The 230,686-nt window shown below is 40.6% G+C and carries 215 protein-coding genes and 3 tRNA genes (2 of these 218 only partly in view); 98 read left to right on the top strand and 120 right to left on the bottom strand.

Features of this window, described 5'->3' with window-relative positions; all coding sequences use genetic code 11:
• Together KXV15_RS11235 and KXV15_RS11230 are read left to right on the top strand one after the other, a co-directional pair.
• A protein-coding gene (locus KXV15_RS11235) for a hypothetical protein (protein WP_240008278.1) crosses the window boundary here: on the top strand, positions 1-128 show its 3' end. 592 nt of this gene lie to the left of the window's left edge; 128 of the gene's 720 nt are visible here — the last part of the coding sequence; its start codon lies beyond the left edge, outside the window; it ends in the stop codon at positions 126-128.
• 72 nt (positions 129-200) lie between these two features.
• Positions 201-590, top strand: coding sequence for an endonuclease domain-containing protein (locus KXV15_RS11230; protein WP_240008277.1), 390 nt, complete (start codon positions 201-203; stop codon positions 588-590).
• A gap of 61 nt (positions 591-651) precedes the next feature.
• On the opposite strand, the gene KXV15_RS11225 is transcribed toward KXV15_RS11230, so the two are convergent.
• From KXV15_RS11225 to KXV15_RS11185, 9 genes are all read right to left on the bottom strand, one after another.
• Entirely contained in the window at positions 652-1,422 is a 771-nt protein-coding gene (locus tag KXV15_RS11225; RefSeq protein ID WP_240008276.1) for an META domain-containing protein, read from the bottom strand.
• Positions 1,423-1,535: 113 nt separating this feature from the next.
• Positions 1,536-3,428, bottom strand: coding sequence for a CASTOR/POLLUX-related putative ion channel (locus KXV15_RS11220; RefSeq protein WP_240008275.1), 1,893 nt, complete (start codon positions 3,426-3,428; stop codon positions 1,536-1,538).
• Between the two features lie 127 nt (positions 3,429-3,555).
• Positions 3,556-4,038 (bottom strand): 30S ribosomal protein S9, encoded by a 483-nt coding sequence (rpsI, locus tag KXV15_RS11215; protein ID WP_240008274.1) that lies wholly within the window; start codon positions 4,036-4,038, stop codon positions 3,556-3,558.
• The gene (gene rplM, locus KXV15_RS11210) at positions 4,038-4,505 is read right to left on the bottom strand and encodes a 50S ribosomal protein L13 (RefSeq protein WP_240008273.1); all 468 of its coding nucleotides are present in this window, start codon (positions 4,503-4,505) and stop codon (positions 4,038-4,040) included. The genes rpsI and rplM overlap by 1 nt, the downstream gene beginning before the upstream one ends.
• Before the next feature lie 163 nt (positions 4,506-4,668).
• Positions 4,669-5,307, bottom strand: coding sequence for a hypothetical protein (locus tag KXV15_RS11205; RefSeq protein WP_240008272.1), 639 nt, complete (start codon positions 5,305-5,307; stop codon positions 4,669-4,671).
• Positions 5,308-5,342: 35 nt separating this feature from the next.
• Positions 5,343-6,731, bottom strand: a complete 1,389-nt coding sequence (locus tag KXV15_RS11200; protein ID WP_240008271.1) for a hypothetical protein — start codon at positions 6,729-6,731, stop codon at positions 5,343-5,345.
• A gap of 137 nt (positions 6,732-6,868) precedes the next feature.
• Positions 6,869-8,212, bottom strand: a complete 1,344-nt coding sequence (locus KXV15_RS11195; protein WP_240008270.1) for a hypothetical protein — start codon at positions 8,210-8,212, stop codon at positions 6,869-6,871.
• 40 nt (positions 8,213-8,252) lie between these two features.
• On the bottom strand, positions 8,253-9,311 hold the full coding sequence (locus KXV15_RS11190) for a hypothetical protein (RefSeq protein WP_240008269.1): 1,059 nt from the start codon (positions 9,309-9,311) through the stop codon (positions 8,253-8,255).
• 32 nt (positions 9,312-9,343) lie between these two features.
• Entirely contained in the window at positions 9,344-10,030 is a 687-nt protein-coding gene (locus tag KXV15_RS11185) for a VIT1/CCC1 transporter family protein (RefSeq protein WP_240008268.1), read from the bottom strand.
• A 197-nt stretch (positions 10,031-10,227) separates the two neighbouring features.
• On the opposite strand from KXV15_RS11185, the gene KXV15_RS11180 reads away from it, so the two are divergent.
• Entirely contained in the window at positions 10,228-10,434 is a 207-nt protein-coding gene (locus tag KXV15_RS11180; RefSeq protein ID WP_240008267.1) for a cold-shock protein, read from the top strand.
• Between the two features lie 8 nt (positions 10,435-10,442).
• Here the strand turns inward: KXV15_RS11180 and bla are convergent, their stop codons facing one another.
• A complete protein-coding gene (gene bla / locus KXV15_RS11175; RefSeq protein ID WP_240008266.1) occupies positions 10,443-11,366 on the bottom strand; it encodes a class A beta-lactamase in 924 nt (307 codons plus the stop codon).
• A 99-nt stretch (positions 11,367-11,465) separates the two neighbouring features.
• Here bla and KXV15_RS11170 point away from each other — a divergent pair, with 99 nt between their 5' ends.
• A complete protein-coding gene (locus tag KXV15_RS11170; protein WP_240008265.1) occupies positions 11,466-13,547 on the top strand; it encodes a dienelactone hydrolase family protein in 2,082 nt (693 codons plus the stop codon).
• 40 nt (positions 13,548-13,587) lie between these two features.
• Here KXV15_RS11170 and KXV15_RS11165 read toward each other — a convergent pair whose 3' ends face one another.
• Complete coding sequence (locus KXV15_RS11165; protein WP_240008264.1) at positions 13,588-14,028, bottom strand: hypothetical protein; 441 nt, start codon at positions 14,026-14,028, stop codon at positions 13,588-13,590.
• A gap of 157 nt (positions 14,029-14,185) precedes the next feature.
• A complete protein-coding gene (locus tag KXV15_RS11160) occupies positions 14,186-14,584 on the bottom strand; it encodes a hypothetical protein (protein ID WP_240008263.1) in 399 nt (132 codons plus the stop codon).
• Positions 14,585-15,181: 597 nt separating this feature from the next.
• On the opposite strand from KXV15_RS11160, the gene argC reads away from it, so the two are divergent.
• Both argC and KXV15_RS11150 read left to right on the top strand, forming a co-directional pair.
• Positions 15,182-16,231: an N-acetyl-gamma-glutamyl-phosphate reductase gene (argC, locus tag KXV15_RS11155; RefSeq protein WP_240008262.1), complete on the top strand. Its 1,050-nt coding sequence runs from the start codon at positions 15,182-15,184 to the stop codon at positions 16,229-16,231.
• A gap of 29 nt (positions 16,232-16,260) precedes the next feature.
• Positions 16,261-18,204, top strand: a complete 1,944-nt coding sequence (locus KXV15_RS11150; RefSeq protein WP_240008261.1) for a ring-infected erythrocyte surface antigen domain-containing protein — start codon at positions 16,261-16,263, stop codon at positions 18,202-18,204.
• On the opposite strand, the gene KXV15_RS11145 is transcribed toward KXV15_RS11150, so the two are convergent.
• Genes KXV15_RS11145 through yajC form a run of 4 tightly spaced genes read right to left on the bottom strand, consistent with a single transcriptional unit; the run spans position 18,201 to position 21,889 of the window.
• Positions 18,201-18,833: a hypothetical protein gene (locus KXV15_RS11145; RefSeq protein WP_240008260.1), complete on the bottom strand. Its 633-nt coding sequence runs from the start codon at positions 18,831-18,833 to the stop codon at positions 18,201-18,203. The genes KXV15_RS11150 and KXV15_RS11145 overlap by 4 nt on opposite strands.
• A gap of 14 nt (positions 18,834-18,847) precedes the next feature.
• Complete coding sequence (gene secF / locus KXV15_RS11140; RefSeq protein ID WP_240008259.1) at positions 18,848-19,876, bottom strand: protein translocase subunit SecF; 1,029 nt, start codon at positions 19,874-19,876, stop codon at positions 18,848-18,850.
• 8 nt (positions 19,877-19,884) lie between these two features.
• Positions 19,885-21,525: a protein translocase subunit SecD gene (gene secD / locus KXV15_RS11135; protein WP_240008258.1), complete on the bottom strand. Its 1,641-nt coding sequence runs from the start codon at positions 21,523-21,525 to the stop codon at positions 19,885-19,887.
• 16 nt (positions 21,526-21,541) lie between these two features.
• Positions 21,542-21,889: a preprotein translocase subunit YajC gene (gene yajC, locus KXV15_RS11130; RefSeq protein WP_240008257.1), complete on the bottom strand. Its 348-nt coding sequence runs from the start codon at positions 21,887-21,889 to the stop codon at positions 21,542-21,544.
• Positions 21,890-22,337: 448 nt separating this feature from the next.
• On the opposite strand from yajC, the gene KXV15_RS11125 reads away from it, so the two are divergent.
• The 5 genes from KXV15_RS11125 to KXV15_RS11105 all read left to right on the top strand — a co-directional run bounded on the left by KXV15_RS11125 (position 22,338) and on the right by KXV15_RS11105 (position 26,740).
• Entirely contained in the window at positions 22,338-23,012 is a 675-nt protein-coding gene (locus tag KXV15_RS11125; RefSeq protein ID WP_240008256.1) for a glutathione S-transferase family protein, read from the top strand.
• Between the two features lie 7 nt (positions 23,013-23,019).
• Positions 23,020-24,057 carry a tRNA epoxyqueuosine(34) reductase QueG gene (gene queG / locus KXV15_RS11120; RefSeq protein WP_240008255.1) on the top strand — a complete coding sequence of 346 codons (1,038 nt, stop codon included), beginning with the start codon at positions 23,020-23,022 and terminating at the stop codon, positions 24,055-24,057.
• On the top strand, positions 24,054-24,791 hold the full coding sequence (gene mtgA / locus KXV15_RS11115) for a monofunctional biosynthetic peptidoglycan transglycosylase (protein ID WP_240008254.1): 738 nt from the start codon (positions 24,054-24,056) through the stop codon (positions 24,789-24,791). The genes queG and mtgA overlap by 4 nt, the downstream gene beginning before the upstream one ends.
• 72 nt (positions 24,792-24,863) lie before the next feature.
• Entirely contained in the window at positions 24,864-25,838 is a 975-nt protein-coding gene (locus tag KXV15_RS11110; protein WP_240008253.1) for an ABC transporter permease, read from the top strand.
• The gene (locus KXV15_RS11105; RefSeq protein WP_240008252.1) at positions 25,835-26,740 is read left to right on the top strand and encodes an ABC transporter permease subunit; all 906 of its coding nucleotides are present in this window, start codon (positions 25,835-25,837) and stop codon (positions 26,738-26,740) included. The genes KXV15_RS11110 and KXV15_RS11105 overlap by 4 nt, the downstream gene beginning before the upstream one ends.
• Here the strand turns inward: KXV15_RS11105 and KXV15_RS11100 are convergent, their stop codons facing one another.
• Positions 26,741-27,283, bottom strand: coding sequence for a hypothetical protein (locus KXV15_RS11100; protein WP_240008251.1), 543 nt, complete (start codon positions 27,281-27,283; stop codon positions 26,741-26,743).
• A 91-nt stretch (positions 27,284-27,374) separates the two neighbouring features.
• Here KXV15_RS11100 and KXV15_RS11095 point away from each other — a divergent pair, with 91 nt between their 5' ends.
• Positions 27,375-29,000, top strand: a complete 1,626-nt coding sequence (locus tag KXV15_RS11095) for a peptide ABC transporter substrate-binding protein (protein WP_240008250.1) — start codon at positions 27,375-27,377, stop codon at positions 28,998-29,000.
• Positions 29,001-29,032: 32 nt separating this feature from the next.
• Here KXV15_RS11095 and KXV15_RS11090 read toward each other — a convergent pair whose 3' ends face one another.
• On the bottom strand, positions 29,033-31,102 hold the full coding sequence (locus KXV15_RS11090; protein WP_240008249.1) for an alpha/beta hydrolase family protein: 2,070 nt from the start codon (positions 31,100-31,102) through the stop codon (positions 29,033-29,035).
• Positions 31,103-31,781: 679 nt separating this feature from the next.
• Between KXV15_RS11090 and KXV15_RS11085 the strand changes: the two genes are divergently transcribed.
• From KXV15_RS11085 to KXV15_RS11075, 3 genes are all read left to right on the top strand, one after another.
• On the top strand, positions 31,782-34,724 hold the full coding sequence (locus KXV15_RS11085; protein WP_240008248.1) for a TonB-dependent receptor plug domain-containing protein: 2,943 nt from the start codon (positions 31,782-31,784) through the stop codon (positions 34,722-34,724).
• A gap of 392 nt (positions 34,725-35,116) precedes the next feature.
• Entirely contained in the window at positions 35,117-38,155 is a 3,039-nt protein-coding gene (locus KXV15_RS11080) for a TonB-dependent receptor plug domain-containing protein (protein WP_240008247.1), read from the top strand.
• Between the two features lie 401 nt (positions 38,156-38,556).
• Positions 38,557-41,421, top strand: a complete 2,865-nt coding sequence (locus KXV15_RS11075) for a TonB-dependent receptor domain-containing protein (protein ID WP_240008246.1) — start codon at positions 38,557-38,559, stop codon at positions 41,419-41,421.
• Between the two features lie 420 nt (positions 41,422-41,841).
• Here the strand turns inward: KXV15_RS11075 and sppA are convergent, their stop codons facing one another.
• Both sppA and KXV15_RS11065 read right to left on the bottom strand, forming a co-directional pair.
• A complete protein-coding gene (sppA, locus tag KXV15_RS11070; RefSeq protein ID WP_240008245.1) occupies positions 41,842-43,596 on the bottom strand; it encodes a signal peptide peptidase SppA in 1,755 nt (584 codons plus the stop codon).
• 158 nt (positions 43,597-43,754) lie between these two features.
• Positions 43,755-45,170 carry a methyl-accepting chemotaxis protein gene (locus tag KXV15_RS11065; RefSeq protein WP_240008244.1) on the bottom strand — a complete coding sequence of 472 codons (1,416 nt, stop codon included), beginning with the start codon at positions 45,168-45,170 and terminating at the stop codon, positions 43,755-43,757.
• A gap of 145 nt (positions 45,171-45,315) precedes the next feature.
• On the opposite strand from KXV15_RS11065, the gene KXV15_RS11060 reads away from it, so the two are divergent.
• Positions 45,316-46,188 (top strand): S-methyl-5'-thioadenosine phosphorylase, encoded by an 873-nt coding sequence (locus KXV15_RS11060; protein ID WP_240008243.1) that lies wholly within the window; start codon positions 45,316-45,318, stop codon positions 46,186-46,188.
• Between the two features lie 571 nt (positions 46,189-46,759).
• Positions 46,760-47,818, top strand: a complete 1,059-nt coding sequence (locus tag KXV15_RS11055) for an acyltransferase family protein (RefSeq protein WP_240008242.1) — start codon at positions 46,760-46,762, stop codon at positions 47,816-47,818.
• A gap of 43 nt (positions 47,819-47,861) precedes the next feature.
• Here KXV15_RS11055 and KXV15_RS11050 read toward each other — a convergent pair whose 3' ends face one another.
• The 4 genes from KXV15_RS11050 to KXV15_RS11035 form a co-directional block, all read right to left on the bottom strand.
• Entirely contained in the window at positions 47,862-49,937 is a 2,076-nt protein-coding gene (locus KXV15_RS11050; protein WP_240008241.1) for a S46 family peptidase, read from the bottom strand.
• Between the two features lie 120 nt (positions 49,938-50,057).
• Positions 50,058-51,134: a DUF2817 domain-containing protein gene (locus KXV15_RS11045; protein ID WP_240008240.1), complete on the bottom strand. Its 1,077-nt coding sequence runs from the start codon at positions 51,132-51,134 to the stop codon at positions 50,058-50,060.
• Between the two features lie 2 nt (positions 51,135-51,136).
• A complete protein-coding gene (gene dgcA, locus KXV15_RS11040) occupies positions 51,137-52,114 on the bottom strand; it encodes an N-acetyl-D-Glu racemase DgcA (protein ID WP_240008239.1) in 978 nt (325 codons plus the stop codon).
• Positions 52,115-52,182: 68 nt separating this feature from the next.
• Positions 52,183-53,163 (bottom strand): CE1 family esterase, encoded by a 981-nt coding sequence (locus KXV15_RS11035; RefSeq protein ID WP_240008238.1) that lies wholly within the window; start codon positions 53,161-53,163, stop codon positions 52,183-52,185.
• Positions 53,164-53,289: 126 nt separating this feature from the next.
• Here KXV15_RS11035 and KXV15_RS11030 point away from each other — a divergent pair, with 126 nt between their 5' ends.
• The 4 genes from KXV15_RS11030 to KXV15_RS11015 are packed head-to-tail and all read left to right on the top strand — an operon-like array spanning position 53,290 to position 57,051.
• On the top strand, positions 53,290-54,489 hold the full coding sequence (locus KXV15_RS11030) for an MlaE family ABC transporter permease (protein ID WP_240008237.1): 1,200 nt from the start codon (positions 53,290-53,292) through the stop codon (positions 54,487-54,489).
• Positions 54,486-55,283, top strand: a complete 798-nt coding sequence (locus tag KXV15_RS11025) for an ABC transporter ATP-binding protein (RefSeq protein ID WP_240008236.1) — start codon at positions 54,486-54,488, stop codon at positions 55,281-55,283. Before KXV15_RS11030 ends, KXV15_RS11025 begins: the two co-directional genes overlap by 4 nt.
• 35 nt (positions 55,284-55,318) lie before the next feature.
• Complete coding sequence (locus tag KXV15_RS11020; RefSeq protein ID WP_240008235.1) at positions 55,319-56,398, top strand: MlaD family protein; 1,080 nt, start codon at positions 55,319-55,321, stop codon at positions 56,396-56,398.
• Entirely contained in the window at positions 56,398-57,051 is a 654-nt protein-coding gene (locus KXV15_RS11015) for an ABC-type transport auxiliary lipoprotein family protein (protein ID WP_240008234.1), read from the top strand. Before KXV15_RS11020 ends, KXV15_RS11015 begins: the two co-directional genes overlap by 1 nt.
• Here the strand turns inward: KXV15_RS11015 and KXV15_RS11010 are convergent.
• A complete protein-coding gene (locus tag KXV15_RS11010) occupies positions 57,048-59,486 on the bottom strand; it encodes a hypothetical protein (protein ID WP_240008233.1) in 2,439 nt (812 codons plus the stop codon). The two genes, KXV15_RS11015 and KXV15_RS11010, sit on opposite strands and share 4 nt — an antisense overlap.
• A gap of 203 nt (positions 59,487-59,689) precedes the next feature.
• Between KXV15_RS11010 and KXV15_RS11005 the strand changes: the two genes are divergently transcribed.
• Entirely contained in the window at positions 59,690-60,121 is a 432-nt protein-coding gene (locus KXV15_RS11005; RefSeq protein WP_240008328.1) for an HIT family protein, read from the top strand.
• 32 nt (positions 60,122-60,153) lie between these two features.
• Here the strand turns inward: KXV15_RS11005 and clpA are convergent, their stop codons facing one another.
• Positions 60,154-62,487 carry an ATP-dependent Clp protease ATP-binding subunit ClpA gene (clpA, locus tag KXV15_RS11000; RefSeq protein WP_240008232.1) on the bottom strand — a complete coding sequence of 778 codons (2,334 nt, stop codon included), beginning with the start codon at positions 62,485-62,487 and terminating at the stop codon, positions 60,154-60,156.
• A 132-nt stretch (positions 62,488-62,619) separates the two neighbouring features.
• Positions 62,620-62,979 (bottom strand): ATP-dependent Clp protease adapter ClpS, encoded by a 360-nt coding sequence (gene clpS / locus KXV15_RS10995; RefSeq protein WP_420830585.1) that lies wholly within the window; start codon positions 62,977-62,979, stop codon positions 62,620-62,622.
• An 86-nt stretch (positions 62,980-63,065) separates the two neighbouring features.
• On the opposite strand from clpS, the gene KXV15_RS10990 reads away from it, so the two are divergent.
• Positions 63,066-63,929, top strand: a complete 864-nt coding sequence (locus KXV15_RS10990) for an MBL fold metallo-hydrolase (RefSeq protein ID WP_240008230.1) — start codon at positions 63,066-63,068, stop codon at positions 63,927-63,929.
• On the opposite strand, the gene KXV15_RS10985 is transcribed toward KXV15_RS10990, so the two are convergent.
• Complete coding sequence (locus KXV15_RS10985; RefSeq protein ID WP_240008229.1) at positions 63,926-65,566, bottom strand: long-chain-fatty-acid--CoA ligase; 1,641 nt, start codon at positions 65,564-65,566, stop codon at positions 63,926-63,928. The two genes, KXV15_RS10990 and KXV15_RS10985, sit on opposite strands and share 4 nt — an antisense overlap.
• 131 nt (positions 65,567-65,697) lie before the next feature.
• Positions 65,698-66,363 carry a pyridoxamine 5'-phosphate oxidase gene (pdxH, locus tag KXV15_RS10980; RefSeq protein WP_240008228.1) on the bottom strand — a complete coding sequence of 222 codons (666 nt, stop codon included), beginning with the start codon at positions 66,361-66,363 and terminating at the stop codon, positions 65,698-65,700.
• A 140-nt stretch (positions 66,364-66,503) separates the two neighbouring features.
• Between pdxH and KXV15_RS10975 the strand changes: the two genes are divergently transcribed.
• From KXV15_RS10975 to metC, 4 genes are all read left to right on the top strand, one after another.
• The gene (locus KXV15_RS10975; protein ID WP_240008227.1) at positions 66,504-67,241 is read left to right on the top strand and encodes a DnaJ C-terminal domain-containing protein; all 738 of its coding nucleotides are present in this window, start codon (positions 66,504-66,506) and stop codon (positions 67,239-67,241) included.
• A 77-nt stretch (positions 67,242-67,318) separates the two neighbouring features.
• Positions 67,319-68,104: an NUDIX hydrolase gene (locus KXV15_RS10970; RefSeq protein ID WP_240008226.1), complete on the top strand. Its 786-nt coding sequence runs from the start codon at positions 67,319-67,321 to the stop codon at positions 68,102-68,104.
• An 11-nt stretch (positions 68,105-68,115) separates the two neighbouring features.
• Positions 68,116-68,982 carry a 3-mercaptopyruvate sulfurtransferase gene (sseA, locus tag KXV15_RS10965; RefSeq protein WP_240008225.1) on the top strand — a complete coding sequence of 289 codons (867 nt, stop codon included), beginning with the start codon at positions 68,116-68,118 and terminating at the stop codon, positions 68,980-68,982.
• A 10-nt stretch (positions 68,983-68,992) separates the two neighbouring features.
• Complete coding sequence (gene metC, locus KXV15_RS10960) at positions 68,993-70,150, top strand: cystathionine beta-lyase (RefSeq protein WP_240008224.1); 1,158 nt, start codon at positions 68,993-68,995, stop codon at positions 70,148-70,150.
• Here metC and KXV15_RS10955 read toward each other — a convergent pair.
• Positions 70,140-71,147, bottom strand: a complete 1,008-nt coding sequence (locus KXV15_RS10955) for a KamA family radical SAM protein (protein ID WP_240008223.1) — start codon at positions 71,145-71,147, stop codon at positions 70,140-70,142. The genes metC and KXV15_RS10955 overlap by 11 nt on opposite strands.
• A gap of 378 nt (positions 71,148-71,525) precedes the next feature.
• Between KXV15_RS10955 and KXV15_RS10950 the strand changes: the two genes are divergently transcribed.
• Positions 71,526-71,888, top strand: a complete 363-nt coding sequence (locus tag KXV15_RS10950; protein WP_240008222.1) for a hypothetical protein — start codon at positions 71,526-71,528, stop codon at positions 71,886-71,888.
• Positions 71,889-71,945: 57 nt separating this feature from the next.
• On the opposite strand, the gene KXV15_RS10945 is transcribed toward KXV15_RS10950, so the two are convergent.
• From KXV15_RS10945 to KXV15_RS10930, 4 genes are all read right to left on the bottom strand, one after another.
• Entirely contained in the window at positions 71,946-72,191 is a 246-nt protein-coding gene (locus KXV15_RS10945) for an HP1242/YdcH family protein (protein WP_240008221.1), read from the bottom strand.
• A 94-nt stretch (positions 72,192-72,285) separates the two neighbouring features.
• On the bottom strand, positions 72,286-73,797 hold the full coding sequence (locus tag KXV15_RS10940) for a Ppx/GppA family phosphatase (RefSeq protein ID WP_240008220.1): 1,512 nt from the start codon (positions 73,795-73,797) through the stop codon (positions 72,286-72,288).
• Entirely contained in the window at positions 73,797-75,941 is a 2,145-nt protein-coding gene (locus KXV15_RS10935; RefSeq protein ID WP_240008219.1) for an RNA degradosome polyphosphate kinase, read from the bottom strand. Before KXV15_RS10935 ends, KXV15_RS10940 begins: the two co-directional genes overlap by 1 nt.
• Positions 75,931-76,545 (bottom strand): hypothetical protein, encoded by a 615-nt coding sequence (locus KXV15_RS10930; protein ID WP_240008218.1) that lies wholly within the window; start codon positions 76,543-76,545, stop codon positions 75,931-75,933. Before KXV15_RS10930 ends, KXV15_RS10935 begins: the two co-directional genes overlap by 11 nt.
• Positions 76,546-76,616: 71 nt before the next feature.
• On the opposite strand from KXV15_RS10930, the gene purM reads away from it, so the two are divergent.
• From purM to KXV15_RS10900, 6 genes are read left to right on the top strand one after another with little or no spacing between them, the layout of a single operon-like run.
• Entirely contained in the window at positions 76,617-77,672 is a 1,056-nt protein-coding gene (purM, locus tag KXV15_RS10925) for a phosphoribosylformylglycinamidine cyclo-ligase (RefSeq protein WP_240008217.1), read from the top strand.
• Positions 77,665-78,294, top strand: a complete 630-nt coding sequence (gene purN / locus KXV15_RS10920) for a phosphoribosylglycinamide formyltransferase (protein ID WP_240008216.1) — start codon at positions 77,665-77,667, stop codon at positions 78,292-78,294. The genes purM and purN overlap by 8 nt, the downstream gene beginning before the upstream one ends.
• 17 nt (positions 78,295-78,311) lie before the next feature.
• The gene (locus tag KXV15_RS10915) at positions 78,312-78,998 is read left to right on the top strand and encodes an SGNH/GDSL hydrolase family protein (RefSeq protein ID WP_240008215.1); all 687 of its coding nucleotides are present in this window, start codon (positions 78,312-78,314) and stop codon (positions 78,996-78,998) included.
• A 43-nt stretch (positions 78,999-79,041) separates the two neighbouring features.
• Positions 79,042-79,431, top strand: a complete 390-nt coding sequence (locus tag KXV15_RS10910) for a hypothetical protein (protein ID WP_240008214.1) — start codon at positions 79,042-79,044, stop codon at positions 79,429-79,431.
• Between the two features lie 55 nt (positions 79,432-79,486).
• On the top strand, positions 79,487-81,115 hold the full coding sequence (locus KXV15_RS10905) for a multicopper oxidase domain-containing protein (protein ID WP_240008213.1): 1,629 nt from the start codon (positions 79,487-79,489) through the stop codon (positions 81,113-81,115).
• Positions 81,105-81,824: a copper resistance protein B gene (locus KXV15_RS10900; protein ID WP_240008212.1), complete on the top strand. Its 720-nt coding sequence runs from the start codon at positions 81,105-81,107 to the stop codon at positions 81,822-81,824. Before KXV15_RS10905 ends, KXV15_RS10900 begins: the two co-directional genes overlap by 11 nt.
• A 53-nt stretch (positions 81,825-81,877) precedes the next feature.
• Here the strand turns inward: KXV15_RS10900 and rplQ are convergent, their stop codons facing one another.
• The 7 genes from rplQ to metG form a co-directional block, all read right to left on the bottom strand.
• On the bottom strand, positions 81,878-82,285 hold the full coding sequence (gene rplQ, locus KXV15_RS10895; RefSeq protein WP_240008211.1) for a 50S ribosomal protein L17: 408 nt from the start codon (positions 82,283-82,285) through the stop codon (positions 81,878-81,880).
• A gap of 50 nt (positions 82,286-82,335) precedes the next feature.
• Complete coding sequence (locus KXV15_RS10890; protein ID WP_240008210.1) at positions 82,336-83,379, bottom strand: DNA-directed RNA polymerase subunit alpha; 1,044 nt, start codon at positions 83,377-83,379, stop codon at positions 82,336-82,338.
• 69 nt (positions 83,380-83,448) lie between these two features.
• Positions 83,449-83,838, bottom strand: coding sequence for a 30S ribosomal protein S11 (gene rpsK, locus KXV15_RS10885; protein WP_240008209.1), 390 nt, complete (start codon positions 83,836-83,838; stop codon positions 83,449-83,451).
• 19 nt (positions 83,839-83,857) lie between these two features.
• Entirely contained in the window at positions 83,858-84,238 is a 381-nt protein-coding gene (rpsM, locus tag KXV15_RS10880) for a 30S ribosomal protein S13 (RefSeq protein WP_240008208.1), read from the bottom strand.
• A 311-nt stretch (positions 84,239-84,549) separates the two neighbouring features.
• Positions 84,550-84,678, bottom strand: coding sequence for a hypothetical protein (locus tag KXV15_RS13495; RefSeq protein WP_275671610.1), 129 nt, complete (start codon positions 84,676-84,678; stop codon positions 84,550-84,552).
• A 26-nt stretch (positions 84,679-84,704) separates the two neighbouring features.
• On the bottom strand, positions 84,705-84,908 hold the full coding sequence (locus tag KXV15_RS10875) for a DUF4926 domain-containing protein (RefSeq protein WP_240008207.1): 204 nt from the start codon (positions 84,906-84,908) through the stop codon (positions 84,705-84,707).
• Positions 84,909-85,456: 548 nt separating this feature from the next.
• Positions 85,457-87,166 (bottom strand): methionine--tRNA ligase, encoded by a 1,710-nt coding sequence (metG, locus tag KXV15_RS10870; protein ID WP_240008206.1) that lies wholly within the window; start codon positions 87,164-87,166, stop codon positions 85,457-85,459.
• A gap of 163 nt (positions 87,167-87,329) precedes the next feature.
• Here metG and KXV15_RS10865 point away from each other — a divergent pair.
• The 5 genes from KXV15_RS10865 to KXV15_RS10845 all read left to right on the top strand — a co-directional run bounded on the left by KXV15_RS10865 (position 87,330) and on the right by KXV15_RS10845 (position 92,367).
• Positions 87,330-87,405 (top strand) — tRNA-Thr (locus KXV15_RS10865).
• A 240-nt stretch (positions 87,406-87,645) separates the two neighbouring features.
• Positions 87,646-89,556: a hypothetical protein gene (locus KXV15_RS10860; RefSeq protein ID WP_240008205.1), complete on the top strand. Its 1,911-nt coding sequence runs from the start codon at positions 87,646-87,648 to the stop codon at positions 89,554-89,556.
• A gap of 155 nt (positions 89,557-89,711) precedes the next feature.
• Positions 89,712-90,293: an LOG family protein gene (locus tag KXV15_RS10855; protein ID WP_240008204.1), complete on the top strand. Its 582-nt coding sequence runs from the start codon at positions 89,712-89,714 to the stop codon at positions 90,291-90,293.
• 121 nt (positions 90,294-90,414) lie between these two features.
• Positions 90,415-90,499, top strand: a tRNA-Leu gene (locus KXV15_RS10850).
• A gap of 227 nt (positions 90,500-90,726) precedes the next feature.
• Positions 90,727-92,367, top strand: a complete 1,641-nt coding sequence (locus KXV15_RS10845; RefSeq protein WP_240008203.1) for a DUF2793 domain-containing protein — start codon at positions 90,727-90,729, stop codon at positions 92,365-92,367.
• Here KXV15_RS10845 and KXV15_RS10840 read toward each other — a convergent pair.
• The 5 genes from KXV15_RS10840 to rfbB all read right to left on the bottom strand — a co-directional run bounded on the left by KXV15_RS10840 (position 92,364) and on the right by rfbB (position 96,983).
• Complete coding sequence (locus KXV15_RS10840; protein WP_240008202.1) at positions 92,364-93,545, bottom strand: glycosyltransferase family 4 protein; 1,182 nt, start codon at positions 93,543-93,545, stop codon at positions 92,364-92,366. The genes KXV15_RS10845 and KXV15_RS10840 overlap by 4 nt on opposite strands.
• A 78-nt stretch (positions 93,546-93,623) precedes the next feature.
• Positions 93,624-94,499: a glucose-1-phosphate thymidylyltransferase RfbA gene (rfbA, locus tag KXV15_RS10835; RefSeq protein WP_240008201.1), complete on the bottom strand. Its 876-nt coding sequence runs from the start codon at positions 94,497-94,499 to the stop codon at positions 93,624-93,626.
• 9 nt (positions 94,500-94,508) lie between these two features.
• Positions 94,509-95,381: a dTDP-4-dehydrorhamnose reductase gene (rfbD, locus tag KXV15_RS10830; protein ID WP_240008200.1), complete on the bottom strand. Its 873-nt coding sequence runs from the start codon at positions 95,379-95,381 to the stop codon at positions 94,509-94,511.
• A complete protein-coding gene (gene rfbC / locus KXV15_RS10825) occupies positions 95,381-95,923 on the bottom strand; it encodes a dTDP-4-dehydrorhamnose 3,5-epimerase (protein WP_240008199.1) in 543 nt (180 codons plus the stop codon). The genes rfbD and rfbC overlap by 1 nt, the downstream gene beginning before the upstream one ends.
• A 13-nt stretch (positions 95,924-95,936) precedes the next feature.
• On the bottom strand, positions 95,937-96,983 hold the full coding sequence (gene rfbB / locus KXV15_RS10820) for a dTDP-glucose 4,6-dehydratase (RefSeq protein ID WP_240008198.1): 1,047 nt from the start codon (positions 96,981-96,983) through the stop codon (positions 95,937-95,939).
• Between the two features lie 130 nt (positions 96,984-97,113).
• Here rfbB and KXV15_RS10815 point away from each other — a divergent pair, with 130 nt between their 5' ends.
• Entirely contained in the window at positions 97,114-97,797 is a 684-nt protein-coding gene (locus tag KXV15_RS10815) for a class I SAM-dependent methyltransferase (protein ID WP_240008197.1), read from the top strand.
• Positions 97,798-97,965: 168 nt separating this feature from the next.
• On the opposite strand, the gene KXV15_RS10810 is transcribed toward KXV15_RS10815, so the two are convergent.
• The 4 genes from KXV15_RS10810 to KXV15_RS10795 form a co-directional block, all read right to left on the bottom strand.
• Positions 97,966-98,973 carry an FkbM family methyltransferase gene (locus KXV15_RS10810; protein WP_240008196.1) on the bottom strand — a complete coding sequence of 336 codons (1,008 nt, stop codon included), beginning with the start codon at positions 98,971-98,973 and terminating at the stop codon, positions 97,966-97,968.
• Between the two features lie 67 nt (positions 98,974-99,040).
• Entirely contained in the window at positions 99,041-100,714 is a 1,674-nt protein-coding gene (locus KXV15_RS10805) for a polysaccharide pyruvyl transferase family protein (RefSeq protein WP_240008195.1), read from the bottom strand.
• Positions 100,715-100,962: 248 nt separating this feature from the next.
• Entirely contained in the window at positions 100,963-102,312 is a 1,350-nt protein-coding gene (locus KXV15_RS10800) for a nucleotide sugar dehydrogenase (RefSeq protein WP_240008194.1), read from the bottom strand.
• Positions 102,313-102,346: 34 nt separating this feature from the next.
• On the bottom strand, positions 102,347-103,309 hold the full coding sequence (locus tag KXV15_RS10795; RefSeq protein ID WP_240008193.1) for an NAD-dependent epimerase/dehydratase family protein: 963 nt from the start codon (positions 103,307-103,309) through the stop codon (positions 102,347-102,349).
• Between the two features lie 510 nt (positions 103,310-103,819).
• Between KXV15_RS10795 and KXV15_RS10790 the strand changes: the two genes are divergently transcribed.
• Together KXV15_RS10790 and KXV15_RS10785 are read left to right on the top strand one after the other, a co-directional pair.
• Positions 103,820-105,394 (top strand): hypothetical protein, encoded by a 1,575-nt coding sequence (locus KXV15_RS10790; RefSeq protein ID WP_240008192.1) that lies wholly within the window; start codon positions 103,820-103,822, stop codon positions 105,392-105,394.
• Between the two features lie 47 nt (positions 105,395-105,441).
• Entirely contained in the window at positions 105,442-107,538 is a 2,097-nt protein-coding gene (locus KXV15_RS10785) for a glycosyltransferase (RefSeq protein ID WP_240008191.1), read from the top strand.
• Between the two features lie 71 nt (positions 107,539-107,609).
• Here the strand turns inward: KXV15_RS10785 and KXV15_RS10780 are convergent, their stop codons facing one another.
• The gene (locus KXV15_RS10780) at positions 107,610-108,287 is read right to left on the bottom strand and encodes a glycosyltransferase (protein WP_240008190.1); all 678 of its coding nucleotides are present in this window, start codon (positions 108,285-108,287) and stop codon (positions 107,610-107,612) included.
• Positions 108,284-109,420: a hypothetical protein gene (locus tag KXV15_RS10775; RefSeq protein WP_240008189.1), complete on the bottom strand. Its 1,137-nt coding sequence runs from the start codon at positions 109,418-109,420 to the stop codon at positions 108,284-108,286. Before KXV15_RS10775 ends, KXV15_RS10780 begins: the two co-directional genes overlap by 4 nt.
• A 71-nt stretch (positions 109,421-109,491) precedes the next feature.
• On the opposite strand from KXV15_RS10775, the gene KXV15_RS10770 reads away from it, so the two are divergent.
• Positions 109,492-111,606: a glycosyltransferase family 2 protein gene (locus KXV15_RS10770; protein WP_240008188.1), complete on the top strand. Its 2,115-nt coding sequence runs from the start codon at positions 109,492-109,494 to the stop codon at positions 111,604-111,606.
• On the opposite strand, the gene KXV15_RS10765 is transcribed toward KXV15_RS10770, so the two are convergent.
• From KXV15_RS10765 to KXV15_RS10755, 3 genes are read right to left on the bottom strand one after another with little or no spacing between them, the layout of a single operon-like run.
• Positions 111,607-112,764 carry a glycosyltransferase family 61 protein gene (locus tag KXV15_RS10765; protein ID WP_240008187.1) on the bottom strand — a complete coding sequence of 386 codons (1,158 nt, stop codon included), beginning with the start codon at positions 112,762-112,764 and terminating at the stop codon, positions 111,607-111,609.
• A gap of 18 nt (positions 112,765-112,782) precedes the next feature.
• On the bottom strand, positions 112,783-113,532 hold the full coding sequence (locus tag KXV15_RS10760) for an ABC transporter ATP-binding protein (RefSeq protein WP_240008186.1): 750 nt from the start codon (positions 113,530-113,532) through the stop codon (positions 112,783-112,785).
• A gap of 9 nt (positions 113,533-113,541) precedes the next feature.
• Positions 113,542-114,327 carry an ABC transporter permease gene (locus tag KXV15_RS10755; protein WP_240008185.1) on the bottom strand — a complete coding sequence of 262 codons (786 nt, stop codon included), beginning with the start codon at positions 114,325-114,327 and terminating at the stop codon, positions 113,542-113,544.
• Between the two features lie 291 nt (positions 114,328-114,618).
• Between KXV15_RS10755 and KXV15_RS10750 the strand changes: the two genes are divergently transcribed.
• Both KXV15_RS10750 and galE read left to right on the top strand, forming a co-directional pair.
• Entirely contained in the window at positions 114,619-116,316 is a 1,698-nt protein-coding gene (locus KXV15_RS10750) for a glycosyltransferase family 2 protein (protein WP_240008184.1), read from the top strand.
• A 59-nt stretch (positions 116,317-116,375) separates the two neighbouring features.
• Positions 116,376-117,365 carry a UDP-glucose 4-epimerase GalE gene (gene galE, locus KXV15_RS10745; RefSeq protein WP_240008183.1) on the top strand — a complete coding sequence of 330 codons (990 nt, stop codon included), beginning with the start codon at positions 116,376-116,378 and terminating at the stop codon, positions 117,363-117,365.
• Between the two features lie 12 nt (positions 117,366-117,377).
• Here the strand turns inward: galE and KXV15_RS10740 are convergent, their stop codons facing one another.
• The 5 genes from KXV15_RS10740 to KXV15_RS13525 form a co-directional block, all read right to left on the bottom strand.
• A complete protein-coding gene (locus KXV15_RS10740; protein WP_275671609.1) occupies positions 117,378-118,796 on the bottom strand; it encodes a mannose-1-phosphate guanylyltransferase/mannose-6-phosphate isomerase in 1,419 nt (472 codons plus the stop codon).
• A 108-nt stretch (positions 118,797-118,904) separates the two neighbouring features.
• Positions 118,905-120,020, bottom strand: coding sequence for an AGE family epimerase/isomerase (locus tag KXV15_RS10735; protein ID WP_240008182.1), 1,116 nt, complete (start codon positions 120,018-120,020; stop codon positions 118,905-118,907).
• Positions 120,007-121,212, bottom strand: coding sequence for an HAD-IIIA family hydrolase (locus tag KXV15_RS10730; protein ID WP_240008181.1), 1,206 nt, complete (start codon positions 121,210-121,212; stop codon positions 120,007-120,009). The genes KXV15_RS10735 and KXV15_RS10730 overlap by 14 nt, the downstream gene beginning before the upstream one ends.
• A gap of 71 nt (positions 121,213-121,283) precedes the next feature.
• Complete coding sequence (locus tag KXV15_RS10725; protein ID WP_240008180.1) at positions 121,284-122,450, bottom strand: nucleotide sugar dehydrogenase; 1,167 nt, start codon at positions 122,448-122,450, stop codon at positions 121,284-121,286.
• Between the two features lie 179 nt (positions 122,451-122,629).
• The gene (locus tag KXV15_RS13525; RefSeq protein ID WP_240008179.1) at positions 122,630-123,664 is read right to left on the bottom strand and encodes a GHMP family kinase ATP-binding protein; all 1,035 of its coding nucleotides are present in this window, start codon (positions 123,662-123,664) and stop codon (positions 122,630-122,632) included.
• A gap of 281 nt (positions 123,665-123,945) precedes the next feature.
• Here KXV15_RS13525 and KXV15_RS10715 point away from each other — a divergent pair, with 281 nt between their 5' ends.
• From KXV15_RS10715 to cydX, 4 genes are read left to right on the top strand one after another with little or no spacing between them, the layout of a single operon-like run.
• Entirely contained in the window at positions 123,946-124,191 is a 246-nt protein-coding gene (locus KXV15_RS10715) for a hypothetical protein (RefSeq protein ID WP_240008178.1), read from the top strand.
• 20 nt (positions 124,192-124,211) lie between these two features.
• A complete protein-coding gene (locus KXV15_RS10710) occupies positions 124,212-125,753 on the top strand; it encodes a cytochrome ubiquinol oxidase subunit I (RefSeq protein ID WP_240008177.1) in 1,542 nt (513 codons plus the stop codon).
• A 12-nt stretch (positions 125,754-125,765) separates the two neighbouring features.
• The gene (gene cydB / locus KXV15_RS10705; RefSeq protein ID WP_240008176.1) at positions 125,766-126,920 is read left to right on the top strand and encodes a cytochrome d ubiquinol oxidase subunit II; all 1,155 of its coding nucleotides are present in this window, start codon (positions 125,766-125,768) and stop codon (positions 126,918-126,920) included.
• 17 nt (positions 126,921-126,937) lie between these two features.
• On the top strand, positions 126,938-127,024 hold the full coding sequence (gene cydX, locus KXV15_RS10700; protein WP_240008326.1) for a cytochrome bd-I oxidase subunit CydX: 87 nt from the start codon (positions 126,938-126,940) through the stop codon (positions 127,022-127,024).
• Between the two features lie 126 nt (positions 127,025-127,150).
• Here cydX and KXV15_RS10695 read toward each other — a convergent pair whose 3' ends face one another.
• Positions 127,151-129,124 (bottom strand): response regulator, encoded by a 1,974-nt coding sequence (locus tag KXV15_RS10695; RefSeq protein ID WP_240008175.1) that lies wholly within the window; start codon positions 129,122-129,124, stop codon positions 127,151-127,153.
• A 399-nt stretch (positions 129,125-129,523) separates the two neighbouring features.
• Positions 129,524-129,982, bottom strand: a complete 459-nt coding sequence (locus KXV15_RS10690; protein ID WP_240008174.1) for a MaoC family dehydratase — start codon at positions 129,980-129,982, stop codon at positions 129,524-129,526.
• 144 nt (positions 129,983-130,126) lie between these two features.
• Here KXV15_RS10690 and KXV15_RS10685 point away from each other — a divergent pair, with 144 nt between their 5' ends.
• Positions 130,127-132,163, top strand: coding sequence for a protein-disulfide reductase DsbD family protein (locus tag KXV15_RS10685; protein WP_240008173.1), 2,037 nt, complete (start codon positions 130,127-130,129; stop codon positions 132,161-132,163).
• A gap of 66 nt (positions 132,164-132,229) precedes the next feature.
• Positions 132,230-132,355 carry a hypothetical protein gene (locus KXV15_RS13480; RefSeq protein WP_275671608.1) on the top strand — a complete coding sequence of 42 codons (126 nt, stop codon included), beginning with the start codon at positions 132,230-132,232 and terminating at the stop codon, positions 132,353-132,355.
• Here the strand turns inward: KXV15_RS13480 and KXV15_RS10680 are convergent, their stop codons facing one another.
• Positions 132,356-133,174, bottom strand: coding sequence for a thymidylate synthase (locus KXV15_RS10680; RefSeq protein WP_240008172.1), 819 nt, complete (start codon positions 133,172-133,174; stop codon positions 132,356-132,358). It abuts the gene before it with no gap.
• A 92-nt stretch (positions 133,175-133,266) separates the two neighbouring features.
• Here KXV15_RS10680 and KXV15_RS10675 point away from each other — a divergent pair, with 92 nt between their 5' ends.
• Positions 133,267-133,788: a nucleotidyltransferase family protein gene (locus tag KXV15_RS10675; protein ID WP_240008171.1), complete on the top strand. Its 522-nt coding sequence runs from the start codon at positions 133,267-133,269 to the stop codon at positions 133,786-133,788.
• Here the strand turns inward: KXV15_RS10675 and KXV15_RS13520 are convergent.
• Both KXV15_RS13520 and KXV15_RS10665 read right to left on the bottom strand, forming a co-directional pair.
• Entirely contained in the window at positions 133,785-134,045 is a 261-nt protein-coding gene (locus KXV15_RS13520; RefSeq protein WP_240008170.1) for an excalibur calcium-binding domain-containing protein, read from the bottom strand. The genes KXV15_RS10675 and KXV15_RS13520 overlap by 4 nt on opposite strands.
• 460 nt (positions 134,046-134,505) lie before the next feature.
• Complete coding sequence (locus KXV15_RS10665; protein ID WP_240008169.1) at positions 134,506-135,279, bottom strand: ferredoxin--NADP reductase; 774 nt, start codon at positions 135,277-135,279, stop codon at positions 134,506-134,508.
• Between the two features lie 175 nt (positions 135,280-135,454).
• Here KXV15_RS10665 and KXV15_RS10660 point away from each other — a divergent pair, with 175 nt between their 5' ends.
• From KXV15_RS10660 to KXV15_RS10590, 15 genes are all read left to right on the top strand, one after another.
• The gene (locus KXV15_RS10660; protein ID WP_240008168.1) at positions 135,455-136,654 is read left to right on the top strand and encodes a serine hydrolase domain-containing protein; all 1,200 of its coding nucleotides are present in this window, start codon (positions 135,455-135,457) and stop codon (positions 136,652-136,654) included.
• Positions 136,655-136,750: 96 nt separating this feature from the next.
• Complete coding sequence (gene infA / locus KXV15_RS10655) at positions 136,751-136,969, top strand: translation initiation factor IF-1 (protein WP_240008167.1); 219 nt, start codon at positions 136,751-136,753, stop codon at positions 136,967-136,969.
• Positions 136,956-137,540, top strand: a complete 585-nt coding sequence (locus KXV15_RS10650; RefSeq protein ID WP_420830584.1) for a Maf family protein — start codon at positions 136,956-136,958, stop codon at positions 137,538-137,540. Before infA ends, KXV15_RS10650 begins: the two co-directional genes overlap by 14 nt.
• Positions 137,533-138,561 carry a ribonuclease E/G gene (locus KXV15_RS10645; RefSeq protein WP_240008166.1) on the top strand — a complete coding sequence of 343 codons (1,029 nt, stop codon included), beginning with the start codon at positions 137,533-137,535 and terminating at the stop codon, positions 138,559-138,561. Before KXV15_RS10650 ends, KXV15_RS10645 begins: the two co-directional genes overlap by 8 nt.
• Complete coding sequence (yacG, locus tag KXV15_RS10640) at positions 138,561-138,740, top strand: DNA gyrase inhibitor YacG (RefSeq protein ID WP_240008165.1); 180 nt, start codon at positions 138,561-138,563, stop codon at positions 138,738-138,740. Before KXV15_RS10645 ends, yacG begins: the two co-directional genes overlap by 1 nt.
• A gap of 392 nt (positions 138,741-139,132) precedes the next feature.
• Entirely contained in the window at positions 139,133-139,579 is a 447-nt protein-coding gene (locus KXV15_RS10635; RefSeq protein ID WP_240008164.1) for a curli assembly protein CsgF, read from the top strand.
• 1 nt (position 139,580) lies between these two features.
• Positions 139,581-140,504, top strand: a complete 924-nt coding sequence (locus KXV15_RS10630) for a CsgG/HfaB family protein (RefSeq protein ID WP_240008163.1) — start codon at positions 139,581-139,583, stop codon at positions 140,502-140,504.
• Between the two features lie 37 nt (positions 140,505-140,541).
• On the top strand, positions 140,542-141,129 hold the full coding sequence (locus KXV15_RS10625) for a response regulator transcription factor (RefSeq protein ID WP_240008162.1): 588 nt from the start codon (positions 140,542-140,544) through the stop codon (positions 141,127-141,129).
• Between the two features lie 269 nt (positions 141,130-141,398).
• Positions 141,399-142,676 carry a hypothetical protein gene (locus KXV15_RS10620; protein WP_240008161.1) on the top strand — a complete coding sequence of 426 codons (1,278 nt, stop codon included), beginning with the start codon at positions 141,399-141,401 and terminating at the stop codon, positions 142,674-142,676.
• Between the two features lie 79 nt (positions 142,677-142,755).
• Positions 142,756-143,391, top strand: a complete 636-nt coding sequence (locus KXV15_RS10615; protein WP_240008160.1) for a hypothetical protein — start codon at positions 142,756-142,758, stop codon at positions 143,389-143,391.
• A gap of 64 nt (positions 143,392-143,455) precedes the next feature.
• Positions 143,456-144,067 carry a hypothetical protein gene (locus KXV15_RS10610; RefSeq protein WP_240008159.1) on the top strand — a complete coding sequence of 204 codons (612 nt, stop codon included), beginning with the start codon at positions 143,456-143,458 and terminating at the stop codon, positions 144,065-144,067.
• A gap of 118 nt (positions 144,068-144,185) precedes the next feature.
• Positions 144,186-144,261 (top strand) — tRNA-Phe (locus tag KXV15_RS10605).
• A gap of 213 nt (positions 144,262-144,474) precedes the next feature.
• The gene (locus tag KXV15_RS10600; RefSeq protein ID WP_240008158.1) at positions 144,475-145,002 is read left to right on the top strand and encodes a disulfide bond formation protein B; all 528 of its coding nucleotides are present in this window, start codon (positions 144,475-144,477) and stop codon (positions 145,000-145,002) included.
• Positions 145,003-145,012: 10 nt separating this feature from the next.
• On the top strand, positions 145,013-145,582 hold the full coding sequence (locus tag KXV15_RS10595) for a demethoxyubiquinone hydroxylase family protein (protein WP_240008157.1): 570 nt from the start codon (positions 145,013-145,015) through the stop codon (positions 145,580-145,582).
• A 132-nt stretch (positions 145,583-145,714) separates the two neighbouring features.
• Positions 145,715-146,386 carry a YiaD family glycine zipper/OmpA-like lipoprotein gene (locus KXV15_RS10590; protein WP_240008156.1) on the top strand — a complete coding sequence of 224 codons (672 nt, stop codon included), beginning with the start codon at positions 145,715-145,717 and terminating at the stop codon, positions 146,384-146,386.
• A gap of 194 nt (positions 146,387-146,580) precedes the next feature.
• Here KXV15_RS10590 and ndk read toward each other — a convergent pair whose 3' ends face one another.
• From ndk to KXV15_RS10575, 3 genes are all read right to left on the bottom strand, one after another.
• Positions 146,581-147,003 carry a nucleoside-diphosphate kinase gene (gene ndk, locus KXV15_RS10585; RefSeq protein ID WP_240008155.1) on the bottom strand — a complete coding sequence of 141 codons (423 nt, stop codon included), beginning with the start codon at positions 147,001-147,003 and terminating at the stop codon, positions 146,581-146,583.
• 76 nt (positions 147,004-147,079) lie between these two features.
• Positions 147,080-147,532 carry a DNA polymerase III subunit chi gene (locus KXV15_RS10580; protein ID WP_240008154.1) on the bottom strand — a complete coding sequence of 151 codons (453 nt, stop codon included), beginning with the start codon at positions 147,530-147,532 and terminating at the stop codon, positions 147,080-147,082.
• 3 nt (positions 147,533-147,535) lie between these two features.
• Positions 147,536-148,948, bottom strand: a complete 1,413-nt coding sequence (locus KXV15_RS10575; protein WP_240008153.1) for a leucyl aminopeptidase — start codon at positions 148,946-148,948, stop codon at positions 147,536-147,538.
• Between the two features lie 208 nt (positions 148,949-149,156).
• Here KXV15_RS10575 and KXV15_RS10570 point away from each other — a divergent pair, with 208 nt between their 5' ends.
• The 6 genes from KXV15_RS10570 to rsmA all read left to right on the top strand — a co-directional run bounded on the left by KXV15_RS10570 (position 149,157) and on the right by rsmA (position 157,089).
• Positions 149,157-150,311 (top strand): LptF/LptG family permease, encoded by a 1,155-nt coding sequence (locus KXV15_RS10570; RefSeq protein WP_240008152.1) that lies wholly within the window; start codon positions 149,157-149,159, stop codon positions 150,309-150,311.
• A gap of 4 nt (positions 150,312-150,315) precedes the next feature.
• A complete protein-coding gene (locus tag KXV15_RS10565; RefSeq protein WP_275671607.1) occupies positions 150,316-151,422 on the top strand; it encodes an LptF/LptG family permease in 1,107 nt (368 codons plus the stop codon).
• Between the two features lie 88 nt (positions 151,423-151,510).
• On the top strand, positions 151,511-153,880 hold the full coding sequence (locus KXV15_RS10560) for an LPS-assembly protein LptD (RefSeq protein ID WP_240008150.1): 2,370 nt from the start codon (positions 151,511-151,513) through the stop codon (positions 153,878-153,880).
• 86 nt (positions 153,881-153,966) lie between these two features.
• Positions 153,967-155,232, top strand: a complete 1,266-nt coding sequence (locus KXV15_RS10555) for a peptidylprolyl isomerase (RefSeq protein ID WP_240008149.1) — start codon at positions 153,967-153,969, stop codon at positions 155,230-155,232.
• A gap of 4 nt (positions 155,233-155,236) precedes the next feature.
• Positions 155,237-156,259 carry a 4-hydroxythreonine-4-phosphate dehydrogenase PdxA gene (pdxA, locus tag KXV15_RS10550; RefSeq protein ID WP_240008148.1) on the top strand — a complete coding sequence of 341 codons (1,023 nt, stop codon included), beginning with the start codon at positions 155,237-155,239 and terminating at the stop codon, positions 156,257-156,259.
• Positions 156,256-157,089 (top strand): 16S rRNA (adenine(1518)-N(6)/adenine(1519)-N(6))-dimethyltransferase RsmA, encoded by an 834-nt coding sequence (rsmA, locus tag KXV15_RS10545; protein ID WP_240008147.1) that lies wholly within the window; start codon positions 156,256-156,258, stop codon positions 157,087-157,089. Before pdxA ends, rsmA begins: the two co-directional genes overlap by 4 nt.
• 70 nt (positions 157,090-157,159) lie before the next feature.
• Here the strand turns inward: rsmA and KXV15_RS10540 are convergent, their stop codons facing one another.
• The 12 genes from KXV15_RS10540 to KXV15_RS10485 form a co-directional block, all read right to left on the bottom strand.
• Positions 157,160-157,507, bottom strand: coding sequence for a YHYH domain-containing protein (locus KXV15_RS10540; RefSeq protein ID WP_240008146.1), 348 nt, complete (start codon positions 157,505-157,507; stop codon positions 157,160-157,162).
• Positions 157,508-157,705: 198 nt separating this feature from the next.
• Positions 157,706-158,350 carry a guanylate kinase gene (gmk, locus tag KXV15_RS10535; RefSeq protein ID WP_240008145.1) on the bottom strand — a complete coding sequence of 215 codons (645 nt, stop codon included), beginning with the start codon at positions 158,348-158,350 and terminating at the stop codon, positions 157,706-157,708.
• Entirely contained in the window at positions 158,351-159,427 is a 1,077-nt protein-coding gene (gene mltG / locus KXV15_RS10530; protein ID WP_240008144.1) for an endolytic transglycosylase MltG, read from the bottom strand. It lies immediately after the preceding gene.
• A 1-nt stretch (position 159,428) separates the two neighbouring features.
• A complete protein-coding gene (gene fabF, locus KXV15_RS10525; protein ID WP_240008143.1) occupies positions 159,429-160,709 on the bottom strand; it encodes a beta-ketoacyl-ACP synthase II in 1,281 nt (426 codons plus the stop codon).
• 9 nt (positions 160,710-160,718) lie between these two features.
• Positions 160,719-160,952, bottom strand: a complete 234-nt coding sequence (locus KXV15_RS10520; RefSeq protein WP_240008142.1) for an acyl carrier protein — start codon at positions 160,950-160,952, stop codon at positions 160,719-160,721.
• 168 nt (positions 160,953-161,120) lie between these two features.
• Positions 161,121-161,855 (bottom strand): 3-oxoacyl-[acyl-carrier-protein] reductase, encoded by a 735-nt coding sequence (fabG, locus tag KXV15_RS10515; protein WP_240008141.1) that lies wholly within the window; start codon positions 161,853-161,855, stop codon positions 161,121-161,123.
• An 11-nt stretch (positions 161,856-161,866) separates the two neighbouring features.
• Positions 161,867-162,811 carry an ACP S-malonyltransferase gene (gene fabD / locus KXV15_RS10510; protein ID WP_240008140.1) on the bottom strand — a complete coding sequence of 315 codons (945 nt, stop codon included), beginning with the start codon at positions 162,809-162,811 and terminating at the stop codon, positions 161,867-161,869.
• Between the two features lie 47 nt (positions 162,812-162,858).
• A complete protein-coding gene (locus KXV15_RS10505) occupies positions 162,859-163,680 on the bottom strand; it encodes a PPK2 family polyphosphate kinase (RefSeq protein WP_240008139.1) in 822 nt (273 codons plus the stop codon).
• An 89-nt stretch (positions 163,681-163,769) separates the two neighbouring features.
• Positions 163,770-164,126 (bottom strand): DUF1304 domain-containing protein, encoded by a 357-nt coding sequence (locus KXV15_RS10500; RefSeq protein WP_240008138.1) that lies wholly within the window; start codon positions 164,124-164,126, stop codon positions 163,770-163,772.
• 32 nt (positions 164,127-164,158) lie between these two features.
• Positions 164,159-165,520 (bottom strand): prephenate-dependent tRNA uridine(34) hydroxylase TrhP, encoded by a 1,362-nt coding sequence (trhP, locus tag KXV15_RS10495; protein WP_240008137.1) that lies wholly within the window; start codon positions 165,518-165,520, stop codon positions 164,159-164,161.
• Between the two features lie 76 nt (positions 165,521-165,596).
• Positions 165,597-166,625: a GGDEF domain-containing protein gene (locus KXV15_RS13515; RefSeq protein WP_240008136.1), complete on the bottom strand. Its 1,029-nt coding sequence runs from the start codon at positions 166,623-166,625 to the stop codon at positions 165,597-165,599.
• Positions 166,626-166,722: 97 nt separating this feature from the next.
• Entirely contained in the window at positions 166,723-168,219 is a 1,497-nt protein-coding gene (locus KXV15_RS10485; RefSeq protein ID WP_240008324.1) for a DEAD/DEAH box helicase, read from the bottom strand.
• Positions 168,220-168,613: 394 nt separating this feature from the next.
• On the opposite strand from KXV15_RS10485, the gene KXV15_RS10480 reads away from it, so the two are divergent.
• From KXV15_RS10480 to KXV15_RS10470, 3 genes are all read left to right on the top strand, one after another.
• Entirely contained in the window at positions 168,614-169,180 is a 567-nt protein-coding gene (locus KXV15_RS10480) for a glycine zipper 2TM domain-containing protein (RefSeq protein ID WP_240008135.1), read from the top strand.
• A 213-nt stretch (positions 169,181-169,393) separates the two neighbouring features.
• Entirely contained in the window at positions 169,394-170,134 is a 741-nt protein-coding gene (locus tag KXV15_RS10475; RefSeq protein WP_240008134.1) for a hypothetical protein, read from the top strand.
• Between the two features lie 42 nt (positions 170,135-170,176).
• Positions 170,177-170,992 (top strand): hypothetical protein, encoded by an 816-nt coding sequence (locus tag KXV15_RS10470; protein WP_240008133.1) that lies wholly within the window; start codon positions 170,177-170,179, stop codon positions 170,990-170,992.
• 50 nt (positions 170,993-171,042) lie between these two features.
• Here the strand turns inward: KXV15_RS10470 and KXV15_RS10465 are convergent, their stop codons facing one another.
• Both KXV15_RS10465 and KXV15_RS10460 read right to left on the bottom strand, forming a co-directional pair.
• A complete protein-coding gene (locus KXV15_RS10465) occupies positions 171,043-171,834 on the bottom strand; it encodes a hypothetical protein (protein ID WP_240008132.1) in 792 nt (263 codons plus the stop codon).
• An 80-nt stretch (positions 171,835-171,914) separates the two neighbouring features.
• Positions 171,915-173,456 (bottom strand): amino acid permease, encoded by a 1,542-nt coding sequence (locus tag KXV15_RS10460; protein ID WP_240008131.1) that lies wholly within the window; start codon positions 173,454-173,456, stop codon positions 171,915-171,917.
• A gap of 250 nt (positions 173,457-173,706) precedes the next feature.
• On the opposite strand from KXV15_RS10460, the gene KXV15_RS10455 reads away from it, so the two are divergent.
• From KXV15_RS10455 to KXV15_RS10440, 4 genes are read left to right on the top strand one after another with little or no spacing between them, the layout of a single operon-like run.
• On the top strand, positions 173,707-174,219 hold the full coding sequence (locus tag KXV15_RS10455; protein ID WP_240008130.1) for a GNAT family N-acetyltransferase: 513 nt from the start codon (positions 173,707-173,709) through the stop codon (positions 174,217-174,219).
• A gap of 21 nt (positions 174,220-174,240) precedes the next feature.
• Positions 174,241-174,711: a preQ(1) synthase gene (queF, locus tag KXV15_RS10450; protein WP_240008129.1), complete on the top strand. Its 471-nt coding sequence runs from the start codon at positions 174,241-174,243 to the stop codon at positions 174,709-174,711.
• A 45-nt stretch (positions 174,712-174,756) separates the two neighbouring features.
• Entirely contained in the window at positions 174,757-176,499 is a 1,743-nt protein-coding gene (locus tag KXV15_RS10445) for a hypothetical protein (protein WP_240008128.1), read from the top strand.
• Between the two features lie 40 nt (positions 176,500-176,539).
• Positions 176,540-178,303, top strand: coding sequence for a hypothetical protein (locus KXV15_RS10440; protein WP_240008127.1), 1,764 nt, complete (start codon positions 176,540-176,542; stop codon positions 178,301-178,303).
• Positions 178,304-178,305: 2 nt separating this feature from the next.
• Here the strand turns inward: KXV15_RS10440 and hemF are convergent, their stop codons facing one another.
• Entirely contained in the window at positions 178,306-179,160 is an 855-nt protein-coding gene (gene hemF, locus KXV15_RS10435) for an oxygen-dependent coproporphyrinogen oxidase (protein ID WP_420830582.1), read from the bottom strand.
• A gap of 213 nt (positions 179,161-179,373) precedes the next feature.
• Between hemF and KXV15_RS10430 the strand changes: the two genes are divergently transcribed.
• The 5 genes from KXV15_RS10430 to KXV15_RS10410 all read left to right on the top strand — a co-directional run bounded on the left by KXV15_RS10430 (position 179,374) and on the right by KXV15_RS10410 (position 183,483).
• The gene (locus tag KXV15_RS10430; protein ID WP_240008125.1) at positions 179,374-180,099 is read left to right on the top strand and encodes a hypothetical protein; all 726 of its coding nucleotides are present in this window, start codon (positions 179,374-179,376) and stop codon (positions 180,097-180,099) included.
• On the top strand, positions 180,099-180,395 hold the full coding sequence (locus KXV15_RS10425; RefSeq protein ID WP_240008124.1) for a winged helix-turn-helix domain-containing protein: 297 nt from the start codon (positions 180,099-180,101) through the stop codon (positions 180,393-180,395). Before KXV15_RS10430 ends, KXV15_RS10425 begins: the two co-directional genes overlap by 1 nt.
• A 390-nt stretch (positions 180,396-180,785) precedes the next feature.
• A complete protein-coding gene (petA, locus tag KXV15_RS10420; protein ID WP_240008123.1) occupies positions 180,786-181,355 on the top strand; it encodes a ubiquinol-cytochrome c reductase iron-sulfur subunit in 570 nt (189 codons plus the stop codon).
• Between the two features lie 5 nt (positions 181,356-181,360).
• Positions 181,361-182,659 carry a cytochrome b gene (locus KXV15_RS10415; RefSeq protein ID WP_240008122.1) on the top strand — a complete coding sequence of 433 codons (1,299 nt, stop codon included), beginning with the start codon at positions 181,361-181,363 and terminating at the stop codon, positions 182,657-182,659.
• A gap of 11 nt (positions 182,660-182,670) precedes the next feature.
• Complete coding sequence (locus tag KXV15_RS10410; protein WP_240008121.1) at positions 182,671-183,483, top strand: cytochrome c1; 813 nt, start codon at positions 182,671-182,673, stop codon at positions 183,481-183,483.
• A 155-nt stretch (positions 183,484-183,638) separates the two neighbouring features.
• Here KXV15_RS10410 and KXV15_RS10405 read toward each other — a convergent pair whose 3' ends face one another.
• The 11 genes from KXV15_RS10405 to glyA form a co-directional block, all read right to left on the bottom strand.
• The gene (locus KXV15_RS10405; RefSeq protein ID WP_240008120.1) at positions 183,639-184,508 is read right to left on the bottom strand and encodes a LysR substrate-binding domain-containing protein; all 870 of its coding nucleotides are present in this window, start codon (positions 184,506-184,508) and stop codon (positions 183,639-183,641) included.
• The gene (locus tag KXV15_RS10400) at positions 184,505-185,647 is read right to left on the bottom strand and encodes an MFS transporter (RefSeq protein WP_275671606.1); all 1,143 of its coding nucleotides are present in this window, start codon (positions 185,645-185,647) and stop codon (positions 184,505-184,507) included. The genes KXV15_RS10405 and KXV15_RS10400 overlap by 4 nt, the downstream gene beginning before the upstream one ends.
• A 303-nt stretch (positions 185,648-185,950) precedes the next feature.
• Positions 185,951-188,098: a sodium-translocating pyrophosphatase gene (locus KXV15_RS10395; protein ID WP_240008119.1), complete on the bottom strand. Its 2,148-nt coding sequence runs from the start codon at positions 188,096-188,098 to the stop codon at positions 185,951-185,953.
• Positions 188,099-188,256: 158 nt separating this feature from the next.
• The gene (locus KXV15_RS10390; protein ID WP_240008118.1) at positions 188,257-188,688 is read right to left on the bottom strand and encodes a hypothetical protein; all 432 of its coding nucleotides are present in this window, start codon (positions 188,686-188,688) and stop codon (positions 188,257-188,259) included.
• Between the two features lie 34 nt (positions 188,689-188,722).
• A complete protein-coding gene (gene thiL / locus KXV15_RS10385) occupies positions 188,723-189,682 on the bottom strand; it encodes a thiamine-phosphate kinase (RefSeq protein WP_240008117.1) in 960 nt (319 codons plus the stop codon).
• Positions 189,683-189,690: 8 nt separating this feature from the next.
• Positions 189,691-190,200, bottom strand: a complete 510-nt coding sequence (gene nusB / locus KXV15_RS10380; RefSeq protein WP_240008116.1) for a transcription antitermination factor NusB — start codon at positions 190,198-190,200, stop codon at positions 189,691-189,693.
• Positions 190,200-190,661: a 6,7-dimethyl-8-ribityllumazine synthase gene (ribH, locus tag KXV15_RS10375; RefSeq protein WP_240008115.1), complete on the bottom strand. Its 462-nt coding sequence runs from the start codon at positions 190,659-190,661 to the stop codon at positions 190,200-190,202. The genes nusB and ribH overlap by 1 nt, the downstream gene beginning before the upstream one ends.
• A gap of 12 nt (positions 190,662-190,673) precedes the next feature.
• Complete coding sequence (locus KXV15_RS10370; protein WP_240008114.1) at positions 190,674-191,300, bottom strand: riboflavin synthase; 627 nt, start codon at positions 191,298-191,300, stop codon at positions 190,674-190,676.
• The gene (locus tag KXV15_RS10365; protein WP_240008113.1) at positions 191,300-191,962 is read right to left on the bottom strand and encodes a RibD family protein; all 663 of its coding nucleotides are present in this window, start codon (positions 191,960-191,962) and stop codon (positions 191,300-191,302) included. Before KXV15_RS10365 ends, KXV15_RS10370 begins: the two co-directional genes overlap by 1 nt.
• 16 nt (positions 191,963-191,978) lie before the next feature.
• Positions 191,979-192,461 (bottom strand): transcriptional regulator NrdR, encoded by a 483-nt coding sequence (gene nrdR, locus KXV15_RS10360; protein WP_240008112.1) that lies wholly within the window; start codon positions 192,459-192,461, stop codon positions 191,979-191,981.
• 11 nt (positions 192,462-192,472) lie between these two features.
• Positions 192,473-193,762: a serine hydroxymethyltransferase gene (glyA, locus tag KXV15_RS10355; protein ID WP_275671605.1), complete on the bottom strand. Its 1,290-nt coding sequence runs from the start codon at positions 193,760-193,762 to the stop codon at positions 192,473-192,475.
• 456 nt (positions 193,763-194,218) lie between these two features.
• Between glyA and KXV15_RS10350 the strand changes: the two genes are divergently transcribed.
• Positions 194,219-194,638, top strand: a complete 420-nt coding sequence (locus KXV15_RS10350) for a Ros/MucR family transcriptional regulator (RefSeq protein WP_240008111.1) — start codon at positions 194,219-194,221, stop codon at positions 194,636-194,638.
• 39 nt (positions 194,639-194,677) lie between these two features.
• On the opposite strand, the gene KXV15_RS10345 is transcribed toward KXV15_RS10350, so the two are convergent.
• The 5 genes from KXV15_RS10345 to KXV15_RS10325 all read right to left on the bottom strand — a co-directional run bounded on the left by KXV15_RS10345 (position 194,678) and on the right by KXV15_RS10325 (position 198,978).
• Positions 194,678-195,034, bottom strand: a complete 357-nt coding sequence (locus KXV15_RS10345; protein ID WP_240008110.1) for a DUF2147 domain-containing protein — start codon at positions 195,032-195,034, stop codon at positions 194,678-194,680.
• 191 nt (positions 195,035-195,225) lie between these two features.
• Positions 195,226-195,411, bottom strand: coding sequence for a DUF6898 family protein (locus tag KXV15_RS10340; RefSeq protein ID WP_240008109.1), 186 nt, complete (start codon positions 195,409-195,411; stop codon positions 195,226-195,228).
• A gap of 43 nt (positions 195,412-195,454) precedes the next feature.
• Positions 195,455-196,675: a 5-aminolevulinate synthase gene (gene hemA / locus KXV15_RS10335; RefSeq protein WP_240008108.1), complete on the bottom strand. Its 1,221-nt coding sequence runs from the start codon at positions 196,673-196,675 to the stop codon at positions 195,455-195,457.
• Positions 196,676-196,962: 287 nt separating this feature from the next.
• Positions 196,963-197,520 (bottom strand): MarR family winged helix-turn-helix transcriptional regulator, encoded by a 558-nt coding sequence (locus tag KXV15_RS10330; protein WP_240008107.1) that lies wholly within the window; start codon positions 197,518-197,520, stop codon positions 196,963-196,965.
• A 336-nt stretch (positions 197,521-197,856) separates the two neighbouring features.
• A complete protein-coding gene (locus KXV15_RS10325) occupies positions 197,857-198,978 on the bottom strand; it encodes a glycerophosphodiester phosphodiesterase (RefSeq protein WP_240008106.1) in 1,122 nt (373 codons plus the stop codon).
• Positions 198,979-199,037: 59 nt separating this feature from the next.
• Between KXV15_RS10325 and KXV15_RS10320 the strand changes: the two genes are divergently transcribed.
• The 6 genes from KXV15_RS10320 to KXV15_RS10295 all read left to right on the top strand — a co-directional run bounded on the left by KXV15_RS10320 (position 199,038) and on the right by KXV15_RS10295 (position 204,973).
• Entirely contained in the window at positions 199,038-200,306 is a 1,269-nt protein-coding gene (locus KXV15_RS10320) for a M20/M25/M40 family metallo-hydrolase (protein WP_240008105.1), read from the top strand.
• 555 nt (positions 200,307-200,861) lie between these two features.
• Positions 200,862-201,854: a porphobilinogen synthase gene (hemB, locus tag KXV15_RS10315; RefSeq protein ID WP_240008104.1), complete on the top strand. Its 993-nt coding sequence runs from the start codon at positions 200,862-200,864 to the stop codon at positions 201,852-201,854.
• Between the two features lie 8 nt (positions 201,855-201,862).
• Positions 201,863-202,327, top strand: coding sequence for a hypothetical protein (locus tag KXV15_RS10310; RefSeq protein WP_240008103.1), 465 nt, complete (start codon positions 201,863-201,865; stop codon positions 202,325-202,327).
• 78 nt (positions 202,328-202,405) lie between these two features.
• Positions 202,406-203,269 (top strand): flagellar motor protein MotB, encoded by an 864-nt coding sequence (locus tag KXV15_RS10305; RefSeq protein WP_240008102.1) that lies wholly within the window; start codon positions 202,406-202,408, stop codon positions 203,267-203,269.
• Positions 203,270-203,329: 60 nt separating this feature from the next.
• A complete protein-coding gene (locus tag KXV15_RS10300) occupies positions 203,330-204,088 on the top strand; it encodes an arginyltransferase (protein WP_240008101.1) in 759 nt (252 codons plus the stop codon).
• Positions 204,089-204,175: 87 nt separating this feature from the next.
• On the top strand, positions 204,176-204,973 hold the full coding sequence (locus KXV15_RS10295) for a hypothetical protein (protein WP_240008100.1): 798 nt from the start codon (positions 204,176-204,178) through the stop codon (positions 204,971-204,973).
• Between the two features lie 56 nt (positions 204,974-205,029).
• On the opposite strand, the gene KXV15_RS10290 is transcribed toward KXV15_RS10295, so the two are convergent.
• Complete coding sequence (locus tag KXV15_RS10290; protein WP_240008099.1) at positions 205,030-205,386, bottom strand: MmcQ/YjbR family DNA-binding protein; 357 nt, start codon at positions 205,384-205,386, stop codon at positions 205,030-205,032.
• A 99-nt stretch (positions 205,387-205,485) separates the two neighbouring features.
• Here KXV15_RS10290 and KXV15_RS10285 point away from each other — a divergent pair, with 99 nt between their 5' ends.
• Positions 205,486-206,280: an SDR family NAD(P)-dependent oxidoreductase gene (locus KXV15_RS10285; RefSeq protein WP_240008098.1), complete on the top strand. Its 795-nt coding sequence runs from the start codon at positions 205,486-205,488 to the stop codon at positions 206,278-206,280.
• Positions 206,281-206,376: 96 nt separating this feature from the next.
• Here KXV15_RS10285 and KXV15_RS10280 read toward each other — a convergent pair whose 3' ends face one another.
• Both KXV15_RS10280 and KXV15_RS10275 read right to left on the bottom strand, forming a co-directional pair.
• Positions 206,377-206,943 carry a DUF2087 domain-containing protein gene (locus KXV15_RS10280; RefSeq protein ID WP_240008097.1) on the bottom strand — a complete coding sequence of 189 codons (567 nt, stop codon included), beginning with the start codon at positions 206,941-206,943 and terminating at the stop codon, positions 206,377-206,379.
• A gap of 164 nt (positions 206,944-207,107) precedes the next feature.
• Positions 207,108-207,494 carry a hypothetical protein gene (locus KXV15_RS10275; protein WP_240008096.1) on the bottom strand — a complete coding sequence of 129 codons (387 nt, stop codon included), beginning with the start codon at positions 207,492-207,494 and terminating at the stop codon, positions 207,108-207,110.
• A 161-nt stretch (positions 207,495-207,655) separates the two neighbouring features.
• Here KXV15_RS10275 and KXV15_RS10270 point away from each other — a divergent pair, with 161 nt between their 5' ends.
• Positions 207,656-209,017 (top strand): peptide MFS transporter, encoded by a 1,362-nt coding sequence (locus KXV15_RS10270; protein ID WP_240008095.1) that lies wholly within the window; start codon positions 207,656-207,658, stop codon positions 209,015-209,017.
• A 49-nt stretch (positions 209,018-209,066) separates the two neighbouring features.
• Here the strand turns inward: KXV15_RS10270 and KXV15_RS10265 are convergent, their stop codons facing one another.
• Positions 209,067-209,747 carry a methyltransferase family protein gene (locus KXV15_RS10265; protein WP_240008094.1) on the bottom strand — a complete coding sequence of 227 codons (681 nt, stop codon included), beginning with the start codon at positions 209,745-209,747 and terminating at the stop codon, positions 209,067-209,069.
• 207 nt (positions 209,748-209,954) lie between these two features.
• On the opposite strand from KXV15_RS10265, the gene clpB reads away from it, so the two are divergent.
• From clpB to KXV15_RS10250, 3 genes are all read left to right on the top strand, one after another.
• Positions 209,955-212,540: an ATP-dependent chaperone ClpB gene (clpB, locus tag KXV15_RS10260; protein ID WP_240008093.1), complete on the top strand. Its 2,586-nt coding sequence runs from the start codon at positions 209,955-209,957 to the stop codon at positions 212,538-212,540.
• A gap of 135 nt (positions 212,541-212,675) precedes the next feature.
• Positions 212,676-213,380 (top strand): hypothetical protein, encoded by a 705-nt coding sequence (locus KXV15_RS10255; RefSeq protein ID WP_240008092.1) that lies wholly within the window; start codon positions 212,676-212,678, stop codon positions 213,378-213,380.
• A gap of 129 nt (positions 213,381-213,509) precedes the next feature.
• Positions 213,510-214,178 (top strand): carboxypeptidase-like regulatory domain-containing protein, encoded by a 669-nt coding sequence (locus tag KXV15_RS10250; RefSeq protein ID WP_240008091.1) that lies wholly within the window; start codon positions 213,510-213,512, stop codon positions 214,176-214,178.
• Positions 214,179-214,194: 16 nt separating this feature from the next.
• Here the strand turns inward: KXV15_RS10250 and hypE are convergent, their stop codons facing one another.
• The 14 genes from hypE to KXV15_RS10180 form a co-directional block, all read right to left on the bottom strand.
• Complete coding sequence (gene hypE, locus KXV15_RS10245) at positions 214,195-215,238, bottom strand: hydrogenase expression/formation protein HypE (RefSeq protein ID WP_240008090.1); 1,044 nt, start codon at positions 215,236-215,238, stop codon at positions 214,195-214,197.
• A 2-nt stretch (positions 215,239-215,240) separates the two neighbouring features.
• On the bottom strand, positions 215,241-216,380 hold the full coding sequence (gene hypD / locus KXV15_RS10240; RefSeq protein WP_240008089.1) for a hydrogenase formation protein HypD: 1,140 nt from the start codon (positions 216,378-216,380) through the stop codon (positions 215,241-215,243).
• A 1-nt stretch (position 216,381) separates the two neighbouring features.
• Positions 216,382-216,657 carry a HypC/HybG/HupF family hydrogenase formation chaperone gene (locus KXV15_RS10235; protein ID WP_240008088.1) on the bottom strand — a complete coding sequence of 92 codons (276 nt, stop codon included), beginning with the start codon at positions 216,655-216,657 and terminating at the stop codon, positions 216,382-216,384.
• 7 nt (positions 216,658-216,664) lie between these two features.
• Positions 216,665-217,558 (bottom strand): hydrogenase nickel incorporation protein HypB, encoded by an 894-nt coding sequence (hypB, locus tag KXV15_RS10230; RefSeq protein WP_240008087.1) that lies wholly within the window; start codon positions 217,556-217,558, stop codon positions 216,665-216,667.
• Positions 217,558-217,890, bottom strand: coding sequence for a hydrogenase maturation nickel metallochaperone HypA/HybF (locus KXV15_RS10225; RefSeq protein ID WP_240008321.1), 333 nt, complete (start codon positions 217,888-217,890; stop codon positions 217,558-217,560). The genes hypB and KXV15_RS10225 overlap by 1 nt, the downstream gene beginning before the upstream one ends.
• Before the next feature lie 14 nt (positions 217,891-217,904).
• On the bottom strand, positions 217,905-218,780 hold the full coding sequence (locus KXV15_RS10220; protein WP_240008086.1) for a hypothetical protein: 876 nt from the start codon (positions 218,778-218,780) through the stop codon (positions 217,905-217,907).
• Positions 218,773-221,049, bottom strand: a complete 2,277-nt coding sequence (gene hypF / locus KXV15_RS10215; protein WP_240008085.1) for a carbamoyltransferase HypF — start codon at positions 221,047-221,049, stop codon at positions 218,773-218,775. Before hypF ends, KXV15_RS10220 begins: the two co-directional genes overlap by 8 nt.
• 88 nt (positions 221,050-221,137) lie before the next feature.
• Complete coding sequence (locus KXV15_RS10210) at positions 221,138-222,406, bottom strand: (Fe-S)-binding protein (protein ID WP_240008084.1); 1,269 nt, start codon at positions 222,404-222,406, stop codon at positions 221,138-221,140.
• Positions 222,396-222,794: a HupE/UreJ family protein gene (locus tag KXV15_RS10205; protein WP_240008083.1), complete on the bottom strand. Its 399-nt coding sequence runs from the start codon at positions 222,792-222,794 to the stop codon at positions 222,396-222,398. The genes KXV15_RS10210 and KXV15_RS10205 overlap by 11 nt, the downstream gene beginning before the upstream one ends.
• Positions 222,795-222,810: 16 nt before the next feature.
• The gene (locus KXV15_RS10200; RefSeq protein ID WP_240008082.1) at positions 222,811-224,544 is read right to left on the bottom strand and encodes a nickel-dependent hydrogenase large subunit; all 1,734 of its coding nucleotides are present in this window, start codon (positions 224,542-224,544) and stop codon (positions 222,811-222,813) included.
• 31 nt (positions 224,545-224,575) lie between these two features.
• On the bottom strand, positions 224,576-225,238 hold the full coding sequence (locus KXV15_RS10195) for a hypothetical protein (RefSeq protein ID WP_240008081.1): 663 nt from the start codon (positions 225,236-225,238) through the stop codon (positions 224,576-224,578).
• Complete coding sequence (locus tag KXV15_RS10190; RefSeq protein ID WP_240008080.1) at positions 225,231-226,370, bottom strand: hydrogenase small subunit; 1,140 nt, start codon at positions 226,368-226,370, stop codon at positions 225,231-225,233. The genes KXV15_RS10195 and KXV15_RS10190 overlap by 8 nt, the downstream gene beginning before the upstream one ends.
• Positions 226,371-226,383: 13 nt before the next feature.
• The gene (locus KXV15_RS10185) at positions 226,384-226,845 is read right to left on the bottom strand and encodes a hydrogenase expression/formation protein (protein ID WP_240008079.1); all 462 of its coding nucleotides are present in this window, start codon (positions 226,843-226,845) and stop codon (positions 226,384-226,386) included.
• Positions 226,817-227,323: a HyaD/HybD family hydrogenase maturation endopeptidase gene (locus tag KXV15_RS10180; protein ID WP_240008078.1), complete on the bottom strand. Its 507-nt coding sequence runs from the start codon at positions 227,321-227,323 to the stop codon at positions 226,817-226,819. Before KXV15_RS10180 ends, KXV15_RS10185 begins: the two co-directional genes overlap by 29 nt.
• Before the next feature lie 253 nt (positions 227,324-227,576).
• Here KXV15_RS10180 and KXV15_RS10175 point away from each other — a divergent pair, with 253 nt between their 5' ends.
• Positions 227,577-227,831, top strand: a complete 255-nt coding sequence (locus KXV15_RS10175; RefSeq protein WP_240008077.1) for a HypC/HybG/HupF family hydrogenase formation chaperone — start codon at positions 227,577-227,579, stop codon at positions 227,829-227,831.
• On the opposite strand, the gene KXV15_RS10170 is transcribed toward KXV15_RS10175, so the two are convergent.
• The 3 genes in view from KXV15_RS10170 to KXV15_RS10160 are tightly spaced (each overlapping or abutting the next) and all read right to left on the bottom strand, a layout consistent with a single transcriptional unit that may run on beyond the window.
• Positions 227,823-228,887: a lipoate--protein ligase family protein gene (locus tag KXV15_RS10170; protein ID WP_240008076.1), complete on the bottom strand. Its 1,065-nt coding sequence runs from the start codon at positions 228,885-228,887 to the stop codon at positions 227,823-227,825. The genes KXV15_RS10175 and KXV15_RS10170 overlap by 9 nt on opposite strands.
• Positions 228,880-230,178, bottom strand: coding sequence for a radical SAM protein (locus KXV15_RS10165; RefSeq protein WP_240008075.1), 1,299 nt, complete (start codon positions 230,176-230,178; stop codon positions 228,880-228,882). The genes KXV15_RS10170 and KXV15_RS10165 overlap by 8 nt, the downstream gene beginning before the upstream one ends.
• Positions 230,159-230,686: the 3' portion of a geranylgeranyl reductase family protein gene (locus tag KXV15_RS10160; RefSeq protein ID WP_240008074.1), read on the bottom strand. Its footprint extends 585 nt past the window's final position; 528 of the gene's 1,113 nt are visible here — the last part of the coding sequence; the start codon falls outside the window, past its right edge; its stop codon occupies positions 230,159-230,161. The genes KXV15_RS10165 and KXV15_RS10160 overlap by 20 nt, the downstream gene beginning before the upstream one ends.

Genomic DNA, 230,686 nt, shown 5'->3' with positions numbered 1-230,686 from the left:
ATGCCTTTCTAAGCGAATACCTTAAAAAGCCTATTATTACAGTAGCCCCAACAGTTGAAACAATTGGTTTCAACATAGGCAAAACAAAAAAAGGTGAAACTTCGTGCTTTAGCTATCATAAAGAATAAATGAAAATAGTTATTTAGGTTACAAATAATCCCCCCTTCCCCTTCCCATAGAAATCCGCTATTCACGCCCACATGAGAAAAGCACCGAAAAAATCTGACGATGAATTTAACGTTTCCGGTCGGCGTAATATGCGCAACCAGCCAACCAAGGCCGAATTTAAAATGTGGTCGATGATAAAAGACAAGGCATTGGGCGTTAAATTCCTTCGAGAAGAAAAAATTCAAAAAAGCCGCAATGATATTGGTTATTTTGCCGATTTCGTTTGCTATGAACGCGGCCTTATTGTCGAGGTTGATAGCCCAGAGCTTGAGACACGCGCAAACGACACCGAACGCAACGAATATTTTGAATATTGCCGATTTGACGTTCTGCGCTTTAAGGACAAAGACGTCCTTTCAAACCCCGGCGCAATTCTTGAGGTTTTGAAAGAAGCCACCAAATCACCGCATCAATTAGATTAAACTTGCCGTCCCTCACTAAGTTCGGGCAAGTTTGCGACAGCATTGCTATGTAAGAGACAATTTACCTCAAATAAACCGCCTCAAATTTGGCAAGTGGTGCCATGCGTGCCTTGTTAAGCTGTAACGTATCGCCAACGATTGTGTAATTATCGGCCTGTGACAAGACATTATAGAATTGTTGTTCGGTTTCCATGTCTTTCATACAAAACATTTTTGTTACCGCCATTTGCCCGAAACTAATCCGCCCCATGTCTTTGGCAGTATACGAACCCATCATACGATTACAGCCGGACGATCCATTCACGCTGCCATCGGCTTTTAAAATCATATATGGCTCAGACGCTGTTGGCTTTACAGGTTGCCCATTAATCTCAACCAATTTCCAATATGTTTCGGCAAGTGGTGTGTCAGCAATTTTTTGAAGTACAAACATTTTCGCCAAATCGCCGGTTATCACCTTCCCGTCCCCATCAAGCCAAGTGATATGATTCTCACCGACCTTTAGGCGCATTCCATCGGCCATAATCGTGCTTCCATCTTCGGACCATGAAAATTTGCCATTTTCGGTAAAGACCTTGTCGTCGCCCTTGCCCAAATATTTGGTCTGGGATGTATAGGTTCCATCTTGCTTAAGCGTGATTACGGTATCAATGCCTTCGCAATCTGCACACGGCATTGTACCTTTGTACGCGCCCGCCCAATCAAGCGAATTCTTGCTATTATGCGCCATATCAGCCACCGGTTCAGTTTTTGCAATTGTGGTGCACGCAGCCACACCAAGCATTGCCAATGAAAGAAGCGCGCCGTTAAGAATAATTTTTTTGAATGTCATATCACCACCCATTTTTAATAAATCATTTTACCAAAACACAATGAACACGTGATGAATTATTATTATGGCGAATTAAAGTCGTTTAAATCGCCATAAAATAAAAATGGCATAAATTACCCTTCGGATAGAACGATTAACTTGTCATTCTCATTGAATTGAACTTTGGCAGATTTATCAGGGTTAATAACCACGCCGCCCAAATTGCGCGCATCGTCAACCACACCAGCTTTACGATAACCAATTGCGACCTCACCGCGCGCCAAAGCCGCTTGAGAAAGGGCATAGAAATCAAGCGAAGTATCGGTTTTTACATATTCACCGATTGGCTTAACATAAATCTCTGAGCCTTCTTCATCCAGAAGATCCTTGAAGATTTCTTCCATATTCGGGTTCTCTGATGCCTGGGCCAACATCAAGCTAACGATTTTATTGCTTACAACAAAATCATCGGCACGCGTAATTTCGGCAAGTTCACGGTTTCTTATATCAATCATCTCACTGACAACGGAAATATGCTTTCCCGCAGCTTCGGCAATTTTTCGGATATTAAGCAATGTGATTAATGTATTGGTATCTGCAGCCTGTGCAGGCAAATCATCGCATAGCCCCAAAACTAATACGTGGTCAAATGCTTCTACCCCAAGCTCACTAAGGGCTTTTTGGCTAGTTGTATCAACCCCAACCACATTGATTTTTAGGTTTTTACCACCCGCAGGCACATTTACATTGCCAACCATATCTTCTGGAATTGCGATAACCAATTCTGATCCCTTTGCTACGAATAGCGCCAGCTCATTAACAATGGTCTCACCACGATGGTTCCAACCAATAAGCAAAGTTTTTTCTGCCTTTGCGGTAATCTTTTTAACCGGTAATATCGCATCGCTTTTCACAATTTCTTTGGTCGTGAATTTAATTGCGGCATCGTCATCGGCGATTATTACCAATTCATCATCGGCGGTAATTTTATATTCTTTATCGGCATTAAGGGTAATTTGTTTACCACCAACCTTAACCCCAATGGGCGTGCTTTTTTCATAGCCAACAATTGCTTCGGCAAAGGTTTTTCCAATTGCATCAGGCTGTTTAATACAATAAATCTCACAGCCTTCAAAATCTAATAATTCGGAATAGACTGCGGACAATCCGGTTTGGCGGCACGATTGCACAATAATCCGTGAAATAAAGTCATCGGCAAGGATAACCTGCACCTCTTCACCGCCAACGGTTTTGGCAACATCAACATTTTCCTTATTTCTAATTTCGGCGGCAATTTGAAACTTTGCTTCGCGGCGCTTTGGATTGTGGACAAGTGCAAGTATAGATTTGATTACGTTTGAATCTGGGTTTTCAACCTCTGGCGAAAGCACGATAACGGAACGGCATGTTTCGGGATTGGCAATGCCCAAATCAAACAAATCAGTCGGATCACCAGAGCGGCAGATAATTTGTGTATTACCCAAATCTTCGATTTTATCTTTTATCTCATCTTCCATCTCAACCTTGTCTTTATCGGCAAGGATGACGATGGCCGGCTTGGTGCGACTTTGGTTCGCAATCACAAGTTCGGAGATAATATCAAAAACCGAAGGCGACCAATTAAGAATAATGGTATGTTCATTTTCAAGAACACGAGACCGCCCTTTGCGCATTTCCTCTAGCTTTGCATCAAGGCCAGAGCCTAAAATTCCAATCAACGCAGAAAAAATGAAAACGCCGACAATGGTTATTACAAATGAAACTAGACGGAACATCCAGCCAGTATCACCACCGATAACGCCAGGGTCCATAGCGCGCATCAAAGCGCCCCATAATGCCTCTGGCAAAGTGAATTTTTCGCCGCCATCAGGGAATATGCCAAATATCGTTATGATTGCAGCGGAAACAACAACAATAAATAATATTACAAGACTTAACCAGCCAATAAGCCCCATTGGCCCCGCAGCCATACTTTTATCAAATGCGTATGATAGTTTTTCACGCAAGCTATATTGTTGTTTATTCATCACGACCCCCAATATTCATTTTATCTTTATAATGAATTACTTAAATGGTGAAGTGATTAAACTGCAACACAAAATAAAACGCCCCCGAATATTCGAGGGCGTTTTGAATTTGATTTGAATAACCAGATTAACGTTTTGAGAACTGGAAAGAACGACGTGCTTTTGCGCGACCGTATTTTTTACGTTCAACAACACGGCTATCACGAGTAAGGTAACCATAAGGTTTCAATACAGCGCGAAGAGCAGGCTCAAAGCGGGTAAGAGCAGTTGAAATACCGTGACGAACCGCACCAGCTTGACCAGAAAGACCGCCACCTTTAACAGTTGCGATTACGTCAAATTCAGTTGCGCGGTTGGTAACTTGCATAGGTTGGTTGATAACCATGCGAAGAACCGGACGTGCAAAATATTGCTCTTGGTCTTTGCCATTGATGGTGATTTTACCGGTACCGCGTTTTACCCAAACACGAGCAATCGCGTTTTTACGTTTACCAGTTGAATATGCGCGACCCAAAGAATCGATTTCTGGTTCACGAACAATAACTTCAACCACTTGCTCATCTTTGCCAAGGGTTGCCAAATCTTCTAGTGAATTAACTGTATCAGACATTATGCGCCCCTTACGTTTTTGCTATTCATTGATTTGAAATCAACGTTGGTTGGGTTTTGCGCTTCGTGCGGGTGTTCAGCACCAGCATATACGCGAAGTTTTTTGAATTGATCGCGTGCAAGTGGAGATTCTTTAGGAAGCATACGAAGAACTGCTTGTTCAAGAACGCGTTCTGGGAAACGACCGCCAAGGATTTTAGCAGGTGAAGTTTCTTTGATACCGCCTGGGTGACCAGTGTGGCGGTAATAACGTTTGTTTTCCATTTTTTTGCCGGTAAATTTAACTTTGTCGGCATTGATAACAACAACAAAATCACCAACATCAGCATGTGGGGTGAAATCAGCGCGATGTTTACCGCGAAGACGCTTTGCAATAAAAGTAGCAAGGCGACCAACAACCGCACCATCAGCGTCAACCACAATCCATTTGCGGTCTGCTTCAGCGGTTTTTGCACTTTTTGTGTACATAAAAACTATCCTATGTTTAAAACAATAAGCCCGCCAAAATGACTTTTGACGGCTTGTGTGAGGCGCATAAACAAGATTATGATTCTTTTGTCAACACCCCTACTGTTTTTGCAATAAAAACAATAGGTTAGCTTTACGGTATTATAATACCTTATTATAACTTCTATTTTTCGTATTCAAGACCAATTGGATTCTTATTCAATTCAACCGCCACCGCACCGCGATATTTAGAAAGGGTTGGGTTAAATATAATTCCATTTTTATTTTCACTGATTGTTACACGTCTGCCATCGCGTAAAATGGCAACGCCCGATGACGTTCCAACAAATTTAACCGAGTTAAGTTTAGGAAGCGCCAAGGACAAAGCCCCCGCCAATGACATTGTGGAATTTAAGTCTGATAATGCGTCATTAATTTGGGCAATTTCATAATGACTATTTAGCGGAAGGTTCGGCTTTGCATCGATCGTGATGCCACCCTTACCTACTGCGGCAATTTCAATTAATCCGTTTTGCATTTGATCAAGGTTCGGCGCAAATAAAATCTTCCCAGACTTGTCGTACGGAATTTTCAATCGCTGATTTTTATAGATTAGATTGAAGGCCTTTATATTGCCGCCATTATTTATCAGATAATAATCCACCTTGATTGCATTCTTTTTATCAGGTGGAAGCTTTAGGAACTTGTCATAATACGCAAAAACCTTATCTGGTTTTAGGGTTTTTACACCATCGGCAAATGCGGGACTAATATTTGCGCAAGCAAATATAAACGAAATAGCTACTTTATAAAAAATCTTCATAAAACTATTTCATATAAATATTTGCAATCTGCAAATTAATTTTGTTTGAGGAAATTATAAGCCTTTTTCCCGCGCCATTCCTGCCAAACAATCCCAATCACCAACATCACAGCAAATACCATAAGCCATGATACACGCGCTTGGTAACGGTCAAACAGACCCGATGCAGCGGCACAGATGAAATTATTGCCCATAACAAAGACAATTGTGAATAATGGGAATAAATATTTATTATCCCTTACACGTGGCAAGAATATTATTGCCGCAAGAATGGTTGCCAAAAGCGATAATGGATAAACAATATTATCAATCTTTTTAATGGCATCATAAGGAAGCCCGTCACTTGCCTGTGCCGAATATAAAAAGTCACGGCGCACTTTTTCGCCATAAACCTTTTTAATATAATGCGGCAAATTATCGGAAATCACAGATGAATTTATTTCTACCGCCGGCGTATGCTTTTCAAATGATTTCACAAATGACATTAACGCCTGTTGCGCAACTTCTTTTGGGTAGGTTGCGATGGTGTTTTTAACAATCTCTTTTGCCTCATTACGATAAGCGCTAAAACCGCGCATTTTCATAACGATTCCCGTTCTGCTCCAGATGAATTCATTAACGTCGGTTGGCAGAGCCTTGGCAAATTGGCAAATTTTAAAATCAGCATCAGGGCAAGAATTCAAAATATATTCTTTTGCTGACCCCTGTGACACAAGATTGGCAAGCGTGAACACAGGCGAAGCAGGCGAAAGGCTAAATGTCTTAAAATAATATTGGTTTATTGCCATAATTGATCCGGCAGAAACCGAAAGCAATATTAAAGGCAATGCCACAGGCTTTAGGGCCGAAAGAGCAAAGCCAGAGCGCGCCCATTTAAAGAATGCCGCGAATATTATAAGCCCTGCCCCCAAATAAATATTGGTAATGTGTGCCATTGCCGCGAAAATCGCCAATACCCAAAAATAATAATAGGTAAAGCGCGGTAAAGTATCGGAATGAAACAACAATAAATAAAGGGTAAGGAACAAAATTGGCGTAAAAACATCCGCCATCATAAAGGCACTAAAATATGGAAGGCTGGTAATAAGGGTTAAAACCAAAACCATAAGTGCCAATAAACCATAATTAACTTTGCCAAAAATGCTTTTGGTTACATAATAAAGCAAATGGGAAATTATAAGCCCTTGGGCAAAAGCGATAAGCCAGATATTGTCAAATAGTGCGCCGATTTTGGCAAACCAGCCATAGACAGGCAGACGGTAAAACCTTGGCAATGCCGCAAGATAATCCGCAGAATCCTGAAAGATAAAAGGGAAACCATTAATAATGGCTGGCATGGTCATAATTGTTGCGCACAAAAGCATTAATAGCGCGCGCTTAAAATTATTCATTAACCAAGCATTATCCACCAAAGCGGACTTCATTCATTACTCCCCCAACATCGCAAAATGCGGCGCTGCACAATTTTGCGCCTATTCTATCATTTTCACGACAAAATCAAGAGAAATATGCGATTTTCATGCCAAATTTTTTGCCAAACTGTAATAATTTGAACAATAGATTACCTTTTAGCCACTTTTAATGGCGTTTTACTTATAATCAACATTGCCAAAACTTGTAATAAAGCCAGCACCATAAGCCATGAAACCCGCGATTGGTAACGATCAAAAAGCCCTGACCCAACCGAACATAAGAAGTTATTACCACATATAAAGGCAAACGTAAAAAGTGGTAGCAAGTATTTATTGTCCCTATATCTTGGAACCAACCAAATTGTGGCAATTATAAGCAAACCCAATGAAGCAGGATATACCACGTCGTCAATTGTACGGATTAAATGATGCGGAAACGTGCCATTTGCCTGTGCCGATTTGAGAAATTGTTGTTTTGCGCCATTCCCAAAATAATGCTCCAACACAATTGGGAAATTTTCCTTTGTGATACTATTATCAATCTCCGCGGCGGGTTCGTGAACAAAAAATGATTTTACAAATGAATCAATGGCGATGCTGGCAACCTCTTTTGGGTATTTAACAAGCGCTTTCTTAACAATGGTCGCCGCTTCTTCATTTAGGGATTGAAAGCCACCCATTCGCATAACAATTCCATCTTTACGCCAAATAAAATCATTAACTTCGGACGGTAATTGATTGGAATATTTACAAATTTTATAATTTGCATTCGGACATACTTCTTGCAAATATTTTTTTGCCGGCCCCTGTGCCACCAAATTGGCAAGCATATAGGTTGGTGCAGATGGTGAAAGCGAAAGGCTTTTGAAATAGGTCACATTAACAGCAAGCAAAACCACAACCGCCGACATAAGACCGCCAATTACGAATGCCAGTCCAGATAAATGCCTACGAAATTCGCCACGCGCCAATTCAACCATAATCATAAGTATCAATAGCCCGGCGCCAAGATAAATATTTGAAACATGCGCCATTGCAGAAAATGCAAATATTACCAATAAAATGATTTTTGTGACCAAATCTATTTTATCTTGATAATAGGCCAGAATAAAAAAGCTAATAAATAAAATCGGCGTAAAAATATCGGCGATTATTAGTGATGAAACAAATGGTAGGCTTGAAAACAAGGTCAACATTACAATTTGGCCAATATACCAAACTACCCGCACCCTATCCCACATCACTTTATTTAAATAGTATAATACATATGCCACTGCGAACCCCTGTATCGCAGGGATTAGCCATATATTACCCATTTTACGTAATGTGCTTGCAAATGCGCCATATGCCGGCGGACAAAAAATCCGCACATGGCCACCAAGATAATCAATCGTGTCCATAAACACAAATGGAAAACCGTTTATGATGGCCGGAATTGTAATTATCAAAGCCGCCAAAGCAATCATGGAATATTGTTTGAATATCTTATTCAAAATATGCCCCCGCATAATGACCTATGTTTTTTGGATTAAGTTATTCCTCAACCAGCCATTTATTGCATTTCCATGTATTATGAATGCCTTTGGGCAAGCCATCTTTTTCCTTACCAACCCAACCAGTATTTAACGCGATTTTTGTGCGCCTTGCAAAGGCATTCGCCTGCCAGCGACCTGATTGCCCTTGGGCAATTCTTGAACGCACATAAGTAAAGTTTAGCAATTGCGCCTGCTCATCACTAAGGCCATGTTTAATGACCGCACACCATGATTTAATGTTATAATTACATTGCGCCGCATTTACGCCTTGATAAATACCGCCACAAAGCCCCGAATACCAACGAATAATGCTATATTGTGCGGCTTTGCGCTTTTCCACATTTTGGGAAGAATATATTTTATTTATTGCGGTTACATCATCGGGCTTAAGGAAATAATTCTGATCATTATATTTCAAAAAGCCTTGTTGAATTGCAACATCAATACCCCATTTTACTTTTAGTGGTGTAATGTCATCACCAAATAGCGCCTTAAATTTTGGCGTCATTTCGATTAAATAATCTGAAAAAACGTCAACTTGGGTTTGTCGCATTTTAAGGCTGTTGAACAACGCCTCATATTCTGCGGCAATTGTCGGATTTAGCTTATTATCAGGGGTATGTGCCGCAAGAATTTTATCCTTACAGCTTTGCGGCGTTGGTGTAATTAAACAATCATCGGCAAATGCAACTGCGCCATAATTCGGCATTAATTGTGCGACTTCGGCTTTGAATGATGCCTCATCGGGAAACTGTGCCTTATAGCCGTTCATAAGCTGTTGCAACGAGTTTTGCCCATAATTCCATTGCAAAACCCCAACCGAAAGGGTTTGTGCATCAAAATTACCCACAGGTGTCGCCCAACACCCCATAGTTTCATAAAGCGATGTATCCCAAAGTGCTTGAAAAACTTCTTTTCGTTCAAAATTGATTGCTTTTAATGCTTCTAGCCTATCGAAACGCATTGTAATTTGTGGGTCATCGGCAACTTTTAAACAATCTGCCTTTGCCAAGTTCGGCAAGAAAAACGCCATAATCAAGAGCCAAAAATATCGCATTGCCCTGCCCCACATTCATTAAAATTTATGATTTACAGATTTGTTCCGAATAATTTACCGATGCTTGCGGTTACAATAAGCGCAAGCGCGCCCCAAAAAGTAACCCTAATAACGGATTTCATTATATTGGCGCCACCGGCACGCGCACCAACAACCCCCAAGAGCGCCAAAAAGATAATTGATGACAATGAAACCGCCCAAACCGAATATTCACGCGGCGATAACAAAATCACCAAAATTGGCAAAACAGCACCCGCCGCAAAAGTTAGTGCCGAGGCAATCGCCGCCTGTACTGGCTTTGCGCTTAGATGTTCACTTATCCCAAGTTCGTCACGCGAATGTGCCTCTAGTGCATTGTTTTTCATCAATTCTTCGGCAACCGAAAGCGCCAATTCAGGGCTTAGGCCGCGTTTGATATAAATATCCTGAAGCTCTTTCTTTTCGGCATCAGGGAAATTTTCCAATTCATATTTCTCACGCTCTAAATCAGCATTTTCCGTATCTAATTGCGAACTAACGGAAACATATTCGCCCGCCGCCATTGATAATGCGCCGGCAACCAATGCCGCAATGCCGGTAAAAAAAATCGCGGGCTTTGTCGCATTTGTTGCCGCAATGCCAGCAATAAGGGATGCCGTAGAGATAATGCCATCATTTGCGCCAAGCACCGCAGCACGAAGCCAGCCAACCCGATCGATAAAATGAATTTCTTTTTTCAAAAGAACATCCTCACGCTATTATCCCAAATTTAACTGTGTAAAACAATTTTTTGCGATTGGCAAAAACAATATTTTCGGCTAGTTGAAACAATATTACTACTACCCCTCGTGGGTAGGACTTCCAATACTTAGCATTTCTTATTTCTTATGCGTGCTATTTTTTTGGTTCGCGTAATGTTTTTATAAGGAATGATACTATGATTACTGGAACAGTTAAATTTTTCAACACTGACAAAGGCTATGGCTTTATCGCACCTGAAGGTGGCGGCAATGACGCATTTGTTCACATTTCTGCTGTTGAGCGCGCTGGTCTTCGCACTTTGAACAAAGATCAAAAAGTTTCTTATGAACTTGAAACTGACAGACGCGGCAAAACCTCTGCTGTCAATTTGCAAGTTGCATAATAACTCAATTACTTTTTGATAAATCGGGCTGCTATTTCGGCAGCCCTTTTTAATATGTCTTGATCCTCATCTCTTATGTCATCATAATATTTATCAGATTCAAAATAAGAGGTGATAATCACCCGTTTCCCTTCGGGTGTGAACGCCAAAGCAACATCATTATAGCGGTTGGCATAACCTTCATTTATACCGGTTCCGGTTTTATCACCAACCACCCAATCAACTGGCAAGCCAGCACGCAAGCGTTTTAGACCGGTTTGTGTTTCCTTCATCCAGCCTGTCAAAAGATTATAATATTCATCGCCAACATATTCTTTCGTCAGGATTTTATCCAATGAATGCGCCATTGCGACCGGTGTTGTAGAATTTTCAATATCGCCTGGTTTGAAAACGTTCATCATTGGCTCAATGGCATCAAGCCTTGTGGTTTCATCGCCAATTTTACGAATTTTTTGCGTGAAGAATGATGGCCCACCAAAGTGATTTAATATCGCATTGGCGGCAATATTATCAGAGCTAATTTGTGCGGCTTTGGCGGCATCAACAATATTTATTTTTCCGTTTTTCAATGCGGCCTGCACAATCGGGGAATAAACTTTTAATCCCGTTGGATCTAATGGAACGATTAAATTTTTATCGAGGCGCCCTGCATTGATTTCATTAAATACAAATGCCGCAAGCGGAAGTTTAAAAGTCGAGCACATGGCAAATCGTTCATCAATACGATGCCCTATATATTTACCGCTTTGGGTATCAAGAATACAAATGCCAAGCCGGCCACCACTTGATTTTTCAAGCGCGGCAAATGCATCGGTCAATTCCTTATATTCGTTTTTATCGACACCAATATCATGATTGATTTTCGCGCATGATGATATCAATGTAACGCCCAAAAGCCCAACAAATTCGCGGCGATTATTATTTAAACGCATTTTGCCCCCTGAAAACAATTTAATGGCATAATAAGATAATTATTTATTTTGGCTATATTTAATACTTGGCAAAATTGCGGCAATTGTTAAGATGCCATTATGAAAAAAACACATCACGATTTTCCGAAAGAGATTTTGTCACTTTTTGATAAATTTGTTCACGGTGACATTGACCGCCGTGGTTTTATCGAAGGTGCGGGCAAATTTGCGATTTCTGCAAGTGTTGCAAGCGGCTATTTAGCCAGTCTTGTTCCTGATTTTGCCAATGCACAGAAAATTGCCCCAAATCACCCTGATTTATGGATAGAACGAATTAGAATCCCATCAAAATCAGGTTCTGGTGTTATTAATGCCTATCTTGCGCGCCCTAAAAACCTGTCAATTTTTGACAAACTACCTGTCATTATTGTTTGCCATGAAAATCGTGGTCTTAATCCACATATCGAAGATATAACACGCCGTATCGCCCTTAATGGCTATATTGCAATTGCGCCCGACGCCCTTACGGCTCTTGGCGGCTATCCCGGCAATGAAGACAAGGCGCGCGAATTATTTGCAAAACTTGACCAAAATAAAATTCGTGAAGATTTCTTGGCCGCTGTTAAATTTGCCGATATTACCGAACATGGGAATGACAAAGTTGGCGTGATTGGCTTCTGCTGGGGTGGTGGTATGGCAAATTATCTTGCCGCCAATAGTAATAAAGTTAATGCCGCAATTGCATTTTATGGCGCACCCCCACCACTAGAAAAAGTTCCTAATATCAAAGGCAAATTATTATTGCACTTTGCCCAAGATGACGAACGCTTTAATGCAATGTGGCCGGATTATGAAAAAGCACTAAAAGCAAATCATAAAGACTATGTTGCATTTGTTTATCCCAATACTGTGCATGGGTTTAATAACGACACAACGCCACGTTACAATGAAAAAATGGCTAATCTTGCATGGAATCGGTCCATGAATTTTTTCAATAATTTACTTAAAAAAAAAGTGACCACTAATATAGAAATAACGAATGCCTTTGAAACCGCACTTGCCGCAAATGAAATAAAAGGTGGCGCATATGCGTTGTTTGAAGGTAATAAAATCGTCTTTAAAGGCGCATTTGGAACGGGGCGCGGTGATGCCCAACTTACCACAAAAACCAAAGTTCGGGTTGCATCAATTTCAAAACTTGTGACCGCATTCTGCGCATGGAAACTGGCATCAGAAAAGCGTTTTGATCTTGATGGCGATATTTCAAAATATCTGGGCTTTAAATTACGTAACCCCCATTTTCCCGATGCGATTATAAGTGCGCGTCATATTTTATCGCATTCATCATCAATTCGTGACGATGGTGAAAATTATCGTGGCGTAATCGGCGAAACCCTCGAAAGCTTCTTTACGCCAAACAACCCAAATTGGGTTGATGGCAACCATTTTTCCGACAAGCCAATTGGTTATTTTTGTTATTCAAATCTTGGGCTAGGTCTAATTGCGCAATGTATTGAGAATATATCAGGGCAGCGTTTTGATATATATGCCCATGATAATATCATTAAACCAATGGGCATGGATTGCGGTTTTAATTGGTCATTGGTGTCTGATGAAGATGTCAAAAACTCATCCCCCCTATTCCGTCGCCTTGGTAACGATAGTTTCTGGACCGTGCAAACCGATGGCGACCCAATTTCAAAACCAAGGCCAATTGTAAACACAAAAGATAATCTTGAGCTAAAAGATTATAAAATTGGCACCAATGGTCTAATTCTTGGTCCACAGGGTGGACTACGTGCCAATATTGAAAACCTTGCCACCATTGGGCAGGTTATATTGGGTGCCACCCCATTCTTTGACGATGGTTTAAGAACAAATGTCCTGAAAGACGTTTGGAAATTTGATGGCGCAAATGCCGAAAAAGATTCCGAACTTATAACCGACTATGCAACCGGTGTTGGGCATATAAAGCCAGATGACAGATGCCCAATCCAAGGTCTTAAAACCACTTTATACGGTCATTACGGTGAGGCATACGGGCTTTTGGCGGGTGTATGGGTTGATACCACAAGCCAAAAAGGCTTTGCATGGTTTATTAACTCAAGCCTTGAGACACCGCAAAAAGGTGGAAATTCTGGCCTATATGCAATCGAAGAAACCATGATGAATGCGGCAGCTAGGGATTTGTCATTGATATAGAAGTTAAGGTATGAGTATTTAAATAAGGCTCTTCAGAAATTTATTGCCTACCACGTAAATCGATAGTCTCTTTGTTTAAACCTACAACGTTGTTTATGTTTTTACATCGTTCCCAGTCAAACAATCTGCTTGCGCTTGCATCAATGGGTAGCTCTGCCCCATTATTTGTTACTTTCTTAATTCTGATATTGTCTTTTGTATAAGTCATAGTGAAAATTGCAGGACCGCCAGAAGTTAGGCTTAAGTATCCGCCAGTGTCATTACCATTTATTTTTTTTAGCAATAGGCGATTTTTTTCGTTCCCACTTTTATCTTTCATTACTACAGAATTCCCTTCAATATACAAAAGGTAATCCCCTGTGCAGCCTTCAGATTTAATCGCCCAAACCCCTTGTAAATATCCAAAATCAGCCTTTTTGTTGCATGAAGACAAGCTATATGATGCAGCAATTATTATAATTATACTTAGTTTTTTGAACATCAGGTTAGGAATCCTTAAAGTGATTTTTAGATTGAAAATCTATCCAGTAGGTATATTAAGAAAAATTAAACCAATGGTTTAAAACAGGGAAAAGATATGGATTAAATAATTAAGGTTACGAATATCCCTTAATTTGTTATTTCTATGGTTGTCTTTTTTATCTTTCGCTGCAACGTTTCCAAATATCCCCTTGTCCAGTTTTCTCCATTTCCTCACCAGAAGTTTCAATTCCCTTCTCTTTATATTTTGTCATTTTGATTACATTTTTTGTATATTCATAAGTAACAACAATATCACCATCGTTACCAGTTAAAATAAAGCTGCCCTTTTCATTGTTTCCTCTAATAATACCCATATTTTGCGGTTTATGAGTCCACGGGTCGGTAACGGAAATGCCTTTTATAGTGTATAACAAATCACCATTACATTCGCTCGGGGCTTTAGCCCATATACCGTCAAGGGAATTGAACTTTTTTTCATCTATTTGGTTTTCACAAGAAGAAATAAATAATGTTAAAGGAAACAACAACAAAGTCTTTTTTATGTATGCTTTCATTATGACAACATCCTTTGATAATGGTATAAAATAGCGTAATGTAAAATAATAACTTAAAGTTAAAATAGACCAAACAACTAAACGGAGGCATGATGTGAATTAAATACGTCATAGTGTATTGTTATTTTTCATGTTTTACACCTTCAATTTAACCATAGCTAACCCCTTCACCCCTTCGGGGGGCTTCCCCGCAAGGGATAAACAATACAACTATCACCGCCGCAAACTTTACCCTTATAATGTTTTTATAAACCCCGATGTTTGAATATTAAATATCAGGAAATGTCAGGGTTTTGGGGAATGCGCATTTTATCATAATGGCGAATTGCACTTTCCCGATGTCAACAAATGTCAACATTTTGAGCGCTGTTAAAATAAACGCCAATAATAGGATTAAGCTATTGATTTACATTCATTTTATCAAAAATAAACATTGTTACAAATTGTTCAAAACGCATAATTGATGGATAATTATGATTTTTCGCTGGCTTCATTTGGTTTTATAAGAAAAATTAGATGACTTTTTGATTTTTTGCTTTAAAAGCGCGGATACTTGTTCACTATAATTATGACAAGATAATTGATTAGGTTATTGAAATGACAAAGAATATTTATAATGCGGTGGTTTTAGGTGCGTCTGGTTATACTGGTGCAGAAACTATCCGACTTATTGATGGTCACCCTAATCTACGACTTCACTCTTTGACAGCGAACCAACAAGCTGGCAAAAGCTTTGGTGAGCTTTATGCACATTTGCATAAATATGCCGATTTCCCGCTACTTAAGGCCGAAGATGTTAAGTGGGATGATGTTGATGTTGCCTTTGGTTGCTTACCACATGGCGCAAGTGAGGAATTATTATCTGAACTTCCTGCACACGTAAAAGTGATTGATTTATCGGCTGATTTCCGCCTAAGAAGCCCTGAAACTTATGCAAAAACCTATGGGCGCGAACATCTGCATAAAGAAAAAACCATTAATGCGGTTTATGGTCTAACCGAATTTGCGCGCGATGAATTGAAAAAAGCACCGCCGATTGTTGCCTGCCCTGGTTGTTATCCAACCGCAACCCTATTGGCATTAAAACCATTAGTATTACAGAATTTAATTCACGCCGATGATTTAATCATTGATGCCAAATCGGGTGTATCTGGTGCGGGCCGTTCGTTAAAGCAATCAAACCTATTCTGTGAAATTGCCGAAAGCATGTATGCATATGGCGTTGGCAAGCACCGTCACGCCCCAGAAATTGAGCAAGAATTAGGTATTGCGGCGGGAAAAGAAGTTATTGTCAACTTTACGCCCCACCTTATCCCAATGACTCGTGGTGAGTTAGTAACAACCTATGTTAAAATGAAAGACGGCGTTTCAATTAATGATCTGCGTCAGGCATTTGAAACACAATTTAAGGATGAACTATTTGTTCGCCTTGCCAAAGCCGGCGCGTCACCTGATACGCGTTGGGTTAAGGGGACAAATAATTGCGTAATTCAAGTTTTTGAAGACAGAATTCCGGGGCGTGCAATCGTCATTTCCGTAATTGATAATTTAATCAAAGGTTCAGGCGGACAGGCAGTTCAAAACTTCAATGTTGTATTTGGTCTTCCAGAAGATGCGGGCTTGACGGCTGCACCACTTTTTCCGTAAGATAAGGAAAAGGTGCAGACGTTTTGACCATGGGTAAAAAACTACTTGAATTCAACATTCCCCACCCTCTGCCAGAGGATTATGATCCAATTCTTGGCCGAAGTGTTGGTGAAGTTCGCAACCCGAATTCAAGCGCACCCGTGGCGACAGCACCCAATAACGACAATGTTAAGAGTTCGGTTTTTGATGACCCAGAACTTGATTTTGCGTATCAAAGTCCAATCAAAGAAGAACTTCCACAACTTAGTGCCGAAGATATTGCAATCATTCTGGATGAAAAACCAGAAAGTGATGCAATTGTTGATCTTCAAGAACCAACTGAAGAAAATGGTATCTTCACAGAAGCTGATGAAACTGCAATAGTTTCCGAAGAAGAATTTGTTGAAACAAATCAGGATGATGCGGAAACAACCGCATTACCCCAATCAGAAATCTTATCAGATGATGTTGAGCTTGATCCAGAAATCACACCGTTTGAAACGATGGATGGCGCCGCCAATGAGGCAATTGACCAAGCAGAGGAAGAAAACAATCTTTCTGAGCGTTGGCGTTTGTCAGATGATGAATTGCTAGAAGAGAAAAAAGAAGAAATCATTGCGAACGCACCAGAAAGTATTTTGGAAAGCATTCCCGAAAGCGCCCCTGAAAACACCACAGAAGACGCCGCAGAAGACGCCGAAGATGACACAACAGTAAATGTTACTGAAAGCGACAATGAGGAAACTCAAGAGCAAAATTCAGAGCCGGTTGTTGATGAAACAACAGATGAAAAAACCTCTGATGATGTTGTAACTGCGCCCGAAACCGCTGAAGCTGAAACTGAAGAGTTAAAAGAAGAAACTGCATCTTCTGACGAACCCGTTGCAATTAGTGATGAAGTTGAAACTTTAACTCAAACTGATGCAATTGAAGAAACCACTGAAAACGAAATAGAAATTGAGCATAATCAGGTTGAAGAAACCAGTGCGCAACCTGCCCAATCCGAAGCCGAACCAGCGGTTAAAGCGACAAGTGCATTATTCAATGAGCCAATTTTAGTCCCTCCTCCACAGCCAAAAAAACGCAGGCCAAAAGGAAAGAAACGCCGCAAGGTTAAAATAGCAAATGAGATTGCGCTTATGGGCGGCGTTTTCTTTAGCGGCATGGCAATTTTATTATTGATTTCAACACTTGCCGCCCCACTTGGAAGGCCGTTTTCTGATATTGCTTCATATGGCATTATCTGGAGTGGTTTTGCATTAATTGGTGCCGCAATATGGGCATATCTTCGTAATTGGCAAATGGCGATTGCTTCTTTGCTTTGCCTATTGGGCTTTGTTGTCAACATTGTTCCAACCCTTGGTGACGCACCAATTGGTGGCACTGGTGAAACCAATATTGTTGGTTGGGCAAATGTTGAAAATTCACCCAAGGCATTGCAAAGCTTCGTAACCCAAGGCGAAAAGAATGGCGCAACCCTTTTGATTGTTGCGGGTGCAAATAAACTTATTGCCGGCGACATACCAAATTGGACAGTTATTCAGGTTCCGATTGCAAATGACCCGACTTCTTTGGCCGTTCTTGCCAAAGAAAATTGGCGCGCTGTTACCCTTCCTGGTGAACCTACAATGGCACGCCCAATGGATAACAGCCTAACCGTTATTGGCGTTAACCCAAGCCTTGGTGCACCAAAAGAAAATGCAATTATCAATCGTGCCGCAAACCGTATGGGTGATCAGGAGACTGCGGTTCTTACTGTTGGTGATTTTGGTCTTGTGCCATGGGATAGAACCATGAAAGACTTCACCAAAACTTCTGGTGCAAAGCGTGTAAGATGTGGCGGTATTTTGGGGACAACCTATAACCAAGGTTTATTGAATATTGCCACAGACCACGCCTTTGGTTTTAATGCCAAAATCCAATCATGCGACATTGGTGATAACTTACCGCAAAGCCACCACAAGCCGCTTTTTGTAAAAGTGTTGAAACACTAAAGCTTGGAAAATAATCTACCGGTGAATAGCTTAAACTGCGCAATGAGGCCAAGTTTTCGCGCTGGTTCATTATGAATATCGTTGAATGACTTACTATTTTTGGTCAAACGTAGGAATAGCAAATCATTGATATATTTGCCCCTCTCTTCCGGTGGCAGCACCGCAATTCCGGAATTAATTGACGCAAGCAAATTATCATTTTTTGCAAAGTCACCATTGATGGCATTTATTACCATTTGTGCACAACGATTGGCAAAGTCACCAGAGTGATCACAAATTTTTGCCGATAGAGTAAAATAGTTTTGCCATACCTGTAACCGCCCTAGGGCATTATCAGAAAGGTATGTATAGTGCGCATCCAAATAGGAAAGCAAAGTGTCTTTATTGCATATACTCAATAAAGCAAACAATGCCTGTGACGCATCATCAAAAGGTTTTGAATTGGGATATTGTGAAATTAAATCCGCCCAAAACTGCAAGCGAAATTGCGCCATTTCACCAGAGCGCATGTGGATTGACCAAATTTCTGTATCAAAAATAACAAGTGCGCAAAGAGCTTCGCGATATTTCTCATCACAATAAGCACAGGCAGAACCACGACGTGGATCTTTATCCTGTGCATATTGCAATAAAGAATGCCTCACTATGGTCTGTCGTCCACAATCTTTTCGGGCTTATCAATTTTGTTGCGCGGTATCAAAAGACTGAAAGGCGCAGCAACATAAATCGATGAATAAGTACCGATAATAACACCAAAAATCATTGCAATTGTGAATGATTGAATTGTGGTACCGCCAATCACAGTAAGACCAACAAGCGCAAGCAATGTCGTCATACCAGTGATAATGGTTCTTGAAAGTGTTTCATTGGTTGAAAGGTCAATCAATTGTGCCATTGGCATTTTTTTGAACTTACGCATATTTTCACGCAAACGGTCATAGACAACGACCGTATCGTTCATTGAATAACCAATAATCGTTAGAATTGCCGCAATTGATGTCAAAGAGAACTCCAGCCTTGTTACCGACATAAATCCAAGGGTTAGGATAACGTCGTGTAAAAGTGCGGCAACCGAACCCACACCCATTTGTAACTCAAAGCGGAACCAAATAAACACAAGCATAAAGCTAATGGCGGCAACCAAAGCCATAATACCGTTTTGATAAAGTTCGCCAGAAACTTTTGAGCCCACAAAACTTGCCGGAGGGAAAGTAGTACCAGGATATTTTTGCGAAATTGCGTCACGCACAATTTTCGTTGTGCGCTCCATATCTTCGTGATCAGCAAGGTAACGAACCATGACCTGATTTGGTTTATCAAAGCCCTGAACCTGTGGGTCACGGATTGGCAAATGGTGTAGTTCGCTTCTTAAATCTGCAATATCGATTGCTTTTGGTGCAACCGCCTCAACCAGAATACCACCTTTAAAGTCGATACCAAGGTTGAAAGCATCTGCAAACACTGCACTAGTTTTTTGTCCAAAATTACCCTGTGCCGCATTAAAAGTTTCAACCGGATTTTTTCTAAAGCCACCAGTTGCAAAAGATACAAAAGACAAGATTACCAAAAGAATTGAAATACTTGCCGCAAGGCGCGCAAAATGCACAAACTCAAAATGCGTTTGCTTTGGAACCAGTCGGATTAAAGGCCATTTAGATGATGTTTTCATCATTCACTCGCTTAAATAGGAAGTACGGTTGGTTTGGTGCGGCGATACCATAAGGCAATCAAAACCTGCGTAACCAAAACCGCAGTAAATACTGAAGTTAAAATACCCAAAGACAATGTCCATGCAAAACCACGGACAGGGCCTGAACCGAAATAGAACAAAATAATTGCAGCCAATAACGATGTTACGTGCGCATCAATAATTGTCATAACCGCGCGGCTGAAACCGGCATCAAGTGCCATTGCAACCGAACGTCCTGCTGCATACTCTTCACGCATACGTTCATAAATAAGAACGTTGGCATCCACGGCCATACCAAGTGTTAATACCAAACCGGCAATACCTGGTAATGTTAAAGTTGCGCCAAAAGTACCCATGCCTGCAAAAATCAATATTACGTTTACACCAAGCGCAATGATTGAGAAGCCACCAAAAGTGAAGCCATATGCAAGCAACATAAAGACAACAACAAAGGCCAAAGCAATAATACCCGCTTTTGCGCCCGCATTAACGGCATCTTGCCCCAATTCCGCACCAACAGAGCGTTGTTCAAGAATTTTCAACGGCGCAGGCAATGCACCTGCACGCAAAAGGGTTGATAGTTCTGAAGCTGATTCAAGGGTAAAGTTACCAGTAATTTGACCTGAACCGCCTGGAATAGGCTCTTGAATATTTGGCGCAGAAATTACTTTGTTATCAAGAACAATCGCAAATCTTTTGCCAACATTATCGGTTGTAACGCGACCAAATATTTTTGAACCCGCGCTATCAAGACGGAATGAAACCACCCAATTACCAGAGTTTTGATCTTGGTTTGGACGCGCATCGGTTAAGTTTTCGCCGCCCAATGTCGCACGACTTTTAACAAGAACATATGGCTCTTCAGGACGGCTAGGTTGTGGTAATAATACAGAACCCGGTGGGATACGACCCGCCATTGCTTCTTGCATTGAAACACTTTCATCAACCATTTGGAAAGTAAGCTTTGCAGTCTGACCAATCAATGATTTTAATTTTTCTGGATCCGATTCACCAGGTGCCTGCACAACGATACGATCATTACCTTGGCGCGTGATTGAAGGCTCTTTGGTGCCGGTTTCGTCAATACGACGACGTACAACTTCGATTGATTGCGCAACTGCACGGCGTTCCATCGAAACCATTGCTTCTGGTGAAAGATTAACGCTGATTGTTGTACCATTAGATGTAACAATCAAATCCTTTAAAGCACTTACCCCATTTGCATCAGTAATAGGCTGCCCAAGTGTAGTGATTCTACGAACCGCCTCTGTAACGTCTGACGGATTAGTCATTGTTACTTTTGCTGTTAATCCATCTGGCGAAACGCCACGACCACTAAAAGCAAGGGCAGGAAGTTTGGTTTTGCTACCTTCAACATTGCCCCGCAATACACCAACCATATCATCCGAAACGGCATCGATACGCTGTTTATAAATGGCGTTCTTGTCCACCTCAAACAAAAGGTGCGAACCGCCTTGCAGGTCAAGACCAAGGTTAATTGCCGAATGTGGCAGAAATTTTGGTAATTTGTTACGTGCATCCTCACTTAGGGTATTTGGAAACGCCCAAATAATTCCAAGAATAGTAACAATGACTACCGTCCAGATGCGCCAGGGAGGTAAGTTTATCAACGTACTGTTTCCTTTGTTATTTCACGTCATTTGCAGGGGTTTCAGTGCGCACTTCTGAAATAGTTCCACGCACTACTTTAACCACAACATTTGGTGCAATTTCCACAGAAACGTCAACATCGCCCAAAGCTTTTACCTTGCCAATAAATCCGCCCGAAGTAACAACGGTATCGCCTTTTTTAAGCTCTGAAAGCATTTTTTGGTGCTGCTTCATGCGTTGTTGTTGTGGACGGATAAGAAGGAAATAAAACACAACCATCACCGCAATAATCGGCAAGAAATTCATTAAAATATCTGACGGACCCGCAGCAGGTGCGGCTTGTGCAAGAACATTCATAGTAGCTATTGCTGGTAAAAGAGACATTATTTCCTCATGAAAATTAAATTTTTAAAAAGACTGTTGCTTAAATAGATACGAAACACCAAAATCTCAATGGTTATGCACACATTTGTGCATTAATATATACCTCACGGCTAATTCGGGGCATTTGCTGAACGCAAATGCTGTTCCCTCATGCCTCCGGTGGGGCGCGCGACTCCGCGCGGCACTCAGTCGTGCTTGCGCTTCGCTTAAGTTTATACCTCACGGCTAATTCAGGGCATTTGCTGAACGCAAATGCTGTTCCCTCATGCCTCCGGTGGGGCGCGCGACTCCGCGCGGCACTAAGGCGTGCTTGCGCTTCGCTTAGGTTTATACCTCACGATTATGCTATGCGTATTTTTTATCGCGACATCAAACCATATGTGATTTCCATTTTGCACGTAATAGATATAAAATAAAATATTAACCAACTTTGGGCAAAAGACCTTTTATGATAATTCTCCACACCCGTACATTTGATCCTTTATCAAGGGCGATGAAAATCGCATTGGGTGAAAAACACGTGAATTTTCATACTATTGAAGTTCCATTGGGTGGGGTATCTCCCGAATTACTTGCGGTGGACAAACGTGGAAGAACGCCTGTTTTAATTGATGATTTGTGGGGCAATGGCGCAATCATTCCAGACGCTATGGCAGGCTTTGAGTATTTAGAAGACATAATCCCAACTCCTCCCCTATTCCCTTCAGGCCCCCTAGAAAGGGCAAAGATTCGCGTTAAGGCTCAAGAATTTAATTCTGATTTCAAACCCATTCTTGAATTGGCGTTGGCTGAAAAAGTTGATAAATACATAAATCGTAATTCATACCCAGACACGGGTGTTTTGCGGCAAATTCGTGATAAAATTCGCGATTATCTTGGCGCAATCGACAGCCATACAGCAAAATCACAATGGCTTGCCGGGGAGCGTTTATCCCTTGTTGATTTGATTGCGGCATCACAAATATCGATATTGGATTATCTTGATTTAATTGACTGGAGTAGGTTTGAAAATGCCAAAAACTACTACCAAAACTTTAAGCAACGCCCTAGTTTTGCTATCATTCTTGGTGAAAGGCTGTTATCGTTCCCACCGCCTTCACATTATGCTTCACTAGATTTTTAAGGTTCTGATGTCACTTAGCGCGAATTCAATAAAACAACTTGCCATCGAAAATGGCTTTGACGTTGCGCGAATTTGTGACGCAAGAAAAGAGTGGGAAAGCGGCGCACATTTAAAACAGTTTGTTGAAAACAATTACCATGGCACTATGCAATGGTTTGAAACCACACTCGAAAGACGAAGTCACCCAAACGCGATGTGGGACGGCGCAATAAGTGCTGTAATGCTTGGGGTTAATTATGCCCCTGCATCAAATCCACTAGATAAGCTATCACAAAAAGCAAATGCGAATATTTCATCATATGCACAAAACAATGATTATCACGACGTAATCAAAAAGCGCCTTAAAGCTCTTGCAGGAATATTGCACAAGAAATCAGGTGCCGAAGTTAAAGTGTTTGTTGATACTGCCCCATTGATGGAAAAACCGCTTGCTGCGCGTGCTGGGATTGGTTGGCAAGGAAAGCATACAAATCTTGTTTCGCGTGAATTTGGCTCATACTTATTTCTTGGCTCGATATTAATTGCGACAGAGCTTGAATATGACACACACGAAAGCAATCATTGCGGTAATTGTTCTTCATGTGTTGATATTTGTCCAACAAAGGCGATTATTGCCCCTTACAAAATTGATGCGCGCCTTTGTATTTCATATCTTACAATTGAATATGACGGGGTAATTCCTGATGAATTAATGGCAAAAATGGGCAACCGTATTTATGGCTGCGATGATTGCCTTGCCGTATGCCCATGGAATAAGTTTGCCGTCCCAACAAGTGATGAGAACTTTTTGCCACGCGAAGGTTTTGAAAGTTCGTCAATTGCTGACATGCTTGTTCCAGATGATGCCGCCTTTCGCGAAAAATTCCGTAAAAGCCCGATAAAGAGGATTGGATTTAATAAATATTTGCGTAATCTGTTAATTGCAGCAGGTAATTCAGAAAACAAAACCCTTTTAAAATATGCAAAAAACTATTTAAATTCAGAAAATGCCGGCATAAAGGCATCCGCCCAATTTGCAATAAACCAATTAGAAAAACAAAAATGAACCAACCTGATTTTACACCAACACCGCCTTTAGAAACCTTAAAGCGCAAGAAAAGAAAGACTGGACTATTTGGGTGGATTGGTAAGTTAATTATTGGCTTTGTTGCATTCTCTGTTTTGTGGGTATTAGTTTATATGATTGTTCCCGCCCCGTTTACTACACTAATGATACAAAGGGCAATTGAAGGTAACAAAATAAGCTACCATCCAATAAGTCTGTCAAAAATCAATCGAAATCTTGTAGATTCGGTAATTGCCTCAGAGGATGCCCGTTTTTGTCATCACTATGGATTTGAGTTAGATGCAATGCAAAAAGCATACAAAGCCAATAAAAGAGGCAAGAAGCTTCGTGGTGCATCAACAATATCGCAACAAACCTCTAAGAACCTTTTTTTATGGCCGTCACGTTCATACATACGTAAAGGTTTTGAAGCAGGATTTACAGTATTAACCGAAACCATTTGGACCAAAAGACGCATAATGGAAATGTATCTGAACGTTGCCGAAATGGGCGATGGTGTTTTTGGTGCAGAAGCTGCATCGCTTTATTATTTCAATAAACACGCAAAAGATCTTACGCCATATGAAGCGGCACGGATTGCAGCAATTCTGCCTAGCCCACAAAAATACCGCGTTAACTCCCCTGGGCCATATGTTCAAAGGCGTGCATACGCGATTGCACGTGGTGCAAATACAGTTCGTGATAGTGGGCTTGATAGCTGCATTTACAAATAAACACACCTTTATCTAACAATCTTGCACAAATTCAATTGACTAAGCAATGATTTTATAAAATTGTATGCAAAAATGAAAAATGGGCTTCCACTAGTGGCACATTTGGGGGATTTTTCTATGCTGTCATTCGCGCTTAAACGATTGTTGGTCGCAATACCAACGATGTTTATTATTATCGCTATGGCTTTCTTTTTAATGCGTCTTGCACCCGGCAGCCCATTTGATTCTGAGCGCGCAATGTCGCCAGAAATTCGTCAATTGGTTATGCAGCATTACGGCCTAGACAAGCCCTTATTTGCACAATTTTTCGAATATATAAAAGGGCTTTTCGTTTTTGATCTAGGACCAAGCCTTATTTATAAGAATCAAAATGTTTCAGATATTATTGGCAATGGCTTTCCGGTCTCTATTACAATAGGTATATTTGCCCTAAGCCTTGCAATATTTATTGGGGTTCCTCTTGGCCTGATTGCCGCATTAAACCAAAATAAGATTCAAGATTATTCGGTAATGGCAGTGGCAATGGCGGGTATATGTGTCCCTACATTTGTTACTGGCCCTCTATTGGCATTATTTTTTGGTGTTAAACTTGGGTGGCTGCCAACTGCTGGTCTTGATCTCGGTGAAATGACTTTTGAGACCTTATTATTACCTGTTGTTACCCTATCATTGCCACAGATTGCAATTATTTCACGCCTTGTACGTTCAAGCACAATCGAAGTATTAAGTTCAAACTTTATACGAACCGCACGTGCAAAAGGGCTTCCTGATTCTGTTGTTTTGGTAAAACATGCATTGCGCGCATCTTTATTACCTTTGGTCTCGTATCTTGGTCCTGCGTGCGCTGGTTTAATAACAGGGTCGGTTGTCATCGAAAATGTATTCCAACTTCCAGGCATTGGGCGTAACTTTGTTACATCCGCGTTACAGCGCGACTATCCAGTGGTTATGGCAGTTGTTATTCTTTATGCCTCTCTAATAATTATCCTAAACCTTATAGCCGATATTATTTACGGCATGCTTGACCCGAAAGTGACCTACGAATGAGCATGATTGCAACCCCAAAGGAAAAAGCGCAATTGCTTGAAAAATCGGCTATTTTAGGTCGATCATTGTGGGACGATGCGCTTGCAAGACTTATGAAAAACAAGGCTGCTGTGATTTCGATGTACGTCTTGGGGGCATTGGTAATACTTGCGCTTTTTGGTCCATTGTTCTGGGTCAATAAATATGATGAAATTTTTGACGACATGGTTCTGGTTGGGCCTAGTCTTAAAAACATGTTTATTTTCGGTGGCGATCCACAAGGGCGTGATTTATTCATAAGGCTTTTATATGGCCTTCGGGTATCACTGGCTGTTGGTGTTGTTGCAACATTTGTATCGCTAACAATTGGTGTATTATGGGGTGCAACCGCCGGATATATTGGTGGCAAAGTTGATCAGATTATGATGCGTATTGTTGATATTCTTTACGCATTACCATTCATATTTTTCGTGATAATTTTGATGGTAGTTTTTGGTCGCAATATCATTTTAATTTTTGTGGCAATTGGTGCGGTTGAATGGCTTACAATGGCACGTATTGTTCGCGGGCAAACACTTTCTTTACGCAAAAAAGAATTTATTGAAGCTGCGCAAGCTGCCGGCCTTAGCACTTATCAAATAATCACACGCCATATTGTGCCAAACCTACTTGGACCTGTTGTAGTATATGTAACACTTACAATACCTGCGGTAATACTAACCGAAAGCTTCTTAAGCTTTTTAGGGCTTGGGGTTCAAGAACCCCTCACCTCTTTGGGAAATTTGATTTCCAACGGTGCGCGTGAAATGGAAATTGCACCGTGGTTGCTATTTTTTCCTGCGGTAACAATGATGATTACATTGTTTTGCCTTAACTTTATTGGCGATGGCCTTCGTGACGCAATCGACCCTAAAGATCGGTAATTATTCAACGCGCTTTACACGATAGCCTTTTTTGCTGCCTTGTAAGCTAAGAATATATGAACCAAAACTAGCGCGTTGTATTGTACCATTTGCTGGAAGCGATTTAAAATAATCAATTGTTTCACTATCGATAACTTGCCAGATTTGTCCATTATCGAAATATACTTTGGGCTTTGCACCGTCATCAAACTTGGTAACAAGCATTACAACCTTGTCACCCTCATCATTCTTGGCATTTTCCTTAACGATTTTCAATTTTGAAAATGACGGGATTGAAAAACCAAATGCCTCTTTTTTCAACTGCTGCATTTTTGGGGCATCAATTGCCACTAATTCAGCTTTTTCTTCTTTAACCTTTATCCCAGCAACAACATCATCATAGCATTTTAGGCGCATAGCATCGTCTTTTTGCGTGGCACATTGATAAAGTGGTTGCAAAGGCGTTTGAGCATCATTTTGCGCATATACTGCATTTGGCAGACCAAAATTTGCCAATAGAACTAAAAATGCAGCTTTTTTCAATCTTGTAAATTTTATATTCATAATTTTTTAGCCTTGATAGTGGTTCATGAGATTCATATCTTAATCATGAATAAATTCAAATTAATTTATTAGCATTACCGAGATTGATATAATGAGCGCCAACAGACGGATTTATAATAAATTACTTGCTGCAACCTGTTTGACATTATTTTTAAGTGGCGGGCTTGGCGCATGCAGCAAAAAAAATGAGCAAAGTGGCGACAAAATAATACATTTTGGCAATAGCGGCGAACCTAAAAGCCTTGATCCTTATGTCGCAACCGGGACATGGGAACATCAAATAATTTCTGATATGCTTGAAGGCTTAACAACTTCGACTGCGGATGGAAAAACAATCAGCGGTATGGCAACTTCTTGGACTACAAGCCCTGACGGCTTGGTCTGGACCTTTAAGTTACGCGATGCAAAATGGTCAGACGGGGTTCCTGTAACAGCGGATGATTTTGTTTATGGTTGGCAACGCCTATTAACAATGAAACCACCAACACAATATGCATCAATGTTGTTTTTAGTAAAAAATGCAGAACAGGTTTTTGACGGAAAATTACCAAAAGATGCACTTGGCATCAAAGCGATTGACCCCAAAACCGTTCAAGTTACCCTCGAACATCCTGCAAGCTATTTATTAGACTTTTTAACCCATCCAATTAGCTATCCAGTTCCCAAACATGTTGTCGAAAAATACGGTGATAGCTGGATAAACCCAGAGCATATTGTTGTAAATGGTGCTTTTAAACTAGAACAATGGTCACCAAACGACTTTATTTACATTTCCAAAAACCCTAAATATTATGATGCAAAAAATGTTTGCCTTGATGGGGTTTATTTTTACCCCACCCAAGATGACATTGCTGCCGAGCGTCAGGTAAAAACAGATAGACTTGACATACATACCAACTTTGGCGGCTCCAGACGTGAAGAAATAGATAGAACCATGCCAGGTTATGCAAGGATTTCTGATTACAACTCAATAACCTATTATATCTTCAATATCAAAAAGAAGCCTTTTAACGACCCGAAAGTTCGCGAAGCATTATCACTTGCCATTGACCGTGAATTTATTACCAATGAAATTTTAAAAGGTGGACAAAGACCTGCGTATTCATTAGTTCCCAAAGGTATCTTTAATTATGATTTTGAAAAAGTGCACCAAGATTGGAAAGATTTGCCACGTGCGCAAAAATTAGAACTGGCACGTAAACTACTGAAAGAAGCAGGTTATGGCCCAGGACACCCATTGGATTTCACCTTTAGCTATCGTAATTCACGCGATAACCCAAGAATAGCGCCTGTTGTTCAACAAAACTGGCGCGACATTGGCCGCGATTGGGTAAATGTTCACATTGTTGGCAACGATGTTCAAATTAATTACGACAAAATGCAAAGAGGCGATTTTGAGGTTGGCGATGCCGGTTGGGTTGCTGATTTTAATGACGCACGCAACTTTTTATATGCTTTTGAAACATCAGCAGGTGAAATGAATTACGGCAAATATTCAAATCCAGACTTTGATACATATTTACGACAATCTGATTTTGAAAAAGATGCAAACAAACGCAAAGAACTAATTGAAAAAGCAGAGAAAATTGCACTTAAAGATAATGCATTTATTCCAATTTACTTCGATTCAAGTCGCAACCTAGTAAATCCAAACATAACAGGCTGGGCAGATAATCCAAACGATTACCACCGCTCAAGATATCTATGCATAAAATGAAAAAGCCCCCATTTCTGGGGGCTTTTTATTATTTACTGACCGCTTGGCGGCTTTTTCTTTACAGCGGACGATGAATCTGGTGCATCAAAATATTTTGAAATATTTCCGCAATCGTTTGCCATCCAATCCAACATCAAGTTCAAATAATACTCGCGTTGTACAGGGTATTGTTTAACCAAAGGGTGCGACATTCGCGGAATTTCAACATATTTAAAGTTAGGTTTATTCAAAGCCTTCATTTTAGCAGTTGCATCATGTGAATACATTGTATCAGCCTGACGATCATATTCACCATGATAAATTAGCCAAGGAATTTCCACTTCATCAAGATGTTTTTGAGGGTTCCATCCGTCAACGGTCCAACCTTGTACCTTACGTTGGATACGCCCCTCACCCCATTCATTAGTCCTTAGTTTATCAATATCAATTACAGGCGCACCTGAAATTGCGCATTGCCATAAGCCCTTAGAAGCGCCTCCAGAGCGAGCTGCAGCAGCAGATGCCGAGAAACCACCATAAGAGTAACCATACACCATCATACGGTTAGGGTCAGCAACACCTTGTGCAACTAGCCATTTCGCGGAATCATCAACGTCATCTTGCATTCCAAGACCCCATTGCTTGTCGCCATTTTTCCAATGTTGCAAGCCAAGTCCCTCAGAACCTCGATAATTCGGTTGGATAACCGCAAATCCGCGTGTTGCAAACATTTGTGCCCAATTAGAAAAATCCCAATCCCAATAATCGCGCGCCCAAGGTCCACCATGCGGCATAACAACCAAAGGTATAGTTCCATCTTTTGTTTTATCGTATCCAGGTGGGAGGTAAACAACGGATGGAATTTTATTTCCATCACGCGCAGGTATATCAACCCATTGAGCTGTTCCGAGATTTTTCATATCAAAATCTTTTAGAACACTACCAATCTTAATTAGATTTTTGCCATCTTTAAGCAAGAACCAAGTCGTTGGATATTGCGGCGCAGAGACCTTCACTAAAGTAGCTTTACCACCTTTTCTTGCAACAATAGATACATTTGTATTTGGGAATAATTTTTCTAATTTTGCCTGTAACCCTTTTAGAGTTGGGTCAGAATAAACGCAAACTTCTGCAGCCTCATCATAGCAATAACCGGCCACTATATCACCCAAAACTGGATCATCTTCATTAGCATCTTCAGATGGTTGCCAGAATACTACGCCAGATGCATCAAACTCAGTATTTTTGAAAAGCGTTTTTTCATACTTTTGGGTTGCGAAATCATACAATTTTATTTCTGCATAATTTGCTTCCTGGTTGGATATAACCCACGCCTTGGATGCATCATAATTAAGCTTGATAATACTTATTGTATGTCTCTCATGTATGTCATCTTTAAGAGGAAGTTGTTCTATCCAATCGCCGGAAGGATTTTTCCAATAAATGTGGTTAATCCAACTACCGCCTTCAGGTTTCAATTCAGATTTAGTTCTTAGTTCACCTTTAGAATCGACTCTGCCATATTCTTCGTAGTCACCGCCACGAGCAAGCCTTTCTTGGGTTCCTTTATAAATATTATATTTCACTAAATCTACTGTATAAGATTTTTCGTTAAAAACCTGAAATAATACGTTTTCCTTATCATTACCAAGTCGACTAACTAATCCAGCTTTGTTTGAAATTTCGCCCTGACTTCCAAATGGCTCAATAAACTTTTTGCCTTCAAGGTCTGTAATAGTATATTTGGCGTACCATTCTGAATTCGCTCCCATGGTAACAGGAGTAAGACCGGTTATCATAATACGATCATTTTTCAGGAATTGTACTGAATATATGGACATTGACGATGCGCCAATAGTTACCGGCGCCTTGGTCATGTCATCCGTTGACCAAACGGTCACAACATTTTGTCTATTACTGCCAAGTGTAACAGCCGCAACATGTTTTCCATCAGGTGAAATAACTACGCTACTCATAACTTGCAAATCAGCAATGTTACTAACAGGCAATGCAGGTGTGGAAGGTTTCCAAGGCTCTGCCATAGCTGGCAATCCATAAGAAACAAGGCCAACCGTAGCCAAACTAGTTAAGGTCATCAGAAAATTTTTCTTGAATTTTTGCATCAGCCACTCCAGAAAGCTCGTTCCAAAATATAAGAATAAATTAGGCTATTTCATTTTAAGAAATAATTTAGCCCAATATATATTCCATTTCTCGGATTTGAAAACATTTAAAAATTTAATTATTAAACATGAAAAAATGTAAAGATAAAAACATGTTAATCTAAGGCAATTGAAACCATACTTCTTTAAAAGTTTCAATACGCCCAATGCACGTATATCTATAGTTTATTAATTTTTATTTCAACCGAAATATAGTTATTGCTAATGATGACAAATGATAGAGATTTGTCACATACGAATCTAAATTCCTGTGTGAAATGAAATTTGCAATCAAACCTTGATACCATTTTGCAATAAGGCAAAAAATGCTAAACACAACGAATAATATTGCTTAAAGCAATAACAATTGTTGCAAATTCGTAACAAATCACTTTTAAATTTACTCATTTGTATAAAAACATTTCATATAACTGCGATTAATACTTGTAAATTTTGCGCACCAACCATTACTAAAGTTTAATCACGGAACTTGTTAGTTTGGCGATATACATTGCTTTTTTGTAAATTCTTCAATTAAGCAGGTTTCCATTGCTGTATTATGATTTAATTTTAATCTTAAATTACCAATCCTGTGACGTGGTTTTGGCTCTTTATATTAGACGGGAGAATTGAATTGACCATGAAATTTAGAAAAGCTGGTCTTTTAGGTACAAGCTTTGCTGCAATGATGCTTATGCTTGGTACTAGTGCTTTTGCACAAGAAACGAAAAAAGAAGACAGTAAAGTTGAGAAAAAAGAAGAAGCAGTAAAGAAAGACGAAAGTGTCGTAGTTGTTACTGGTTCTCGTATTCGTCGCAACGAATTCAACTCAACATCTCCAATTCAGGTAATTACTAACGAAGAATCTGTACTAAAAGGTGATGCAGAAACTTCTGACGTAATTTACGGCTCAACTACTGCAGCTGGCGCACAACAGGTTAACTCAACATGGAATGGCTATGTTGTTGATGGTGGCCCTGGCGTTAACACAGTAAGCTTGAGAGGACTTGGTGCTACTAGGACTCTTGTTCTTGTAAACGGTAAGCGTATGCCTCCTGCTGGTGTTCGTGGTACTGTTGCCGCAGTTGATTTGAACACCATTCCATTCTCTATGCAAAACCGTGTTGAGTTCCTAAAAGATGGTGCATCAACTGTATATGGTTCTGAAGCTGTTGGCGGCGTTGTTAACATCATTACCAACACCAACCAAAAAGGCGGCAAAATCGGTGCAAAAGCCTATGTCACCCAAGACGGTGGTGGCGAACGTTATGGCGTTGACGGTTCATATGGCTGGAACTTTGATCGTGGCAACGTAATGATTGGTGGCGAGTATTACGAACGTAAAGCACTTACAGCTGGAGATCGTGATTGGGCACAATGTCAGCAAGAATATGCATTCAACCCTACAACTGGCGCTCGTGCCGACCTAATTGATCCTGCAACTGGTCAATATAAATGCTACAACCAACTTCAAGGTCTTGTAAGAGTTTATTCCGGTGCAAATGCTGGTGAATGGGTTCCTGACTCTACTTCAACTGGCCCAATTCCGGGTTGGAAAAAAATCGGTACTTCGACTGGTGGTTCATCAGCAACTCCGACAGCACAAATTTTGCTTCGCCCGTTCAAATCATCTAAAAATGATGAAACAACTGTAGTAAACCCTGTTAAAACTACATCTCTATACGCATCTGGTCGTTATCAACTACCATTTGGTGAAGATTTGGAAGTTAAAACTGATTTAATCTACAACAAACGTGAATCAGAATTCCGTTCACTTCGTCAAATTTTTGCATCTCCAGTTACAACTTCTTGGTTAACTGCACCGGGCGCATCTTATAACCCATTTGGTGGTTATGCAGCCCCAGTTGCATTATTTGACTTCAACAACGACCAATCAATTGACACTTACCGTTTCAATGCTTCTATTGGCGGTGGCTTTGGCGATTTATTGCCTGCATTTGCAAATGATTGGGAATGGGAAATTTACGCGCAAACCGGTAAATCACACGGTAAATACGGTCAAGACGTAATTAAATATGATGAGTTCCAACAAGCAATCGTTGGCTGTCCTACTGGATCAGGCGCAGGTTGTGTTCCATTTAACTGGTTGAACGCAAACAGTGTTGCAACTGGCGATTGGGACGCGGCGCAAACAAAATATTTCTTTGCGCATGATGTTGGTAAAACTGATTACGAACAAAATATCGTAGAAGCATCTATTAACGGTACTGCATTTGAACTTCCTGCAGGTCCTTTGAAATTTGCAGCTGGTTTACATTACCGTGAAGAGTCAATTGATGACCAACCAGGTCCAATCACTCAAGATGGAAACCTTTGGGGCTCAACTGGTGCGGGCCGTACAAAAGGAACAGACAATGTTAAAGAAGGTTTCTTGGAATTGGATATTCCGGTTCTTGCAAAACTTCCTTTGGTTGAAAAGCTTGATTTGAACCTTTCTGGACGTCAATCTAAATATAAATCTTACGGATCAAATGGCGTATATAAAGCTAATTTAAATTGGCAAATTACTCCAGAGTTCCGTTTCTCTGCTTCACAAGGCACAAACTTCCGTGCACCAGCACTTTATGAATTGTTCCTTGCAAACCAAACTGGTTTCTTAGGTCAAACTTCTGTTGACCCTTGTATTGAATGGGGAGATTCAACAGATACTGAAATCAAAGCGGCTTGTTCGGCTATTGGTCTAGACCCTGCATACCAAGGTGCTTATTCGTCTGCCCTTATTATCACTCAAGGCTCTCAAGGTATTCTTAAACCTGAAAAAGCTGACAACTGGGATATTGGCTTAACTTGGACACCAAAATCTACAAATCTTCGTATGCGCGTAGATTATTATGACATTACAGTTAATGACACTATCACAAAATTGAATGCTTATTACATTCCATATTTGTGCTATACTGGTCGTACTGAACTGTGCAGCAAATTTACACGCGATACAAATCCAACCTCTTCTGAATTTGGTAAAATCACTTCTATTACAACTGGTTACGTTAACATTGAACAGCTAACTAGCCGTGGTATCGATTTAGAAGCTGATTACCGCAAAGAATTCTCATTAGGTAAGTTGACAGTTAACCTATCTGGTAGCTGGATGCTTGAATCTGGCGAAGAGTTTTTGGGTGAAAAAGACGATTATGCTGGCTTGATTTATCAACCAAGCTTCGTTGGTGACGCAACTGTTCGTTTTGATCGTGGCGATTGGACATATACATGGGATATCGACTTTATTGGTAAAGCATCAAACTATGCTTACAATAATGAGCAATATCTTGCTAACTACGGCGTAGAAAACTCAGACCTTGTAGGTTCTATCTACTCGAAAACAACCACTCGAGTTAAACCTTACACTGAAGCAACTATTACTCATGGTTTCTCAGTTCGTTATAAATCTGATGATTGGTCTGTAACTGCTGGTGTTAACAATGTGTTTGATGAAACTCCACCAAACGTTTCTATGAACCAGATTTCTGGTTGGTACACTCGCTTGGGCAACTCTGTTGCTGGTGGTCCTTATGATTTGTATGGACGCACATTCTATGCAAGCTTCCGTAAAAACTTCTAGTTTTTAATCATTTGATTTTAAATAAAAGGCGGCTCTTTAAAGGGCCGCCTTTTTTATATTCCTGAACATGAGTACAAATATTAAATATAGAAACATTGAATCAGACAAAGACTGAAACAAAAAACAATAAGCAACAATTCAATATTTAGTATTTCATATTTTACGCCAACCAATACACACCTTTTTTAGATAGAATTGGTTGCCAAAATGCCAATCTAATAATGATTTTTCTAAATAATGGCAAAATCATGCATTAATTATGGCAAAAATGTGCAGAAATCATGTCAAAAATGTAATGTTTGGATTGACTAAGTAGTAATTTTCTAACAAATTTTTTATTGCAGTGGGGCTTTTTGCCTCAGTGCGGGGGAATATTTTAGGAGAAACCTACATTGGAAAGACAAAACAGACAAAACACACTACGCGGTGCTTTGCTTGCTGGGACCATTATTTCGGGAATGATATTTATATCACCGGCAATGGCGCAAGAAAAAACGGCCGTAAAGAGCGATGAGAACGTAGTTATTGTAACAGGCTCGATTATCCGCAACAAGAACCTAAAAGCAAATGCGCCGATTACAGAAATCAGTGCCGTGCAAATGGAAAAACGTGGCGGAACCACAATTGAAGCAATTGCGCAAACACTTCCTGGTAACGGTGGTGGCGCAATGACCAACGAATGGTCTGCAGGCGGAAACTTTGCACAAGGTGCATCTGCTATTTCATTACGCTCTATGACATCAAACTCAACATTAACAATTGTTGATGGCATGCGCATGGCATACTATCCACTTGCCGATGATGCGACAAGAAACTTTGTTGACTTGAACGCAATTCCTAACATGGTAACAGCGCAAATGGACGTCCTTCAAGAAGGTGCGTCTTCAACATATGGCGCGGATGCCATTGCAGGCGTTATTAACGTTATCAGCCGCAAAGAATATAAAGGCTTAAGCGGTAAAATATACGGTGGCAACCGTTTTGATGGCGGTAAGGCAAACTATGGTGGTAATATATTATGGGGCAAAGGAAAGTTAGCTGATGATGGCTATAACCTTTATTTTGCTGCAGAATATCAACACACTGATGAGCTACATGCTTATGATCTAGACTATCCTTATAATACAGCAAATATGAGCGGTTTATGCGCAACATCAGTTGTTGATGGCAAGCAAACATGCCGTACAAATGGTATTGTAAACGGTTTGCAATTTGACGGCACATTTACTGGCGCAAGCACCGCTGGTACTGGTGTAGCAGTTGTTAGACCATATTTAGGCACTACTCAAAAAGGTGATTACCAATTAATCAACCCTTCTGCAGGCTGTGGTTCTATGACATCTGTAACCGTTGGAACAGCAATGGTTCCTGGTGCGACAGCAACATCTGGTTATGCATCTAACCCAACATTCTGTCAGTTGGATGTCGTAAACAAATACGCGGTTTTGAATCCTGAAAACACTCGTGCATCATTTGCTATGCATGGCGTAAAAGACCTAAGCGATAACCTTCAAGTTCACTTCATGTTTAGCGGCTATCAGTATAAGTCTCACCTTGATGGCACGCCGCAACCTTTAAGAAGCGGTGCAACTGCTGGTCAAGCTGGTACAACATTTAGCTTGAACGCAACCAACAGTGTATATGGTTCTCTAGGTGCATACTTACCAGTTTATGTATGCCCAATCGGTACAGTTACATGTACATCTGCTAATGGCACACTTAACCCTAACAACCCATTTGCGTCACAAGGTTATGTTGCAAGAATCTTCTATCGCTTTGAAGATATTCCTCGTTACACTGAAACCACTGACCAAGTATTCCGCTTTGCTACTGGCATCGATGGAAGTGCGGGTAAATGGAATTATAGTGTTGACCTCGCTGCATCTGACAACAGGCTTACTTATGAGCGTCACGGCGTTCTATATTTAAACCATCTTGTTAATGCCATTAACAGCGGTATGTATAACTTTGTTAATCCGTCTGCAAACACACAGGCAACAAGAGATTATATCGCACCAGTTAATACTCAAAACTCTGTTTCACAGCTAATCGAGTTGAGAGGTATCGCATCAAGAGATTTGATTTCTATGCCTGGCGGTATGTCAACAATTGGTTTGGGCCTTGATACCCGTTGGGAATCTATCTCAAACCGCTCTGCGAACCCAGACCCAATTGGCGGCGATCCAACTATGCGTTGGACTTCTGCGATTAACCCATTTGGTGCAGTTGGTGGACGTTCTGTTCATGCGGCATTCTTTGAATTGAATGCGCCAGTATTAAAAGGCCTAGATCTTAATCTTGGCGGTCGTTATGACAAATACTCAACTGGTCAATCAGCATTTTCACCAAAACTTAGTGGTCGCTGGGAAGTAATGCCAACCTTGGCATTCCGTGGAAGCATCTCAAAAGGTTTCCGTGCCCCTTCAATTGCTGAAACCAACTCTGATCCAACCACAGGCTTTGTTAGCTATACGTCTAGCAACGCTGCTTGGAAGGCGTCACATGGTAACAACACTTATGCTAGTGCATTCAGCATTGGTAAAACAACAATTGCCGCAAAAGACCTAAAACCTGAAAAATCAACTGGTGCATCTCTTGGCGTTGTTTATCGTCCATTGAAAAACATTGATTTGTCTCTTGATTATTACAAAATCACCAAAAAAGATGTTATCATGACTCCATCTGGTTGGGCCGCTGCTGTTGAGGCATTCCTTGCTGGTCAGACCGTTCCGGATGGTTATAAAATTGTTGCCGATGAAGCTGATACGCTTTATCCAAATGCAATTCCACGTGTTGCATATGTTATTTTCACACGCCAAAACTTGGCTGAAATGACCAACTCTGGTTTTGACTTTGCTGCAAATGGTCGCTTTAATCTTTTCAACACTGTGAAATGGAATACTGGGCTTCAAGCATCATATATTTCATATTACAAACAAAAAGATATGGCAGGTAACGTAGAACGCTTTGATGGTACCTTAGGTAATAACGATATTACTTCTGGTTCTGGTACTCCAAAGTGGAAAGGTAACTGGCAGAATACATTTGAATATGGCAACTTCAGCACTACCTTCACAACTTATTACACTGGTAGCTATAACTGGATTGCAATGGACCAAGGCGATACATGGGATCAACCATGTGCTGCTGGCTTGCATACAATCTCTTACTACCGTGATGGTAAAACACCTGTTGTTTGTGAAGTTAAGCCTTTCATTTATACTGACGCTCACTTCGAGTATAAAGTAAATGAAAACTACACTGGATATGTTGATATTGGTAACATATTCAATAACGAAGCACCTTATGACCCTAACTCTTCTTATGGTTCAACTGGTTATGCTTCACGTGTATCAAACTTCAACTATGCCTTCTCTGCGGCGGGTGTAATTGGAAGAACTTACCGAATTGGTATGAAATTCAAGTACTAAGTTTAAATAATTGATTGGCGGGCATAATGAATGCCCGCCATTTTCACTGGCATAAATAACTAATAAGCGTGCAAAAACATTAAAAACATGTACAAAAAACAGGCAATTATTGTATAATATTTACCTGCATATACTAAATTTAATGAACTATGCTTTATTTACAAGAAAGAAACTTGCTTATAATTCCTACATCTTGAGAAAATTATCTTCAATTATAGATATAAAAAACATAAAGATTTAACAAATTGCGACAATTGCGCAACACTTGCGACAAAGTTACGCGAATGCACTTACTTAAATGTAATAAGTAAGTTGACTTAAGTGGCGTTTTCAACAAATTTTCCGCTTTGCAATGGGACTGTATGTCTCAAAGCAGGGGAAAATTTTAGGAGAAACCCACAGTGAAAATAAATTTACACTCTAATAAACTGCGCGGTGCATTGCTTGCAGGGACCATTATTTCCGGTCTAGCAATGGCTATGCCTGCAATGGCACAAGATACTACAACTGGTGATACTGTTGTTGTTACCGGTTCTCGTATTGCTAAAAAAGATTACGTTTCTGCAAGCCCGATTACCTCACTTGGCGCTGCTCAAATCGCAGCTACTGGCTCGCTTACAACAGAAAAAATCCTTAACAACCTTCCACAAGTTGTTCCTGGTTTAACTGCTGCATCAAACAACCCATCAGATGGTACTGCAACTGTTGACCTTCGTGGTCTTGGCCCATCAAGAACTCTAGTTCTTGTAAACGGTCACCGTATGACCCCTGCTACAAAAGCTTCTTCTGCAATCGACCTTAACGCAATTCCTGCTGGTTTGATTGAAAGAGTTGAAGTTGTTACTGGTGGCGCATCTGCTACATATGGTTCAGACGCGATGGCTGGTGTTGTTAACTTCATCATGAAAGATCACTTCAATGGTCTTCAAATTTCTGGCCAATCAGGCATTACAGAAGTTGGTGATGGTGCGTCTTATGACATCTCAGCAATCTTAGGCACTGACTTTGCTGATGGCAAAGGTAACATTACTGCTTATACATCTTACTATAAACGTGATGTAGTTCTTGCTGGTGAACGCGATTGGGCGAAATATTCAAATGCCGGTGGTTCTGCAACTGGTGTTGCTGGTCGTGCTGATAACGTTCCTTTGAACCCGTTTGCATCAACTGCTACTAACGCTGGTTGTCAATCAAACGGTTCTTCAACTAACATTTCATTTACAGCAGCTGGCGTTGCACAAGGTTATTGTAACGATTTCGACATGACCGCTGCGGTTAATGACCGTTACAACTTCTCACCAGTAAACAACCTTATGTCACCTGGCGAAAGAATCTCTTCAGCTGTTTTCGGTAAATATAACTTTACTGATAACGTAACTGGTCGTCTTGAATTGTTCTACACTGACAACCGTCAGTCTAGCCAATTGGCACCTACTCCAATGACTGGTTTGTCTGTTGCAACTGATAACCCATTCATCGACGCAAGCTTTGCATCAATTCTTGCTGCTCGTGCAAATCCAAATGATAACTTTGTTTTCCGTAAACGTATGGATCAAGTTGGCGCACGTATTCAAGACCACAACAACAAACAATTCCAATTCTTCTCTGGCATTGGTGGCACAACTGCAACTGGCTTTAAATGGGATGTAAGTGCTTCTTACGGAAGAACTGAATTCAGAGACGCAACATATAACGACGTTTCTCGTTCAAGAATGATTGCTGCTACCCGCGGCACTAGCCAAGGCGCAACTACAACTTCTTGCGGCGCAGCGGTTCTTGCAATCTTCCCAACTTGCGTACCATTTGATTTGTTTGGTGCAAACTCTGCTTCAGAAGCAGCAGTTAACTTCGTTCGTTTGAACTTCAGCGATACAACAATCTTTGAACGTACAGTATTGAACGCAAACATTGGTGGTGACCTGTTTGAACTTCCTGCAGGCTATGCAAGCTTCAACGTTGGTGCAGAATATCGTAAAGATGATTTCGCATTCGAACCTGATGCTGCTCACGGCTCTGGCGACATCTTCGGCTTCAACGCTGAACGTCCGGTTTCTGGTGGTTATGACGCTACTGAATTCTTCGGTGAGGCAACCTTCCCTCTTCTTGCAGATCTTCCGTTTGCTCAAAAACTTGATCTTGAAGTTGGTGGTCGTTACTCAAACTACTCATCAGTTGGTGAAACCACTGCATTCAAAGCAGGTTTACAATGGAAACCTGTTAATGACTTGTTGGTTCGCGCAATGTATCAGCAAGCAAGCCGTGCACCATCTGCGTTTGAATTGTTCCAATCTGGTGACCAAGGCTTCCCTCAATTCACCGATCCTTGCTCAACTAAAAACGTAAACAACGGTGCATCAAGAACACTTTCTGCTCAAACAATTGCGTTCTGTACTGCTCAACTTGGTGTAAACCCTGTAACTGTTGGTTTCGTACAACCTAACTCACAAATCGAATCATTCTCTTATGGTAACAAGCATCTTGATGCGGAAACCAGCAAGACTTTGACTTTGGGTGCGGTTTATCGTCCTTCTTATGTACCAGGCCTAGCCGTAACTCTTGATTACTATGACATCAAAGTTGAAGACTATATCGGTACTAAATTCGGTGGTGCTTCTGGTGTTGTTAATGCATGTTTCGCATCTAATGACATGAACTCAACTGCATGTTTCGATTCTGATATCGGTCTACCTGCGATTTATCGCGACTCAACTGGTGAGCTTAAAGTTAGAACTTCATTGGGCAACGTTTCAGCGCTTCAAACACAAGGTGTTGACTTAAGCGTTGATTACAAACTTCCACTAGGTTGGTTGGTAAAAGACAGCAAAATCTTTGACGACAAAATGTCTGTGAACTTGTTGATGAACTACCTAAAATCATATGAGTTGGATGGTATTGAATATGCTGGAACTATTGGTTCATACAATATTTCTGCAACATTGCCTGAATACAAAGCAACTCTTTCTCTAGGTTACAACATCGGTGACGTTAAACTTACCGTTAACACCACTTATTACGATAAAATGGAAAACCAAGGAAACCTACCTGTATTTGAAGATGGTGGTTACATTGGTACTGATGCTTATACTGTTACAGATGCGCAAGCACGTTGGGCGGTTACACCATCTACAGATCTTATCTTTGGTGTTAATAACCTATTCGACAAAGAACCACCTGTATTTGATAACTCTCCAGATGGTAACACTGATCCAAACGCATTTGACGTTTTGGGCCGCGCTTACTACATGGGCTTCAAGCTTAAATTCTAATAGAATTATCAAAAACTATAATTTCGGCGGGGAAAATTCCCCGCCGTTTTTATTTGGGTGCGGTTATTTGTATGCGGAATGCTTTGCTTTTATAAATTAAGGCTTTGCTGAATATAGAACTCTGAATGCCGTTGGTATTATATCCGGTTGGTTTGCCTCTGCCCTAAAGGCTAATCATTATCCACACGCAGATATGTGGGTTTATAGTGCCGCCTAAAGGAGGCATTGCCAGACATGTTGATGGCAATAAAACCCAAATCTAAACCACTCAACGCATTTTATAAATGCTATCCATTTCGTACCCAATGATAGCGAATGATAGCGTTTGATAGTGTTATTCGCCCCCTCCCCAATATTGGGTATGGCGCAATAAAAAAGGCGGCACATATGCGCCGCCTTATTCAAAACAATTAAAACCAATTATTTAACGCGCATATATTCCTTTGCCTGCACCTTATTGTCATTTGCAGCGTTGATGTCGGTCAAAACCTCATTAAGACGGGCATCACCGAGGAATAAGCCATAAACCGCTGCTGCACGCGCCGCTTGGGTATTAGAGCCAAACATAGACGCAAGTGCTTTGAACGGATCTTCTGGAACCGGATATTGTTTAAGAGTAACGGTTTTATTCTTATCAATACCTGCAAGTGTTTTGGCTTCGTCAATTGCGGTCATTAAACCACCAACTTTATCAACCAAACCAATACCTTGTGCTTGTTGACCTGTCCAAACGCGACCTTTGGCTATTTCTTGCACTTTTTCAATAGGCAGCTTACGACCAGCGGCAACCTTGCCGGTAAATTGCGTATAAATGCGCGCCATAGCGTTGTGGAAGGCCTCGCGTTGCGAGTTGGTGAAAGGCTCCGCACCAGATAGTGCAGTTGCATATGGGCCACCAATTTGAATAGAGCTTACGTTAATGCCGGTATATTTATTCAATGCGCCATTAACCGCCATTTTACCGCCCAAAACCCCGATTGAACCGGTAATAGTTGTCGGCATAGCAACGATTTTATCAGCACCAGCAGAGACATAATATCCGCCAGATGCCGCATATGCCCCCATTGAAATCACAACAGGCTTTTTCTTGGCTTTGGCACGCTCAACAGCAGCCCAAATCTGTTCCGAGCCGATTGCAGACCCGCCAGGTGAAGAAACACGGAAAACAATCGCCTTAATATCATTATCATCGGTCGCATCACGAATTGCAGCAGTAATTGCGTCAGAATTCATGATTTGCTCTTTACTAAATAATGATTGTTGGTCTGGGCCGGTAATAATCGCCCCTTCCCCGTTTATAACGGCAATAGATGGGCCAGATTTTGGCGATGGCGAATAATCAGCAAAATCGAGCGCTTGCGCTTTGCCTTTTCCACCTGCTTGTGAAATTGCAAAATCAAGTGCCTCTTCTGGCATACCAATGTGCGTAATCAATTTTGCTTGCAATGCTTGTTCAGGTGTAAGCGGTGCAGCATCCAAAGTAGTCTTTAATTTTTCAATTTCAACTTTTCTGTCAAACGCAATATCGGCAAGGAATGAATTATAAATGCTGCTTAATAATGAAGTTGTCGCTTCACGGTGAGCCTCGGTATAGTCTTTTTGCGTATATACGTTGGCAGCATTTTTATATTCATAAAATTGCTCAAATTGAGGAACAATCCCAAATTTTTCAAACAAACCGCCATAGAACATAGTTTCAGAAACTAAGCCGGTTGCAGTAAAATCAGAGCCTTCCTGCATCCATATTTCTTTTGCGCTAGAAACAGTTGCATAGTTTGAAAGCGTTGGCATTTCAAAACCTTGGGCATGTGCAACCACAAATTTTCCAGAATTTTGAAAATCGATAATTGCCTGACGAATTTCTTCTGCATGTGCTGGTGCAATACCGGCTTCCGGTGCACGGATATAAAGACCTTTTACATTATTATCAGATTGCGCAAGATATAATTTATTGACCACGTCAACCACCGCGATACTGCCATCCATTGACGCGAATGGGCTTGCGGGTTTTTGGTCAGTAATTTGTTTACGTAAATCAAGAACTAGGACTGAATTACTAGGCGTTACAGGTTTTGATGAGCCAGCCGCACCAGCAAGTAAAATAATCGGAAGTATTACAAAAAATAAAATCAAGCCGACAAATACGCCAGCAATAGTAAAGAGAAACTGTTTCAACCAAACCTCCTGAAATGTTGGTCGATATATTAATTACAAGCGCTTAATTGCATAAATATACAACTTAAGCAAATCTAATTTAATTTAATTTTGTGCTATGCACAATTTATTGCGCACCTGTTGTATATAGTATCAAATTTTGCTTTTTAAAGCACAGTTCAGGCCTTGATACCTATGCGCAAACCACCCCAGTGGCGACCATCGACAAAAATCGGTGCCGAAACATCTTTCATCATGACATAATTGCCATTACCCATGTCGCGGCGATATGCTTGAACAAGCGGTTCACCTTGATTTTGACCAGATTTTAGACCAACTTTATCATTAAAAATTCTGCGATTTCTGCAATTTGCCGCATTCCAAGCAGGATCACCAGCTTTTTGTGGCAACGAAAACTTCTTATTATGGGTTGGCAAATATCCATTCTTGTCAATTGCCGCACAGAATACGATATTTTGGTTACGCTCAAGCATTTCTTCTTGTATTTCGGTAAAATACTTATCAGTCAATGGAAGAAACTTGGTTGTATATTGAAGTGGATCCGAGCCTTTAATTTCAATATAATTGGTGTCAAAGACATCAGTGGCAGAAATTTCGCCATTCGCTACAGCATTTTCAAGAATTACCGCGAGCTTGGTTGCGGCCTCGGATGCAAAAGAAATAAACTCACTATCAACACTTGCGCCACCAACTGATGATACAATTTGCATGATTTTTTCGCTAATGTCTGAAACGCCTTCTAAACGTTTTCCGGCGTCAATCATAAGATTATCAACGACCTTAACATCACTTGTAAGTTTGTTTAATTCACTTACTACGCCTTCGGTAGAAGCTGCATTATATGCCGCAGTGTCAGATATTTCTGATACAATATTTTGAATATTGTTGAACGATTGCCGCAAACCTTCCAAAGATTCACCGGCATCCCCCATTTCGCCTGACATTGTCTTTGCCAAGATTAAATCTTCTTGACTTGATGCCTTTAATCCAGAAATTTCTGAGGTTAACAAACCAACAGTTGATTGAATGTGCACAGATGATTCACGTGTACGGTTAGAAAGCATCTTAACCTCTGCGGCAACAACCGCAAAGCCGCGCCCCGCCTCGCCTGCCCTTGCTGCTTCTATATTTGCATTCAAAGCAAGTAGATTAATGTTTGATGCAATGGCTTCGATTGATTTTGCAATTTGGTTTACATCATCAAGAAGTCGCGCAAGCTCATTAACCCTGTCAGCAGATTGCTGCGCACTATTCGCCCATGTATTCATGGCTTCGGTTGCATGCGTAATACGTTTATCTGTATCCACAGCAGAGTGTCTAATAATCTGTTCTGCATCTTTAAGCTTCTCACTCATCATGAGATTTTGCTTGGATACATCTTGTGTCGAAGAAGAAATACTCACCAATGTTGCCGTTTGATGGTTGTGCGAACGTACAACTTCTTCAACTGCACCGCTTACAGAAACTAATTCAAGCCCCAAAGGACCGCTGATTTGTGAAATATCATGAATTGCTTGTGCCAATTTAGTATCATATGCATTAGTCATTTCTTCTGTATTCAAACTATTTGGCATATGCATATTCACTCTCCTTATTGGCAATATCTTTTTTTCAAAGTATTAGCTTATTGGTATTAATCATCATTTTAGCTTCATGGTAAAAATATACCCACTTACTTTGAAGTAATTTTATTAAAATTAGCTTAAGTTGTGTAAAAAAATGACCTGGAAATTAGGAATTATTGGTGGCTCTGGCCTTTATGAAATCGATGGGCTTAAAGGCGAATGGGTTGGCATTGAAACTAATTTTGGGTCACCATCTGACGACCTCTTTATTGCCGATTTGAATGGTCAAGAAGTCGTTTTTTTACCAAGGCATGGCCGCGGTCATAAATACACCCCAAGTTCAATTAATTATCGTGCCAATATTGAAGCATTAAAAAGGGTTGGTGTTACCGATATAGTTTCACTTTCTGCCGTTGGCTCATTAAAACATCGCTATGCACCAGAGCATTTCGTAATTGTTGACCAATTTATAGATAGAACAATTGCAAGGCCAAAATCATTCTTTGATACGGGCTTGGTTGCCCATGTTTCAATGGCGCATCCAGTTTGCGATAGGCTAGTTGAAATGGCTTATGATGCAGCCATAAAGACCGGGGTAACAGTTCACAAAGGCGGTACATACCTCGCTATGGAAGGGCCGCAATTTTCCACCCGTGCAGAATCAGAACTTTACCGCAATTGGGGATGCGACGTTATCGGCATGACCAATATGCCAGAAGCAAAATTAGCGCGTGAAGCAGAAATCCCATACGTTACTGTTGCAATGGTAACAGATTATGATTGCTGGAATGAAGACCATGATAATGTTGATGTTACTAGCGTTATAAAAGTACTTCATCACAATAGTGCCGCGGCAAAGCAACTTATAAAAAATCTATGTGAAGCAGTAAGTGGCACACAAAGAACCCCGTCACCGCATGATTTTGCGCTTGATAACGCAATTATTACAGCGCCATCCGCGAGAGACCCTCTAATGGAGCAAAAGCTAGAGGTAATTTTAAGACGCGTTGGCGCAAATACAAAATAACCCTGAACCATTTCTAGTTCAGGGTTACAATGTCTAAATTAAAAAAATCGGAGAATGCAAAAAACCGATTTTTAATCAGAGCCCGTTTTCACGGTTATTTGAGGGTTCAAAATTTGGCAGCAATAAATAGCTTTGAAATCAATTAATTATTCAGCATCACGCGGGAGGAGGAGAAGCATAAATGCCGATTAACAAAATCCTTCAAACTACAAAATTCATTGCCACCATAGCTTTGTGATAATAAATCACTTGAACCAATATTGACCATTATGCACCGCTAACGTCAATTTTTTCGACAGCATAAACAACATTAACTTTGTTTTGCCAAAATAATGAACTAATTTTGCGTATAATGACTTTTTATTTAGCAAAATCTTGCCATTTATAACAAATTCGAAACTTTCAGTGCCTTTAATTATCAAAAATATCGCTTTAGATTCTTTTTAAGCCTCTTTTTAAAAAGAAATTGTCACATGTTCCCCTTCACATTTTTATAACTCTCTGGTTAAAGTCGTTTCAAGAATTTAAAAATATATATTGAAATCTGATATAATAATTTTGATGGATAAATATGGGGCGGTATCGATCTCTCGACACCTTAAAAGGTTTATGCGCAATTATAATCACCATATATCATGGTTTCGCAATGTTTGGGCGGCACCAATTGCTGCCGCATGGTTATCTTGCAGTTGAAATTTTCTTTATTGTCAGTGGATTTCTAATGATGGCGCGTTTCGACGCCGTTCAGATTTCAAAGACAAGATACAAATCATTTTTCATCAAGCGTTTTTGGCGGATTTATCCGGTATTCTTTGCCGTTACAATTATTGGTGCAATAATTGGCCTATACCGAATATACATTTTTGATTCTTTTGATCGGCAAATAGTCACTTGGGTTCAGGCATTTTTTCTAAATATTCTTGTTTTACCGCATATGGGCGCCGAAGAATTGATTAAAAATGGAACCATTTACCCTTTTGCGTTTCAGGTTTGGACCATTTTTTGGGAATTTATAATTGGCATGGTCTTTCTTGCGTGGGCAAAGTTTGGCGCCAAATCAACATTCACAATTTATACAATTTTGTTCTTCGGCTTTTTCATCGCGATTATTTTTAATCCATGGATTAATTATCATCACCCAAGCCTTAATATTGGATGGAATAACAAAACCTTTTTCTTTGGTGGCGGGCGCGCATTATTAAGTTTATTTGCAGGCATTATCGCCGCAAGATATATGGCAAAACTTCCTGAAAAATACGACAATCTTCTTAAGACACTGGCGATTGTATTATTAATTGTAACCGCATTCTATTTTAATATACGTCGCAACAATTTGTACTTTGAATATATTCTAGCATATATCGGATTTCCGATTATGATTGCCGGCCTTATTAAATTTAAGAGCGTGATATTAAATAATCCGATTGGCGATTTCTTCGGAAAAATTTCTTATTCAATGTTTATGACGCATGGATTTATGCTTACTATAACCAAGACATGGTTTTGGATGTATAACATAAAAGGTGACTTATATATCGGCATGGTATGGCTATTCTGCACTATTTCAATTGCCTATTTAATCTATAAATATATTGAAACCCCATCGGGAAAAATTAAAATTGGCCTATAAAAAAAGCCCCCGTTTTCGGGGGCTTTTATCAATTTTGTGCGTTTTATTTCGCGCCTAATTCTTTGACAAGATAATCAAGGCCATAGATATTTTTTAACGCTTCGGTAATTGCCGCAGTTGAAACAGTTACCGCACGATTCAATCGTGGGTCGAAGGCAAAATCACCACCTAATGAATGGATATTACCGTCAAACACAGCGCCAACTACGCGGCCTTGTTTATCAATCATTGGTGAGCCAGAGTTACCACCAATAATATCATTGTTCGAAGACATATCGAAAACAACGTCTTTATTGATTTTATCTTCTTTAGCGAGCCATTTTGGCGCCATTTCAAATGGGAATGAACCAGTCGCGCGTTCATATGCACCGCCCATTTTTGTATAAGGCGGAACGGTTACACCATTATATGTCCAACCCTGGATTTTGCCATAAGAAAGACGAAGGGTAAAAGTTGCGTCTGGATAAAGTTGATTTCCGTAAACAGCAAAACGTGCCTGCGCAATTTTTTCTGCCGCCGCACTCATTGGGCCATCTACTTCGGCCATATATTTTTCACGGATTGCACGTGCTTGTGGGTCTGTCTTAATCACAAATTGGATTAATGGATCATCGGAGGCATAAACCGCCGCCTTGCCACCATCCAATAGTTTTTTGCGATAATCCAAATCTTCAAGTTTGGTGTTATTAATCAAGCGTCTTGCCAATGCCTCTGGGCTTTCTTTGCCCAAAAGTGTTTTTACATTCGCATCATCAACCGTTAAATATTCACGTGTTTTTGAAAGCCATGTTTCAAGGCCCATAATTTCTTGGTCTTTATAAACAGGAGTTTTTGCCATTAAATTATGTTCAATAGCTTTTAAACCAGCCGCAGAATAGCCAGGTAAACGCTCGGCAGCAGGCTTTTGTGCCTCATCCGCGGCGCGAACAATCATACGTGCCGCACTATAAAGGCTTGAGATTGAACCTGGACGAGCCTCTAAGAAATCAAAAGTTTGATATAGATCTTGTTGTTTTGCGGTTGCTTTCTCAATATCCGCCCACGGGTTACCAATTTTTGCTTTCAAAGCAGGGTCCGCATCAACCTTTGCCCGTAAGTCTTTTTCCTCATTGACTTTAATTGCAAAGAATTCAGGGTCAGATAATGCCCGCATTTGGCCAAAACGTGCTTTGAATGAGTTTTCAATGCCAAATAATAAATCTCCTGCTTCGCGGCGATTATCATCAGATTGATTTACATATTCTGTTAAACGACCACGCAATTCAGAACGAACCAATTGTTGCACAGGTAAAACTTGATCACGGTTAAATTCAAGTTGCTTCACGGTTTTAAGGCGCTGAGTTGAACCAGGGTTGCCGGCAACAAAAACCAACTCCCCTTCTTTTGGCACATCAGTGGTCCATTTTAAGAAGTTTTTAGACTTAACTGGTTTGCCATTTTCATATGCGCGCAAGAATGATGAATCGAGGTTATAGCGCGGGAAGTTAAAATTATCTGGATCGCCACCAAAGAAACCAACCGCATATTCTGGTTCGAATACTAGTCTTACGTCATTATAGTTTCGGTATTTATATATTTTATATTCACCACCGCGGTAAAGAGTTACAAGGTCACAATGGTATTTATTCGTATCCAGACCTTTACAAGCATCCTCCTCGGCTTTGGAAATCGCCGCATTGCGCGCGCTTGAGATTTTATCTTGTGGCAATCCCGCAATAGCAGATTTAATTGTTGGGGTTACGTCAATAATCTGCTCAAGAACTTGTGCTTCCATACCTGGGCATTGTTTTTCATCTTCGCGCTTGTAGGCAAAAAAACCATCTTTTGAATAGTCATTTTCCTTTGTAGTAAGGTTAGCGGTACATTCAGCACTGCAATGCCAATTTGTAAGAATTAGGCCATTTTCAGAAACGAAGCTTGCAGAACAACCAGAAGATAAACGGACAGCAGAATTTTGAATATTATTTAGCCATTCTTTTGTAGGCTTAAATCCATATTCCTTTTCAACTTTATCGGATGGGAAATTATCAAATGTCCACATACCTTCGTCAGCTTTGGCATAGGTTGCACTCAAAAGTGCAAAAGCAATAATCGCTAATGACGCAGAAACTTGTTTCATTTTTTACCTTTCAATAAAAATCCAATCAGCCTCCTAATCGGACTCAATATGTAACATTATAACAGCCCAAAAGCGTGGGCAAATTAATTTCGTGCATTTCGCAAAATTTTTATGATAAATTTATAAATTATCCACAGCTTTTGAAATAATTTCCTCGGCTTTATGCCAAACAGAATTATACCATTCCAAATCATTGGGATAAAACGCAGCACGATTTTGTGCGCGCACCATTTCACCAAGTTCGGTATTTAAACCATCATTGTTCAAAAGCCATGTTGCCGCTTGGGTTGCACGAAAAACCGATATAGGGTCAATAGTACCAAATTCTGCTGCTATGAATGATGTCCTATTTTCGCCCAAATGCTTCATCATAGCTATATCGAGACAACCATTTAATTTTGCCGAAACACTGTCCCCTGTTGCACTGGACTTAACCTCATCACCCCATATTTTATGTAGTTTTTCAAAGCCAATGGTGCCATTTGGCAATGATGAAATTAATTCACACTTTCCATAATCACCGAGACCGGTGTGGATATCAATAAAGACAATATTATCAATACATTCAGCGTATTTACCAATGTGGTTTTTAAGTATCAAATGTGACCATGTTGGCGAATTGCCACCATAATAAACACCTGATGGATGGCTATATTGCCCAGCAGTAAGCGCACTTTGTAATTTCTGAAAGCCATTTGAACGGGCATAATTCATAAGGTTTTTAATCGAATAATTTAACCCATCTTCGGACAAATCTTGTGGCACGGCCCAATCTTTAATCTCGTCATAAAGCAAATTTTCCGGTAAATTTGTAAAGTCATCTAGATAATTACGGTTTAAATCCACATTATCTTCGTTGAACCTAACATCCCATGCAAAGCCAAACGGGTTATGTGCATGAACAAACAATATTTTATGTTTATTCGCCCACTGTTTTGCCTTACTCGATTTTAACAAGCCACTTTGTATTGCCGAACCACAATAACCCTCTGGCCCGTGCGTGCCTGAAATAATTACCAATAGGCTTTTTGCATCTTCACTTCCCGCCGATGCAAAATCCATGAATACGGGTTTATAATTGGGTCCTTTGTGCGGGTTTTCAAAACTTTCGATTAAAAACCCATTGTCGTTTGCAAGCTTTATGAAATGCTGCCTCATTGCAAAATAATCGCCAAGAAACAACGTTCCAATATCCATGCTTAACCCCAAAGTTTTCTATCAGGTGGAGATAAAAAAGCACCATTGTTTTCAAGTGGAAACTCACGATCTTCGGCAAGTAAGAGCGGGCCGTCCAAATCAACCCATTCGGTCATATTAGCCAAAATTTGTGCAGGCGCAGTAACCAAACTGGTCCCAACCATACACCCCATCATGGTTTTTAATCCAGCGGCTTTGGCCATTTTTATTGATTTCAAGCCTTCGGTAAAGCCACCAGTTTTATCAATTTTTACGTTTACAGCATCGTATTTGGAAGCAAGCCGTTCAATATCGGCAGATGTGTGGAATGCCTCATCGGCGCAAATCACAAATGGGCTTTTGATATTTCGTAATTCTTCATCATCAGACGCCTTTAATGGCTGTTCAATAAGGGCAATATTCAAGCCATCACATGCATTCAAAAGACGGTGTAGACCATTAATATCTAGTGCCTCATTGGCATCGATAATAAGGCTGGCGTCATTTCGTACTTTGGCAATTTCAACAACCGATGCAATATCCCCTTCGCTACCAATTTTGATTTTCAGCAATGGGAAATCTTTATATGAAAGCGCCGATGCAACCATTTTATCTAGTTCATCAATCACGATTGTAATCGCACTAAGAACAGGTTGCGGTGTTGGAAGGCCTGCTAACTCCCAAACGCGTGCCCCTTCCTGCTTTGCCTTTAAATCCCAAAGCGCACAATCAAGCGCATTACGCGCCGCACCATGCGGTAACAAACTTTGGGCACCATCAATTGATACACCCGCCTCTATTTGGCCCCTTACCGCCTCTATTTGTGCCATAACACTTTGTGGGCTTTCACCATAGCGCGGATAAGGAACGCATTCACCCTGACCTATAAATCCGTCTTGTGAAAGCGTTACCTTAACAACTCGCGCCTCAGTTCTTGCACCATGGGCGATTCGGAAAACTTGTTTAAATTTAAAGACATCCTCAACTATATTAAGCTGCATAATTACCCCGCAAATCAAGTCTGAGCATAAATTATGCCACCCTGCAAGCCTCTATAATGAATATCGAACTATTGTTTTGGGTGCGCTTTAAAAAATTTCCAAATTTCTTCACTGGCATCAAATGATTGTGATGGACCATTTCCAACACCCGAACCTTTGCGCCCGCCCGGCCACGCATGACCATTATCTTTTACCAAATAATGCACAACATCATAATTTGAAGGACAAGAATATTTGGTTACATCAACCATTGAATTATAAGATGATTTAACAGGCGATGTGCAATGATTGTTTTTTGCCCAATATTCAGATTGTGCATAGGTATTTGGAATTGTATCAACACTCCATGCCCGACGACCGGGACCACCCGGTGCGCCACCTGCTGGCGGAACATTCTCATCAAGACCACCGTTAATCATCATTACTGCTAATGGTCCCTTTGCCATTGGCTCGTCACCAAAGACCGTGCCGACATCAGTTGCAATAGCCGCAACTTTATTGCTTAGATTCATTCCAATTTTATGGGTCATCATTGCCCCATTTGACATCCCAGTAACATAGATACGCTTACTATCCGCATTCTGGGTGTTAATAAAAACATCAATCAAATTAGAAATAAATTTAACATCATCAACATTGTTTTGCATGGCATATCCGCAACAATGGCTTGCATTCCATGTAAGTAATTTATCGGCTTGGCGCCCACTTCCATCAGGAAAAACAGCAATGAATTTCTCTTTGTCTGCAAGTCGGTTAAAATGCGTCATTCTAATCGCATTGTCGGAATTCCCACCACCACCATGAAGCATGATAACCACAGGCAGTTTTCCACCGCCAGTTGGAATATAATATTGATAAGTACGGGTTTGCCCATCAACTATAATTGAGCCTCGTTGCATATTTTCAATTGGTGCAGCATCAGTAGCCCTTGCACCAAAAACGCGATTGCCAAATTCTCTATTTCCTAAATTTCTACCAAATGGCCCCGCCTGCACATAAAGCGGTGTGATAGAAGCTAAAACCAATAAACCAGCAAAAACTTTACGCATTAGTCAATCCTTTTTTAATTTGATAAATTATTATACGCATTTATACGTAACAAAAATTAAATGCCGTTGTATATTGCTTTTATTTTATATTTTGGGCATCTAATAGGTTGTAATAAGGCAATTAGTATGAATGCGGATGCACAAGCGCAAATAGAGGCTGATATTCAATCAGATAAAGCACGCAACGATGATTTGCCCAAAATCCTATATAAACAGGCCGAAAACTCAATAATTTATCTTATTAAAGGTGATTGGAACAAGAATTCAATTGCAAATGTTGAAGATGAAATTGCACAACTTGAATCAGAAATCATCGCCGCATCAAATGTTGATAAGATTATTATTGATTTAAACAAATGTGGAAACATCGATACATCTGGCGCATTTTTGATTTCAAAAATCCTTGAAACTGCAAAAAACCATGAACGTGAAGCAAAAATAATATGCCAAAACGAAGATTTGTTGAACTTGTTCAATAAAATAAACTCTTATCATTGGGATTATACTTTTGATACGGTTCGTTATACTGGCATCGCCCTATTCGGCAAAAAAGTTTACGATACATGGAAACGGTTTTATAACGAACTTATAAGCTCGCTAAACTTTATGGGGCATACAATTTTATGCTTTTGGAAGGCCGTATTAAACCCAGGGCATATTCGTTGGACACCAACTTTCGCAATTGCCGAAAGCGCCGGTCTTAACGCAATTCCTATTGTTTGCGTCCTTACATTCTTCATTGGCGCAGTGATTTCTTTTATGGGTGCCCAGACCCTTAATAATTTCGGGGCAACAATTTTTACCGTTGATTTGCTCGGCGTTTCCGTCTTGCGCGAATTTGCAGTTTTAATCACCGCAATTATCCTTGCAGGGCGATCAGATTCGGCATTTACGGCGCAGATTGGCTCAATGAAAATGACACAAGAAATTGACGCGATGGAAACGATGGGCATAAACCCAATGGAAATGCTCGTAATTCCGCGTGTTATTGCACTTTTGGTAATGACGCCAATATTGGTTTTATTCGCAATTTTTTCAGGTCTTGCTGGTGGTGCATTGGTTGCTATTTTCTCGCTTGGCCTAAGCCCGACAATGTTCATGTCTCGCCTACAAGAGGTTGGAATTACTCATTTTTGGGTCGGCATGGTTAAGGCGCCTGTATTTGCCTTCATCATTGCAATTATTGGATGCCGCCAAGGCATGATGGTTGAGAATGATGTTATTTCACTTGGCAAAAACACCACTGCTGCGGTTGTACAAGCCATATTTATGGTAATTGTTGTCGATGCAATATTCGCCATGATTTATAATGAGCTTGATGTATGAAGTACGATAACGCCATTACCCCAATTCTTGATATCCCCGATGAGCAGAAAGTCATCTGCCTTAGGGGGATTAAAAATTGCTTCGGAACGAAATGCATTCACGAAAATCTTGATTTAGATGTGATGCGTGGTGAAACAATCGGTCTTGTCGGCGGATCTGGTGCGGGCAAATCGGTATTATTGCGCACAATCATAGGCTTAAACAAACCCACCGAAGGCATGGTTCGGGTTGCCGGCATTGATGTTTGGAATGATGCAAATGCCAAGCAAAGATTACCGCAAAAATGGGGCATAATGTTTCAAGATGGCGCGCTATTTTCTAACCTTACGGTCATTGAAAATGTTATGATTCCATTACGTGAACATACTAAATTGTCCGAAGAATTAATTCTTGAGCTGGCTGAATTAAAAATAATGATGGCTGGTTTAAACCTTGATTCGGCAGAAAAATTACCTTCTGAACTTTCTGGCGGTATGCGAAAGCGCGCTGCATTGGCACGCGCATTGGCGCTTGACCCCGAAATATTATTTCTTGATGAGCCAACAGCAGGGCTTGACCCCATCACTGCTGGCAATTTCGATTCATTATTGAATGAATTACAGGCATCCTTAAATTTAACTGTATTCCTAATCACACATGATTTAGATACATTACGTGATGCCTGTGATAGAATCGCGGTTCTTTCTGATAAAAAGGTTTCCGCGATTGGTACTTTAGATTATGTTCGCGGCAATGCCAAAGGTTGGGTAGAAGAATATTTCTCCGGACCACGTGGCAGGGCTGCATTGGCTTAAATTGGCTTTAAGGGCTAAATTATAAAGGTCTTTTTATGGAGACGAAGGCAAACTTTGTTCTTATTGGTGCGTTTACGATTTTATCGTTAGTTTTGGCTGCGATATTCACCGTTTGGATTGCCAATACCGGTTTTGATCAGCAATATGGCGAATATGACGTTAGCTTCCGTGGCCCTGTCCGTGGGCTTGAAATCGGCTCTGAAGTTCGTTTTAACGGTATCAAAGTTGGTGAGGTTTCAAAACTAAGCCTTGATAAAACCAACCCAAGTAATGTTATTGCCCGCATTCGTATAACCTCTGAAACACCTGTAAAAACCGATTCAGTGGCACAATTAGAGCCATCAGGCATAACTGGTCTTTCATATATTCAAATTCTCGCAGGTGGTGAAAACTCCCCCCCTCTTGTACGCCTAAAAGGGCAAGAGCGCCCATTAATCGCATCACGACCAGGGCAACTTGATCGTTTCTTAGAAGGTGGTGAAGGCGTTCTGGATAATGCCCTTGAAACAGTTGTTCGCCTTAACCGTCTGCTTAATGATAAGAACTTAAAAAGCTTCTCAGAAACTTTAAAAAACCTTGATACATCAACCGCACGCCTTGCAGGTAATGGTCAATTACTTGACAGCGCGACCCAAGCGGCACGTTCAATTGATCAGGCAGGGCAAGAAGTTAAGGTGCTTGCAAAATCAATGCAGGCAGTGCCGCAAATGGCAAATACTTATAATGAGCTTGGAAAAAATCTTACTACTCAAACCGGAACCTTGTTGAATAATTCCAATGATTTGGTCGTAAATTTAAACAATCTATCAAAATCTACCGACAAAACTATACAGCGCGCAGATTCAGCACTTGTTGAAATCAATGCCAGCGCAAAGAATATTCACAAATCAACTGAAAATCTTGATGCGGCGGTCAATAACTTCAACGCCGCCACCATTTCAGTTGATAAGTTCTTTACAATGGGCACATATGATACCCTACCAAGCATGAATGCGGCGGCACAATCAGTAAAATCTGCTTCTGATAATCTAAACCGCACCTTGGACGAAGTTAGTGATAGCCCGAATGGTTTCTTATCAAAAGCACCAAGCAATAGCGTTAAATGGAAAAAATAATGATATTCAATATTTCATATTTCAACCGCAATAAAATCACCAAGAAAATTGGATTGGGTATTATTGGCCTTGCGCTTTTGCCATTGGGCGGTTGCATTTCATTATTACCAAAGCCTGGTAAGCCATCAATGGTTGCCCCTATGTTGGGTGATTATAAAGGGGAAGTATTTGAAACAGCCGCGCCCTATTCTGTGGCGGTTGATACGCCTGAAATGCCATCGGCACTTTCTGGAAGCTCAGTTGTAGTTTTAATGAATGATGGCTCTTATGCCTATATTGAAGGTTTAAGACTGGCATCACCGACGCCGGTTGCAATTCAAAATATTTTCATTTCTACATTTGAAAAAGCGAATGCCTTTTTGGCAACAACGCGTGGCAATACAACGGTGCGGGCAAATTATGAACTTGCAATTGATGTATCACGTTATGAAGTTACAATGCCAAAATGGGGCAAGGCCGGAACCGCACGAATTGATGCATCTGTTAGAATTATTGATGTAAGCACTCGTTCGCCAATTGCCGCAAAAACATTTAGTGCAACTGCACCCGCAATAAAGGGCAAGCCTATTCAGGCCGCAAACGGTCTTGAACAAGCCACGCAAATGCTTGCAGTTGATGTTATGAAATGGGTTCGTGAAAATAACGCGGACTAGTTTAAAACGGCTTCTGCAATCAAAAAGAACGCGGTTTCATTATTATTCAATCTTCCGCGCATTGCTTTTTCGCGGTTTTCTTCAACATATTTAATTACTTTGGAACGAAGTTCACTTTGCGCGCCAATGTATGATGATAATATTGAAACATTTTCTTTTAAAGATACTTTGACCTGTATAATTGCTTTGCTGCGTTCACGCGAATAAATTTGGGAAATTTGTTCTATTTCCGCATAATTAATATTTCTGTTTAATGTCTTATCGGCAATTAAGTCAGCGACATTAGTTGGGGCATGACCATTTTTATCGTCAATCGCCGAAAAAATATCTGACCAATTCCAATCTGATTTCGGTGCATCTGCACCATCACGCAAATTGATACCTTCAAATGGATTGTCGCGCTTCACAGTTTTTTCAGATGGATTACTATCAACCTTTAAAACTAGCGGTTTTTTAGCTTCAACTTGGTTTTCTTCCCCAAGCTGATTATCAATATCTTCAAAAAATTCACGTCCCCGAAGGTTTAACTTGCTTGTCTCCTCCGCGGGCACCTTAACTTCATCGGCAGAGTGTGTAACTGGCGTTGATCTTATTGGCGTTTGTGGCGACAAGATGTGACCAAATTTTGGCTTGGTATCTTCTGGCTTCTTTTCAACGGTTTCTTTTTTAGGCGGTAATTGCTGGATTGGTGCAGTTTCTACCGATGTCCCAACATCTGGTGGCGCAATTACCCCTGAAAGACCACCAAGACGTTGCACAACCTCACCCAATGCAGAATAAGATTGTTTTAGGCGCTCTTGGAAGGCGGCATCGAGTGCCTGTGTTTCTTCGGCGGCACGTCTGCCAGTTTCATTAAGGCGATTGAGTGTATCCGATAATGCATTTTCAACGGCATCGGCGCGCTCTTTTGCCTGCTCTGGTAGTTTTGCAAGTTTTTGATTAAGATTATCAATTATGTTTTCAACTGATTGCGCCTGATCAGCACATGCCTTGGCAACATTACTAAAACGTTCTTCAATTTGTGTGCCGGTTTCATTTAAAATATTTGCCGACTGATTAATTAGGCTTTTGGCATTTATCAGACGGTTTTCAACAAATTGATCCGCCTCTTTATTCATCTCAAAACTATGCTGTTTAAGATTTTCAACGTGGCGTGAATTATTTTCAAGCTGTTCGGCAATTGCCTTGCTTGCCTGTTCCGCAAGTGAATGGATTGAACCAGTGGTATTTTCCAAAGCAGCCATGCTTTGGTCGGCAACTTCGCGGGCTTTTTGCGCTTCTGTCTTTAAGGCAAGTGCGATTTTGCGCGCTGTTTCTTCGGCAATTGCCCTCACCTCATCAATTGTTGAAACGCTATAATCGCGGGCGGTATTGGCATTAATAGCAAGAATATCATTAACTTTTGACGCAGTCGTTGAAATATTTTCCGCCGCGTCATTAAGAGAGCTTGCAGCACTAGACACACCATCAACCGCATCATCGGTTTTAAGGCGCGCCATAACCATCAAATCATGTGCCTTACTAAGCGCTTCCTCACCGCGTTGCGATGCCTCATCAAGGTTTGAAATTGCCCCCATCGCCTTTGAAACTGCATTATCAAGCTTATCGGCCGCAATTTGTGCCGATTGGGTTGCCTCATCAGAATTACGTGCAAGTGCTTGTGCGGCTTCAACAAGTAATTGCGCCTTTTCATCCAACCCCAAGGCAGCGCTTTTGGTTGTTACCTGTGCCGTACGGGTTAGTTCTGCAATTCCTTCAAGCAAATTATTAAGGCGCTTACGCTCATTTTCCATTGTATCAACAAGGGCAAACGCACCGGTTTTTGCATCTTCAGAAACTTGTTTAAGGCTTTGAGTTTTATCGCTTATTGAATTTTCAAGGCTGCCCAAACGATTGGAAACCGAACCCAAAGTATCGTCTAGTTTTTCAATCTCACTTCGGATTGAAAGAATCGCCGAACGTGCGCTTCCTGCCAAACCCTCTTCTGGCTGCAACAGGCGGCGTGTGGTATTGGCAAGCATACGGGCATTATTATTTGAACGCACCAATATATCGCCCATCAAGCCAGCAAGCACAGCAAACGCCGCAGGGCCAATTAAAGTTACAATAAGTGCCGCTAATTCAGTAGAATTTGTAATCGAAGGATTGGTTTGATTAATTACCAAAACCGCCGCGATAATCCAGATAATCGCCACCACGATTGAATAAAGCATAATATTGCTGTTTTGCTTTTTACGACGACGGCGTTTTACTTTTTTTCCGGCAACTTCTTCTTCGGTAGTATCAAATATGTATGATTTCGGTTTTTCTTCAGGGACTGTTAGGCTGTCACCGGTGCGCGAAGGAACATTTTCACCATCTGTTACAGGAATCTCCATACCTAACCCAAGTCTATTTTTTATTTTGGGTTCGACTGAATCATCATCAAAGTTCATTATACAGATGCTCTAAAAAATTGCGCTTTATTATACTATTAAACAATAAATCTCAAAAGGCTATAAATCTGTAAATATTATTATTTGCAAGTCAAATATGCACCTAATAATGGAAACATTCGCTTTTAATGCGCATTTAAAGATGACAAAGATTTTTTTCATATTATAGAGGGATAAATTCAATGGGGAACAGCATGGTTGATATGGGTTTATTTGGTGAATATGACGACAATAATATTTTTGCACAAATTATAGATGGCAAAATTCCTTGCTTTAAGGTCTATGAAGATGACATCGCAATTGCGATTATGGACGCCTTCCCGCAAGCGCCGGGTCACGTTTTGGTAATCCCAAAAGCAAAGGCACGTAACTTCCTTGATTATCCAACTGAACAACTTGGCGCCTTAATGGAACGGGTTCAAAAAATTACCAATGCGGTTCAAAAAGCACTGACCCCAGAAGGTATTTCAATGTTCCAATTTTCTGGCGCTGCGGGTGGTCAATCGGTTTTCCACCTTCATTTCCATATTGTTCCACGTTCAGAAGGTGTTCCGCTAAAAGGACACGGGCAATTTGAACCGGCGGATAAAGATGAATTAAAAGTACTGGCTGAAAAAATTAAAGCTGCTTTATAAAACAAAAGCCCTTCTTACGAAGGGCTTTTTTATTATGCTTTGGCATTTTTAACACGCTGCGGGGCTTTGGGTAACACAGGCTCGAAATAGAATGCCAATTGTTCCTTATCTTTGTCATCAACATCGATACGAACCAAGCCGCCATTTCGCAATTGACCAAATAGCAATTCTTCGGAAAGCGGTTTTTTGACCTTTTCTTGAATAAGTCTTGCCAATGGTCTTGCGCCCATTGCTTCGTCATAGCCGCGCTCAGATAACCATGCGCGTGCCTTGTCGGTAAGTTCGATTTCAACCTGACGCTCTGAAAGTTGTGCCTCCATTTGTACAATGAATTTATCAACGATATTGCCAACAATTTCAGGTTTCAGCGGATTAAAGTGAATTACTGAATCAAGACGGTTACGGAATTCAGGGCTAAACATACGTTTAATTGCCTCATCCTCCTCACCTTCTCTTTTGCCACGACCAAAACCAATAGATTCACGCGCCGCATCCGCAGAGCCTGCATTGGTGGTCATGATGATAATAACATTACAGAAATCGACCTTTTTACCGTTTGAATCGGTCAATGCACCGTTATCCATAACCTGAAGCAAAATTGCGAACAAATCTGGATGCGCCTTTTCAATCTCATCAAGCAACAATACGCAATGAGGGTGTTGGTCAATCGCATCGGTCAAAAGACCACCTTGGTCAAAGCCAACATATCCTGGCGGGGCGCCAATTAAACGTGATACTGTATGACGCTCCATATATTCGGACATGTCAAAACGTATCATTTCAACGCCCAAAGTTGCCGCAAGTTGTTTTGCCGCCTCGGTCTTACCAACGCCGGTTGGGCCGGCAAATAAGTATGATCCAATTGGCTTGCGCAAATCACGCAGTCCAGCACGTGCCAATTTCACGGCCGATGACAATGCCTCTAATGCATCTTCTTGCCCAAAAACCGCACGGTTCAAATCGGAATTCAAAGTTCTTAGAGCTTCTAAATCGTCTTTAGAAACCGCTTTGGCAGGGATGCGGGCAATTTTCGCAACCACCGCCTCAATTTCTTTTACGCCAATTTGTTTTTTACGTCTTGATTCTGGCAATAGGCGTTGTGCGGCCCCTGCCTCATCAATTACGTCAATCGCCTTATCTGGAAGTTTACGGTCACCAATATAACGATTGGATAATTCAACCGCTGCCTTAATCGCATCGCTAGTATAGCGTAAATTATGGTGTGTTTCATATGCTGATTTAAGCCCCATAAGAATGCGGATAGTGTCTTCAACAGATGGCTCATTAACATCAATTTTTTGGAAGCGTCGCGCCAAAGCACGGTCTTTTTCAAAATGCTGTTTGTATTCTTTGAATGTGGTTGACCCCATGCAACGAAGCGAACCATTTTGCAAAGCCGGTTTCAAAAGGTTAGAGGCATCCATCGCCCCGCCAGATGTTGCACCCGCACCAATTATTGTGTGAATTTCGTCAATGAATAAAACCGCATGTTCAACAGTTCCAAGCTCTTTTAAAACTTGTTTCAGGCGTTCTTCAAAATCACCGCGATAACGTGTTCCCGCCAAAAGCGCACCCATATCAAGCGAGAATATAGTGGCATCTAGCAATACTTGCGGCACATTACCTTCAACAATTTTACGCGCCAAGCCTTCGGCAATTGCGGTTTTACCAACCCCAGGGTCGCCAACCAAAAGCGGGTTATTTTTTGAACGACGGCATAAGACCTGAATAACACGCTCAACCTCTGCCTCACGGCCAATTAGCGGATCAACCCCGCCGGCCATCGCCTTTTCATTCAAATCCACGCAATAAGCAGCCAAAGCATCGGTTTGCGGGCGCTCTTTTACGGTTTCTTCGTCTTTTGAATAATCATCTTCATTATCTTCATTCGCACCGCTGATACGTTTTTCGGTTGAAAGACCAGGTTTTTTAGCAATGCCATGCGAAATATAATTTACGACATCATAGCGCGTAATATCTTGCTCCTGAAGGAAATAAACGGCGTTTGATTCCCGCTCAGAGAAAAGTGCAACCAATACATTTGCACCTGTTACACGTTTTTTTGAACCAGATGAATCAACATGCGAAACAGCACGTTGAATAACCCGCTGGAAGCCAGCCGTCGCACGCGCACTTATACCCTTATCAGTAATGATGTCCTTTAATTGGTGATCAATATAGCTTACAAGGTCGGAGCGCAGACGTTCAAATTCCGCACCGCAAGCATTAAGAACCTCTTTGGCATCGTCATCATCAAGCAATGCAAGTAACAAATGTTCAAGGGTCGCAAACTCGTGCTTGCGCTCATTGGCAAGTGTAATCGCGCGTTCAAGAGTTTGTTCAAGATTTTGGGAGAATGCTGGCATGTTGTTTCCCTTTCTGTGACCCATTGATTTGAATCGGCGACATGTTGGAAACTATCGTATTTCACAGCACAGCCGTCAACTATAAATTAAGGAAGAAATTTTGAAAGTTTCAAGTGAGACAAAAGTTGTTTTCTATTCTTTTTCCATAATGCACTGTAATGGATGCTCATTTCTTTGTGCAAGTTCCAAAACTTGTGCAACTTTTGTCTCTGCTATTTCATATGTATAAATACCGCAGACACCTACACCGGTTTGGTGTACCATCAGCATAATTCGTGTGGCGTCTTCGATGCTTTTGTTAAAAAACTGCTCAAGGACATAAACTACAAACTCCATAGGTGTGTAGTCATCATTCAGCAAAAGCACCTTATATTTAGAGGGTCTTTTGGTTTTTGGAACAGGCTTGGTGGCAACGGCAATCGTCTTCTGTCCGTTGTTAACAGAGTTTTCTTCATCGCCTAAATACCAATTACCGCCCAATTGCGACCCCATAATTTTCATTTGAATATTATAATATTAAAATCGTTTTTGCAAAACTTTCTCTTGAAATAAGAAATAAAATAATTTTATCAAGACGTATGGCTACAAAATTAAATTTTAATCATTCACTTGATTTTGAATATGGCAAACCTGATCAGCTTGCCCCCCAAATTACGCGTATAATTGCAAACAATCCCTCACCTATTACTTTTAAGGGAACGGGCACTTATGTGATTGGCAATAAAGAAATTATAATAATTGACGCCGGCCCAAAAGATAAAAACCATCTTGAGGCATTATTAAAATTTGCCAAAGGCAAGGTTATAACCCATATTTTAGTAACTCATTCACATGCCGACCATTACCCATTGTCTTATGAATTACAAAAATATTGTGATGCAAAAATATATGGGCATAAACCCGATTTTAGCGATGCATTAGACGACATTGGCGAGGATATGCACGGTTTTATTGCCGATATCGAACTTAATGATGGCGACATAATCGAAAACAACGAAATCAAGCTAAAGGCAATATATACCCCCGGTCATAGTGCGAGCCATTTCTGCTTTGAATTTGCCGCGCAGAATGCACTGTTTTGTGGGGATCATATTATGGGTTGGTCATCAACCGTGGTTTTACCGCCCGATGGTAACATGACGCTTTATATGAAAAATTTGCAAAAGATTGCCGATTTAAAGTTTGATATTTTATACCCAACCCATGGCGCGCCAATTGTCCAACCAAATGATTATATAAACGCGCTTATAAATCATCGCCTTGAACGTGACGAACAGATAATAAGATGTATTGAAAATGGTCTTGTTGGGCTGGATGAGATTTTATTGGCAATCTATCCCGAACTTAATCCTGCACTTCATTCCGCTGCCCGAAAAAACATTCAGGCGCATTTACTGCGCCTGATTGATTTGGGTTTGGTTAAAAATATTTGGTTTGATTAAGCTTTAACTTCAACCGCAGTTGGCAAAACATAATCTTTAAACATTTCACGAAGTGCAAGTTTGTTTAATTTACCAGTTGCACCAAGTGGGATTTTTTCAACAAATACAACATCATCCGGCGTCCACCATTTTGCGATTTTGCCTTCAAGATATTTATAAACATCTTCTTTTAGAACTTCCACATCTGGTTTAGTTTCAATAACCAAAAGCGGTCTTTCATCCCATTTAGGGTGGTATGAACCAATAACAGCCGCAACAGCAACACCGTCAACGCCCACGGCAATATTTTCAATATCGATGGTTGAAATCCATTCGCCACCAGATTTGATAACATCTTTAGAACGGTCAGTAATTTGCATGTAACCATATTCGTCAATGGTTGCCACGTCACCAGTATCAAAGAATCCGTCTTTATCAAGGACGCCACCGCCCTCACCCTTATAATAAGCAGAGCATACAGCAAAGCCACGAACCATAAGGTTACCAAATGTTTTGCCATCGCGTGGTGCCTCTTGCCCTTCACGAAGAACCTTAAGCTCAACACCAAATGGTGTACGACCTGCTTTAAGTTTGATTTTACGTTGCTCTTCTGGTGGCAATGCGCGAACCTCTGGGGTTAATGAACATGCCGTACCAAGTGGTGAAGTTTCGGTCATACCCCAAACTTGCTTGGTTTCAACGCCGTACTTATCTTCAAACGCCTTCAAAATACGTTCCGGAAGTGCAGCACCACCCACCGCAACACTACGCAATGAGGTTAGCTTGCTATCAGTTGCTTCAAGGAATTGCAGAAGCATCAACCAAACAGTCGGCACAGCAGCGGTAACTGTAACACCATAAGTTTCAAGCATTTCATAAATAGACTGCCCGTCCATTTTTGAACCAGGCATAATCATTTTCGCGCCCGCCGCAGGGCAAGAAAGCGCAAGCCCCCAAGCATTGGCGTGGAACATTGGAACCACAGGCATCACCACGTCATCACAGCCAAAGCCCAAAACATCTTTTTGCATCGACATTAATGAGTGAAGGATGTTTGAACGGTGTGAATACATTACACCTTTTGGGTTGCCAGTTGTACCAGAAGTATAGCAAAGGCCAGCGGCTGTACGCTCATCAAAGCCGCCCCATTTTACATCTGTGTCCTGCTCTTCAAGGATTTCTTCATAGCAATACACATTTGGCAATGTGGTATTTGGCATATTTGCCTTGTCGGTAAGAACGACATAACCACGAACCGTTGGGACGTGCTTTGCAAGGCTCTCAAGAACTGGGATAAAGGTTAAATCAGTGAAGATAAATTCGTCTTCTGCGTGGTTAATGATATAGATTAATTGGTCGGCAAAAAGACGTGGGTTTAACGTGTGCAAAATTGCACCAATCCCCATGGTGCCGTACCAACATTCAAGGTGATTTGCAGTATTCCACGCTAATGATGCGACGCGGTCACCAATTGTAACACCTTGACGCAACAACCAATTTGAAAGCTTTTTTGCCCTATCGTAACATTGACCATAATTTGTGGTAACAATCGGCCCCTCAACAGAGCGCGTAATAATTTCACGATTTGGATGGTTAATTTTCGCATGATCGAAAATTTTATCAACGGTTAAAGGCCATTCCTGCATTAACCCGAGCATATATTATCCCCTTTTCATTTTTAGTTCTATTTTGTTTAGTAGAATTAGTCCGTCATGCACAATAGACTAACTTGTATGCAAAAGCATATACGACTTTTTGATTATAATCCATACATGAATCACAATTCATGTTATGGAAATTGACGTCTCACTGACCAATTATCGCTTGGGTTCTTGCGTGAATACTCAACACGCTCATGCAATCTGAATGCGCGGTCACGCCAAAATTCGATGCGTAGCGGAACAATTCTCAAACCTGACCAATATGGTGGGCGCGCAACTTTGCCAATGTTAAATTTCACACCGTACTCGGCAACATTTTTTAACAATTCACCTAAACCATCCATGGTTTCCGACTGTTTTGATGCCCATGCACCGATTTGCGATTGACGGGCACGAGTTGCAAAATATTCGTCCGCCTCTTCATCACTAACTACTTCAACAATGCCACGAATGCGAACTTGGCGTCTTAGGCTTTTCCAGTGAAAACAAATAGATGCCTTTTTGCTTGCAAGGATTTGTTGCCCCTTTGAGCTATGGAAATTGGTATAAAAAACATAACCGTTTTCATCATAGTCTTTTAATAAAACCATACGCGAATCTGGCATACCATCTTCATCAACGGTCGATAAACAAAATGCATTTGGATCATTTATTTCTTTTGCCTTGGCCTCCGCGAACCAATGGGCAAAAATATCCAAAGGCAAAGTGTTTTCATCAATTAAGTTTGCATCAGACGGTGCATTAAATTGATAGTCATCATTAGTTGGTGAATGTGGTATCGCTTTATCAGTCATGCCTTCTTTATATAACTATATATCCAAAACAAAAGTGACAATTTCAAAGTCATAAAAATTTTATCATAAAATTATGTATTTTAACTATTTTTAAATTCCTTGTTTACCACTTGATAACCATGTTTCGCGATAAAGGTTGTATGACTTCACCATATGAGATTCTTGGCATTAGCCCCGGTTCAGATGCATCCTCTGCAAAGAGAGCATTCCGTGCCATTGTTAAAACCTGTCACCCAGACATTAATCCTTCACCGGAAGCGCGTGAAAGATTTGCGGCAGCGGAAAATGCGTATCGCATTCTAACTGGTGCTGCGGCTACCGCTGATAGACACCTTGAACACCCTTTGCGTTCTAGCAGAATGATTGAAATTGACCTTCCTGTTTCAATTTATATTGCTGCAAAAGGCGGGATTGTTAAAGGCTCTTGCCCACTTGGAAAAGCAAATATCAAAGTTCCAGCGGGTGCAAGAAAAGGCGATCGCATTATTACTTCAATTGGCGGCAAAACTGTTGCCTGTGTTATAAACATTCGTGAAGAAGATGGTTTCCGTGCCGAAGGTGGTGATATTTCATCCATTCTTAGAATTTCAAATAATCAGGCTAAGAGCGGTGGTTATGCTGAAATTGACACCCCAACGGGCCGTTACAAAGTCAAACTACCTGAAAACACACCAGATGGCGCCCGCTTAAAGGTTGAGGGTCGTGGTTTGCCACAAACCCGCGATCGTAAACCGGGGCATCTATATTTGGATGTTGAAATCACTGAAACCGTTACTGACCGCGCGGTTGCGGCACTAGATAAAATTTTGATGATGGCCAAACGACCACGCAAAAAAGATGATGATAGCGGTCAAGACAATATCCGCCTAAGCGCATAAACATAAGTGCTTGGCACTTGTCAAAAAATAAGAATATCTGCAAATTAAACCGGAAACATGTTTTCCGGTTTAATTTTATGCAACACCCCAAAAAACAAATTATTGATGACACATCGCTTGGTATTTTTGCGAAATTAAACAGGGCATCAACTATAATCCCGATAAGGCGTAATAATGAAGCCCTCGAGGTTTTGCTTGTAAAACGCCATGAAAAAATTAAATTTGCGGGTGGCGCATATGTGTTTCCCGGTGGCAAACACGACCTTAATGATTGTGAATTATTGCCGCAAAACCCAAATCTTGATGACATTGCAAAAATGGCGGCAATTCGTGAAACCTTTGAAGAAACCGGCTATCTATTGGCACGCGATAAAAATCAAACCCTTATCGGCGATAATTTCAACCAACATCCTGAACGAAAGAAAATCATAGAAACGCCTATATATTTCAATAATTTCATGAAAGATAATGATTTTAAGCCGGCATTAGATTTATTAACGCCCATTGCCATATGGGTTCCGCCTGAATATGCGCAAAAACGTTATTTAACATGGTTTTACTTGGCCGAGATTGCACAAAATGCGGAAATTATTCCAGATAAAAAAGAAATAACCGATTTTTTATGGCAAAAACCGGCAACGGCACTCCAAAATATTGAAACCGGTGTAATTAATGCTCTTTTCCCAACAATGGCAAATTTGTCTTTATTATCAAACTTTTCAAGTTTTGAAGAAATAAAAAAATTTCTTGATTGTAAAAATATGCCGCTAATACAAACGAAAACAATAGACAAAGGTATTAATTTATGGGTAGAGACAGATGTTAAGGATTTTTATCCTTATTCCACAAAACAATTTCATTAGGGGAGAATGAAATGGTTGCCGTATCTGATGGGAATTGTCCGCTAGTAAGTACCGAATGGCTTGCAGAGCATATCGATAGTCCTGATATACATGTGATTGATGCCAGTTGGTTCATGCCAAATAGTGGCAGAAACGCAAAACAAGAATATGAATTTTGCCACATCAAAGGCGCGGTATTTTTTGATATTGATGAAATAGCAGATTTAACCAGCCCCTATCCACACATGGTTCCAAGTCCTGAAAAATTTGCAAGTCGTGTTCGCAAACTTGGCCTTGGTGATGGTGTAAAAATAATCATTTATGATTCTCATGGAATTTTTTCTGCGCCGCGCGTTTGGTGGATGTTCCGCCTTATGGGGCACGATGATGTGGCGGTGCTTGATGGTGGCCTTAAAAAATGGCTTGCCGAAGGGCGCCCAACAGATGACGCAATAGTTAGCCATTGGGAAAGACATTTCACAATCCGTATCCGCAATGATTTAATCAGGGATTTTTCACAAGTATTGGCGATTTGTGAAGATCAAGGAACACAAGTCGTTGACGCGCGCTCACCTGCACGATTCTCTGGAACCGAACCAGAGCCGAGGCCAAACCTTAATTCAGGTCACATTCCAAATTCAATAAACTGGCATTATGCCCAATTGATTAATTCAGACGGCACAATGGTAAGCAATGATGAAATAAAGGCACAAATTGCGGCACTTGGCATTGATTTAAACAAGCCGATTATTGCAAGCTGTGGCACGGGTGTTACGGCGTGTATTCTGGCTTTGGCACTTGATAAAATTGGCAAAGACAAGGTTGCGGTCTATGACGGATCATGGGCTGAATGGGGTGCGCGCGATGATGCACCAATTGTCTGTGCCGATATGGTATAAAGGCTGAAAAGTGAATAACGATAAAAAACTAGCAACTAGACTTTCCCACCTTGGGCGCAATCCAAAACAACATGAAGGCTTTGTAAACCCGCCATCGCAACGCGGCAGCACAGTCATTCTTGATAGTGCAGAGGATTTATATTCGGACAAGAAATCTTATGGTCTTGAAGGCACTTCGACCCATGATTTTCTAACCGATGCCCTTAATGGTATTATGGATGCCAATGGCACAATACTATGCCCATCTGGTCTTTCGGCAATAACAACGACATTGCTTGCCTTTATAAAAGGTGGTGATCATATTCTTATTACCGATAGTATTTATGGCCCAACCCGCCGCTTTTGTAGCAGCGTTTTAAAAGGTTTTGGGGTTGAGGCAGAATATTATGATCCACGTATTGGCGCTGATATTGAAAAACTTATTCGCCCAAACACAAAATTGATTTTCCTTGAAAGCCCAGGGTCTTTAACGCTAGAAATTCAAGATATTCCTGCGATTGTAAATGTCGCGCAAAAACACAATATTCTTACCGCAATTGACGATACTTGGAGTGCGGGGGTTTATTTCAAACCGTTGAATGTTGGGGTTGATATTTCGATTCAAGCACTTACCAAATATCAAGGTGGGCATTCGGATGTCCTTCTTGGTTCCGTAAGCGTTAAACGAGATGATTTATTCAAAAAATTAAAAGAGACCCACCGCGATCTTGGCATTGGTGTCGCTGCTGAAGAAGCATGGTTGTGCCTTCGCGGTCTTAAAACCATGATTTTAAGAATGAATCATCAGGACAAGGTTGCACGTAAAATTGCCTCTTGGCTTGAGAAGCAAGATATTGTTGCCGAAGTTATACACCCTGCCCTGCCAACGTCACCAGATTATGAAATCTGGAAACGCGATTTTACGGGTGCGGGTGGTTTATTCTCTATTATCCTAAAAGATTTAAGTGACGCACAAATTAATAAGATGCTTAATGCTTATGAATTATTCTCTTTGGGATTTTCATGGGGCGGTTATGAGAGCCTTGTGATAAATTGCGCGCCACAATTGGCAACCCGTAAAGACCCTAAATGGACAAATAAAACCGCCTTAATACGCTATTCAATCGGCCTTGAGGATGAGGATGATTTGATTGCAGATTTAGAGCGTGGTTTCGCGGCTATAAAATAGGGTAATTATGGCGTTTGCCATTATTATCAATTAGAATAAAGCCATCCGAAGTTTTGATAACTTGCCCAGAGTTTACGGGGATTTTGCCGTATCCACCTGGTATATCAATCACGTATTTTGGCAAGGCAATTCCAGAAACTAATTTGGTAGTTTCACGATAAATCTTTGCACCTTCTTCAAGGTTAAGATAGAAATGCCCCGTTCCCTTTGCTAAATCGGGGTGATGCAAATAATATGGATTTATGTTGTTTTGCAAAAGAGTATTAAATAATTCGGCCAAAACCTCTGGCTTATCATTTACATTGCGCAAAAGAACGCTTTGCGAAAAAAGCTGAATTTTTGCATCAACAAGCTTATTGATTGCAACTTTAACCGCGTCATTTATTTCTATGGCATGGTTGGTGTGAATTACCATTTTCACGGATTTCTGCGATGCTTTTAATGCGGCAATCAATTCATCATTTATTATTTCAGGATTGGCAATAACCGCCCGCGTGTGGATTCTAAAGAATTTTATATGGGAAATCTTTGCAATATTTTCGGCAACTTCTTTAAGGCGGCGCACACTTGCCACCAATGGGTCACCACCGGTAAGAATTACTTCGTCAATCTCTTTATGCTGATGTAAGTAACCATAAATTTGTTCAAGCTCATCGCCCTTTAATGCCTGCCCCTTATTGTCGCCAACATTTTCACGCCTGAAACAAAAACGACAATAAACCCCGCAAACTTCAACAAGCTTTATCAAAACGCGGTTTTTGTAACGATGAACAAGGCCTTTTAAAGGTGAATGGGCATCATCACCAATTGGGTCCGCCAACTCCCGCTCAAGGGTAACTAACTCATCCTTTGACGGGATGAACTGTTTTGCAATCGCATCACTATATAGCATACCGGCAATATTTTGTGGGATTGCAATTGAATATTTCGCCGCCACTTCTGCAAGCTTATCGGAATTATTTGCATCAAGCAGCCCGCGCGCTACCAACTCTTCCAAGCTTTTAATGGTTTTTGATTTTATAAGTGTTGGCAATTTATATCTTTCTTTCGCCCCGAAATATTTCTGTGAGATATTTTAAAATGCAAAATAAATCAAGTTTTCCAAAATTTAATGCAGATAAATTTATTACAACAAACCAGCAAATAGATAACACCTTGATTTTGCATGTTATTTTATAATTTTTAAAATTTTATCTGAACCGAAAATAAATTCATCAAAAAAATCTCGTTCATATTGGGTATGCGAATATGTACCTGTCAATGACGAAGGGCGCGAAACAAAACCTCCTCCCCTATGGTTTCTCCTCCCCCCCCTAGCAAGCGTCTTTCGTCAAAGACACATAGAAGAAAGACACGAAGAAGAAGGAATAAAATTATGAGAAACAAAATTGCATTACTTGCCTTAACCGGTTTAACTGTAATAGTTCCAGTTGCTGCATCTGCAAAAGACTATTATGCACCACATCCAACCACAGTGCGCATTGATGGCCCAGACCGCGACCACCGCGCAGATGTTGTAATCCGTGACCATGATGGCTTCCGCGATAATCGTTACCACAATGATCGCTATGACAATCGTCGCATTGTTGCAGTTCGCCTACAAGAGCCACGTTATGTTAACCGTGCTGGCTGTGGCTGGGGTGTTAAAATCACTAAATTCGCAAACGGCGACCGTATCAGCAAAGATACCTATATGTGCAAAGCTGGACGTGGTGAATGGCGCATAGCGTACAGATAATTCAAAACAACATCCTCAAAAAATAAACCCCCAAATTTAATTTGGGGGTTTTGTTTTTTAGCCTTCGGCAATTAGTTTGCCAATTTCATCAAGAATGACAAGCCGCTTCTTTTCAAGGTCTTCAAGGACCATGTCATCGGCGGGCGTAACTTCATTCTGGATATTATTAATCTCGACCCAAAGTTTATGGTTTTCTTCCATAAGGCCTTTGAAATAGGGGTTTGTTGTTTTTAATTTGTGAATAATTTCACCTTTCCCTGCAAACTCTTCTGCCAAGGCATTATCAAGATGATTTTCTTGCATACCATATCCTCCTTATTATTATTTACAGTATGAGACTAATATTTATTAGCGATATAACAAGGGTAAAGATTGTCACAGCAAGGCAAAAATAACATCAATCATTGTCGTGATTGATTAGTTTTTGATACTGTTGCTCCAATTGTTTTAGGCGTTTAATCACACTATCAGAAATTAAATCCCGCAGACGTTCTGGTAATTCGATATGAAAATTGTTTCCCATTCTAACCAATCTTGTCTGCTTTAATATCTCGCCACTATTGCTTGCAAGACTAGAGGCAAGGCGCAAGCCAGAGCCAAAGAAATCCGCAATTTTTGCATATTCAGAATTTAAAAGACGTGCCGATTCATTTTCGGCTATATCTTCTGGTTTTTCACCATAACGTCGTGCAATAGTATGCGCCAAAAACACCCGTTCATTATGGCTTGCCGCAGGGTAAGGGGCACGCAAAACCAATTCATAGGCAAGTTGACCACGGTGATCGGGGTGAAGCCCCATGCCAATATTTACCAATGCACAACTTGCATTCAAAAGTTCTTTTTGACGAACTTCAGAAATACCATCCACATCAAGCGGTAAAAAATCTACAAGCCATTTATACGCTTCATCGGTAAAATTTAGTGCCGCTTTATCAAGATGTAAAATTGCACGTATTCCGTCTGAAAGTGGGTTTTCATTAAATCCCAAATGATCAGTCAAAACCCCTTCGCGCAGACCATATGACGAAATAACAATTTCTTTGGGTTTTCCGATTTCGATAATCTCACTCATCAAAAGGGCGGCATAAGGCAATGAATCAGCACGCCTTTGCGAAATCCCCCTAACCTTTTCAATGGTTTTACGGCTAAGGCGGATTACGAAATTACAAAACTCCCGCATTTCGCGGCCATCAATCGTATAATTATTCAATACTTTTAATGGGTAGTTTTTATGGTCCATATGCATCTGCGCAAGGTTACGCCACGCACCACCAACCGCATGAAACTCATCACCATTACAAAGCTTCAAAGCCTGTGACTTTTCTAAAACTGAACGTATGGCTTTGCGGACTTGTTCGACATTGCCACCAATTTCACGAATTGATGCAATATCGCCAATTGCCAATGGGCCAAGCTTGTGTGATTCTTTGAATGAAGCGCTTTTTAAATCCACTAATTCTAGGCTTGAACCACCCAAATCGCCCATAATCCCGGTGGCATTAGTTGTGCCTGATTTCACACCAATTGATGAATAATAACCTTCTTCAGAGCCATCGATCAAACGTACGGGAATTCCAATAACGTTTTTAATATAGGCAATAAATTCGGCGCCATCGCTTGCATCGCGCGAAGCAGCGGTTGCAATGGCATCAACCGATTCAATTTTTAAGTTATCAATCAACAACTTATAACGCTTTATTGAATTTAGCGCCAAGGCAACACCGGGTTCATATAATTTCCCAGTCTCACTTATGCCCCGCCCCAATGCAGCAAGCACTTTTTCGTTATGTATTGGAATAAAGGTTTTCCCAACAATAAGATAAATTACCAGACGAACAGAGTTTGAACCAATATCAATCACTGCATGCCGATAGCCGGTATAATTATTAGTGTCGTACACAAGATTCATTACGAAGTGCGTCTTTGCCTTGGTTTTTTGAGTGCTTTAATAGCACTTCCGCGCCCTGACAAGCTTGGATTTGAAATAAAATACTCATGGGCAGAAAAAGCATTACCGTCTTCGCAGTGACGTTTGTGATATGAACCATCTGAATTCATTATCCAACTTTGGGCGACATCATTCAAATAAGTCACCATTATTTCTTCTAGCACTTGGCGATGAACTGTTGGATTACAAATTGGAACCAGTGTTTCAACCCGTCGTTCAAGGTTTCTTGTCATCCAATCAGCCGATGAAATGAACACTTTGGCATCTTTACTTGGCAATGCTTTTCCGGCGGCAAAGCACACAATCCTTGAATGTTCAAGGAAACGACCAATCACTGATTTAACATTAATGTTTTCAGACAAACCCCGAACCTGCGGTCTTAAGCCGCAGACACCGCGTATAATAAGTTCAATCTTAACACCCGCTTGTGATGCCTCATAAAGTTTATCAATAACCTCAGGATCGATTAAGGCATTTAGCTTTGCCCAAACCCCAGAAGGCAAGCCCGCCTTGGCATTTCTAATTTCATCATCAAGATGCGCCAACAAGGTTGTTTTCAACGTAAGCGGTGACATTTTTAATTTTTCAAGCTCTTGCGGCATCGCATAGCCTGTCACATAATTAAATAATCGTCCGGCATCACGCCCCAAGGCTTCATCCGCGGTAAATAGTGACAAGTCAGTATAAATTTTCGCGGTTATTGGGTGATAATTACCGGTTCCAAAGTGGGTATAGGTCCGGAATTTCTTGCCCTCTTTACGAACAACCAAAGAAACCTTGGCGTGGGTTTTTAAATTCACAAAGCCAAAAACAACGTGAACCCCTGCCCGCTCCAAATCTTGCGCCCATTTAAGGTTTGCTTCTTCATCAAAGCGGGCCTTAATTTCAACAATTGCAGTAACCAGCTTGCCACTTTCGGCCGCTTCAATAAGTGCGGCAACAATCGGGGAATTTGCAGATGTCCGGTATAGCGTTTGTTTAATCGCAACAACATTGGGGTCTTTTGCCGCTTGGCGAATGAATTGCACCACAACGTCAAAAGTTTCAAATGGGTGGTGAACCAAAATATCTTTGGCACGGATTGCCGCAAAGGCATCATCACCAAACTCACGGATACGTTCTGGGAAACGTGGGACAAATGGTTTGAATTTTAAATCCGGTCTGTCTTCAGGGATTAATTGCGATAATTGCGCAATCCCCAAAATACCGTCAACCACAACCAAATCGCGCGTATGCACATTCATCTCTTCACGGATGAATTCGCGCATATCTTCGCTCATATTGGCATCAATTTTCAGACGCACCACCTCACCACGTCGCCGCTCTCTTAATGCGGCCTGTGCCTGTAAAATAAGATCTTCTGCCTCTTCTTGAAGTTCAATATCACTATCACGAATGATGCGGAATGCGCCGGATGCCACCACCTCAAACCCCGGAAACAAGGCATCAGGGAAAAGCTCAATAACGGTTTCCAATGCCACAAAGTAACGCATATTGCGTTCCCGCTTAAGCTCAATAAAGCGCGGAATCATTTGCGGAATTGGCACAAGTGCATTCATCTGCTTTCCATTATCGGTTCTTGAAAGCGCAAAGGCAATTGCAAAACCTAAATTTGGAATGAATGGGAATGGGTGCGCCGGATCAACCGCAAGCGGGGTAAGGATTGGATAAATCTCTTCCATAAAATGCTTGCGTAAATCATTGGTATCGAATTCAAGTGCTTCTTTTAAACTTAAAACTTTGAAACCAACTTTTTTAAGATCGATTTGCAATTCACGCCATAAGGTTTGTTGGCGTTGCATAAGGCGCCCAGCAACCTGATTGATGCGTTCAAGCTGTTCGGTGGGCAAAAGACCGTCCGCAGATAGAACCTTACTTTTGGTTTTTAACAATTCGCGTAAACCAGACACGCGAACCATATAAAATTCATCAAGGTTATTGCCGCAAATTGATAAAAATCTCAGGCGCTCCATAATCGGGTGATTTGGATTGTTTGCCTCTTCTAATACGCGGGCATTGAATTCAAGCCATGAAATCTCACGGTTAATGTAACGCTCTTCAGGAGCAGTGAACTTTTCTTTTACATCCACAATTTCAAGTGTCATCGAATATATCTTGCTCAATATGTTTATTGCCAAAGCCCGAAATGATTTTTTCAATATCATCAGCCGCTAGGCTTTTTTTAGAATTGCAATATTCATCTATAAAGTCAAAAAATTTAAATATGGTGACCAGATTAAAATTTATCTGCTTGTAAAATTGTTTTTGTGCATCTTTTGGTGTTTTTATTCCACGCGGATTTGCCCAATTATTCCAGATTTTGTCAAATTCCGCCTGCTTCAAATCCGGCAAATTAAACTTAATAATATTATCAAAGCGGGACTTTAGGTCTGGTTGTTCAATATTTCTGATTTTACCGACAAAAAGGAATATCCCCTCACCCCGTTCTGATTTATAAAAATATTCCAAGGCTTCTGAATTGCTCAAAACATCAAAGTCGATTACAGGGATGTTTTTAATGCTATTAATTAATTCAATCTTGAAGTCTTCGTCGCCAACTTCCAAAAATGCAAGATTGCCAAGCCAATTTTCGGGATTTGAAAATTTTTCGATTGGATATTGGTAATGAGAATGCACCAAATCAATTAATTTTGGCAAATGCGTATCGCCAAAATCAAAGCCTAACTGTGGTATGTTTTCTTTTTGCATGAATAAATGTGGAAAATTTCAAAATTATCTTTAATAGCGTTCTTAGTTTAACTAACAAATGTAGTTTTCAAATGCCAGATAACATTAACACTAATAGCAATAATCACAATACAGGCCTTACCTACAAAGATGCGGGCGTTGACATTGATGCCGGCGAAGAATTGGTGCGCCGCATTTCACCTCTTGCCAAGGCAACAAATCGCCCTGGTGTTATGGGATCTTTGGGCGGTTTTGGTGGCCTATTTGACCTTAAAGCGGCGGGCTTTAAAGACCCTGTTTTGGTTTCAGGTACAGACGGCGTTGGCACCAAGCTTGAGATTGCAATTGAAACAGGAAAACACGACACAATCGGTCAAGATTTGGTGGCGATGTGCGTTAATGATGTTTTGGCACAAGGCGCGCAGCCTTTGTTCTTCCTTGATTATTTCGCATGTTCAAAACTTGATGTTGAGGTGGCAACCTCTGTGGTTGCGGGCATTGCCGATGGCTGTAAACTTGCTGATTGTGCGTTAATTGGCGGAGAGACCGCTGAAATGCCTGGCATGTATGAAGACAAAAAATATGACCTTGCTGGTTTTTGTGTTGCCGCCGCAGAGCGTGAGGCACTTATCCCGCTTCATGACAAAATGCACTCTGGTGATTTATTAATCGGCCTTACCTCTTCTGGCCCACATTCAAACGGTTATTCACTGGTTCGCAAAATTGTTGAACGTTCTGGTCTTAAATGGTCTGATGAGGCGCCATTTGCGACAGGTAAAACCTTGGCAGAAGCCCTGCTTGAGCCAACCCGTATTTATGTAAAATCCGTCATGCCATTAATCAAAAATGGCTGGATAAAAGGTTTGGCACACATAACAGGTGGTGGCTTAACCGAGAATACGCCGCGCATGTTACCTGAAACTTTGGCACCACAATTTGATTATGAAGCATGGGAATTCCCGCCTGTTTTCAAATGGTTACAAGAAGTTGGTAATGTTACAACTCCTGAAATGCACCGCACATTCAATTGTGGTATCGGGCTTGTACTTTGTGTGGATGCTTCGCATATGGATGTTGTGCTTGGCGCATTATTCGCCGCAGGTGAAGAACCAATGGTAATTGGTCAATTGGTGGCAAATAATGGCTAAGAAGCGTGTTGTGGTTCTGGCTTCTGGGTCTGGCTCTAATTTTCAGTCAATTATAAATTTTGCACAAAATGGCGCAAGTTTTGAAATTGTCGGTCTTATTGTCAATGTACCCGAAGTAAAGGCGATTGAACGCGCCAAAACCGCAAATATCCCGTCAAAACTTGTCAATCACAAAGATTACGCAACCCGCACAGATTTTGAAACAGCACTTAATCAAGCATTATTGGATTTCAATGCCGAGCTTGTAGTTTGCGCGGGCTTTATGCGCATTCTCCAAGCTGAATTTGTTGAAAAATGGGAAGGGAAAATGATTAATATCCACCCTTCTCTTTTGCCGAAATATAAAGGGTTACACACCCATCAACGGGCAATTGATGCCGGTGATAAAACCGCCGGCTGCACCGTTCATTTTGTAAATGCCGGCGTTGATGAAGGTGCCATTATTGGACAGGCCGAAGTTGAAATAATGGATGGTGATGATGCCGATAAACTGGCAAGCCGCGTAATCATAAAGGAACATATTCTTTATCCATTGTGTGTTGACGCTGTGGCATCGGGAAAAATAATATTGACTAATGGCGCTTGCCTCAATGATGGCAAGCTAGAAATGATAAAAATATAATAGAGAGGGTGAAGAAAATGAAACTACGTGCATCAATAATAAGCCTTGGCATTTTAAGCTTTGCATGTTTTGGCGCGGCACAAGCCGAGGAAATTAAAGACTTTCCAAATCTTGCACGTTTCCAAGCCGAAAACACCCAACTTATTAGCGCGAAACCTGATAAAGCCCGCGTTGTATTTATGGGCGATTCTATTACCCAATTTTGGGATACTGGCGCACAAAATATTTTCACTAATCAACATTTTATAAATCGCGGCATAAGTGGGCAAACCACCTCGCAAATGTTGTTGCGCTTCCGCCAAGATGTTGTCGCGCTTAAGCCGCAAAAGGTTGTAATCCTTGCAGGAACCAACGACATAGCCGGCAATACAGGGCCAGTTAGCCTTGAAACCATTATGGGCAATATCAAATCAATGGCCGAAATCGCCAAGGCAAATAAAATCGAAGTTGTGCTTTGTAAATTATTGCCGGCCGATCATTATTATTGGTCACCAGATATTAAGCCTGCACCACAAATTGCCCAATTGAATATTGAGATTGCGAAATATGCCAAGGCAAATAATCTTAAAGTTATTGATTATTATACCCCTATGGTAAATGAAAAAGGCGGGCTTCCAACCACCCTTAGCGGTGACGGCGTTCACCCCAATGCCGAAGGATATAAAATCATGAAGGCATTAGTAGAGCGTACGATTACTAAATAACTATTTTATTTACTAATAGCAGCAATGCGTGTAGCATAATTGCATGGCATTATGGTTCAAAAATTTGGTTTTCATCCCCTTGCTGGCATTTGCTTTAATGCTTGGTAATGGGAATTATCATTCTTGTGAACTTGAAAAAGTATCGCATCATAATGCCACGGCAATGACTTCTGATATGCCTTGCCATGATATGACAGGCCCCCATGTAATGAAGATGGATGCCCACCAACAGTGGGATAAGCAACATAATAAATGCTGCGATAACGCTTGTACGTGTTCATATGGACATTGCAATGGAACAATTGCAATCACAGAGCCAAACGTTCAAATCAGCCCGCAATTCATGGGAAACATCCAAAGCCCAGAAGCGATAGCTTTTGCAATTATTGAACCGCAAACACCACCAGAGCGACCGCCGAAAAACTTTTCCTGATTATAAGTTTGCGCAACATATGCGCTTTTTGTAATTTTTTCAGGAAATCAAATCAATGAAAATCATGAAATTTGCCAAATTGCTTTTGGCATTTGGTTTTGCCTTGCCAATGATTGCGCATGCAGAAACCAAAGAATACAATCTGGTTATCGCCAGACAAAATGTGACAATAAACGGTGTCACATCAAACAAAATCACCATTAATAATACCCTTCCCGGCCCTGTTTTACGATTTAAAGACGGCGATGAAGCAATAGTTCACGTAACCAATAATATGAATGAAGATACATCGGTTCATTGGCATGGCCTAATTGTACCAGGGAATATGGATGGTGCGCCGGGTTTTAATGGCACAATGCCGATTAAACCAAATGAAACCTTTACCTATAAATTCCCGATTAAGCAGTCTGGCACATATTGGTATCATTCGCACACCTTGGGGCAAGAACAAGAAGGCCTATATGCCGGAATAATTATCGACCCCAAAGAAGAACAAATAAAATCAGATCGTGAATATGTCATTTTGCTATCTGACTATAAGCATGAAAGTGCAAAGCAAACCCTGCAACATTTAAAATCATCATCTGATTATTACCAATATCACCGCAAGACAATCGTTGATTATTTAAAGGATGCCAAGGAACGCGGTTTTGGGGCGGCAAGCAAAACCTCATTAGAGTGGGGGAAAATGCGCATGTTGCCAACAGATTTATCGGACGTAACAGGTTATGATTTTTTGATAAATGGGATGACACCAAACCAAAATTGGACAGGAATTTACAAAAAGGGTGAAAAAATCCGCCTACGCTTTATCAATGCCTCCGCCATGAGCATGTATGACGTTCGCATACCTGGTCTTAAAATGACCATTGTTCAGGCCGATGGACAAGATGTTGAGCCAGTCCAAGTTGATGAATTCCGCTTTGGTAATGCCGAAACCTATGACGTAATTGTCGAACCGAAAGACGATAAACCCTATACAATCACCGCCGAACCAATAGACCGCACCGGATTTGCCATCGGCACCCTTGCAACATCGTTGGGGCAAGTAGGTGAAAAGCCTGTTGCCCGCCCACGCGCGCTCCTAACCATGTCTGATATGAACATGGAATTGATGATGAAAGATGACCCAAATATGGATATGTCGAACATACCCCCAAGTGGTTGGGCCAATTCCAATGCGCCAGAAGGAACAAGAATTTTGGAATATTCCGACCTTCGCGCACTAAATCCGCAAACTGATTTACGTGAACCAACAAGGGATATTGTGGTTCGCCTTGGTGGCAATATGGAGCGTTACATTTGGACCATGGATGGGCATGTATTCGACCCCAAACGTGGTTTCAAGGTCGATTTCAATGAGCGTGTTCGCCTTACCTATATTAATGAAACCATGATGGCACACCCAATTCACTTGCATGGGATGTTTGTGCAATTAGAAAATGGGCAGGATATGGATAAAATGCCAAGTAAGCACACGGTAATTGTCCCACCGGGTCAGACCTTGTCGGTATTATTAACCGCCAATAATCCGGGTGATTGGCCGTTTCACTGTCACCTCTTCTTTCACATGGCAAGTGGGATGATGACGCAAATTTCCGTGGCGCAACCAGACACCCCAAAAGAAACAATCCCCATGATGGACATGCCAAAAATGAACCATGGAGGACATAATGAACATTAAAATTATTGCCATTATGGCATTATTGGCGCCATCATTTGCATTCGCCGAAGCGGCTCATAATCATAATCATTTGGGTGAAAGTAACTTATTCCCATATCACTCTTTCACCCTTGAAACCGATTATGGCAAAGACAAATCCAATTGGGATTTAGATGGCTGGGCCGGCGGTGATTATCAGAAACTTTGGGTAAAATCCGAGGGCAATGTAGAGAATGGCAAACTTAGCGATGCAAATCTATGGGCATTATATAGCCGCAATATAGCAACCTTTTGGGATGCACAAATTGGTCTTCGTTATGACCCCAAAATTCAAGCACACCAACGTGAAAGCAGTTATGTTGCATTTGGAATAAATGGTCTTGCGCCATTTTTCTTTGAAACCGAAGCATACGGGCTTTTGCGCGATGATGGGCTTTTTAGCATTCACCTTAAACAGGAGAATGATATTTTAATCACCAATCGCCTTGTCCTTAGCCCATCATTGGCATTGAATATAAATTCACGCAGTGATGAAGAATATCAAATCGGCTCGGGGTTATCTGATGCAGAAGCCAAACTAATGCTGCGTTATGAATTTACGCGTGAATTTGCGCCATATGTTGAATATTCCTATGAACGGAAATTCGGCAAAACCGCAAAGCTTTATGATGCAATCGCCGAACCAATATCATCAAATGGTTTTAGGCTTGGCATAAGGTTTAAATTCTAGGCATAAAAAAACCCCGCCAGTTTGGCGGGGTTTTGTTTTAAAGATGCCAAATATTATTCAGCGTCTTCTAATACTGGACCAGAGTCTTGACCTTTTGCATCAACATCACGGTCAACAAATTCAATAACAGCAACAGGTGCGTTATCGCCATAACGGAAGCCAGCCTTCATAATACGAAGGTAGCCGCCTTGGCGCTCTTTGTAACGTGGTGCGATTACGTCGAATAGTTTTTTCGCTTGGGTTTCATCGCCCATACGAGACATAACGATACGACGGTTAGCAAGACCGCCTTTTTTAGCCAAAGTAACCAAACGCTCTACAACAGGGCGAAGTTCTTTTGCTTTTGGCAAGGTGGTGGTGATTTGTTCGTGCTTAATCAATGAAGCAGCCATATTTGCAAACATTGCCTCACGGTGCTCGTGAGTGCGGTTAAGTTTGCGATGTCCATGTGCGTGACGCATATTTCTCTCCTAAAGCTGTAAGTTTCCAAGAGGACTTTACAGCAGTCTAATTACATTTGATCTTCGAATTTCTTTGCAAGCTCATCAATATGTTCAGGCGGCCAATTTGGTGCGTCCATACCAAGGTGCAGACCCATTTGCGCCAAAACTTCTTTGATTTCGTTCAGTGACTTACGACCGAAGTTAGGGGTGCGAAGCATCTCACCTTCGGTGCGTTGAATAAGGTCGCCAATATAAATGATATTGTCGTTTTTCAAGCAGTTTGCAGAACGAACAGAAAGTTCCAATTCCTCAACACGTTTAAGAAGACCTGGGTTGAACGGAAGTTCAGGACGAGTATCTTCTTGTTTTTTGCTTTTTGCTTCTTCAAAATTGATGAATACTTCAAGCTGATCTTGAATGATACGCGCCGCATATGCAACCGCATCTTCTGGGCTGATTGCGCCATTTGTTTCAACTTCAAGAATAAGACGATCATAGTCAAGAACCTGACCAGAACGTGTATTTTCAACTTTGTATGCAACGCGTTTAACCGGGCTATAAAGTGCGTCAACCGCGATAAGACCGATTTGCGCATCTTCAGGACGGTTAGCAGCCGCAGAAACATAGCCTTTGCCAGCTTCAACAGTGAATTCCATACGGATTTCAGCACCATCATCAAGCGTGCAGATAACATGATCAGGGTTCAAGATTTCAATGTCTGACCCACAATCAATTTGACCCGCGGTAACTTCACCCGGGCCAAGTGCTCGAAGTAACATTCTTTTTGGACCATCAGAGTGCATAACAAGAGATACGCCTTTGATGTTCAAAACCATGTCCGTTACGTCTTCACGTACGCCAGTAAGTGAAGAGAACTCATGCAAAACGCCGTCAATCTGAACCGAAGTAATCGCAGCACCGCGTAGTGAAGACAACAACACACGACGAAGAGCGTTACCAATGGTCATACCAAAGCCACGTTCGAATGGTTCTGCAATCAATTTTGCTTTACGCTTTGGGTCGAAACCATGTTCAACCACAGGCTTATCAGGGCGGATAAGCTCTTTCCAGTTTTTCTCTAATACTGGGGGCGTATTTTCTTCAGTAGTCATTTTTAAACCAATTTCTGTTTTAATTTAAAACAATGCCAAAATGGCGCGAAACAATAGAAAAATCAACTATTAGACGCGGCGGCGTTTTGGCGGGCGGCAACCATTGTGTGGGATTGGGGTTACGTCACGGATTGAAGTAACTGTAAAGCCAACAGATTGTAACGCACGAAGCGCGCTTTCACGACCTGCACCCGGGCCACAAACGGTTACCTCAACGGTGCGAAGACCGTGTTCAGCAGCCTTACGACCAGCTTCTTCTGCCGCAACCTGTGCCGCATAAGGGGTTGACTTACGAGAACCTTTAAAGCCCATCATACCAGCAGAAGCCCAAGAAATTGTATTTCCTTGCGCATCAGCAATAGTCACCATTGTGTTGTTGAAACTGGCGTTAACATGAACAACACCAGATGAAATATTTTTACGTTCTTTACGCTTAAGGCGAGTAGTATCTTTTGCCATTTGTCTTCTCAAACTCTATCTATTTACGAGCTGCTTGTTTTTTGCCCGCGATTGGTTTTGCAGGACCTTTACGGGTACGCGCGTTGGTGTGGGTACGCTGACCGCGAACCGGAAGACCACGACGATGGCGAAGACCACGATAGCAGCCCAAATCCATAAGACGTTTTACGTTTACCGCAGTTTCACGACGAAGGTCACCTTCCACGATATAGTCGCGGTCGATGGTTTCGCGGATTTGCAATACTTCAGCGTCAGTCAATTGATTAACACGACGTTCTGCGGTGATACCTACTTTATCACAGATTTCCTGCGCCAACGCAGGGCCAATGCCGTGAATATATTGAAGCGCGATCACAACGCGCTTGTTAGTTGGGATATTGACGCCAGCTATACGGGCCATTAACACTCTCCAGTTTTAAACCAATTTGGTGTTTATTGTAAATTCAACGCCCGAATCAATTTCGGAATTTGAATGTCCAAAAAGCGCAACTGTAAATCACCCTACGCCATCTTCAAAGATTGGAATCAACAGGTCAAGCAGTTGCGCAAAACGCCAAAACAAATTGTGAAGGGTCTCTATATATTATCTTTGCAATTGGTCAAGGTGTCGCAACTGTAAAAAGTTGTGCAACAAAGGGCTTTTTGTTAAACATTACCAAACGGCACATTTAACCCCTGCTTCGTTTGCCATCATTATAAAACCAAAACCTATCACGCTATATTCACCCAATAAGGTCTGTAGATATCCCGCACAACATAACCACCCGACAATGCCGCAATACCCGCATTACGGTTCAGGCCATCAAACATGCGGCTCGTTCTTCTAGTGGTAGTTTCCATTTTGTTTGAAATGGATTTAATAGTTATTAAGCTCCCGATTGAATAATTTGGCTTGATATTACGTCAAAAACACCCAAGCTATCATCATCTTCATTAAAAAATTCTACCATATACGAATTTGGATAATTATCATTTATATCCACAATTGTTCCAATAGAATTAATAGGCACCGATGTCTCTGATTTAGAATCCACTAATTTAACTACATCATAGAGAGAAAACTTGTTCATCATTTACCTCGACATCGCCGTAACCAATTTCGTAATATAATCTGAACCAATCTTCCGAGCAAATTGGCATTCTCAAACCCTGACAACCTTAATGCAATTTTATCTCTGCATGCTGAATCGCGCGCAGGACATCTAATTTTCATAGCAAATCATGGCTGCACAGTCGCCCTCAAAGCATTAGGCAAATAGATCAGTGAAAGCACTATCACCCCCCATGCTTTTTACCCTTATAATGTCTTTAACAAAAAGCAAAATTTTGATGCCCAAATACCAAATGTCAGGATTTGTCAGGGTTTTTGGGTGGTGTTAAATTTGGGGCATGTCAACAAATGTCAACATTTTTAAGGAGGTGGAAAATGTGTGCCAATAATCGGCATATGCAACTGATTAATAATGGTTTTATTGGGAAAAATAATTGTTACAAATGGGTAAAAAATGGTTACATAATGTTAGTTATTTGGCTTTACTCAAAGAGATACCGGACATTTTTCTTGTAGAAAAATTCCGGTATGACAAAATTTTTAATTTTTAATTTTTAATTTTTAATCCTATTCCGCGCCGCCAAACATTGCCGCCCATTCGGCAACTTGTTCATCTTCGATTTTTTGGAATAATAAATCAGGCACTTCAAACTTGTGACCTGCTGGCAAGATTTCAAGCCACCCTTCCCCATCGGTCCAAACCCGCTTTTCACTTGGCACACCAAGCGCGTCAAGAACACGGGTCGCGGTTGCCGGAACAAATGGAAGTGCGGCAATCGCAAACAATGCCACAAGGTTTAGGCCGATACGAACACCGGTTGCAGATGCCTCAAGGTCGGTTTTAAACAATGTCCACGGCGCCTTGGTTTGCAGATATTCGTTACCAAGAACCCATAATGCACGGGTTTCGGCGGCCGCCTTGCGGAATTCCATTTCTTCATGATATTTGGTGATTTCGGCAAGTTTTTCGGAAATCGCCTTAATCAAATCACTCTCTAATTCGCCATGCGCACCACCTTCTGGAATGGTTGCATCGAATTTTGAATTTGCAAATTTGGTGATACGATTCACAAAGTTGCCGAACACGTTTGCCAAATCGGAATTCACAGCGGCTTGGAAACCTTCAAGGGTGAATGCGGCATCCGAAGATTCGGGCGCATTCGCCATTAAATACCAACGCCAATAATCACCCGCCATTAATTCAAGCGCCTTGTCCATAAAGATACCGCGCTTTTGGCTGGTGGAGAATTTACCGCCATACCAAGTAACCCAGTTAAACGCTTTTAGGCGATCAACAAGTTTCCAAGGCTCTTTGGAGCCAAGTAAAGTAATAGGGAATGAAACCGTATGGAATGCCACATTGTCTTTACCCATAAATTCAACATAGATAACGTCATCGGCGCCTTTATCTTTGCGCCACCAACGTTCCCAATTTTCGCCGTTTTTCTTTGCCCATTCTTGCGCGGCACCAATATATTCAATCGGCGCATCAAACCATACGTAAAAGACCTTGTCTTCAAACCCTGGGCGCGAAACACCATTTTTGGCAACCGGAACCCCCCATTTAAGGTCACGGGTGATTGCCCGGTCCTGCAAGCCTTCATCAAGCCATTTATAGGCAATAGATTTTGCAAGGTGCGGCCAATCTTTTGCGGCATCAACCCATGCGCGGATTTCATTTTCCATCAATGGCTGACGCAAGAAAAGGTGTGCAGTATCACGCGGTTCAACATTGGTTGAGCCAGAAACTTTTGAACGCGGATTAATCAAATCAAGGGGGTCAAGCAATGTACCGCAAGAATCACACTGGTCGCCACGCGCACTATCATAGCCGCATTTTGGGCATGTGCCTTCAACATATCTATCTGGTAAAAAGCGTTTATCATCAATTGAATAGATTTGCTTGCTTACACGCTCTTCTAACAAGCCATTTTCTTCAAGCCGTTCGGCGAAATGCTGGGTTAGTTCGCGGTTTTCAAGTGATGAAGAACGCCCAAAGTGATCAAATGAAAGGTTGAACCCCTCACCGGCTGCTTTTTGGATTTCATGCTGTTCAAGACAATATTGCTCAACGGTTTGGCCCGCTTCTGCGGCCGCCAATTCCGCGGGGGTTCCATGTTCATCAGTTGCGCAAAGGAACAAAACCTCATGCCCTTGAAGCCGTCTGAAACGTGCATGCACATCAGCCGGAAGCATCGAACCGGCAAGATTGCCCAAATGTTTGATGCCATTAATATAAGGAAGTGCGGAGGTGATAAGGAATCTTTGCTTTGTCATAAGTTCTCACAACAATAATTTTGAAGATTTTTCAAGAAAAAACCCCCGTAAATCCTGTTTCAAATGGAATTTTTCTGTTATTTTCAAAAAATTTTCAGATTTTGCTGTTATTGAAACTTGCAAAGCCATAAAAAAATATTCAATAAGCGCTTCTCTTATCTGTGCCGGCTTAGCTCAGCAGGTAGAGCACTCGATTTGTAATCGAATGGTCGCGGGTTCGATTCCTGCAGCCGGCACCACTTATCCCCCTTATCTATTAATTTAAAAACGCTTGCACATATTAAGCACGATAGTTTTTTATTATAATTTTGGCAAATAATACCAACTAATTTATTTAATCAGCATGTCCATAATTATGATATATAACAAAAGAAGCACTCAATTCTGTATATAAATGCCTAAATACATGCATCCTTTATTTGTAATCACCTCAAACGGAACGTAATGCTTTTGTAATAATATTGCACAAGGTTATACGCATGTTTAATGCATACAAATTTCGCGACATCCACCTTCAAATCCCTGATTTCGCGCTACTTAAGCAACAATACCATAAATTGGAAGAAATGGACTGGTGGCTTTATAATTCGAATGTCTATGTATGCGAAACCGACTTTGATGAAGATGAATTCAATCCCGCCAAAATCATTCCTAAAGAAGAATCACAAAGCGCAATTATCCTTATAAAAGGAAGCGTTAATTCAAAACTCGTAAGTGATTATAATTATTTCAATAATCGCCATGATATAATCGTTCTTGGTGATGTTAATGCCGGGAATTTTATTGTTGATAAAGATTATTATTTTATTGGTGGAGATATAAAAGTCGATGGGCTTTTCTATATACCAAAAAATGGCGAAGTTTGTTCGGAAGGTGGCACAAAAGCACGATTAGGCATACTTAGAACTGACTATAATTTATATTCAACAAATGGGTATAATTTTGATATTCTTTTTGGCGAAAGATCCACTCTAACAATTTGGGATGAACCATATCCCCAAGATGAACTTGCGCTCTATCTGCCCAAAGAACTTTTATGCGATTATAAAGAATTAGGTGGAACACCAGATAGTTGGCAAAAACAAGTCGATATCACAAAACTTTATAATGCAATAAAAGAAAACCAATCTTTAGAAGTTGCCGAAGTTGATGATTTCTATTTGCCTGAAATAAAGCATATTTTTGAATATGGCAAAATTTGCAATAAGAATGACTGGCAACAGCAACATGAAAATTTCACAAAATTAACAAACTTATTGGCACAAACTGGACAAAAATCCATTCATTTCTATGTGCTTGGGAAGCATGTAACCTATTTGAAAGAATGGGGACGAGACGCTTTACCGCACATAGTTATTAGAATTCCTGATGTTGGTGCAATGTCTATTACCTATAATGCCACAAAGCCAAACTTTGTCGCAAAATTATTGGGCAACAAAGAACCCGAAGGCATGATTGCGGTTCTTGTTCATGGTGCACACGATACAGTTACACAACTATGGAAAGATGATTGTAAAATCATAAGCATGGAAGAATTCAATGCAATTTGGTTCGGAATTTTAAAATCCGCGGATGCCGGCATTTGGCACAAGACACAATTTGAAAATGCCATAACCGTTGAAAAAACAAAAAGAATTCTTGATTCTGAATATGTAACTAATAACTTTTTCCAAGATTCAGGCGCATCATTATCAATTGATAATAATTACTTTAGATTTGAAAAAAGCGATGAAGAAAAGTCACTACAAATTGGGTATGAAGAAAAAAATGAAGACAATAACGACGGCTACGATGCACGTTTCAAATATACAATAAAATCAAACGAGCCAAACAAAATTTATCTATCACAATTTATAAAAGATTTTGATGATTATAATTATCACACATATTTTGAAGAAGTCCCCTTTATACATTGGAATTCATATCGCATTGCAAAGCGATGGTTTTCTTGGGGTGAAGTCATTCTAAAAATTGAAGAAAATGAGTGGAATGAACAAATAAATGGCTTCAGCAATCATGTTACTTTAGAAGATTTTAACACCATTATAAATCATGATATCGTTGATAATCTGCTTGAAACCGCCACAGAAAATGGTTGGAGTGATATTTTCGAATTCAATGATGAGAACAACAAATACAGAGCGCGTTTTTACAGAGCCAATGAGAATTGCCCACGAAATGTAATTAGAATGCAAGAAAGCAATACAGATGGAGATTTCGATTGCTCATTCATAAGAATTGGAACCGTCATAACAGCAAACAAAATCTATTTTGACGAAGATTACGCACATTTGGTTCAGCCCATTAATGAATTCTATCATCAAGACGCGATAAATTTGTTTAAAATACTCTTTAAAGCAATTACCAAACAAGGAATTGACACTTTGTAAAAAACGAATTCAAACAACATCATACGTTTAAAGTGTAAAAATATGTGGTCTTTCACAATGTCAATTTATTGTTCATCTTATTGCAATATTAATTTGTGATATTAATTATAGTTTCCCCCAAAACTAAAAAAATAATATTTGAGGAAAAATAAAAAATGAAATTAGATTCTATTTGTGTGTATTGCGGCTCTTCAAACAAAGCCGATAAGAAATTTATTGATCTTGCAACCGAATTGGGAACATTGATTGCCGAAAATGGCAAACGCCTTGTTTATGGTGGCGGTAACGTTGGCCTTATGGGTGCATCATCGCGTGCGGCATATGAAAATGGCGGACGTGTTTTGGGCATCATGCCACACTTCCTAACCAAATGGGAATTACCGCATCCGGAAATCGAAACCATTATGGTCGATACAATGCATGAAAGAAAATGGCTTCTGTTTGCCGAATCTGACGGTTTTGCAGTTTTACCAGGCGGCATCGGTACATTAGAAGAGGTTGTTGAAACCCTCTCTTGGCATAGATTACAACTTCACCAAAAACCAATCGTTTTTGTAGACAAGGCATTCTGGCAACCATTTGTTGATTTGGTTGACCAATTCTTTGCGCATCACTTTGTTCCAGATGGCTTTGAAAGCTCTTTCTGTGTTGTTGACACCGCGGCAGAAGTAATCCCTGCGATGCAGAAAATGCTAGATGCCCAAAAAACCAAGGAAATTTACGGCGTTGTGCCTTGATGCAGAAATTTCTGCGGAAACTCTGAATTCGCATATTGTAAAATTCAAAAGAAATCTGTAACAAGCGGTTTCCAATTCTCGTATTAATGCCAAAATTTTTGGCTAACACGAAATATAGTGTGCCTCTGTGGTGGAATTGGTAGACGCGCTCGACTCAAAATCGAGTACCGAGAGGTGTGCCGGTTCGACTCCGGCCAGAGGCACCATTTCTTTATATCTCAAGCTAGCTTATTAAACTAAATGCTCCGCTGTGATGATTGCTTAATCGCGCGCGTCGTTGTTACACTCATATCTATAAACGACACAATGCAATGCTATTATTCAGACCTATGTCATTGTTGTTATGCTCTTTACTCAAAACTTGGTAATAAGGTGAACTTATCAACGCAATAAACCCACAAGCTAAACTCTTGCTATCAATGTAGGAGTTTTTATGACGGATTCATCCCCCAACCTCGACCTTCCCTATTTACTTGCATCACAAGCGCAAAAGCATGTTACATTTAACGAGTTTGTAAATAAAATTGATGCACTTTTGATGCTCTCGGTAATTAGCAAATCCATTAATACACCACCCAGCACACCCGTCGAAGGACAGCGCTATATTATTCCTGAAAATGCAAGTGGTGAATGGCAAAATAAATCTGGGAAAATTGCCTGTTATCAAAATCTTGGCTGGACATATATAACACCTAAAAATGGCTTTATAGTAACCGTTTCTGATGATGGGCAAATATATTTTTATAACGGAAATTGGATTAAATTATCGCAAGCAAATGCAGCAAGTACATTTACACAAATCGGCATTGGCACTAACCCCGATGCCTCAAACCCAGTTACAGCAAAGCTAAACAACGCCTTATTTACCGCAAGATATGTAGCAGAAAATGGTGACGGGAACATACGCTTTAAGATGAATAAAGAAGCTACCAACAAAACTTCTTCAATCCTTTTTCAGGACAATTGGTTGGGGCATGCCGAATTTGGGCTATTAAGTGATGATAATTTCGCAATAAAAATTTCAAATGACGGTGCAAATTGGATAACACCTTTTAAATTTGATACAAACGGGCGCATTAATATCATTGGAATCAACATGCCATCAATTAATGACGGTGACAATGAAATTATAAAATCTGGAAATAATAGGTATCTTTGGGCGCCAAAGAAAATCAATTCGAATGGTGAAAACCTGTTTCTGGGTTTTGATGCTGGCTCTGCAAGCCTTTCATATGTTTCCTCAAGCAGTGATGCAAGTAACAATTTGGGCATTGGTAATCGATCATTGCATAGCCTTACAAGTGGTACACAAAATACTGCAATAGGGCACTCTTCCCTTTTTAATAATAGTGTCGGAAATTATAATACAGCTTTCGGGTTTTATTGCATGCTTCTCAACACAACAGGCAATAATAATACTGGATTAGGTTATTCTGCATTGGGGCAAAATACGACTGGCTATGCAAATGTTGGCATTGGAGAATCTGCACTTGGTTCGAACATAATAGGTGGCGTTAATACCGCAATTGGTCACTCTTGTTTAAAATATAAAATTGACGGAAGCGCGAATACAGATTTTTCAATGTGTGCAGGTATTGGCTATGATGCCCGTGTCTCGGCATCTTATCAGGTTCAACTAGGTGGCGTTGGAACGACTTGTTATACTTATGGCACAGTTCAAAACCGCTCAGATAGTCGTGATAAATCTGATATTCGCAATACTATTATCGGCCTAGACTTTATATGTGATTTAAGGCCAGTAGATTTTAAATGGGATATGCGCGACGATTATTTTGAAAAATCAATCACTTTGGATGTTAACGGTATTCCAAATGAAACCCTTGTCCAACTTCCAAAAGATGGAAGCAAAAAACGTAATCGATATCACCACGGCTTTATTGCCCAAGAAGTTAAAGCAACAATGGATAGGCACGGAATTGATTTTGGTGGCTACCAAGACCATACGATAAATGGCGGCGCAGAGGTTTTATCGCTTGGATATGATGAGCTAATTGCACCAATAATCAAAGCAATTCAAGAATTACGAGATAGGATAGAAACACTAGAAGCCTAAAAAAGTTGGGTAGCACCAAAATTATCCATTATGTATTTTTGTGCACGTTCACTTATTTTATTCTTTAATTCGCGATTGTGATAAAATTCATATAATTTTGAGATTGCCATTTCCCTATCTGGCTTCGCCCATAATGCATTGGTTTTATAATATATTTTCTCGCAATCGCGCACTTCAATCATTGCACAATCAATGAGAAGGCAATTATCTTCCTTACATAATTCAAGGCTTCCGGACCAATTTGTTGCCATAACCGGCAGACCAACCAACATTGCTTCGGCAATATTTAAACCAAAACCCTCTGATCGATGCAGTGAAATATATAAATCGCTGGCGGCATAAAAATCAAAAAGTTCAATCTTGTTCATAGAAGATTTGACAAGTTTTATTTTGCCGTTTCCTTTTTGCGCAGCACGCTTTAAAATTTCAAGTGATTTTGGATAATGTTCATCGCCAAAATAACGAACCACAAAGTAGGCATTATTAATATCTTTAAATGCCTCAAGAAAAATTTCTATTGCCTCTATGGTATTTTTTCGCTCAAGACTTGATGAAAATGCGATGCTTTGAAAGGCGACAAAATCGTCTTTTTTAATTCCCAATTTAGATCTAACTTTATCTCGAACATTAACTTCGACCTTCGGTGGTTCAAAAAGTGCAACAGGATGTCGAACCACTTTTATATCTAGGTTGAAAATTTTCTTTAATGCCTGTCTTGAAAATTCGGAAGGTGTCCATATTTCATGAACAAACTTTGCCATCAATCCCCATTGTTTTGGCGGCGTTTCTAATTCCCAAACCCAATAACCTATTACCTTTTTCCCTGCCAAATTTTTTATACCAATTTTGCCAAGAACATTTATTGCAATATCAGGATTAATTGCGATAATAACGGCATCAACGTCTTTAAAACCGTTTTCTTGAACCTGTTTAAGATAATCTGGAAATTTAAAAATTTTTACGCAATCAACCTCAACAATATTTATGCCATTTTGTTTTAGTTCATTCACAAGTAATTGTGCAGCATTACCAAGACCAGTGGGTGCGCTTATCAAGCCGATAATGGCGACGCTTTTTATTTTGGTATTTTTAAATTTCGAAATAGGTGGTAATTTCAACGCAATATTTTTTTGGCGTTGATTTTCTAATTTGTGCCCAATACGCCGACGCAAAGTCATGGGTAAAAGGCGCCAAATTCTTCTTAGCGGGCTTATAGAAATATCTTCACTGGATAATGACAAATTCAATCATGAATTTTATTCATGCCCCCTTGTAAGGCAAGTATTTAGATAAATACCATAAGCACTTTTCTTCATTTTATTTATTAATGATGCAAAATCATTATCATCAATAAAACCTTTGCGCCATGCAATTTCCTCTGGGCAACCGATTTTGAAACCTTGTCTTTTTTCAAGAACCCGAACAAAGTTGGCGGCATCAAGCAAATTATCAGGCGTTCCAGTATCAAGCCATGCATAGCCGCGTGATAATGTTGTGACCTCTAGCTGCCCACGCTCAAGATAGATACGGTTTACATCAGTAATTTCCAATTCACCGCGTGCAGAGGGTTTTAAATTGGCGGCAATGTCAATCACCTGATTATCATAAAAATATATTCCAGTTACGGCCCAATTTGATTTAGGTTCAATTGGTTTTTCCTCGATAGAAATTGCCTTTTTATTGATATCAAATTCAACAACACCATAACTTTCAGGGCTTGAAACATGATACGCAAATACATTTGCACCATTTTTAATATTAGAAGCACGGCATAATATTTCCTCAAGCCCAGTGCCGTAAAATATATTGTCGCCAAGGATTAAGCAGGATGAATCATCACCAACAAAATCTGCACCAATTATATACGCCTGGGCAAGGCCATCTGGGCTTGGTTGTTCGGCATATGTAAACGACATGCCCCATTGAGAACCATCACCCAATTGCCCTTTAAAAAGTGGCAAATCATGTGGCGTGGAAATAATAAGGACCTCCTTAATACCCGCAAGCATAAGGGTTGAAAGCGGATAATAAATCATCGGCTTATCATAAATTGGCATTAATTGCTTTGAAATGCTTATGGTCATAGGATGAAGTCGGGTTCCGGAACCTCCGGCTAGAATTATACCCTTCATATTAAGTCCTCAGCTAGTATATTTTAAAATTTTCAGGCATTCTTTTAGTGAATCCTGCCACAAAGGCAATTCAATTTTGTATAAATCCCACAACTTATCACAATCAAGGCGTGAATTAGTTGGTCTTACCGCCGGTGTGGGATATGCGGCGCTTGGAATTTCATTAACTTTAACATTCATGCCAGATAATTCAAAAATTTCTTTTGCAAAGCCTGACCAATTGGTCTCTCCGCGCCCTGCAATGTGAAACACGCCCCGTAAATCATCATTTTTTTCAGAACATACCTTTTTGGCAATTTTTATAAGCGCCTTTGCAATTTCCATTGCCGAAGACGGGCATCCAAACTGATCAGCAACAACAGAAATTTCATCACGGCTTTCACCAAGTGCAAGCATAGTTTTGACAAAGTTTTTTCCAAATGGTGAATAGACCCATGCCGTACGCAAAATCACATGATTTGGATAAATTGATGCAATTGCATTTTCGCCGTCAAGCTTTGTTTTGCCATATACGCTTTTAGGATTAGCGGCATCGAGTTCAACATATGCGCCAATTTTTTCACCTGAATAAACATAATCGGTTGAAAGATGTAAAAGCGGAATATCAAGGTATTTACAAGCGGTTGCTATTATTGCCGGGGCCTCAGAATTAACCTTTTTGGCAATTTCAACATCTGTTTCAGCCTTATCAACCATGGTATAAGCCGCAGCAGAAATTACCACATCAGGAGCAATTTTAATTATTTCGGCCTCAAGATTGTATGGTCTCTCAAAATCAATTTCTGGGCGACCAATTACAATTAGTTCAACTTCTTCATCCGTTGCCAATTTTTGTAAACTTTGGCTAACTTGTCCTGATTTTCCAGTTACTAATATTCGCATTATTTTAACGTTGCCAATGCTGGTTGATTACGATCCTTATCGGAAAGAATTGCTTTGGTAATATCAATCTTCCAATCAACATTAATTTCAGGATCATCAAAAGCGATCCCAGCGTCACATTCTTTTGAATATGGGTTTGTTACCTTATATTGCACCAAGCAGTTTTCAGTAAGAGTTGCAAAACCGTGCAAAAACCCAGACGGAACCCATAATTGTTTGGCGTTTTCCTCGTTTAATTCTGCGCCAATCCATTGTCCAAAGCTTGGTGATTTCGGGCGAATATCCACCGCAACATCCCAAATTGCACCTTGAACACAACGAACTAATTTACCTTGCTCAAACGGTGCTTTTTGATAATGAAGTCCACGAATAACGCCCTGCTCTACTGATAAGGATTGGTTATCTTGAACAAAGGTTACATCCGCAATATTCTTACGAAACCATTCATCTTTAAAGGTTTCCATGAAATAGCCACGTGCGTCACCAAACTTCTTAGGCGTAATTAATGCCGGACCGTTTATTTCAAATGTTTCAAAATTCATTTATTTAAATCACCTATAAAACGCCTAAACGCTCACCAGAATAAACGCCGCCACGAAGTGGGCGCCACCATTCTTCATTTTCAAGATACCAGCGAACAGTTTTTTCAATGCCGCTATCAAAGTTTTCTTGTGCTTTCCAGCCAAGTTCGGTTTCAAGTTTGGTGGCATCAATTGCATAACGTAAATCATGCCCAGGGCGATCTTTTACAAAGGTTATAAGCCTTGAATGTGGGGCATTTTGCGGACGCATTTCATCCATAATCGCACAAATTGTGTTTATAACTTCGATATTCGTACGCTCATTACGACCGCCAACATTATAAGTTTCACCAAGGCGCCCTTTGGAAACAATCGTAAATAATGCACGTGCGTGGTCTTCAACATAAAGCCAATCGCGAATATTTTCACCCTTGCCGTAAACCGTTATTGGCTTGCCCTCCAAGGCATTCAGGATGTTTAGTGGTATAAGTTTTTCTGGAAAATGATATGGGCCATAATTATTTGAACAATTTGATACCAATGCAGGAAAACCATATGTTCTGTACCATGCCTTTACCAAATGATCAGAGGCAGCCTTTGATGCCGAATATGGTGAAGATGGATCATATGGAGTAGTTTCTTCAAAAAGCCCCTCCTCACCCAGTGATCCATAAACCTCATCTGTTGAGATATGTAAAAATCGGAATTTCGCCTTGTTCTCATTAGTCAATGCATTCCAATATGCTCTTGATGCCTCCAACATATTAAATGTACCAATTATATTTGTATCAACAAACTCACGTGCGCCAGTAATTGAACGATCAACATGTGATTCTGCGGCAAGATGCATCACATAATCTGGTTGAAAATCATTAATCGCGCTTTGCAAAACATCAAAATCGCAAATGTCGCCCTTTATAAACCTATAGTTTGGAGAATTATCAATTGACCGCAAAGATGCCAGATTTCCAGCATATGTAAGCTTGTCGTAGTTAAGAACATCTGCACCAATTTCAGAAACCAAATATCGAACCAACGCCGAACCAATGAATCCTGCGCCACCTGTTACAAAAATTTTCATTCTTAGTATCCGCCTCAATATCTGATTTATATTGAAACATTTATCATTTAAAGTACGTTATACATAATATATTCATATTGAAATAATTATAGAACCATTTAATTACTCTATCCCAAAAAAGAGAATTATTTTGCATAGACACAAAATCATAAATTCACTCTCCAATGGACGCTATAAGTCCTATCTTGAAATCGGCGTCGACTGGGGTGAAACCCTAAACAAAGTCGAAATATTGCGTAAAGTTGGTGTCGATCCTGATTTTAAAGTTCCATTAGAAAAACTGCATGGCGAATGTCATGCCATGACTTCTGATACTTATTTTGGTGTTTTTGAAGAAAAGTTTGATTGCATATTCATTGATGGAATGCACACATATCAACAATCAAAGCGTGATTTTATCAACGCAATGGAACGTTTAAATGATGATGGAATCATTCTGATTAATGATTGCATCCCGCGTGATGAATTGTCGGCTATTCCCGATATTAATGAGTGCCTTCGCCTTCGTAAAGAAGCTGGGCAAGAAAATGACTTCACATGGATGGGTGACGTATACAAAACAATTATTTGGATAAATGATTATACAGATTATTCATACGCATTAATCAAAGAATCCGTAGGCATTGTCGCCGTATGGAAAACCAAACGAAATAAAATCAATAAAATAACGAACACCGAAAAAGAAATTGATACCGCCGGCCTCGCGGTTGTTGAGAAAATTAAAAAAAGCACTCAATCTCTAAACCATCTTAAAAAATCTTTATATGGAGGCGATAATATCCTGTCAAAAATCTTTAGACGGCTAGTTGGGTAGATGTTTAGATTTCGATAAAATACAGTTACTTATTATAAAAATATTGGCAATGTCATAATTATGATAATGAAACCCATCATACCCACTGAAATTAATTAAAAAACGACATTAGATTATCCTAATGTCGTTTTTTATAGTTCCTAGTAAAAATATAATTGTACAATTATATTAATTTGTACTGTCAGCTATTTTCTTTTCCAGCTGCTCTATTTTTATTTTAGCATTTTGTAGTTCCCAAGTTAGATGATCGATTTTTTTAAACGCATCACTAAGTTCATATGCAGGCGCACGGTATAAAGTCGAAGAATGGCGATTTCTGCTCATTTTAAGATCCGGCCATTCAATTGGTTCATTACCGAAATACGCAAGAATGAGACCATCTGCACTAAAAGATTCCTCAACATCATGTTCAACCAATATTTGAGCACCGCATTCTTTTAAAAAATGCAAACACCTTTGATGCATTAAAGGATCCCTAGAGAAAGACCTATGGTGGGTCGAGACAAACGCAAAACGAACTTTCTTTTGTTTTAGAAAATCTTCTAGTGTTTCAAGAACTATTAGTTCTGCACCTTGAATATCCATATGAAGTATATCTAATACATCAATATTATTTTCATTTATAAAGCTATTTACATTTATTGATCTAGTTTCAACTATTCCGCTATGTTCAGTTTGAAATGGCACTTTTTCTGCGTCTTCAGAAGCACAAAAACCTTGAACGAATCCAATTGAATTGCTTGTATTATTTAGCTCAGCATTTCTCATACCTATTTTAATGTTATATGGGTCTGGTTCAATCATGAATGCCCGACCTGCACCTTTCGCCTCTTTTAAGAACCATTGGGTATAAAACCCCCAATTAGCTCCCAATTCAATCATAGTAGGATTTTCTCCTAGTAGCGGGAGAACATAATGAAAAACTAATTCCTCTTGTGGTTCATGATGCCCCCTCAGACCTTTAATTATATTGGTCATTACGGCACCACCGTATCCACCAGCCACAATTTTAATACCATTATGCATAGTCTGAATTTCTTCACCTGCAACGACCTCTACCTCTCCAGCATTAGCTACTTTTGGCAGCGATTCGCAGTCCTTGCAACCAATCGTCATTTTTTCCCTGTCATCATATGATAAAAAAAGTGGCGGAAATGGTAATTCAGAAACGGTCATATGTATCTCCATAATAAGATAATGAGGAAAAGCAAAAGGACATATTAATTGCTAGTTAAATTAGCCTTCATCTAAATATATTCATAATTTTCTTATATAAATTAAGTACTCTGGAAGATTTATAGGCAGCTAATTCATTTCTTAACCCAACTACCATATTCATAAGAGTATCTTCGTCAAAGTTGTGCATTTCCATATTTTCATCGAGGCCTAATGCAATTGCCAATTTATTATTTAAAATTTTAATTAATAAATCTTTATATTCAATCTGCGGTTCAAACCACTCAGTCTTTACTTTCCATGCCTCATCAATCTCAGCTTGTTTGTCCCTTAACTGTTCACGATACTCTTGGACTTTACTATTTAAAGACGCAGATTTGTTTGCAATCTGAATAGTTCGCATTCTTTCTTCTTTAAGAGCAATTTCAAGTTTTGTTAGTTGATGAGCCTGCTCATCAAACTTTTGTTCGCAATCGTTCAGCATAGTTAATGTATTTGAATTAATCTCAAGCTGGTGGTCTAACTCTTTTCTTAAAAGAGCAATCTCATTGACTTTCTTTTCATCAAGCAATTTTATTAATTGTGGCGCTAACAGATCATTATTAGAAAGTGCTTCATTCAATTGAAAATCAAGGTTGCTAATTTGATTGTTTTTAATACTTTGATATTTATTCTCTACTTCACTAACTCTATTTAAGAGGTCTGCATTCGATACATTTAACCTCTCCAACTCTGGTTCAAACCATTCTTTTTTGATTCTCTCGCGCTCAGAAATATCATTGTTTAATCTTGTTATTTCTGGCTCCCACCATTCTCGACGCATTTTTTCGTAATGCATTAATTTTTTTCGCAGCGAGTCCCACCCTTTTGAATTAAGCATATCTTTATTATTTTCATTTTGATCTATCTCATTCATACAAGGATCCCCGAAAACTACATTTTTGTTATTCGACAAAGAAAATTCGAAAACTGACCTGTTTTTGTTGTATGCATTTGGCATAAGCCTAACGCTTTTACCAATTAAAGAACTTAGAATTCCGACATGAAGTCTATTGGTAATTACCTCGGAATATTGTGATATTTGTTTTAACATTCCGCCCACGGCCCGAACCGTTAATTCTCTATCATGCCAGAAAGAACCGTTTATAAATGAAGGAAAATCAATATTAGCATCACTATCGTATAAATTTGTATTCACACTTTCTTCGTCTTCACGCAATACAGCAATACGTCCACGTCCAACGTTTTTTCTGTATGGCTGTAGAAATGAATCATCGATTGCAAAAGCCATATCGTGACACAAAAATACCTTTTTTTTTTCAAAACCTGCATCAATAAAATCGTTATACGTACGTTCTTCGCGTGCAAAGAAGGTTATATTATCGCGATATTCTAGTAATTCATTTGCAACATCAACGGCAGTGCATGGTAAGAATGTAATGTTACCACCTGATTTTAAAAAATTGATAGCTGATGTAATTTGTTCGTAGTAAACACCGTTAATTAAACCACCACCACCACCAAATATAATATTATCAAAGCCATACTTTTTTAAAACCATGTCAAATTTTACGACAGGAAAACCAAGGTCCATTTCATCAAAATAACAATAAGTCCCTAATGCAATAGCAGCATCGCCTATATTTCCTGGATTTGGCATAAAAGCAGTATTACCATTTGCCAATTGTTTCATAATAACAGCAAGATTTTTGTTTGAATATATTTCCGCTTTTTGATTCATTTTAAACACTTGGTTGACTAAGAAAATAAGCTTAGAATAACGATTTGAGATTATTAAAGTGATAGCACCTACTCATTGTAAATAATAGACTATTATTCGTATTCACAAAAAAGTATTCCCACACTTAATAATTAGTCACTACTCTCTTAAGATTCTCGCTTTAGAAAAAACAAGAAAAACTAGTTAAAAAAAATGGGCATGCGAAACGAAAACACGCCCATTAATTATAAACTATTCAAGGTCATAAATCATTTATTATACAAATACATTAGGCCATGACCGCCATATCTGACACCATTTGATAACTCGAGTGACGTACCGTCAAATTGTGACCATAAATCGTAAATGATGCCATTTTGCCTCATAAGTCTTGACAAGCTATTCAAATTTAACTTTTCAAAAGCTGGGTTATTATTCTGAAACAACAACACAGATGAATCTTTAAAAACATCCTCCAAATTTCCGCATGGAGTAATTCCTAACGACGAAATTTCTTCATTTGAACAAGCGGGGTCATAACCAAAAATCTCAACATTCGGCAATATTCGTTTTATTTCATCTATTATTGGTATGGCTAAGGTACCGCGCAAATCAGATGTTTCTGGTCGCCCTTTAAACGCCAGTCCTGCAATGGTGAATTTTAATTTCTCTTGACTAGTTACCTTCTTATCTAAAAGCAACTGTATGTTTTCAATTGTAACTTTAGGGAGCTCTTCATTGACTGTTCGCCCTAATAAAGCAAGTGCCGGATTTCCTTTTAGAGCCTTAATTCCCTCCGACAAAATATATGGATCCTTCTCAAGGCACGGTCCACCAACAGGGCCAGGCAAAGCTAAACTTGACCTAGGATAGCCAATATTAGCAGAATTTATTACCTCGCGAGCAGATATTCCAACAACATCACAATAGCCCGCAATTTCATTTGCAAAAGCGAACATAAGATCTCTTTGAGTATTGTTTATTAACTTAATAATTTCAGCAGTTTCAAGCGTAGTAACTCTAATTATAGTTGGCGTTAAAAACCCAAATATATCACTAGCACGCATCGTAGAAGCATCATCTAACCCACCAACAACTTGTGGAAGTGAAACTAATTCAGCAAGCGCTTTTCCTTCAAGAGTTCTCTCTGGACAGAACGCTAGTTTATACTCAACGCCGGCTTCGTCAAGTAATGGCTTGACAACATTTCTTGAAACACCAATTTTAACTGTTGAGCGTAGAATAACAATATCGTCTGCTTTTAGACGCTTTGCAACGCCTTCAGAAACCAATTTAATAGCTTCCAAGTTGGTAGTTTTAGAATTGTTTACAAGTGGCGTTCCAACAGTAATAATATAAACGCTTGCACTTTCAACTTCATCTATGCTTATTACAGATTTTAAATTTCCATTTTTAACCTGTTGCTCCAGACGAGCATCTAAACCGATTTCTAAGAAATGTGCTTTTCCTGAATTTACTAAATCATTAATATGATTATTTCGTTCAACGCCGGTAACTTTAAAACCTGCTTCAGCCATCACAACAGCCAAGGTCAGACCAACATATCCAAGACCAATAATACATACTTCACGATCTTTAGAGTTAAAAGGGACTTTCATTTTTTCCTGCAATTTTAAAATAATTATAAGATAATTAATGTGTTAAGTAAAAATCAATAGTTGGAATCAAGCCAGAATTCAAATCAAAATCAGGTTCATAACCAACTAGCTTTTTTAATTTACTTATATCTGGGGCGCGTCGAGAAACACTACCTTCTGGGGCATCAAATAATTGAATTTCACCTTTTAAATTTGAAATCTTCATAATCTCATTTGCAAGATCTAGCATGCTAATTTCTTGCTCCCCACCAATGTTAACAATTTGGTTAACACAATTGTCGGAATGCGTAACTAGTAATGTTGCCTTCACAGCATCATCAACATAAATAAAAGATCGTGTATTTGAATATCCGTATAACTCAAACTTTCCTTCACGAGCGCGATTAAGAAAATCAGGTATTACATGTTTATCACCCATTCTTGGGCCATATGCATTATGGAACCTTATGATAGAAACATCAATATTAGCATTTTTACCTCCCATAAGGGTTGCAATTTCACCATGCATTTTCGAACCAGCATAAGACCATCTAGCATTTGACACATCGTTAATACTCAGTGGGACATCTTCACTTGTAGGAATTTTCCAATTAAAAAGTTCAACCGTTGAAGCGTACGATTCGCTTGTACCTGCATATACAAATCTTTTTATTTGTGTGTTATTTGAATATTTTTCAAAAAGAAAAATTGTTGGAAGAGTACAACATCTTACAACTTCAAAAGGGCGTTCATAGAAATTTTGCGTTCCATTAAGAGCTGCTAAATGAATGATGTAATCAATATCGTCAGGTAGCTTATTCTTTACTTCTGATTGATTAGTCAAATCGCATTCAATAAACTCTACATTGCTTTTAGATATAAGTTTATTGAAGTCGCTATCATTCGCCCCCCTACAAAAGTTATCTATAGTATAAATATAATTTTCTTCTGTTTCGGCCAGTTTTTTTGCAACATAATAGCCCAAAAACCCTGCGGCGCCAGTAACCAGATATCTCATAATTGGTTGCCCCTATATACGCATAAATATAAAACAGCCCATTATATGATTTGGTTTTTAAAAGCAACTTTAGTTTGATAATGTTTCACATTGTTCGCAAAAGAAGTATTTAAAACATATATTAATATGGTAATATTTTTAAAATCAATAAATTAAAATATAAAACATTATTAAAAAACTTCACAAACACCAACTGTAACAACCATTTAATTCTAATTTACAAAAGCTAAAACCCGTAAAGAATAATTGAATTAAACAAAATAAAATAGTGTAAATGTATCGCTACATTCAATTTAAAAGAAAACTATATTAGATAAATGATTTGGATTCATTATCACATCTATAAAACCAATACTTTTACTTAGCTTTCGAATATTTAAAAAACAAAATGCAATAAGATAGCTGCTCAAACGCACTTTTCTTTTGGAAATTTAATAGTAACACAATACAAATTGTAATAAGTGCTGATTTTATTAATGCCTGAAACCATAACCATTGGAGCAATAATTTATGTTTAGAGAAACTTTGTTGGATTTGTTTGAAAATGGTAATTCTTCAAATATACACAGCACTGACTTATCTTATGATATCAATGTTAATGATGCCATTAATGAAATAAATGAATGGGATATTGTTCAATTAGATTCAGACATAAATGTCTCAGAGGTAGCACATAAATATGGACTAAGTGAGGATTTTGTAAAGCTACAAAATGGCGGCTTTAGGAAAGCCGGCGACTATACATTTAAATTACGCAAAACAGAAGAAGCAGGCCCAACAATAGGCTCAAATCGCGTTAAAAGTGCAAAAATAGATGCGATAAGCGGCAAAAAAAGCTTCTTATCTCCTATCTCAGGAAAATTCAAAGAAACAAGTTTCACAATAGGTAGTGAGTGGTATTTTAGTAAAATTGAAGATGATGAAGCTATATTTTTCACAACATTATCTGAAGTTAGCTGGTTCGTCGAATTGGAAACAATCTGGGTTATGCCCAAAAGAAAATTAATTATTTTCATTTCAAATGGCTTCTCACTAGACTATAATATTTCTGATTTTGCAAAAACTATACTTGCATGCTTTTCTAGAAGAGATAAAGTTCTAAAATATCTCTTGAATGAGGATAAAAAAACTGCAATTTGTAGCTTTAGCTGCCCCCATATTGCACACAATTTATGGAATATGCACTCTTCTTGGTTCAACTTTTTGAATGACAACCCACAAATAAATAATATTAGCGCTTTCCTAGAATATAACAACCAAGGCATGTTTGGTACACTGTCTGAGCTTTACCCAGATTTAATCCCTGTTGAAAAAATAATCAAGCTGGACTGGGCCGAACAAGTTATTGATATAGTTCTAGAAAACAATTTAAATGTAATCTTTCTTAAAGATGAATATATCGCCAAAGGATTAATTGAACGTATTAAAAAGCATGCAAACTCTAAGGCGTCTCCTGAAGTAATCAATGAAATTAATCGAATTAAATCCAAATGTTTTCCGCTAGTACTTATTACAATTAGATTGGACAACAGATGTTGGGAAGAACAACTTGAAGGTTGGGGAAAAACTATATTGGGGCTTAAAGAAAAATACCCTAATATGGCTGTTATTATTGATGGCCTAAGTTCAGATTCAGCAATGGCCTGGACAACCGGTTGGATGTCCTTGGAGGAAGAGCTAAAGGTTGCAAATAGAATAATTTCCGACATCGAAGGCAATGGAATTGAAGTCATGAAAAGCGTTGGACAAAAATTCATTGATTCGATTGTTATTTCTAACGCGTGCGACTATTTTATTGCACCCTCTGGATCAGGGATGACGATTTATAAATGGATATCAAATCTCAAAGGAGTAGCATTTTCCAACACAAGCGTTTTAGATGTTTCTAGCCCTCACAGACCTCCACTGGTTGTTTGGGATGAGTGGCGCGAAGGTATTATTCCAGCACATTACATTGATGTATCTAAGGTAAAAGATACTGGTTCGAATAGAGAAGTAATCTCTCGATCAAATTTCTCAATGGATTGGAAAGATCTTTTGGAAACTACGTTGCATTGGATGCAAGAAGATGGATTAGTTCCATAAATTAATTTTGATACGATATGAACTGAGAATGATGGAAACACAAGTTTATGGACAATCCTAGCGCAAAATTTGATATTAGCCTTGTTCTAAATGTACACAGAGAGCATTTATATATTCACAGAACGCTTCAGTCTATTTGTGAGGCCGTTAACTTTGCAAAAGAATGCAATGGTATTACCTTTGAATTAGTTGTGGTTCTTGATAACCCCAATGAACAAATAATCAGCTGGTCAAATAATGAACAATTTGGATGTTTTGATAGCGTTGAGATTATTACTGTAAGTAATGGCTCTTTGGGATTATCAAGAAATTCTGGAATTAAAATCACTACTGGCAAATACGTATGCACTTGTGATGCGGATGATTTGATATCATTCAATATGTTTAGCGAATTTTATTTAACTGCAGAAAATCATGACAAAGACTGTGTAGTATATCCTGAGTTTTTATACTCATTCGGCGATGACTATCACCTCTATAAAATATTAGATTACACAAAAGTTCCATCATCAACATTAGTAGACTACCATCCCTATATATCAAGAATTTTTGTTAAAGGCGAATATGCACGTGCTAACAAATACAAGGATATGAACCATAAAAAAGGATTTGCATATGAGGATTGGTGGTATTCTATGGAAATGAAACACAAAGAATTAGATTTCATCGTATCTAAAAATACTGTCCTTTACTACAGACAACGTGCCGGAAGCCTTCTCAAAGAAGCTAATAGTGACTCAAAAAGAATAACAGATTACAGTGATTTTCTTCATCCCTATAACTATCGAAAAGTTGGTAAAAAGGATGAAATGTTAATCAAAAAATCTTTCTCCAGACGCCCCACTGCAGATGACATAAAAGACGAGTATTTTAACAATGATGTAATAAAAATTTGCACTCTAGCAGCCAACAAAATTGACCCTTCAATCGATTTTGCAAAATGGCGAATGTCAAATGCATTTTCAAATTTATATCATTACGCAAAAAATAGTCTCTTTTATTTGGATGCTTCAGAATTTATCTCCAGTCATAGCTATTCAGATATAGTTATTCTGCCATACATTACAACCGGTGGTGGAGAGAAATATATCTTAAACATTCTGAACAAATTAAAGGAATTAGAAATAGGTGATAACTTTCTATTTCTTTGTGGTGAAAAGTTTGACACTCATCTGTGGCAAGAAAAATTGCCTATCGGTTCAGATTTAATTGACCTTTACAAAATAACTAATGGCGATGCTGAATCAATTGACTTGATAACTTTGCGTTTAATACAAGCATGCGGGCCGCAAGCGCGCATTCATTTAAAAACCTCAGAATTTGCACACAGAATTATTAGAAAATGGGGAAGCTTGCTCGAAAATAATAAAAAAATTTATTATCGTTTTAGTGACCCAATAAATACTTCAGATGGTGAAATGTGGCTTAATGGATATGTATTTAATACAATATCAGAAAACTTTGATAACATTGATTTATTTATTTCAGATCATAAGGAAATAATCAATTCCGACGCTAAAAAGTTAGGATTTAATAGTAGTAAGTATGTTACCATATATAATAATTGTTTTATTCCAAAAGAACAGGAAACAAAAGTCAAGCCAGATGATTACTTTAGATTACTTTGGGCTTCGCGTGTATCACATGAAAAGAGGCCGGAACTTTTGCTTGCAATTCAAAACGAAATTAATAAATTGAACTTAAAAATCAAAATTGATGCATTTGGCAAATTTGATCCTGAATATAGCAATAACATTTTTGATAATTTAGTAGCAGCGGAATACAAAGGTGAATATTCTGACTTTTATGAATTAGACTATTCAAAGTATGATGCATTTATTTACACCTCTGCGTATGATGGCTTACCTAATGTAGTGCTTGAAGCTATGTCATGCGGAATGCCCGTAATTGTTCCAGACGTTGGCGGCCTACCAGAGACTATAAAAAATGGAATCAATGGATTTCTATTATTTTGTACTGGTAACAACGATGCCGACGCAGAAATTTATATTGAATTACTAAAATCAATTGTATCTGGAAAATTCAACTTATCTAAAATCGGCAAACAGGCAAGACAAACAATAATTGATAGGCATTCAGAAAAAACCTTTTCAAACGCATTACAAAGCTTATTTTCAACTTAGAAATTAAAGCAAAAATTTTACCTTATTTTCATTATTCTGCATATGTTATGCAATTGAATCGAGTAAAGCATCTACCTCGTAACAATTACACCAGATGCTTCATGCTGTCTTAACATGGAAATCTCTTTTGTTCTGATGGCATGATACGTTTGGGGTACGGCCTTGTGTATTACGCCCGCATTGACGGTTCTTTTATTAAAATTCCAATCCTCATAACCAAAGCCGTTTATAATATCATTATTTTTATATGGAAAATTCTGGTAGGTTTTCTTCTTACCAAAACTCAAGGCGGTCCAATAATTTGCAAGTTCTAATGATAATGTATCAAATTCCATGCTTTTTGAATCTATATGGCTTGTGACAAAATCATTTGTTCCAAAATATAAATTCCATTGCGGATGAAGGATTACCTCCCCCTCCTCTTCTTCTATTTGTTCAACAGCCTTTTTAAGCCAAGTTTTCCCAAACATGTCATCGCCATCAAGGAATGCAATATATTCACCTTTTGCATTGGCAATACCATGGTTTCGCGAATAGCCAAGATCCCCATAATCCACAATATCAATGTTTATTCTGTCTGATGCAAACGCCTCTGCGGTCTCTATTGTTTGCGCATTGGGCCTATCCGCAACAATTATGATTTCATACCCAACCCTAGAATAATTTGCACTTTCAATGGCCGACTTAATGCAGGGCACAAGTAGCAACCCCTCATTATGCGCATTAATAATTATAGACAGTTTTTTCATAATGTCTCACCGGGCTTTTTGATGCTTATTCTATTATTTTGGAGTTTTTTGGGAAGAAATTTTTCAATAATTTCATACGCGGTATTCGCATTATCCATTATTATTAAGTTGCATAAATCAGAATATTTGAACCAAATATTATAGGTTTTTATCATCTCGTCTTTAGCAGTATATTGATGTAATAAATTGATTTTAGATATGTTTTTAAGGCCACGTCCATAATTTTTGATACATTCAATATTCATTGGATTAAGGTCAATAAAAGCCTCTTTAGGGCAAGAAATTTCTATTACAGTGCGAACAAGCTGCGGCGTTAAATCTTTAATATTATCAATATCGATTTTATATCCATCAAAATTAATATCGCTATTTCCGAAATATATTTTTTTAATATTTTTCGGAAGATTTAGCATTAGTTCTTTAAGCGATTGAAGCCCTTTTTCTTGGACGCTTCTTTGATTATATTTTATTTTTTCAATCTCTAAAAAACTTAGACTTGGTTCAATATCAACTAAATCATTTATAGCTTCATTGATAATCTCATAAAAACCAAAAGGTGCGATTGTTAAGGCCCCTTTTGCATGGCCATTTCGAATATAATCAAGAAATGTTGTTACTGAATTTGCACTACATTGCGCAAATAGATTGGGATTTTGCCCCCAGTAGAAATTATAATCAAAATCGGCAAATGGCGCATATCCCATGCATGCGCCAAATTTTATATAGTGGTCAAGAATATCCACGCCTAGTGGAATTTTATTTGAATAATTATTTGCATAAAATTCAAAATCAAACATCCTAGATGCAATAATTTCTTGTTTAATCGCAATCTCATTTAAATCGAGCGAATATTGAGAACTGATACGACCTTCATTAATCCCATAATTCACATAATGCTCAATCAATGAACCTTTATAATTATTTAGATCGGGGTTTTTTGCCAAATAAAATTTATGATTAAAATATGGACCAGGGTCATAATTATTTTTAAACCCAATTTTACGATAATGATTCAAGCAATATTCATTATCACCAACAAGTGAATATTCTAAAGAATACCATTCAATATTAAGAAGATTATTATCAACTATTTTTTGAAGTAAAATATCATTATTAGCGCGTTGAAAAAACATTTATTTTAATCTATTACAATTTTCAATAACTCTACATTAATCCGGCAATAATAAATAATCAAGGATAGGTTTTGTCTGTTTCTTTTATCCGCTTTAGCGCAAACAAGATTTCAACTTTTTTGATGCGTTTACGTATGAATTATCGTGCTTCTAGTAGTTTGCACAATAATAGGTCTGCCATAAAATTACTAAAGACATTTGGTCAAAAACCCGAATTGTTTGATGATGAATTTTATCTCAATCAATTATTGGATCCCCCCCCTGAAAATATGTCACCTTTGGAACATTTCTTATTGAATGGGTATAGAAAAGGTAAGGCAGGGCGCTTTTTTGATAATCAATGGTATGAAGAATTCCATTCAGATGTGCGCGCATCAGGCCTTGATGGTTTTTTTCACTATAAAAACTATGGCAATGAAGAGAACCGTACCGCACGTTTTATAAAAATCTCTCAAGATATAAGCTTAAAAAAACTTGCAGACTATGAAGTGTGGCGCGAGCATAATGTTGAAAAACTAACGATTAGTCCACGCCGGGCAATTGATAAAATCGCAAGCTTTACGCACAAGCCAAAAATTTCTGTGGTAATGCCGGTTTATAATCCACCTTTGGAATATTTTGAAAAAGCAATCTTGTCGGTGATTAATCAATATTACGATAATTGGGAGCTTTGCATTGCCGATGATAACTCGCCGAATGCCAAGGTTCGTGAAATTATTGAGAAATATGCCGAAAAAGATAGCAGAATCAAATATGTTTTCCGCAAAGAAAATGGTCACATCTCTGAATGTTCCAACTCAGCCATTGAAATTGCTACAGGTGAATTTATAGGCTTATTGGACCATGATGATGAATTAACCCCTGATGCAATTTACTTTGTTGTAGATGCAATAAATAACAACCCTGATTTAGACATTATCTATTCAGATGAAGACAAAATTGGTGAAGATGGAACCCTTTTCGACCCTTATTTTAAATCAGAGTTTAATTACGAACTATTTCTTGCCCAAAACATGATTTCACATTTTGGCGTTTATCGTCATAGTATAGTCAGAAAAGTAAATGGTTTCAGAAAAGGGCTTGAAGGCTCACAAGATCATGATTTAGCTTTACGAATCTATGAAATTTGTGGTGCGGATAAGATTCATCATATTCCACGCATTCTTTATCATTGGCGTGCAATTGCAGGTTCAACGGCACTCGATGTAAACGAAAAAAACTATGCCTCAGAAGCCGGTTTAAAAGCCGTTGCCGAACATCTTGAAAGAATTAATCAGTCCGCAAGTGTTACAATAGCCAACAAACAAACTGGGCATTACCGTGTTCGTTATGATCTAAAGTCTACACCTTTAATAAGTATTATAATTCCTACTAAAGACTGCAAAGAATTATTAGAAATTTGCATAACCTCGCTTACTAAACTTACAACATATGCGAATTATGAAATATTGATTATTAACAATAATAGCGAAAAACCTGAAACGTTTGAATATTTTGAAACAATCAAATCAAACAAAATAAAAATTATTGACGCCCCTATTCCATTCAACTTCTCTAAACTAAATAATGATGCGGTAAAATTAGCAAAAGGCGAAATATTAGTCTTTCTTAACAATGATATCGAAATCATAAGTCCAGATTGGCTTGAAGAAATGTTATCATGGGCGCAGAGAGACGATATAGGTTGCGTTGGTGCACGTCTTTGGTACCCCGATAACACCATACAGCATGCCGGTGTAATAATTGGCATGGGTGGCGTTGCGGGGCATGCCCATAAACACCTTCCCAAAGGTCACAATGGGTATTTTTGCCGCGCTATTCACCATCAGGCTTTTTTAGCCGTTACTGCGGCGTGCCTTATGATGCGGCGCGAAGTATTTGATTTAGTTGGTGGGTATGAAGAAACGCTACAAGTTGCTTTTAACGATGTCGATTTATGCCTAAAAGTTTCAGATAAAGGGTACCGTAATATCTTTACCCCCTATGCCGAACTATATCACCATGAATCAATTTCACGTGGCTCAGAAAATACGCCTCAAAAACAAGCGCGTTTTGCATCAGAAGTTAAATTCATGGAAGATAAATGGGGACACTTATTTGATAAGGATCCTTATTATAACCCTAACCTTAGTTTAACATCTGATGATTTCTCACTTGCCGATGAAACTAGGGTGCCAATACCATAATTATGAAATTGCTTTTTCAATTTCATATTGCAAAATGGATGGGTCGATTTCGAAATTATCAAAGTGTGCAAGCTCATTATCATAGCGTCTTTGACCATATATAACATTATATTCATGGCCCATAGACGCCGCCAAATCCCAATAGAATGGTTCAACCCACTCATTGGGTGCAAGGTAGATTGTTTTTAAATTGGTTGGTGCAAATATGGTGTTGCACATAGCAGCCCCCATTATTCCAACAACTATTTCGGCCTCTTGAAACATTTTCAATTGCGCACGAAATGAATGCTTTTCAGGCTCTATGATTTCAAAATCATACTCTTTAATGATTGGAAGCAATTGCTTTAAATTTGCAATATTCCGTCCCATCTTTTGGCTTCTACCAACAAAAATTCGGCGATTGCATTTTTGGGAATCGCCTATTTCATCCTTACACATCTCTTTTACATAGTTTATTGCATTAAGATTTTTTGTGTATGGATGAAAACTTATAGGACATATATATGTTATCTCTGGGCAATAAACTACTTCACCAGGCAAGATAAATTTAAAGCTGTTATTATGATTTGGCGTAAAGTTTGAAATGGCATCAACCTTAACACAATCAATTTTCCCATAAGATTGCATTAATATTGTAACAGGAACATCACTTTCCCGAATATATTTAACCTTTGCCAAATCATCAATTAGGAAGTGGCCATAATTAAAGCCGCCAACCCCGCCAAAATAAATAATTTCACTATCAGAGCAATTAATTGTGCGTTTTGCAGCACTGTTTATTTCTTCTTGTGAAAGGTGCCTTGCATGCGGGGCATCATTGGGACGAGAAGTATAATAAAATTCACGGTATTCATTACCATATTTTACATACAAAATATTATCGTGGATGATTACATCTTTTAACTTTATTGCATATGACGCAGAACATTTGCTGTTAGTAGTATTTATTACATCATAAAGATTATTAATATTGTTTATGAAGTTATCATCATGTGAATATAAATTTGCCTTCGCACGTTTAACTTCACTTGAGTCAAATAATTTCTTTTCAAGAAAAGCTGTTTTCCCTGAAATATCAATCAATTCACCAATGGGGGATACGTCATAATAGCCCCCATTTTTATATATTTCATCAGCAAACGCTATTAATTTGGACATGGATTTATTTAAATATTACTAGCTTATGGCACACATCTTGTCAAAATCCCATCCCGCAATATCGCCAAAATAAACTTGTGATCCTCTATCAAGAACCAGAACTTTATTACAAGTTTCTTTAACTAGGTGAAAACTATGCGTAGCAAGAACCATAACCCTTGAATTTTCAAGTATGTTATTAATACGGTTCAATGCTTTGTCAAAGAAACTGGCATCCCCTGCCCCAATCCATTCATCCATAAGAAGAATATCAGGTTCTAATGATGTAGCCACAGCAAACACAAGACGTGTAGTCATACCAGCTGAGTAGGTTTTAATCGGAATATCAATAAACTGCCCTAAATCCGAAAACTCGATAATGCTGTCCATCTTTTGCAAGATTTGCTTGGTTGTATAACCACGCATACGGCCCATATTTATGATATTTTCACGGCCAGTAAGCTCTGTATCCAAGCCAAGACTTATATCAATCATAGAAGAAATTCTTCCTGAAATTTTAATAGCGCCCTTATCTGGTTCATAAACACCGGCTAGAACTTTTAATAAAGTTGTCTTACCGGCACCGTTATGTCCGATAATCCCCATACGGTCGCCTTCATTTAGTTTAAAGCTAACTTTGTCTAATGCTTTAACATGAACGACATCTTTTCCGCTTTTTAGTAGTTTGCCGCCAACTGCAAAGTTGGCAATAGCATTTCTTAGCGATTGTGCGCGTACCGAATAAATTGGGTATGCCAAATCTACATTTTTTAATTCAATAACTGCCATCTTAAAACCTTAAATCCAGAACGGAATACGACGACGTGAAAGAGGGAAGAAAATAAGCCATAAAACGATACCTACAACACAGCTTGAAATAGCAAGTATCCATGCTTGTTCCGGTGCAGCTTTACCTAATAATGGCGACCGAATAATTTCAAGAAGTCCCCATATTGGGTTCAAATGGACAATATACATACGCCAACCTGAAATTTGGCTCGGTTGCCAAAATACTGGTGTCAATACGGAGAATAATTGCGCAACATATGGTAATAAGAACCTTAAATCACGAAAACGTGCCGCAACCATAGCAGTTACCGTAGTCCAAGCACACATATTAATAATTACTAGCGGAATTGCCAAAATGATTGACCAATGGGTTACTTTAAATGCATTACTTAGGACCACTGCAATAAAAAATATCACAAAATGGTGCATAACTAGAATCACATTTTTACTAACCGTTTCGAAAACATAATACATAAATGGGTATGCATGGTTTCTTATAATATTTGCATTGGACATGAATGTTTCTTGCCCCTCTGCAAACGGAAAAATTGCCATGGAAAATGCAATTAACCCAGAAAGAACGAACGGGAAGAATACTTGTAGACTTTGTCCAAAGATACCCCCAAAGATAATCGCCATGGACAATGCGGTTGCAACCATAGATCCAGAGATCCAAAGCGACCCAAGAATAGTTCTTTTATATTTAGCTGAGACTTCGTGATAGGCTTGATGTATCCAAACATGTGACATCGAAATGGCAGTGTTAAGATCTTTAAAAGCACGTTGATAATTCATTTATATTTGTTCTTTTATAAGTAATATTGGAAATAACAAAATCTTTTAAATTTTGCGGCTAGGTATACTATTATAAATATAAAAGCAAGTTTAATTCACTTACAGCTTTTGCGGAAAATGTTAATTTTTATAAAATTTAGATACTTAAAAATAGACATTAATTTTACATTCCTGCTTATAGTTTTTAATATTTATGGACATATTTTTTATTAAAATAATTATTTGTTGATATTATGTCATTCTGTTTTATGGTAACAACCGTTGCATTAAAGCCATACTGGATTTTTTAAATTGAAGACCACGCCGCCAATAAAAATAGCCATAAAAAAAGGCGCTAATATATTTTGCAACCAATCCAATATAGCCATTTTTATTAAAATTATTGAAGAAAATGGAAACATAATATCTTTTTCTCTCGCACCCAAAGAAGAGCAAATCTCTATAATAAATGCGGAAAATTGCACTCTTATAATAGAATCAATATCGCGCATTTATGATAATGAACTTAAAGATATAACAAATAAAATTAAAATAAAAAACATTGGTAAGTTGCATTTTTTAATATTAGCCATAAAAAAAATCATAACAAATATTGGGAATCCAAGTGCAATAATAAAGAAAATTGCATGTTTTATTGCGAATCGGAAAAACAATCTCCCCCAATCTATTACCATTGGAAATAATAAAAGCGACTTTATCGGTCCTTTAAGCGCACTCTCTTACAAAGCCGCAAATAAAGATGCCAATATTTCACTTGAATCTTTTGCTAAAGAGTGTGCATCAATTGCCATTAGACTTATAGATCAAAATGGCAATGAGTATTTAGAAGTTAAAAATGCAAAATATGAACTTAATATAAAAACTAATTATACTGCAACCGCTGATGCATTTGAAATAATCAAAGATGCGATAAACAAAAACCCAGATACTTCTTATATCATTTTTGACAAATTTTATGACAAATATTCAAGCGACTTTCCTGAGTTTGACCCCATACTAATGGAAACAATTGGTGAAGAAATTCCAATCTTAAAACAAATACCAACTGGCGAGATTACAGACAATTGGGAAATCGAAAAATCAAAATATAAAAAAATGCCATTTGAGATTTTTTTTGATGACCAGCGCCTAACCACAAAAGCAATACACTACCCCTACTCGCAATCTAAATTTAGCATTATTATACCATCAAAAGACAAATCATCGCTTTTACAACAATGTATCTTAAGCATTACTAGGGCTAATGACGCTAATTACGAAATAATTATTGTTGATAACGGATCAACAGAAGCTTCAACTCACGAATTATACCAAAAATACAAAGAAAATAAGAGTGAGAAAATAAAAATAATTGATGCACCTATCGAGTTCAATTTCGCAAAACTCTGCAATACTGGAAGCAATCATGCCAGCGGCGACATTTTAATATTTTTAAACAATGATGTTGAAATAATTGATTCTCTATGGCTCGATAAAATTTCTTACTATATAGAACAGCCTAATATTGGAGCTGTTGGCGCTAAATTAAAATATCCTGACAAAACTTTACAACATGCCGGAATTTATCTTGGCATTAATCAAGGTTGCGGACATTTATACGTACACGCCAATGAAAATAATGAATTTATAAATGATGCAATAAAATATAATTCTTTAAGAAGCGCCGTAACAGGTGCGCTTTTGGCAATTAGTGCCGCAAATTTTTCAAAATGTGGCGGGTTTGATGAATACAATTTTCCAATAACTTACAACGACGTTGATTTATGCCTCAAAATGCGAGAACTGGGGCTTTATAATATGATAATAAATGACACTGAAATCATTCATTATGAAAGCCAATCAAGAGAGTCTGATATGTCGGCGCATCAAATTTCTCGCAGGGCAAAAGAAACCAAGGCATTTCAAGAAAAATGGCACCATTATTTGAAACACGACCCCTGGTTACCACAATATGTTAATCACGCTAAAAGCAAGTACAGCCTGAAATAACAAATTCACACGATTTACAAAACACATAGAAACTAATAGTTTTACAAAAAGGGCTTTAAATGACTATTTTAGTAACTGGCGGTGCAGGTTTCATCGGTTCACATATGGTTTGGGCATTAATTGATGCTGGCCATAAAGTTGCAGTACTCGATAATCTTTCCACGGGCTTTAAATGGGCAGTTTCTCCGAGTGCTACATTTTATGAAGGCGATATTGCAGATGCGACAATTCTTTCACAAATTCATAAAGAACAAGATATCAAAGCAATTATCAATTTTGCTGGCTCTGTAATCGTTCCTGAATCGGTTGTCGAACCTCTTAAATATTATTCCAACAATACCTGCAAAACCATGAAGCTTATTGAGTTTGCGGTTCAGAATGGAATTAATAAATTCATTTTTTCATCAACAGCCGCAGTTTATGGAACCCCGAAAACAGATAAAAAAGTTACCGAAGACGAACCATTATCACCTGAATCTCCCTATGGAACTTCAAAATTAATGACCGAATATATGCTGCGCGATTGTGCGGCGGCATATGATTTTAATTATGTTGCATTACGCTATTTCAATGTTGCTGGCGCTGATCCTATGGGGCGCACTGGACAATCCACCAAGGGGGCAACTCATTTGATAAAAGTTGTTTGCGAAACTGCAACGGGTAAGCGGGATAAGATAGAAGTTTACGGAACTGACTATCCTACTCCTGATGGAAGCTGTATTCGTGATTATATCCACGTATGGGATTTGGTTAATGCACATATTTGCGCACTTGAATACCTAAACCAAAACAACGGATCATTGGTGGCCAATTGCGGCTATGGAACGGGTTATAGCGTGCTTGAAGTTATTGAAACCGTTAAGAAAGTTTATGGTAAAGACTTCAACGTAGAATTTTCGCCAAGAAGAATCGGTGACGCCGTAAAAGTTGTTGCCGATAATGAAAAAGCACTAACTAAACTTAATTGGAAACCACACTTAAACGATCTTGAAAAAATCATCCGTGATGCATTGGCGTGGGAAAAGCAACTTCAAAAAATACAAAATTAATTATACTTTCCCCTACCGACCATAAACATCACCATAACGAACGATGTCATCTTCACCCAAATAGCTTCCGGTTTGCACTTCGATTAATAGCACCGGAAGTTTGCCAGGGTTTTCAAGACGGTGTTTGGCACCTATTGGGATATAGATTGATTGATTCTCGCTCATTAGATGGACTTTTTCTTCAAGAGTAATTTTTGCCGTGCCTTCGACAACAACCCAATGTTCAGCACGGTGAAAATGTGATTGTAGGCTTAATGAGCCACCCGGCTTCACACAAATACGCTTAACCTGAAATCTGTTCCCTAATGCAAGTGTTTCATACCAACCCCAAGGGCGGTTCTCTTTCGGGAAATGTGTTGCTTGCTTTTTACCTTTGGCTTGAAGCGTTGAAACCGCTTCTTTAACTCTATGTGCCTCAGACTTTTTGGCAACCACAACCGCGTCATGCATTGCTATGGTAATAATATCGTCAAGACCAATGCCAACAAGCTCTAAATCTGGCGTTTCAGAACGCAAAAGTGTATCTTTACAATCAATTGCCGTAGCACTTTCCGATGTTACGTTGCCTGCGCTATCAGGGTTTGACTCTTGCCACACAGCAGCCCATCCGCCAAGATCAGACCAACCGTCATTAAATGGCATGGCATATATATTATCTGCCTTTTCCATAATAGCATAATCGATTGAATCAGCCTTAACTTTTGCCCATTCTGTCGCGTCAATTCGTGTAAAGCCCAAATCAGTTGAAAATCCATGCAATGCCTTGGTAACAACTTCTTTTATGCCTTTTGCATATTTATCAAAAGCATCAATAATGGTTCTCGCATTGAATAAAAATATCCCTGCATTCCATAAATAGCCACCCGCACTAAGCATTGTCGTGGCTTTTTCAAGGTCAGGTTTTTCAACAAAGCTATCTAGTTTGGTTGGGATATTAACATTCGCTGCATTGGCATCCGCTAGTTTTAAATAACCATAGCCTGTTTCAGGACCTGTTGGCTTTATTCCAAAGGTAATAATGTTCCCCTGCCCTGCAACAGTGCTTGCCTGTGCAACAACATTTTGAAACGCTTTTGCGTTGGGAATAACGTGGTCAGATGGCATCACAAGTATTTGTGCGTCTGGGTCTTTTTCATAAATATAAAGCGCCGCGGCAAATACTGCGGGGGCGGTGTTTTTCCCTTCTGGCTCAATTAATATTGCCGAAGGAGAAATTTCAACCTGAGCCAATTGTTCAACTACCGTAAAGCGGAATTGTTCCCCTGTTACAATTACGGGCGGCGCAAATTCTTCTGAGGCGCAACGCAATGCGGACTGCTGAAAGAGGCTCGTCTCACCAATGATCTTCGTGAATTGTTTTGGATATGATTGCCGAGACAAAGGCCAAAGACGCGTTCCAGAACCACCGCACAAAATTACCGGATATATCAAACTTCTCTCCTGATTATCAATTTATGGTACATAATGTTTATCTATTACCTTGGCAAACATTTAAATCTTAAGGAGTGTATTTAACCTGAACATTACAAAATTAAGACATTAAAGCCTAATTAATTCGCCGAATGCACAAACAATATGGTAGAAAGAGCTGGCTTTAACATTTTCAATTATAAAGGTACCGTCTGGATTCATTTTATCATGCCAAAGTCCCTTTATATCGGTCGCAAAATATTTTTCTAGACCATTCCAAGCATCAGCAATTTCTTTGATTTCACTTTCATCCTTGGTGCGTTTATAGCGGGCGCATGCCGCTTTTAAACGTTCCGTTTGCGGCCAAAGGCGGGCTTTACTATCAATTATTTCGCCATCAATCGAAACTTCATTAATTGCGACACCGCGATTTGGGCATATTCCATACTTCCTAGCAAAACCACTTAATGCGTCGGCGGTTTGAACACCTTCATTTTCGTCAAAGCCAATGTCAAATAACCACGCCCATTCAAAACAGTGGCCAGGTTCAACGATTTTCCCTTGAATTCCATCAAGCGGCTTCCAGTATTTATCAAAATATTCAGTAACCGCACCACAAGGTTGTTGAAATTTTGAAACAAATAAATGGGCTATTTTTTCTTTTAAAACTCCCCATTTTTCATCATTACTAAAGCGATAATTAGCAAGAGCGGCCTCAAAAATATGCATATGTGGGTTTTGGCGATATGGTGGGCATGGTGTTATTTCACCTTCCCAAAAACCACCCTCTATACGCGCCCATTCATTTTCAAGTGCGTTCAGTGCGTTAAGGGCAACATCATGTAAATCAGCACGGACCAAATACTTAGCTGCATACCCAAGTGCAAACATACCAAACGCCTGATTATATAAATCAAGACGGGCATCAAGAACCGTTCCATCTGGGGCAAAGGTGTGAATAAAAAGCCCTTTTTCATTAATACCATTGTCAAGTAAATGTTGGACAGCATTTTCTACCAATGCCTTCCAATTACTATCCCACCCAAGGGAACCAAGTTCACAAAAGGCAAATATTTGACGTGCCTGCACCATCAAACGACGGTAGTTATCAACAACCTTTCCTTCGTGAGTAATCTCTTCTGCAAACATGCCGTCATCATGCACGCCATATGTTGCCCAATAAGGTGCAAGAATTTCAAAAACCCATTCTTTTGCGAGCTTTTGGATTGCTTCAAGGTTTTGCATTTAAGTTCTCTTTTATAAGCTGTTCAAGGTTTTGACCTTTAAATAATATACCTTTTATTCCTGCCCGTTCTGCCGCGGTAATATCATGGTCTTTATCGCCAATTAAAAAGCTATTTTCTTTATTAATTGACCAATCATCAAATGCCTTTAGCAACATTCCCTGATTTGGTTTGCGGTCGGGGTGATTATCAATTGTATATTCTGGAATAATGCCATCCTTATGATAAGGGCACGAATAAAAGGCATCAATATGCGCCCCTATACTGGCAAGCCTTTCTTGAATTTCCGCATGGAATGTATCAGTATCTTTTAAGGTATAATAACCACGTGCAACACCGGCCTGATTGGTCACAACAATCACATAATAACCTGCTTCATTTGCGGCCATTATGCCATTTTCAATACCATCTATAAAACTCAAATCTTCAGGCTTGTAAGTATAACCCTTATCAACATTTATAACGCCATCACGGTCAAGAAACAGGCATGGCTTTTTACGCCAAACCGGTATTTCACGTTGCGACTGGGCATATGAATCTGGCAACCCCATATCAAGAAAATATCCGTTATATTCTTGGCCTTCAATTTTTTCCATTTCAACTAGTTTTGGAAAAATATTCGCTTCTATTGAACATGGGCCATCAATTAAATCCAACACATTGCGAGACAATAAATATATACCACCATTAATAAGTGCTGGTCCCTGTAAACTAGGGTCTTTTTCAAGAAATGCGGTAATTTTATCGCCTTCAATAGTTACCGCACCATATCTTGCTGGGTCTGGCACTTGGCGTAAAGCAAGACGCGCGATGAAATCATCCGACGGATCTTTTGCAAACTCACGAAGATTAAAATCAAAGATACTGTCACCATTGGCAACAACAAACCAATTATCAAGAAACTCACGAGCAAACAAAAGCGCTCCACCCGTGCCCTGTGGTTCAGGTTCAATGATTACACGGATTTTTGCACCATGAATATTTTTGCCTTTATAGGCTTCTGCGATTTGTTCGCCGCAAAAACCTGCCAAAAGGATAATATCATTAAAGCCAAAACGGGCAAAATTTTCGATAACAACATCAAGAAATTTAATCCCGCTTTCAACTTCTAAAAGAGGTTTTGGAGTTGCCTTTGTAAGATCGCCAAGGCGTGTTCCCTTGCCGCCAACCAGAATAATTGCTTGTTTAATCATATATAAGTCTTGTCCTCAACGAGACCTATAATATTATTTATTTAATAAATGGCTTATCGGTTACGAATTTATCAGTCTTTGCCAAATAAATCTCGTGTATAGACCTTGTCTTTTACGTCCATAATTGAGGTTTCAAGACGATTGGCAATAATTACATCAGACATTTCTTTGAATTCAGAAAGATCCTTGATAACTTGTGAATTAAAGAAGTCATCATCTTTTAAAGTTGGTTCAAAAACAATTACTTTAATTCCTTTTGCCTTGATGCGCTTCATAATGCCTTGAATTGATGAATCGCGGAAATTATCGGAATTCGCTTTCATGGTAAGACGATAAACCCCAACCACCTTCGGCCTTTTAGCAATAATAGTATCGGCAATAAAGTCTTTACGAGTGGTATTAGCGTCAACAATCGCACGAATAAGAACCTGCGGAACAGATTTATAATTTGCCAATAGTTGTTTAGTGTCTTTTGGCAAACAATAACCACCATAACCAAAGCTTGGGTTATTATAGTGATTACCAATACGCGGATCCAACGAAACTCCGTCAATAATTTGGCGGCTATCAAGACCTAACGCTTCGGCATAAGAATCAAGTTCGTTAAAAAACGCAACCCGCATTGCAAGATAAGTGTTTGCGAATAGTTTTACCGCTTCTGCTTCGTCGGAATTGGTAAAAAGAACTGGAATATCTTGCTTTTTTGCCCCTTGTTGCAGAAGCCCGGCAAAAGTTTCAGCCCGCGCTGATTGTTCACCAACAATAATACGTGACGGATAAAGATTGTCATATAATGCGCGGCCTTCGCGCAAAAATTCAGGCGAGAAAATAATATTATCAACCCCGAATTCGGCACAAATACGTTTTGTATAACCAACCGGAATTGTTGATTTAATTACCATTGTGGCATTTGGATTAATTGCCAAAACATCCTTTATTACCGCCTCAATTGACGACGTATTAAAGTAATTGGTTTCAGGGTCATAATTTGTTGGGGTTGAAATAATTACGAAATCCGCCCCTTCATAAGCCTCCCGTTTATCCAAAGTTGCCTTGAAATTAAGTTTTTGGTTTTTTAAAAAATCTTCAATTTCTACATCAATGATTGGCGATATTTTGTTGTTTAATTTATCAATTTTTTCTGGAACAACATCAACTGCAACCACCTCATTATGTTGTGCCAACAATAAGGCATTAGACAAACCAACATAACCAATACCGGCAACCGCAATTTTCATATTTCACCCTCTAATCTTAGCGAAATTATATAGACACTCAAAATTCTTCAAACAAGCCCAATTATGTCATGACTTAATTAATCATGCATTTTGTTCAAAATTTCACCGAAAAACCATCAATTGATATAATTTAAAAGCTGATTATACCATCATTTAAGACAATTTTGTGATGCAATTGCCTAAAAACTCCACGCATCAACCCCATCATGGGTTAATTTGCAATTAGTTGGATTGGCATCCGTTTGCTCTTTAATTGCTTTTTCAAGCCTTGGGCGGACATCAGGGTCAACCAAAAACAATGCAAAGCCGCCCCCACCGGCACCCGATAATTTACCAGCAATTGCACCATTATTCATGGCAACATTAAATAATTGTTCGACCTGTGGTGTTGAAACCGTTGCTGAAGTTCTTTTCTTCGCTTCCCAACCGGATCTAAGAATTTCGCCAATTCGTGATACATTGCCAAACAAAAGAGCTTCTTTCATTTGGACAGCTTCTTCCTTCAATTGGTGCATGGCTTCCAATGATTTTCCGCCTGCTTGTACAGATTTTGACTGGTTTTCAATAATTGCGGCACTTTCGCGTGATGCCCCACTAAAGGTCAAAAGAATTGATGATTCAATTTCATTCAATATACGCGGACGCATCCTAAGTGGGTTTACAATAACCCTTTCATTGGCTTGAAATTCCATAAAGTTAAAGCCGCCAAAAGTTGCTGCATACTGATCTTGTCGCCCGCCCTGAAGCAATAAATCAACGCGTTCAATATCAAATGCAAGGCGCGCCAATTCATATTCGCCAAGCGGCAAATATAAATATTCCCGCATTGCCGCCAACATAGCGACAACCAATGCAGACGATGAACCAAGCCCGGAACCCATTGGTGCATCAACATGGGTTGTAAACGTAAAACCGCTTGAACGACCAAAGCCATAATCGCGGAAAATACGATTAAATACACCGCGGTGAAGTTTTAATCTGGAATCGTCTGGAACAAGTCTTGCAATCGGAAACACTTCTTCGATGTCTTGGTCAACAGAAACAAAAACTACTTTATTGTCGGCACGTAAGCGAATTGACGCATACGCATATCTATCAATTGTTACGTTGATAATTGCACCGCCATATTCATCACAATAAGGGGAAACATCAGTTCCACCACCTGCAAGCCCTAACCTTAAGGGTGCACGCGCGCGATAAATCGTATTATTCACACCATAACTCCGGTAATTATTCTTATTTTCGTGAATATTATCCGATTATGATTAAATATTGGTGAAATATTGAACAAATGAAATGAGATGTAGTTTTTAACGAGCCTTCAAACAAATAGACTTCTCAGCTTGTGCGTCAACCTGTCGTTGGACAAAATGGCAAATAGATAATGCACAATAGCAAATGCTAAACAATTCCCAACGAGCTGACTTTGACGCGAATATCGCCACATATCCGCGTTGATTAGGGGAAAGAAAGCAATGTTGAAGAGGGAATCTTTATGTTGCTGAAAACAAATATGAATGAGATTTCGGGCTGGGCAGTTAAAAAAATACTTGGCAAGGCGATTAATTTTGCGGGGGGCATTGTGTTAAAGCACAAACTTGCAAGCGCATTAATTGTCGTGTTTTTAGTAAAAATTGCATTTCTAACCGTGTTTTATCATTCTGTATTAATCCATCAGAAGGTCAAAATCGACGCTTCGGGTATGGCGCATGATTTGATTTCCAATAATCAAAAATTTTAATTGCGGTAAGGAATTAAATTATGGACATGCTTGATCCTGTAACGCTTTCGCGTTTGCAATTTGCTGCGACTGCGCTTTATCATTTCTTATTTGTCCCGCTAACTTTGGGATTGTGCTGGCTTTTGGTGGTGTTTGAAACCACTTATGTCATGACCGGTAAAGAGGTCTGGAAAACAGCGTCAAAGTTTTGGGGCAAATTATTCGCCATCAATTTTGCAATGGGTGTGGCAACCGGTATCACAATGGAATTCCAGTTTGGAACCAATTGGGCATATTATTCACATTATGTCGGTGATATTTTTGGTGCACCATTGGCAATCGAAGGTTTGATGGCATTCTTCCTCGAAAGCGCAATGGTTGGCCTTGTGCTTTTCGGCTGGAATAAAATGTCGAAATTACAACACCTTAGCGCGACATTCTTTATGGCATTGGGAACCAATCTTTCTGCGGTATGGATTTTGATTGCCAATGGCTGGATGCAAAATCCAGTTGCTGCGGAATTTAATCCCGAAAGTGTGCGCATGGAAATGACCAGCTTTGCACAATTGGTCTTTAACCCAGTGGCACAGGCAAAATTCGTGCATACGGTTTCAGCTGGATATGTAACCGGATCCCTTTTCGTGCTTGGGATTGCGTCATATTTCATCATTAAAGGCAAACATCTTGACGTTATGCGCAGAAGTTTTGCTGTTGCTGCTGCATTCGGCCTTGCCGGCTCTTTAAGTGCTGTCGTGCTTGGTGATGAAAGCGGTTATAACCTTAATGAACACCAGCAAATGAAAATGGCGGTCATTGAATCCATGTGGGAAACAGAAAAAGCACCCGCAGGCTTCAACCTTATAGCCATTCCAAATCAAGCAGCACAAAAGAATGATTTTGAATTAAAAATCCCTGCCGTGCTTGGTCTTATTGGAACACGCTCATTTGATAAGCAAATGCCCGGTATTAAACAAATTGTTGCTGATAGCGAGGTTAAATTTCAAAACGGCATCAAGGCTTATGCCGCATTTGAAACCCTTCAGACCGACAAAACTAATGCAACAGCTTTAGAAACCATGAAACTTTACAGCAAAGATTTGGGCTATGGTCTTTTGTTAAAAGCAAATGGTGTTGAACCTGCATCTGCAACACCAGAACAAATCAAAGCGGTATCATTAAAACTTGTTCCGAATGTTGCACCATTATTCTGGTCATTCCGAGCAATGGTTGGGCTTGGCTTCTGGTTCATAATATTATTTGCCAGTGCCTTCATAATGGCGGCAAAACGCAAATATTCGCCAAACTGGGTTCATAAAGCGGCACTTTATTCAATTCCATTGCCATGGCTTGCTGCTGAACTTGGCTGGTTTGTTGCCGAATATGGTCGTCAACCATGGGCGGTTGAGGGTGTTTTACCAACCGGCCTTGCATCAAGTGCCATCTCCTCCCCGCTTGTTTTAACAAGCCTTGCTGGATTTGTGCTTTTCTATTCAACACTTTTGGTCGTGGATTTGAAATTATTGTTCAAATATGCCCGCCTTGGTCCCCCTGCACTGGGTCCACATGAAACAGTTAAGAATTAAGGAGATTGAACAATGATGCCAATTCCTGTTGATTATGAGATATTGCGGATTATCTGGTGGGCCTTGCTTGGTGTATTGCTTATCGGTATCGCTGTTATGGATGGTTTTGATATGGGGGTTGCTTTTTTAAACCCGCTTTTAGGCAAAACCGACGAAGAAAACCGTGTGATGATTAATACTATCGCGCCGGTTTGGGATGGAAACCAAGTTTGGCTTATTACCGGTGGCGGTGCAATTTTTGCGGCCTGGCCACTTGTATATGCCACCGCATTCTCGGGCTTTTATATTGCCATGTTTTTGGTTTTAGTAAGCCTGATTTTACGCCCCGTATCACTTGAATATCGCAACAAATTTGAAGGTGGCGCGCGCAAAGCCTGGGATTGGGCATTATTTATGTCTGGTCTTGTGCCGCCGCTTGTATTTGGGGTTGCATTTGGCAATTTATTTGTCGGCACACCGTTTGAATTTGATGTAATGAAAGTACCGCATTACCGCGATGGTTTCTTAATGGGCTTTTTACATCTATTGAACCCCTTCTCGCTTTTGTGTGGTTTAGTAAGTGTGGCAATGCACGCGGCGCATGGTGCAATTTTCCTTAATGCAAAAACCACGGGGCCGGTTAAAGAAAAGGCGCAAAAAGTTGTCCCGATTGCCTATGGAATATGGCTTTTACTTTTCGTAATTGGTGGCTATTGGGTTAGCCAATTGAATGGTTATACCATTACATCTGCTGCTGCGGTTGATGTGGTTTCCAACCCAACCATTAAGCAAGTTGCATTGGTAAAAGGTGTGTGGCTTAAAAATTATTTATCAATGCCAATTCTTTTTGCCGTTCCGGTATTGGGGATTGTATCGGCACTAGCCACCATTGCATTGGCAAAATCACGTCCTGTAACCGCATTTGTTACTAGCGGTCTTACTGTGGCAATGACAATCACCACAGCGGGTGTTGCACTTTTCCCATTCTTGATGACAAGCAAGCTTAACCCTAATCATTCTTTGACTGTTTGGGATGCCTCAAGCTCTCCGCTAACCTTATGGGTTATGACAATCGTTGCCGTGATATTTGTTCCAATTGTGCTTTCTTATACTGGATGGGCTTATGCGATTGTGCGTGAAGCCATCAATGAGAAATACATCCGCGATAATTCGCATGAACTTTACTAATAAGGGAAGGAAAAAACATGTGGTATTTCGCATGGATATTAGGTCTTGCAATGGCACTTATGTTTGGTGTTCTAAACGCGATGTGGCTAGAGCGTGAAGAATAACCAAGTTCCATTGCCCGCATTAGAGCAATTGGTTTGAACCACCCCTAAAGGTAAAAACGAAAACACGCTCTTTTGCAATTGGATAGCGGCGGGTAATACCGCCGCTATCTTTTTGCCCACCAAAAACTATGCAATTGCTGCATATGGTTCTGCTTGACTATTTAAATCGTCGCACGTTTCCATTGCGTCATCGATTGCCTGATAAAGATGTGGCGCGCTTATTGGTTTTGTAACAACAGCATCCATTCCACTAGCAAGATATTCTTCCATCTGTTGCGGTAAAGCATTTGCCGTTACCGCAATGATTGGCCGACGTGGAAGTTTATTGATTTTTTCATAATGCCTAATTCTTTGGGTGGCCTCTTTGCCGTCCATTTCTGGCATTTTTATATCCATAAGGACAAAATCATAATTTCCAACAATATACGCATTTAATGCCTCTAGACCGTTTTCAACAATATTAGTTCTAATATTCATTGCATCCATAAAGGCTTTTAAGACTGCCTGATTGGTATCATTATCTTCGGCAATCAATACAGAGACTGCACTATCATCATCGTTGTTCACATCATTATGTTGGATGTGGCAGACCTTATTCCCTGAATTTACCCTAAATTTCGCAGGAAGGTTAATTCGCATATTAGTACCCTCGTTTGGAATACTAATAATTTCAAGATTACCACCCATGCTACAGATTAGTCGATATGCCGCAATAAGGCCAATGCCACTTCCCGCAAAGTTTTCTGGCAAACTGTCATCGCCATTCAAAAGGGTTTGATTTATTACCTTTAAATTCTCGGCACTTATGCCAATTCCGGTATCAATAATTTCTATTAAAAGCCCGTTTTCATTGCGATCAAAAACGGCATTAACACTGCCTTGTGGAGTATATTTAATTGCATTTTGCACCAAATTTTCAACGATTAACAAAAGCTGATGCTGATTAAGATTTATATTATATTGTTCGCAATTATTTATAACATTAAATCGTAGTTTTTTGGTTTTGCAATATGAGTCATATTGTTGGATCATTTTTTCGCAAAATTCATCAATTGAAATTTCTTTTGCGAATATGTCTTCATGGTTTTCTTCGACATTCTCTAAACCGAGAATCTCATCAACCACACTCAATAATCTCTTGGCACTTTTTTCAATCATGCCAATATGTGAACTTTCTTTTGCATTAGAATTGAATAATTCAAGCTGTTGCAGCCCACCGAAAATGCCGTTTAAAGGCGTTCGCATTTCATGGCTTACGGCCGCAAGTAATTTGGTTTTTGCTTCGCCAGCCTCGCGTGCCTTTTTAATTTCTTCTTCGATTTTTATTTGCTGAATTTTACTTTCAGTGATGTTTTTCAATGCACCAATAAATTTAAGCCGTTTACCATAATCATCATAAAGCATTTCAGCATAGGCATTAAACCAATTGCTGTTACCGTCATCCATTAACAATTCCATCTCTAGTGAAATTGGAATTTTATTTTCAAGATGTTCGCTAAATGCGTTGTATAATTCTTGGGCGCTATTTTTTGATAGTTTTTGAAAAATTAATTCTTTGAATTTTGCAGGCGTATCAGCATCTTTAAATAATTCTTCGAGTACGCCAAAATATGATATTTTCTGGGTTTCATAATCAATTTCAAAAATTGTCATCTCGTCGGCATTAATAGCGGATCTTAAACGCGTTCCCGATAACTCTACATCTTCTTCAAGTTTTATTTTGTCGCTTATGTCTTTGATTATAACCGAATATAGAAAATGTCCCGAAGAAACCCTATGTTTTGAAATTGTAAATTCAGCCTTGGTAAGTTCATGATTCAATGTCATCAAGGGAATAAAATGGTTTCGCGTTATTTTTAACGTTTCCTCATTACTATTTACAAATTCTGAAATATATTTTTCGTGCTGCTCTTTAAATTCAAATGGGATAAATTCTCTTATACTTCTGCCGATGACGGTCTCTTTTGGTTGTGCAATTATTTTTTCGGCACCATCTGAAAACTTTAGAATTTCCAAGTCTTCATTTAATAAAATTAGCCCGAACTCATCAATCGCCATAAGAGCTTCAAGCATATAACAATCACACTCAATTGCCGTCATCTACAAAAAACCTGGTACAATTAAATTACAAAAGAAATCTTAAACAATTGAAAAATTGTATATTTTTTACAAACTGGGGCAACAAAGTTAAAAATATGTTTATATAATAACTTGTATTTTAGCCCCAAATTAAGAGCGCTTCCAAATATAAAAATTTAACTTAAAAAAAAAGTGCAGAGATTCTTTTAAAATATTGTTACCAATGAGTAGCACATTTTTATAAAACAATTCCCAAATAAACGAAAACCCCTTACTAATAAAGGTTTTTTGTAGAATTAGAAAAATTTATAAAACACAGACAATCTTGCATTAAAAATACAGGTTAATTTCACAGCCAAGGCATGGTGCGTCAACCTGTCGCGAGAAAAAAATGCTAATTTTTGCAATGGCTTATGCAAATTATGGATTTTTAGGTCTTTTAGCGATTAATGACCTTGTCAAAACGCTCATAACCAATAATTCGTCTTCATCAAGAACTTCATTACTTGCAACTAAAACCCCCTCGTCACCGGTTCTATCTTCAAGCGACAAGAAGGTTAATCTGACATGAAGTTTATCACCCGCATAGCAAGAACGATAAAAACGCAAATTATCTTGCGCCAGTCTTTTCACAATTGGCCAAGAACGTGTTTCATCAAACAACATTTTCCGCCAAACGGCATAGACATGGGATTCAGCTGCACGTGGTCCACGGTGCTCAAGCCCCTTCTCACTGGCCTTATTAGGAAGGTCGGGGGCAAATTTTTCATGGATTAATGCGATATCATCAGCGGTAATTTCTTCCGCGCCGAAATCATATGATCTGCCAACAATGATGTCTTCAAAATACCAATCGGGAGTTCGGGGTAAAATTGCCATCTAACCTCATCCAGTTCTTTATTTTTATAAACAAGTGATAAAGAAAAAATTTTGCCAGTCTTATAAATAGATTTTTGTAAATAAATCGCTTATCTATAACGAATGTTGCATAAAAATTATATTAAACCTATCGCTTTTGTCATTTTGTCGCTTATTTGTGCATTTTTTCCACTTTCTGGGTTCGCACAATCCAAAAGCCAGAATGTTGAGATTAGTCTTTTATCAAGCGCCGAAACCGTTGCACCGGGTGAAAGTTTTTATATTGCATTAAAACAAAAAATCGCGCCTGAATGGCATACTTATTGGCGAAACTTTGGTGATGTTGGTGATCCTACCACAATTGAATGGACCGCGCCAAATGGGGTAGAAGTCGGCGCAATTGAATGGGCAATTCCCAAACGCCTACCATATGCTGAGTTTATCAATTATGGTTATGATGGTGAAGTTATTTTACCGGTAAAAGTGACTGTTCCCAAAGATTTCAAAGGTGATTTAGTTTTAAAAGGTGATGTTGCATGGCTTGAATGCAAAGACACCTGTGTACCAGGCGATGGTGTTGTAAATCTTAATCTAAAAGTTGGCACACACAAAGATGCCGCCGACAAGGCTATTATCGACAAGGCACTAGCGGCACTTCCAAAACAATTGACCAATTACAAATCAACCATTGTTAAAGATGGCGAACGTTTATTTATTGGCATAGAAAACCCTGAACTTGCCAAAATTAAGACCGCATATTTCTTTCCATATGAAATTTCTGGCGGTGCATTAATCAACCATGCCGCAGCACAAGAAGTAACAGTTGGCGATAAAGGAATGGGGATTTACCTTACCCCATCCATGTCATTGCCCGCACAACTACCGACGGAAATAAAAGGCCTTATTGAGGTTGAAACTAATTCTGGCAAAAAAGTTTATGAAATTACCGCCGCAAATAACGGGCAAAAACTTGTGGGGACATTCGGACAAAAACCACACGCTAGCTTAAACCTTGCCATCCTATTCCAATCAATGCTTTTCGCCTTTTTTGGCGGCATTATTTTAAACCTTATGCCATGCGTATTCCCAATTTTGGCTATGAAGATATTCGGGCTTACCAAAATCGCCCACAAAGAACATAATCACGCAAAAGAATATGGCGTATTTTACTTCGTTGGTGTCTTGGTTACGTTCACCATTCTTGGCGGCCTTATATTCGCGCTAAAAGCCTTCGGGGCGGCCGTTGGTTGGGGCTTCCAATTACAAAGCCCTGTCTTCTTGATGTTCCTAATCGCACTTATATTTGCAGTTGGCTTTAATTTATTGGGCATGTTTGAAATTGGTACAAGCCTTCAAGGCGTTGGCGCTGGCCTGGGTAACCAATCTGGCCGTGCTGGCGCTTTGTTTTCTGGCATACTTGCGGTTTTGGTTGCATCCCCGTGTACAGCACCTTTTATGGGCGTGGCATTGGGGTTTGCCGCAACACAGCCGGCAATAATCGGCTTGTTAGTATTTATTGCATTGGGTATTGGGTTCGCATTGCCATTTATGGTATTAACATTCGCCCCTAGCCTTTTGAATAAATTACCAAAACCTGGCCCTTGGCTTGATGCATTTAAAAAGGTTTTGGCGATTCCAATGTTTCTAACTGCTGGTTGGTTGATTTGGGTTTTAAGTGCGACCACTGGGGTAATAGGCATTATCGCCGCCATCATTCTTGGTATCTTTAGCGCATTGATTCTTCATTTTACCCTAAAGCAAAATATTCAAAAACTTGGCTTCGTAGCGATTTCATTATTGGCGGCAGTTGGCATTGGTTATTATTTTACCCCAAAAGCAAATGCCCAAGTTGCACAAAAAGCTGATTATAAACCATGGTCAGAAGAAGCAGTTAAGACCGCACTTTCAGAAGGTAAAATCGTGTTTGTCGATTTCACCGCCGATTGGTGCATTACCTGCAAAGTGAATGAATCCACCGCGCTTAAAAACGAAAAAGTACAGCAGGTATTTAAGGATAAAAACGTTGAATTTCTTGTCGCCGACTGGACCAAAAAGGACGACATAATCGCGCGCGCGCTTTCGTCACATGGACGCGCAGGTGTTCCTATGTATCTTGTTTATCATTCTTCGGAGAAAGAACCTGTGATTTTACCGCAGCTTTTGACACCGCAGATTGTTATCAATGCCGTGGAGGGTAAGTAATCCTCTAAATCGGTGTGTTTAGGGGATTTTTAATTGCGCAAAAGGTGGGTCGCCTTATTTTTAGGAATGCTTTTAGCAAGCGCGATAACGGCTGCTGCCTTTATCACCGCATCCTATGACGGCATACGAATCCATGACGACAAATCCGTTAAAACTTCGCAATTCGCCACCCCACATGAAAGTGTTGATTAATTAAACTGCAATCGGTGCTTTTATGGTTGGATGCGATTCGTAGCCGATTATTTTTATATCTTCGAGTTCAAACCCGTCGATTTCTTTAATATCTGGATTCAATTCTAGTGTTGGCAAAGCAAATGGCGTGCGCGACAATTGTAAATCAACCTGATCAAGGTGGTTAAGGTAGATATGTGCATCGCCCAATGTATGCACGAAATCCCCCGGTCTTAACCCAACCACCTGTGCCACCATCGCGGTCAAAAGCGCATATGAAGCTATATTAAACGGTACGCCAAGGAAAACATCGGCAGAACGTTGGTATAATTGGCACGATAATTTTCCATCAACCGAAACATAAAACTGAAACAATAAATGGCATGGCGGCAAGGCCATATCATCAACATCCGCAGGGTTCCAAGCACTTATGATATGGCGGCGTGAGAATGGATTGTTTTTCAATCCATCAATCAGCTTTTTAACCTGATCAATTGTTTCACCATTTGGTGCAGCCCAAGAGCGCCATTGCTTCCCATAAACCGGACCCAAATCACCATTTTCATCGGCCCATTCATCCCAAATCGTACAGCCACGTTCTTGCAGCCATTTTACATTGGTAAGCCCACGCAAAAACCAAAGCAATTCAACAAAAATGCTTTTGGTATGAAGCTTTTTGGTGGTCAAAAGCGGAAAGCCCTCTGACAAATCAAAACGCATCTGGCGCCCAAACACACCAATTGTACCAACGCCGGTGCGGTCTTCACGTTTTTGCCCGTTTGCAAGAATGTCACGCAACAGATTTTGATAGATGATGTCAGGATGAGAATCGTTTAGCATAGCCTGACTATACATAAAATTACCAAGTTTGAACAAGCCTTATGAATTACGAAAAACAATTAATCGATATAGTCCGCAAAAGTCCAAAATTAATGACCGTCCTTGAAACCTGCCGCGCGGCAAAATTGCCGCAATGGCGGATTGTTTCGGGTGCGGTTTATGGCACGGTTTTCAACCATTTAACAGGTCGTGACCCCGATTACGGTATAAAGGATTATGACGTTGCCTATTTTGACCCCGACACATCATACGATGCCGAAGACGTCTGGATTAAGAAAATTGCCGCCGCCCTGCCCGCGGACTTACGTGATTTGGTTGAAGTTCGCAATCAAGCGCGCGTGCATTTATGGTTTAAGGATAAATTTGGCTGTGAATACGCGCCCCTTACGCATACCGACGAAGGGTTGGAACGTTATTTATGCTTTGCGCACGCGGTTGCAATACGGCTTGAAGATGATGACAGTATTTCAATTGCAGCACCTTTCGGGCTTGATGATATTTTCAATATGGTTATGCGCCCCAATCCAAAACGCGGGCAGACCGAAAACCGCATCGACAAGGTTAATTCAACGATTAAGCGTTGGAATGAGGTTAAGGTCGTGGGAATAGTTTAGAATTTTTTTCCAAGGTACGGCTCACACGCTAATCCGTCACTATCGCTGTCTAACTCAGAACGATATGCTTTTTCCCAAGTATGTATATTATAAATATTATCTTGGTGTGCAGCATCACAATCAGGATAATAATCCCTCATTTCACGCACGAATGGCTTTATATATTTTTTAGAATATAAACCTGAAACAAACTGTTTGCTTTGGGAAAAAGTATCATTAAAAGCCTGCGTTATCTTGTGCCGATTATCAAATGTCACGAATAAAATTAGAAAAATTATCGACCAAACTATTACATCGATAATTGTGCTAGCGATAGGATGCTTATGCCTCCAGATAAAATTTTCGCTAGACGACTTTGCCCAAAACCAATGTAACCGTCTTAATTTTATGCGTAACCAATCCATAGTTGCATTCAACAATAGATTGACTAATTTTAGCTTGATAAAATGATTTTAGTTTTATCTTTTTATATGAAATCATTAAATTTAAAGCCAATCTTGCAATTAACAAAAGGCTTGCCAACGGCAAGCCTTTTAAAATGATATGTCAAAAATAATCAAAAACCACGCTTTTCGATTATTTTTGTCCGATTTTCCCAACTCGCTGAGTGAGCGGCGCGATGAGATAGGAAAAGTTGCAGACTTTTCCGTAGAATCGAAGAGCAAATTTGCCACGCAAATTTTTAAATATTGCCGCGAGGGTGGCGAGTTGAGTTGGTTACCCTACAAACGACTTCTCATAAACAAATTGTCCAGGGCTTGAAACCGAACCTTCAGTAAAGCCGCGATCTTCGAACATTTTTTTGAAATCAATACTCATGGCCAAAGAGCCGCAAATCATTGCGCGGTCGGTTTCTGGGTTGAATTCAGGCAGGCCATAATCGCTAAAGAAGCTGCCATCGGCAACACGTTCGGTCAAACGGCGGGTATGGGTGTGCGGTTCGCGGGTGGCGGCAGCATCATGAATAAGTTTACCAGCCTGAAGATATTCGCCAACCAATGGGTCATCCATCGATTCTTTTACCAAATCATAGCCATACTGTAATTCGGCAACTTCACGGCAGGTTTGGGTCAGAATTACTTGATCATAATGTTCATAAGTAACAGGATCACGGATTAACGATGCGAAAGGTGCAATACCGGTTCCAGTTGCAAGCATATAAAGGCGCTTGCCAGGTAAAAGTGCATCAAGAACCAAAGTCCCCGTCCCTTTTAGACCAACCAAGATTTTGTCGCCAACCTCGATATTTGCTAAATGCTGCGTTAATGGGCCATCAGGTACTTTGATTGAATAAAAATCCAACTTCTCATCCCATTCCGGTGATGCAATTGAATAAGCGCGCATAACAGGCTTATCATTAATCATAAGACCAATCATCACAAATTCGCCAGAGCGGAAGCGGAAAGATGGTTTGCGGGTCGTAGAGAAGGTAAAAAGACGGTCAGTATAGTGTTTAACGGATAAAACAGTTTCTTCGGTATATTTAGACATAGTAGCCCTGATATTATTGTTGCATATTTAATATAACTTATGCGCCCATACATTGAAATTTAACTGCGTCATATAGGACGTTTTGGCGCACTTAAAGCTTTTATCTGTAAAAAATATGCTATTATCACAAACAGATTAAGATTTTTTATTTAAATTAGTAAAATTGCATATAATAATGGAAATAAAGAGACGTGGATTTATTTTATCTTCGCTTGCAACCGGTCTAATGGGATGCAGCATGAAAAACGCACCGCAAAGCACTGATGAATTTCTTGATGGCATAATAAGAAATGGTGCAATGGCTGGCCTTGTTATGCTGGTGGCGCGTGATGGTAAATTGATTTATCAAACCCAAAAAGGCTTTAAAGATGCCGAAAAGACCACGCCAATAAATTATGATGACAATTTTCGTTATGCGTCTTTATCAAAACTATTTATAAATACTGCAATCTTGCGGCTTTTTGAAATGGGCAAATTGCGGCTTGAACAAAATATTCGTGATTTTTTGCCAAACTTTGCACCAAAACTATTAGATGGCAAAACACCAACAATAACCATAAGCCATTTATTAACCCATAGTGCGGGGTTAAATTATTGTTTTAACCCACATGATAACAGTGATTATTGCAAGGCAGGAGTTTCAAGCGGCCTTGATTCAAGTGAAATAAGCCTTGATGAGAATTTAAAACGAATTGCCAATGCTCCACTATCATTCCAACCAGGAACGTCGTGGCAATATTCGGTTGCAAATGACGTCCTTGGTGCCGCGATTGAAAAAATTATGGGCAAAAACCTTGGGGCGGCAATTGATGAATTAATTAATCAGCCACTTGGGTTAAAAAGCCCGACATTTGTTGCCAATCCCAATAGCATTAATCCAGTATTCTACCGCAAGGATAATCAACTTAAACTTATGGATGGCGAAACAATTGTCAGAAATGCCGATGATGACATAAGCTTTGATACTAACCGCATTTATAATAAAAATGCTTTCCCTTCAGGTGGTGCCGGAATGGGTGGCAATGCGCCAGACTTTCTAAAACTTCTTGAAGCAATAAGAATTGGTGATTTCATTAATCCGGAAACCCGAAAAATTGCGAAAAATCCAATAATAAAAGAGAACTCAAATTACTTTGAACCCGGCTGGGGTTTTGGCTATTTATTTTCCAATCTTATAAACCCCAAAAAAGCAAATTTAAATTTTGGGCGTAATAGCGTTTGTTGGGGCGGCGTTTATGGCCATATTTGGCTTATTGATTTTGAGAATAAATTGTCTTTTGCATTTTTATCGAACACAGTATTTCAAGCAACTTCGATTGGCTTTAAACAGGCGCTATTCTCCAATATTTCAAGCAATTTTACCGCACCTAATTAAAGTGTGAAGAGATACTGGATTCTTTAAAGAAAATCGTTTATAAGCCCGCCAAACTTCCGCCGCATAGGATTATGCGGCATTTTTAAATGGGAAAATATGTCAAAAGAAGAATTATTGGAATTCCAAGGCACTGTTGTGGAATTGCTTCCTAATGCCACCTTCCGTATCAAATTGGAAAATGATCACGAAATTATCGGCCACACTGCCGGTAAATTACGTAAAAACCGCATCCGCGTTTTGGCGGGTGACAAAGTTTTGGTTGAAATGACGCCTTATGATTTAACCAAAGGGCGTGTTACTTATCGTTTCAGATAATTTAATGCTTATTCTTGCCAGTGCTTCGCCGCGCCGTTCCGAACTTTTAAAACGCATTGGCATTATTCCTGATAAAATCATTCCTGCTGATATTGATGAAGGGGTTTTAAAAGACGAGACCCCTTTTAATTATGCGCGCCGTGTTGCGGTTGAAAAGGCATTAAAAATTGCTGAAATGCACCCCGATGATTTCGTCCTTAGTGCTGATACAGTTGTTTCGGTTGGGCGCAGGATTTTACCAAAAGCCGAAAATATTGAGCAAGCACGCGAATGCCTAAAGCTTCTTAGCGGGCGTAATCATATTGTAACCACGGCTGTCGCGCTTGCCCATAAAGGTAAAATCGCACAAAAAACCGTCCCAACCCGCCTAAAGTTCAAATTTTTGAGCGAAATGGAAATTGAAAGCTATATTGCTTCAAATGAATGGCATGGCAAAGCGGGCGGATATGGCATACAGGGGCTTGCGGGGTCGTTCGTAATAAACCTTAATGGCTCATGGGAGGCTGTAATGGGCTTGCCATTATACCAGACCAAATGCCTGCTTGAAGGTATGGGTTATAAGAATGCCTGAAAGCAAACAAAAAGAAATAATCCTACATTCACGGATTGGCGAAAACATCTATGCCATGCTTGAAGATGGCAAAATTACCGAAATCCGTATCGCAATTCAAAACATTTCCCAAACTAGAATCGGGCAGCAATATTGCGCCCGCGTTAAAACAATTGACCCAAGGCTTTCTGCCGCCTTTATCGATGTGGGCGATGAACAGGCAATCTTACCATTCAAAGGCAAACGCCCAAGCTATTTAATCGAAGGCAAGGCAATTTTGGTTGATATAACCCGTGCGGCCTTTGAAGAAAAACTGGCAATTGTAAACTATATTGGTGACGCAAAATCAAATGTCCCCTGCCCGTCTTTAATCAATGACATTCCCGAATATGGTGATTGGGGCGAACCACAAAACGCAAATGCCGATCATGCCGAAAGAATAGAAAATATAATTGAACTTGCGGGGCAAAAAGTCTTCCCGCTTAAAAATGGTGGCAATATTTCGATTGAGCGCACCCGCGCCCTAACCACAATTGATATTGACGCAAGTGGGCGTATTGCCGGCGGTACAAACCAAATTAATTTCAATCACAAACTCAACAAAGAAGCCGCGTTCGAAATTGCCCGCCTCATCAGGCTTTATAATTTGTCTGGTATTATTGTCGTTGATTTTGTTGGTACGCCATATGGTGATAGCGCAAAAGAATTGGTCGAAATTTTGCAAAACGCGCTTAAAACTAATATCAAATGCGAAATATTGCCAATCTCAAAATTTGGAATTTGCGAAATAAATCGTGCGCGTAAAGGTGTTTCAATTAATGAAATTTGCAATACCCCTGCCCAAATCGCCATAAATACGATTAATGCGCTTGCCAAAAGGCTCGAAACCGCCAAGGGACAGGTTTTAGAGATAAAAATCAATATTTCTGCTTATGGCTTTCTGCAAAATTGGAAATTTGACTGGAAAAAATATCTTGAAGAAAAAATCGGTGGGCGCTTTAACATGACGCCAACTAATATTGAACATTATGAGATTTACTAATGGCATGCCCTATTTGCAATAAAGAATCCGTTCCTGAATATCGTCCATTTTGCTCAAAAGGATGCTCGGATGTTGATTTGCACCGCTGGCTTACCGGCAGCTATGCCATTGATGAAAAAGGCGAAATTTCTCACAATACCGATGTTCACGATGAAAATATCGTTTTAGACGAAGATTAATCCCACTTTCGCGACAAATACCAAGATAACAATACTTAGTTAAATTACTTATATAAATTAATAATTGTAGGTAATGAATAATGGCAAATGACTTGCCGGCAACTTACAAGCAATAATTGAATTAACAGAAATAACATATTGTATTAACTTGCCTTTATAAAACTATAAGCCTTTGCAAAATTTGCGTTCATACATGCAAATACATGCAAAAAGGCGCTTAGCCCATTTTTCAACCAATTAATAATTATTAAATTTTTGTATAGATACCCCGTTAAAAGGGTGATATATGAAGCCCAAATGCAAGCTAAAATTTTAACAGAATATACAAATACAGACAAAAGATAGAAAAGACAAAATGCAAAAATACACGAGGGCAGATAATAAAAATGATCATGGGACGAATCGTATTTACTTTGCGTGGAGCAGTATTTGCTGCTGCGACGTTAATTTCCTGTGTTGAATACACAGAAGCAAGCGCACAACAATTAGTTTACCGCCCGGTTAATCCTAGCTTTGGCGGAAACCCTTTCAACTCATCACATTTATTGGGCATTGCCGGCGCGATAAATGATTTTAAAGACCCAAATTCAAGCTCGAGCCTGACACAGGGGCAACAATTTGCCAATCAGCTTCAGTCACGCTTACTCTCGGCATTATCGTCACAAATAACCGATGCCATATTTGGCCCCAATGCCCAAGAAAATGGTAAAGTCCAATTTGGAAGCCAGACTATTTCATGGGTTAGAGGTCTATCGGATGTTACGGTTACAATCTTTGACTCATCAGATGGTAGTTCGACTACAATAATCGTCCCCTTCTTAAACCTTGGGGGCAATTAAAATGAAAAAAGTCAGCATGATAGCAATAGCAATGCTTTTGGCGAGTTGCGCCAGAACCATTGAACCGGGAACAATGGCAACGCCCGCGCAATACGGCAAAGTTACCAGCACGGAAATGGCACTACGTGACTTACCAATTCCAACCCGCCCTATCCCCATTGCGGTTTATTCAATCACCGATCAAACTGGGCAATTTAAGCCATCTGATACTGGGCAAACTCTTTCCCGTGCGGTTTCGCAAGGTGCCACACCCATTTTAATTAAATCATTACAAGATGCCGGAAAACATAAATGGTTCATGGTTGTCGAACGTGAAGGTCTTAAAAATCTTTTGAATGAACGCTCGATAATCCGTGAAATGCGCCAACGATATATGGGCGAACAAGATGTTGACCCCAACGTCCTTCCAGCAATGTTGTTTGCGGGCGTTATTATTGAAGGCGGAATTATTGGATATGACACCAACACCGTAACTGGTGGCATTGGCGCACGTTATCTTGGGATTGGTGGTCAAATGGACTACCGCCAAGATACAGTTACCGTAAGCCTGCGTGCCGTATCGGTTCGAACCGGTGAAGTTTTAATGAGCGTTGAAACCACAAAAACCATTGCCAGCCGCGGGCAAAGCATCGGTGTTTTCAAATATGTTGCATATAAAGACTTGTTGGAAATTGAAACCGGCTACACAACCAATGAGCCGGCCCAACTAGCGTTACAACAGGCAATCGAAAAAGGCGTATATGGATTGATTATGGAAGGCATTGAAATGAATCTTTGGGGCTTTGCCGATAAAGATGCGGGAATGCCTTATTACAACCGATACGCCCAAGAAAGAGATGGTAAAATAACCGCAGAGGAATTTGAAAAAATGAATGCAGACGACCGTAAAAAAGCAAATGCAAATGCGCAGAAGAAAAAGAATTAAATTAAGCGCAACGGTTGCCAATATGGAATAATGAAATATGCCGAATTCAAACAAACCAAAAGTAGCTTTAATTGACGCCAATCATAAGGATAGGCAATTAATTTTACGATATTCGCAATGTTATTTTAATCTCGAAGAATTTTCTTCTGTTGGGGAATTTATAAGCTCTAAAGCCGTAAGCTCATTCAAAGGAATAATTTACGATCCAAATGAAATTAGTGGGCGACCACAAACAAATATAACCCCATTGGTAAATAAAAATATGTTTATCAATACGCTTATAGTTTCACGTTATGACGACGCAAGATTTGCAGTCTGTTGTTTAAAAAGTGGGGCGGTTGATTATGTCTTCAAACCATTTAGCGAGAAACATCTGGTTGATGGGCTTGATGCCCTTCAAGATAAAATCAATCTGCAAATTCGTGAAAATGTTTTTGACCGACTGACGGCACGCGAGAAAGATGTTTGTGAATTAATTTCAAACGGGCTGTCAACTAAGGAAATAGCAAGGGTTTTGGATATTTCTCCCCGTACCGTCGATGTACACCGCGCCAAGATTCTTGCCAAAGTTGGGGTTAGCAATTCACCCCAACTTATAATAAAAAGAAATGTTGCCACATACTAAGGCAGCACAATTACAATAAACATAATTAATACCACGCCAATAATTGTAATAATTGGCGCGTATATTTGTATCTATACTATAATTATTAGCAATATTACGCAATTTTACCTAGTTTTTAATCTACGCAATAAAACACAATTGCTATTTTTACTTTACTATACTTAAGTCTATACATCGCACCGTTAAATAAGGCGGCTGGGATATGGTGAAGCCTTTGGATCATACGGACGGGTATGAGCACAGGCGATAACAATAATAAGGAGAAGACAATGCGTAGATTATTACTGGCAACACTTGCCATCTCGGCGATTTCTACTGCTGCAATGGCACAAGGTATGACAAATGATAATGATTTGTCAGGAAACAATTTCGGAAACTATGATAATGGCGGCAATGGCAACGTTACCCCAACAGCAGTTGGCAGACCGGGCTATATACCAGTTAATGCAAACAACACATCTGTTGTAAACCAATCTGGTACTGGCGGCCATTTAACCAATGTCAATCAGGCTTTGGGTAACAGCGGCACCGCAATCGTTAATCAGGGTGGCTCTTTGAAAAACACCGCAAATGTTAGCCAAAAGGACGACACCCCATCTTATAACCCTGGCGTTCAAAACATTGCCTATATTGATCAATTATCAGGCAGTGCAGCAGGACAAACCGCAAATATTTTCCAAAACAACAATCGCTCTAACGCAATGCCTTGGAATGCTGATGTTAAAAACAACGAAGCAAGAATTGGCCAAGGCGGCGGTGCGGGCGACAGTGGCGGAAACTCTGCATCAATCAATCAGGGTGATGCCGGAACTGCAACCATCGGCAACCGTTCTGTGATTATGCAAAATACTGGAACCCCTGCTATATTCGCCCCTCCAGGAGGCAATAACCTTGCATCCAACTCACAGATGGGTAATTTCAACCTGTCTTCAATTGTGCAGGCTGGCGGCAATAACGAAGCGCATGTTAACCAGCTTGGTGACAGCAACTCAAGCGACATTACACAGGCCGCCGAATTTGCAAGTGCAATTGTTAACCAAAGCGGAACTTTCAACGCAAGTGTGGTCCACCAATCAAGCAATTTGACCGGTGCTTATCCAGATGCTTATGTTGATCAATCTGGTCATGACAATTACAGTGAAGTTAATCAGGTTGGCGGAACGGTGCTTGGCAAAACAATTGTCGCAACTGTCAATCAATCGGGTGACTTCAACGAATCTTTGATTGATCAAGATGGCTCTGGCCTATTGAACGGTGATCAATTTGCCCATGTTACCCAAACCGGTGACCGCAATGACAGCCGCCTAAAACAACGTGGCTTTAACCAACTTGCAAATGTGTTCCAAGATGGCGATGGTAACGATTCTGAAGTTGACCAATCTGGAAGCAACCAAGTTGCCAATGTAAGCCAGCTTGCAGACATGGGATATTCCAGCGTTATTCAAAGCGGTAACGGCAATACAGCAAATGTGACACAAACCACTGACTATTCATATTCTTGGGTAAATCAGTCTGGTTCTGGACATACTGCCAACATCAACCAATAAAATACACACATACTACATTCCCCGGCCCCCAAATGCCCCAATGCCGGGGAATGATTTCTTTTTTACGAAAGCAAAGATCATGAAAAACAATATCAAAATAATGTGTTCGTATATCTCATTGCTTTGCATTTTTACGGGTTCATTTCTTGCAACGAGCATACAAGCCCAATCCATTGCCTATATCCCGCAGGTTTCCAACAAAACAATAATCAATCAAAGCGGAAACGGATCCTTGGCAAATGTAAAACAATCAGGGAATAAAAATATCTCGATAATAAATCAGTCTGGCGGAAAAAATAAAAGCATTATTACACAAGCTGGAAACAATAATGTCGCCAATGTTTCGCAAACCGGCGCAAATTATGACGACCTAAGCAATATTGCTGAAATTGCCCAAAAAGGCGAATTTAATGTTGCAAACCTTAATCAATCAGGAGGCGTAATTATGCCCAATATCGCTAAAATCACCCAAAATGGTGATAATAATTTATCGAACGTAAGCCAAAGCGGTGATGACAATAAAATCGACCTTAAACAAGATGGAAACGATAATCAGGCCAACCTTAGCCAAGATGGCAACCACAATGCCATAAGCGCCGAACAAGCCGGCGGCATCAATAGCCTTAATTGGCAACAAAATGGTGATGCAAACCCAGACTTATTCATTAAGCAAACCGGTGGCGCAAGTGCAACAATAATCCAAAACGGTAGCTAAAGGCTATAAAATGGGCAATTATCAAATACAAAAATCCATAATTATAATAGGCATAGTTTGCACAATGCCTATTTATGCTAATGCGCAAACAAAAACCCCCGACATTGACCAAATCGGAAATAAACCAACCAATAACGTTATTTTTGAACAACCTGGGCTTAGTGCCACAAAAACTGCCGAGCCTATAATTATTACGGTTCCAAAAGAAACCCAAAACGAAATAATTGCAAAGCAAGTCTCCAAATCAAATTCAAAAAAACTTGTCGAGCCAAACCCCGCAATACTTCCCAAAGATCCCAATAATGTTGTTATTAAACAGCCAACAGGCAAAGACGCATGTGATAATGATAAAACCAGTAACGTTACAACAGCATGCAAAAACCCAATTGAAAAACGTGCCAGCGAATTTGAAAATGCAATGCGCCCCGAAATAAATATTGATAACCAAGAACTAAGTCAGGCAAAAGAAAACAATATCTCACTTTCAAAAGATGCCAATAAAACCGCGCAAAAGGCATTTTCCGCAAATGAAATTGAGGCCCTTGCCGCAGCGGCGGTTGCACAAACTTATATCGCAGGCCAAAATCAGCCACAAGAAACGCCGCAACCAGATAAAACCACCGTTCCAGACGCAGTGATTGACATGATAAACAACAATTTACAGCCCAAAAACTAAGATGATTATGAAGAAATTGCAGGTTTTTCCATTCAATGCTGAAAGTGCGGGTTTACATAATTAATTCTATCGTCTATTCAGCACCCCTCTTAATACCAACACGCATTTTGCGGATTGTGCCTGGATAGCTCAGTTGGTAGAGCAGCGGATTGAAAATCCGCGTGTCGCTGGTTCGATTCCGGCTCCAGGCACCATTTCATTATATATTTCACCTAAGTTATTTTTATCACTTTGATTGTGGCTTTTGTCGCCACTGTTTCAATTATAAGTTTTGAATTATTTTTTTGCGAAGTGCATGATTTGTCATTACATTACAGCAAATACATCTCATGTGTCATTAAGCCACCTTTAAATATTCGCTGAATAGAGTTAGACAAACACATACTCAAAAATTTGAAAAGGCAAATATGTTTCAATATCCAATTAAGCAGGCACAAAAACATTGGGCGCTTTTGGCGGCATTAATTTCTGCATCAATGCTTGCCGCGGCGCATGCGTTTGAAACCTTTGGTGGCATGGCACCATGTGCGCTTTGCCTACATCAGCGTGAGGTTTATTGGGTTGCATTATTTGTTGGTTTAATTGGTTTTGCCCTAACCCATTATATTAAAGCGTCTTCCTTGGTTCGTGCGATTGATGCGGTTTTGGGTGTAATATTCCTTGCCAGTGCGGCAATTGCATTTTTTCATTCCGGTGTAGAACTTCATTGGTGGCAAGGTTTGCCAGAATGTGTTGGCGGTGGTTCAAAAGAAATCTCTGGTGATTTATTGGGCGCACTTTCAAAACCTGTTGCCCCACCAAGCTGTGATAAAATACCTTGGAGCCTCTTTGGCCTTTCAATGGCAAATTGGAATGTTATTATTTCATTGTGTCTTGCGGCGTTTTCATTAATATGTGCATTCAAAGGTGATACCGGTTCTTCCGATTTTGAATAGGCATTTTTAAATGAGCAAAAATAAGCGCCCTACCCCGCCATCTGATTATAATGATGACGAGAGAATGGATGAAATATCGCAAATGTTGCGGGTTGATCATGCCGGTGAAATGGCTGCGGTTGAAATTTACCGTGCCCAGCGGAAAGTTTTTGCCAATACCAATAATCTTTCTGGCATAGATATGATTCTTGCCAAACAAGAAGCCGAAGAAATCGCCCATAAAAAAGCATTTGATGAAATCCTTATTGAGCGCGGGATAAGGCCAACAATCCTTGAACCAATATGGAAGCCTGCCGCGCAATTGCTTGGCTATACCACCGCATTCATGGGTGAAAAGGCGGCCCATGCCTGCACCGCCGCAGTCGAAGAAGTTATCGAGCAGCACTATCTGGATCAAGAAGAGAAGCTTTCGGATAACAATCCGCTAAAGCCGATAATTACCAAATTCCGCCAAGAGGAATCAGAACATCGTGACGATGCCATTGAAAATGGTGCCGAGGATGCGCCCCTCTATCCAATATTATCGGCAATAATTAAAACCGGCTGTAAAATTGCCATTTTCCTAAGCCATAAAATCTAATTTACGGTTTTTTGATTTATTGCAATCTTTTGAAAATTGAATAACAATATTTTCATCTGCTATTCAGGTTTAAGATTATAAATTAAAAAAGTGAATTTATTTGGTTTTTCCAAATTTAATATGGAGCAGGAAATGAATAACAAAATTAAAATGACTATCGGCGCAATGGCTCTTGTCTCTATGCTTGGCGCGTGTACAACCGTTGATCCAAACACTGGTGAAAAAGTTCGTGATAATTCGAAAACTGGTGCAATAATTGGTGCTGTGGTTGGTGCTGCTGCGGGTTATGCGTCAAACGACAAATCATCTGTCGGCCGTAAGAATGCAATCATCGGTGCAGGCATTGGCGCATTGGGTGGTTATGCAATCGGTGATTATATGGATAAACAACAGGCCGAACTTCGCAAAAAACTAGAAGGAACCGGCGTAACCGTTGCCCGTAATGGTGATGAAATTGTTCTTAACATGCCTGGTGATATTACATTTGAATATAACCAAGACACATTGCAACCACAATTCTATTCAGTTTTGAACGACGTTTCAAAAGTGTTGTCTGATTATCCATCAACCTATGTTGACGTTATTGGTTATGCAGATTCAACCGGTTCGGATGCATATAATCTTGATTTATCGCAACGCCGCGCAAACTCTGCTGCAAACTATCTTAGCGGACATGGGGTAGCATCACAAAGGCTTTATGTAACCGGAATGGGTGAAAGCAACCCGATTGCCGATAATTCAACGCCTGAAGGTCGCGCCAAAAACCGTCGCGTAGAAATTAAACTTCGTCCAGTTACTGCGTAATCTGAGCAACAGTTTTTTCTGGTTCTTCGGCTTACGGAAAAGTCTGTCAACTTTTCCTGCCTCATCACTGGTCGCACCAAAAACCGCCGCGTTGAAATTAAACTTCGTCCGGTTACTGTAACACTGAAATGTAAATCACAAAAAGAAAAGCCCCCGAAATTCGGGGGCTTTTTGTTATTAATGCTAGTTATTAACTAGCCTACGATTTCGTTTCCAGCAAAGAATTGCGCGATTTCAATTGCAGCATTTTCAACGCTGTCTGAACCGTGTGCAGAGTTTTCACCCATAGAAAGTGCGAAAGTTTTGCGGATTGTGCCTTCGGCAGCATTTTCAGGGTTGGTTGCGCCCATAACTTCACGATATTTTGCAACTGCGTCTTCGCCTTCAAGAACCTGAACCACAACTGGTGCAGAAGTCATAAATTCAACCAATTCACCAAAGAAAGGACGTTCTGCGTGAACTGCATAGAAAGTTTTTGCTTGTTCGGTGGTCATTTTAATGCGTTTTTGCGCAACGATACGAAGACCCGCCGCTTCGATAAGTGCGTTTACAGCACCAGTAAGGTTACGGTTGGTTGCATCTGGTTTAATGATTGAAAAAGTACGCTCTAAAGCCATTTTGAAAACTCCAAATTAAATATGGCGGCTATTTAGCTTCTTTAGATGAAATGAGCAATATTAGCGGGTGCAATAATCACGCAACTTGCTCCCATTTTCCTGCGGTATTTTGCTTCCAATAGGATAGTTCAAACCCGGCTTCTTTGGCTGCTTTATAAGTTTTGCGGGCGGCGGCGACTTTTTCATCATCCTGCCCATCAATCAAATAAAAGGCGCGTTCAATCCCATCAATATCACCAATTGGCGCATCTTCAAGTAGAAAAACGGCTTGGGCAAAATTATTATTCTCTTGCGAAGTGGTTAAAAGAATTGGTTGCTCTGATGGTTCAATGCCTTCCGCCCCCTCTATCGCATGGGGCAACCATAAACGCTCCTGAAAAGTCCAAAGCTCTTTATCAAGTGCCACAAGCGTTTCGGGGTTTTGGGCGCGGATAAGGCACGTCCAATCGTTTTTCAAACACCGCTCCAGCAGCGGCACAAGTGCCGCCACTGTTGAGGTTTTTTCAAGATGATAAAACCAATATTGCATGGATTATTTCTCAAACGATTCCTTGACCAAGGTATCAAGAAGGCGAACACCATATCCGGTTGCCCATGATGGTTCGCGCGGGTCTTCATTACCATTTTTCCATGCGGTTCCGGCAATATCAATATGCGCCCACTGTGTTCCTTCTTCGATAAATCTTTGCAGGAATTGTGCCGCAGTAATTGAACCCGCAGGAGAGCCAGGGCCAGAACGATTTACGTTTTTCACATCGGCAATTTTGGAATCAAGCAATTTGTCATAAGACGCACCAAGTGGAAGACGCCATACTTTTTCACCACAATTGTCACCCGCAGCAGTGATTTTGCCGGATAAATCATCGCTATTTGAGAATAAACCCGCATAATCATGACCAAGTGAAATGATAATTGCACCCGTCAATGTTGCCAAATCAATAACATATTTTGGTTTAAAGGTTTGTTGTGCATAGGTTAAAACATCACATAAAACCAAACGCCCTTCGGCATCGGTGTTTAAAACTTCGATGGTTTTGCCAGACATTGATTTAACAATATCGCCCGGACGCTGTGCGTTGCCATCAGGCATATTTTCAGCAAGACCGACAAGACCGACAACATTCGCTTTTGCCTTGCGTCCCGCGATTGCCTTCATGGCGCCTGATACAGCGGCAGCACCGCCCATATCGCCCTTCATTTCTTCCATGCCACCAGATGGCTTGATAGAAATACCGCCAGAATCAAAACATAAACCTTTGCCAACCAACGCGAGTGGTGCCTCGTCGCCACCGCCTTTATAGTTCATAACCACAACACGGCTTTCAGAAGTTGACCCCTGCCCCACACCAAGGAATGAACCCATTCCCAATGCTTCCATTTCTTTTTCGCCAAGCACGGTAACTTCGACACCAAGTTCTTTTAATTCGACAAGGCGTTTTGCAAATTCAGCGGTGTTTAGAACATTTGGCGGCTCATTCATCAAATCGCGACCGAATGCGATACCGTCATAAAGCGATTGCAATGCCGCGAAATCCGCTTCACCATTGCCATCAACAAAAATTTCTGAAAGTTCAGTTTTGGTTTTTGGCGCGGTTTTATAAGTATCAAATTTATAAGATGCCATTAACGCCGCAAGACCCGCATGGGCCGAATATTTTGCATCAGCATCAATTGAACTTACAAGGATTTGCACACTTGCTTGTCCAAGTGAAGAAGCCGCCTTTACACCGGTGGCAACCGCTTTTTCAAATGCCTCAAGAGTAAGTTTGTCCTTTTCGCCCACGCCAACAACAATATTTAATTTCCCGTCAATTGTTTCGGTGGCGGTTTGTGATGCAGAGCCATCAAAACCCTGCAATGCAAGAATTGGCGAGATAGCATCATTTTTAAAGGCGAATTTGATAATTAATTTGCAATCGTCATTCTTTTTAAAATTAATATTCACGATTTTCTCCAGTATTTTTGAACATTACCCAATAATTTTAAATCGTTAAAAGTAACATATTTGGTTAGCAACAATTTAGAGCAATGGTTTTTTGGTCACATTAACCCTCTTTTGTCTGATATGCCACCACCTTATCCCTTGCGTTACACCTCAATCACACATATTAGGAAATTTACGAGCTTGTTTTTAGAGAGTCATTTATAAGCGAATGCTAAAAATACAAAAATATATATTAGGTTTGCTTATAGGCCCATTTTTGGCGATAACCATTGGCTTATCGCTATTGGCATTGATTACCCAATCATTGACGCAATTGGATTTGATTGTTGAACGTGGCCAAAGCCCGTTTACGATTCTTTCAATATCCATTCTTTCAACACCGCAATTTATGGCGGTAGTTGCACCGGTTGCATTATTTGCATCCGCAATTTTGGTATATGGTCGTCTTTACTCAGAAAACGAGCTTGTGGTTGCCTTTGCCAGCGGCATGAGCGTTTGGAAAATTGCCGAACCATTGGTTAGGCTGGCTTCGGTTGTGGCATTATTTGTGCTTACGATTGGCACATTTGTTCAGCCCTTTACATACCGCCTTATGCGTGAAAAGATTTTTGCAATCCGTTCAGATATTGCCACAACGCTTGTTAAAGAAGGGCAATTCCGTGAGAGCGTAAAAGGCGTCACCATTTATACAAGAAAAATCGACCAAAATGGGGCTTTGCGCGGTCTTTTAATATCGGACACGCGAAACAAAGATAAAAGCGTCACCTATTCGGCAAATTCTGGCGGGATTGTTAAAATCAACGGCACCCCAGCGATGTCATTAAACGATGGTTCAATCCATGCTCGTGATGAAAATGGCGCACCAATTCTTTATGGTTTTTCGCAATATGTAATTACGCTTGATGGCTTTAATTCAGATGAGAAAGATTTGTTTTATAAACCATCTGACCGATTTACACCCGACTTGTTCACACCAGATATGACCCACAATTGGGATAGATCCCACAAGGGTGAGTTATTGGTAGAAGCAAATCACCGTTTTTCTGCACCATTCTATTCAATTGCCACAGCATTATTGGGTTTCTTTGCGATTTTTGGAACCGGCTTTTCACGCCGTGGTCAAAGCATTCACATTGCCAAAACCTCGGCGGCGGCTTTGGCAATGCTTTTGGCGCAATCAGGTCTTGAAGGCGTGATAGAGAAACAACCAACATTAAATATTATCCAATATATTATACCGATTGGGGTATCTTTGTTCATAATGTTCAAACTTGGAATGTTTAAAAATTGGAATTACCTATTAATTTCCGGTGGCGGCAATAATAAACGCCGAAAATCATCCGAAATGATGGAATTAGTGTGATTACATGCTGCACCGTTTAAACAAATACATTTTCTTAAAATCGCTTTCGGGAATGGTAATTGCCTTTCTTGGCGTATCTGCAAGTGTGATAATGGTTGATTTAGTTGAACAATCGCGCGCAGTTGCCGGCATACAAAACGCCAATTTCTTTACCGCATTAAAATTTACTCTTATGCGCCTTCCCGGCCTTACAGAACAATCAATTCCAATCACGGCATTAGTTGGAACATTGCTAAGCTTTACTGGCCTGTCACGCCGTTCAGAAATCACGGCAATGCGGGCAGCGGGGGTTTCTGCGTGGCGTTTTCTTGCGCCGCTTGGTTGGCTTGCTGTTTTTATCGGTGTTGCAGTTACATTTTTTATTGATCCAATTTCCGCCAAATTAAATGATCAATATGAGGCCGAAAAAGACAGGCTTTCATCAATTGTGCAAATTGCCGATGCGTCAAAATCAACAAAATCATTATGGGTAACACTTCCCTCAACCGAAGGGCAATTAATTATTTATGGTGATAGTAAAGAAGCAATTACACAAACTAGTTTTGCCATAAACAATGCCACAATTTATGTTTACGACAAATCGGGGCTTAATTTACAAAAAACAATTGACGCAAAGCTTGCAATTAGAAAAAACAAACAACTAATTATTAGTGATGCCTACACTACTTATACAGGTTCACAATCAGAATTTAGCCCAACCATCCAAATGGGGCTTTCGAATACTACATCAATTGAAGGCACACGCGAACCAAGAATTGTTCCGCTTTGGGAACTTCCTGCCGAGGCGCATCTTGCAAAACAAAATGGTGGCTCGCCAGAAAAATATTGGTTGCGATTTTTCCGCTTGTTAATGTTGCCTTTTAATATGTTGGCGATGGTTTTATTTGCCGCAATTATGAGTATTGGGCTAGATCGTTCTGGCGGCAAAATCCGAAGTGTTATGATTGCAATTGCAATCGGTATATCAATGTATTTCTTTAATGAAGTAGCGGGTTTAATGGCAAGTTCCGGCAATATTCCTGGATTAATTGCCGCAATATGCCCGCCGGTATTTACTTTGGCACTAACACTTGCCCTGATATCTTATCGCGAAGATGGTCAGGTTTCCTAGTTTTAATATTCCGACAATAGGCTTTGACATTATTGAACAAAAAATCCAAAACATTATTTAGAAAAATAGGCGGTCAATCGATTCTGTTATGAAATTTGATTATCATCATTCACAGCCTGCATTTATTATTGCTTCGTTTGCCGTCCTAGCAAGCGCAGGACAAGCACGGGCATATGAAAATTATAATGCCAATGATGCAATTCGTAATCGAATTCATTTTTTCATACAGGATCAGGATGTTGGGCAAAATGGCGGAATAAGCTTTTCACAAAGCGCGCAACAAACAAGCCCAAAGCCAGCTAATAATACGCCAATTGCAACGACCCATGCCAATCAACCTAATACGACATCAAACCTTGATGATAGGGTTTTATTGGTTGCCGATGAGGTTGTATCAGGCGATACACAAAACGAAATTATCGCCATTGGCAATGTTGAGGCAAGAAACAAAGGTAGACGTCTATTATCAGATAAACTGGTTTATAATCGCGATACGGGCATAGTTACCGCAGTTGGAAACGTGACAATTATCGAAGCCGATGGAACAGTTAGCTTTGCAGACGAAGTAACCGTTGACGATCAACTAAATAGTGGTTTGGTAAATAATTTTGCCGCCCGCTTCCCTAATAATGGTGTCGTTGCGGCAACAACCGCAGTTAAAGAAGATGGCGGTCGGAACTCATTGTCACGGGTTAAATATACCGCCTGCCCTGTATGTGCGGCAAAGCCTGAACCAACCTGGAATATTCGCGCACGTAAAGCAATTCAAGACACGCAAAAGAAAGAAATTTCTTATCAAGACGTGGTGTTTGAAGTTAAAGGCGTTCCGGTTTTCTACACGCCCTATTTCAAGCACGGTGACCCGACCGCTGGGCGCCAATCAGGTTTATTGCAATCAAAGCCTGGTCGCTCTTCACGTCTTGGTTACAATATTGAACAACCATATCTTTACGTGATTGATGATTATTCGGATATAACAATTTCTCCGCAAATATCGCAATATGTTAACCCAATCGTATTTGGTGATTACCGCCGTAAATTTTATTCTGGCGACCTTCATATTGCTGGTTCCGTTACTAATGAAAAATTCTTCGCGCGCGAAGGCTATAAATTTGGCAATACCGATTGGCGCGGTCATATTTTTGCCGATGGAAAATTCAATATTAATGACACTTGGGATTGGGGTTTTGGTGTAGAAAACGCATCAGATGACTTATATCTTGCCCGCTATTCAATCCGTGGCCAAGGGACGGTGCGCGGCCCAGTTCGCATTACAAGTAACAGCCTTATCAATCAGCTATATCTTGAAGGTAAAGAAAGCGATTTCTATGCCCGCGTTATGGGGATTGGCTTCCAAAATCTTCAAGGTTTTGCATATCGTAAAAATACACCCAAAGTACTGCCAGATATGGAACTTCATAAAGTCTGGCAAACCGATTTCCTTAATGGAACAATTGGCGCAAATACTAGTGGCGTCTATCTAGCGCGCAATGATGATAAACTAGATAGTGGTCGCTTCTCTTCGTCAGTAAATTGGCGTGGGCAAAAAATTATTGGCAATGGCTTTTTATTAAAGCCAAGCGCAGAAATCAAAGGCGACTATTTCTATTATAATCACTTCCGTGATGCATCAGGAAACGATGTCGGAACCAGCAATTTCAGCCGTTTTAACGCTAATGTTGCCACTGATTTTAGCATCCCATTACAACGCTATACCCAAAATTACAAAATCATTCTTGAGCCAAAATTAAACTTAAGAATTGCCACCACCAACGATAAAAGTGATCAAGTAGTTATTGAAGACGCATATAATTACGAAAATTCGTATTCATCGTATTTCTATAATGATGTGTCGGCAATTAATGATATTTACGACAGTGGGGCAAGCGCCACATTGGGCATGAACCTTGCGGTTTATGATAATAGTAATAATTCAATCAACTGGTTTGTTGGCAAACAATATCGCAATAAAAATAACCCATTATATAACCCATTAAGCAATCTCGATTCAAAAAATGGGGATTATGTTTCAAATCTTGAAATAGATTTCAAAAAATTCCTGACCCTAAGCGGGAATGTGCGCATTGATGGCGACACAGGTGAATTAATTCGCACCGAAGTATCGGCGAATATAAATTATAAGAATCTAAGTGTGCAAACCCGCTATCACGAATTACCGCAGAAATATTCGGCTACTACCGCAAACCGCGAACTTATAACCAGCGCGCAATATAAATTGGGTGATTATACATTATTTGCCGATAATTGGCACGATTTCAAAACTGACACTAATCTGAAATCACGTTTTGGGGTTTCTTTTGGTGATGCATGTACTGATATCCGCATTTATTATGAAGAAATCAATACAACAAATCGTTTTGTGACCCCATCTAAAAACTTTAAAATTCAGATTGCGTTCAAGACACTTGGTGTAATTGATGACGACCCATTTGAATGATTAAATTAAAAATCAGCAATTGCCAGTTAAAGCTAGTTGAAGCATAGGCAATTGCGCACTATTAATAGGCGGATTTGGAAGAAAAAATGAAGCAGAATTTAAACAAAACCATTTTTAAAGGTGTACTTGCCGCAATTCTGATTGCTGGCTTTGCAAATGTTTCCTTTAAAAACGCCTATGCCCAAGATGTAACCCTTAATGAAGGTGTTGCCGCAATCGTCAATGACGAACCGATTACAAGTTTTGATTTGCGCCAAAGAACACGTTTTATTCTTATTACTGCTGGTGTTGCTAGTCCTTCACAGGATGCCATTATTGCCGCATCACAGCAGGCGCTTAACTCTTTGATAAATGAAAAATTGCAAATCCAAGAGGCAAAAAAATATAAACTTACAATGTCTGATGCCGAGGTTGATCGTATCCTTACCAATCAGGCAAAGCAAAATGGCGCAACGCTTGACCAATTCTTCAATGAACTTAGACAGGCTGGCATTTCAATCCAAAGCTACCGCGATAAAACCCGCGCCGAAGTTTTGTGGCAACGTATTGTTTCTGGTCGTTATTCTTCACGTGTAAAAATCACTAAAGAACAACTTGATGACGCATTGGCGCGTATTCAAGCATCGGCATATAAGCCGCAATATCAGGTTTCTGAAATCTTTATCGAAGTTGCAAGCCCAGATGAGGATGAGCGCGCGCGCCTTGGTTCCAACACATTGGTTGAACAAATCCGTAATGGTGCAAGTTTTGGCCGTGTGGCACAGCAATTCTCATTCTCCCCTTCTGCTGCTACTGGTGGTGATTTGGGTTGGGTTGTTCAAGGTGAGCTTCGTCCCGAAGTTGCCAAAATTGTTGATACCATCCCAGTTGGTCAAGTTTCTGATCCAATTCCGGTTCAAGGTGGTTATATGATTGTTGCGGTTCGCAACAAACGTAGTGGCGGTAACGTAAGCCTAAATCTTGATTTGCGCCAACTCGTGGTTGCCGAAAACAATAAAAAAGGCGCCAAAGCTATTGATGATGTAAGAAATCAATTCAAAGGCTGTGATAGCCTTAAAAAACTTGCTGATAAAAACGGTGTTACCGTAAATGAATTGGGCAAGGTTGCACTTAATGACCTTAGCGATGAATATAAAAACTTGGTCGAGAACCTTCCAGAAGGTAAAGTTTCAAATAGCATTCAAAGCGGCGCAAACACCGAGGCACTTGTAGTTTGTAACCGTGAAGTTACAGGTGAAGATATTCCAACCGCGCAACAGCTAGAAGATTCTATGTTTGATCAGGAATTAAGCCTGATTGCACGCCGTTATTTGCGTGACCTTCGCCGTGAAGCGGCAATCGTAACAAGGTAATCATATGCCTGAAACAATGCTTTTTGCGGTTTCAATGGGCGACCCATCAGGGGTTGGCATTGAAATCGCCCTAAAAGCATGGCTTGAACGGCGGCAATATTTGCCAGCGTTTTTCATTATTGGCAAAAAAGAAATTTTTGTGCAAACGGCACAAAGACTTGGGCTTGAGATAAATATTGCCAATATTTCAAACCCCAATCAGGCACACGAAACCTTTACTCGCGCCCTGCCGATTTTGGATATTGATGGGGTGGTTTCTGATTTTGACGCCGGTAAACCCAATTCAGACAATGCCGAAATAATCATAAACTCCATAAAAAAAGCCACTGAAATGGCGATTTCTGGTGAGGTATCGGGCATTGTAACTTTGCCAATTGCCAAATCGGTTTTATATGCGGAGGGGTTTAAATTCCCTGGTCACACCGAATATATTTCCCATTTATGTAGCGAGCATTATATTAAAAACCATGAAGCCATCATGATGCTTTCGGTTGATGGTTTGCGGGTCGCACTTGTAACAATTCATGACCCAATTTTTAAAGTTCCTGAACTTATTACCAAAGATAAAATCATCACCCTCGCCCACGCATTAAACCAATCAATGAAGGATGATTTTGGGATTAAAGCACCAAAGATCGCGCTTTTGGGCCTTAACCCACATGCGGGCGAAGATGGGGCAATTGGGCGCGAAGAAGTTGAAATCATAAACCCCGCCGCCAATCAATTGCGCGCCGAAGGTGTTGATATTACCGATGCCCTGCCCGCCGATACCGCCTTTGCCGATTTTAACCGTACGCAATATGATATTTATCTGGCGATGTATCATGATCAGGGTTTGATACCTGTAAAAGCGCTTGATTTTCATGGTGGCGTAAATACCAGCCTTAATTTACCCATCATCCGCACCTCGCCCGATCATGGCACAGGCTTTGGGATTGCAGGAAAGAATATTGCGCGCTACGACAGCTTTGAAAACGCGTTAAAAATGGCGAACGCAATCGCCACCAACAGAAAGCAAATTGCATGAGCCGCCCAAAACTAGGTGAATATATACGCGAAAATGAATTATTCGCCAAAAAATCCTTGGGGCAACATTTCCTATTGGATATTAATCTTACGTCAAAAATTGCGGGGCTTTTGCAAATTGATGACGATGACGTGATTTTTGAAATTGGCCCTGGGCCCGGTGGACTTACCCAAGCATTATTAAATACCAAAGCAAAAAAAATCATTGCCATTGAAAAAGACGAACGCTTTGTGGAGCATTTAAAAACCTATTTTAGCGATGATTTGGGGCGGCTTGAGGTGATTTCGGGTGACGCACTAAAAATATTCCCTGCGCAATATTTGCGCGACAATGGCATTGAATGCAAATCGGCGAAAATTATTGCCAATCTTCCATATAATGTTGGCACGCAATTATTCCTTAATTGGGTAACAGGCGAAGAAAAAGATTGGGAAATGGCATTAATGTTCCAAATGGAAGTTGCCAAACGCATTTGCGCCCAAACCGGTGATAATCATTATGGTCGCCTTGCAATCCTGACACAGGCGGTTTGCCATGCACATGTTGGGATGCACGTCCCCCGCCTTGCCTTTAGCCCGCCGCCAAAGGTCGAAAGCGCGGTTGCGGTTATTACGCCCAAAAAGAAAAATCGTTATGATGATTTGGAAACCTTGGGCAAAGTTACCCAAGCCGCCTTTTCCCAGCGCCGTAAAATGCTGCGGTCATCATTGGCGCCATTGGGCGATGCCGAGGCGCTTTGTGAAGCCGCAGGGGTAAAACCAACCCTTCGCCCCGAACAACTAAGCCCAGAGGGGTTCTATGCGCTTTGTGAGGCGGTTAAGAAGAATTAGAGTGCGCTTCTCATCCCCTGTGAAACGGGGGAGGTGGCAGCGAAGCTTACGGAGTGGGCATAACCCACTTTTAATGTTTTAAATAGCGTTTATTGCCACTGCCATTAATGCAATAATGCCCGCCACGTGGACCAATGCAAACGCGTTTTTTGACACATGAGCATTCACCGTCCGAACCAGAAATTTTTGGCGTAAACCTTAACCCATCACCGTTTTGGAAATCTTTATAATAATTTAGACCTTTTTCACCCTTTTTACGGAGTTTACCAGTAGTAAATAGACCTTGTGGGCGGTGGCAATGATATTCACCGGTTTTATGGTTTAAATGGCAACCATGCGCATCAAGACCGCCCGGATGCGCCAATATCGGCGACGGGATTATCAAAAATACCAAAAAGAATAAATAAATCTTCCTCAAATATTTTTCTTAAAATATATGCCCAAACCTATGGGTAACATATACTTTATTTGAATAATTTCAATTGGAAGTTTTAAGATTAATAAATGCCAATTAAATTTAAAAACCGCGTTTTTCGATTTTAATTTTCTATTTTTTTCTAAGTCGCCCAATTATTCCAAGTAGCCAAGTGAGCGAAGCGAGCGAGGCGACTTATGCTTACGTATCTTCACTTAAAAGCTGTTGCACAAAGCTATGCACCCACGGTTGGCGGTAGCGGGATAGGCGTTCGGCCTTGATAATATCTTTTAGCTTTTCATAAGTTGCATCAAGATCATCATTCACAAGGATATAATCATAAGTCTCGGCACGGGCAATTTCGCCATATGCGTTGTTCATACGCTTTTTGATGGTCTCAAGGCTGTCTTGCGCACGGTCGGTAAGACGGCGTCTAAGTTCGTTCATTGATGGCGGCAAAATGAAAACAGAAACCACATCTTTTGGCGCATTTTTTTCCAATTGCTGCGCACCCTGCCAATCAATATCAAAAATAATATCGCGACCTGATTCAAGCGCCTTCATAATCGGCTCTTTGGGTGAACCGTAATAATTATCGTGCACCTCGGCCCATTCTAAAAAGCCGTCTTTGGCGCGGATTTCACGGAATTCGTCCTTGGAAATGAAATGGTAATGTTCACCATCCCCCTCACCCACGCGTGGGCTACGAGTGGTGCATGAAACCGACAACGACAAATCATCATCCTCGGCCACAAGGCGACGCGACAGCGTGGTTTTACCAGTGCCAGAAGGGCTAGAAAGCACCAACATTAATCCGCGTCTTTTTACCATTGTCCCATTTTCCATTTATTTACCGCCCGCAAGATTGGGGTCGGCAATTGCTTCCATTGATTCTTTTTGCGCCCGAATTTGCCGCCATTTTTCAACATTCTTTGTATGCTCTTCATAGGTTGCGGCAAAAACATGCCCGCCAGAACCATCGGCAACAAAGAACAGATTTTTTGACTGCGGTGGATTTAAAACCGCCTTGATGGCGTCTTTACCGGGGTTGCAAATCGGGGTTGGCGGCAAACCTTGGATAACATAAGTGTTCCAAGGGGTATTTTGCGTAATCTCACTCTTTAGGATTTTACGCCCCAAAGGCAACCCTTTGGTAATACCATAAATAATTGTTGGATCGGATTGAAGTTTCATCCCTTGGCGCAAGCGGTTAAGGAAAACGGCGGCAATCTGTGGGCGTTCACTCGCGATGCCGGTTTCTTTTTCAACGATTGACGCAAGGACCAAAGCCTCTTCCTTTGAACGGATTGGCAAATTAGCCGAACGTTCAAGCCATAAATCATCAAGAATTTTATTTTGGCGATCAACCATTTGCTGAATAATCATGGCGCGGGTTTCACCACGTTTAACCGGATATGTATCGGGCGCCATATATCCCTCTTTTGGGATAATCGGTAAATCACCAGTCAAAACCTGATTTTCGGCAATTCGTTTATACGCCATATTCACCGTCCAGCCTTCTGGGATGGTGATTTTGCGTTTTAAAGCATCGCCATTGGCAAGAATATTCAATACTTTTAATGGGGTTGCACCCGATGGAATTTCAAATTCACCAGGGATAAATTTTTTGCCCGAATTGGTTAAAACCGCAAATGTTTTGAAAACAAAAGGAACCCGCACAAGATGCGCCTTGCCAAGGTTGTCGGCAATTTTGCCAGCCCCTTCACCGCTATCGATAATGAAAACGGTTTTATTGCCCTCATGCGCCTTTGGCCCCGGGGCAAAGAATATGAAAATCAATAATAAAACAGACAAAACGCCAAGCGCGATTGCGGCATAAATCCCCACGCGCTCGGCACCTTTTACAAGGCTCTGTTTTTTTTGTTTTTGCTTTTTACGAAAATCTTTCGCAGCGTCTGCCATCTTACACTTTTGCGAATACCAAAGCCGCGTTTGTGCCGCCAAAGCCGAACGAGTTCGACATAGCAGCCTTTATTTCCATTGGTTTTGCCACTTTTGGAACCAAATCAATCTTTGTGTCCACACTAGGATTTTCAAGGTTCAAAGTTGGCGGCGCAATAGAATTTTGCATCGCAAGCAAGGTAAATATCGCCTCCACTGCCCCCGCAGCACCAAGCAAATGCCCAATTGCCGATTTGGTCGAAGAAACGGTCAAACCGTCACAATATTCGCCAAACAAACGCTCAATCGCGCGGAGTTCAATCTCATCACCCAATGGGGTCGAAGTGCCGTGCGAATTGACATATTGAATATCCTGTGGCGCAAGATTGGCATCTTTTAGCGCCGCACGCATCGCGCGATAACCACCCTCACCGCTTTCGGCAGGGGCAGTAATGTGATAGGCATCGCCAGAAAGGCCATAGCCCACAACTTCGCCATAGATTTTTGCACCACGTGCTTTTGCGTGTTCGTATTCTTCAAGAACAACCACCCCAGAACCTTCGCCAAGTACAAAGCCATCACGGTCTTTGTCATAAGGACGAGAAGCAGAAAGTGGGTCGTCATTATAGCCAGTTGATAATGCACGCGCAGCGGCAAAGCCAACCACACCGATTTTACAAACCGCAGCCTCGGCACCGCCGGCAACCATTACGTCGGCATCGCCATATTTAATAAGGCGTGTTGCGTCACCAATTGCGTGCGCACCAGTGGCACAAGCCGTAACCACAGAATGGTTTGGCCCTTTAAACTGGTGACGAATTGAAACGTGACCAGAAATAAGGTTGATAAGCGCCGAAGGAACGAAAAACGGGCTTATGCGGCGCGCGCCTTCGTTTTCAAGCTGAATTGCGGTTTTTGCAATAGTCTCAAGACCGCCAATACCCGCACCAAGCAATACGCCGGTACGTTCTTTTTGCTCATCAGTTTCGGCGACCCAACCCGAATCTTTAATCGCCTCATCAGCAGCAGCAACACCATAAAGGATGAAATCATCCACGCGTTTTTGATCGCGGACAGGCATGGTTTGGTCGGGGTCAAAGCTACCTTCAACGTCCGGACCACCGCCACCGATTCCATTTACGCGCGGAACTTCGCACGCATAGCGAACATTAAGTTCGCCCGCATCGAAACGGGTGATTGTGCCACAGCCAGATTTACCAGCAATCAGTTGCTTAAAGACGAAATCAGCCCCGACACCAAGCGGTGTTACGAGGCCGACACCGGTCACGACTACGCGACGCATTGAACTACCTTATTGTTTTTCAGAGATGAATTTTACTGCATCACCAACTGTTTGGATTTTTTCAGCAGCATCATCAGGAATTTCGATACCGAATGCTTCTTCAAAAGCCATAACCAATTCAACGGTATCAAGGCTGTCTGCACCAAGATCGTCGATGAAATTTGCGTTTTCTACAACTTTTTCAGGATCAGCGTTCAAGTGTTCAACAACGATCGCTTTTACTTTTTCCAAAACTTCAGACATGTGCCTTTTTCCCTAATTAAATGATATTCTTGCGAATATACCTTCCAAACTAACTTTAGAATATTGGATTCTAAAGGTATAAAAACTCTTTGTCATTTTTAACACAAAATGAAAAGACCCGATAACACTTATATTTAACAATTTCCACCCCTTGAGGTGTGAAAGAGCCTATATCATCGCCATCCCACCATTAATATTAATGGTCTGTCCGGTTATATATGCCGCCTCATCAGATGCCAAGTAGCAAGCCAGTGCGGCAATTTCATCCGCCTCACCCATACGACCAGCAGGAATTTGCGCCATTGTTGCGGCTTTTTGCGCATCGGTCAAGATTTCGGTCATTGGTGATACGATAAACCCTGGTGCGATACAGTTTGCGGTGATGCCGCGTGATGCAACCTCTTGTGCAACTGATTTGGTAAAACCAATCATACCCGCTTTAGATGCCGCATAATTGGCCTGACCCGCATTTCCGGTTACGCCAACGATTGATGCAATGCCAATGATTCGCCCTGATTTTTGTTTCATCATGCCGCGCATTGCCGCCTTGCACATTGCAAAATATGAATAAAGATTGATTTTAAGAACATCGTCAAAATCGCTATCTTTCATGCGCATCAAAAGACCGTCACGGGTTACGCCCGCATTGGCAACCAAAATATCAAGGCCGCCCAATGCTTCTTCGGCACGTTTGATAAGCCCTTCGGCCTCACCTTCACCAGAAAGATTGGCAACAAGTGGCACGCTATTTGGAATTTGTGCCGCAAGCTCGTTCAAAACCGCCTCACGAGTGCCAGAAATCGCAACGATTGCCCCTTGGGCCGCCAATGCCTTGGCAATAGCTGAACCAAGACCACCAGTTGCACCGGTAACAAGGGCTTTTTTTCCAGTTAAATCAAACATGTTTTAATTCCTTATTTTGGAAAATTTTGTGAGAATGCGCGAATATCATCGGCAGTTGAAACGGTGACATGATTTGCATCGGCAATTGTGCGTTTTGACATGCCAGTAAGCACGTTGCCAGAGCCGATTTCAACCAATGTATCAATTCCCTGTGCAGAGAAGAAGCCCAAAGTTTCACGCCATCTTACACGACCTGTTACTTGTTCAACCAATAGTTTTTTGATGGTTTCAACGTCGGTGGTTGGAACCAATGAAACATTTGGCACAAGTTGGGTAATTGGTGCGTTCATTTGTACATCTGCCAAGGCCTTTGCCATTGCTTCTGCGGCAGGTTGCATTAATGGGCAATGGAACGGTGCAGAAACATTAAGTGGGATTGCGCGTGCGCCCATTTCCTTGGCAGCAGCAATTGCGGCATCAACCCCCTCTTTGGTGCCAGAAATAACCACGTTGCCCGCATTATTATCGTTGGCAACGGTGCAAACGCCCGCCTTTGCGCCTTCTGCGGCTGCGGCCTCTGCTAGTGCGATATCAACCTTTGGACCAATTAGGGATGCCATTGCCCCCTGCCCCGCCGGAACCGCCGCCTGCATTGATTGCCCGCGAAGTTTCAAAAGTTTTGCCGCATCAGAAATTGAAAACGCCTTTGCCGCGGTTAATGCGGTATATTCACCCAATGAATGCCCCGCCACATATTTTGCGGTGGCAACATCAAAACCAAACTCAGCCTCAAGCACTTTTACGATTGCGATGGACGACGCCATAATCGCCGGCTGGGCATTTTCGGTTAGGGTAAGGGTTTCAATCGGACCATTAAACATAAGGTCGGAAAGCTTTTGACCAAGGGCGTCATCAACCTCTTGGAATACACGCTTTGCAACATCGAATTCTTGCGCTAGAGCCGCACCCATGCCAACCGCCTGAGAGCCTTGCCCCGGAAACTGTATAATAAACATGATTTTTCGTTAGCGTCTTGTTGACCTAAGGGCAAGGGGTAAAGGCATTATTTCTCTTTCCCCACCTCTTCCTCATACAATCTCTTAATCTCATTGATGTCTTCTTTTAAGACTGGCAAGCCGATTTTCATATCTTCAAGATATTTGACCAAGATTTCGGAGATAACATAATCGCGGTACCATTTATTATCGGCGGGAATTATGAACCATGGGGCGTGGTTGTGGCTACATTTTTCAAGCAATTCCTCGAAGGCAGCCATATAATTATCCCATAATGCGCGTTCGGCATAATCGCCCGCCGACAATTTCCAATGCTTTGTTGGGTCATTCAGGCGATCGCCAAAGCGTTTTAATTGTTCTTCTTTGGAAATATGCAAAAAGAATTTCAAAATATGGGTATTGCTAGAGGTTAGAAGTTTTTCAAACTCATTGATTTGGTCATAGCGGGTTTTATTGACTTCTTTGGGTTCTAGTTCGTGAACTTTTACGACCAAAACCTGTTCATAATGGCTGCGGTTAAAAAGAACAATTTCGCCCTTTGCCGGGGCTTGGGCATGAACGCGCCATAAGAAATCGTGGTCGGCCTCAATCGGGGTTGGCACCTTGAATGCCGCAACGCGTGTACCTGCGGAATTAAGTGGGCCAAAGACATTTTCAATCGTTCCATCCTTGCCACCACCGTCAATTGCCTGAAGCACAATTAAAAGGCTTTGGGTATGTTCGGCGTATAATGCCTCCTGCAAAACCTTTAATTTTTCGATATTTTCCGCCGTCTTAATCTTGGCGGCTTCTTTATCTGTGCCGTTTGATTTGGTGTCGGTCTTTGCAAGGTTTATTTTACCATTTGCCTTGAACTTATCAAAATCCATTTAATTGCCCCTTTTGTAAGGGCAGCTTAGCAAAGCGTGGGATTATCGCAATTCATATTTGTTGTGAGTAGTTTGGGTGATACCCAAGCCTAAAAATTAAAAATCACAAGCAAGATCGCAACAAGTGCCGGTAGTGCCTGAATGAATAAAATTTTCTTATTCGCGGTCATTGCACCGTAAACACCGGCAACAATGATACATGATAAAAAGAATAATTTAATATCATGCCCATTTTGTTTTGATAACAATCCCCAAAACAAGCCGGCACTTAAGAAGCCATTATAAAGCCCCTGATTAGCAGCCAATTTCTTGCTAGCGCTGGCAAATTCTTTGGTTAGGCCAAATGCCTTCATCCCCTTTGGTTTATCCCAAAGAAACATTTCAAGCACCAAAATATAAATATGGAGTATTGCAATAAGCAAAACAAAAATATCAGAAATATGCATCGTTTTGCCCCATAAAAATTGCGAATATCGATTTATTCAGCCGCTTCTTTTTCAAGATATTTGGAAATAAGCACAAATTCGCCTTCAACACCTTTAGCAGGGATTTTCACCTGATAATGGCTTCCAAGTGCAACTTCCATCGGTTCATCGGTTTCGGCATTGCGCATATTTTCAATAACCAAATCGCGGTTTTGACCATTTGGCAACACAAGTTCAACCCGATCACCTTGTTCAAAGCGGTTTTTAACCTGCACAATTAAATCATCGCCATCACGGCCAATTGCCTCACCAACAAACATTTGTTTTTGGCTGCGTGACGCATTTTCGATATATTTTTGATATTCAGAAGTATCGTGGCGTTTATAGAAACCATCGGTATAACCACGGTTGGCAAGGTTTTCCAAAACCCCAATAAGTTTTGGATCAAACTCTTGACCGTTAACCGCCAAATCAATCGCTTTTGAATATGCTTGCGCTGTGCGGGCAACATAATAATGCGATTTAGTACGACCTTCAATTTTCAAGCAATCGATACCCATTTTCACAAGGCGTTCAACGTGTTCAATCGCACGAAGGTCTTTTGAATTCATGATATATGTGCCGTTTTCATCCTCATAAACCGGCATTAATTCACCCTTGCGATTTTCTTCTTCGAGGAAGTAAACCTTGTCGGCTTCTGGGTGGCGTTCATGACCCGCGTTTGAGAATAGTTGTGGGCGTTCAAATGCCTTGATTGGCAAAATATCACCAGTTTCGGTTTCTTCGGCCTCGTGGGTGTTATATTTCCAGCGACAAGTATTGGTGCATGTACCTTGGTTGGCGTCACGGTGGCTAAAATAGCCAGAAAGCAAACAACGGCCAGAATATGCAATACATAATGCGCCGTGAACAAAAACTTCAAGTTCCATATCAGGGCATTCTTGGCGGATCCGTTCAACATCGTCCAATGACAATTCGCGTGACAAAATCACACGCTCCACACCGATTGATTGCCAGAATTTAACTGCCTGATAATTCATTGTGTTCATCTGTACAGATAAATGGATTGGCATTTCCGGCCACTTTTCGCGCACCAGCATGATAAGGCCGGGGTCCGCCATAATTAATGCATCAGGCTTGGCATCAATCACTTCTTGCATATCTTCCATAAAGGATTTTATTTTATTATTGTGGGGAAAGATATTTGCGGCAACATAAAGCTTTTTACCCAAAGAGTGTGCTTCGGCAATGCCTTTTGCAAGGTTGTCATCTTTTGACATTGTGTTGTTGCGCACACGCAAGGAATAGCGTGGAACACCCGCATAAACAGCGTCCGCACCGTATGCAAAAGCATGGCGCATTGATTTCAAAGTACCCGCAGGGGAAAGTAATTCTGGTCTTTTAAGTTTTGTCATGATGCGCGCATATAATTTATTCCCGAGTTGTACGCAAGGAATTAATGCAAATCTTTAATCACTTTTGAAAAATATACTATGCGGCTTTAACCTTTGATGCAGGCGCGGCAAGTGTGGTCATATTGCGCCCACCCTTCTTAGACTGATAAAGTGCCGCATCACAGCGTTCGATAAAACTGCTTGTGCTTTCTTTGTTGCGATATCTCGCAACGCCTAAAGAAACCGTAACCCGACCCAAATCTTGGCCTGAATTACGTTTAATAAGTTTTTTGTTTTGCACGTGATTACGGATTTTTTCAGCCAGTTCCTGTGCTTCATCGGTTTTGACATTCGGAAGCAACATGCAGAATTCTTCGCCACCATAACGGCAAACCATTGCATCTTTTGGGGTTTCACGCTGCATCACACTGGCAACAAAGGTAATTACTTGGTCACCAGTTAAATGCCCCCAAGTGTCGTTAATTTGTTTAAAATTATCAATGTCACTAATAATCATTGTTAATGGCATTGCATCTTTATTGGCAATTGTAACCTGCGCATCTAAGAAGCTATTAAATGCTTTACGATTTGAAAGCCCGGTAAGAGCGTCCTTATAGGCCTCACTTTTAGCGATTTCTAATTCGTGGCGTAATGCCTCAATTTCTTTGGTGGTTTTGGTTAATTTAACCTCTAACTCGCGTGAGTTATTGCCCATTTTTTCCGTGGCATCAGAAAGATCATCGACCACTTCTTTCAGGTCATTGATATCTTTACCATTATTAAGTTTGGTTTTGGCGCGCGTTAGTTTTTTATTGAATGTTTTGGTGCTTTCGCCAACATTGCTAATATCAGAAATGATTTGCGACATTTCCTTTGCCAAATCATCGCCGGCATTTATAATTTTATCAGAAGAGGTTCTATCGATATGTTTGTCATATAAATCGGAGCAAAACTCATCCGTCATGCGTTTGTTTGCTGTTATGAAATCATTGAATTCGCTAACCAATTCAATGTTTGATTTATTTATATATTCGATAAAGACAGCATAATTGCCATAACGCGGCAAAATTTCATGCTGACGCATTAACTCAATTGCTTCTATTGCTGAATCCCAAGTGTCAGACACTTCCAACCTCTAACTATGATAATAATTCTCACAATGATTATAAGGTTTGAATGACCAATGAGTTAACAAATCAATTTTCATGCTAAAAAAAGCTATTTTAGGCCTTTATTTTTGCACTAGCAGCCGGTTTTTTAGCTCTTTTGGTTGTTTTTGCCGCAGCCTTTGCCTCAGTTTTCTCTTCTGGATTGGTGGAATATGTTACCTCTGTAAACATGAATGATGGGGCATTGTCACCAAAGCCTTTAACCGGCCTATCTTCAAAAGAATCATTATTGCGTTGTGCAGGTTTCTGCGGCTTTGCCGGTCTTTCAGAAGCAATAGGTTTTTTATCCTGTTGTTCACGTTCACGCGGTTTTTGCGGCTTTGCACCCTTTTCATAACGATTTTGCGTATGGCGAGGATTGGCAACAGGTTCATCATTTTGCCCGACATCAAAATCAATTTCCTCAATTGGTTTTTTAATCAGCTCAATAACTGCGGCAAGTTGCTTGTCATCATATGGGGTGGCAATCATAAAAGTATGACCTTCACGCCCTGCCCGACCCGTACGACCAATACGGTGAACGTAATCTTCGGCATGAGATGGAACATCATAGTTAAAGACATGCGAAACTTCAGACACGTCTAGACCACGCGCCGCAACATCTGATGCTACAAGGATTTTAATCGCACCCGCACGGAAACCATCAAGCACAGCAGTTCTTTGCGATTGTTGCAAATCACCGTGAATAGCCTCGGCGTTGATGCCGTATTTATTTAAAGATTTTGAGACGATATCAACGTCACGTTTGCGATTACAGAACACAATCGCATTTTGAATTTTATCGCCCTGATTATTAATCAGATTGCGCAAAATTGTGCGCTTATGCTTGGCATCATTATGCGGTGATTTAACCAAATATTGTGAGATTGTGCTTGCGGTTTGGTTTGGTCTTGCAACCTCAATACGCACCGGAGTGTGCAAAAATTTGTTTGCAAGCTCTTCGATTTCTTTTGCCATTGTCGCACTAAAGAACAATGTTTGACGGGTAAAAGGAACCATTTTCACAATTCGCTCAATATCAGGGATGAAACCCATATCAAGCATACGGTCCGCCTCGTCGATAACCAACATTTGCACGCCGCTCATCAGGATTTTGCCACGTTCAAACTGATCCAAAAGACGTCCAGGTGTAGCGATTAAAACATCAACACCCTTCATCAAAAGCGCATCTTGGTCACCAAAAGAAACCCCACCAATTAGCAATGCCATGGAAAGTTTTTGGTTATTACCATATTTCTCAAAATTTTCCGCCACTTGTGCCGCCAACTCACGGGTTGGCTCAAGAATTATTGTGCGCGGCATACGTGCCTTGGCACGGCCTTGTGACAATATTTCAAGCATTGGCAAAACAAAAGATGCAGTTTTACCGGTTCCGGTTTGGGCAATGCCCATAACATCGCGGCCTTTTAGAATTTCCGGAATTGCATTTGCTTGTATTGGGGTTGGGTTTGTGTAGCCAGCCTCTTTTACCGCCGCAAGGACAGTAGCGCCTAAACCCAAGTCATCAAAACTAGCGCTGTTTTCAACCTTACTATCACCGCCCTCGGCGATAGAAACAACGTCTTCATTTTCATTTATGTTCGTATCGTGCAAAATATCTCTCTTAATACCATAATTATTGGCAATTTATATTATTTTGCTCGCAGTGCGGCAAATATTGCCTAAAGTCAAGATTTTTGGTGAATGCAAGCGGATAATTTTTGTCTTGTGATAAATTTATCGACCAATAATATGTTTTAAACAAATCAAAATTAAGCGTTGGCTTTGATAATTACATAAGTCTTTTTACAAAAATCTATGCCCATTTTTTCCAAATTCAAATTATCTGCAACCTGAACAAAATTAAATTTGACACTCATATTCCGTTCAGCTTGGTTGTTTTATATTTGCGTCATGAGGTTGAGACAGCCCCCAAACAAAACTCAACCACAAAGGAGATTTTAAAATGGCTAACAAAATGATTTTAGTTGCGTTGACTGCGATGTTGGTCATCCCTGCTGCTGCAAGTGCTGATGACTACCGTTATCGTGGTTATAATGAAGACACCCAATGTCAACAACGTGTAAATGACAACACTGTTGGCGGCGGCCTAATCGGTGCAGGTGTTGGCGCAATTGCCGGCTCACAAATCGCAGGACGCGGCAACAAAACCGAAGGTTCAGTACTTGGCGCTGTTGTTGGTGCAGTAGTTGGTTCACAAGTTGGTAAAAACCGTATCGCTTGTGACGACCGTTACCAATATGAACACCGCCAAAATGGTTATTATAACCAAAGCTATAACCAAGGATATTATGATCGTAACCGTAATTATGACTATAATCGTTCTTCATATTATGGCAATGGATACAGCGATTATCGCAGCCGCGACATAACCTATAACCCACCATATCGCTTTGAAAATGACCGTTGTGGTTGGGGAACTGCGGCTTACCGCCTTCCAAATGGCCGTGTAACTCATCAAGACGTTTACATGTGCAAAGAACGTGGAACTTGGGTAATCCAAGGTCGCTAATTTAATTAACTAATTTAAACAAAAGCCCCTGTTTTACAACGGGGGCTTTTTCAATAGTAAACTAACATAGTAAATATTTATCTCAATAATTGTAAATGCAGTAATTGTTGCCATAATATTCGCCAAATAGAAGAAACCGCAATGACTCTGCAAATAAATAGGTTATAGGTGATAAGGAAAATCTATTATTATCAAGTCAAGAACGGAAGTATTATGTTAAAGAATAGACTGTTTAGAAACGGTGCATTAGTTGCAATAGCAGGTATTGCCGCGTTTGGTGCGTCTGCATTACTTACAGATAAAGCCGAAGCGAAATGCTATCTTATCTATTGCCCAACTGCCCCTGCTCCACAGCCACAGGTTCGAACAGAAGTAGTTGAAGAACGCGTTGTTTACGTTGAAAACAGAGTTCATAAAGCAAAAAAAGTTACTAAAGCAAAGAAAATTGTAAAACCTGCGCCTAAAAAGGTAGTTTCAAAATCTTGCGCGACTTGTTATAAAGCAGGCTATCAAGCCGGTTTACGCGACGCTAGGGCAAATAAAGTTTCTTATAAAGCCCCTGCTAAACCTGTAAAAAAGCCAAATTATAGCCAAAACAATTCTGGTTCTCAAAAAGTTGTCACCAGAACTGTTACCCGCACGATTCGTACTTATAGCGATGGTTCAAATACTGGTTATGTAAATAACAATTACGGACAATCATCAAATGGTGTAGTTAATTATGCGGCCGCATACAATGCACCTGCCTATTCGCAAAGCGTTCCTGTGGCTGCATATGCCGGCCGTGGCGAACAATGGGTTGCAACCCGCACCCAAGTAATTCGTTATGGCGCACCAGCACAGATTAGCTATGCCAATGGTCAGGCTTGTGGTTATGGCGCCCCAATTAGCAATCCTTATGGTCAGAAAGCATGGGTTTGCAAATGCGCACAGGGCTGGATGCCACCGCGCTAATCATAATTGGAAATTAAACTGAAAGAATTTCAGGAGAATAAAATGAAAAAAACAATATTTGGGTTTGGATTGGTTAGCGTTTTTGCGATTATGTCTTCGGCAACTTCGGCAATGGCGCATGACTATAATTCGTATAACGACAAAGTTCGTGAATGTAAGCAACAACAAAGAAATGGCGGCGTTGTTGGCGGCTTCCTTGGTGCTGGCGCTGGTGCGGCTGCGGGTCGTGCGCTTGCGGCATCAAAAGTTCGCCCTGAAGGGGTGATTCTTGGAACCGTTGTTGGTGCTGTTATCGGCTCACAAGTTGGTAAGGCGACAGTTGAATGTGGAGATCTTGAATATCGCGACGGCGGCAACCGCCGTTATAATGATGCGAATGGCAATTATTACGGTGATCCACGTGGTCGTTCATATGGTGAAGGCTATGTGGTTAATGGCTCTCGTCCGGTTTATGACCGTGACGGCACACCTGATGAACTTTATCCATTGGGTCATAATGATTATTATGACGGTGGCTATGCGTATGGCAATGGTCGCCCAGTTGCACCACCACAACAAGCATATGGCTATAATAACGGTTGGTATGTTCCATCACAATATAGCTATTATGGGCAACAACAAAATGGCAGCTATTATTATTCAAACCAATCTTATAGCAGCCAATCATATGGCGCACCGGTAGTGGTTTCAGAAACTTATTCTGGCCCAACCTATATTCCTGCACCGCCATATACTCCGCCGCCTGTAATCATGCAGCCTGCACCGCAACCAATGCCAATGCCGGTTCCTATGCCTGCACCAGGTCAGGTTATTCAAACCCCACAAGGCACATATATGATTGTTTGTGACGGACAATAATTTGATTTAAATAGTTTTTAAAAAGCCGCCTGTGAAAATGGGCGGCTTTTTTAACAACCACCAATCACGCTATCTACATCGGTTGCGGTTTCGTATTTTCCACCATGTTTTTCATAATGCACGGTAATATTTTTTGTACCGGTATAAACAACATCGAAAGACTTACCTTTTTGGATATTGGTAATCTTACCCTCTAAATTATCGCCACCGCTTTCAACTGCACCGTCATTGCTAAAGGATGTAAGGGCATTGAAAACCTCATTGGCACCGTTTGGTGTAAGTTCAACCAATGTTGTGAATGAACAGGTTGTCCCCTGCCATGTGCCGCCGCCTTCGATAAATACAACTGGATTAGTGCCAAGTTTGTAATTTACGCCCCAATCACCAATTTGCCCAAATGAACCCGATTCCACAGTTTTATTTAGCTTGGGCTGATATTCAAAAACGTCATTATTGGGTTTAAAATAATCCATGCGGACAATACCGCCATTGGCATGTGGTAAATCACCAGAACCAATTGAAACCAAAACCTTTTCATCGCCAACATCAACCAATTTACCAACGCTATATTTCATATCATTCAACATTGTATTTTGCGAAGGTGTATTTAGGCCGAACGCCATTTTGAACGCGTCACTTGTGGTAAGTTCAAGTGGCGGTGGCGCAATTTCATTCACAGCATTGGTAACAAGTGGTTCAACATTATTTACCGCACTAGTATCAAGGGCTGAAACCTGATTTTTACTATCATCAACTTTAGAGAGGTTATTATAAGCGTAATAAGCCCCTGCGCCCAAAATAATTGCCACAGGGATAATAAAGACAAGATTTTTCTTTAACATACGCACCATCTCCAAAAAATTGCGCAGAATCAAAAATGGCGGGTGTTGCCACCCGCCAAATTTCATATCACATATCCCTATTAATCAATAGGTGGAACCGGTTGTGGCGGCACATCGGCATCTTCCTCATGCACTTCAACCAAACCTTTACCAACATGCGAGTGATTGCGGGAATAAAGGAAATAAACCACAAGACCAATTGTCGCCCAAACTACAAACAACGCCAAGGTGTAGAATGATAGTTTAAAGAACAAATAAACGCATCCCAAAATCGAAATTGGTGCAACCACATAAACCCAAGGGGTTTTGAACGGGCGTTTTCTTTCAGGATCTTTTTTGCGCAATACCATCACCGCAATTGAAACCATCGCGAACGCAAATAATGTACCCGCATTCGAAATATCCGCCAATGCACCAACCGGGAAGAACGCCGCAAAGAATGCAACAAAGACACCGGTAAGGATTGTTATCACATATGGGGTTTTGAATTTAGGGTGAATTTTTGAGAATACTTCAGGTAACAAACCGTCACGGCTCATCACGAAGAAGATACGGGTTTGACCGAACATCATCATCAAAATAACTGATGGCAAAGCGATACCGGCGGCAAGGCCAACCAAATTACCCGCAGTTGCAAAATTTACTTTACGAAGTGTCCAAGCCAAGGCTTCTTTTGAACAAACAACCGCATTATCACCAATTGCACTACATGCCGCCGCAAGTTCTTTTGAACCCGGTGCAATACCAGAGCCATCGGCATTCAGCATTGGCTGCGCGCCAACTGTACCAATAACACCGCCGGCAACCAACATGTAGAAAACCGTACAAATTGCGAGTGAACCAATCAAACCAATCGGCATATTAACTTGTGGGTTTTTGGTTTCCTCTGCTGCCGTTGAAACCGCATCAAAGCCTACATAAGCAAAGAAAATCGATGCCGCAGCCGCCGAAACCCCGCCAATCCCCAATGGATACATTGGCTGGAAATGCGTTGCCGCCTCGGTAGGATTTGCAAAAATGGTTTTATATGCAAGGAAGATAAACAAGCTAAGTGCGGTTACTTTTACCGCAACCAAGATTGCGTTCACGCTTGCGCTTTCTGTGGTTCCAAGAACCAAAAGCCCAGTAATCAAGAGTGCAATAATCATCGCAGGAAGGTTGATAATACCACCATCATTTGGCCCAACAGCAAGTGCATGTGGTATCGTTATATGCAATTGGTGTTCTAAAAGCCCAACAAAATAGCCCGACCATCCAACAGATACCGCACCCGCAGCAACCGCATATTCAAGAACAAGTGCCCAGCCAACCATCCATGCCAAAACTTCGCCCATAACAGCATAAGTATAAGTATAGGCAGAACCGGAAACCGGAACCATTGCCGCAAGCTCTGAATAACAAAGGGCGGCAACCGCACATACAACACCAGCAATAACAAAGGACCAGATCATGCCCGGTCCTGCTTTTTGTGCTGCTTCTGCGGTTAAAACGAAAATACCGGTTCCAATAACGGCACCAATACCCAGCATAGTTAGCTGGAATGCCCCCAAAGAACGGTGAAGCGATTTCTTCTCGGCAGTCGCCAAAATCGCGTCTAGTGGCTTAACACGCCAATTATTCATGATGCTCCCTCCAAAAGTGCGTCATATTATAGTTTAGGGACAGCACGCTAAACTGCATATTTCAATTACGCAACTGTCTTTAAGCATAAGATTTGTGCATCCAATTCAATTAGTGGATAATTTTTGTACAAATGGGGTATTTTTATGCACTAATTATACAATACATGAATTCGACATATGACTAGGGTCAAGAAACTCTTCACGCGCATAATTACTTGCCAGCAACTTCCATAAGCTTTATGGGAAGGGAATGGCAAAAATAAAACGAACTTCTGCACCATTAAATCTGATTGATGTTAATGATGCCTCAAATCACCAATTCAAAAAACTTACTGCGCTAAACAATGTTTTCGCAACCGAAACCTCATTGCTTACAACCGAAAAGCTTGAAAAAATGGCGGCAAATGCTTTTTGCGCATTGGCCATTACACCAGATATCGGAATGTTAATCGCATTTGATGAAAATGCCGATTATGACAGCGAGAATTTCCTACATCTAAAATCAATTGAAAAAGACTTTGTTTATATCGACCGCGTTATGGTCAATAAACAAAATCAGGGCATGGGCATCGGCACTGGTTTCTATGAAACCCTAATTGAAATGGCCGCCGAAGAAGGCAAGGCAAAATTGCTTTGTGAAGTGAATATTGATCCTGAAAATGAGATTTCAATTGCTTTCCATGAAGGTATGGGTTTTGAGGCGATTGGTGAAAAAACACTAAGCAATGGCAAAACAGTTCGTTATTATTCATATGAAATTTAGCGATTTTTAAACGGCAAAAATATGACTGAAAACAATTCCATTTACGCAAACCTTGAAATGTTGGGGCAACAAGTAAAGGGTTATGACAACCCAGAAGAAGCAGTTTTAGAACGCGTTCCCAACCCACATAAAGGCACAAATTATGTTGCGCGCTTTACTGCGCCAGAATTTACATCACTTTGCCCTGTTACCGGACAGCCAGATTTTGCCCATTTGGTGATTGATTATATTCCAGGCGAATTTCTTGTAGAATCAAAGTCTTTGAAAATATTCCTTACAAGTTTTCGCAACCACGGTGCCTTCCATGAGGATTGTACAATCTATATCGGCAAGCGTCTGGTTGAATTACTAAATCCGGTTTGGTTTAGAATTGGTGGTTATTGGTATCCGCGCGGCGGCATTCCAATTGATGTCTTTTGGCAAAGCGGCACCCCACCCGAAGGAACATGGATTCCCGAACAGGGCGTTCAAACCTATCGCGGGCGCGGATAATTTCCAATTAATTTAATATCAATATATATTTGATATTGGGTCTTTATGACCAATAAGAAGCTAATAACAACACTAACATTGTGTTTCTTTTTAATCGTGCTTTTTACTTATGGTTATTTCGATGCATGGGCCAATATCAATAATTGGAAGCTTAGCGACAGTGATGACGCAATGCGTGTCCTCGAGGTTCGCTCATGGCTTGGCGGGCAAGGTTTTTATGATTTTTTAAATCACCGTGCCAACCCACCATGGGGCAGCGAAATGCATTGGTCACGCCTGTCGGATGCGCCACTGGCATTAATCGAAGTCATATTACGTCCATTTTTTCCGCTACCATTAACTGAAAAAATTGCCGTATTTTTGTTACCGCCATTATTGGGCGCGATTTTTTTATATATCGCCGCCAAAGTTGCCGATACGCTTTATTGGTCCAAATACTCAATTTTAATTGTGACTATTTTGTTCCTGAATTGCTCAATGCTGATTTTTAATTTTGGCGTTGGGCGTGTTGATCATCACAATTTACAAAGTATTGCCTTAATAACAATCATTCTTGGGGCATTTAAAAATGATTTCAAGGGTGGCTTGGTGGCGGGGGTTGCGCTTGCGGCAAGCCTAACAATTGGTTTTGAGCTTTTACCAATTGAGTTTTTGATTGTTGCTTGGTTAGGTATAAGATGGCTAATCAATCCCGATTGCGCAAAACTAGTGAAAGGGTTTTGTATTGCTTTATTCATAGGGATAATTGCCGGTTTATTAATTGATATTGCACCGTCAAAAATTCTTACACAATATAATGACAGCCTAAGCATTGCCCAAGTTATGCCAATTTTGGCCGGCACATTTGGCTTGTTTATAGCAGTCAATTTCACAAGCCAAAAAAGCCTAATTATCCGCTTTATTGCCATGGTTTTGGTTGGTCTTTTGGTGATATTGGTTGCCTTGCAATTTCCAATTTTGCGAAAGCCGCTTTATTGGCAAATTTCGCCGTTGTTTGTAAAACTTTGGTTTGGCGATGTGGGCGAAACCTTTCCCTTAAAGAACTTCCCTTTATCATTGCAATTTGCGGTGCTTGGCTTTTTACTTGTGTCAAATATCGTTGGAATTTGGCAAACCTATCTGGCATTTAAATCCAAAAATAATTTCGAAAATTGGACGCTTTTATCGCTAATATTAATTTGCCTAACTGCAATGACATATTTTTTCCAAATGCGGGTTATGGTTCACGCCTTTGCAATTGCGATAATTGTCTTCACACCTTTTGTAGGCAAAATTTTAAACCAGCGCGGAATTATATGGGCGCTTTTGGCCGGAATCGTTCTTGGCCCAACCGCCACGCCATTCCATGTTTGGGTGGTTGATACATTTGTTCCTAAAACACCTGCAAAATACAAATATGGTGATAGTGCAAATTGCCGTGCGGCCCCTGATTTTGCGCATCTGGCAAAATTGAAAAAAGGTTTGGTGGCAACCGACATAAGCCTTGGGGTTGAAACATTATTATCAACCCATCACGATGTTATGGCGACACATTTTCACCGTGACACTGGTCGCAATGAATTATACCGTATCTTCCTTAGCACCCCTGAAAAAGCCGGTGAGTTGTTAAAGACTGATAAGGTCGATTATATTGCATTTTGTAATTACCATACCGAAGTGCCAAATTTTCAAAAATATTATCCCAATTCATTTCTGGCACAAATAAGCACTGGTCATGTTCCGTCATATCTTACACCTGTTCCCAAGCCAGCAAATTCAGATATTTATGTGTTTGTGGTAAAAAAATAACTTCGCTTGAATAATGCTTCCCCTATGCTAAAGGTGGGGAATGGTAAAATATGCGCGCCCCGCCCTTTTGGCTTTATTGGTGATTTTTGGGATTTGGTATGGCTTTTATGCCCTTTCACCACAATGGGCGCGAATTTTAAATTGGCAACTTACCGATAGTGATGACATAACCCGCACACTCGAAGTTCGGGCGTGGCTTGATGGGCAAGGGTTTTATGACCGCATGCTTCATCGTTCAAATCCACCATTTGGCGGTGAGTTACATTGGTCAAGGCTTTCTGATGCCCCACTGGCATTAGTAGAATTGATATTGCGGCCATTTTTTGGCGCGCAACAAGCCGAAATTATCGGGGTATTTTTCACACCATTATTATTGGGGTTGGTTTTTACCTATTGTGCGTATCTTGCATCAAAGCCCCTTTATAATGGGCGATACAATCTATTGATTGCATTGTTTGTTGTTGTATTTTTTCGGGCCTTGGGTGTTAATTTTGCCCCCGGGCGTGTCGATCACCACGGCCTACAATTAATTAGCTTTGCATTATTTTTATATGGCATCACGTCTAATGATAAAAAAGGCGGGATAATTGCGGGCATTGCCCTTGCCGCAAGCCTTACCATCGGGCTTGAAATGCTGTTATTAGAAATAATAGGCGTTTTATGGCTTGTATTAATGTGGGCATTAAATAGCAAAGAGCGTGCGGTTTCCACCCAATATTTCGGGGTTTCACTTTTTATATCAATCATTGTTGGATTGCTTATAAATGTTGCGCCATATGAAATCTATCAATCCGCCAATGAACGCCTAAGTATTGCCCAAGCTGCACCGATTGCAATTGGCGCATTATTATTGGCGATTGTGGCAAGGGTTGCGGCACAACGCACAATAAAAATTCGCCTTGTTGCACTTTTTATTATTGCCTTGCCGGTAATTGGTATTGCCACCCAATTCCCAATCCTTCTTAAACCGCTTTATTGGCAAGTAAGCCCAACCCTTTATAAATATTGGTTTATTGATATTGGTGAAACTTTCCCACTTTTAAAAATGGGCATCAATAAACAAATTATTTTGGGCGGCTTTTCGGTTTTGGTTCTAATTGCCGGCGCCTTCAAGGCGGCACATTTGGCAAAAAATACTGATACGAAATTTTATAATTTTTTGTTACTTATCGTAATGCTCTTGGTCTGTGTTGTGATGACATTCTGGTTCCAAGCCCGTGTTAATTTACAGGCGGCAGGTCTTGCAACTATAATAAGCATCGCAATTTTGTCGGAGGCCGTGGATAGGCTTCCCAAAAAATCTGCAATATTGTTATGCGTCATTGTTAACCCCTTTGTGCCCGAATGGGCATTGAATTTGGCGCGAGAGATGCACGTTCCTTTTCATTCATCTATTCCGGTTTTCAAAGTGGCGGCATTTGGCGGTAGTAAATGTTATTCAAAACCCAACTACGCCACATTAAATAGCCTTCCCAAAGGTTTGGTTGCCAATAATATTGCCATTGGTTCATATGTTTTGATAAATACCCACCATGACGTGATTACAACGCCATTCCACCGCGATATGGGGCGCGATTATTTATTTAATATCTATCTTAGCGATGATGAAACCGCGCAAAACCTTATTAAACAACGCGGGATAAATTATCTCGTTTATTGCGGAAGTGCTATGGAATTACGCCGCATTGCCGAATATTCACCCAATAGCTTTATGGCCCATGTTTTATATGGCAAAGCACCAAATTATCTTGAAAAAGTTCCTGATAATTCTGGGTCGGATTTGGTTATTTACCGCGTAAAATAAAATTAGGGCCATTTAACTTCTGGCGGCATGGATGAAAGGATGCTTTCAACATTGCCACCAGTTTTAAGTCCAAACATTGTTCCACGGTCATAAAGCAAATTAAATTCAACATAACGACCACGACGAACCAATTGCTCGTGCCGTTCGGCATCGGTCCACTCTTCATTCATGCGGGTTTCAACAATATTGGCATAGGTTTCAAGGAAGTTTTTTCCGACATCCTTGGTAAATTCAAAATCCTTTTGCCAATCGCCACTATTATGGTGATCATAAAAAATACCGCCAATACCACGCGGCTCATTACGATGGGGCAAAAAGAAATATTCATCGCACCATTTTTTATATTTATCGTAATTATCGCCATGCAGGTCACACGCAGATTTCATTCCCGCGTGAAAAGCAATTGCATCGGGGAAATCTTGCCTACGTTGAAAATCAAGCGTTGGGGTTAAATCGGCACCACCGCCAAACCACCAATCCCTTGTCATAATCATACGGGTATTCATATGCACCGCCGGAACCCGTGGGTTACGCATATGCGCGATTAATGAAATTCCCGCCGCCCAAAAGCGTGGGTCAACATCCGCCCCCTTCATGGTTTTTGCAAAATCGGGCGAAAACTCCCCTTCTACGACTGATATATGCACACCGATCTTTTCGAAAAGACGCCCGTGCATCATCGACATTACACCCCCGCCGCCTTGAGGTCTTTTCCAAGGGCTTCTTGTGAACCGCCCTGCCCCATGCCCATAAAGCTCTGGTGTGGCAATATCTTCTAGCTCTTCAAAGCGTGTGCAGATATCGTCACGAAGGGCAGCAAACCAATTGGCGGCAGTTATTTTTTTATCTTCAAACATGCCAAAAGACATAAACGCCGAACCGGTGGAAATAAACCATATTATTCATAGGTGAATATTATAACGCAAATCATTTATAAACTACTTTATTTTATAAAGTGAAGATGTTATATGATAGAAAGCTTATTTATCAATATATCGGCAGCATAAATTAAAGCTAAGGGTAAAATTAATTTCAAAAGTTCTTTATTATAAGAATAATAAGAGGCTGTAATGGAAAATGATGAAAAACAAAGTTTAAAATCTGATATTGAATACATTAAAGCTTTAGCAGAAGGTGGAGAAAAGCCTTCTAAAGGTGAGTATAAAAAAATCGCATTTTTCGCTATTTTATTAATAATTGGATTTACCTTTGCATTAGGCGGAAATTTTTATATTAATAAATACAAAGAACTACAACCACACCGAAATATATCTCTATTTTTTGAACTGTTAGGGTCTATTATTTGGATATGCACCTCTGGGTATGCCTTCGTTTGGGCAATTTCATTAATTCCCAGAAAATGGATAACAAGAATATCTAAAAGAGGCTTTCAAGGAATTTGGTCAGGCATTTTTCTGTTTTGGATTTCCAATCAAATTTGTGAACTTGCATTCGCTAACGGAGTTTCAAACGGCAAGCTTCTAGAGAAAATTAAAGATTGGGAAATCGGACCTTTAAATTATGTGGGAATATTTAATACCATTCTTTCTCCTTACAGTAATATACAATTAATTCTCGTTCTTTCCTTAGGTTGGTGGATTAGTGGTTCATTAGCTCGAAAAAAAATTATTATGTTATTCGGCTTTATTGGTTTAATTCTTGCCCCATTTTACGCACATAATTTAGTGTTTTTGCAAGGATACTTTGTAGGTGAGCTAAGTATAATTGTGATGTTACTACTTATACCTGCAATTTTCTTTGCCATGCTTCAAAAATCATCATCTTTGAGTGAGTAATGACCGAGTTCAACATCTCACAAATAAACGACCTTATCCATTCCCGCCTTCGGCTTGGGATAATGGCCTATTTATCTACGGCTGGAAGTGCGGATTTTGGGGTTTTAAAACGTGAGCTAGAGGCAACGGATGGTAATTTATCAGTACAAATCACAAAACTTGAAGCCGCTGGCTATTTGAAAATTGAAAAATCTTTCAAGGGCAAAAAACCTAATACAAAAGTGATTTTGACAGAAAATGGCAAGCAGGCATTCATCGAATATATTGATAGTTTAAAATCTCTCATCAATAGGTGATATTATTACTATCTAATATTTTGAGATTGCCTTGATTCCCGCCACTTATGGCGAAAAAAAATTGCGACATTTGTGGTGCGACCTTTCATCCCACTTTAAATTTCAAAAAACCTTATATTTTTAGCAAAATTACATAATCAATTGTTTTATTTGCGTTTTTCACAATTGGTTAATTGGTGGTATGAATTTTCTGCTGCAAATTAATGCTAAAGTAGGACAAAATGTAACATCTTATTCTCTTAAAACCCTTGAATCCTTTTAAAGACAAGGCTAAGCGAAACATTAGCGATGGGGGCGCATAAATTCCGCCTATTTTGTCTCGACTATTTATTTTTTAGATAGTTAAACTTGTTACTTATTAATTATTAAGTGCTTTTGGAGTGTTTTGAATTGTCAGATAACACCACAACTAAAGACGAAGGTCTTGTAAATCGCCGCGATGCTTTACATTTGGCATCTGGTGCGGTTGCTTTGGGCGGTGCGGCTATGGCGGCATGGCCTTTAATTCACCAAATGAATCCTTCTGCCGATACTTTGGCATTGTCTTCAATCGAATTTGATCTTACTGCTGTTCCTGAGGGTTCACAGGCAAAGATTTTATGGCGCGGTCAACCAATGTTCATCCGTCATAGAACTGCTGCTGAAATTGCGCAGGCAAAAAAAGATGATAAAGCCACAGACCTTAAAGATCCTGAAACTGATGCAAAGCGCATCACACAGTCTAACGGTAAAGTGGGCAAAGAAGAATATCTAATCATGCTTGCTGCTTGTACCCACCTTGGCTGTATTCCAGTTGGGGTTAATGAGTCTGGTTACTTGGGCGAGTACGGCGGCTGGTTCTGCCCTTGCCACGGTTCACAATATGATACAGCTGGTCGTATCCGTAAGGGTCCTGCACCGAAAAATCTTGTGATTCCTCCGTACCTTTATACATCTGATACAATTGTGAAGATTGGATAATTAATATGAGCGGTCCTTCTAAATATGTTCCGCAAAGCGGCTTTGAAAAATGGATTGACAAACGTCTTCCTCTTGTGCGCTTTGCCTATGATACAATGATTGATTTCCCAACACCAAAGAACCTTAACTATTGGTGGACTTTTGGTGCAGTTCTTGCAATTTTCCTTGGGATTCAGATTGTAACCGGTATCGTCCTTGTGATGCACTACATCCCTGCTACTGACCGTGCATTTATGTCAATTGCACACATTATGCGTGATGTTAATTATGGCTGGTTAATCCGCTATATGCACATGTCTGGTGCTTCATTCTTCTTCCTTGCAGTTTACTTGCACATTTTCCGTGGTCTTTACTATGGTTCATATAAAGAGCCTCGTGAAGTATTGTGGGGCCTTGGCGTTATCATCTATCTTTTGATGGTTATGACTGCATTCATGGGTTACGTTCTTCCTTGGGGACAAATGTCTTTCTGGGGTGCGACCGTTATCACCAACCTAACTTCGGCAATTCCTTTTGTCGGTGAAAGCATTCACAATTGGTTGCTTGGTGGTTTTGCGGTTGATCAACCAACCTTGAACCGCTTCTTGTCACTACACTATTTATTACCATTCGTAATTTTGGGTGTGGTTGTTCTTCACATTTGGGCATTGCACGTACCTGGCAACAACAACCCAACTGGTGTTGAAGTTAAAGACGTGGAAAAAGAAACCCTTCCATTCCACCCATATTACACTATCAAAGACGCATTCGCGATTTTGGTATTCCTTATGGTTTACTTTGCATTCGTGTTCTTTGCTCCAGAAGCTTTGAACCACCCAGATAACTATATTCCTGCGAATAATCAGGTTACACCTGCGCACATCGTTCCTGAATGGTATTTGTTGCCATTCTATGCAATCTTGCGTGCGGTTGACTTTGATATCATCCCTGGCATTTTCACTGCTAAGCTTGGCGGCGTTATTGCAATGCTTGGTGCGATTTTGGTTTGGTTGGCACTTCCTGTGCTAGACAGCTCTAAAATCAAATCAATGCGCTACCGTCCATTGGCACGTATTTTCTGGTTCATCTGGATTGCAAACTTCATTTTCCTAGGAATTTGCGGCGCGATGCCTGCACAAGCTCCTTGGACTTGGTTGTCTAAAATCGGTCTTGTTTATTACTTCTTGTATTTCTTGGTAATTCTTCCGGTTCTTAGCAAGATTGAAAAACCAAAAACTCCTCCTGCATCAATTGCGGATTCAATTGCAGACGCACCAAAAGGTGAAGAGCCGAATCCAAATATTGTTGGCGTTGTTCAAAACTAAGGGTGATAGATATGCGTAAAATAATTACTTCAGTTGTTATAGCATTTGCTGCCCTTAGTGCGGGTACCGCATTTGCGAACACCGGTGCGGCAAAGCTTATGGATGCCGGTGGTTCTTATAATGGTCCATTCGGTCGTTTTGACCGTGCGCAATTGCAACGTGGTTTCCAGATTTATAAAGAAGTTTGCTCTTCTTGCCACTCTATGAACCAATTGCATTACCGCAATTTGGGCGATAAGTATGGTCCTTATTACGACCCTAAATATCCAAACCCAAATGATAACCCTGTAATCAAAGCAATTGCAAAAGGTTACACCATTAAAGACGTTGACGCGAACGGCGCACCTGTTGACCGTCCGGGCATTCCTGCGGACAAATTTGTTGCACCATTTGCAAGCGACTATGATGCAAAACAAGCAAACGGCGGCGCATTGCCACCTGACTTGTCTGTAATCACCAAAGCACGTCACGGCGGCGCAAACTATGTTTATTCATTGATGCTTGGTTATGACCATACACCTCCACACGATTTGGTTATCCCTGAGGGTAAATCATATAACCCATATATCGCGGGCGGTATTATTGGTATGCCAAAACAAATCGTTGACGATCTTGTGACCTATGCTGATACCCCTGAAAATAAAGGCGTTAAAGCAACCGCAGATCAAGAAGCAAAAGACGTTGCTGCATTCTTGACTTGGGCAGGTGACCCGCATCAGACAGAACGTAAATCTGCTGGTATCGCAACCTTGTTGTTCTTGTTCATCATGACCATTTTCACTTGGATGTCTTACCAAGCGGTTTGGAGAAATGTGAAACACTAAAGAACTCAACTTGCCACCTTCGGCACTTCGTGCCTCACTCAGCAAGTTGGATGAATTAGGAAAATAAAAATCGAAAAGCGTGGTTTCCGATTTTTATTTACATATAAACTAGAAAAGCCCCTCTTTTGAGGGGCTTTTTATTGAGGGTTATTGGGTTATTTGCCTTCTTCTAATAGCCAATCAATAAAGGCTGCTTGCAATGATGTGCGGGTTTTATTTGTGGGTTCAATTATTGCATAGCTTTGCCCAGACGAGATAAAGCCAAAGGGGGCGATTAATTCACCCGCCGTAAGTTCCGCCCGGGTTAGAATTGATGAGCTTATTACCGCGCCAATCCCCGCCACTGCCGCCGAAATCGCAGTCGAGGTATGGTCAAATTCAAAATATTGTTCCTCCATAACCTCATCAAGACCCATTGCTTTTTGCCAATTTTTCCATGAATCGTCATAGGTTTTATAAGAAATCTTGGGCAAGCGCATAATATCTGCGGGTTCTTTAATGTCACCCGATAGATTGGGCGACATTAAAACCCCGAAACTATATCGCAAAAAAGGTGTGACCCTATATCCTTCAAGCCCTTTTGAGCCGGTCATACGAATGGCAATATCATATTTATGGCTTTTAAAATCAACCTGTTCGTACGCTTCAAGAATATTCACGCTTACACCGCCATGTGAGGCATAGAATTTTGGTAAACGTGGGATAAGCCATTTAAGCGCAAATGTGCCAAGGCAAGAGACATTAAGAACATTACCGCCCTTCCCTGCATAGATTGCACTTTCGATAGAATCAAAAGCCCCTTTTAATGCCGCACCCAATTGCTTGCCATATGGGGTCAATACAATATCGCGACCAGATATATTATAAAGTCTATTCTCCATTGCTTCCGAAAGCGTTGATAATTGTTTGCTTATTGCACCCGCCGTAACCCCCAAATCATCCGCCGCCGCGTGAACGCTTCCGGTTCTGAACAAAGCCTCAAAGGCACGCAGCGCATTTAAGGATGGGATTTTTTGGCGTTTCATATGGTTTCTTTCGCTTCAATATCTTCTTTTATATAGCGTAAATAGATTGATGCTGCCAATGATAGGGCAACAATAAAGCACAAAATCAATAACATACTTATCAAATCGAAACGTGCCACAAGCAATGCACCAATTGTTGGTGCAAATGCCTGGGTAATTGCAATTGGGCGCGCCATTTTACCCATAAGCAAAGGATAGATTTTGGCGTCAAAAGTCTCTAGCGGTAATGTGCCGCGCGCAATAGATAAAACCCCAATCCCAGCACCATAAATCATTAAATACCAAAGTGCATTTTGCGGATTAATTCCAATCAACACCAAGCCAATAATAATCAAAATCAATGCTGCTGATACGCTAGTGATTGGGCGGATTTTATGACCAATGTTTAGCTCGATAAAACGTCCTGCAACTTGGGAAGGTCCAATTATTGCCGCCATTGCCACAGCAATATTAACCCCAATCCCCTGCCCTGAAAGCATATTAACAATATGCACCCCAATAATGGCGGCAACCAATGTTTCACACATGAAAAGTGAAGTAATAATCATAAGTTTTTGCTTGGTATTAATATCAAGTACCAATTGGGTAGGTTTTTGCCCGTGAATCTCATGCCATTTACCAGTCGGCAGAATGAAAAGATAAATCGGCAGACTTATAAAAATATGCAATGCCGCATATATTAAACACGCTTCTCGCCAACCAATTGAACGAACAAAATGCCCGCTTATTATCCAAAAAATCGTGCTGGCAAACCCGCCGCATAACGCGATTAGTGAAATCATCGGGCGTGCATCTTTGCCAAAGATCAAGCCCAATTGGCTAAAGACTGCATCATAAAGCCCAGAAGCCATTGCACAGCCCATAAAACCCCAACCAATGATATATATTGTCGCCGAATGACTATTCGCAATTATGATTAATCCAAACGCAAATGAAAGTGCGCTAAAAACCAATATTTGCCGCCCGCGTCCATGATTAATTAAACGCCCAACATGGGGGTAAATCAACGCACCACATAAAACCCCAAAAGTCATCCCAAACGACACAAGCGACAACGGCAAAGCCAAATCCCGCGCAATATAAGCCCCAAAGACCGTCAAAAGATATAAAGACGTCCCGAATGCAATTGTCTGTGCCAAGCCTAAAAAAAGCGAAATGACCAAATGCCTAAATGGTAACTTAAATATAACCAAAACAACCTCCAAAAAACCGGACGCTGTTAAGCCAAATGCAAAACAATAATAAGCGAGTTTTCAGGTAGCGATTGTTGAGTTTTTCTCAACAATATTCCCCCCAATACAAAAAAGCCCCCGACAAATCGGGGGCTTTCTAATTGATATGTAAATAAAAATCGGAAACCACGCTTTTCGATTTTTATTTTCCTAATTTCCTAAAACCCTGAGTGAGCATTACGGAGTAATGCGAGGGTGGGGTTTTAAGTTCTAATGATGCGCAAGAACCGCCAACAATAGCAATGCCACAATGTTGGTGATTTTGATCATTGGGTTAACCGCAGGGCCCGCAGTATCTTTGTACGGGTCGCCAACAGTATCGCCGGTTACAGATGCTTTATGGGCTTCTGAACCTTTCATGTGTTTATTACCATCTTTATCAATGAAACCGTCTTCAAAAGATTTTTTGGCGTTATCCCATGCACCACCGCCAGATGTCATTGAAATCGCCACGAACAAGCCGGTAACGATAACACCAAGCAACATTGCACCAACCGCAGCAAGCGCATTTTCTTTGCCCGCAATTGTATTAATTGCAAAGAAAAGAACGATTGGCGAAAGCACTGGAAGCAATGACGGAACAATCATTTCACGGATTGCCGCTTTGGTAAGAATGTCCACAGCGCGACCATAATCAGGTTTTGCTTTACGCTCCATAATGCCAGGGATTTCTTTGAACTGGCGGCGAACTTCTTCTACCACCGCGCCCGCAGCACGACCCACAGCAGTCATAGACCAACCACCAAACAAATATGGTAACAAACCACCGATTAGAAGACCCGCAACCACATAAGGGCTTGAAAGGTCAAACATACCGTCAACCACAACACCGTCAAAGAATTTGAACTGTTGTGGGTTTTCCGCAAAGTGGCGAATATCTGCGGTATATGCCGCAAACAACACTAATGCACCAAGACCCGCAGAACCAATTGCATAGCCTTTGGTAACCGCCTTAGTAGTGTTACCAACCGCATCAAGCGCGTCAGTAGTTTTACGAACTTCTGGAGGCAATTCAGACATTTCGGCAATGCCGCCCGCATTATCAGTTACTGGACCAAATGCGTCCAAGGCAACGATAATACCCGCAACCGAAAGCATGGTTGTGGTTGCAATCGCCACACCAAATAGACCAGCAATAGTAAAGGTCGCAATCATACCAGCAACAATAACAAGCGCAGGAAGTGCGGTTGATTCCATAGAAACCGCCAAGCCTTGGATTACGTTTGTACCGTGACCAGAAATTGATGCCTGTGCCACTGATTTAACCGGCGCATATTCAGTACCAGTATAATATTCGGTAATCCAAACAATTGCCGCAGTAACGATAAGACCAACCATACCAGACAAGAAGATTTGTGTTGCACCAACGGAATGACCGTCAGAAGTGGTAAGCGCGGTTGGAACCATATATTGGGCAACAAAATAAAGACCGATTGCCGACAATACGCCCGCCGCAATCAAACCTTTGTAAAGTGCACCCATAATGTTACCGCTTTTACCAAGTTTCACAAAGAATGTACCGATAATAGAGGTAACAATCGCCATCGCCCCGATGCCAAGTGGCAATGCCATCATGACATCTGCACCAGCTTCGCGGAAGAAGATTGATGCCAAAACCATAGTTGCCACCAAAGTTACCGCATAGGTTTCAAAAAGGTCGGCCGCCATACCCGCACAGTCACCAACGTTGTCACCAACGTTATCAGCAATTGTCGCAGGGTTACGAGGGTCATCTTCTGGAATACCGGCTTCAACTTTACCAACCATGTCGCCGCCAACGTCAGCGCCTTTGGTAAAGATACCACCGCCAAGACGGGCAAAAATTGAAATCAAAGATGCACCAAAGCTTAGGGCAACCAATGAATCAACAACAACCCGTGATGTCACTTCGTTTTTCAATACAGAAACTAGGATATAGAAATAAGAAGAAACGCCCAAAAGTGCGAGACCAGCCACCAACATACCGGTAACAGCGCCGGATTTGAACGCAAGGTCAAGACCACCTGCTAGGCTGTGACGTGATGCTTCGGCGGTTCTGACATTGGCGCGAACTGAAACCAGCATGCCGATATAACCAGCAAGACCAGATAACACTGCCCCTAAAACAAAACCGACCGCAGTTAGCGGCCCGAATAAAACAAATAGAACAATTGCCAATACAACACCAACCACACCGATTGTAGTATATTGACGGTTAAGGTAGGCATTTGCGCCTTCTTGAATTGCTGCGGCAATTTCCTGCATACGCTCGGAACCCGCACTCTTTTTTAATACAGATTGGATTGTGACAAACCCATATACAATCGCCACGATGCCGGCAGCAATCGCAGCAATCACCCCAGTGACATTTGCACCCATTTTATCTCCTCACTTTTGATACATATTATAATTTTTTTGCTCCCAGCGAGGTAACTCTTTCACGTTTTTTTTAATTTTGCAATTGCATACATTCACTAACTACACTGATTACATTAGTGTAGCTGATAATAAATTGCTTGATTTATAAGGATTTTCGGCTAGCGCTTCATAAATTGCACGTCTAATACATCAATCCGCGTCACTTTGACGCCAATTAATGCACCGCCAACTGCTGGCAAAAATTTTCTACTAAAATCGGCTTTGTCGAAATAATTACTCGGATTGCGAAGCGGAATCGGATTTCGCGATGCTTCGCGTACAATCGCATCTTTGACCAACATCATATTATTTCGCAAAATATTTGCCCCCCTATCATCGGCAGAGGTAACGACAATTGTCATAAATACATAATTTGCAAGACGACGGCCATTGGCAATAGGAACAACGACACCAGGAATTTCAACGGTTAAGGGGTTCGACATGACCCCTTCTTTTTTCTCTTCTGCAAAAGTTACACTAGGTAACATACTGCCCAATGCGGCAATTGCAGATAATGTGATAAAGTTGCGTTTTGAAATTTCGTGTCCCATAAGATTATTTTACGTTATAAAGTAAATAAAATTCTTAAAAATCACCAATTTTATGTGAAAAAGACAGATTATTTCGTTCAAAATCAATTTCTTTGCCATTTGATAGCAATTTAAGGCCGCCACTTTGCGTAATTTTGCCGATTTTTGAAATTTTCAAATCAGATTTTAAAATAGCCACTTCATTTTCCACAGGTGAGGTAAATAAAATTTGATAATCATCGCCAAAACTAATTAGTTCCAACATTGATTTCAAACATATTGCGTATTGATCCGCCTCTTTTGAATATGGGATTTGTTCAAGAATTAATTCCGCACCCAAAGCGCCAAGCATTTTTTGCAAATCACCCAAAAGACCGTCTGACACATCCATTGCCGCATTGGCATATTGCGCGATTAGGTTTGCGGCGTGAATTGGCTGCACCTTTGGGCGTTTATAATGTTCAATACATTTGGGATAATTATCAGGGTTTAGATTGCCCAAAAGGCAATCAAGACCAATTTTTGCATCGCCAATAACACCTGTTACATAGATATCATCACCAATTTGTGCGCCATTTCGCAAAATTGGCTTTTCACCAATGGCTTCACCAATTAGCGATAGCGTAAGCACCATATTACCATTGGTTACCGTGGTATCACCGCCGATGATTGGGAAATCGCCATATAATGCCTTGGCTTCGGCAATGCCTTTCACCAGTGATTTAATGGCGAAATCATCCATTTGTCGTGGCAAGCAAAGGTTTAGAAAGCCGGCACGTGGCGTGGCCCCTTTGGCAATAATGTCTGAAACATTGACCATAATTAGTTTATAGCCAACATCCTGCTGGGCATCACTTGTAAGGAAATGTGTGCCTTCAACAATTGTGTCGGTTGTATAGATTGCAGGCTTTTCAAATGTCGGTAAAATTGCAATATCGTCGGTGAAACCAATGGCGTTTTCATCCCCGCCACTTAAAGGCTTAAGGATTTCGGCGATGATTACAAATTCATCCATTTTTCAAATTATGCTTGTTGCTCACGGGCGCTTGCTGCCCCCGTTTCATTAGCGATTTTTTCCAAAATCCCATTAACAAAACCGGCATTTTTTCCATCGCCAAAAGACGCAATGATTGATACATATTCATTGATGATAACCGCAACCGGAATATTCAAATAATTCATCAATTCATATACCGCAGTACGCAATACAGAACGGGCAATCGGATCAATACGTTCAAGCGTCCAATCTTTGGCAAGACGCTTTTCAATCTGCGCATCAAGCATAATCAAATCTTCAGACGCGCTTTTTACAAGTTTGCCAAAGAATTCGCGATTGGCAAAAAGTGGTGCGTCACCGCTTTCGTCACCATCATCCAAATCATAGCGATCTGAAATACGGTATTCGTTAAATTCGCGCACCACATAATCAACGGGTTTTGCAGTCAACTCTATTTGATAAAGTGCCTGAACCGCCGCAAGACGTGCGCCGCGTAATGCCTGAATTGATTTTGAAACTACTGGCTTAGAAGTCATTAAACGCCCCCTTTATCAAGACGTTTTTTAATTTCAATAACGGTTATCGCCGCAACCGCCGCCTCTTTACCTTTGTTCTTTTGAGTGCGTGATGCACGTGCCAAGGCTTGTGCCTCATTCTCAACGGTCAAGATACCATTACCGATTGCCAAACCCTGCACCGTCATATCCATAATTGCGCGCGCACTTTCGGTACAAACATGGACATAATGCGATGTTTCACCACGAATAACGCAGCCCAAAGCAACATAGCCGTCAAAGTTTCTGCCGGTTGGTTTATGGCCCGAACGCTCCGCCGCCGCAATAATAGCAGGAATTTCCAAAACCCCAGGGGCGCGGACAATATCAAAATTAGAGCCATACGCCTTGATAACTTCAGAGGCACCAGCAATTAGTTCATCCGCAATATGGCGATAATAATCACCAACAACAAGTAAGATATTTAGTGGGTCTTTGGACATAATTTAAACCTTTCACTTGTCTTTATTGCTTTTGTTACCAAAGCTCAACCATCTATCAACATATCGTGCCAGAGGGTCAATTTCTAGGTTGATTTTTCTGCCAATAAAAGATTGCGACATATTTGTTACCGCCCAAGTATGCGGTATTATGTTTAATGTAAAATTAGTATCACTTACATCATTTACCGTAAGCGAAATACCATCAAATGCAATGGATCCCTTTTTGGCAATCAATGGCATTAATTCTTTGGGGGCAGAGGCAATAATAACATGGCTTTCGGCATCATTTGTTATGCTTTCGATATAGCCAACACCATCAACATGGCCCGAAACAATATGGCCACCTAATTCATCGCCGATTTTCAAACTTGGTTCAAGATTGACTTTGTCACCAATTTTCCAATCGCCCAAAGTGGTTTTGGCAATGGTTTCACCGGAAATTTGCACTTTCCAATAATTTTGGGCGCCACTTACCTGCCCGGCCTCAATGATGGTTAGACAAGTTCCATTATGGCAAACCGATGCCCCAAGCGTTAAGGCAGACAATGGGATTTCACCATTAAAAGTAAAAATCCTATCGCCTTCAAGATTTTCGATATTTTTTAATTCGCCTTGGGCAACAATAATTCCGGTAAACACTATTTCTTAACCTCAAAAACGCGCAACAAGTCGCCGTCTAATTCAATTTGTTTTATTTGCGTCAATTTTATAACTTGTTCAAGGTTTTCAAAACCTAAATTGGCAAAAACATCAACCCCATCACCGCCAATAATTTTCGGCGCAAAAAACCAATATATATAATCAACCAAGCATTGTTTTAAAAAACTTGCCGCAAGCCTGCCGCCAGTTTCAAGCATTAGTTTTCGTAACCCCAAATTACCCAAAATTTCTAATGCTTGTGGGATTGATAACCCATATTCGTCACACCCAATACCATAAAGCTGCACATTATCCCCAAATCGATTTTCGCCATTCTGTGCAATATCTTTGTCAAAGAAAATAATTGTTTTTCCGCCAATGGCTTGATTTACAATATTATAGTCATTTGGTGTCTGAAGTTTGGAATCAAAAATAATTCGCGCCGGCATTTTTGCAGGCAAACAATCAACCCCACGTATATTAAGATTGGGATTGTCTTTTAAAACCGTTCCAATTCCGCAAATAATACCATCGGAATTTGCACGCAATGTTTGCACATCGGCACGCGATTTTTCATTGGTAATCCATTTGCTTTGCCCGTTTTTAAGCGCAATTTTACCGTCAAGTGACGTCGCCAGTTTAAGATAAATTTTTGGGCGCATTATTTAGCCAATTTAATTATTTTGCAGGCGTTTTATCCTGTTCAAGGACGTGTTTCAATTCATCTTCAATAAAACGATTAAAATCTTCTGGTTTAGAAAAATCACGATATACCGAAGCATAACGCACATAACCAACAGGATCGGTTTGCGCCAATGCCTTCATGACATATTCGCCCACAACCGTAGTTGAAAACTCACTCTCGCCAGTTTTTTCAAGTTCACGGCTAATGGAATTAATCAGCTTGTCGAGGGTTTCATCAGAAATTTCACGTTTTCTAAGGGCAATCGACAATGATTTATGAAGCTTGTCATAGGAAAAGACTTCTTTGGTTCCATCACGTTTGATAACTTTTAATTCGCGCATTTGCACGCGTTCAAACGTTGTGAAACGGGCATCACACTCCGGACACTGTCGGCGCCGTCTTATTGCCGCCCCGTCTTCTGTGGGGCGGCTATCTTTAACGATTGTATCAGTGCATTTACAAAACGGACAATGCAATTTTTATCCTATCAATAGATTGGGAATTTTTGGCAAAGTGCCTCAACTTCCTGCTTAACTTTCGCTTCAATAGCTTTATCACCTTCTGGTGAATTTACCAAGCCATCTAACACTTCAACGATTTTTTGACCGATGAATTTAAACTCATCTTTACCAAGCCCACGCGAAGTACCAGCAGGAGAACCCAAACGAATACCAGATGTAACAGTTGGCGGCGCAGAATCAAACGGCACACCATTTTTGTTACAAGTTAGATTTACACGACCAAGCGCGTTTTCAGCATCACGACCAGTTAGTGATTTAGGGCGCAAGTCAACCAAAACAACGTGGGTATCGGTGCCACCGGAAACCAAATCATAGCCACCTTCTTTGATGGTTGACGCAAGGATTGCCGCATTTTCAACCACATTTTTAGCATAGGTTTTGAATGATGGCTGCAACGCTTCACCAAATGCGACTGCTTTGGCGGCAATTACGTGCATCAATGGACCACCTTGGATACCTGGGAAGATTGCAGAATTGATTTTCTTGCCAATATCTAAATCATTTGAAAGCACCATACCGCCACGTGGACCACGAAGGGTTTTGTGGGTTGTTGTGGTTACAACATGTGCATATTCAAGCGGGTTGGCATGCGCACCACCGGCAACAAGACCAGCAAAGTGTGCCATATCAACCATGAAGAAAGCGCCAACTTCATCGGCAATCTCACGGAATTTTTTGAAATCAATTGTACGAGGATATGCAGAACCACCAGCAATAATAAGTTTTGGTTTTGCTTCTTTTGCGGTCTCAAGAACTTTGTCATAATCAATCAAATGATTATCTTCACGAACACCATAAGAAACAACATTAAACCATTTACCAGACTGGTTAACTTTTGAACCGTGGGTAAGGTGACCACCGGCCGCCAAATCAAGCCCCATAAAAGTATCACCAGGTTTTAATAGCGACATGAATACAGATTGGTTTGCTTGTGAACCTGAATGCGGCTGTACGTTTGCATATTGGGCATTGAACAATTGCTTTGCACGTTCGATGGCAATATTTTCAACAATATCAACACATTCGCAACCGCCATAATAGCGTTTACCCGGATAGCCTTCAGCATATTTATTAGTAAGAACCGAGCCTTGAGCCTCTAAAACTGCTTTTGAAACAATATTTTCAGATGCAATCAGCTCGATACCTTCTTGTTGGCGGTGTGCCTCTTGTTCGATTGCTGTGAAAATATCCTTATCTCTTTGCGCAAGATCCGCAGAGAAAAAACCGTTCAGTTCGTCTGAAATATATGATGACAATTTAACTATCCCCTGAAATTAACGTGGATTCGTGAAAACCCTCTCAGAACCATGTAAAAGGCACGCAGCCTTTGATACAAATCGCCCCTCTAATAGCGTTATAGCCAGAATAAACAAGATTTATTTTCGTTTTTCATTGTTTTTTGCAAACTTTTTCTAATTACCCTATTTACAGAATAAAAATTTGTTTTACATTCCGCCTCGATTAACGAATTGATTAATATATTAAATATTTAACTGATAATTATACTTGTTGGTAACTTATTTATGTCTTAGTCATTCAAGTCAAATAGAGAAGCTTATCTTTGTCGCAACACAAAATATGTGGGTGTGCAATTTTTTTATTGTATGCTGCGTTCAAGAACAGAAATATAATTAGATAAGATTTTTTCATATTTATGGGGTTAATGGATTTGGACTTCCTCCAAATCTATCGTGTATTTTGTTGAGGGAAATATGACAGAAACTAAAACAAACCAGAAACTGGAATTGTTGGACATGACGACGACCATCGTTGCCGCATATGTCGGCGCAAATCCTGTTTCAATGGATGCCATTCCTACGCTTATCGCATCAGTTAAAAAAGCGCTTAGCAGCGAATTAGATGTCGAAAGCGATAAAAGTGGTGATAAGTTAAAACCGGCAATAAGCATCAATAAATCTGTTACAGACGATTACATTATCTGCCTTGAAGATGGTAAAAAGCTTAAAATGTTGAAACGTTACCTACGTTCAAACTATGGCCTTAGCCCAGAAGATTATCGCAAGCGTTGGGGTTTGCCTGCTGATTATCCAATGGTTGCACCAAACTATGCTGAAAAACGTTCAAACTTTGCCAAGAAGATTGGCCTTGGGCGCGGTGTTCGCGGCAAATAATATTCAAAAAAGGGTGGCATTGCCACCCTTTTTTATTTCCTAATTTACTTTGGACCAAACTTCCTTGTCGCAGACACCGTCTCCGGCAACGCATCCTTTTATTTCAAGTTTGCTCTGATTTATTGTGACCGTTCCATTAAATGTCATGAAGCCAGGCATTGAAGGGTGCTTCATGCCCTTTCCTTTCCATACATTTGGGCCGGTGGTTTTCATACCGTGGCACATTTCAAAGCCGACCTTTTTGCCTTTGGTAATTTTGCAAAATAAGCCATTATTTACAACTTTTACCTCGACAATGTCGCCATTAGGACGCTTCCAATTTCCGGTTTCATCACCTGCGATTGCCGGAATGGCGAATAATAAAATAGCTGCTGCGGGGATAAGCATTTTTCTCATAGTCAAACCTCCATTAAAGCAATGGCCAAGGTTTGCCGAAACGTGAAAATCTCTCTTAGCCATGCATTGAACAGTCTTCAAATAGGCAGAAGGCTTGGTAATTTTTTAGCAAATGTTACAAGAATATTCTATTATTAGGATGCGTAAATATTGCTTTTTAAACACGGCAAATCGTCACACCTTTTATGGTATTAAACGCCCCGTTTTTCGAGCATCATAAGTAATTTTCTTTTGGCAAGTTCCATCTGGTGCCCACGTGCAGTATTCGCAGGAGTCGTTACCGCAACCTCAAGACCAGTCAAAGAATCGACCGCCCGAACTTGGGTATAATTACCAATGTTCACAAATTCAAAATAAAACTCGCGCCTATCATTCATAGACGCGAGCTTAACATAGATATTTCTTATTAAAAAGAATTATTTAAGCCGCCTTGGCAATTTTCAAACGACCAAAGGCTTCTGATACTTTGCGAACCAACTCATCGCACAATTCATCAGTGTGAAGTGGGGTTGGGGTAAAGCGCAATCTTTCCGTACCGCGTGGAACGGTTGGGAAATTAATCGGCTGCACATAAATATCATATTCTTCAAGCAACAAATCAGAAAGCTGTTTACATTTAACCGCATCGCCAACAAAAAGTGGCACGATATGGCTGGTTGAAGTTTCCATAATCGGAAGACCCGCATTGCGGAACGCATCTTTTAAATATTGTGCCTGACGTTGGTGCTGTGCGCGAAGCTCACGACCTTTTTCAGATTTCAAGATTTGCACGCTTTTCAAAACGCCCGCAGCCAGAACTGGTGCAAGTGAAGTTGTAAAGATGAAACCTGGCGCAAGAGAACGAATAGCATCAATAATGGTGGCGTTGGCAGTGATATAGCCCCCCATCACGCCAAACGCCTTTCCCATTGTGCCTTCAATAATATCAAAGCGGTGCATAAGGCCATCACGCTCGGCAACGCCGGCACCGTGTTCGCCATACATACCAACGGCATGAACCTCATCAAGATAGGTCATTGCGTTGAACTCATCCGCAAGATCCAAGAATTCTTTCATTGGCGACATGTCGCCATCCATTGAATAAACGCTTTCAAACGCAATCAATTTAGGTGCAGATTGCGGCGCTTTTTCAAGCAATGAACGCAAATGCGCAACATCATTATGGCGGAAAATACGTTTTTCACAGCCAGAACGACGAATACCTTCAATCATTGAAGCATGATTTGATTCATCAGAGAAAATAATACAGCCAGGAAGAATGCGGGCAATTGTTGCCAAGGTCGCATCATTTGAAACATAACCAGATGTAAACAACAATGCAGCTTCTTTTTGGTGAAGGTCCGCAAGTTCACGTTCTAACATAGTATGGTAATAGGTGTTACCAGAAATATTGCGGGTTCCGCCGGCACCAGAGCCAACATCATCAAGCGCCTCACGCATTGCATCAAGAACCTCATCATTCTGGCCCTGACCCAAATAATCATTTGAACACCAAACGATAATATCCTTTACGCCCGCGTCCGTATAATAACGCGCGTGTGGGAAATTACCTTTATAACGTCTGATATTGGTGAAAACGCGATACCGTCCTTCATCTTTGATTTCAGAAACAGCATTTGCAAAAGCGTTGTTATAATCCATACCTCATGGGGACTACGGTCCCCCTCCCCGCTAATTCAACATTTCTTTAGCATATAATAACAATGAAAAGAAATTACCTTGACGCAAAATGTCGCAGGTTAAAGCTTTAGCGCAATGCAGCTCTGTAAATAAAGGCTAATTTGCACCAAATTTGCCAAATAACAGACCTAAAGCAAGCTAAAAAAACGAAAACCCCCGTTCATCACGAGGGTTTTAAGTTTATTTTATTATTTTTGCAATCCGGCAACCAGAAAAGATTGCCGCATCGGTGTAAACATTAAATATCTTTAAAGTTTGAATTTTACCTGATCAGACCAGAAACGTTCCAATCGAAGTAAAGTTTTGTTGGATGCGCTAAGCGAATCCGCATCGATGCCCCCCACCGGTGTTACTGTATTCGCCTGACGGTTAAACATAACCTCAAGCTGTTCACGAACTGCATGGCCATTTTGTGTTAGACGTAATTTTAATTGGCGTTTGTCGTGATTTGATTTTTTGCTTTCGACATAATTAAGTTCGTGCAATTTTTTAAGATTGTAAGAAACGTTTGAACCAAGATAGCAACCTTTTGCGCGCAACTCGCCCGCAGACCATTCATCCGCACCAATATTATAAATCAATAGCGCTTGTACTGGGGTTAATTCCTCATGACCAGAACGGTCAAGTTCGTCTTTTACAACGTCCAAAAGCTGTCTATGCAAACGTTCAACCAACGCAAGCGATTCTTTATAAGTAGAAACTTGTTCAACCGCATCGGTTTTTTTAACTTCGTGTCCGCCGATATAGTCGCTTAAGAGAACCTCGCTCTTAATAGGGGTTGCCCCCAAAGATTTTACCACACCCATTTTATACCCCTGTCAATTTCTTCGACATTTATTATTTCATTGTTCTAGCAAAAAATGTCTAAAATCTATTTAAAGGGGCATTAACCTTTGACTAAGCATAGTTTTTATGAATGATAAATAAATCCTTACCCACCGGTTACTTTTGCAATAATACGTTTATTTTCAATGCACTAGATATCGAACAAGCACTATAAAACCACCAACAAACACAACAAGCGTTAAGGGGCGCATTAACCTTTAGGCCAAATTGCCATTAACTATGTTTCAATTCGGTACAAATTTTAATAAATTTTGAAGCAAATTTTTTCGATAAGTGAATAATTTTATTATATTTATTCACCCGTTTACTGCTTTTACTGCAATATCTGCAAAATCGCAGAAGAAACCATCAATTCCCACATCCAAAAATTGCTTAATTTCGGTCACTAAATCACCGTGATGGCGCAAATATAGTGGTGAAAGGCTGCTACCTTGGTGCAATTCATCGGCAAGGAAGTAGTTTTCGGCGCGGAATGTCCATGGATGAAGTTTAATTCCAAGTTCGTGGCAATCGGCAACCAATGTTGTTGGCGGCAATGATTTATTATTTTTATCACGCGGGATAATCATGGTTTTTTCAGGACCAATACCATAGGCATAGGTGGCAATTTCTTTTAGACCATCAGGGGAAATCATTTGGTGATAAGTTGTTGTGAAACCGCTTTGGTTATCCCACGGCCCACCCTCTGCGGACATAAGCTGGATTAGTTTTACCTTTGTCTTTTTGCCAAGGCGTTTTAAATTCTCAACCTCAAAGCTTTGGATAAAGATTGGTGCATCGGCGCTATTTAATCCAAACTTATCGATAAGCGATAATAAGGGTTCATCAAAATCAAGATTCTGGGTTAAAAAATATGATGGATGCTTGGTTTCAGGGTAAACGCCAATTTCGCGCCCATTTTCATTTGATGCTTTTTCACGAAGCTCCAAAATTTCTTCAAAGGTTGGGATTGCAAACTGCCCGTCATATTTTGTGTTTTGCGGGCGCAATTGCGGTAATCTTTCTTTGCAACGCAATGTCTTGATTTCTGCAAGGGTGAAATCTTCGGTGAACCAACCTGTTAGCTTTTCACCATCAATAGTTTTTGAGGTTTTACGATTTGCAAATTCGGGTTTTTCGGCAACATCTGTGGTGTCGCTAATATTGTTTTCGTGGCGGCAAATTAAGTGACCATCTTTAGTAAAAACCAAATCAGGCTCGATAAAATCGGCGCCCATTTTAATTGCCAATTCATAAGACGCAATCGTATGTTCGGGGCGATAACCAGATGCACCACGGTGTGCAATGATAATTGGTTTTTTATAATTGATTTTTTGCACCACTTTACTTCCCCCATCTGCTTTTGCGGCATCGTTAACGCCCGCCATTGCAACAATCGCCAAAGAATGCGTAATTAACTGTCTTTTTGTAAGTTTCATATTGAATTCTTTTCGAGAATGTTACAACATTTTATAATTAATAAACGAATGGATAATAAATGAAAACCATATCATCATTTCTACTTGGCGTAACCTGTGCCAGCCTTGTATCGGGGGCGGCATTTGCACAATCAAGCAATTCAAACAAATTCTTGGCATCAAAACAATTCGGCGAAGCTACCAAATATTTGGCAGAAGATTTTGACAATATTGTAAAAGAAACCATCAATTTAACAGAAATTCCTGCGCCGCCATTTAAAGAAACTGAACGTGGTAAATATTTCCAAACGCTTTTGCAAAGCGCCGGCCTAGAAGATGTTGAAACCGATGCGGTTGGTAATGTTATGGGGCTTTATAAAGGCAAAAAACATGACAAGGTTTTGGTGGTTGCCGCCCACCTTGATACGGTTTTCCCTGCCGGTACTGATGTTAAGGTAAAAATTGATGGCAATAAATACAAGGCCCCCGGCATTGGTGACGATACCGTAAGCCTTGCGGTAATGGTATCATTAATCAAGGCAATCAAGGCCAGTGGTATTCAAACCCAATACGATATTCTTTTTGTCGGCAATGTTGGCGAAGAAGGCCCTGGCAATTTGCGCGGCACAAAATACCTATTTAATGAGGGAAAATATAAAGGGAAAATCAAATCCTTTATTTCGCTTGAACCCGGTGCCGCGGGCGATATTACCGATGCGGGCATTGGTTCAAAACGCTATAAAGTTGATTTCAATGGCCCGGGTGGCCATTCGTTCGGCGATTTTGGCATCGTTAGCCCGGCCTATGCAATGGCGGACGCAATTACCAAATTTACCGAATATCCCAATGAGTTAAAAAACCAAACCACATATAATGTCGGCATTGTCGAAGGTGGCACATCGGTTAACTCAATCCCATTCAAAGTTTCAATGACGGTTGATATGCGCTCGGCCTCTGCTGATGATCTTAAACAACTTGATGATTATTTTGTTTCCGTCCTTCCCAAGGCGGTAGAGAATGAAAATTCAAAACGCAGCACTCGCAAGGGCGAAATTTCATACAAGGCCAATATAATTGGTGAAAGGCCGGTTGGTAAAACCGCACACGATACCGAAATTTTCAAAATCACCGAAGGTGTTTATAAAAAATTTGGTTATCCGCTTACCACTTCGGCAAGTTCAACCGATTCCAACGTGCCAATGTCATTGGGCATCCCTGCCCTTACCCTTGGTTCAGGTATCGAAAGCTTTAATGCCCACTCACCAGACGAATATTTGGTGATTGAAAAAGAAAAGAACTTAAAGGCAATTGCGGCAAATCTGGCAATTGTGGTTTTGAACGCGAATTAAAATAATGCCTTTCTGCTTCCCCACAAGGGTGAAGCAGCCCCCTCCAACTTGCTTCGCAGCCACCTCCCCCGCTAACGCAGGGGAGGACAAAAATTGCGCCCATGATCCCCTGTTTACGGGGGAGCTGTCACGATTTATCGTGACAGAGGTGGCAAATCCTTAATCCATCTATCCCCACCTGAATAAATGCCATTAATATTCATGCGTAGTTAGTTTGGCTGAATTAATTAGTGCGGTTTTGGTATATCAGGAAATGTCAGGTTTTTTGGCGGTGTTAAATTTGGTGGATGTCAACAAATGTCAACATTTTGGCGGATCGCATAAAAAAGGTCACGAAATAAACATAATGCATTGATTAATAATGATTTAGCTTAAAATATGCATTGTTACAAATTGTTAAAAACGCTTAAAATTATAGGCAAAATGATTGTATGGTTTGAATTACACAATTTGGGGGCAAATTTGGATTATAAATTTATGTTGACATATCATAAAAAAAGTTGCGGTCGGGCAACAAAAGTTCTAATCGCACTTTATCTTTAAAAGGCAATTTATATGACCCAATACTTCCCTGATTTTCGCCCTCGTCGTACACGTTCACAAGATTGGTCACGCCGTTTGGTGCGTGAAAAAACCTTAACGCGGGATGATTTAATCCTTTCGTTGATTGTACATGATGGGGAAGATGCACCACAACCAATTCCATCAATGCCGGGCATATCCCGCCATTCATTAAAAGGTGCGGTTGAACAGGCAAAAATCGCGGCTGATTTGGGCATTCCTATGATTTCGGTTTTCCCACACATTAATCCCGCAAAAAAAGATGAATTGGGAACAGAGGCATTCAATCCAGATGGGCTTATCCCGCAATTCATCGCCGAAGTTAAGGCAAAAGTGCCAAATATTGGGGTTATGTGCGATGTCGCACTCGATACCTATACCTCACACGGTCATGACGGTTTAATTGATGAAACCGGATACATGCTTAATGACGAAACCACCGAGGCATTGGTTAAACAGGCACTAGCCCAAGCCGAGGCCGGTGTGGATGTGGTTGGCCCATCCGATATGTGTGATGGCCGTATTGGTGCAATCCGCCAAGCATTAGAAGAGAATGATTTTATCAACACCAAAATCATGGCCTATGCCGCAAAATATGCGTCTGGCTTCTATGGTCCTTATCGTGATGCCGTTGGTTCAAAAGGTGCCTTAAAGGGCGATAAAAAGACCTATCAAATGGATCCACTTAATAGTGATGAGGCATTGATAGAAGTGGCAATGGACATTGAAGAAGGCGCAGATATGCTTTTGGTAAAACCTGGCTTGCCTTATATTGATGTTTTACGCCGCATTAAAGACGAATTCAAAATGCCAACTTTTGCATTCCAAGTTTCAGGTGAATACGCAATGTTGGAGGCGGCGATTGCCAATGGCTGGCTTGATGGTGAACGCGTGCGCATGGAGGCATTACAATGCTTTAAACGTGCGGGTGCAGATGGCATTATAACTTATTGGGCTATTGAGGCCGCAAAAAGACTTGGTGCGTAAGGTTTTACATGAAGAAAATCATCTTTTTAACCAGTGCAATTATTTTATCTGGCTGTCAAAGCCCAAATATCGAGGCGGCAAAACCAATGGAACAACAACCAAACATTGGCGGGCCAATTGTTGGCGGTGATAGTGATGCGCATGGCTGCAAAGCCTCTGCGGGTTATACATGGTCCAACACGCGGAATACTTGTGTCAGGGTTTGGGAAGTTGGCATCAGGTTAAAGCCAGTAAATACCTCAAGCACCTATGATTACATCATAATTCGCAATGGTAATGATGGCCCGATTGAGGTATTTGGCGAAGGTTTTAATGCAACCGTATTTAATGGCAAAAACCCGATGTGGTATGATGATAATAAACAACATATCATAAGAATTATGACACCAATTACCGGAAAACAGGTTTTGGTTCTTTGCAAAATCGAAGCAAACGGTAACGAAGTTGCAATCGCACAAACAGAGCTTGATTAATTTTTGCTGCAAAAGTGGGTTTTAAAAACCTAAACTTAACTAATTCATTGCATATTGCCCATAATTCAGGGAATTAATATGTCAGCAAATAGTAATCGACCGATTATTATCAAAAAGGTTAAAAAGGTTGCGGGCGGTCACCATGGTGGCGCGTGGAAAGTTGCGTATGCCGACTTTGTGACCGCGATGATGGCTTTCTTCCTTTTGATGTGGTTGATTAACACAACTTCACCTGAGCAAAAACGCGGTATCGCCGATTATTTTGCCCCTGCTTCACTTTCGGCTACAACATCTGGCGCCGGTGGTATTCTTGCGGGTACTGCGCTTGGTGAATCGGGCGCAATGCAACAAGGTTCAACAGCTGTGACTGATGACAAGGCAACACCTAATGCCAATGGTGAAACCTCTGGCTCAACTGGTGAAGATTCCGAGGCATCACAACAAGAAAGCGCTGATTTCCAGCAAGCGGAAATTTCACTGCGCCAAGCATTACAAGATTTACCAGAGCTGGCACAGCTTTCAAACAATATTATTGTTGACCAAACCAAAGAAGGTCTGCGCATTCAATTGGTTGACCAAGAAGGCCGCCCAATGTTTGAACCAGGCTCAACCGAACCAAATGACCGCGCCAAGGTTTTGCTACGCGCCGCATCACGGGTAATTATGCAATTGCCAAACCAGATTATTATTTATGGTCATACTGATGCCTCCCCTAATAATGACCCTAATAATTCAAATTGGGAAATTTCAACTGCACGCGCCAACGCCGCCCGCAGGGTTTTAGAATCGACAGGCATTCCTGATGAGCGCGTTTCACAAATCGCTGGCAAAGCGGGTACAGAGCCATTGTTTCCAGATGATCCGTACCAACCTGCAAACCGCCGCATTGCCATCGTATTAAAACGAGCATCACCGCCATTGCCGGGTAACCCATCACTATAAAATAATATATTGATTTCTTATGCGTTTAATGCGTAATATGCTGTCAAAAAGAAGCATAGAATGACCACAGGTGAGAATAGTTTTTTTGGCATTGGCGCCGGAACGAATATTAAATTTTATCTTACCACGCCCCAAATATGTCCCTATCTTGGCGACAGGTTGGAGCGTAAGATTTTTACGACATTAAACGACCTTAATGCCAATGCCCTTAATGAAGCGCTTACCCATGCGGGTTTCAGGCGCTCGCAAAATATTGCTTATCGTCCATCTTGTGACATGTGCTCGAAATGCGTTTCGGTTCGTGTAATCGCGAATGATTTTGTTTTTGATAAAAAGTGGCGACGCATTATCGAAAAAAACAAAATGCTTGTTGCCACTGAGTGTCTGCCTATCGCAACCGAAGAACGCTATGAACTTCTAACCAAATATCTTGACACCCGTCACCTTAACCAAGGTATGTCAGGCATGAATGGCGATGATTTTATCGCTATGCTTGAGGAATGTGTCGAAAGCACAAGGGTTTATGACTATCGCCTTGCCGCCGATTGTGAAATGGGTAAAAAAGGGCAATTAATTGCCTGCTGCTTGATTGATGAATTAAGCGATGGTCGTTCACTGGTTTATTCATTTTTCGACCCAGACTATAAGAAACAATCTTTGGGCAGCTTTATAATCCTTGATCAAATTATCCAAACCCGCATTGCGCGCAAGCCATATGTTTATCTTGGCTATCTAATCGATGGCTGTGATAAAATGGAATACAAAGCCCGCTTTAAACCACTTGAGGCATTGGGACTACAAGGTTGGGGCAAGATTTAACAAATCTCAAACATGGTTAATATTTATTAACCAAATCAGCAAATACTGATTCCGTAAAAGAAGTTTCCTTTATTTACGGGGGTTTTAATGCGACTAAAGAATTTAGTTACACTTGCAATAATCAGCAGCGCGGCAATTGCAACCAATGCAATGGCAGACGGCTATTCATCGCCTTGGATTTTTTCATCATCAATCGGCACAGAAGTAAGCGCCCAAGGTACTGTCGTTAATGACGGCATCGGAACCGCCACCGACCTAAGTGCATATAATGCGGCATATACTTCAAGCATCGTACAAATGCGCGGTCGTAAATATGATGATATGTATAAAACCAATATTCATACATCATTCGAAGTTCGCTATGCGCTTTCAAACCTTACCGAAGTATTTGGCTCGATTGGTTATACCAATGCCTCTGCCAAAGATAATGTGCAAATGGGTTGTTTAGTAAGCGTTGCGGCAAGTGGTGTTTGCGATACCAACCTAACCGGAAGCGCTAACGATCTTGAACAGTATATGCTCGAACTTGGCTGGCGTCAGTGGTTTGGTGGTAATTGGGTTAAAAACCCAATCAAGCCATATTACGCGGTTCATGGCGGCGTGGTTTACACCAAAGAAGTTTCAGTTGATATGAAAGCGGGCGCAAACTCACTTGGCAAAATGAAGCTATTTGATGATGGCGTAACCTATACTGCCGGCGCTGATTTGGGTGCATCATATACCTTATCTGATAGCATGGAACTAGCGGCAGAAGTTGGTGTACGATATAATTCACCGCTTAAGAAAAATAGCGCGAATAATTGTACTTACGGCGTTTGCGGAACCAATGACGTTAAGGGTCAGGTTACAATTCCAATCGCGGTTCGCCTTAATACTGTATTCTAATTTTGAAACCCACCAAATTAAAAAACCGCCAAAGCAATTTGGCGGTTTTTTTGTATTTAAGCACTATAATTTGGATAATCCAAATCAAATTGTTTCAAAGTCTTTTTGGAAACAAGGCGCCGCCATTTTTCATATAGTTTCACCTTAGCCCACGATAAATCAAGCATTTCTGGGCGCGCCAATATACAATTGAATTTACGGTGATGGTCGGTGGTAAAAAATGTGTCGCTATCTGCCTCAAGCAGGAATTCATTTTCTTCTGGCGCAAAACTAAAAACTGGGGAATCGTATTTTGCATTCCAAAACAAGATTATTTTTTTATTCACTTTGAACGAAACACTGTCCCACGACATCCCTTCCGAAACATCGGGCAAAGACAATAAAAATTGACGTATATCGTTTAATGTAACCATCTTTATAAAATATCATGCAATAGGTTTTTATCAATCGATTTAATTTGACAAGTAATCTCGAAATTTTTACAAATATCTGACAACTATCAGGGGATTAAAATGGAAATAAATTTAAATGGAAAAACCGCATTAGTTACCGGCTCTACCAAAGGCATAGGCTTTGCAATTGCCAAATCATTGGCAAACTCTGGTGCAAAGGTAATAATCAACGGCCGTACAGATGATGCCGCCAATAAGGCAAAGGCAGAAATTTTGGCATCTAACCCAAATGCAAATATTGAGACAGCACCATTTGATCTTGCATCGCCAAAAGGCGCACAAGAATTATTCACGGCATTTCCAGATATTGATATTTTGGTCAATAATTTGGGGATTTATGGCACAATTCCCTTTACCGAAATTTCCGATGATGATTGGATGAATATTTTAAATGTAAATGTGGTTTCGGGTGCGCGCCTATCGCGTTTTTACCTCCCTAAAATGATGGAAAAGAATTGGGGGCGGATTATCTTTATTTCCTCGGAATCTGCGATAAACATCCCTGACGATATGGTACATTATGGTACTTCAAAAGCTGCGATGCAGGGGCTTGCACGTGGGATTGCCAAAGTTGCCAAAGGTTCCGGTGTTACTTGTAACACAATCCTGCCTGGCCCAACCATGACAGAAGGTGTTGCAGAATTCCTACAGAATGTAATGGGTGGCGATGGAAAATCACTTGATGAATTGGGTCGTGAATTTGTGGCAAAACACCGCCCAAGCTCTTTAACCGGGCGATTTGCTGATCCACAAGAAGTTGCAAATCTTGTTACCTATGTCGCCTCCCCCCTATCGTCCTCGACCACTGGCGCGGCATTAAGGGTTGAAGGCGGCATAGTTGAAAGTTTGATTTAACCGGATATCCGTTTTGATTGTCGCCCCGAAACGGGCTTGCCTTTTGACTTTACTGCAATCGGCTGGCTAGTTTTCGGGGCGTTTGTTTTGCGTATTTCAGCCAATAGGATAAGCAGCATTATCGCGCTTCTTTTTTACTGGAATGTCGTCTTTTGACATATTCACAATCGCCTGAACCGCCGCCGGAACTTCAAGTTCAATACGTTGATAATCAGAACCATCACGGGATCTGCTAACAAAGCCATATTCAATCAAATAACGCCTTATTAACGCCGCATCGCCAAAGGAATGAAGGCCGTTTAAATACTTGCTAAAGGCAATTTCATTAAATTTGGCATTTTGCGGAATCCGTGACCAAAAGAACCACAAACATAACTCACGGTGCGATTCTTTAGGGGGAAAGCGCATTAACACCAGATTATTATCAAAATATTTGGTTATTTTCTTAAGCGCGTCTTGATTGGGTTTATCAACCGTAATTGGCGCATCATTTGGTGCGTTTGCAGCCCGAAAATGTTGAAAGTTTTTATATCCCGCACCACGGGCAAGAATATTCAAAACCTCAAGATGGGATGGGGTTTGGTTGTCGTCAATTTCTTTTTTAATATGTTTGGCAAGTGCCGATATATCGGGCACACCAAAGGGGAATACTTCCTTGGTCATTGTTCAATTTCCGTTAAAGTGCCGAAACAATTGTGGTTGCCGTCTTGCAATATGGCACATAACCAGATTGAACATTAAAAAGCAGGTTTAGCCTATACGGCAACGCCTTGGTGAACTGCTGACCATGAGTGCCATATAATTCAAGCGATAAAATTTTTCAAGTATCAAAAACTTTTGATAAGCAAAAACAGACCGACGACGCCCAAAATCACCAAAGATGCCTTGGCATAATTACTATAAAATCCACTTTGTATAAGGCTTTTTACACTCTTTGGCATTGTTATAATCCACACACCTTTTGCAAGGCTCACCCATCCAAAGAGTGTTATAATAACGCGCCAATCAAAGCTAAAACGCGAATAAATCGAAACCGATGCCAAACCAACAAACAAGGTCATAAGCCCAATTGAAAACGATAATGCGCCAACATTTTCAAAATCATCAACCAATGTTTTCAGGCTATCTTTACGCAAAAGGAATATTGCCGAAAGGATAACCCCCATTCCGCCCCAAAAGCGTGCCAGAGAGTTTACTAATTCATATTCACTCATCTTTGCCTCCTATTATTACATATAATCTTATAGGCAAAAATTTTAAAGTAAATTCGGGCTAATAATTCGTTTGTGCTAATCAAATATTGCCATAGCCAAAAAGTGTTTTATGAATATGGTTGTTAAAGCATAAATTTTGCGCAAAACGGGGCTATTAAATAATGATAAGTGAAGAAAGCGAAATTAAGCTCAAGAATGATAAAGCATTTTTGGGGCATCCCAAAGGTCTTGGCTTCTTGGCATTTACCGAAGCATGGGAAAGATTTTCATATTATGGCATGCAATCACTATTGGTGCTTTATATGGCGAAATATTTACTTCACCCTGGGCACATTGAAAATATTGCATTTTTTGGCCAATTTACGGCGCATTATAACACCAATGACCCAACGGCTTTATCATCAAAAATCTTTGGTGATTATGCGGCATGGGTATATTTAACGCCAATTATCGGCGGCTTTATTGCCGATAAGTTTTTGGGACGCACCAAAGCAGTTCTAACCGGCGCATTATTAATGGCAGCTGGTCACTTTATGATGGCGTTTGATTATACTTTCTTGTTTGCATTATTGGCACTTGTAATAGGTTCAGGCTTCTTCAAGGGTAATTTGGCATCACAAGTTGGTGGCCTTTATAAAGAGGGTGACAATCGCCGCGCCGATGCCTTCCAAATCTATTATCTTGCGATTCAGGCTGGTGTTATCACCTCCCCTCTAATTGTTGGTACTTTGGGTGAAAAAGTAGGATGGCACTGGGGCTTTGGTGCTGCGGGTGTCGGCATGCTGGTTGCCGTTGTCATTTATGTATTGGGCATCAAACATTTCCCAAAAGATGTAATTGAACAAAAGAAGGAAAATGGCAAAGCAGCTCCTAATCCATTATCATTTGAAGATTGGAAAATGATTGGTGTTTTGGTCATTCTAATCCCAATACTTGCAATCGGTCTTATACCAAATATGGAAATTTTTAATGCCTATTTATTATGGGGTGATCGTGATTTTAATCTTGTCTTTATGGGCAATAAATTGCCAACCACTTGGCTTGTGACGCTTGATTCCATCTTCTCTGTGACATTGATGGCGGGGGTTGCAATCTTCTTCCGTTGGTATGGCACAAAATGGAAAGAGCCTGATGAAATCACCAAAATGATTCTTGGAACTTTTATTGCAACTTTTGGCGCCATGTGCCTTGTTATGGCTGAATTGACCAAGGGGCCAGATGGAAAAATCGGTCTATTCTGGCCGGTTATGTTCCACATCATCAACTCAATCGGTTTTGCAATGGTGTTGCCAATTGCATTGGCATTATTTGTTCGCCTTGCGCCGGTTCAATTGGCGGCAACTGTGACAGGTTTGTTCAATTTAACTTTGTTCGTTGCCAATAAATCAGTTGGCCAGATTGGTGCATTATTTGAAAAAATGCCAACTGTTCAATTCTGGTTATTACACGTCGCCTGCGCCGCCTTTGCAACAATATGCCTATTAATCGTGAAATTCGCACTGCGGAAACGACTGGCGGCTTAATAAAAGAACCCATGATTTCAAAAGCCCTCTAATATCAATTAGGGGGCTTTTATATTACCCCTTTTATAAAGCGATATTTGACGCGTTCAGAATAATCAGAGTATCCAGGCATTTCGGCATTAAGGTTTTTTTCCTCATCAATTGCGCGAAAATATACACCGACCAAAAGTACTAATACTGGCAAAAATGAAAAATATGCCCCAATTACAAGCGGCATGCCAATTAGGATTAAAGATGTTGCAGTATACATTGGATGCCTTACCAATGAATATGGACCCGTTTCAATAAGTTTTTGATTGCTTTCAACCCCAATTGTCGCCGAAGCATATTCATTTTCTCTGAAAACCATGTAAACCCCGAAATAGCCACAAAAAATAATTATAATTCCAATAATCAAGAAAATATTTGGGATTTGTGGCCAACCAAACCGCCAATTAAGACCGCCAATTATCAGAACCAAAAGATAGGAAATACCGTTTATTAATTGTAGAATTTTCTGCGCCCCACGTTTCTCTGCTGTGGGTCCACCTTTTAGGCGGCGCTCGCTCAAATTAGGGGATGATTTAAGCGAAAAATACGAAATTAAAAAGCTTGGGACGCCAATCGCAATAATTAAAACCCACCCGCGTGTGAATTTAATTGTACCAGCACTAATAAATGTGACAAGTGCAAGGACAACCATTAACACCGCCGAACTTATATAGGTTTTGAGCGCAAGGTTATTTTTCATATCATACCTCCTGAATAGGAATTACAGGTAATTTAGAACATAATTTATAATTCTTCAACATTAACACACCCACCCCCTTGTGTAACATATATACCACACCTATCTATGAGGTGTAGGCAGGAAATGTTGTCATGCTAGCCACTGTTTTGGTGGGACAGCAAGACAGAATCCCGCCATAGATATTCTATTCAAAAAGGGGGTTCTATTATGAATCTTGATAAATTTACCGAACGCGCACGTGCAATAATCCAAGCAGGGCAAATGGAAGCCATTAAAAACGGCAACCAATATTTTACGCCTGAACACCTTTTAAAGGCATTACTTGATGAAGATAAATCACTTGCTGTCGGCCTAATCCGTTCGGCAGGTGGCCGCCCCGATGAAGCGAAACTTGCCGTTGATATGGCGGTTGCCGCCCTTCCCGTTGTTCAAGGTGGCAATGGACAAATTTATATGCCGAATGATACGGCAAAAATTATTGCACAGGCCGAAGATGCCGCCAAAAAAGCTGGTGACAGTGTGGTTCCTGCTGAATGGCTATTGCTTGCAATTTCAACCAATTCTGGCACCAAGGCTGCCGATGCCCTAAAGGCAGCGGGTGTAACCACCCAAAGCCTTAACATGGCAATTGGCATGATGCGCAAAGGTCGCACTGCAAATAGTGAGGGAGCGGAAGACCAATATGAGGCACTTAAAAAATATACACGTGACCTTACCGAAGATGCAAAATCAGGCAAACTTGACCCCGTTATAGGTCGTGATGAAGAAATTCGTCGTGCGATACAGGTTTTAAGCCGTCGTACCAAAAACAACCCTGTTTTAATCGGTGAACCCGGTGTGGGTAAAACCGCAATTGCCGAAGGCTTGGCATTGCGCATTATAAATGGTGATGTCCCTGAAAGCCTTATGGATAAAAAGCTTTTGTCGCTTGATATGGGTGCATTGATTGCGGGTGCGAAATATCGCGGTGAATTTGAAGAACGCCTAAAAGCCGTGCTTTCAGAAGTCCAATCAACCAATGGCGGCATTGTGCTTTTCATTGACGAAATGCACACCCTTGTAGGTGCCGGTAAAGGCGACGGGGCAATGGATGCCTCCAACCTTTTAAAGCCTGCACTTTCGCGGGGTGAGTTGCGTTGCGTTGGGGCGACCACATTAGACGAATATCGCAAATATATCGAAAAAGACCCTGCCCTTGCCCGCCGCTTCCAACCGGTTTTTGTTGAAGAACCAACAATAGAAGATACAATTTCAATCCTTCGTGGACTAAAAGAAAAATATGAGGTGCACCACGGTGTAACCATTTCCGACAATGCAATTGTTGCGGCGGCAACGCTTTCCAATCGCTATATTGCCGACCGTTTCTTGCCAGATAAGGCAATTGATTTGATGGATGAGGCTTCTGCACGTCTAAAAATGCAGATGGATTCAAAACCCGAAGAATTGGATGAAATCGACCGCAAATTGATGCAACTTCGTATCGAGGCATCGGCACTTGAAAAAGAAAAAGATGCCGCGTCGCAAGATCGCCTTGAGAAGCTTGAGGATGAAATTGAAGAACTTGACAAAAAATCAACCGAGCTAACCGAAAAATGGCGTGCCGAAAAAGCGTCACAAGCGGATTCAACTAAATTGAAGGAAGAGCTTGAAAAACTTCACCTTGAACTTCAAGAGGCAACCCGTAACGGTGACTATGCCAAAGCTGGTGAATTGCAATATGGACGCATTCCAAAATTGGAAGAACAATTGAAAAATGCGGGTGATAGCAAGCATAGCCTAGTTTCAAAATCAGTTGATGCTGAACAAATCGCCGAGGTTGTTTCCCGTTGGACCGGTATTCCAGTTGATAAAATGCTTGAGGGTGAACGTGAAAAACTTCTAAGCATGGAAGATAAATTGCGTGAACGCGTTGTTGGTCAAGAAGAAGCACTTGTGGCAGTGGCCGATGCCGTGCGCCGTTCTCGTGCCGGCCTTCAAGACCCTAACAAACCAATCGGCTCATTCCTTTTCCTTGGACCGACCGGTGTAGGTAAAACCGAACTGACCAAGGCATTGGCGGAATTTTTATTTGATGATGATACCGCCATCACCCGCCTTGATATGTCAGAATATATGGAAAAACATTCGGTTTCACGCATGATTGGTGCGCCTCCAGGATATGTTGGCTATGATGAAGGTGGTGCATTAACCGAAGCGGTTCGCCGGCGCCCTTATCAGGTCGTATTATTTGATGAAGTTGAAAAAGCGCATCCTGATGTCTTCAACGTGCTTTTACAAGTGCTAGATGATGGTCGCTTGACTGATGGTCAGGGGAGAACAGTGGATTTCCGCAACGTTATCCTTGTGATGACTTCTAACCTTGGTTCACAATATATTGCCGAACAAAAAGAAGGCGAAGATATCGAATTGGTGCGCCCAATCGTGATGGAAGCGGTTAAGGCAAACTTTAGGCCAGAGTTCATAAACAGGATTGATGAGATTATTCTTTTCAAACGCCTTGGACGTGCTGAAATGGATAAAATCGTGCCAATCCAATTAAAACGACTTGAAAAATTATTGGCAAGTCGCGACATAAAACTTGAACTTGATGAAGATGCCAAAGAATGGCTTGCCAACAAAGGGTATGATCCTATTTATGGTGCGCGCCCACTAAAACGTGTTATCCAGCAAGAGGTTCAGGACCCACTCGCAAAAATGATTTTGAAAGGCGATGTTCTTGACGGGCAAGCGGTTATTGCCCATGCCGAAGAAGGTCATTTGGTATTTAATGCCGGAAACGCGACCGTTCATTAAATTTCGTAGTAGTCACTAAATTATAAGGGCGTCAAATTGACGCCCTTTATTTATGCATTACCTTAATTTTTTGTCACAAATTTGCCAATATTAGGCTTAAACAGAGTTTAAGTTGTATTCAGCATCGGATTTACTATGAAAAATATTGTCAAATATGGTTTTATGTCACTCTCATTATTAATGGTTGCGACACCATCATATTCACAAAGCGTATTAAAAAAAATGAATATGCAAGAACAATTAGACACTGTTCAATATATATATCCGAAAACAAATTTTGATGAAGAATATACAAAAAACGCTGTTGCACTTGGTAATTCAACAATTAATGGCGTGTTATTTTACAAAATTACAAACGATGGCTCTGATGCCGCTTTGTTATCGACAATAAAGCCAGAACCAGTAAGCGGTCATAAAGTTTTTCTTTATCCTTACACGCCATATTTGGTTGATTATATAAATCTTTCAAAGAAACAGGCACGTTCTAGAGACCCACAAAAACGCAAAGTTATGGCTGATGATAGAATGTTTATATATTCATATTATTCAGTAACAGATAATTATGGTCGTTTCAGCTTTGGGAAAATGAAACCCGGCAAATACTTATTATCAGCTGAAAAAATGGTTAGTGGTTATTATTATACAACTGTTGCTACTGGACGGGCTGTCAGCGATTTCAACCCATATTATGGGCAAGTTGGCGTAACACAATATGAAAACCAAAAACAAAATTGGAGTGCGCTTGCCATTTTGGAAAAGGTCGTAGAAGTCAAAGAGGACGGCAAAATCGTGGAAGTTGATGCCCGCTTAATGCTTAACCCCGATAGGCTTATTAAATAAGTTGCGGAATTTAATAATTCTTGGCAATTATTCCCTAACCCAAATAGCAAAAATATTGTAACAACACATCTGGCTGAAATGAAAATTATGAATAAATTGATATCGACAATAATATTAACCAGCATATTAATGGCTGTTTCTGCCTATGCGGGTCCCAAAACAGTTTATGATGTTGCAAACCAACACGCGCAACAAGATGCATCAAATTTCATTACAATTAAACAAACTTTTGATGAAGCGGCAACCAAAAAAGCTTTGGAATATGGTAATACTTCGATTAACGGTGTTTTATATTCGCAAGCGAGCGCTGACGGCTATGATGCACTTGTATTCACCAAGAAAAATCCAATAAAATTTGCAAAAAAACGCAAGGTTTATTTGTATCCGATAACGCCATATCTTGTAGAATATGTAAATTTATACAAAAAAAACCGTGGTGATAACAATCAACAATTGCGTGAAATCCGCGCCGATCAACGTCTTTTTGATAATTCTATTTATGTAGTAACCGATGAATATGGCCGTTTTAGTTTTCCCAATATGAAGCCTGGGCGATATTTTTTACACGCTGAATCAGATCTGCAAGGTGAAGATAATGTTGACGTTGAAACCGGCTATACAAAATATATCGGCGGCGGCATGGGCGTAAGTTATGAAACCCAAACCCGTAGCTGGTCAAAGCCTGTCATCTGTGAAATGGAAATTGAGGTAAAACCGGGCGAAAAAGTCAAGCAAATTGACGCGCGTCTTAATACCCACCCTTTAAAATGGGCAAAACCCATTAGTTTAGGTAAATAACTTAATCGGCTTCTAATCAGCAAATCCTTGGCAATTGTTCACCAACCAACATGTCGACAATTCGTGTACCGCCGAATGTTGTTTTCATTTCGACTTGTGGGCGGTTGCCTGTTTTTACTCTACCGATTATACAGGCATCTTTACCAAATTCGTGTTCCCGCATGGCTTTAAGCACGTTTTCAGCATCCACAGCTGGAACAAATAAAACCAAAGAACCTTCATTAGCAAGATAAAGAGGATCAAAACCCAAAATTTCACAAAAACCACGAATTTCTGGCTTTAGTGGCATTTTTTCCTCTTCAAGTTCGATTACATGACCGCAAGCATCAGCAATCTCATTCAATGCGGATGCAAGACCGCCACGAGTAAGGTCACGTGCGCAATGAACCACACCCGCCCCCATTGCCACCGCCATCAATTCGCCCAATGGCGCACAATCAGATTTAATTTCACCTTCAAGCATTAGATCGCCACGCGCCTGTAAAATTGCTGCCCCATGATGCCCCAAGAAGCCATTTACAATTGCCACATCGCCTTCTTGCACTGTTGACGCCGCAAGATTGACCCCATTTGGTATCAAGCCAACGCCAGAGGTGGTTATAAAAACTTTATCGGCGGCACCGCGCGCCACAACCTTTGTGTCGCCGGTAACAATCTTGACCCCAGCCTTTATAGCGGCATCGCGCATAGAGGTCGCAATTTTGCGCAGGGTTTCAACTTCTAACCCCTCTTCAATAATAAAACTTGCAGATAGCCATTTGGGAATAGCACCACCAACCGCCAAATCATTCACCGTGCCATAAACCGCAAGTTTGCCAATATCGCCGCCATTAAAAAACAATGGATCGACCACAAAACCATCAGAAGTAAACGCAAGTCGGGAACCCGATAATTCAGATGGAATTTCAAGGCGCGCCTGATCCTCCATTTCGCCGGTATCTTCAGTGAAAAAGTCGCGAATAAAAACGTCTTGAATTAAATCGCGCATTGCCTTGCCGCCGCCGCCATGGGCAAGTGTCACGATTTTGGCATTAGTTTTATTAAACTTTGGGGTTTCCATTTTTATACCACTTCCTGTTCGCGTCTTCCACCATATTGGTAATAAGCGGCACACGCCCCTTCTGATGAAACCATCAACGCCCCAAGCGGAGTTTCGGGTTTACATTCAACACCAAATTTTGGGCAATGAACGGGTTTTAAAAACCCTTTTATAACTTCTCCACAAAGCAAATCATCGGGTTCACGACCCGCTCCCTTGCCTGCGCCATAGCCAACCTTGAACTTTACTTCGGCATCAAATTCCACAAATTCATCACGAATTTTTACGCCTGAGTATTCAATTTCTCCAAGTCCACGCCAATCAAACCTTGGTCTTGGTTCATAAACGCTTGTAATGGCATCAAGGGCAGCCTTGTTGCCATCTTCGGGAACAACGCGACCATATTGATTTTCAATCTCGTGGCGACCATCAATTATTTGCTGCAAGACCATCACCACAGAGCTTAATAAATCTAATGGCTCAAAGCCAGCAATTACAACTGGTTTGTGAAATTCAGCGGCAATGAATTGATATGGCTTTTTACCAATAATCATCGATACATGACCGGGGCCAACAAAACCATCAAGTTGCATCTTTTCGTCCATCAACAATGCACGAAGTGGTGGCGGAACAAGGACATGGTTACAAAACATCGAAAAATTTTTGATGCTTTCATTCTTGGCACGAATAATCGTTAATGCGGTTGCTGGCATTGTGGTTTCAAAGCCCAGCCCAAAGAACACCACATCCTTATCGGGGTTTTCACGGGCAATTTTCAGCGCATCAAGTGGTGAATAAACAATGCGAATATCACACCCCTCTGCCTTTGCTTGAAGTAATGATTTCTTGGTTCCAGGAACTCGCATGGCGTCGCCAAAGGTAGTGAAAATTACGTTTTTATTTTCGGCAATCTCAACACAATCATCGACCCTACTCATGGGCAAAACGCAGACCGGACACCCCGGCCCGTGAATAAACTCGAGATTTTTTGGAACTAATTTATCAAGACCAAAACGAAAAATTGAGTGTGTATGCCCACCACAAATTTCCATAATATAAATCGGTTCATCACGGGTTTTAGCAATCTCATCGCACAGGCTTGAGATTTGCTTTAATAGTGCCTTGGCAATTGTGGGATCGCGAAATTCATCCATATAGCGCATCTTATTCACCTGCACTTTCTTTGATTGCAGCGAATTCTTCTTGTGCTTCAGCAAGACCTTCAAGGGCTTCTAATGTTGCCTTTGCCTCTTCTTCGTCAATCACACTCATGGCAAAGCCAACATGGACCAAAACCCATTTACCAACCAAATCATTGAGGTTTTCAGTCGCCACACAGCTTAAATCGACTTCGCGGCTTACGCCCGAAAAACTAACTTTTCCAAGCATGGATTGTTTATCCTGAATGGCGATAATTTGCCCCGGAAGTCCCAGACACATGGCGCACCTATTTCAAAAGATTTTTAAATTTATTTAGTTTTTCTTCTTGTTCGGCAAGAATTTCAGTGATTATTTGCCCACGCAGACTTTCCAAAAGACCTAGCCATTCATCAAATCCTTCACGTGTTTTTGCCGACACTTGTATAACCTTTATTTCAGGATTTATTCGCTTTGCATTATTTATGCAGGCATCAACATCAAAATCGAGGTGCGGCAGTAAATCTATTTTGTTTAAAATCATGATTTTTGATGCCGCAAACATATCTGGGTATTTCAACGGTTTATCTTCGCCTTCGGTTACAGAAAGCACCGCAATTTTTGCCGCCTCGCCCAAATCAAATGCCGCAGGACAAACAAGGTTACCAACATTTTCAATGAATAAAATACTGCCATCTTCGGGGGTTAAATGTTCAACAGCGTGGCCAACCATATGTCCATCAAGGTGGCAACCTTTTCCTGTATTAACCTGAATTGCCTTAACACCGGTTTCGCGTATTCTATCGGCATCATTAGTGGTTTGTTGATCCCCCTCGATTACGCTTACTTGGAATTTTTCCTGCAAGGCTTTTATGGTTTCCACCAAAAGGCTAGTTTTGCCTGAACCTGGGCTTGAAACAAGATTTAATGCCAGAATGCCTTTAGCTTTGAATAATTCACGGTTTTGGGCAGCATATGCATCATTTTTGGCAAGAATATTTTCTTCGATTTCGATCATGCGCGCCTGTGACATTCCAGGATTATGATTGCGCGCAGGTAGTTTGTTATAATCTATATCGTGATTATGTTCATGGTGGTGATCATGCTCATGCTCATGGTCATGGTCATGGTCATGATGATGGTGATGATGTTCGTCACCTTCAATTTTTAAATTTCCAGATGCACAGCCACAAGTATTACACATTACACAACCTCTAAATCTTTAATTTTAAGGGCGTCACCGCCATAAGTCATTGTATTGATACCGTTACATCTTGGGCATGGCTCAAGTCGATTAGTGGTCTCAAAAACATTGGCGCAATCCATACAATATGCTTTGCCATTTTGGTGGATTATTTCAAGTGTGGCATTTTCGGCAAATGTACCGCGCGTTACGGCATCAAAACTAAAATGCACGGCGTCAGTTTCAACACCTGAAAAGCAACCAATTTCAAGACGGACAATCTTTACCTTGTCAAAATTTTCCTTGGCCCGAATATTTTCAAGGCTTTGTAAAATTCCTTCACAGATTGCCATCTCGTGCAAAACATTTACTCCAGACCCGTTATTTTTGTTTCTATGCATGGGTCAATGGTGCATATATTCATTAATACTAATTCTCTAATATGATAGCGTTCACTATTCAATGCGGCATTTAGCATCTTAAGCAACATTCCACCACTTTCAAGTATCTGATTGGTTGGCGTTGTGATTGTACAATCACTTATAATTCCGGCATTTTGAGTATATGAATGTGTCAAAAGACCGCGTGCCGCCCAAACCGATGCACTGTTATTTTTTACCCCAGAAATTTCAATATCACTGTTGGTTTTTAAAGATATTATCAGGTTTGCAACCTCCCAAAATCTTGAGAGGATTCGTTGCGATAAAGTTGGCACTTTGGTAAAAAACGGATTATCGCCAAACGCTTTTGCACGCGCATAATAAGTTGGGTCACTCTCAAATTTTATTGCACCAAAATCACCAATAAACTCATCAAGCCTTGGTAAAATCTCGCCATATATGCCACTATTTGAAAGATTATTTATAAAGTCTTCGGCACGCGTTCCAAATAAATCATTTTCAAGTTTTTCAAGACGAGCATTGTTAAGGTTATTTATTCCAATCAATGCCTCGCGCAGTAATCCAAGACCAAGAATTTTTGAAATATCATTGAAAATTATCATTGAATGTTCACGTATGATTTCGCCTATCACACCTTTTTTTACAATCTCATCAACGGGCAATCCCAATGCAAGGGATGCCGCCATTTTATGTGCCATTGGGCAAAGGTTGAAAATAATCGGAATTGATTTCAAAACCGCATCAGGAGTTTTACCAATCAAAATACGACTTTGCTTTAGGGGGTTTGTAATTTCAAAAGAAGCAATTTTGTCTTTGATAGCTATATTGAGAACACTATACATTGTCCGCCCCTTTTGCAGCAGCAATTAATGCCTGACCAAAGGCAATACCACCATCATTTGCCGGAATATCTTTATTAATAAGAACTGTTAAGTTATTATTTTGCAACTCTTTTTGCAAAGTCATAAGCATGTATCGGTTTTGCATCACACCACCCGATAATGCCACCGTTTTTATTTGGTTTTCGCTAGCTAAATGGCTTGCCACATTTGCAAAACTTTTTGCCAAACCGTTATGAAATTTGGCTGAAATGATTGAGTTTTCAAGCCCTGATTTTCTATCAAATAGAATTTCTTCCCACATTATTTTTGTATCAATAACGCCATTTTCAAACGGCAAATTATAGAATTCAGTGACATTGGTGTTTGTGATTGCCTCAAGTTCAATTGCGGCCTGTGCCTCATAACTTATACCGTCACTACAAATGCCTAAGACGGCCGCAACCGCATCAAACAAGCGGCCGGCAGAAGTTGTGATTGGCGAGTTTAACCCGTTTTGCAATAGTTTAAAGATTGGCAGTGATTTTTCACCCAAACCAAATTCATTTGCGATATTTTGTGCTATCTCAATTCCAAACGCCGCATATAATGCACCGAGCAAAGTTCTGAATGGGTGCAAAATTGCCTGCGATCCACCAGCAAGTCTAAAAGGTGCGAGATTTGCAACCCGCTTAAACTCGCGGTAATTGCCAATAAATATTTCCCCACCCCAAAGATTGCCATCATCACCCAGCCCCGTTCCGTCGAGCATTATGCCAATTGCATTTTCACCGTCATTGGCAAACAAATTCTCCCCCAATACGGCGGCAAAATGAGCTTGGTGATGCTGTACCTCTATAAGATTTAGATCATTCTTTTGCGCCAGTTCATCGCCTAACTTGCTTGAGAAATATTCGGGATGTTTATCAATAACAATTTGTTTTGGATCGTGGTCGTAAATATGGCAATAATCTTCAACTGCTTTTTCAAGTTCTGAATTCGCAAGGACACTCCCTAATTCGCCAATATGGTGGGATATAATTGCCTCGTGCCCTCTTGTAAGACAAATAGCCGATTTCATCTCTGCACCCATTGCAAGAATTGGCGGGGTGTTTTCAAAACCCTTCGGCAATACTATTGGTGACGGGGCAAAGCCACGTGCATGACGAACCTTTATAATTTCATCATCATGGACAAATACCACGCTATCATCCAACCTTCTCGCAATTTCACGATTATGAAAAAGGAAGCCATCAACAAAGGCCCCTAATTTTTCTTTGGCTTCATCATTTTCAATAACTTGTGGTTCACCAGATAGATTGCCAGACGTCATTACAAGTGGCTTCTTAAAGGCATCACATAAAATATAATGAAGTGGAGTTGCCGCCACCATAAAACCCAATTGATTAAGTTTTGGCGCAACAGCACCTGCAATACGGCTATCACTGCCCTTTATTAAAACAATTGGTGCCGCAGGTGAGCCAAGCGCCAATTCTTCAGGATTAGACAATGGAACATATTCACTAATCGCCCCGACATCGCGCATCATCAATGCAAATGGCTTGTGGGGCCGTCTTTTTCTCTGTCGTAATAATTCCACCGCTAATTTATTGGTGGCATCACAAGCCAAGTGAAAGCCAGATAGACCTTTTATTGCAATTACCTGGCCAGAGCGTAATTTATTAACTGCAACGGAAATTGCATTATCTGTTTCTTTGTTACCGTCCAAATCTTCAAACCAAAGGTGCGGCCCACATTTGGGGCAGGCAATGGGTTGGGCATGAAAACGACGGTCGATTGGGTTTTCATATTCGCTTTGGCAATCTTCGCATATAATGAAATCACGCATACGCGTATTTTTTCGGTCATATGGGATTGTATCAATAATTGAAAAACGCGGTCCGCAATTAGTGCAATTAGTAAAGGCATAACCAAAACGTCGCTCATCTTGGTGCATTATTTCGTCAATACAATCAGGACAAATTGCGGCATCGGGTGAAATAAAAGTATTTGCCAAACCCTGTCTAGAAAAATCAATTTTGAATACAATTGGGGCTTGTTCATATATTTCATCACTGATTAGATTGATGATTTTTGCCAATTTGGGGGCATTGGGAATTATAGCATCTTTGAAATCGTATACTCTTTCACCAAATGCTTTGATCAACACGCCATCCGCATTGTTAATAACGCTTCCGGTAATATCAAAATCATTGGCAAGTTTATATATAAAGGGGCGGAAACCAACACCCTGCACTATGCCATTAATTTTGATTTGCAATCCTTTGGTCAATGTAACCTCTTTGCCCAAGCAAAGCACAAAAACAAACAGGATGCACCATGAAAGCGCATCCTGCTTTAGCACTTGTTCGGGGTGCTTTCTAATCTTCTATAAGGTTATCAGCGAGTATTTCAACAAGGCTGTCAAGTTTACCGCCCCATTTAAGTTCGGCAATTGATTCATCCATTGTTAAACGACAGTTTGCACACGCCGAAATCATTGTATTGGTTCCGGTTTCTTCAACTTGTTTCGCTTTAATTTTGAAAACATTAATCCGCATGTCGCGATATTTGTTCATTGCCTGAACACCGCCACCGCCACCGCAGCACCAGTTTTGGTTTCCAGTAACTTTCATTTCAACAAAATTCGGCGCAAACCCTTCAAGAAGGTATCTTGCATCGTCTGCTGCACCACCACGTCGTGAAATTTGGCATGGATCATGATAAGTAAAGGCGGTTTCAATTGATTTGAATTTCAACTTGCCTTCGCGTTTCAATTTCGCCAAATATTCAGTGATATGATAGACTTTAAAGCCCAATGGACGCCCCATAATATTGGCACCATTCCATCGTAAAACGGAATATGCGTGACCACATTCTGGGATAATTAGCTCTTTTACACCCAATTCTTCAGCGGCATTGACAAGACGACTTGTACCAAGTTTGGCAATGTCGGGCCGTCCTGCAAGATAGCCAAAGTTGGTTGATTCATAGCCCTTTGTGCTAATGGTCCAATTAACACCGGCGGCATTTAGCATTTTCGCCATCGCACCAACAGAATCTGGATATTTCATCAATTCGATTGATGAAATTGTAAACATGACCTCAGCACCCTTTTTATCGAGTGGAATGTCAGTTTCAGATTCATCAGCAATCCATTCCAAACGATCTTCAAGAACGCTTGTAGATACTTTTAACGGACTACCATGTTGGACAACATTTTCAGCAGCAGCCATCAAGTCTTCTGGATAATAACCAGCGGCGGTTAATGCTTGGCGGGTCGCGCCAACAATTTGTGCCACATCAATACCCATTGGGCAAACATTGGTGCAACGTCCGCACATTGTGCAACCATTAAAGACCAAATCCTGCCACTCGGCGATTTCATCTTCTTCAAGTGTTGGTATCATTCCCAACCAGTTCAAAGGATTTTTTGAACGGCGATATGCCTTTATCATTGGAAATAATTTATAAGCAGGTGTGTATTTCGGATCTTGTGTCACTTCATAAAAGTGGCACGCATGCGCACATTGCCCGCAGTGAATACATGCTTCAAGATAAGGTGCAAGCTGTGATGCACTTGAAACCAAGAACTTTTCAACTGCCTTATTTGCATCTTTTGGTTTTGGGGTTGGATTATTATTTTCCATTGCTAATTCCCCTTATTGATTTTCTTGCATTGGTAAGAATGCGGGTAATTCCCATGCCAACCATCATGATTGCCATTTCACCCAACATCATACCAAGGCTAAAACTATTGAACCCGTCATCGCCAAATAAGGTGACTTCGTGAATCATCGCAAAAACAACCGCAAAAGCAGATAATGCCACTAGATTACTCCAGAGTTTTTTGGTTGCTAGTGCAGTCATTATTCCAGCAAGCGCAGCATAGGCGATATGGTCAAGGCCACTAAAGAAATGTTCAATCCCGTGCGGTAAACCTTGTTCATACCCAACGCCAACATGTGCAAATGCTGGGGTAGAAATCAATGCCATAGAAGCAACTAATATGGCAGTATTTTTGTGTGAAAACTTCATAATTTGCCTCCTGTCATTATTGGATTTTGATTTGAACCAATTCCTCACCATCAGGGTCGGAAACGTGAACCGCACAAGCCAAGCATGGGTCAAAGCTATGGATGGTTCTTTGAATTTCCAAAGGTTGTTTTGGATCAAACAAAGTATGATTATCCATCAATGCCGCCTCATATGGACCAACACCACCATTGCCATCACGTGGACCAGCATTCCAAGTTGATGGAACAACGGCCTGATAGTTTGCGATTTTTTTGTCTTTAATCACGATATAGTGGGTAAGCATACCGCGTGGGGCCTCTAGGAAGCCAACGCCTTTTGCTTCAGATGGCCAATCGTTTGGATTCCATTTCGCCTCATTATGAACAGACAAATCACCGGCCTTGATATTGGCAACCAAGTTTTCATACCAACCCATCATTTGATCGGCGATGATTTTTGATTCCAAAGTTCTGGATGCGGTTCTTCCTAATGTTGAGAACATAGCCTCGATAGGCAAACCAAGTTTAGATAAGGTTGCATTGGCGATATCTTTGGTTGGTTCATGTCCGCTTGCATACAGCATAAGAACACGTGCCAATGGACCAACCTCAACCGGTTTACCGCGCCATCTTGGTGATTTAAGCCAAGAATATTCTTTGTCGGTGTCAAGCTGCGCATATGGCGCTTTTGGACCAGTATAATTTAAATTAGTTTGTCCATCATATGGGTGAAGGCCTTTTTTATCACCGTCATAATCATACCATGAATGGTCAACAAACTCCTGAACCTGTGACGGATCGTTCAAATCAAGTGGTTCAATATGGCTTAGGTCACGGTTCAAAATCACGCCAGAAGGAATAAGAAGTTTTGCCTTATCTTTGCTACCATCTGACGGGAAATCGCCACAGGTCATAAAGTTGCCCACACCTTCACCGCGTTTGAACCAATCTTTATAGAATGATGCAATTGCAATGGTATCGGGAACATAGACTTGATTTACGAAATCCTGCATTTTAACAATGATTTCGCGAATCTGGCTCAGACCAACAATTGAAAGCGATGTCGCAGCCGCACCTCCACTTGCAGAAGATATTGGGGTTGGCATACCGCCAACCAAGAAGTTTGGATGCGGGTTTTTACCACCAAATATCGCATGTATTTTTACAACTTCGCGCTGCCAAGCTAGTGCATCAAGGTAATGTGCAACAGCCATAAGATTTGCTTCTGGTGGAAGTTTAAATTCTGGATGGCCATAAAAGCCATTGGCAAATATTCCAAGCTGTCCAGATTCAACCAATCCTTTAACGCGCCTTTGCACATCAGAAAAATATCCAGGGCTAGAGTTTTTGTAAGTTGAAATAGATTGCGCCAAAGTTGATGTTGCCGCCGGATCTGCCTTTAATGCCGAAACCACATCCACCCAATCAAGGGCATGCAAATGATAAAAGTGCATTACATGGTCATGGATATATTGTGTACCAATCATAATATTTCTGATTAGTTGCGCATTCGCGGGAATATCGTATTTAAGCGCATCTTCAACAGCACGCACAGAGGCAAGACCATGTACAAGAGTGCAAACACCGCAAATACGTTGTGCAAAAGCCCAAGCATCACGCGGATCACGCCCACGCAATATAAGTTCAATACCACGCACCATAGTACCGGATGAATATGCCTGTGCAATTTTGCCATTGGCATCGGTTTCAGCCTCAATCCGTAAGTGCCCTTCGATGCGGGTGATTGGATCAACAACTACACGCTGGTTCATGCTGAAATCTCCTTAAGGAAAATAAAATGTCTCATAGTTTCACGCCTTTCCTTGCCATTTCGACACCGGTTTTTGCGCGGGTTACAAAGACTAAGAATGCATGCATTAACTTGCCAAACGGGAAGTAAATCAAGAAAATACAAACTGATAAAATGTGGATTGCAATTAATGTTTCATAACGCAAACCAAGATGCATTGTTGCCAATAATCCAGTTGCAACCGGAAGCACGGTTAGACCACCTGATAGATAATCATCCAATGTTGACAGTTTATGTAATACTGGGTCGGTTAGACGATGAGCCAATGATGCAACCAATGAGAATAATGTAATAACACCGGCAAGCATCACGAAATTGCTAGGCAAATTCCACCAGCCAAATCCTAATATTTTCTTGAAAAACATAATATGTCCGGCAAGACCAAAAACAGTAATTGCCAAGCCAATATGGAATGCCCAACCATTAAGGAAGGCGAACATTTCTTTGCGCAAATATTCCTTATCTGGAACCATTCGACGCATAATTTCGCCAACGCCCGCACCAAATGCACCTTTGACATTTTCACGTGCTGGCGAAGCAATAAAGTTTTTTGGTGTCAAAAATAGACTTATCAGCCTATAAAGCACGCCAAAAATAAAAATCATTACGGAAACCTGCAAAGCAGGACCACGTGCAAAATCAAGTAAATCACTCATCATCTGCCCCCATTTTTGTTTCGGCTGGTTTTGGAACTGCTGCGGCTTTTAGGATATCTTCACGCCGTTTACGTTGAACAAGACTTGCCACAACGGCACCAGCGGTACCAACAGCAGCTGCGCCCAATGCGGCCTTACCAAGACCCGAAGTTGGTGTTGATAATGGCGAATAAAAGCTACCCTTATCCCAAAATCCAGGTTCAGAGCAGCCGAGACAGCCGTGACCAGATTGGATTGGGAATGATACGCCACCATTCCATTTAATTGTTGCACACGCATTATAGGTCACAGGACCTTTGCAACCCAAATTAAACAGACAATAACCCTTGCGTGCACCCTCATCGTCAAAACTATTGGCAAACTCACCACGCTCATAGAACGGACGACGATAGCATCGATCGTGAATATTATCGCCATAGAACGCTTTTGGACGACCCAAATGGTCAAGCTCTGGAATTTTACCCAAGGATAATAAGAAGGCAATTGTTCCGGTCATCACTTCTGGAATTGGTGGGCAACCAGGTACGTTGATAATAGGTTTATCTTTGATTATTTCATGAACCCCTACTGCACCAGTTGGGTTTGGAAATGCTGCCGGAATACCACCAAATGATGCGCATGTTCCCATTGAAATAATCGCCATTGCATCTTTGGCAACTTCTTTAAGAACATCAAGGTTGGTATGGCCACCAGATGCCGAATAAATTCCATCTTTATCGAGCGGGATTGAACCCTCTACAACAACGACATATTTGCCTTTGTTTTCTTCCATTGCTTGCTTACGAGCAGCCTCAGCAGCTTCACCAGAAACATTCATTAGAGCTTCAGAATAATCTAATGAAATGAAGTCAAAAATAAGATCTTCAAGGCTAGGAGAAAATGAACGGGTTATGGATTCTGTGCATCCTGTACATTCTTGGAATGACAGCCAGATAACCGACTGCCGTTTTGCCTTGCTAAGGCTTTCTGCGATCGCAGTTGAATATGATGCCGGCAACGCCATCAATGCCGCAACATAAGAAGAAAATTTCAAAATTTGCCGTCTTGAAACCCCCTTCTGTGCTAATTCCTCTCCAAGAGTTAAAGCTGTGGATTCGGAAGTCGCAAACATATTTTTAAATAATTTTGCCATGACCACTCCTATATTAATCGAGCGATTTAGTTGGATTAGGTGCAATCTCATCATTTTGCAGATTAAGAATTGCATCATTCATTCGCAGCACAGAAGCCGAAATATCGTCCTTATGTGCCATCAGAATTTCTGGGATTACAGCGATAACAATATCGTCAACAAGAATACGTTCATCAGTACCAAAATGGCGAACCCGCCAAACACCTGAATAAGAGGTTTCCCAAACGTCACTATTGCCGGCAACCTCAACTTTTGCATTCACTTCGCCGCGTCCCAAATGTTTATCAAGGTCTTCAATATCTTCCCTTGTCATTGGAAGCCCACGAAGACTTATAATTTCTTGTGCAAACACCGGGCCTTTTTTCAACTTTTCAGATAAATCCTGCAAGTGCACAAGAATTTCAGGCAAAAGCGCAACACTCAAACCAGTTAGTGGGACATCATTTTCATGACATGATGAGGGTGTGTTTGTCATCTACAAGCCTCCTTTCCACCAAATTTTTGACCATTTCGCATGCTTTTGATACCGAAGGCATAACCACCGGTGTTGGATTCATACCCCAATCCAATGATGCAGGTTGAACCGCAATCAAAGCGCGGGTTTTTGGCATTTTTCCGGATAGCCGTGCCGCAAACAATAAGTCACGCATTGCAACCTCATGCACGGTGGTTTTATGTTTGCTTAGATGGTCATCCATATCTTCGCCTTCAAACAAGCGTAGCTCACCTGGTTCAAGTCCCATTTCGGCTGCATCAACCACAATCAAATGCTCCGCATCCTCGATATCAGGAAGGAGGTTGAGGCCAATAGTACCGCCATCAATTAGAATAGAATTATTTTCAATTTCATGGGCATCACGAAGGCTTTCGATGACATGAATTCCAAAGCCATCATCAGACAATAAATTATTGCCAACACCCAAAATTAGAATAGTTTTTTTCAGTTCAGACATTTGCTTTCCCCCTTTCTATCAAGGCGAAATGCAATCTTTTTGTAAACCTTTGCATAGATGGAATCAATAAAAGAACCAATGATTTACGTGCGACATATTAGCCTTCGCTAAATAAATAATATTGTAATTTTATTACATCTAGAGTAGTGATAATTACAAAAGTCTTTGAAAGATTTATCTATTTTTATAAATATCATTAGCAAAATATTTTTTATGTCTAACTGCAAAATTTTGGTGATGAAGGGGTCTTAAAATGTGCCTTGGTATTCCTATGAAAATCACAAAAATAAATGGACTGCTAGCTGAATGTGAAGCACGTGGAATCACACGTCAGGCCAATATTTTTTTGCTAGAACATGAAGTTCTAAAGCCGGGTGATTTCATCATGATTCACAATGGAAACGCCATGCAAAAAATGACAGAAGACGAAGCTATACAAGCATGGGAAACTTATGATGAGATTCTTGAGCTGGAAAAGACTGCCCATCTCCACGAGAAATTAAGATAATTTTTCAGACATTTTAATTGCATTCGCAAAATCTTGGGGTGCAATTGATAAAAGACCCAAGTCTTTTACATTCTCAAAAAAACTTTGAATATTGGTTTCAATCTCTTCTAATTTTGTACCGCGCAAAGATGCTTCTAAATCCATTATCACTCGTGGCGGAGTAATGAAAAAATCGCCCGTGAAAACTACCTCACGGATACGCTCATTTTGCGGACCTTCTTTGCGCAAAAACACCTTTACCACACCGCCCTTGGTTTTATTAAGGCCACAATAAACGCCGTCGTCACGTCCTAAATCATTTAATTCATACACAAATTCATCAGTGCCAATTTCATCATTATAGCAATCAAGCGCTAGTTTATTTTCAACATGGCTTATTACGTCTTCATAAATTTCAAAGCCCATTTCATCTTGGAATGCGCTAATAAAAGCTGATTTTATATCTGATAATTTTGGAATAAAACCCAATTCTTTTTTTAGACAAGTAACGCGTGATGCCATATCCTTATTATCTTGTTGCGATAATTTATTAACCGGAAGATTTAAAACCCGCGCCATCTTTTGTGGGTCAAGGTCGATTAAAACCGTTCCTTGATACATTAAAATATCATCATCAAAAAATCCGCCTGTGCCAGATATTTTTTTACCGTCAACCTCAATATCGTTACGCGGGCGAAATTTGGCATTTACGCCTAATTTGCAAAGTGCTTTTGCCGCCGCTTCACAAATTTTTTGGGTAATTTCTGCAAGGTTTGGCGTACCAAGCGATTTTTTATCGCAAATCAACGCCCACCCAAGCTGACCTTCATCAAAATATATGGCCCCGCCACCGGTTATGCGCCGTCCAATCTCAACGCCAAATTCATTACATGCAGCAATGTTTACTTCTTGCGAAACATCTTGATGCCGCCCAACTAATGCAACGGGTTTGAAGTGGATAAAGCGCAACGTATTGGGAATAGCGCCAATTTTACGCGCCTCTAACATCGCCGCATCAAGGGCAATATTCTCACGACCTGTGCGTAGCCCACTATCTATAAAGCGTAGTTTATTCATCAAGATAATCGAACTCTTCGCCTTCTATATAAGGATCAGCAGGATTTTCACGGTTTAATTGTTTACGGATTTTACGTAAATCATGCGCTTCTGGCTGGAATGGATAACTTGCGATATCTGATGGCGGGCTATCACCATAAGGACGATCACAAGCGGAAATATCCTCGGCAAATTTTCCAGGGCAGCCAGAGGTACGGAACGCAATTCCTGCATTAATAACCACTTCTAATTCAGCATCAGGCAGACCATAACCAATTACACGCCCCAAATTGTCAAATGACATTTGCTCAACTCTGACATTGTAATAATCAATTAAATAACGTGCCAATTGCACCCTGCGCCATTGGTCACGTGGTGTCGCCGGAAGGTGATCCATTAATGAGCCCTGCTCGGGATAGAAGCAGAACAAATGTGAATGACCGCCCATATCAACAATTTGTTGGATAGTAGAAAGCATTTCAAACTCGGTTTCCCCCATACCAACGATTAGGTGCGCACCAAATTTACCTTTGCCATAAATATCTCGTGCATCTTCCATAATTTCCCAATATTTTGACCATTTATGCGGGCTATCGACACCTTTGCCACGGGTACGGTCAAAAATTTCTGGGGTGGCGGCATCAAAGGCAACAGTGAAAATCTCTGCCCCCAAATCCTTTAGATTTTTTACATCGTCACGACCCATTGTTGTAGGATTTGAAAGGATTGAAATCGGCATAGCATCGGGCGACACGTATTTTGTCCAAGTTTTTAAAACTGCAATAGTGTCAGCATCTGATTTTGGGTGGGTAATCATTGAAATGCACATACGGTGGAAAGGTGAATTTGCGGGGTCTTTGCCAATGGTTTGTGCAATTTGTTCCATGGGAACCGCCGGCCAATCAACACGAATAAAATTGCGATCGGCATAATTTCTTTCGGCCTCACGGTGGCGTGCCAGACCACAATATGCGCAGTTTGCACGACATCCTTCTGGATAAGTCAAAAGGATATTAAGACAGCGTGTACATTCGCAACGGTGCATTTTACCAGGCATAATTCCAAGCGTAATCGCCGCCGCAGTTGAAAGCTGCACATATTCTGGTGATGTCATATTTGGGGTTAGAATATTATTATTAGGCAAATAAACCCCATGTGGTGCAGAACCACTTTTTTTAACCTCGGCACCATTCATTTTTTCTTTTGGGGTCGGGGTTGGTGCGCGCGGGTTCATAATATCAAACTGATTGAAATCCAACTCATTTTTGTCGGTTTCTCTGGTAGGATTATTTTCAGGCTTCAAGCAGGTCATATGTCTCGCCTTTCGCGTCATTATTAAATTTTTCAGACCAATATTCGTCATAGGCAATCCAACCATTACGCAATTGCGCAGGATTTGGGACACCGTCTTTATGAATTGCCAATAGTTTTTCAAAATGGGCACGCGCACGTTTTAATGACGTACCAAATAATTCATGTAATTCTTGTTCGTAATCTTCAGCAGCTTCAATATTTCCATTTAATAGGCTAGCAGCGGTTTCCCCCGCCATGCGCCCTGAAACTACTGCCGCAGGAATCCCTGCGCCACTTATAGGATTAGTAAGACCCGCAGCATCACCAGCAAGGATGATTGTTGCATCACCAGATTTCGCGTAAGGTTTTATCATACCACCAACCGGAATTGCACCGCCTGTTGTATATAGTATCTCACTACCAACACGTCCTTCGGCAATTAAACGCGAGTGTAATTCTTCCAATAATGGTTTTAAAAGATGACGCTTTTCATGCGCGACACCAATTCCAAGATTGGCAGTTTCATT

The sequence above is a fragment of the Pseudaquidulcibacter saccharophilus genome (genome assembly GCF_019455445.1).
In the GTDB taxonomy this organism is placed as follows: Bacteria; Pseudomonadota; Alphaproteobacteria; order Caulobacterales; family Aquidulcibacteraceae; genus Pseudaquidulcibacter; species Pseudaquidulcibacter saccharophilus.
The sequence above is the reverse complement of the archived record's forward strand: the minus strand, read 5'-3'. Positions and strand labels throughout refer to the sequence as shown.

What these genes read in the sequence shown, in the direction of transcription:
- KXV15_RS11230 (WP_240008277.1), top strand. Translation starts at nt 201, where the DNA reads ATGAGAAAAGCACCGAAAAAATCTGACGATGAATTTAACGTTTCCGGT.
- KXV15_RS11225 (WP_240008276.1), bottom strand. Translation starts at nt 1,422, where the DNA reads ATGACATTCAAAAAAATTATTCTTAACGGCGCGCTTCTTTCATTGGCA.
- KXV15_RS11220 (WP_240008275.1), bottom strand. Translation starts at nt 3,428, where the DNA reads ATGAATAAACAACAATATAGCTTGCGTGAAAAACTATCATACGCATTT.
- rpsI (WP_240008274.1), bottom strand. Translation starts at nt 4,038, where the DNA reads ATGTCTGATACAGTTAATTCACTAGAAGATTTGGCAACCCTTGGCAAA.
- rplM (WP_240008273.1), bottom strand. Translation starts at nt 4,505, where the DNA reads ATGTACACAAAAAGTGCAAAAACCGCTGAAGCAGACCGCAAATGGATT.
- KXV15_RS11205 (WP_240008272.1), bottom strand. Translation starts at nt 5,307, where the DNA reads ATGAAGATTTTTTATAAAGTAGCTATTTCGTTTATATTTGCTTGCGCA.
- KXV15_RS11200 (WP_240008271.1), bottom strand. Translation starts at nt 6,731, where the DNA reads ATGAAGTCCGCTTTGGTGGATAATGCTTGGTTAATGAATAATTTTAAG.
- KXV15_RS11190 (WP_240008269.1), bottom strand. Translation starts at nt 9,311, where the DNA reads ATGCGATATTTTTGGCTCTTGATTATGGCGTTTTTCTTGCCGAACTTG.
- KXV15_RS11180 (WP_240008267.1), top strand. Translation starts at nt 10,228, where the DNA reads ATGATTACTGGAACAGTTAAATTTTTCAACACTGACAAAGGCTATGGC.
- bla (WP_240008266.1), bottom strand. Translation starts at nt 11,366, where the DNA reads ATGCGTTTAAATAATAATCGCCGCGAATTTGTTGGGCTTTTGGGCGTT.
- KXV15_RS11170 (WP_240008265.1), top strand. Translation starts at nt 11,466, where the DNA reads ATGAAAAAAACACATCACGATTTTCCGAAAGAGATTTTGTCACTTTTT.
- KXV15_RS11165 (WP_240008264.1), bottom strand. Translation starts at nt 14,028, where the DNA reads ATGTTCAAAAAACTAAGTATAATTATAATAATTGCTGCATCATATAGC.
- KXV15_RS11160 (WP_240008263.1), bottom strand. Translation starts at nt 14,584, where the DNA reads ATGAAAGCATACATAAAAAAGACTTTGTTGTTGTTTCCTTTAACATTA.
- argC (WP_240008262.1), top strand. Translation starts at nt 15,182, where the DNA reads ATGACAAAGAATATTTATAATGCGGTGGTTTTAGGTGCGTCTGGTTAT.
- KXV15_RS11150 (WP_240008261.1), top strand. Translation starts at nt 16,261, where the DNA reads ATGGGTAAAAAACTACTTGAATTCAACATTCCCCACCCTCTGCCAGAG.
- secF (WP_240008259.1), bottom strand. Translation starts at nt 19,876, where the DNA reads ATGATGAAAACATCATCTAAATGGCCTTTAATCCGACTGGTTCCAAAG.
- yajC (WP_240008257.1), bottom strand. Translation starts at nt 21,889, where the DNA reads ATGTCTCTTTTACCAGCAATAGCTACTATGAATGTTCTTGCACAAGCC.
- KXV15_RS11125 (WP_240008256.1), top strand. Translation starts at nt 22,338, where the DNA reads ATGATAATTCTCCACACCCGTACATTTGATCCTTTATCAAGGGCGATG.
- queG (WP_240008255.1), top strand. Translation starts at nt 23,020, where the DNA reads ATGTCACTTAGCGCGAATTCAATAAAACAACTTGCCATCGAAAATGGC.
- mtgA (WP_240008254.1), top strand. Translation starts at nt 24,054, where the DNA reads ATGAACCAACCTGATTTTACACCAACACCGCCTTTAGAAACCTTAAAG.
- KXV15_RS11110 (WP_240008253.1), top strand. Translation starts at nt 24,864, where the DNA reads ATGAAAAATGGGCTTCCACTAGTGGCACATTTGGGGGATTTTTCTATG.
- KXV15_RS11105 (WP_240008252.1), top strand. Translation starts at nt 25,835, where the DNA reads ATGAGCATGATTGCAACCCCAAAGGAAAAAGCGCAATTGCTTGAAAAA.
- KXV15_RS11100 (WP_240008251.1), bottom strand. Translation starts at nt 27,283, where the DNA reads ATGAATATAAAATTTACAAGATTGAAAAAAGCTGCATTTTTAGTTCTA.
- KXV15_RS11095 (WP_240008250.1), top strand. Translation starts at nt 27,375, where the DNA reads ATGAGCGCCAACAGACGGATTTATAATAAATTACTTGCTGCAACCTGT.
- KXV15_RS11090 (WP_240008249.1), bottom strand. Translation starts at nt 31,102, where the DNA reads ATGCAAAAATTCAAGAAAAATTTTCTGATGACCTTAACTAGTTTGGCT.
- KXV15_RS11085 (WP_240008248.1), top strand. Translation starts at nt 31,782, where the DNA reads ATGAAATTTAGAAAAGCTGGTCTTTTAGGTACAAGCTTTGCTGCAATG.
- KXV15_RS11065 (WP_240008244.1), bottom strand. Translation starts at nt 45,170, where the DNA reads ATGCCAAATAGTTTGAATACAGAAGAAATGACTAATGCATATGATACT.
- KXV15_RS11060 (WP_240008243.1), top strand. Translation starts at nt 45,316, where the DNA reads ATGACCTGGAAATTAGGAATTATTGGTGGCTCTGGCCTTTATGAAATC.
- KXV15_RS11055 (WP_240008242.1), top strand. Translation starts at nt 46,760, where the DNA reads ATGGGGCGGTATCGATCTCTCGACACCTTAAAAGGTTTATGCGCAATT.
- KXV15_RS11050 (WP_240008241.1), bottom strand. Translation starts at nt 49,937, where the DNA reads ATGAAACAAGTTTCTGCGTCATTAGCGATTATTGCTTTTGCACTTTTG.
- KXV15_RS11045 (WP_240008240.1), bottom strand. Translation starts at nt 51,134, where the DNA reads ATGGATATTGGAACGTTGTTTCTTGGCGATTATTTTGCAATGAGGCAG.
- dgcA (WP_240008239.1), bottom strand. Translation starts at nt 52,114, where the DNA reads ATGCAGCTTAATATAGTTGAGGATGTCTTTAAATTTAAACAAGTTTTC.
- KXV15_RS11035 (WP_240008238.1), bottom strand. Translation starts at nt 53,163, where the DNA reads ATGCGTAAAGTTTTTGCTGGTTTATTGGTTTTAGCTTCTATCACACCG.
- KXV15_RS11030 (WP_240008237.1), top strand. Translation starts at nt 53,290, where the DNA reads ATGAATGCGGATGCACAAGCGCAAATAGAGGCTGATATTCAATCAGAT.
- KXV15_RS11025 (WP_240008236.1), top strand. Translation starts at nt 54,486, where the DNA reads ATGAAGTACGATAACGCCATTACCCCAATTCTTGATATCCCCGATGAG.
- KXV15_RS11020 (WP_240008235.1), top strand. Translation starts at nt 55,319, where the DNA reads ATGGAGACGAAGGCAAACTTTGTTCTTATTGGTGCGTTTACGATTTTA.
- KXV15_RS11015 (WP_240008234.1), top strand. Translation starts at nt 56,398, where the DNA reads ATGATATTCAATATTTCATATTTCAACCGCAATAAAATCACCAAGAAA.
- KXV15_RS11010 (WP_240008233.1), bottom strand. Translation starts at nt 59,486, where the DNA reads ATGAACTTTGATGATGATTCAGTCGAACCCAAAATAAAAAATAGACTT.
- KXV15_RS11005 (WP_240008328.1), top strand. Translation starts at nt 59,690, where the DNA reads ATGGGTTTATTTGGTGAATATGACGACAATAATATTTTTGCACAAATT.
- clpA (WP_240008232.1), bottom strand. Translation starts at nt 62,487, where the DNA reads ATGCCAGCATTCTCCCAAAATCTTGAACAAACTCTTGAACGCGCGATT.
- clpS (WP_420830585.1), bottom strand. Translation starts at nt 62,979, where the DNA reads ATGGGGTCGCAATTGGGCGGTAATTGGTATTTAGGCGATGAAGAAAAC.
- KXV15_RS10990 (WP_240008230.1), top strand. Translation starts at nt 63,066, where the DNA reads ATGGCTACAAAATTAAATTTTAATCATTCACTTGATTTTGAATATGGC.
- KXV15_RS10985 (WP_240008229.1), bottom strand. Translation starts at nt 65,566, where the DNA reads ATGCTCGGGTTAATGCAGGAATGGCCTTTAACCGTTGATAAAATTTTC.
- pdxH (WP_240008228.1), bottom strand. Translation starts at nt 66,363, where the DNA reads ATGACTGATAAAGCGATACCACATTCACCAACTAATGATGACTATCAA.
- KXV15_RS10975 (WP_240008227.1), top strand. Translation starts at nt 66,504, where the DNA reads ATGACTTCACCATATGAGATTCTTGGCATTAGCCCCGGTTCAGATGCA.
- KXV15_RS10970 (WP_240008226.1), top strand. Translation starts at nt 67,319, where the DNA reads ATGCAACACCCCAAAAAACAAATTATTGATGACACATCGCTTGGTATT.
- sseA (WP_240008225.1), top strand. Translation starts at nt 68,116, where the DNA reads ATGGTTGCCGTATCTGATGGGAATTGTCCGCTAGTAAGTACCGAATGG.
- KXV15_RS10950 (WP_240008222.1), top strand. Translation starts at nt 71,526, where the DNA reads ATGAGAAACAAAATTGCATTACTTGCCTTAACCGGTTTAACTGTAATA.
- KXV15_RS10945 (WP_240008221.1), bottom strand. Translation starts at nt 72,191, where the DNA reads ATGCAAGAAAATCATCTTGATAATGCCTTGGCAGAAGAGTTTGCAGGG.
- KXV15_RS10940 (WP_240008220.1), bottom strand. Translation starts at nt 73,797, where the DNA reads ATGAATCTTGTGTACGACACTAATAATTATACCGGCTATCGGCATGCA.
- KXV15_RS10935 (WP_240008219.1), bottom strand. Translation starts at nt 75,941, where the DNA reads ATGACACTTGAAATTGTGGATGTAAAAGAAAAGTTCACTGCTCCTGAA.
- KXV15_RS10930 (WP_240008218.1), bottom strand. Translation starts at nt 76,545, where the DNA reads ATGCAAAAAGAAAACATACCACAGTTAGGCTTTGATTTTGGCGATACG.
- purM (WP_240008217.1), top strand. Translation starts at nt 76,617, where the DNA reads ATGCCAGATAACATTAACACTAATAGCAATAATCACAATACAGGCCTT.
- purN (WP_240008216.1), top strand. Translation starts at nt 77,665, where the DNA reads ATGGCTAAGAAGCGTGTTGTGGTTCTGGCTTCTGGGTCTGGCTCTAAT.
- KXV15_RS10915 (WP_240008215.1), top strand. Translation starts at nt 78,312, where the DNA reads ATGAAACTACGTGCATCAATAATAAGCCTTGGCATTTTAAGCTTTGCA.
- KXV15_RS10910 (WP_240008214.1), top strand. Translation starts at nt 79,042, where the DNA reads ATGGCATTATGGTTCAAAAATTTGGTTTTCATCCCCTTGCTGGCATTT.
- KXV15_RS10905 (WP_240008213.1), top strand. Translation starts at nt 79,487, where the DNA reads ATGAAAATCATGAAATTTGCCAAATTGCTTTTGGCATTTGGTTTTGCC.
- KXV15_RS10900 (WP_240008212.1), top strand. Translation starts at nt 81,105, where the DNA reads ATGAACATTAAAATTATTGCCATTATGGCATTATTGGCGCCATCATTT.
- rplQ (WP_240008211.1), bottom strand. Translation starts at nt 82,285, where the DNA reads ATGCGTCACGCACATGGACATCGCAAACTTAACCGCACTCACGAGCAC.
- KXV15_RS10890 (WP_240008210.1), bottom strand. Translation starts at nt 83,379, where the DNA reads ATGACTACTGAAGAAAATACGCCCCCAGTATTAGAGAAAAACTGGAAA.
- rpsK (WP_240008209.1), bottom strand. Translation starts at nt 83,838, where the DNA reads ATGGCAAAAGATACTACTCGCCTTAAGCGTAAAGAACGTAAAAATATT.
- rpsM (WP_240008208.1), bottom strand. Translation starts at nt 84,238, where the DNA reads ATGGCCCGTATAGCTGGCGTCAATATCCCAACTAACAAGCGCGTTGTG.
- KXV15_RS13495 (WP_275671610.1), bottom strand. Translation starts at nt 84,678, where the DNA reads ATGGAAACTACCACTAGAAGAACGAGCCGCATGTTTGATGGCCTGAAC.
- KXV15_RS10875 (WP_240008207.1), bottom strand. Translation starts at nt 84,908, where the DNA reads ATGAACAAGTTTTCTCTCTATGATGTAGTTAAATTAGTGGATTCTAAA.
- metG (WP_240008206.1), bottom strand. Translation starts at nt 87,166, where the DNA reads ATGACAAAGCAAAGATTCCTTATCACCTCCGCACTTCCTTATATTAAT.
- KXV15_RS10860 (WP_240008205.1), top strand. Translation starts at nt 87,646, where the DNA reads ATGTTTAATGCATACAAATTTCGCGACATCCACCTTCAAATCCCTGAT.
- KXV15_RS10855 (WP_240008204.1), top strand. Translation starts at nt 89,712, where the DNA reads ATGAAATTAGATTCTATTTGTGTGTATTGCGGCTCTTCAAACAAAGCC.
- KXV15_RS10845 (WP_240008203.1), top strand. Translation starts at nt 90,727, where the DNA reads ATGACGGATTCATCCCCCAACCTCGACCTTCCCTATTTACTTGCATCA.
- KXV15_RS10840 (WP_240008202.1), bottom strand. Translation starts at nt 93,545, where the DNA reads ATGACTTTGCGTCGGCGTATTGGGCACAAATTAGAAAATCAACGCCAA.
- rfbA (WP_240008201.1), bottom strand. Translation starts at nt 94,499, where the DNA reads ATGAAGGGTATAATTCTAGCCGGAGGTTCCGGAACCCGACTTCATCCT.
- rfbD (WP_240008200.1), bottom strand. Translation starts at nt 95,381, where the DNA reads ATGCGAATATTAGTAACTGGAAAATCAGGACAAGTTAGCCAAAGTTTA.
- rfbC (WP_240008199.1), bottom strand. Translation starts at nt 95,923, where the DNA reads ATGAATTTTGAAACATTTGAAATAAACGGTCCGGCATTAATTACGCCT.
- rfbB (WP_240008198.1), bottom strand. Translation starts at nt 96,983, where the DNA reads ATGAAAATTTTTGTAACAGGTGGCGCAGGATTCATTGGTTCGGCGTTG.
- KXV15_RS10810 (WP_240008196.1), bottom strand. Translation starts at nt 98,973, where the DNA reads ATGACCGTTTCTGAATTACCATTTCCGCCACTTTTTTTATCATATGAT.
- KXV15_RS10805 (WP_240008195.1), bottom strand. Translation starts at nt 100,714, where the DNA reads ATGAATCAAAAAGCGGAAATATATTCAAACAAAAATCTTGCTGTTATT.
- KXV15_RS10800 (WP_240008194.1), bottom strand. Translation starts at nt 102,312, where the DNA reads ATGAAAGTCCCTTTTAACTCTAAAGATCGTGAAGTATGTATTATTGGT.
- KXV15_RS10795 (WP_240008193.1), bottom strand. Translation starts at nt 103,309, where the DNA reads ATGAGATATCTGGTTACTGGCGCCGCAGGGTTTTTGGGCTATTATGTT.
- KXV15_RS10790 (WP_240008192.1), top strand. Translation starts at nt 103,820, where the DNA reads ATGTTTAGAGAAACTTTGTTGGATTTGTTTGAAAATGGTAATTCTTCA.
- KXV15_RS10785 (WP_240008191.1), top strand. Translation starts at nt 105,442, where the DNA reads ATGGACAATCCTAGCGCAAAATTTGATATTAGCCTTGTTCTAAATGTA.
- KXV15_RS10780 (WP_240008190.1), bottom strand. Translation starts at nt 108,287, where the DNA reads ATGAAAAAACTGTCTATAATTATTAATGCGCATAATGAGGGGTTGCTA.
- KXV15_RS10775 (WP_240008189.1), bottom strand. Translation starts at nt 109,420, where the DNA reads ATGTTTTTTCAACGCGCTAATAATGATATTTTACTTCAAAAAATAGTT.
- KXV15_RS10765 (WP_240008187.1), bottom strand. Translation starts at nt 112,764, where the DNA reads ATGTCCAAATTAATAGCGTTTGCTGATGAAATATATAAAAATGGGGGC.
- KXV15_RS10760 (WP_240008186.1), bottom strand. Translation starts at nt 113,532, where the DNA reads ATGGCAGTTATTGAATTAAAAAATGTAGATTTGGCATACCCAATTTAT.
- KXV15_RS10755 (WP_240008185.1), bottom strand. Translation starts at nt 114,327, where the DNA reads ATGAATTATCAACGTGCTTTTAAAGATCTTAACACTGCCATTTCGATG.
- galE (WP_240008183.1), top strand. Translation starts at nt 116,376, where the DNA reads ATGACTATTTTAGTAACTGGCGGTGCAGGTTTCATCGGTTCACATATG.
- KXV15_RS10735 (WP_240008182.1), bottom strand. Translation starts at nt 120,020, where the DNA reads ATGCAAAACCTTGAAGCAATCCAAAAGCTCGCAAAAGAATGGGTTTTT.
- KXV15_RS10730 (WP_240008181.1), bottom strand. Translation starts at nt 121,212, where the DNA reads ATGATTAAACAAGCAATTATTCTGGTTGGCGGCAAGGGAACACGCCTT.
- KXV15_RS10725 (WP_240008180.1), bottom strand. Translation starts at nt 122,450, where the DNA reads ATGAAAATTGCGGTTGCCGGTATTGGTTATGTTGGTTTGTCTAATGCC.
- KXV15_RS10715 (WP_240008178.1), top strand. Translation starts at nt 123,946, where the DNA reads ATGTTGCTGAAAACAAATATGAATGAGATTTCGGGCTGGGCAGTTAAA.
- KXV15_RS10710 (WP_240008177.1), top strand. Translation starts at nt 124,212, where the DNA reads ATGGACATGCTTGATCCTGTAACGCTTTCGCGTTTGCAATTTGCTGCG.
- cydB (WP_240008176.1), top strand. Translation starts at nt 125,766, where the DNA reads ATGATGCCAATTCCTGTTGATTATGAGATATTGCGGATTATCTGGTGG.
- cydX (WP_240008326.1), top strand. Translation starts at nt 126,938, where the DNA reads ATGTGGTATTTCGCATGGATATTAGGTCTTGCAATGGCACTTATGTTT.
- KXV15_RS10695 (WP_240008175.1), bottom strand. Translation starts at nt 129,124, where the DNA reads ATGACGGCAATTGAGTGTGATTGTTATATGCTTGAAGCTCTTATGGCG.
- KXV15_RS10690 (WP_240008174.1), bottom strand. Translation starts at nt 129,982, where the DNA reads ATGGCAATTTTACCCCGAACTCCCGATTGGTATTTTGAAGACATCATT.
- KXV15_RS13480 (WP_275671608.1), top strand. Translation starts at nt 132,230, where the DNA reads ATGCTTTTAGCAAGCGCGATAACGGCTGCTGCCTTTATCACCGCATCC.
- KXV15_RS10680 (WP_240008172.1), bottom strand. Translation starts at nt 133,174, where the DNA reads ATGCTAAACGATTCTCATCCTGACATCATCTATCAAAATCTGTTGCGT.
- KXV15_RS10675 (WP_240008171.1), top strand. Translation starts at nt 133,267, where the DNA reads ATGACCGTCCTTGAAACCTGCCGCGCGGCAAAATTGCCGCAATGGCGG.
- KXV15_RS10665 (WP_240008169.1), bottom strand. Translation starts at nt 135,279, where the DNA reads ATGTCTAAATATACCGAAGAAACTGTTTTATCCGTTAAACACTATACT.
- KXV15_RS10660 (WP_240008168.1), top strand. Translation starts at nt 135,455, where the DNA reads ATGGAAATAAAGAGACGTGGATTTATTTTATCTTCGCTTGCAACCGGT.
- infA (WP_240008167.1), top strand. Translation starts at nt 136,751, where the DNA reads ATGTCAAAAGAAGAATTATTGGAATTCCAAGGCACTGTTGTGGAATTG.
- KXV15_RS10645 (WP_240008166.1), top strand. Translation starts at nt 137,533, where the DNA reads ATGCCTGAAAGCAAACAAAAAGAAATAATCCTACATTCACGGATTGGC.
- yacG (WP_240008165.1), top strand. Translation starts at nt 138,561, where the DNA reads ATGGCATGCCCTATTTGCAATAAAGAATCCGTTCCTGAATATCGTCCA.
- KXV15_RS10635 (WP_240008164.1), top strand. Translation starts at nt 139,133, where the DNA reads ATGGGACGAATCGTATTTACTTTGCGTGGAGCAGTATTTGCTGCTGCG.
- KXV15_RS10630 (WP_240008163.1), top strand. Translation starts at nt 139,581, where the DNA reads ATGAAAAAAGTCAGCATGATAGCAATAGCAATGCTTTTGGCGAGTTGC.
- KXV15_RS10625 (WP_240008162.1), top strand. Translation starts at nt 140,542, where the DNA reads ATGCCGAATTCAAACAAACCAAAAGTAGCTTTAATTGACGCCAATCAT.
- KXV15_RS10620 (WP_240008161.1), top strand. Translation starts at nt 141,399, where the DNA reads ATGCGTAGATTATTACTGGCAACACTTGCCATCTCGGCGATTTCTACT.
- KXV15_RS10615 (WP_240008160.1), top strand. Translation starts at nt 142,756, where the DNA reads ATGAAAAACAATATCAAAATAATGTGTTCGTATATCTCATTGCTTTGC.
- KXV15_RS10610 (WP_240008159.1), top strand. Translation starts at nt 143,456, where the DNA reads ATGCCTATTTATGCTAATGCGCAAACAAAAACCCCCGACATTGACCAA.
- KXV15_RS10600 (WP_240008158.1), top strand. Translation starts at nt 144,475, where the DNA reads ATGTTTCAATATCCAATTAAGCAGGCACAAAAACATTGGGCGCTTTTG.
- KXV15_RS10595 (WP_240008157.1), top strand. Translation starts at nt 145,013, where the DNA reads ATGAGCAAAAATAAGCGCCCTACCCCGCCATCTGATTATAATGATGAC.
- KXV15_RS10590 (WP_240008156.1), top strand. Translation starts at nt 145,715, where the DNA reads ATGAATAACAAAATTAAAATGACTATCGGCGCAATGGCTCTTGTCTCT.
- ndk (WP_240008155.1), bottom strand. Translation starts at nt 147,003, where the DNA reads ATGGCTTTAGAGCGTACTTTTTCAATCATTAAACCAGATGCAACCAAC.
- KXV15_RS10580 (WP_240008154.1), bottom strand. Translation starts at nt 147,532, where the DNA reads ATGCAATATTGGTTTTATCATCTTGAAAAAACCTCAACAGTGGCGGCA.
- KXV15_RS10570 (WP_240008152.1), top strand. Translation starts at nt 149,157, where the DNA reads ATGCTAAAAATACAAAAATATATATTAGGTTTGCTTATAGGCCCATTT.
- KXV15_RS10565 (WP_275671607.1), top strand. Translation starts at nt 150,316, where the DNA reads ATGCTGCACCGTTTAAACAAATACATTTTCTTAAAATCGCTTTCGGGA.
- KXV15_RS10560 (WP_240008150.1), top strand. Translation starts at nt 151,511, where the DNA reads ATGAAATTTGATTATCATCATTCACAGCCTGCATTTATTATTGCTTCG.
- KXV15_RS10555 (WP_240008149.1), top strand. Translation starts at nt 153,967, where the DNA reads ATGAAGCAGAATTTAAACAAAACCATTTTTAAAGGTGTACTTGCCGCA.
- pdxA (WP_240008148.1), top strand. Translation starts at nt 155,237, where the DNA reads ATGCCTGAAACAATGCTTTTTGCGGTTTCAATGGGCGACCCATCAGGG.
- rsmA (WP_240008147.1), top strand. Translation starts at nt 156,256, where the DNA reads ATGAGCCGCCCAAAACTAGGTGAATATATACGCGAAAATGAATTATTC.
- gmk (WP_240008145.1), bottom strand. Translation starts at nt 158,350, where the DNA reads ATGGAAAATGGGACAATGGTAAAAAGACGCGGATTAATGTTGGTGCTT.
- mltG (WP_240008144.1), bottom strand. Translation starts at nt 159,427, where the DNA reads ATGGCAGACGCTGCGAAAGATTTTCGTAAAAAGCAAAAACAAAAAAAA.
- fabF (WP_240008143.1), bottom strand. Translation starts at nt 160,709, where the DNA reads ATGCGTCGCGTAGTCGTGACCGGTGTCGGCCTCGTAACACCGCTTGGT.
- KXV15_RS10520 (WP_240008142.1), bottom strand. Translation starts at nt 160,952, where the DNA reads ATGTCTGAAGTTTTGGAAAAAGTAAAAGCGATCGTTGTTGAACACTTG.
- fabG (WP_240008141.1), bottom strand. Translation starts at nt 161,855, where the DNA reads ATGTTTGATTTAACTGGAAAAAAAGCCCTTGTTACCGGTGCAACTGGT.
- fabD (WP_240008140.1), bottom strand. Translation starts at nt 162,811, where the DNA reads ATGTTTATTATACAGTTTCCGGGGCAAGGCTCTCAGGCGGTTGGCATG.
- KXV15_RS10505 (WP_240008139.1), bottom strand. Translation starts at nt 163,680, where the DNA reads ATGGATTTTGATAAGTTCAAGGCAAATGGTAAAATAAACCTTGCAAAG.
- KXV15_RS10500 (WP_240008138.1), bottom strand. Translation starts at nt 164,126, where the DNA reads ATGCATATTTCTGATATTTTTGTTTTGCTTATTGCAATACTCCATATT.
- trhP (WP_240008137.1), bottom strand. Translation starts at nt 165,520, where the DNA reads ATGACAAAACTTAAAAGACCAGAATTACTTTCCCCTGCGGGTACTTTG.
- KXV15_RS10480 (WP_240008135.1), top strand. Translation starts at nt 168,614, where the DNA reads ATGGCTAACAAAATGATTTTAGTTGCGTTGACTGCGATGTTGGTCATC.
- KXV15_RS10475 (WP_240008134.1), top strand. Translation starts at nt 169,394, where the DNA reads ATGTTAAAGAATAGACTGTTTAGAAACGGTGCATTAGTTGCAATAGCA.
- KXV15_RS10470 (WP_240008133.1), top strand. Translation starts at nt 170,177, where the DNA reads ATGAAAAAAACAATATTTGGGTTTGGATTGGTTAGCGTTTTTGCGATT.
- KXV15_RS10465 (WP_240008132.1), bottom strand. Translation starts at nt 171,834, where the DNA reads ATGTTAAAGAAAAATCTTGTCTTTATTATCCCTGTGGCAATTATTTTG.
- KXV15_RS10460 (WP_240008131.1), bottom strand. Translation starts at nt 173,456, where the DNA reads ATGAATAATTGGCGTGTTAAGCCACTAGACGCGATTTTGGCGACTGCC.
- KXV15_RS10455 (WP_240008130.1), top strand. Translation starts at nt 173,707, where the DNA reads ATGGCAAAAATAAAACGAACTTCTGCACCATTAAATCTGATTGATGTT.
- queF (WP_240008129.1), top strand. Translation starts at nt 174,241, where the DNA reads ATGACTGAAAACAATTCCATTTACGCAAACCTTGAAATGTTGGGGCAA.
- KXV15_RS10445 (WP_240008128.1), top strand. Translation starts at nt 174,757, where the DNA reads ATGACCAATAAGAAGCTAATAACAACACTAACATTGTGTTTCTTTTTA.
- KXV15_RS10440 (WP_240008127.1), top strand. Translation starts at nt 176,540, where the DNA reads ATGGTAAAATATGCGCGCCCCGCCCTTTTGGCTTTATTGGTGATTTTT.
- hemF (WP_420830582.1), bottom strand. Translation starts at nt 179,160, where the DNA reads ATGTTTGAAGATAAAAAAATAACTGCCGCCAATTGGTTTGCTGCCCTT.
- KXV15_RS10430 (WP_240008125.1), top strand. Translation starts at nt 179,374, where the DNA reads ATGGAAAATGATGAAAAACAAAGTTTAAAATCTGATATTGAATACATT.
- KXV15_RS10425 (WP_240008124.1), top strand. Translation starts at nt 180,099, where the DNA reads ATGACCGAGTTCAACATCTCACAAATAAACGACCTTATCCATTCCCGC.
- KXV15_RS10415 (WP_240008122.1), top strand. Translation starts at nt 181,361, where the DNA reads ATGAGCGGTCCTTCTAAATATGTTCCGCAAAGCGGCTTTGAAAAATGG.
- KXV15_RS10410 (WP_240008121.1), top strand. Translation starts at nt 182,671, where the DNA reads ATGCGTAAAATAATTACTTCAGTTGTTATAGCATTTGCTGCCCTTAGT.
- KXV15_RS10405 (WP_240008120.1), bottom strand. Translation starts at nt 184,508, where the DNA reads ATGAAACGCCAAAAAATCCCATCCTTAAATGCGCTGCGTGCCTTTGAG.
- KXV15_RS10395 (WP_240008119.1), bottom strand. Translation starts at nt 188,098, where the DNA reads ATGGGTGCAAATGTCACTGGGGTGATTGCTGCGATTGCTGCCGGCATC.
- KXV15_RS10390 (WP_240008118.1), bottom strand. Translation starts at nt 188,688, where the DNA reads ATGGGACACGAAATTTCAAAACGCAACTTTATCACATTATCTGCAATT.
- thiL (WP_240008117.1), bottom strand. Translation starts at nt 189,682, where the DNA reads ATGGATGAATTTGTAATCATCGCCGAAATCCTTAAGCCTTTAAGTGGC.
- nusB (WP_240008116.1), bottom strand. Translation starts at nt 190,200, where the DNA reads ATGACTTCTAAGCCAGTAGTTTCAAAATCAATTCAGGCATTACGCGGC.
- ribH (WP_240008115.1), bottom strand. Translation starts at nt 190,661, where the DNA reads ATGTCCAAAGACCCACTAAATATCTTACTTGTTGTTGGTGATTATTAT.
- KXV15_RS10365 (WP_240008113.1), bottom strand. Translation starts at nt 191,962, where the DNA reads ATGCGCCCAAAAATTTATCTTAAACTGGCGACGTCACTTGACGGTAAA.
- KXV15_RS10350 (WP_240008111.1), top strand. Translation starts at nt 194,219, where the DNA reads ATGACAGAAACTAAAACAAACCAGAAACTGGAATTGTTGGACATGACG.
- KXV15_RS10345 (WP_240008110.1), bottom strand. Translation starts at nt 195,034, where the DNA reads ATGAGAAAAATGCTTATCCCCGCAGCAGCTATTTTATTATTCGCCATT.
- KXV15_RS10340 (WP_240008109.1), bottom strand. Translation starts at nt 195,411, where the DNA reads ATGAATGATAGGCGCGAGTTTTATTTTGAATTTGTGAACATTGGTAAT.
- hemA (WP_240008108.1), bottom strand. Translation starts at nt 196,675, where the DNA reads ATGGATTATAACAACGCTTTTGCAAATGCTGTTTCTGAAATCAAAGAT.
- KXV15_RS10330 (WP_240008107.1), bottom strand. Translation starts at nt 197,520, where the DNA reads ATGGGTGTGGTAAAATCTTTGGGGGCAACCCCTATTAAGAGCGAGGTT.
- KXV15_RS10325 (WP_240008106.1), bottom strand. Translation starts at nt 198,978, where the DNA reads ATGAAACTTACAAAAAGACAGTTAATTACGCATTCTTTGGCGATTGTT.
- KXV15_RS10320 (WP_240008105.1), top strand. Translation starts at nt 199,038, where the DNA reads ATGAAAACCATATCATCATTTCTACTTGGCGTAACCTGTGCCAGCCTT.
- hemB (WP_240008104.1), top strand. Translation starts at nt 200,862, where the DNA reads ATGACCCAATACTTCCCTGATTTTCGCCCTCGTCGTACACGTTCACAA.
- KXV15_RS10310 (WP_240008103.1), top strand. Translation starts at nt 201,863, where the DNA reads ATGAAGAAAATCATCTTTTTAACCAGTGCAATTATTTTATCTGGCTGT.
- KXV15_RS10305 (WP_240008102.1), top strand. Translation starts at nt 202,406, where the DNA reads ATGTCAGCAAATAGTAATCGACCGATTATTATCAAAAAGGTTAAAAAG.
- KXV15_RS10300 (WP_240008101.1), top strand. Translation starts at nt 203,330, where the DNA reads ATGACCACAGGTGAGAATAGTTTTTTTGGCATTGGCGCCGGAACGAAT.
- KXV15_RS10295 (WP_240008100.1), top strand. Translation starts at nt 204,176, where the DNA reads ATGCGACTAAAGAATTTAGTTACACTTGCAATAATCAGCAGCGCGGCA.
- KXV15_RS10290 (WP_240008099.1), bottom strand. Translation starts at nt 205,386, where the DNA reads ATGGTTACATTAAACGATATACGTCAATTTTTATTGTCTTTGCCCGAT.
- KXV15_RS10285 (WP_240008098.1), top strand. Translation starts at nt 205,486, where the DNA reads ATGGAAATAAATTTAAATGGAAAAACCGCATTAGTTACCGGCTCTACC.
- KXV15_RS10280 (WP_240008097.1), bottom strand. Translation starts at nt 206,943, where the DNA reads ATGACCAAGGAAGTATTCCCCTTTGGTGTGCCCGATATATCGGCACTT.
- KXV15_RS10275 (WP_240008096.1), bottom strand. Translation starts at nt 207,494, where the DNA reads ATGAGTGAATATGAATTAGTAAACTCTCTGGCACGCTTTTGGGGCGGA.
- KXV15_RS10270 (WP_240008095.1), top strand. Translation starts at nt 207,656, where the DNA reads ATGATAAGTGAAGAAAGCGAAATTAAGCTCAAGAATGATAAAGCATTT.
- KXV15_RS10265 (WP_240008094.1), bottom strand. Translation starts at nt 209,747, where the DNA reads ATGAAAAATAACCTTGCGCTCAAAACCTATATAAGTTCGGCGGTGTTA.
- clpB (WP_240008093.1), top strand. Translation starts at nt 209,955, where the DNA reads ATGAATCTTGATAAATTTACCGAACGCGCACGTGCAATAATCCAAGCA.
- KXV15_RS10255 (WP_240008092.1), top strand. Translation starts at nt 212,676, where the DNA reads ATGAAAAATATTGTCAAATATGGTTTTATGTCACTCTCATTATTAATG.
- KXV15_RS10250 (WP_240008091.1), top strand. Translation starts at nt 213,510, where the DNA reads ATGGCTGTTTCTGCCTATGCGGGTCCCAAAACAGTTTATGATGTTGCA.
- hypE (WP_240008090.1), bottom strand. Translation starts at nt 215,238, where the DNA reads ATGGAAACCCCAAAGTTTAATAAAACTAATGCCAAAATCGTGACACTT.
- hypD (WP_240008089.1), bottom strand. Translation starts at nt 216,380, where the DNA reads ATGCGCTATATGGATGAATTTCGCGATCCCACAATTGCCAAGGCACTA.
- KXV15_RS10235 (WP_240008088.1), bottom strand. Translation starts at nt 216,657, where the DNA reads ATGTGTCTGGGACTTCCGGGGCAAATTATCGCCATTCAGGATAAACAA.
- hypB (WP_240008087.1), bottom strand. Translation starts at nt 217,558, where the DNA reads ATGTGTAATACTTGTGGCTGTGCATCTGGAAATTTAAAAATTGAAGGT.
- KXV15_RS10225 (WP_240008321.1), bottom strand. Translation starts at nt 217,890, where the DNA reads ATGGCAATCTGTGAAGGAATTTTACAAAGCCTTGAAAATATTCGGGCC.
- KXV15_RS10220 (WP_240008086.1), bottom strand. Translation starts at nt 218,780, where the DNA reads ATGTATAGTGTTCTCAATATAGCTATCAAAGACAAAATTGCTTCTTTT.
- KXV15_RS10210 (WP_240008084.1), bottom strand. Translation starts at nt 222,406, where the DNA reads ATGGAAAATAATAATCCAACCCCAAAACCAAAAGATGCAAATAAGGCA.
- KXV15_RS10205 (WP_240008083.1), bottom strand. Translation starts at nt 222,794, where the DNA reads ATGAAGTTTTCACACAAAAATACTGCCATATTAGTTGCTTCTATGGCA.
- KXV15_RS10200 (WP_240008082.1), bottom strand. Translation starts at nt 224,544, where the DNA reads ATGAACCAGCGTGTAGTTGTTGATCCAATCACCCGCATCGAAGGGCAC.
- KXV15_RS10195 (WP_240008081.1), bottom strand. Translation starts at nt 225,238, where the DNA reads ATGAGTGATTTACTTGATTTTGCACGTGGTCCTGCTTTGCAGGTTTCC.
- KXV15_RS10190 (WP_240008080.1), bottom strand. Translation starts at nt 226,370, where the DNA reads ATGGCAAAATTATTTAAAAATATGTTTGCGACTTCCGAATCCACAGCT.
- KXV15_RS10185 (WP_240008079.1), bottom strand. Translation starts at nt 226,845, where the DNA reads ATGACAAACACACCCTCATCATGTCATGAAAATGATGTCCCACTAACT.
- KXV15_RS10180 (WP_240008078.1), bottom strand. Translation starts at nt 227,323, where the DNA reads ATGTCTGAACTGAAAAAAACTATTCTAATTTTGGGTGTTGGCAATAAT.
- KXV15_RS10175 (WP_240008077.1), top strand. Translation starts at nt 227,577, where the DNA reads ATGTGCCTTGGTATTCCTATGAAAATCACAAAAATAAATGGACTGCTA.
- KXV15_RS10170 (WP_240008076.1), bottom strand. Translation starts at nt 228,887, where the DNA reads ATGAATAAACTACGCTTTATAGATAGTGGGCTACGCACAGGTCGTGAG.
- KXV15_RS10165 (WP_240008075.1), bottom strand. Translation starts at nt 230,178, where the DNA reads ATGACCTGCTTGAAGCCTGAAAATAATCCTACCAGAGAAACCGACAAA.